This window comes from Falsihalocynthiibacter sp. BN13B15 (assembly GCF_041205415.1).
Lineage (GTDB): Bacteria > Pseudomonadota > Alphaproteobacteria > Rhodobacterales > Rhodobacteraceae > Falsihalocynthiibacter > Falsihalocynthiibacter arcticus.
The window spans coordinates 112,404-339,943 of record NZ_JBGFCE010000004.1 but is presented as its reverse complement, the minus strand read 5'-3'; the positions used below and the strand labels follow the sequence as shown (position 1 = coordinate 339,943).

Sequence of the window (227,540 nt, the reverse complement as noted above, 5' to 3'; positions counted from 1 at the left end):
GGATCAGATATCGTTTTCACGTCTGTAGGAACATCGACTTGGGCTTGAGATGTGGTCATGAGTTGCGCTGAAATAACGTCACTATTGGGAAGCGCGTTAAGCTGTTTATCGTACAATCCAAAACGACGATGGTTCCGGTTGATGTCATCACCGGACAAGTAAAACCCCGAATGAGGCCCCGAGATTTCGGGGGGTGTCGTCGTTATAAACGGCTCTCCGGTGATTGCAGTCGTCGTCATATATAACGTGCCCTTCGTCAGGGTATTGGAACTGAGATTGTTCTTAACAAGCAGAAAACTTGTCTCGTTCGATTGGCTTCTTTATGCCAGTGCAAAAGCTGTGACGCAAGCGCCACATGTTCCTACAACGCACCGCCCGTCTAGCCATTAATAAGGTTGGATTCGTCGTGCAAAGGATCCCGTCTCCCCTCGCATGTTAGGCCGCGCTTCGTTGAAATGCCCAGGGGATTTTCCCGTTTAGTTGCGAATGCGGCCGCCATCTTTTTTTTGCAAATCCTCGATGTAAGCTCCCCGTTCTTGCTTTGGGGTCAATCTTGTTCACGCTATCAGACTGACATCCGTCCAACACTTCTGTACCCTCTCAGTATGTCCGTTTCACTTGGGTCGCTGAGGGCGTCAACGCAAAGTTTCCTTACGGAATTACTGCACAGCGGATCAGTGATGGGCGTGGTGATTATTGGGTGCTGATGCATCAGATCTGAAGAATAGCATTCTGCTAGAGCATCACTTCCTGCCCGGCGATCTCAAAGCTCAAATCGAAACCTTTGTCGCGCGCTAGCGATCCTCCTTGACCAGCTGGTGGCGCATGCATCACTAGAGAGGGGTGAGAGTCTGAACAAAGTCTAACCCGCCGACGGCTACTTCCGACGCGAAAAACACATTCTACAACAAAGTAAAAGGATCAAGCGTAAATCGCTCGAAGCGCGGCGCTTGCATCACCGCTAGCGCGCCGGATAATGAGACCAACCAGATGAGCCGAATTCCCTCTTAGTTTAGGTAGCTCTTGGTTCCAAAAAAAACTGACGACGGACATCCCCGGATTGGCCATTCGTTGAACGCGACGATGTCTTTATACAAAGAGGTTTCACCGCTCGGAAAAGTTTTTTTCAAAAACAGCTTAGTGGATGGTGGAGCGCTTACGGCATTTCCATGGGCGTACAATTTGGTTCAGATGGCTCTTTGGATGACGTTCATGTTGCTATGAATTAAGTGTAGTTAGTGTCGCCCGCGAAGCAATTTTGTGATGGCGAAGAACGGCCCTGATGGTGTTTAGAAATGGCGTACAAGTGAAAGCAGTTCCGAATCCGGCCTCTGATATTTTGCCACTCGATAACCACTTCGTTTACAGAGCAGGCCTTCTTTCAATTTGCCTAAGTCCAATGTGGGAGCAGGACGAATGCACAAATGATCAGTCATCTTTTTTGGAGTATTCGTTTCAATTGCCAATTCGTAGGTAGTGTTTCCCTAATTCCAAACGGTCAAGTAAGCGCGCTGGAAAATCTCCTCTACAATGTAGGATTTGACCTTAATTCAGATCATTAGGTTTGTCTCAGGGTGGCTTAAGAAAAAATGAATCACATTATTGGATACAATGCGGGTTCAAAGCCAATTCGCATTTCTATTAAGGTGGTGGTTTTATTTGGTAAACTATTGAAGTATTGGTAGCGGAGGAGGGACTTGAACCCCCGGCACGCGGATTATGATTTGGTCCGAAGATCGCCACCAGACGCCACATATACCCACGCTGTACCACATCAACTCTTTGGCTTAGTTGGATTCCTGCACGGCAAGCTGCCACCTACGCCCACGTTCCGCCATACTCAACCACACGCCCCTTTGTAACCCATACGCTACCCAAGCTTGGATGGCATTACGCTTCGCGCTTCCTCGTCCTTCCTTCTCTTGGCAAAAGCCGCTTCTCCGGCGGCACGTGCATCTGAGATGTGGTGCCAATCACCCGAAAGCATCTCCCCTAGGATATTGACCGAATATACATCCTTCTCAGTGCCCGAGTGATTGGCGCGCTTGATGATGCGTCCAACGGTCTGATCTCTGAAGAAAGCCCTTACAATAGTTGGCGCACCCCGCTGGTATTTTTCCCAAGCAAGAAGGCCGGTGATATCGAACCTTTCGGCTGCCGGACGATCTGCTTCAAAAGCGTCCAGTGCATTAAGTACCCTACGCGCGTCAGGGCTTTCAGGTGATTTCTGGATCGCGTTCTCAGCATTCCGTTGAAGCCTTGCTCGCGCGTTTACATCCATTGAGGGAATTTGTGCGATGATCTTGTCTATATGGCTCATGGTTCTCTTCCCCTTTGTTCAAATTTTCAATGTGCCGGCATGTCGGTTCCACCGGCCTGCCAGACGGCGGGCGGCCTGAAAACCTTCCTCAACCGCCGACACTTGGGCGTCGACGCCGTTCGTGACATAGCGTTGCGCTTGGTTCACTCTCGAATTGGTGGCCCCCACATCTCAACCAAGCGGGCAACGACTTCCCGAGCAGGCGCATTCACCCATTCTGTGCCACCATCCCCAAAAGGATCGAATAGGCTTCGCGCCGTATCCTCTTGTTTCGTCGCTTCTTGAACTGAAACAGCTTCCCAAGCTGCTGCGCGTTTCAAAGGCTCGGTCATGTCAGTGTTGCGGCTCAAACGCTTTTTCAAATCTCGCGTGTGGCCGATTTTGCAAACATCCATCTGACTGTCACGGTAATGTACATAAACAAAGCAGCAAGGATCAGGCACGACGAAGTGCCCAGATGCAGTTTCTTCGAACAATTCGCGAAGGCTGCCAATCGTCCCCTTCTGCCTTTTTTCCAGATAACCACTTTCAAGAGCAATACTACATGCTTGAACAAGGGCGGCACTACGACCTTTGGTCAGCTTAAGATGTGGAACGCGGTCAATCACAGTGACGGACTCTTTGATACGGGCCATCAGTTCATTCTCCTTTTACCTATTCAGAAACTAGGTTGATTTGGACTTTCCAAAGTGAATTTCGTTCAATGACAGTGTATAGCATTGAGTGCCCTTTGACGAAAAATCTGGCGCTGCAACATCAACTGGTCAAAATAAAGGAAACTGTTCGGCCTTTTGCACAGAATGTTTGCGAGTATGCTTAGCTGCACTGGTCTGTCTTGCGTTACGTACCTGATCGTTCCTTAAATTTTACTCCCGTGAGCTGTCCTGCATCATACTTTGTCGGGACCGATGAGGCATTCATCCTGCGAGAGCCAGCCAGGCGAGCAGCGTTAGAAAAAACACCACCATCAGAAAGGTCGCCAACAGCATTAGCGAATGAATCGAGCTTGCAACGACCGGATGAAAAAGTAAAAGCACTCCGGCGGAGATCAAGACGAACAGAGATAGGAAGGACCACATAATCGGATTGCCTCAGTTGGTTGTTGTATCGGAACGCTGAATGGCAACTCGGCGCTAGCCTCTGTCCCCTGACGGTCCATTTATGGCAGCCTGGCTCATCGCTGCAGACCGACACCCTCGGAAAAATAGCCACTCCTATGGCAAGGCGCGCTCATAAGCGATCTGCCAATCTGGATGCCAACGATTAATCCGCCGATCCCTAGTTTTCTGCAGGTGTGCCGCCGACATTGCCTCCCGGCTAAGGGCATCTTTCATCCAATCAGTAGGTGGCTCCACGTCTCGTCCAGAAAGAAAGGCCTCGACGATTTCGGATCCCCAAACAAAATTCCGAGCCTGCTCCGACTGCATCTTGTTGCTGATGGCAGCTATAGACAAAGCACTGCCGTATCCAGCAGGGCTCGCCGGCAAAGGTGCTGGTAAATCACCGATCCCATATCTTGAATACGCTCGACTGATCCATGGACCGACGTGTTTTGCATCCTGTTCGGAAAGAGTATTCGCTCCGGCAATCTGCATTCTCATCATGTTTTCCCAGGTCACCGCCGGAAGGTCTGGCGCAATGTTCTTTGCAACTTCGGTCATGTCATCACTAAGGAGAAAGATCGCTTTACGACGGATGTACCGATCCATTGAACGCAGCATGGTGTAAGCTCGAAGCTTGTCTGCATCCTTCTCAACTGGCTTGACGCCCGGGCGCTTGACCTCAAACGAAACAATACCCGGACCGTCGCCATCTTCGAAATAAATCACGATATCCGGTATGAGAAACCTACCATTTACCCCTGGATGGTGTCCACGCTCGACCGCCTCTTCGCATGCATATGCCCAGGTTATAAAGGTTATTTCTCCAACTACCCGCATTCCGGTAGCCTCGATGAGTGGCCGCATTGCGCCAGGAAACATTGACCAGATTTGAAACAGGCCGGGCGTCATGTTGTCCTCGGTTCCCCAGTGATAGTAACCGCGCCCACCCCGCGCTGTATTCATTGTATGATCGCCCCAAAGACGTCGCAGGATGTGATAGTCTCTTGAGGTTTTTGATGGGGGCAGCACAGGCGTCACTTGCCACCAGAATTGCGCTTCGCGATATTTAGATTTACTCATGTGATAGGTCCTTCGGAGTGGGATTGTTTGCTTCAGAGTCGCTTCTCCAGCGACGCAACAAAGCATTGCTGTGTCGCTCTCTCGTGGCGTGCCAATCGGCCTGCAGACGTGCAGTTTGCTTTTGCAAAGAATCGATTTTTAATTGCAAAGCTTTTTCGATACTGCCGTCGTGAAGGGAGCTCTCAATGGAGGTCGCAAAACTGCGATCTGGGAAGTTCAACTCGTAGAGTGGCGGTGACTTTTTTTCGGCGGTATCTACCGTCGGCCACGGACACTCAGGCCACACATGGGCTGGCCCAAAGTCCCCATTCCATGGAGCCTCAAGTTTCAAATCCTGCGCAAACCAGTGGCGCACATCAGCCGCTTCTACAGGCGTAAAACAAATATACTCTGTACTAAACACCGTTTCCCCAGGTGTTCGCACAGGATCTTTGTCGAAAATCCAACCGGTAGTTTCGGGATAGCGTTCGGTAAGTTGATACTGTTGTGGCCTCTCCTGCGGGAAATTCAATCGCCAATCCGTTCCATCCTGTGCACAGATCCTAGGAAAGCGATACTTACCGTCGAATTCGGTAGCTAAAAAGATGAGGGAATCGAGGTCAATCATGTGCCCGTTTTTGATTTGATGCCGGCCAGCGAAGGGGTGAGCTTCGTCGAACTCCACCTCTACGTATGGACGTGATTCAAGATTGCCCTCAAAGCCGCCGCGTCCATCGGGTACAATGGCTAGACCAACTTCACGATAGAAGAACAAGTTACCGTACGCCCTTTCAAGTCCCGGCGCATTTTCCGGGAAAAACTCCGGAGGCATCCTAGCAACATCTTTGTAGCGACGGTTTTCATCATCGTCGAGGGGCCGCAGCAAAGCGTCGGGGGCCAGTTCAAACTCCATGGTTCCGACAGCATAGGGCACGCGTAAAAGGGGCACTGAAGGAAGCGGAAACATCGCTTCAATCTCGGTGCCGTAATATCGGTCACTTGGCGAGCTTATGAACTTCAGTTGGTCCATGTAAAAACCCTCACAGGCCACAAGTCGTTTTTCGAACATGTCCCAACGACAGCTCATTCGGTCTATCACCTCGAAAGTCTCGGCTAGCCCGTTAAAGCTTCCAAGCTCTGCACACAGTGCATTAAGTAGGATCGCTAGTGTCTCAGCGGGGCGGTCGTCGAGCGGAGCGACATCCAGATCGTTTTGTGTACGAGACCAAATCGAGAAATCACGGATCATATTTATCTTCCAATCGTCTGCGTTTGCACCGCAATGCTCTGCCGCAACAGTGATGCCAACAAAATAGGGTTCGAGCGACCTATGTGGAGTGCTTTTATCTTTGTATTTTTCCGTCAGATCCTGCGTCTTCGGATCTTCTCCGCGCCGAAGTTTCCAGTTGCTCAGGCGGAATTCCTGACGTTTCCCATGCGGTCTTTTTAGACGCGCCAAGACTCTATCCTGAAAGACTTCTTTTCTAAGACCCTCCTTGTTGGCCTGGCTCCAGGCGCGTGTAAGATGAAAAGCGGCTTTCAGTCGGTCCCCTGAGCGGAGCTTTTCGCCTGATTGCACCGCTTTTTGCTCCAATGCTCGAAGCTTACGAACATCTGCGTCGCGCTGTTCAATTCTTCGCTGTTCTCTATTATTGTTGTCCATTGGAGCCTCTCAAAATTTCCGGCGGTAGCGCCGCCCGGTAGCGCCTTTATGCAAGGGCATTACAGTTACGATCTGTGCAGTATTGTCGCTCCAGATTAGCGCATAGCGACCAAGCCGATCGTCGATGTTTAGGGTAATTGATCGCCGTCGGCTGACGCGTAACAGGCGGCAGTTGCTTCCAATAGGTCGATCAACATCTGCGTGGGTCAGAAGCGCATTGACGAAGTTCTTCGTGATACCGCGTTGGGCTGATCTCCTGTTACTGTGGCTAGAGTGTCTCATCAGGTTCTCCCTTTCGATAGATTAAAGGATGCCCCGTTCCCAATTTCAATTCGAGACAGATTCTGATATTTTGTTATCAAATTTCTGACTTACTTAAGCATTATTTTCTGTATTTTTTTCTGCCCCTTTGATTATGGTGGACAGTTATATCAACCTTTCTAGACCGTCGCCGCGCCGAAGTGGTCATGAAAGGGTCGATAAACCTTCTCTAAAGCATTCTCCGACGGATCATCTTTGGCTCTCACCAAGGGCACTCGAATTGCTCCGCCGAATATTTTCGATTCGATCAATGGCGGGCATACAGCTGAAACTTCACTTGAACGGCAAATAGGGAAATCGCCACACCCTGCCACATCCCGCCACATCGGATACGGTGACAAACCTCTGTTTTTCAGAGATAATCTTCCATTGTCACCCATGAGATTTGGTGAAGGAAGGATTATGTATCTTGTATGAAAAAGAAACTCACATCTCGCTACATTGACACCGTGACGGCCCCCGGCCCGAAACGGCTTGAAGTCTATGACCTGATGCTACCGGGCTTTGGTATCCGTGTGTCAGTGACTGGTGGTAAAACGTGGTTTTGCTCAACGCGTGTCGATGGCCGAATTAAACGTATCAAGATCGGCACCCACCCCGCTGTCGGGCTTTCAGATGCCCGTGACCAAGCAAAAAGCATTCTGCATAACGCGCAGCTCGGTATTGAACCACCGGAAGCGTCACTGACATTGGGCGAAGTGGTTCCGATGTTCATCACGCTTTATGCCAAACCCCGTAATCGCGGCTGGTGCGAACAGGAACGTCTGCTGGATCAGAAATGGGCGCCGCTTTACAAAACACCAATTTCCCAAATCAAGCGTACCGACGCTGTCCGCATTCTTGATGACATCGTTGCTGGTGGTGCACCGGGTCGAGCCAATCACGCATTGGCCGTTCTAAAGAAACTGATGAACTGGTCGCTTGATCGCGGCATGATCGATGTGAACCCCATCGCTGGCCTGAAACCACCGTCAAAGTCCAAAGCGCGTGATCGGGTATTGACCGAAGCTGAGCTGTCCAAGTTCATGGACGCTGCCAAAGCTGAGGCATACCCCTTCGGATCAATTCTTCAGGTTCTTCTGCTAACCGGACAAAGACGCGGCGAAGTATCCGAAATGAAATGGTCGCATATTGATTTTGAGACTGCGATATGGACCATTCCTGCCGAGCGCGCCAAAAACGGTCTGGCGCATGATGTGCCTCTGTCATCTGAAGTAGTGTCCATTCTACGATCCCTGCCGCGCTTTGCTGGGTCTGACTTTGTATTTACCACAACCGGTACGACGCCGGTGTCTGGCTTTGGCCGCGCTAAGGCCCGTATCGATGATGCAATGGGTACAAGTGACTGGTGGGTGCATGATCTGCGCCGCACTGCTGCGTCTGGTATGGCGCGCATTGGTGTCTCGCCGCACATCATCGAAAAAGTGCTTAATCATAAGTCTGGGATAATTTCAGGTGTGGCAGCGGTCTATAACCGCTACTCTTACGCTGAGGAAAAACGAGAGGCACTGGAACAATGGGCAGGCCACCTGATCCAATCAACTATACAGGGTTCCCGGGAATCTGGAGACAAATCCGATCCCACCATGCGGAGCACTACAGATCACGGCTCCGGGTTGCCGCGAATCTGATTGGGTTCCATCTTTTTCCTGTTGGCTGGTCATGGGATGAATACCCGGCGCTGACAGACGATGACAGTTGTCCCTACGAACGCTCTGCCATTAATGCAGTCCTAAGGCTTTGCCCGGAACTTCCGTTCGAAAGCAAATCACCCCGGGTGGGCGGGAATGCAGCGCGATATCGAAAATTCCATGCGGAGCAATTTCTAAGGGAGGTATTGGATCGCCGGATCGCCCAGGTCTTTGAGGGGCGACTGGCGGAACCACGTGCCCCAAAGGAATTTGGCAAACCCGAAATGCCACTGGATGACAAGGATCGCCGCTTTATTCGTGTTCCTTCCTCCGAAGTTGGGTTCCGAATGTACTCTCGACGTATCTGCGAGATAGATGCGGGACGCTTATGCGAGCATCTTATCAAATGCAACGAAACCGCAGGTACTAAAGCAGCATACGAATGGTCAACTATTGAACTTTGGCTACGCCGGTCGATTGAGAGCAAAGGCTTGACTCCCAAAAAGGCTTGTCGCATTCGGATGCTTCAAGAGTGGTACACGCACCAAGACAGTTCTGAAATTGAGGAACCGCCCGAGAAACGATGTCGAGAAATCCTAGACTCACTTTACACCGAGTACGGATACGTCGAAAAAACACCGTTAATTCGGCTTTGAAAGGGGCATGCATCCCGCGTCATTGTTACACAAATCGTGAAATCAAAGGACGTTCCATGCAGCCAACTGAATCTCAAAGCCGAACACCCAAAATACTTCTAGGTTATGAGGATTTGAAAGTGCTGGGTGTTTCGTATTCACGCGAACACCTGCGGCGTTTGGAGGCGGCAGGGCATTTCCCTCTACGGATTCGGCTCAGCCCAGGTCGCATCGCGTGGAAACTCATTGAAATCGAAAAGTGGATCGAAACCCGGCCAGTTGGAATTAGCAGTACCGATTTCAGCGAATAGGCATCCCTGGCGTTAGCGCCTCTCCCAATAAATCGAAGGATAAATTATGAGAAAACGCGAGTTTCGCGTCACGAGAGCTATGTTCTCAAAGAAGACGCTCACCGCAGCAAGCGGATACATTGAGCAGGGTTTTCGGGTCCTACTTTTGCACGGAATTGACAAGAATGAAAAATGCACCTGCGGAAATTTGAAATGCACCAGTCCGGGCAAACACCCTATCTCGGAATACTTTCCCGAAGGCGTGCACAGCGCAACTCGAAGCAAATATCTGATCCGCAAGGCGCTAAAAAGGCACCCTCTTGCAAACTTAGCGGTGACATTGGCGGGTATCACGGTCGTAGATGTCGACGGACCAGAAGGGCAAAAACTGTTCCAGACATTGAAACTTCCGCCAACGTCATCAGTACAAACCTCACGCGGTACGCATCATTACTTCCTCAAGGAAGCGCCCAGTGGCACCTTCAAGCGGGACCAATTGGATATTCTGACTGGAATCAGCCGCATGGCTGTGGTGCCGCCGAGTAGGCATGCATCTGGTCATACGTACCGATGGGCGTCGCCGGTCGGCACTAAGGCCATCGAAGCCCGCGCGCAGATTGAAAGCCTTCGCCCGTCTGATGGAAAGACCAAGAAAAAGAAGCGACAAGGCAAGGCAGAAAAACCTTCTACAATCCCTGAGGGCAAGCGAAATGACACCCTGTTCCGTCATTCAACAGCACTGCGCAGGATACTTGATGACGACGCATTCGTATTTGATGCCATTAGTTCTCTGAATCAAATTGCTTGCGACGAGCCTCTAGAAGAAAGCGAAATTAAGGCAATTGCTCGAAGCAGTGGTCGCTACTCAGAACCTGTGGAAGAATTATTTGGTCCCCCCAAGCAAAGATTCGCACTTCAAATGGAATGGCTTTGGTACCCCTATTTGCCTAAGTACGGTCTTACCATCCTTGCAGGTGATCCTGGACGCGGAAAGTCCATGCTTATCGCCCTGTTGATTAGCATCGTAACGACCGGCGGCAAATGGCCTTTGTCTGACGAGCGAAGCGCGCCTGGAAAAGTATTGCTTTTGTCAGCTGAAGACAGTTTCGCCCGTGTCACGCTCGCACGCCTGGAAAAGACCGGTTTCAATATTGACAACCTCGACATCATGCACAGCCCACTCGCCCTGATTGAAGATCGGCTTCAAGCGCTCGAAGACTACGTCTACGACAAGAAACCGGCCATGGTTGTGATTGATACATTTTCGCACTTCATGGGGGGCGCACGCGATATGCACCGCCAAAATGAGGTAGGCGAGTTTCTTGGTAGATTGAATGATGCCGCCGAGGCTACGGGTACTTGCATATTGGGGCTTGGCCATCTGAACAAACAGACCAACGAACATCCACTAAATCGAATTGTTGGTTCTATTGGCTTTGCGGCAACTGTCCGTTCCGCATTATTTTTAGGCGTCGACCCGGCAGACCCTGAACGGTTGGCCTTGGGACACGGCAAGGCAAGTGCCAGCCCCGAAGGACCAACGATAGTGTTTGAAAAGTACGGTGGCGGCAGAGACGACGTTCCGAAACTGGTCGCCACCGGGGAAATTGATGCAGACGTATTCGAGATCTGCGCACCTAAGAAGCGCGAACCGGGCCGCCCTGCGACACAGAGCGCAGAAGCGCGCGAACACATATTAAAGACACTGAGCGACAAGCCGATGTCATGGCTGGATGTCTGGTTGTCCGCCCAATACCGTACAAGTGCATCTGAACCGACGGTCAACGCTGTACGAGCGGAACTGGCAAAAGAGGGGTTGATTGTCCAAGTCGGCAAAGGGCCCAATTCAAAATGGAAACTGACACACGTTGAAAATGATGATTCATCATAAATACACACCACACGAACAATATTATTACGATCGATCAAAATGACATAAAACATGGATAACTATCTATGATTAAAATAAAAATATGTGTGTATGAATGTTATGATGACTTTTGAAAATGCCATCAATTACCATGTCATCGGTTTGGTGAACGCCGGATTTCACTTAACATCCCTACGAAATCCTTTTGTGATCACAAGCCAGGGACATGCAGGTTATGGTGATGCCAACACACACACCGAGTGAAGATCAACGACACATTGTTGAAGTGCTGGTGGCGGGTGGCACACCGAAAACCACAATTGCCAAAGCACTGGACATCGGCATGAACACGTTGCGTCGTCATTACAAAGACGAATTGGAAAACGGATTGGAATTGGCCAATGCCAAAGTGGTGCGTCGGCTATTTCGGTTGATAGAGCAGGGTTCAACGCCAGCGACGATATTCTGGTTGAAAACACGCGCTGGGTGGAAAGAGGGCCAGACGCTTGAGATCAAACAAAAACAAGAACATCCACCGCATGACTTCTCAAAACTGACTGCCGAAGAACGCGCTGATTTGCGCACAAAATTGGAAATAGTCGTGGGGCGGCGGCATTGATGGGCGACATTCACGAAACAAGGAGAGCCGCGATGTATGATAAACAGTTACAATGTAATGTTCTGCGTGAGACTTATGACGCTGAAACGAAAACCGGTATATTGATACTGGATGAGACTAGTTGTCCGGACATGGATCCAAGCATCGCTCATTTTCAAGCAATTGATCCATCAGTTAAGAAAATTTATTCAATTAATGACATCGATGGAAACTTAGTGCCGAACACGCAGATTTGGCGTGACGACGGTCAATGGAAAGTTGGCGTATATGATTGATAAGTGGGGTTCGATGCGATCGGGATATGTTGCTAGACACGCTGAGATCGCCGCTAAACGCATTAATAATCATTTTGCGTGATGTATGTAAGAAAATTGCGGCAATCGTCCCAGCCCGTCGCCAGATCAATAATATTCGATCTTTGTTTCGTTAAGAACCACACGGTAAACGCGGTAAATATAGACCAGATACGCCAATCCGAGTGTGATGATGGACAGAAACACCCAAATTATCGCGTTTCCAACCGCTGTGCCGAGTGAAATATCACATGACAACTTACCGATTTCGGTGCCGTCTTGGGCTAACACTGTTGTTCGGTTAATGACCGCTTTGAGTAGGTAGTAGGGGAATACAAAGGCCGCGAGTCCAAGAGTAATAACAATTAAGACAAACCAGATAATTACGTTGCCGATTGCGTCACCCACGCTGAAATCACAGCGAAATCGAGAAGCTAAACGACCCATTAGTATTCCTTTCAATAGAATCAATACCTCAATCATTAGGTGAGAACGGTGGGTATCCAAACCTGAATTTTCATAAAGAAACAGCTTCTTGCTTTTGTGATCACAGTTTGATTTGGGATGGAAGCAACCTTGGTGAATGTGGTCCAATTCAAACCAGACCTTCACCAACAAACCAAAGTTACTTTCGTTTCGTCCACTTAATTCGGCTTGTCGTTGCGTTTGAACATACACGACACGCGGACTCTATATTGGTCTGCCCAAACCCAAGCCATTCCAAATCACCGAGTCTTGCCAGTCTGTTATGGACAGTTGGCTCAAAATTCCCGAAGCCGCTGGGTTGGATATGGGTGACAATCTCCAAGACTCGAAATCCGTCCGCGTCGATGACGACATCTATTCAGTGGCTATTATCCACTCGGCACAGATCCACAGGAAGCAGCTGCAAGCAGATTATCCATGCTCGGAATGCCAGCATCGTCAATCCAAGATCACCGCCTGTCAAAAGTCCAAAAAGTCCAGACGGATGTCTCTTTCAAAATGTTGGTAGGCGAAAACAGGGATATCTCGGCGTCGAGTTTTGAAACCAAAGCCGCCGCCTACAAGTCTTCGCAACCCGCCGCCTTTAGCACTTCAAAAATTCCGTTGAAGTCTGACGATTGTCTGGTTGGGTCGTTGGCGTCGCCTTTCGGCACATAAATCACCGTTCCTGCTCGGGCCCTTGTTAGAAGGACGCGGTAAGCATTGATCCGATATTGTTTGGCCTCTTCTTTTTTCAGCGTCTGCCATTTGGGGGCGCGCATTTTGCGAGGAACCCATTCCTGTCCAGACCATGTGAGGTCGTTGCCCCAGCATAGGCCCGCATAGTCAATTTCCAAACCCTGGCAAACGAACTCGGAGAGCGGGACCTCGAGTGCGTTCGATGACCGGAAATCGCCTTCAGGTCTGAGAAACCAATGCACGACTTGATCCAGCTCATTTGATCTTGGTGAAGGCGGTATGCCTTCAGCAATCAAACGCGTCGCTCCTGAGCTCGCCAGCAGTCCGACCCGCTGTTCGCCGCGCTGGCGAGATCGCAACCAAGTTTTCATAGCGTGCTCATCACGCGTCACGAACGCTGGAGGATGCTCCATGTTCTTTGCGATTGCGGCCGCATCCGCGATTTTGGCGTTCAACAATGCCCCGACCCATCGGCCGTGAAGATTGTTCCGATATGCACGCAAGTTGCTGGTTAGATGCAAGTCTGGCTCGATCTCCAATGTAAGAGCACTTTCTTCCAAGCCGCCCAGAAGTCCAGTCATCCCATCCCGACCGTGCAATGCTTCGGTTGAGACATGTGCGGTCCACTCGCGAGCGTTGGTGAGAGCTTCGCCCCATAGAGCAAGCCCACCTTCTCCTCGATTGATTTCTTGTCCAGGCCCGACGAGGCAGACAAGACACGCCCATGGTAATCGTCCCATGATTTCAAGAAAGAGCTCGGGTTCTGAACTAGCCCGCCCAAGAAGTTTCAGGCCAGTCTCGGCGTCCCATGCTCGTTGTGCCTCGTCAAATACAATGACGTGTTCCGGTGGATTGGACGTCGGCTCTACATGGTCCTTCAAGTAGCCCAGCAATGTCTGAAGTGCCTGTTGCGCCTGCCGTTTAGCCTCGCCCGCTTTGATGCCCAGGCGATCACGCGCGTCTTCGGCTATTGCAGCCTGGAGCACAAAAACTAATGGTCGATTCCCGCTCAAGAGTGCCGCTGGCTCCCCCGCGACACGTCCGGCGTTCCCGGTCAAAACTAAATCCAAGCCTAACAACGTTTTGCCAGAACCAGGTTCACCAGTGACAAAACACACAACTTTGCGTCCTTCCTCGCGCGCTTGGTTTGTAATCTGCCGCAAACGCTCTGAAGTGCGTTCCAGCGCCTCGGCGGATGCGTCCGCGCGCCCTATCTCACGAACGGAGTGACCGGCATAAAGACCTCGCGCTGCCGAAACGATATCTGGAGTGGGGTTATACGAAGAAGCGTCATAATCGACCCAAGACATTTGGTCGCCTTGGGCGAGTTCCGCGACAGCGTTCAATGCTAACGACAGACCGTCACCATTGACACACAAACAGCCCGCAACCTCATCAATGAAATCGATCTCAAGGGATTCATGATTGTCGGGTGCTTGATCCGCACAGAGGATTGGCACCACTTGCCTGCCATGACTGGCTGCATGAAAGTCGCGCAAGCACAGTGCATAATCGACGGACTGGTCAACATCACCAGATCCATATCTTTTCGAACCGATTTTGAACTCGATGCACGCGACTTGATCTCCAACCAAAATGATGACGTCGATTCTCCTGCCGAGCCGGAGCAGCGGCATCTCGAGAAGAATTCCCCACCCGGCGGCATTGAGCTTCAATAATGACCCCTTGAGCAAGTCGATCTGGATCCGCCAGGCGCGAATTTGATTGGCTTCATCGCCGCTGTGCTCTGTCCCAACACGCGTGGCAAGTCGGCCAAGCACTATGTCGGTTGAAGTGCTTAGAAATTCTGAGACGCTTGAGGCGAAGTAGGATTTTGTTGTCATTTAAGTAAGGTATTCCTTTTTCGATTGCTCGGCCATGCTATCCTTAGCGACGCAGTCAAAGGCTCAAAAGAGAACTATCGATGCTGGCATTTCCAGACACCTTTTTCTCGACTGATAGGCCAAAAAATCCAGCCGACTTGTTTCATCAGACCTTCCATAGGCGAACACAGGGAACTCGCAGTTTGAGATTTGAAGTGGCATTCAAAAACTACGGCCCATGCGCACCCATGTGTCAGGTCCCAAACGACGAACGCCCACTTGTAGGTGCAAGTGTCTGGTGGTTTGCCCAGAAAATCTGAGATATCAATCAGATATTCTCGATGTGCCTTAGGTCTCTTCGACTGCAGTACAAATTTTTTTCCACTCATCTTCGATAGGCCCCATTTCCCGGGTTTTCCCCGCACGCCGATACCAGTACCCGGCATTTGAGTCATCGCCTTCAATACGGTGAACCAAAGCGTGCACCCAATCGAAAAGTCGCTCACCCTCGTGAAGTTGGCAAATCTGATGCGCCTCTTCCATCTCTTTTCCGGGTCGAAAACCACCTGTTTTGATAAATTCTAGAGATTCAATAATTAGCACCTGGGACATCCAAATTACCTTAATCATTTATAGGGCACGCTTTCGATTGCGACCAAGGTTAGATTAGCAGTTATTGTCGTGAAATCCAGGCATTGAGATCACTTTTCCACGTTAGCCAGTCGATCGCGAACGGCCCATTGCGGACCTTGGCGCATTGCGCAGCGAACGGCAGTTCCGAGCCCAATCCGACTGATGCTGCAAGGCGCACGAATGTCTGCTATGCGCCTTGCGATCAATTTCTAGCTTGAGCATTTATTTCAGCAGTGTTTCTGAAGCCAGTCGACCAAAAGCATTTGCGGCCTTGGGGCTCGCGCCCGTAATCAGACGACGATCAATATGGCATGACGCATCGGCTTTCGTGTTGGTGATCTGCACGCCCAGAGCAGTCAACTTCTCACACACCCACCACGGCATCGGGCCTGGCAAGTAGCCGATCATGGGAGTTTGTTTGTCGACCGAATCTGGGAACACAGTCATCTTGTATCCTTCATACAAGAACCCTTTTTTTGTCTTCGCGGACAATAACGCGGCAGGGCCGTGACAAAGAGCCAGTGTGAACAGGCCCCGTTCATGCGCCCAGTGCAGCACTTTCCCGACGTCCTTATTGTCGGGCAGCCCGAGCATAGCACCATGGCCTCCGGGGATGTAGACCGCAGCATAAGGTGCCTCATCATTCATATTGTGTGCAACAAAATCCGCAAGGCTGCCAGGGTTCGCAAAGGCATCTGCATGATCGCGATAAAGCCTTTTCACGTCTGCATCATCCGCAGGCATTGCCCATTCCTCGATCGCGACAGGCGCGCCGGTTGGCGTCACAATATCAATTTCAAAACCCGCGTTCATGAGATGAAGCATAGGCAAGCCCATCTCGACTGGATGGTTGCCCGTAGAGAACTTTTTGCCGTTGGCCATCGTCATGTTGCGTTCTTCGGTGCAGATCATCAGCACGCGATTTTTGGGGCCCACATAAGGTTTGGCATAAGCCCCACCATCGTAATCCGTGGTAGTCGATGTGCCCAGTTTGATTGCCAAAGGGGACGGGCTGAACGCACCATCGGTTGTGGGTATCGGTGTCGCACGGAAAAGCTTGCGAAGAATGCTCATATCAGTTGACCTCAGTGACGATGGTGTCGCGGGACTTGCGTACTTTGCCCATTGGCAGCAACCAATCACTGCCCTCGTCGCGGTAGCCTAGAGGCAGCAACACAACTGACCGCAAACCGCGCTCTTTCAGGCCAAGGATTTTGTCCACGGCATCGGGATCAAAGCCTTCCATCGGCGTGCTGTCGACCTCTTGCTCGGCGGCGGCGACCAGTGCAATACCCAATGCGATGTAGGCTTGGCGCGCGGCATGGGCGTAATTGACCTCCGCCTCACGAGGCAGGTAATTGGACTTCAGATTGTCGTAATAGGCGTGCAGCATCGGTAGGTCGCCACGTGCCGCTACATTGAGGTCGACGACGTTGTCGATCCGTTCGGCCGTGTAATTATCCCAAGCCGCAAAGACCAACAGATGCGATCCATCAGTGATCTGCACTTGCCCGCCAGCAGCCTCAGCAATCTTGCTGCGAATGTCCGGATTGGTCACAACAAGCAACTCGAACGGTTGCGTACCACTGGATGTTGGGGACATGCGGATCGCCTCGATAATCGCATCAACCTTGCCCTGCGGGACATCTTTGGACGGGTCCATCTTCTTTGTGGCGTAGCGCCAGTTCAAAAGATCGTTGAGTGGTTTCGCGGTCATATGCTTGATCCTATTGTCAGCGCCCCATTAGGGCAGTATATATTCGTAACCGACTATCTATTGAGTACTAAATGATGTTGCAAGAAGGCACATTTCTGAACCTCGGTCACAAAAAAGGAACCGCCATGCTGGACGACAAACAATGCCCGGATTGCAAACGCATCAACGAAGTGCTGTCGCGTGTTGGCGATCGGTGGAGCGTGCTTGTCGTGATCTCCTTGGCCGAATACGGGACGCTGCGGTTTAATGAACTCAAGCGCAACCTGGGCATCTCGCAACGGATGCTCAGCCTGACCCTCAAAGAGTTGGAACGCGACGGCCTTGTGAACCGAACCTATCACCCAACAATCCCGCCAAAAGTTGAATACAATCTAACTGATATGGGTCAGTCATTCCGAGAGCCCGTCAGTGCCTTGGGCTATTGGGCACTGGAAAATCTCGCCATGATTGATTCTGCGCGGCACGCATACGACGAGAAAGCGACAAATTAACCAACTCACTTGATGCAAGTCCTACCAACGCTCCAAAGCGGCCCTTCGCATATTACGCATAGATCGCAGAAAACGACCGCCAGTGGACCACTAAGCGCGGTGCATTGAACGACAGCGGAGAGTGACCGATGCCGCGCAGTGTAAAAAGGTCGGTCTTGCTCTTTATGCATCATGCTTCTTGAGCGCTGAGACGTCGCGTCAGACTTGCCGGCCTTTCTCGAGCCAGAGGGTATGGGCTATTGCCCATTCGGGAACCGTTGCTGTTTCAAAGCCATACACTTTACCGGTCGCAAACGATTTGAACGCCTTCATTGCCTTGAGGTGTGCACCCTCTGAAAGGTAGGCCAGCATTGCCTTGCGAGAAGTCCAAACAGTTATAGTGTGATGAACGCCATTGATTGTGCGTGCATCTGCCGAGAGGCATCCATCCGCTGACTTTGCTTGCGACATCGATGCGGCTGCATGACGCCAGAACGTCGGCGCATGCCACACTCTTTTCAGCTGCAATCCAGTGATCGAGACGTAAAAGACATCAGCCATGCGAATCGCCCAAATGATACCCACCCGTGATCCAGTTTTGGACCAGTTGGGTAAATTCCTGGCCCTTATCCTGGTAACAGAAATGGCCGCAGTTTTCAAAAATGGTCAAGGCACTTTTGGGAAGCCGTTTGTGCAATCGTTCTGCATTGTCGGTTGTCAGGAAAGCGTCTTGATCACCCCAAAAAACGTGGACCGGCACATCGAGTGTATCCAGATGGGGATCAATAGCTTTGGAGCCTTCCGGGTAATGCTTGAACCATGAGCAAACCTGACCGATCCGCCCGCTGTAGGAAGCTACATAATCTGCGACTTCCTCTGCTGATGGGCTGTAGTGCAAATACCCAAGCTGGATGGCACCAGCAATGAATGCGCGCGCGCCGGTCATTTTCACCATCGATCGCCAAAATCCGGAATGAATGATCTTGGTGACAAGGCTACCGTTGTCCGAAGGCAGAATGCCCGGTCCATCCCCGACCAGAATGCTTGCCGCCTTATGATCACGGTGAATGACATAATGCAGCGCCACTGGCATCGCGATATCAGGAGCAACAATATGAATGTCCGTCAGACCCATTTCAAAGACAAATTTTTCGAGGAATGCGCTTTGCGCCTCGAAGGTCATAAAGCTCATGTCACCTGCGCTGCGGCCAAAGCCCGGCAGGTCGAGCGCGATCAAATAAGTGTCAGCCGCAAGAGCGTCCCAAACCTTATCATAACATAAGATGCTCTGCGGAAGTGGGCTCAGAAGAAGCACTGTTGGACCTTTCGGATTGCCAGCCCTCGCAAAGCGGATGTCCACACCGTCTAAGGTCATACGTTCTGGCTTCATTGCAAAACGCGCTGGGGCCTCGCTTATTTTTGCGGCCCCTTTCGTACGCAGACGCCGCACTTTGAAGAACTCGGGCGTCATCATCATCAAGCTTGCCGCGTTCATGCGGCCCAGCATTCCAATCGGTTTTTTTGGCATCTTTTTTTGACTCCAGTAGGGTATATGGCGTTTTCAATATTTATTTCGTATCTATGGGTACGATAAGTGCGAGTCAATTTAAAATACCTTGGAGTCCGTAATGAAAAAAGCAGAAAAACGAGGGCGGCCAAAGACTCTGGACCGCGAACACGTTCTACAGACTGCATTGATGCAGTATTGGGATCTCAGCCCGACCGACGTCTCCATCGGCGAGATTGGCAAATTGACAGGCGCTTCAAAACCCGGAATCTACCGCGAGTTTGGGAGCGATGATGGCTTGAAACGTGCCGCGCTTGAGGCTTACCGCAGCTTGGCCCTGTTGCCGTTGTTCGACATTCTAAAACGAGATCAGAGCTTCGCGGCTGCGAAGGCCGCCTTGGTCGCGTTCACAACGCAAGACCGCGAGGCGCTGGGGATGCCGTCGGGTTGCCTGTTCGTCGCGATGCGTGCGCAGCGCGATAGCCTCGGGTCAGCTACAGGTGAACGCGTGGATCAGCTTCGCCATGAAGTGTTGGATACCTATATGGCTTGGATCGAGACCGCCAAATCCAAAGGGGAGTGCAGTGCTAAAATGCCAACCGACGCTGCGGCGCTCTACTTCGATGCTCAAAACGGTGGGGCGATGCGGATGCAAAAAGAAGGGGTTGATAACGCCACTATCGCAACCGTTCTTCGTTATGCATTCCAGATCATCGAGTAGAGTGGCAAGATATTTCGACCAAGTCACGCCGCCTCGAAGTGAGCAAAGCAGACCTTCATAGCGACCGCAGCGAAATGGCGATTTGTCCGCATAGCAGACCTCTGTGCAAACCGCAGCGAACGTCGGCTCTCCGCCCTTAGTAACAAATGCTGCATGAGCAAGAAGGTCGCTGAGCCTTCTCTGGCTTAGATGTCGCGAACGGCCGGTTTTCCTGAATTCGGACCTATGCGCTGACAGATTGGTCAAATCCATTAGTCGCAAGACGCGCCAAACCGAATTCGCCGCGGATGTCCGGTTGAGACCGCCACCCTCAATGGACTATCCGTCTTATGAAAGTCTAAAAAGTCCGGCCAGAAGTCTGCATTAAACCTTCCGCAGTCTAGGGCAGGAATTTCTGGGATTTGAGTTTTGAATCCGAATTTGCGGATCATTGGATCAAAGTTTTCGCATCCACACTTAGCAAACCATTCACGAAAACACCCGGAATCTGTCGGCTGTTACCCAAATTGTCACCCAGAGCATTAAGTATACACATCAATGAAGTGTAATAATTACTTAAGTTACTGATATAAAATGTGAATTTATGGTAGCGGAGGAGGGACTTGAACCCCCGGCACGCGGATTATGATTCCGCTGCTCTAACCAACTGAGCTACTCCGCCATACTGAATGGCTGTTTAGGTAAATGTTTGGATAAGGTCAAGCGATGAATTTGAAGAAAACACAGACTTTTTGGAATAGAAAAAATCTTGATGATCGGTTGCCCTAAAGGCGAATCCTTATGTGGGGAGTCAAAACCGTTCCCAGGAAATTCATAACCAAGTAGCATCATGCGATAAACATAAATACACATGTATACTGAATGACCTGTTCCCCTAAGTGGCCGCTAATGTGAGTTAGTCCAGCTCAGGTTTGGCCTTTCTTTGGTCTGTTAACATATCCAGCTGGTGAAATGCCAGCGAGGCTGGAATGCGGGCGGTGTTAGTTGTCGCGATGCACTATGCCGCCACTAGATTGCGGGCAGGCCCAGTTTATCGAATAGGTGCTCGTTCGGGCATTCATCTGTCATACGTCCATTGAAGCTTTGGAAAAATCCGTTCTGCATTGGTTTGCCATGGGCGATTTAATACCCTTCGACTTTGCGGTCTTCCTGCCATTTCAGAATTGCGCTACCTCTCAGTTCGGTGCCGTTAATGCTGACCACACTGCAAGGGTTCACTTGAAATCACGGACTACTTCTGGTCATCTTTAGGCGAACGCAGTTGCATTCAAGCACGCCTCTAAGTCTAGTGAACTTTCACGTGTGTTGCTATGAACGACTGAATTGATCGTCCATTCATAATTGGGGGGACTACTGCTAATTGCTAAATAAACTGATGCAGGAAACGGACCAAAGCTTCTAAAAAACATGAGTAGTTTAGAACATCACGACCGTCCGAGGGTTTCTTGGGAAGCGTTTTATTACTGTTTATGCCAAAATTTTCTAGATCTAATACAAAGGCGCGCGTCGGTCTGACCAAATTTTAGTTTTGTATTTTTAAGTTAAAGACAGTGAAAGATTTGCGAATGTTGGCCTGTTCTATGAGGTCGTCACTTTTCCCACATGAATTTTATCTCGCAAGAGGAGTTCAAAAAAACTATCCCCCGACATCGGCCGACAAAGTGCGTAGCCTTGGAGCGCGTGACATCCCATGCTTCGAAGGGTGTCGATGTGAAATTGGGTTTCAATGCCCTCAGCGATAACTTCAATATCAAGGGAGCGCCCAATCTCAATTAGAGAAGCAACAATTTTCCGCGCGGACGGGGAGAAACTAATTGGAGTAACAAGTTGATTGTCAATTTTAAGGCGCATGGGGCGAAGCTTTTGTAGGGCAACAATCGACGCGAACCCTGTCCCAAAATCATCGATTTCAATTTCGATTCCCATGTCCTTTATGCCTGCAACATTATCTTTCAGCATTTGATTTTCATCATCCATAAAAATCGATTCTACTAATTCAAAACATATGGAACCACGTGGAATATCCAGTTTTGCGAGGTCATCCAAAATATGTGGACTAGCTATCTGCCTCGCGGACACATTTACCGAAATCCTTGGTACAATGGCTCCCGCCTTTTGCCAGCTAATGCGATCTGCTAAAACACAAAGAAGTATTGCACGGTCAATATCGGCATCTCTTCCTATTTCTTTTGCGTTTTCAAGAAAATCTTTGGGAGTGAGAAGGCCACGGGTTGGGTGGTTCCAACGGGCGAGCGCTTCGACACCAAAAAACGACAAATCCGAACCGCTGTATTGGGGTTGATAATAGGGTATCATTTGCCCTTCTGTCAGCGCGATTTCTATCTCAGATAGAAAACTATTTTTGCGATCTAAAGTGCGTCGAAGTTCTGCGTCGCAGAGTTGAAACTGGCCTCTTCCCAAGATTTTAGCCTCATATAATGCGACATCGGAGTCCCTTAGGATGTTTTGTGGAGTTGTCGTGGAAATAGCGTCCGTAGCAATACCGATCGACGCCCCAATTGTTATTTTTCCATTTGAAACACTGAGAGGTAAGGATAATCGGCGGATTATTTTTTCCGCGAGGGTTTGCAGATGGTTCTCTTGCGCGAAAAAACTCTTACTTTTTCTGCTAATGAAAATGATGAACTCATCTCCACCGAGTCTAATAACATGATCTTGATCGTCAATAAGAGTTCTTAGGATATTGCCGACTTGATTTAGAATATTGTCACCTGCGAAATGGCCTAATGTGTCATTTACAGTCTTAAATCCGTCCAAATCTATCTGGAGAACACCAGCAAAAGCTTCGCCCGCGGCGTAGCTCACTTTGTGTTCTTCAAGGCGTTGATCAAGGAAGCGACGATTGGGAAGTTCAGTAAGTGCGTCGTGGTGAGCAAGGAACTCTACGCGCTGTCTCGCCAGTTCTATTTCAAAGTTTTTCTCTTTTAAATTTTGATTTGCGGCCTCGATCGATTTTTGCATTTCTGTTTCTTCGGTAACATCCCAATTTACTCCAACAATTTTTGTACGCCCTTTGAATTGAATTATGTTTGCTAAAGAACGGACATGGCGAATGCCGCCATTTGGCAATAGGATTCGGTAAACGGATCTAAAATGAACGCGCCCACCAACCCCAGCCTCAAAATCAGCTTCTGCTCGTTCGCGATCTTCCGGGTGAATGCGAGCCGCCCAATCAGTATGGTAGTGTTCCCTAAAGGAGGGGGGGTATCCATACAGTTCATTCATCCGCGCATCCCAGATGATCGTTTTTTTGTCGACATCAAATTCCCAAACTCCAGCCCCAGCGGCTTCCATGGCGAGGTGAAGGCGTCGGGATTGCCGATGTAGATCGCCCTTTTGCTCCGAAAGAACATCAATATACTCATGGCGCTGGTGTATGAGGAATGCGGAGGCAAGCATGGGCGCAATGATCATCAGGGCTGCAACCAAAAACGCACTTCGAAGAAGCCAGAGTGCTGGAGGTATCGTTTTCCAGCCCTCTTTTGGCACCGCTGAAATTCGCCATGCGCCCGTGAGAAGACGAACTTCCATTTGAACGGGGGTGTTCTGAATTGTTTCTATATTCCCAAAAAACATCTTCCGTTCGCCATTCACAGTATCTTGGCTTTCAAGGGCAATGCTGATTTTTGAATACGGATCATAAAGGCCGCTCGTTGAGTAAAGACGGTCCAGATCAATGACGGCTGCAAGGACCCCCCAGAAGGGTTCGGACGGGGCGTGCATGTTGAAAATCGGGTAGCGCCCAATAAAAGCCCGCCCTCCTTGAACAAGTTCGACTGGCCCGGTGAGAACCAATTTTTTTGTGTCGCGAGCTTGCAGCACGGACGCCAGCTGATTCGGAAGCGTTCTGTAATCTACGCCGATTGTCGGCTCATTGCCCTTGGTTGGGTGAACGAGTTTGATTATCATGTCTGGCGCGGCGGCCACGTTGCGAACGTTTTTACTATTGCGGAAAAATTCCGCCGCAAGCTCAGTAAAGTTTTCCTGCGACATGTCGGGTTCGACCGAAAGCGCTGCTGCGAGACCCTGCGCGAGGTAGAGGTCGCTGTTGAGGTGAATCTCAAGATTGGCACGTACGTCGTTGGCTAGGGTGCTGACATCATCTCTCAAGGACTGAGCAAAAATCTTTTTAGTTTGAAGCTCCGTCACATACCAAACGGACGCAACCAGAAGCGCGGCAATAATGGCAGGCAATAAAGATAATTTCGGAAAAAACCGTAGTCTGTTTTTCCGGTTTAAGGCGTCTTGAGGCAGTTTGTTTGCTCCTACTGATAGTTTTTGCCCAATTTCGGACCTAAGTGAGATTTGCGCGACGTGTCCCAATTATGTTCGCTGGTTGGCGCAGCATCGCGGTCTTTATCATATTCGAACCCAGCATGTGTTTTAGCGGCCCAAGTTCAAATTGCTGTTTAAATGCTAACACATAAAAGATTAACGAGGCCTTTCCCTTGGGGCAGCATTGGCTGTGACCGCTTCATCATAGACCTCTGCGCCCAAAGTCAGTTCCAAACAAATTGCCGCTGCGTTAAGTTCCTCTCTAAGAGCGTCAATATTGTCAGTCTCTGCTACGGATTGTGCTGCCGCTAATTTGGCGTGAAGCGCGCTGGCTCCCATTGATGCGCTCAGGCCCGCAAGCCTGTGAATTTGAATGACAAGGTCTTTGGGTTGGCCAACTGGCGGATGATTTCTTAAATCTTTGACGAGATCCTGAAACCCCTTTTTCATCTCACTGCGAAAACGTGCGCAGGTTTTTGCGAAGCGTTCAGGCCCCAGGATGTCCTTAATGCTTTCTATCTGTTGGAGGTCCAAAAGCTTGTCTCCAAAGGAAGGTGCCTCCGTTTTTGCCACGGGCTTAAATCCCAGAACAGAGAGAATGCCTGCGCGGCTGACTGGCTTAACAAGAACATCATACATCCCCGCAGCAAGGCAATCATCACGGCTTTCTTGGCTTGAATGGGCTGTGAACCCAATTATTTTTGCATCCGCAGACGCGCCCTTCATATTCCCTCGGAGCATTTTCGTGGCGGCGATGCCGTCTAATACCGGCATGCTGATATCCATGAATATATAGTCAAACTTCGTTGCATTTGCCGCCTCGACCCCCGTTTGCCCGTTTTCAGCAGTCTGCACCTCTAGGCCCACATCCTCAAGAAACTCCAGCATGAGCGTCCTATTGATCGCATTATCCTCCACTAAAAGGGCCCGAATTCCTTGTGAACGGTTCCCAACGGACGGGGGCGCGTTGAAGGCGGGCGCGCCTAGGTTTGTCTCTGGCGATGGGCAATTTACAAACGGAAGCTTTACCCAAAATGTACTCCCCGCACCGACTTCGCTTTCAACCCCCATCTCGCCGCTCATCGTTTGAACCATGCGGCGGGTAATACTGAGCCCAAGGCCGGTTCCATCTGCGTCACGGTCGTATCCAGTGTTCAACCGCACGAAATCGTTGAATATATCCTCTAGCTTGTCTTTGGGAATGCCGAGTCCGTTGTCAGTCACATGCACCTCAAAGCAAACAGTTTCGTTGTCTTGCAAAAATGTGCCAAAATCAATCTGGATGTGCCCATTTTGAGTGAACTTGATTGCGTTCCCCAAAAGATTAATTAGGATGCTCCGAAAACGCCTTTTGTCGCCAATGTAAAAACCGGCATCTGCCCCCGTGAAATCAGCGCCCAACGAATTCCCCCGCGCGCGGGCCAGAGACTGGGCGTTCTCTATAATGTCCTCAATGACTTCCAACGGACTAAACCTGTCTTTGCGCGGGGCCGTTTCTGAGGCATCTAAGCTCGCGATGTCTAGAACATCATTGACGTGGCTTAAAAGATGGGCAGCCGACGAGCGCGCGATGGAAAAGAATTTGTTTTGATAGGGCGTAAGCGTCGTGGAGGACAAAACTTCATGTGCGGAAATGACCCCATTTAAAGGCGTACGCATTTCGTGGCTCATAATTGTAATGAAGTCGGATTTGGCCTTGGCCATTTTGAGGGCTTCGTCGCGGGACCGCAGGATATTTTCCTTGATGGCCTCGCGCTCCGAGATGTCGCGCACAAAGGAAATGAAAATCGTTTGGTCGCCATCGACAGCGGGTGCAATCGAAACCTCGATTGGGATGACTTCACCCCCTTTTTTCAACCCGTTAAGTTGCAGGAGCCCCTTTCCAACAAGGGGGCTCTCGCCGGTTTCCAAATGCTGACGGATTTCCGAGCGCATGATCGATCGATTGCTTTCGGGGATAAGGTAGTGAAGGGCCTGTTTGCCCAGAACTTCGTCGCGCGAATAGCCAAAAACATGCTCGGCGGCGCCATTATAATCCAAGAGAACACCATTTTGATCGCTGACAATTACCGCATCAAGCGACGCCCCGATGGTCGACTGCAGGCGCGCTGTGACATTGGTCAGAGTTACTTGAGTTGCCCGTGCTTCACGAACGGAACGATAGAGGAGGACCACGACTGAAATAAACGAAACCGCCAGGAGGAGGGCGATGACCAAAATTTGAATAAGAAGTTTGGACAACTGTGCGCGGTGATCATCAGAAGTTTTGGCAAAAATCTTGGTTGTTTTGCTTGAGAGCTCTTGCAAAAACGTGTCCTGAGCCTCAATTTGCGCATATAGAATTGGAAGGTCATACCGCAGTTCTTTATCCGGCTGGTCGATGATCGTTGCAAGTTCAATTGTTTGGGCTTGGAGTGAATCCAGAAGCGCAATTAGCTGCGCATCTGGCGTAAGATATTTGGAACTCCGCATAGAAGTAACAGTCTCTGAGCGCGAATAATACAAATCAAATCTACGCCGAAGGGGGGCCAAATCCGCATCTGGAGATCGCATTGCCAAAAGGAGAGCTTGTTGCAGACGAGCCTGCTCGACGTTCAGCTGCGTTAGTGTCCATTGTGAGCCACCATTCGGAGAGGACTCAAGCAGTTCAAGATGGTCGCGCACTGATTGACTCAGGGGGATAACCGCCGCGACAAGCCCAAAAATTGCTAGGCTCAGAACAACAAAACGCCACTGTTGGAGGCCGAATTTTCGGATGTTGCTCATTCGGCTCCTTGAAGGTTTCGCGCCTAAACTCCGGAGGTGCGCTTCCGCAAAGCAACCTTAGCGTGCAATCTTCGCGTTGAGGAGAAAAAACTACTCGAGGACTTCAATTTCTTCGAGTTGCCAAATGCTGCGAGTATAAATGGTCTCTGTGCGGTATTTTTTTTGAGTATCAAAGGGATAAACAATCCAAAGTGGGCCTTTGTCTCGCAAGGACATAAGCTCTCTATCCATTTCATACGCAACAATAGGATAGAGATCGTCAGCCTCCGGCGCTGGAAAATTGATGGCATAGTCATTTGCTGCGCGCGCGCGCAGGGTCACCGGCTCAGCGCCATCAATCGACTTAACTTGTGCAAGAAGTGTCGAGAGCGGGACACCTTTAAACCGGTGCACGCCTTCAGTCCATATTGTCGAGGTCACAAAAGTTTCGCTAGGGAGTGCTTGGAGCATATCAATTGAAAACGCAGCACTCCCTTCCTTTTCATACCCCAATATGTTTTGCCCAGACACCGTCAATACAATTTCCGAATGTGGCTGCTGCTCTTGACTCGCGTATGTTATACCCGTGAGTGAGATCGCGAAGATGGCAGCTGTGCCAATTATGGAAACCGGTTTGAAATACATTGACCGTCCTTTTCAATTGTTTTCATTATATAGTCTCTGCGATAAAAAATGTTTTGGCAATTTGGGATAGTTGTCTATACTTTTGTATAGTATCTAATTTTTTTGCGATTTGTATTGGCTTTCTTTTTTCGGCGTAAAGACTTGCGCGGAAGAGTTTCGGGTTTTGATGGATTTCTAGGAGATATTTTTGCGCGTTCTGGTTATCGATGATCATACAATGGTGCTTGATATGATCTCTTCCCTTCTTGCCAACGAGACAGATATGGATGTTGCTGTGGCAACGGATTTTCCAACCGCGCTTGAGCTTCTCAACACAGGGCGTCCTTATGATGTCACTCTTTTGGATTTTAGTATGCCAGGGATGGTCGGACTTGAAGGCCTTGCCGCAGCGATCAAAGTTTCTCAGGGCAAGCCCGTGGCAATTATGTCGGGTGTGGCCAGCAAAGAAACCGCAGTGGAGGCCATTAACGCGGGGGCCGCTGGGTTTGTCCCAAAAACGATGCATGCAAAATCGCTTGTGAGTGCCGTGCGATTTATGGCGTCGGGCGAAATATTCTTACCTACGGCCTTTATGGAATCCACGGGCGAAAAGGCCGAAGTCCACCCGATAATTAAAGATTTTACGCAACGTGAGTGTGAAGTTCTTGAGGGGGTTTGCCGCGGATTGTCCAATAAGGAAATTGCGCGAGAATTGGATCTGCGCGAGGTGACGATAAAGCTCCATATGAAAAACCTGTCGCGAAAAATTGGGGCGAACAATCGTACACATGCGGCCATGATTGCGCGCAACGCGGGCTTGTTCACGCCCTAGCGAAACCCATGTAGCAACGGGGAAACGGGCGCGCACACACGTATTGCGCAAGCACGCACAGTGTTTTTCCTATTTTTGGTGCCAAAACGCGGCTAGTTTTACCTGACCCCAAAAATTGGACGCCCAAAAATGACAGATTTTTTACTTCTCGCCTTTATCTTCCTCATCGCGGGGGTCTTCTCGGTACCTATTGCGGCACGGCTCGGGTTGGGATCGGTGCTTGGATATTTGATCGCGGGTATCCTCATTTCTCCTTTGCTTGCGCTCCTGCACGTCGATGTCGTGTCGATTCAGCATTTCGCCGAGTTCGGGGTTGTTATGATGCTGTTCCTCGTCGGGTTGGAGCTTGAGCCAAAACTGCTCTGGGCTATGCGGGCAAAACTCCTCGGTCTTGGGGGCGCACAAGTTGCCTTTACGACGGGCGCTGTGATGCTCGCGGCAATGGCACTTGGCCATGTGTGGAGTATTGCCCTCGCGATTGGGCTTGTCTTTGCCCTGTCCTCGACCGCCATTGTGCTGCAAACCCTTGGTGAAAAGGGGTTGATGAAAAGCGATGGCGGGCAGGCCAGTTTTTCTGTGCTGCTGTTCCAAGATATTGCCGTGATCCCGATGCTGGCCCTCATTCCTTTGTTGGCGCTTACCGACCTAACAGATGTGGTGCAGCACGCCGCATCGGTCGCTGACGCCGGTGCACATGAAGATGGGATGAGTCTGGTCGCCGAGTTAAATGCTTGGCAAACCACGCTTGTTACGATTGCTGCCGTTGCTGCCGTCGCCATTGGTGGCAATTATCTGACAGGCCCGATTTTTCGCTTTATCGCGGGTGCCCAATTGCGCGAGTTGTTTACCGCAACGGCGTTGATGATTGTGATCGGCATTGCTTTGCTCATGTCTCTTGTCGGCCTCTCGCCTGCGTTGGGCACGTTTCTCGCCGGCGTTGTCTTGGCCAATAGCCCATACCGCCACGAGCTTGAGTCCGACATCGAACCGTTCAAAGGCCTTTTGCTCGGTCTTTTCTTTATGACCGTTGGTGCCAGCGTAAATTTCCCCCTGCTGTTTGCAAATCTCGGGTCAATCATCGGCCTTACGCTCGGATTGATTGCGATCAAAGCGGGTGTTCTCTTTGTTCTGGGCGTTTTGTTTAAACTCTCTGGAAGTGATCGCTGGCTGTTTGCGATGGGCCTTGCGCAGGCGGGTGAGTTTGGGTTCGTTTTACTGTCCTTCACCGTTGGCGCGAACGTCATTCCCGCAGAAATCGCGGACCAGTTGTTGCTCGTTGTGGCGCTGTCGATGCTTCTGACGCCGGCTTTGTTCATTCTGTACGATCGTGTGATTGCGCCGCGCTACCTTGTTGATTTGGAGCGAGAGGCGGATGAGGTTCCCGAGAATAGCCACATCATTATTGCCGGACATGGCCGTGTTGGCGGTATTGTGTCGCGGATTTTACAAAGCGCAGGTTATACGCCGACTGTGATTGATTTTAGCTCCAAGCAGCTCGATATGTTGAGTAAATTTGGCGTCCGGGCCTATTACGGCGACGCGACGCGCCCCGATATGCTCCATTCGGCGGGGATTGATCAGGCCAAGATGTTGGTCGTTGCCATCGACGGCAAAGAAGCGATCACGGAACTGGTGAAATACGTAACACAGACGCATCCGCATGTGCATGTTGTGGCGCGCGCCATCGATCGAAATCATGTGTACGATCTTTGGTTCGCTGGATGTCGAGACGTTATCCGTGAAACCTACGATAGTTCCCTGCGCATGGGGCGCTCTGGTTTGGAGGCTCTGGGGGCCACACGCGCGCAAGCGGATCGTGCGTGTCAGGCCTTTGATGTGAGTGACCGAAAATCAATTCTGGCTATGGCAGAGCACTATGATCCGGAACTTTCCTATGAAGAAAATGACACCTACACATCCAAAGTCCGCGAATATGCACAAGAGTGGGCGGCGGATTTAACCTCGGAAATCGCGGCTATCTTGAGTGAAAAACCAGCCCCAAGGTCGGATGAGGCCGACCCCTTGGCCAAGAAGAAATGAATCTACGTTTTTGGTTAGGGCACAAGGGATTGAAAATTGTACCAATTCTCAATTTGATACTGTAACCTAGAATCCTCATGCTCAATTGTTAGGGCATGATTGACGAGTATCAGGGTTGTGCTTCGGTGCAACCCTTTCCCCAAACGGCAGTCTATTCGTTGAAATAATATAATTTCCTTGATTGTTTACAGTTTGGTGGCAAAATGAAGGGACATAATCTTAAGGAGTAGGCCTATCCTATGTCGGTTTTTGCAATTGCTGCTCAGCTGAAAAAAATGCTTCTCGGGATGGAGAAGGACTTGGGGTTTGACACGTTGTCGGAGTCCGAGAAGTCTATTTTGTATGCTGTCATCGATTTGGAAGGCGGAAGCGCAATTCATTCCAGTTTGATAAAATCCCATGAGTTGACCGACAGCTTGACGAAACCCACATTCCATCGCGCCCTAAAATCCTTGGTTTCAAAAGGGTATATTATTCATGAAGACGGTACGAAAACGGGTCTGTATCGGTTTAAGAAAGCTAACTTTAAGACCTCATAAGGCGGGCTGCGCTTAATGGGAGGGAATTTTCCGGTATCTTATTGAAAAGTATTGTTTATTTAAGTTTTTGGCGCGGTGTGCTTTGGGCATAGGATGGTTTGTAAATGTTCCGTGATAGCACTTGGATTGTGCCAATGATTTTGGTCACATCCGCTTATCTAGTTTGTTTTTATGTGACGTTTCTCATTATTTTCCCTTTTCAGAATGCCGTGTTTGGAACCATTCCGGTTTACGCGAGCTTATTGTACTTGCCGCATGGCGTACGGGTTTTGGTGGCCCGATTCTATGGTTGGAAGGCGGTTGTCTTTCTAGCACCGGCCACCTTGCAAACCCACTACTACTTAAGCGGTTGGAAAGGCGGGGCCGAAATTAATCTTATCTCCGTGGGTGCAAGCCTTTTGTGTGCCCCTTTGAGTTTCTGGATTTACGAAAAGTTGAAAAACGCTGTGGGTAATGGTGGGAAACCCAATTTCGATTGGCGCAGCCTCTTGATCGTTGGTGTGATGGCATCGTTGATCAATGCTCTGGCGTTAAACCTGTATCATTTTGATCTTTCTCCGATGGAAATGTTGCGCGCATCCCTCGCTTATTCGATCGGCGACATTTCGGGGCAATTCTTGATCATGTTCCTTCTCATGATGAGCTTTCGGTGGGCGCGAAAATTTGAAAGGGCGTAAACATACATCCCTTTAAGTCGCCCAAAACCGAAAAAAAGGAGCCCCGCGAAGCTCCTTTTCCATTGGTTGGTTGCACAGGTTCGCTAGAAACCCTCGACCACAATTTTCCCTTTAGCAGTGCCCGTTTCAATGAGCTTGTGGGCCGCACGCATATTTTGTGCGTTGATCGGCGAGAGGATTTCGCTGACGGTCGTCCGAATGCGCCCCGCGTCGATTTCACCCGAAACATAGGTGAGCAGTTTGTGCTGCTCTATCATGTCGGGCGTCTCAAACATGGCGCGTGTGAACATGAGTTCCCAATGCAAACTCGCAGCCTTGGTTTTCATTCCCGCCATCGGCATCGGCAAATTGGTGTCGTCGATTGTGACGATTGCTCCTTGGGGACGAATAAGCTCAACCGCTGTATCCCAATGCCGCATGTCATTGAAAATTGCAATATGATCAACATGTTGGAAGCCAAGGGCACGGACTTGCTCTACCATTGGTTGGCGATGGTTCACAACGTGATCCGCCCCAAGTTCCTTAACCCAGCTTACCGTTTCGGGACGGGACGCTGTGGCAATGACCACAAGACCCGCGGCTTTAGCGAGCTGAATGCCGATCGATCCAACACCCCCACCCGCGCCAATAATCAAGAGGGTTTGCCCCTTGTTAGCACCGTCACGGTCGATCCCCAATCGATCAAAAAACGATTCATAAGCTGTGATTGTTGTGAGGGGCAACGCCGCAGCTTCGGCAAAGTTAAGAGATTTTGGCTTTATTCCGACGATACGCTCATCAACGAGTTGAAACTCGGAATTCGACCCCGCGCGTGTGATATCGCCAGCGTAATAGACCGCGTCACCCGGTTTGAAAAGCGTCACTTCTGGCCCTACGGCCTCAACAACACCGCTCGCATCCCAGCCCAAAACGCGTGGCGTTTCTTCCACCGTATCTTTGGGGCTGCGAACTTTTGTGTCGACGGGATTAACGGAAATGGCTTTGACCGCGACCAAAAGATCACGTCCCAGCGCCGTCGGTTTGGGACGCTCCACATCTAAAAACGAATTTGGATCTTCGATGGGTAGGTAATGTGTAAGGGCAACAGCTTTCATGGTATTTCTCCTAATTTCAATCGTTTAGCTCACGATTGTCATCTCATTCAAAATGAATTCAGCAACCGCACCGTCGGTTGCTTTTTTATAGGCACCAATATGCGGAGCGTTCAAATGCGTTTGCCACAATTCGCGGGTGTCCCAGTTTTCATAGAACATGAAGTGGCTGGGGTTTTCGTTGTCTTGGTGAAGGTCATAGTTGACACAACCGGCCTCTGCGCGGGTCGCATCGATGAGTTTCAATAACTCGGCTTTGACCAACTCGACTTGATCTGGGTTGGCCTTAATATTGGCGACGATGGTAAGTTTGGGCATTTTGACGTTTCCATTGTTGTTGTGTGACATCACTTAACGACTTGCGTGCGGCGGATAAACGGGCAGTATTCGGAATAATAATCCGGAGAAACCGTACAATGTTGCTCAATAATATCGCCCTCTTCTTGCAAATCGTCGAAAAAGGCAGCCTCACTGCTGCTGGCCGCGAATTGAGGCTATCCTCAACCACCGTTTCCGAACGCTTAGCCGCCTTGGAGGCGCATTTCGGGGTCGTTCTTTTGAATCGTACAACGCGCGCAATCAGCCTTACCGAAGAAGGTCGCACGCTTGTTGATGGCGCCAAGCAGGTACTCGGAGAAGTTGAGGACCTTGAAGCGCGTATCCGGTTTGGGGCGCAAACGCTTTCGGGTCCAATCCGCATAAGCGCCCCAAGCAATCTTGGGCGAACCCATATTTCAAGAGGAATCACGGAATTCTTGTCCGATCATCCTGCGATTTCGATCGAATTACTGCTCTCGGACGGATACGTCGATCTCGTGGGGGAGGGGTTTGACATGGCGTTTCGGTTTGGCCCCGCAATAGACAGTTCCCTGCGCTCCAAAAGTTTGGGTCATAGTCGCAGGTTTGTTTGTGCGTCTCCCTCCTATTTGGAAAAACACGGAGCCCCCCAAATCCCTGCCGATCTAAAGGAGCATAATTGCTTGGTGATGCGATTTGGCGCGAAGTTGGATAATGTCTGGCAGTTCGGACCAAGTCCCCTCCCACAAATCGTGTCTGTGCGGGGTAACCGCGTGGCCAATGACAGTGCTCTCGTGCAGCAGTGGTGTCTTGAAGGGCATGGCATCATTCTGAAATCAGAGTTGGATGTAAGTGCTGAGATCAAAGCGGGCAACCTTGTCGCGCTCTTGGAAAATCATCCGCCGTCGCCGACTCTGTTGCAAATGCTTTTTCCGCCAAGCCGCGCACAACCAAGGCGCGTCCGCGCACTCGTGGACAAGCTTTCGCACGTCCTTCAAGAAGCGGAGTGGAGAAAGGGATGATATGCATACCGGTCGGAACAAGTCCTGGAATTTGCATTCGACCGTGAATTAGGATGCGCCTGTGTTGGCTGGACCGAGGCGGAAATTCGCGTGGCAGAAGGGTTTTGGGCCTCTAGCTACGGTGGATGGGCATATTGGAGCGACGTAAAATAGACGAAGCGAAAGAACCATTCGCCTGCTTCCAATGCCAAGTTTGCGTGGAAGCGTCCAGCGATCAAGAGTATGGCTGCGGGGTACCAAGGGTAGTGTGGCCCTTGCCGGTTGAAGACGCCACAATCGACAAGTTTTAATCCAAGACAAGTTAATTGGTTGTGCGCGATGTTTTAAAACGCGCGCCGGACGTCAAACACCTTCAGCATATGATTTACACTTACTTGTTTCGGGATCTGACAGCTGACCGCTTGTTTCAGGTCTGGTGTGGGAGTATTTCAGATATCCGCATGCGGCGTGGGGTCGGTAGTTTTTTTGCCCAGAAACCTTTGTATTACATGTGCTTTGAGTAGTGAATCGGCTGGCAACTTCTGGTGTCTTGGCACCTCTGAACGCGACAAACATGACAGCTGTGTTTTAATTTACCCATTATTGAACTGAGTCTCGGCATTCATCCCTTGAGCGACCAGTTCGCGCTCGGCCCTTTAGAAATTCCTCCTGACAAATAGCACACATAGTTCCCCATGCTTCATTAATACTATTGCCTGCGGAAACACCTTGAAATGACATCCCTTCAACGACCACCATTCTGAAATGGTTCGGAAAAGTCGCCCCCTTTTAGGTTAGAAAAACATAAGCGCCGTGTCTAAGTGGCCCTTTTTTGTCAGGGGCCGGTGCTTCTATTAGAAAGCCGCATTCTCGTATTTCGCTCCAAAGCACATATCGATTGATGCCTGTTTATTTGAATGCCAAAGGGAAAAAATATGGTTCTTCCCATTTAGGCTCAGCATTCAAATACGCTACTTTTAGCGCGGGTCTTTTTCGGAAATTGACACTTTGGCAAGAACGTCGCAGGTTGGAGGTGATTGGGAGAAATTTAGTGCAACATGTTGGTTCAACTGAGAGCGTCACTGCGGGTAACGGTTTAGCATTGCGCGTCCGGTCACTTCTTTGTCGAGTTGCCGAGCAAGCGCCTCCGATCACCTATCAAGGTTTAGCGAAGGCCTTAGACCTCTCGCCGCCAAATACGATCCATCAACTTACAGTCGCTTTAGAGTGCCTGATAGAGGAGGATGTCGCTGCTGCGCGCCCGTTGATCGCTGCCCTCGTGGTTAGCAAAGCGAGGGATGGGTTGCCCGCGCCTGGCTTTTTCGATTGCGCACGCCGTTTTGGGCGCTTTCACGGGGACCCTTCCGGACCCGAGAGTTCGGCGTTCTACGCGGCAGAGTTCGATAAGGCCGTCGAGTTCTGGTGCGTGCCTGCCAATTCCCAGGTTCAATAGCTATCCTGAAAATTGAGCTTGAAGCACTCTGCGGCCCGATTTGACGAATATATTCGGACCCCGAGGAGCGTGGAAAATCTCCCAGTTTTACATGTCTTCTAAGCGCACTCGTTCAGTCGTCGTTTTTAGATTGAGTATCTCAGATACTCTTGAGCAACGCCCCAATTTCAGAGGCGCTCAGAACACGCCCACTTGAGACGACTTTTTCGTCGATCACGAGGCCGGGTGTGGACATGATTCCATAACTGGCGATGGCGACAATATCGGTCACTTTCTCAATGTCCGCATCCAAGGCGGCCGATTGTAAAGCCGTCTTGGTATTCTCCGCCAAGGCCACGCATTTTTTGCAGCCAGATCCCAAAATTTTGATGATCATTCTTCTCTCCCTTTTTAGACGAATAGATGTGCGGTCGCATTGAAAATATAGCCGATCAGGACAATCCCCACGGTGACGATGCCGACAAACACTGCCATCAGGGGCAGTTTTACTACCCGTTTAAGCATGATCATCGACGGTAAAGACAGCGCTGTAACGGCCATCATGAAAGTCAGCGCTGTGCCCAACCCAACGCCCTTTTGCACCAAGGCTTCCGCGATGGGTAGCGTGCCAAAAATATCGGCGTACATCGGAATGCCAGCGAATGTCGCGACCAAAACCGACCACCACTTATCCTGCCCTAGCAGGGCTGAAATGAAGGTTTCCGGAATCCAGTTGTGGATGGCCGCGCCGATACCGACGCCGATCAAAACATAGATCCAAACACGGTGCACAATTTCGATAACTTGATCCGCGGCGTAGCGCAGTCGTTCACGACGGCTTATTGTGCCGTTGTTATCATGGTCGCTGACGGGGCTTTGATAGACAAAGGCCTCAACCTGATTTTCCAGCTTGAGATAGCCGATCAGGGTTCCACCAAGAACGGCCAGTACCAACCCAATCGCTACATAAGCCAATGCGATACTCCAGTTGAAAATACTGGCTAGGAGTATCACCGAGGCCAGATCGACCAGTGGCGAGGAAATCAGAAACGAGAAAGTTACGGCTAGCGGCAGGCCCGCGCTCGTAAAACCAATAAAAAGCGGGATGGAGGAACAGGAGCAAAATGGCGTGATGGTTCCAAGCAAAGCCGCCATAACATTGGCCCCAAGACCTTGCCGCTGCCCAAGAATGCGGCGGGTGCGTTCCGGAGGAAAATAGCTTTGCACATAGGAAATGCTGAAGATCAGAACCGAGAGCAGAATGAATATTTTAATAACATCGTAGATGAAGAAGTGAACGCTTCCCCCTATCTGGCTCGCGGGATTTAGGCCAAAACCTTCGCGCACCAGTAACGTGACCAAATCCGAAAGCCATTGCATGCGCAGTAGCTGGTCGTTCAGCCAGATCAAGACATCACGCATTCATTAGACCCCAAAAAAAGACACTGAGAAAGTCCGCCATCATGGAGGAAGCGTATTGAACCCGATACGAATTGACTTTGATTTCAATCAACCCAAATCAATTTGCGACAATGTGTCCAACTTCTTGAAGGTCTTTGCAGGCATGGACATGACATTCCAATTCAAGTGTGATGTGGGACAGTCCAAACCCGTCGCGCAAAGCGTCCTTAACTGCAAGTTTCACGCGGTCTGCTTCGGTCCAGACGCCAGCCTTAATCACAATATGCGCGTCCACAGCTGACTCGTGTTCCTGCATTTGCCACAGATGCAGATGATGCACGTCCTCCACGCCCGATACCGCGCGTATGGCTTTTAAAATCGCGCGCGTATCAAGATCAGGAGGGCTGCCGAGCATCAAGATACGCACCGCGCCGCCGATTTCAGTCACAGATTGCCAAAGGATATAGCCCGCAATTACCAGCGTAATAAGCGGGTCAATCAGCCGCCAATCATACAATATGATCACGGTGCCCGCGATGATGACCGCAACGGATCCAAGGGCATCAGCGACATTGTGGAGGAACGCCGCGCGAATATTCATGCTTTGTTTTGACAACGCGTAGGTCAGAAGAGCGGTGGCAGCATCAACTAAAAGCGCAAAAAACGCGATGACAACTACCAGCCACCCGTCAACGCTGGCAGGATTGAAAAGCCGCGCCACAGCCTCATAGGTCAGATATAATCCGAGCAGGATGAGGGTCGTGTAGTTGATCAAAGCTGCCACAATTTCCGCACGGCCATAGCCAAACGTCATCGTGTCGTCGGCGGGCCTTTGCGCGATCTTGCGTGCCACAAAAGCGAGAATAAGCGAGAGTGCATCCGACATATTGTGAATTGCATCTGCAATCAACGCCAAACTACCAGACAAAATGCCACCGATAATCTGCACGACTGTCAGCAGAATATTGACCGTAATGGCCCAGAAAATCCGCGTATTCCCAGAGTTGGGGTCAATATGATGATGATGTCCTGACAGCTTGAATTCTCCTCTACTGTTCGATTCCCTTAGGCCTAGCATGTCTGCGGTCAGCCGTCAGTGAGTGTGCCAAACTTTTCTGGCTCGGTACGACAAAGTGGAATTTTTGAGTGAAAAAGCGAAAATGGGCGTAACTTGGGGCTAGCATCAATCTATTTTGCAACTACAAGTGCCACCTCGCATCTTGTAAAGAGGTGGCACTTCTTGACAAAATCAAGCGACAATATTCCAGACAATCCCCGCTGCAAACGCGCCCGTCATGGCGATCCCGAGGTAGGCCACAAACACGCGCGGCTTGACTAAGGCCCAGACGGCGAGGGCCGCAGGGATGCAGCTTACCCCCCCAGCGATCGCGAAGGACATGGCCGCGCCGTTGCTCATGCCTTGTTCCAAAAGCGCGTGGATGAGGGGCACGGCGGCGAAACCGTTGAGATAAGCTGGTGCTCCGATCAAAGCGCCGAGCGCGATAGGTTTGAGACCTTCGCCACCAAGGAAGCTCGCGATGGTTTCGGCCGGAACATAGCTCAACATCAGGGCTTCGATCAAATACGCAAGCAACAACCATTTCCCCAAAAATAGCGCATTTTCGACCACGGTTTGGCGAAATGCTGTCCGTCTTGGCGCTTCTTTCCAGAATTTCCAAACGGGCTTGCCATCAAAAGGAGAGGGGCCGCAACCACAGCCCGAGGATTGGACCGCTTTGCGCAACGGGTTTGCGAATACGGCGCTTTTGGCAAAGAGTTTTACGGTGAAGCCGCCCATGATCCCCAGGCTGATGGCGGCGATCCCTTTGGCAAAGGCAAATTCCCATCCAAGGGTGCCCGCCGTCACCAAAAACATGGCGGGATCCATCAAGGGAGAGGCCAGCCAAAAGGCCATAACCGCCGAAAGTGGTGCGCCGAGCGCCAAAAGGGCTGCTATAAAAGGAATTACTTCGCAGGAACAAAACGGTGATAAGCCCCCAAGGGCCGCCGCCATAAAGATCATCCGAACTTCGCGCCCTTCAAAGGCTCGCGCCAACAGGGCTTCGGCGCCAGAGGCCTTGAGATATCCCACCATCAGCACAGCAAAAACGATAAAAACGCCCGTGTGAAGGATGGCAGACCCGGCAAAGCTCAGAGTCGGGAAAAATTGTGCAGGATCGAACAGAGCGACGAGCAATGGGATGATGAGGATCGCCACCCACGCCATGTCGAGGCGTTTCCAGAGGGGCGCATTTGGGGAAGGTGTATGCGAATGGGTGTGTGTTGTTTCAGACATGGCTGTGCTCGTGGTCTGTAGAGGGGCAATCGGCGCAACATTCGCGCAAGAGATAGTCGGCAAGCTTTTGCATCTCGGAATAGGCCGCAGCAGCACAAATAACGCTGCGCCCCTTTTTCTCCTGCGTTACAAGGCCCGCTTGGGTGAGTATTTTCAGGTGGTGCGTTAGGGTGGAGCCCGTTACGCCACTGCGTTCGCCCAAGGTGCCAATCGTTGCGCCTTCCGGTCCTGCGCGCACTAAACAGCGTAAAACTTCAAGGCGTTGCTCGCTTCCAAGGGCCGCAAAGCTAGAGGCGGCCACGTGAATATCGAGCGGAGAATCGGGATTTGCATTAGTTGTTTTCATATTTCTATAATTGTAGAAATATAGAAGTTAGTCAAGCCCCTTGAAGCCGCGCATAAATTGGGAAAAACTAACGTATGACTGGCACCCTCCAAGATTTAGACCGCAATATCCGAGGCTGTGTACTGTGCGAGGAGCGCTTTTCGCAAACCTCAACAGCCCATAAACCACGTCCAATTATTTGGTTGAATGGTCGCGCCCCGATTTTGATTGCCGGCCAAGCACCAGGAGCACGGGTTTATAAAAGCGGTATCCCATTTGATGATCCCTCGGGCGAACGCTTGCGAGACTGGATGGGGGTGGAACGCGAAATGTTTTATGACCGCACGCAAGTTTCCATCCTCCCTATGGCGTTTTGCTTTCCGGGGTATGACCAAAAAGGGAGCGATCTTCCACCGCCTGCCGTGTGTCGCAAAACGTGGCATCTTGACATTTTGCAACATTTATCGCCCCGATTAACTCTTTTGGTGGGTGGTTACGCCCATAAATACCACCTTGGGGCCGCAAATGGCGCGAGCGTCTCGGCGACAGTTCAAGATTGGCGCAGTCATGCGCCGCACGTGTTTCCCTTGCCACATCCGTCGTGGCGCAATACTGGCTGGATCAAGAAAAACCCGTGGTTTGAGGCTGACCTTCTTCCGGCCCTGCGCGCGCGTGTTCATGAGGTGCTAAATGAAAACTGAGACTCCCCTCGACGTGGCCTATGCCGCTATGCTGTCCACCCCCGAAAGCGATACCGCGCGGTTGCCGTATTTTGAGCGCCTTGCTGATAGTGAGTTGTTCCTATTGCTTGAAAGGGAAGCGGATGCAGACAAAATCTCACCTGAGCTGTTTGAAACCGAGGAGGGGCGTTTTGTTTTGGCCTTTGATCGTGAGGAACGTCTGGTAGATTTCACCGGACACGCGGCTCCCTATGTGGCGCTCTCGGGGCGGATCATCGCGCATATGGTTGTGGAGCAGGGGATCGGGCTTGGCGTTAATCTGGGGGTTGAGGGGGGCGAAAACCTTCTAGATTCAGAGGCACTTGGCTGGCTTTTGCAAACGCTCGATCACAAGCCAGAAGAGGTTGAGGACGTGCCGCAAGAGCTTAACCCGCCCAAAGGTTTGCCGGATGTGTTGCTCGGCGCGTTAGATCGAAAACTTCCCTCTGCCGTTGGCCTTGCGACCTCCGCGCATTTGGCCGCAGTGACTTATAAATCTGGGCGGCGTGGGCATCTTTTGGCGTTTTTAGACGCAAAGCTCGGGGCCGAAGAAGCGCTGGCGAATGCCGTGAGCGAAGCCCTGACCTTCTCTGGCATTGAGGCGGGGGAGTTGGATGTCGTGTTTGTGGGGCGTGACGACGAGTTGACGGCGCCCTTGTTGCGGGTCGCCTTGAGCTTTGATCTGCCACAACCCGAACGGGCCGAAGCTGTTGAAATCGCGGCCCCAGGGTCCGACCCTAGCAAGCCGCCAATTCTACGTTAGTAGCCCGCAGTGCGGTCCACGAGGAAGAGAAACTCTTGCCCCGCCTCGCCACGTTTGATGTTGTCGGCGATGATTTCACTCGCGGTATCGGCGCGGGTTTCTGAGGCGATATGGGGGGTGATGGTGACGTTTGGATGCGCCCAATAGGGGTGGTCCGAGGGCAGAGGTTCAACCCAAAACACATCAAGCGTCGCATGCGCGACCTGCCCATTTGAGAGGGCACTTAACAGCGCGTTGTCATCAATCAGTGCGCCGCGACCCGGATTAATAATGACCGCTCCTTTGGGCAAAAGTGCCAGAGCCTCGGCATTGACTATTTTTTCAGTTTGTGGGGTGTGGGGCAGGAGAAGGACGAGAATTTCAGCCTCTGAGAGCAAGGCTTTTAAGCCCGCGTCCCCCGAGAAACTGGTAATTCCGTCAATGTCCTTGGGGCGGCGGCTCCAGCCCAATACATTGAAATTTAGGGCGGCAAGACTACGCGCACAATCTTGGCCAAGCGCGCCAAGCCCCAAAATTCCAACAGTTCGATTTCGCGCCAAAGGTGGAACACTTTGTTTCCAGTCCAAAGGTTTAGCCTGAATATAGGTATCCATTCCGAGATGGTGACGCAGCACATGCCCGCAAACATACTCGCGCATACCTTCGGTAAGGCCGGTGTCAACCATGCGGGCCAGCGGGATGTTGAGGGTAGGATTTCTCGTCAGATTCTCTACTCCAGCCCAGAGGTTAAGAACGGCTTTCGCACCCGTGAACGGGGTGAAATCCGAAACCGGACCATTGGGCGCAAAAACCAGATAGTCCACACTCGCGGGGTCTTCAAATTCGCAGCGTAAATCCACATCCAAACCAGCTTTCTGGAAGCTTGATTTAAGGGCGTCCTTATAAAAACCCCACCGCTCAGGTTTCGCGGAAAAGAGTACATTAATCATGGGGAATCCTATCTCGGACGGTGGATATGGGCGCTTTGGACGAGGCCAAATGCGGCGAGCAAAACGATCATCGCAGATCCGCCGTAGGAAACCAAGGGCAGGGGGACGCCGACCACAGGGGCAAGGCCCATTACCATCGACATATTCACAGCAAAATACAGAAAGAAGGCGGCAGAAATTCCGAGAGTGAGCAGCGATGCAAATCGGTCTTTGTTTTGGAAGGCCGATACCATGCAAAATATAATGATGAGCAAATAGATACTAAGGAGGGAAAAACCGCCAATAAAGCCGAATTCCTCGGCGAGAGTCGTGAAAATAAAATCGGTGTGTTTTTCGGGGAGGAAGTTTAGGCGGCTTTGGGTGCCCTGCATAAAGCCACGCCCCGTCCATCCCCCCGACCCAAAAGCGATTTTGGATTGTGTGATGTGATATCCCGCACCAGAGGGGTCAAATGAAGGGTCGATAAACGTGTCAATCCGACGGTATTGATAGTCCTTAAGGAATTGCCAAGGCGTTCCGCGCACCTTAAAAACTGCAGTGACTGCGCCCACAACAAGGGCGATTACCGCGCCGAAATACCACCAGCTGACCCCCGCCAAAAACATCACGATTGCCCCACCCGTGACCAGTAGGATCGACGTGCCCAAGTCGGGTTGTCGCAATACCAAAGCCGTTGGGACTGCGATTACTAAGAGCGGGAAAAGTACCCACAAGGGATGTGAGGTTTTCTTAATATCGAGCCAGTCGTAGTAGGCAGCGAGCAGCATCACGAGGGAGATTTTCATCAGTTCGGATGGTTGCAGGCGCATGAAACCAAGATCAATCCAGCGTTGCGATCCTTTGCTTTCATCGCCGATTAAATCCACCACAACAAGCAAAACAAGCGTACCAATATAGGCCACCGTCGCGATGTTGCGCCAAAACCAAATCGGCGTCATTGCGATTGCAAACATAAGCACGATACCAAGGCCAAACCGTTTTATTTGCGGCTCAGCCCATGGGAACATGGAACCACCAGCCACTGAATAAAGCATCATAAATCCGACACAGCACACCGTAGCTAGCAACAGCAAAAGAGGCCAGTTGAAATAGAGGATTTTGCGAAAACCCCGTGGCGTCGTTTTGACGTTATACTCAAGATAACTCATACTGGATCTTGCTCAGCTTCGAGTTGGTTGGGGTCGAGGGCTTGGATACGAAGTTGTTGGGTGCGGATGGTGGCGCGGTCGTTGCTGGGATAGGCTTCGAGCGGGGGCGTGCCGCCATAAAGAGCCTGCAACGCAATGTCACGCAGGATCGGAGCGGCCGTCGACGACCCGCCACCGCCGTGTTCAACCACAACAGAAATCGCGTATTTTGGCGTTTCATATGGGGCGAACCCCGTAAACAACGCGTGGTCGCGTTTGTCCCACTCGACATCGGCATTGCGCACAATACTGTTTCCCGACTGGGACGTGCCAGATTTCCCCGCAATGCGCATGGAATCCTCGACAATCCGCGACCCATACCCCGTGCCGCCGGATTCGTTTGAAACGGCGAACATGGCTTTTCGTACCGCCCGCAAATGGTTTTCATTGATCCCCATATCCGTGCCGCCAAGTTCGGGTTGTTTGATCCCATCCAGCGATGCAATCATCCGAGGTTCTACGGATTTTCCGGTGGCCAAACGTGCTGACATGACGGCCACTTGAAGCGGGGTGGCAAGGACGAGGCCCTGTCCGATCGAGACGTTCAAACTGTCGCCAATGACCCACTCTTTGCCAAGTTCCTCGCGTTTCCACGCTTTGTCCGGTGCCACACCAGCCGAAACCGCTGACATTGGGATGTCAAATTTTTTGCCGTACCCAAGACGACGTGCCATTGCGGCAATGTTGTCGATCCCGACACGCTGTGCGACTTCGTAGTAATACACGTCACAGGACATTTTTAGGGAGTTGTGAAGATTCACATTCCCGTGCCCTGCGCGTTTCCAACAGTGAAACCGACGCCCGCCAACTTCAACATAGCCTCGACAGCGGATTGTTTCTTGGGGAGTGATGACGCCTGCCTCTAGGGCGGCAAGAGCCGTCACCATTTTGAAGGTCGATCCGGGAGGGTAGCGGTCTTGTACGGTTTTACTCGCGAGGGGGCGATAGGGGTCTTGGGTGAGGGTTGAATAATCCTTCACTGAGATCCCTTTTACAAACAGGTTCGGATCAAAGGAAGGTGCCGAAGCGCAGGCCACCACGTCACCATTCTCAACATCGATCACAATTGCCGAGGCACTCAGCCCTTCCATTCGCGCTAAGCAATACTTCTGAAGGTTCGCGTCCAACGTCAGTTGAATCGCCTTGCCCGCTTGGCCCTCTTCGCGGTCAATTTCGCGAATAATACGTCCCGTAGCGTTGACTTCTACCCGTTTTACACCCGCTGATCCGCGCAAGGTTTTCTCGGTTTTTGCTTCTGTTCCGAATTTTCCGATCTGGAAACGAGGGATGCGCAGCAAGGGATCTCCGTCATCTATGCGTTGCAAATCATAGTCGCTCACGGGCCCAACATATCCAACCACATGGGCGAAATCCGCGCCATAGGGGTAGGCGCGCGAGAGGCCAACTTCGGGCGTGATCCCCGGCAAGGCGGGCGCGTTCACGGCGATTTTGGCGAAGGCTTCCCACGAGAGGCGGTCCGCGATTGTAACGGGCGCGGATGGTCCCGCATTGCGCAACTCTTTTTTAATCCGCGCGATATCACTGGGCGTCAGGACAACGATGTGGGACAGCCGCTCCAACACAACATCCAAATCGCGGCTGTCTTCCTTACGCACCACCACGCGATAGTTTTGCTGGTTTTGCGCAATGACGTTGCCGTTGCGGTCATAGATCAGCCCGCGTGCGGGGGCCAAAAGGTGCATGTTGACGCGGTTTTCTTCTGCGAGGTTGCGGAACTGGTCTGCTTGATCCACTTGCAATTGCCGCATCCGCAGAACCAAAAGCCCCATGAAACCAACCTGACTCGCTCCCAGAATAAGGCCACGCCGCGTGATTTTGCGCGCGCTTTCCTCTGTATCTTTTGGAGGCCGCCTCATGACGACCTCCCTTTGGATTCCGCAAGTTTACCGGTTGTGCCAAGAAGGGTGAGCCATCCCAAAAGGACGGTAAAAACCGGATACAGCAAAACAGTGCCGATTAAGTGTTGAAGGCTGAGACCGAGTGTTGAGAGGTCGATTGCGACAATGAACAACGTGAACCGATAGCCCAAAAGTACCGCGCAAATGACACTCGCAACCAGCGCCCATTCGACGAAAAACGGCAACTCGCTATTTACGCGCGCGCGGCTGCGCAAAAATTCGGCCCCAATCACAACATAGGCCGTCAGCAACCCCGGGGGGCGCAAAAGAAAGAGGTCAAGAATAATAAAAACACCCGCGATAAGCCCAATCGGAATGGTCTTCGGTCGGCGCATTACAAGAACATAGGTCAAACAGAGTATCACATCAGGTCCAGCCCAACTTGAGGGGGCAGTTGAAAGGGGTAACAGATGCAAGAATAGGGCAATTCCAGCAATGCCTACATATAGGATCACATAAACCCAATTGCCAGTTTCCGAGTGCTCACTCACTGATCGCGACCTCCGGCAGGGGAAGTTCTGGCTCAACGAGAGGAGGTAGAAGCGCCTCTCCATTGGGCAAAATGAGCGTGCCGTTCTCCATCAACGAATGGATTGTACCGCTGCGCAAGACGCGCAAAAACTCGAGCCGCTCATTGTCAGCGGCGAGTCGCACTCGCAAGCGGCGATCCGGTCCGAGCGCGAGTTGCCCCACCAAAAGCCCCGCTGGGAAAACGTTACCATCGCCCGAAGTGACGACTTGATCGCCCGGACGGACAAGCTCTGGGCTCTCGACAAATTCCAAAAGCGGCGCGATTGAGTTGTCGCCATTGAGCAAGGCGCGTTGCCCTGAGGGTTGAATGGTGACGGGAATCGAACTGTTGCTATCGGTCAAAAGAATGACGCGCGATGTGTCCTTCCCGACGCCAGAAATTCGCCCGACAAGGCCAATGCCGTCCATTGTCGCCCAGCCATCATGAATCCCGTCGCGCGACCCAACATTCAACAAAACCGACTGGCGAAACGGGCTGCCACTGTCGGCCAAAACCACGCCGGTGACGTGGGTCAATTTGGGATCAAGACGCACATTGTTTAAATCAAGCAAGCGGGCATTCTTCTGTTCCAGTTGCAGCGCGGCTTCTTTCCAAGCTTTCATTTGTTGTAATTCTCGGCGCAACTCTTGGTTTTGCTCGTATATTTTAGTGTAGCTTTGGAAATCCTCGATCATGTTGCTCGCGGCCGTAACTGGTGCCATTGCCCACGAAAAACTCGGAATAATTGTGTCAATAAATTGAGCGCGAAATCGCTCCATCCGTGGGTTGTCGATCCGCCAAATCAGAAAGAGCACCAGAAGCAGAACAACCATAATCCCGACCAGAATGCGTCTGATCGGGCGGGTGTAGTATTCTGATGCATTTCTATCCATTACAGCGGTGCCCCCCAAGGGAATTTAGCTGTCGTAATCAATGACGTGGCGGAGTTGCTTCTCGTATTCTAGGGCTTTGCCCGTTCCCAAAGCCACACAGTTTAGACTCTCGTCTGCGACCGAAACCGCGAGGCCAGTTTGCTCGCGCAAGGCTAGATCAAGTTCACCCAAAAGCGCGCCGCCGCCTGTAAGCATAACGCCCCGATCCACAATATCCGCCGCCAAATCTGGAGGGGTTGCTTCGAGCGCGGTCATCACGGCTTCACAGATTTGCTGCACGGGTTCGGCGAGGGCTTCGGCGACCTGCGCTTGGTTGATTTCAATTTCTTTTGGAACACCATTCAAAAGGTCACGCCCCCGAATCTTCATGCTTAACCCACGCCCGTCGTCGGGCATCCGCGCCGTACCTATGGAGGTTTTGATCCGTTCTGCCGTCGCTTCGCCGATCAGGAGGTTCTGCTGGCGACGTAGGTAGTTGATGATCGCTTCGTCCATACGGTCGCCGCCGACGCGCACCGAGCGCGCATAGACGATATCGCCCAAGGAAAGCACGGCCACCTCGGTCGTACCGCCGCCAATATCGACAACCATGTTGCCAGTTGGATCCGTGATCGGCATCCCCGCACCAATGGCCGCAGCAATGGGTTCGGCGATCAAGCCCGCACGGCGCGCGCCTGCCGACAAAACAGATTGGCGAATGGCGCGTTTTTCAACAGGGGTCGCACCATGGGGCACACAGACGATAATCTTGGGTTTGCTAAACATCGTGCGCCGGTGGACCTTGCGGATGAAGTGTTTAATCATCTCTTCGGCAACGTCAAAATCGGCAATGACACCCTCGCGCATCGGGCGGATGGCCTCAATGCTTCCGGGGGTGCGACCAAGCATCAGTTTTGCGTCTTCTCCGACGGCCAAAACCTGTTTGCGCCCGTCTTTGACGTGATAGGCCACAACCGAGGGTTCGTTCAGAATAATGCCTTTGCCTTTGACATAGACAAGCGTGTTCGCTGTGCCGAGGTCGATTGCCATATCTGTTGAAAACAGTCCGAAAAAACCTGCCATGAAGTTGTGTCCTAAATTGAGTCCGTTCCAGCCCGCGAGTCGCGGACTCAAAAGGCTTACCTGTTATAGGCGTTCATGGTTTATGGGGTAAAGGGCGCATTATAGTTCATTTGGCGGGTTCTTGCCGCTTATACATTTGCAACATTTGGGCCCGAACACTGGCGTCAAAATGCTGTAAAATTTCACATATCCAACAATCCGCAAATTTTCTCATCTCGTTTGACAGAAAAAGGGTACAGAAAAACGACTTTCTGTACCCCAAGCTAGAACTAATTTTAGGCGCGATCTTTGTAGTTGACCGATTTCACGTCCTCGTTCGGCACAGATTTCTCGCGGCGAACGATCAGACGGTTGAGCGCGTTGACATAGGCTTTGACGCTCGCGACGACCGTATCGGTGTCCGCAGACTGGCCTATGGAAATCCGGCCATCCTCTTCCATCCGCACAGAGACAGTTGCTTGTGCATCCGTGCCCTCGGTCACCGCATGCACTTGGTACAGTTGCAAACGCGCGGAATGAGGGAACAGAGCTTTGACAGCATTGAACGACGCGTCAACAGGACCATCCCCAGTGGCAGTTACTGCCTTATCTTCGCCGTCGATTGTGAGGGTCAGGGCTGCTTCTTGTGGGCCTTCTGTGCCGCAAACCACACGCAGGGATTTCACCTTGATGCGGTCATTCTGCTCTGTGGCGTCGCTGTCGCGCATCAGGGCGATCAAGTCATCCTCAAAGATTTCTTTCTTGCGATCCGCCAATTCCTTGAACCGGACGAAAACGTCCTTCAGTTGATTGTCGGCCAATTCAAAACCGAGGTCAGCCAACTTCGAGCGCAACGCGGCACGGCCTGAGTGTTTGCCCATAACAAGATTGGTTTCGGTCAAACCCACGTCCTCGGGGCGCATGATCTCGAAGGTTTCGGCGTTTTTCAACATGCCGTCTTGGTGGATGCCGCTCTCGTGGGCGAAAGCGTTCTTGCCAACAATGGCTTTGTTGTATTGCACAGCAAAGCCAGAAACGGCGGCGACGCGGCGCGAAATTTGCATGATCTTTTTGGTATCGATGCGGGTTTGATAGGGCATGATGTCATTGCGGACTTTGAGCGCCATCACGACTTCTTCTAACGCAGTATTCCCAGCGCGTTCGCCCAGTCCATTGATGGTGCACTCGACTTGACGCGCGCCCGCTTCGACGGCCGCCAAAGAGTTCGCCGTCGCCATGCCAAGATCGTTGTGGCAATGCGTGGCAAAAATGACCTCATCCGCACCTGGAACATTTTCCAGCAAACGGCGGATGATTTCCGCACTTTCGCGCGGGGCGGTATAGCCGACGGTGTCGGGAATGTTGATCGTTGTTGCGCCTGCCTTGATCGCGATTTCTACTACGCGGAACAGGTAGTCCTCTTCGGTGCGGGTGGCATCCATCGGCGACCATTGCACATTGTCACACAGGTTGCGCGCATAGGTGACAGTGTCGTGAATCCGTTCGGCCATCTCGTCTTTGTTCAAGTTCGGGATCGCGCGATGCAGGGGCGACGTACCGATAAACGTGTGGATGCGGGGGCGTGCCGCGTGTTTGACGGCTTCCCAGCAACGATCAATGTCTTTGAAGTTGGCACGCGCCAATCCGCAAATCACCGATTGTTTGGCAAGACGTGAAATCTCGCTCACGGCGGCGAAGTCACCTTCGGACGCAATGGGGAAGCCCGCTTCAATGATGTCTACGCCCATATCGTCGAGCATCTCAGCGATTTCCAACTTTTCGGTGTTGGTCATGGTCGCGCCAGGGCTTTGTTCGCCGTCACGCAAAGTGGTGTCAAAAATCAAGACTTGGTCTTGTTTGGATTTATCTGTCATGTGTGAAATCTTTCGTCGTTCTTAGCTGTCTGGAAAGAAGCGTATCGCTTCGGTGCATGGCGCGTGTCCTCCCCTGAGCGTTCGCGCCAAACAGGCACGCTCAGAGGCAGCTAAGAAGGAGGAGGGCACGGAGTCCAAGCGCACGGCCCAAAACGGGCGCGTCTGCGATAATGGAAATATGTGCGTTTGCGTTCATAGGGGGATCATAGCCGCCAAGTGACGAAAGGGAAGAGCAATTCTGAAAAAATATCCGGAGACCGTTTATTCGGATGCGGGGGCCTCGGTAGGTGTGTCGGTCGCGGGGGCAACGTCTTTTGGCGTGAAGGCCCCGTTCGTCCATTCGCCCGCTTGTTCTTGTCCTGAAGCAAAGGCCATTGTGCCCTTGCCGTGGCGTTTGCCGCTAGCAAAGTTCCCCGTGTACACATCACCGTTGGCATAGGTCGTCACGCCTTGGCCATGCATCACGCCATCCGCCCAAGACCCAAAGTATTTAAATCCGTCCGGCATCGTGATTTCGCCAATACCCGCGCGTTTGTTGTCTAGAAATTCGCCTGTATAAACAGAGCCATCAGCGTATTTGACCGTGCCATCACCAGAGCGTTTTCCCGCTTTCCAGCCGCCAATATATTCATAGCCGCTTGGGTAAGTCATTTTGCCGGTCCCATCGTATTGTGCGTCAACAAAGCCGCCCTCATAGATTAGACCATTTGACTGGGCCGCGCGGCCCTCGCCTTGAATGACACCTTTGCTCCAACCGCCGTCATAGGACCCACCGTCAGAATACTTGATACTTCCGTTGCCATGCGGCAGGCCGTCTAGAAAGCCGCCAGTGTAAACAGATCCGTCGGGATACGTAATTTCGCCCTTGCCCTCGATTTTCCCTGCACGCCACGCACCCGTGTAACGATAGCCCTCAGATCCCGTAAAGGTACCAAGGCCTTCGCGATTATCCGCCTTAAAGGTGCCCACAAACGTGTCGCCGTTTGCATAGGCCACACTTCCTTCGCCCTCGCGCGCTCCGGCCACAAATGTACCCGTGTAGACATCGCCATTGGCTTGCGTCAGAACACCTTCGCCGTGAAATTGATCGTTCTGCCAAGTGCCCGTATAGACAAGCCCGTCGGCCATCGTAAGAGTGCCTAGCCCCGCGCGCAGACCTTCAGAAAGAAGTCCCTCGTAGATCGCACCATCGGGGTAGTTGATTTTGCCCATGCCGTGTTTTGCGCCGTCTTGCCATTCGCCCGCGTAAACATACCCGTTGGGGCTTTGCATGGTGCCGACGCCGTGGTGCAACGCGTTTTTCAAACCGCCCTGAAAGGTCACCCCGTTGGCATATTCAACCACGCCATTACCGGTGATTTCGCCATCAACCCAGTCGCCTTCATAGGTACCGCCATCGGCAAAAGTGATTTTGCCAAATCCATTTGGGCGGCCTTTAGAGAAATTACCTTCGTAAACCGATCCACCGGGGAATTGCGCAATCCCAAGACCACGGATTTCGCCCTCAAACCACTCTCCGTCGTAAACATAGCCGTTGGGGAGGGTATAATGCCCGCGACCGTGCTGTTTTCCATCAACGAAAGTGCCCTCATAGAGACCTCCATTTGAATATTCCTTGGCGGCTTCCTCCTGCCCAAAGGCAAGTGTGGGGACGAGGCCCACAACAAGGACCGCCGCGCAAAGGAGGGCGGTTGAGGCTCCGAAAATGTCGGAAAAAATGGGCTGAAATTTTTTAACGGTTGTCGCGTAGGGCACAGCTAATCCTCTTGGGTGGCAGGATATTCCATTGGTCATCCCAAGGGATTACCAAGCGATAGCTTAGGCGAGGCTGCATCAGGGGGCAATGCGTTTTGCAACACTCTTAACCCGAAAGCCAGATGCGGGTCTTTCCCTCGCGGTCGCACAGGGGTAAACAACCTCTATTACTCGCAAAAAGCAGGACTGGCCCGTGACATTTCGTTTGACCCTCGCGCAACTTAATCCAACTGTCGGGGCCATAGCCGCCAACATTCAAAAAGCCCGTGATGCATGGGAAATCGCCCGTGAAGCTAAGGCGCACATGCTGGCACTGCCTGAGATGTTCGCGGTGGGCTATCAGACCCAAGACTTAGTGCGGAAACCCGCGTTTTACCTGCACGCAATGCAGGCGATTGAGGGCTTGGCGGAAAGCTGCGCAGAGGGTCCGGCGATTGGCATTGGCGGGCCTTATTTTGACGGCACGAATCTGTTCAACGCCTATTATATCCTCGAACAGGGTAGAATTGCGCATCGGGTCCTCAAGAGTCACCTGCCGAACGAGACAGTGTTCGACGAAGTGCGAATCTTTGAACCCGCACGCGAGAATAGGCCATATAAAATTGGCCCGATGACTATCGGTAGTCCGATTTGCGAAGACAGTTGGCACGCGGGTGTTGCGGAAAGCTTGGCCGGGCAGGGGGCCGAAATTACCCTCGTGCCCAATGGTTCGCCCTATTATCGCAACAAGTTTCCGACGCGCCTAAAGCACATGCGCGCGCGGGTGGCGGCGACGGGCACGCCGTTAATCTATCTTAACATGGTTGGTGGCCAAGACGATCAGGTCTTTGATGGCGGCACTTTCGTCGTCGATACGGATGGCCACGTTGTTGATTGTATGCCTGTGTTTTCCGAAGAAATTCGCCACATTGATTTTGTGAATACCGATGGTCAGTGGAACGTTGCGAAGGGGCAAGTTTCGAAGCATCCGGATGAATGGGAACAGGATTATCACGCGATGGTTCTGTCGCTGCGCGATTACATGTCCAAGACCGGTTTTAAGAAAATCTTGCTAGGTATGTCTGGCGGAATTGACAGTGCGATTGTGGCGACAATCGCCGTAGATGCGCTTGGCCCACAGAACGTACGTTGTGTCATGTTGCCGAGTGAATATACGTCACAGGGCTCGCTTGACGACGCCAAAGAAGCAGCTGAAAATCTGGGCTGCCATTATGATTTTGTCCCCATCGCGCAAGGTCGTGCCGCCATAACAGAGACCTTAGCGCCGCTGTTCCAAGGCTTTGAGGCGGGCCTTGCCGAAGAGAATATCCAATCGCGTTTGCGTGGGCTTTTACTGATGGCCATGTCGAATAAATTTGGCGAAATGCTTTTGACAACGGGCAATAAATCCGAGGTCGCCGTAGGATATGCCACGATCTATGGTGATATGGCTGGTGGATATAACCCCATAAAAGATATGTATAAAACGCGTGTGTTTGAGCAATGCCGTTGGCGCAACGCCCAGCACCGTGACTGGATGATGGGGCCCAAAGGCGCGGTCATTCCCGTGTCTATTATCGATAAGCCACCAAGCGCGGAATTGCGACCTGATCAAAAAGACGAAGACAGCTTGCCGCCCTATGAAGTGCTCGATGCGATCTTAACAGGGCTGGTGGACAACGACCTCTCTGTCGCCGAAATCGTGGCTCAAGGTCATGCGCGCGAGACGGTTAAAAAAGTCGAACACCTGCTGTATATTTCCGAGTATAAACGCTTCCAATCCGCTCCGGGAACCCGCCTCACCAAGGGGGCTTTCTGGTTGGATCGACGCTACCCCATAGTGAACCGTTGGCGCGACGAAGGCTAAGCGGCATTTGCGAAAAGGGAGAGCATTATGGCCAATAAAACGCTACCCACCGATGTACCGGTTGACGATTTTTTGGCCGCCGTTCCCTCCCAGAAAAAAACGCGCCGACGCCGTTGAACTCGACGCACTTTTTCGGCGCGTGACGGGGTTTGATCCGGTGATGTGGGGCCCCAGTATTGTTGGTTATGGGCGGTATCATTACCAATACGAAAGTGGTCGCGAAGGTGATTTTTTGGCGACGGGGTTCTCACCGCGCAAGGCGAATTTCTCGATATATATTCTTCCGGGGTATGCCGATTTTAGCGATATTCTCGCAAGCCTCGGAAAATTTAAAATTGGAAAGTCCTGCCTTTATTTCAATAAGTTGGCGGATATAGATGTCGCGATTCTTGAGCGCCTAATCAGCGCGGGGTTGAAGGATTTAAATACCCGTTGGCCCCTTAACTCAAGTTAACGCGCAGGCTTCTCACTGATCCATAAATGGATCGTGCCCGTCACCACAGCCACCCCCTGCGTATCATGCGCCACCACGGTCACGTCCAAATTTCCCACTTTCCACGCTGATGGATCAACGCTTGCCGTGCAGGTCAAATCCGTATTCGCTTTTGCAGGGTATTCCAACGTCATACCCTTGGGAATCCACCGAAAATTCGCGGGAACCGAGGCTTCCGCCATAAAGCCCATCGCCATTTCCAGACCGTTTGCAATCGCAATCACATGCATTGTGCCAATATGGTTTTGGACCGCACGCCGTTTCTTGATCAGAATATCACAGCGATGAGGCTCAAGCCGCGTCACGAGGGGGCGGACGGTTTTGAAATACGGAGCCTTGCGGGCTGCGTAGGCCGAAAAAAGCTGCGCCCCATAAGGAAGCTTGAGAGCCTTTTTATACGTCCGCATAATGTATGTATCTGTCATGAGACCCCCGTTTTTTGATTCCAATGCCACATTTTGCATTGAATTGCGCCCCTAACGTTGGGTCGTTCGCTTGCTCAGACTAAAATTGCATCGTAGAAGGGACCAACCCTACTTAAAGGCAGTCCCATGACAACCACTCGTTTTGCTCCAAGCCCCACTGGCTATATCCACATTGGTAACCTGCGCACGGCGCTGTTTAACTTCATGATCGCACGGGCTGCGGGGGGAGAATTTATCCTTCGGATTGACGACACCGACCCAGAGCGCAGCAAGCAAGAATATGTGGATGCGCTCAAAGAAGATTTGACGTGGCTGGGCCTCACTTGGGACCGGACCGAACGCCAGTCCGCGCGGATTGATCGCTATGAAGAAGCGGCGCAGAAGTTGCGCGATGATGGTCGCCTTTACGAATGTTTCGAAACACCGGTAGAACTTGATCTAAAACGTAAAAAGCAACTCAACATGGGGAAACCCCCTGTGTATGATCGCTCGGCTTTGGCACTTTCGGAGGCGGAAAAAGACGCGCTTCGGGCGGAACGTGGCGGGCACTGGCGGTTTAAGCTCAAGCAAGAGCGCATCAACTGGAACGACGGTATCCTCGGCGATTTGTCTATCGACGCGGCGAGCGTTTCCGATCCGGTTTTGATCAAGGGCGACGGGCAGTTCCTTTATACTTTGGCGTCCGTTTGCGATGATGTTGATTACGGCGTGACCAACGTGGTGCGTGGCTCCGACCACGTGACCAATACCGCCACCCAAATCCAAATTATCGAGGCTTTGGGCGGCACCGTTCCAAGCTTTGCGCACCACTCCCTTTTGACGGGGCCACAGGGCGAAGCCTTGTCTAAGCGTTTGGGAACACTTTCCCTACGCGATATGCGCGCCGCGGGAATCGCACCGATGGCTATCCTGAGTTTGATGGCGCGGCTCGGGTCATCTGATCCGGTGGAATTGCGCAGTGAAATGAGCGATTTGATTGCCGGTTTCGATATTTCCAATTTTGGGGCCGCACCAACAAAATTCGACTCAGAAGACCTAAAACCTTTGACTGCCAAGCTCCTTGCCGAACAACCGTTCGAGAAAGTTGCGGATGCTATCGCGGCGCTGGGAGTGCCAGACGATATCGCGGCTGATTTCTGGGAGGCAATCCGTGAAAACATCGCCACCATGCGTGATCTGGCACCGTGGTGGGCCTTATTTAGCGAGGGTTGTGATCCCGTCATTGAAGCTGAGGATACGGAGTTTGTGCGCGAAGCCATGGCGTTGTTGCCCGACGGGCCGTTTGATCGTGACACATGGAGCGCTTGGACCACAGCCGTTAAGGAAGCAACGGGACGCAAAGGACGCGGATTGTTTATGCCATTACGCAAGGCACTGACTGGCATGGAACACGGTCCGGACATGAAAACAGTCCTTCCATTATTGCAGGTTATTCGCGCAAAATCCTAAACTCTGTGCGCCAGCGCAGAGTGACGTGTGAATTTTGGACGCTTTCTTTTGATTTCTGCGGCGGTATAGTCGCAGAAAATTGATCGGATTTTCAAATGTCGTCCCCTGCTGCTCAGGCCACCTTCCTTACAGGGAACTTGTTTCGTCATGTCACCGTAATGTCCGTTACGGCCAGTCTTGGGCTGATGGCGGTATTTTTGGTCGACTTTGTCGATATGATTTTCATCTCAATGCTAGGCAAGGCAGAACTAGCGGCGGCCGTGGGCTATGCAGGAGCGATTTTGTTTTTCACCAGTTCCTTTGGGATTGGCATGGCGATCGCTGCGGGGGCTTTGGTCTCACGGGCTTTAGGGTCTGGAGATGCTAATATGGCCAGCCGCCGCGCGGGGACGGCCTTGCTTTATGGTGTGATTTTAGGCGCCATTTTCGCCGCGATTGTTTGGTATTTCGTACCTGTTTTTGCAGCTTGGATGGGAGCCACGGGCGAGGTTCACGGGCTGACGGTCACCTATTTGCGGATCATCGTTCCGAGTCTCCCTTTCCTGATTGTTGGCATGGCTGGCGGTGCGGTTTTACGTGCGCATGGGGCGGCGCGTCACTCGATGATGGCCACGATCATGGGCGGCTTCGTTAACGCGATTTTGGACCCGATTTTGATCTTCGGGTTTGACCTTGAATTGACAGGGGCTGCAATGGCTTCAGTTGCCGCACGGGTTGCTATGGCGGCCTATGCATTGATCATGATTTACAAGCATCACGGGGGGCTGCAAAAGCCAACAAAAGTGGAATTTAGCGCCGATTTCCCCGCCCTCTTTCAAATTGCTATCCCAGCAGTCTTGACCCAACTTTCCACCCCCATCGGCCAAGCCTATGTGATTGCTAGCATGGCGGAATATGGAGAAGAGGCCGTGGCGGGAATGGCCGTTGTTTCGCGCCTTGTGCCCTTATCATTCGCGGTTATTTTTGCCCTGTCTGGTGCAATTGGACCGATCATCGGACAGAACTATGGGGCGGGATTGTTTGATCGCGTGCGCCAAGCTGTGAAAGACGGGTTGCTGTTTATTGCTATCTATACGGTGCTGGCAGCAGGCGTCCTTTTTGCTTTGCGTGGGCCGATTTTGGCATTGTTTAACGCAGACGGTTTGACGGCGGAATTGATCTTGTTGTTCTGTGGGCCGCTCGCATTGTTGTGGTTCTTTAACGGGGTGATTTTCGTGGCAAATGCGGCGTTCAATAATCTTGGGCACCCGTTCTACTCCACTTGGGTGAACTGGCTGCGCCACACGTTGGGAACGATCCCCTTTGTCCTGTTAGGGAGTGCTTGGTATGGTGCCAAAGGCATTCTGATCGGGCAAGCGCTCGGGGGAATTGTTTTTGCTATTGTCGCGCTGGTTCTCGTGCGAAAAGTAATTAGAAAAACCACAACGGGCGACGGGGGTATCGTGATCCAACCAGAACCGTTCGCACGTCAAGCGCGTCAGTTAAGCCTGCTGCGGTTTCATCGCTAGACGGGCTATGAAATCATCCACCAATGCTGTTTGATCTGGACTGAGAATGCGGGCGCGGGGGTATTGCGGCGTGGCGCGATCGTTCAGGATCGGAGTGTCCCAGCCATCGGTGGTCGCAAAAAACCTCGCGACGCCTTCCTCGCCATATTCAAGCAAAAAACCCTGAACCACGACATCCAGATAGCTCAAAAGTATCCTTGGGGCATGGGGCGATTGGAACGGGACTTGAAGAGGCACGGCATAGATCGCAATTTCGGGAGTGTGCGAAAGGGGATGCGCCACCGTGGTCGCGACGTGGCGATCATAACCGCTTTCGCGCTCGTCTAAGGCCTGCCAATTGGCGTTGGGAACTTCCGCAATTAGCCCGTCAATTTCGCTTGCCGCACAAGGGGTTGCTGTGAGCAAAGACACCGGATGATGCGGCGTATGCCGCCATGTGCGACGCCAGCCTGAGATTCGGGCCGTGTGGGCGTTTTCATACAAATGGGTCGATTTATTAACCAGCGAGCCATAGCCAAAAAAGAATGGATTTTTCATATCCCAGCATTTACGCAGTATGCGGCCGAATACAACCCCTTGTCGGATGCGCAATTCAACGGTATTAATTTGGCATCTCAGTGGGAGAATCTATGCAACGTTCGCGTTGCATAGTGCCGAAGGAGCAACCGCCCCGGTAAACTCTCAGGCATCAGGACCACGGGGATGTACGAAAACTCTGGAGAGTGGTCGCAAGGCCCGCCGAAGGGATAACGATCTCAGGCGCAAAAGACAGAGGGGGCATCAGAAAGGCACGCATCGGGCGGGCTTTGAATGGTGCCGCGCGCTTGCACGTGCATCAGAGAATGGGGACGCCAGATGACTGATGCCGTATTAGAACAGACCGTTTTTCATGATTTACACGTCGAGCTTGGGGCCAAAATGGTGCCCTTCGCAGGATACGCAATGCCCGTGCAATATCCGCTGGGCGTGATGAAAGAGCATTTGCATACACGCACCAAAGCGGGGCTATTTGATGTGAGCCACATGGGGCAAGTTTTGCTTCATGGCGATAATCCGGCTGAATCCCTTGAGCGTTTGGTACCTGTGTCGCTTATTCCACTGGCTGAAGGGCGTCAGCGCTATGCGATGTTCACCAATGAAGATGGCGGAATTTTGGACGACCTTATGGTTGCTAACCGTGGCGATCATTTGTTTTTGGTGGTTAACGCCTCCTGTAAAGACGCCGATATTGCGCATATGAAAGCTGGATTGCCTGATTGTGAGATCGAAGTAATTAAGGACCGTGCGCTTCTGGCTTTGCAAGGTCCAGCAGCCGAGGCGGCCCTTTCGGCGCTTGTGCCTTCGGCCGCCGAGATGGTGTTTATGGATGTGTCAGTGGTTGCTTCAGACTATGGCGAATTGTGGATTTCCCGTTCGGGATATACGGGCGAAGACGGGTATGAAATTTCAGTTTCAAATGAAAATGCCGTTGAGTTTGCAAAAGCTTTACTCGCGCAGGATGATGTGGAACCGATCGGCCTTGGCGCGCGCGACAGCTTGCGTCTTGAAGCCGGACTTTGCCTCTATGGTAACGACATCGACACAACAACAACACCGGTTGAGGCCGCTCTGGAATGGGCCGTTCAAAAAGCGCGCCGTAACGGTGGCGCGCGCGAAGGCGGTTTCCCCGGCGCGCAGGTCATCCTTGCGCAATTTGAAACGGGCGCAAGTCGCCGCCGTGTGGGCATCCTTCCCGAGGGCCGCGCCCCCATGCGCGCGCATACACTTCTATTCGCCGATGAAACTGCCACAGAATCTATGGGAGAAGTGACCTCCGGTGCCTTCGGTCCGAGCATCGAAGGCCCGATGTCGATGGGCTATGTGGCCACTGAATTCGCGCAAACGGGCACCAAGATTTTCGCCGAACTGCGCGGCAAACGCGTGCCTGCAACCGTGGCCGACATGCCGTTCCGCCCATCCACTTATAAACGCTAAAATCCAACAGGAGAGACCCTATGAAATACACCGAAGAACACGAATGGCTACGCATCGAAGACGACCTTGTTGTTGTTGGCATTACGGCCCACGCCGCAGAGCAACTTGGCGATGTTGTCTTTGTTGAATTGCCCGAAGTTGGCACTATGGTCGTAAAAGACGACGAAATCGTTGTGATCGAAAGCGTGAAAGCGGCGTCCGACATTCTTGCGCCCATCGACGGTGAAATCATGGAAGTGAACGACTCGATCGTAAACGAGCCGGGCAAAGTAAACGACGACCCTGAAAATGACGCTTGGTTCGTGAAGCTTAAGGTCGACGATCTCGGCCCGATGGACGACATGATGGACGAAGCGGCTTATAAAGCCTTTATCGGTTAAGGAAAAAAATGCCCTATCAAACCACTGGTTATAACACCTACGATTTCGCCAACCGTCGCCATATTGGCCCATCGCCAGAAGAAATGGCGCAGATGCTTGAGGTGATCGGATATCCGTCGCTTGATGCGCTGATTGATGCAACGGTTCCTGACAGTATTCGTCAAACGGAGCCCTTGCCTTGGGCGCCCATGACAGAGCACGGTTTACTTGCGAAAATGCGTGTGACGGCAAAGAAAAATAAGGTGATGACCAATCTGATCGGGCAGGGGTATTACGGTACCGTGACACCCCCCGCGATTCAACGCAACATTCTGGAAAATCCCGCTTGGTACACGGCCTATACGCCCTACCAACCAGAGATTGCCCAGGGCCGTCTTGAGGCGTTGCTCAACTTCCAGACTGTGGTGTCGGATTTGACTGGTTTGCCGGTCGCGAATGCGTCGCTTTTGGACGAAGCTACGGCCTGTGCCGAAGCGATGGTCATGACGCAACGCGTGGTTAAATCCAAAGCCAAAGCCTTCTTTGTGGACGAAAATTGTCATCCCCAAAATATTGCCGTTATTCAAACACGTGCGGCCCCCTTGGGGATCGAAGTGATTGTTGGCAATGTGGATGATCTTAAGGCGGATGAAGTCTTTGGCGCGATCTTCCAATACCCTGGAACCTTCGGCGTCTTGCGGGATTTCACCCCTGAGATCGAAGCGCTTCACGCGGCCAAAGCCGGCGCAACAATGGCGACCGACCTTTTGGCATTGACCATGCTCAAAGAACCCGGCGCGATGGGGGCGGATATCGCCGTTGGGTCGGCGCAGCGCTTTGGCGTGCCTCTCGGTTTTGGCGGCCCACACGCGGCCTTCATGTCCTGTGCGGACAACTTCAAACGCTCTATGCCGGGCCGGATTGTTGGGGTCTCAATCGACTCCCAAGGTAACAAGGCTTACCGACTCAGTCTGCAAACTCGAGAGCAACATATCCGCCGCGAAAAAGCCACGTCGAACGTTTGTACAGCCCAAGCCTTGCTGGCCGTTATGGCGAGTTTCTTTGCCGTGTTCCACGGCCCCAAAGGTCTGAAATCTATCGCGGAAATGGTGCATTTTAATGCGCAAGCCTTGGCCAAAGGCCTGACGGACGCGGGCTTTGGAGTTGAGACCAAATCCTTCTTTGACACCGTCACAGTCGAAGTCGGTGCATTCCAAAATGCGATATTGAAGAACGCCGAGGCCGAAGGGATTAACCTGCGGAAAGTTGGGACAACTCGTGTCGGAATTTCTGTGGATGAGGTTGTTGACGCCGCGGTTATTGAAGGCGTTTGGCGTGCCTTTGGATTGGACACAAAGGCTACAGAGTGGCAGGCGAACACTTCCGAAACCCTGTCGCAAAACTTCCCTGATGCGCTTCTGCGGACCAGCGATTTCCTAACTCACCCGATTTTCCACATGAACCGTGCCGAAGCGGAAATGATGCGCTATATGCGTCGCCTCGCGGACCGTGATTTGGCGCTTGATCGCACGATGATCCCGCTTGGATCGTGCACTATGAAGCTCAATGCGGCGGTTGAAATGATGCCGGTGACATGGCCGGAATTCAACTCCATTCACCCCTTCGCGCCTGTCGATCAAACCGCGGGTTACCTTGAAATGATCAAGGATCTGTCGGAGCGGCTTTGTACGATTACCGGCTATGACGCGATGTCGATGCAGCCAAATTCCGGCGCGCAGGGCGAATACGCGGGGCTGCTTGCCATCGCCGCCTACCACCGCTCAAACGGCGATATGAACCGCGACGTCTGCCTCATTCCGGTCTCTGCGCATGGTACAAACCCGGCCTCTGCGCAAATGGTGGGCATGAAGGTTGTTGTGGTGAAATCCGCAGAAAACGGCGACATCGACGTGGAAGATTTCCGCGCCAAAGCCGAAGCCGCGGGCGACAATCTCGCTGCCTGTATGATCACCTATCCCTCCACCCATGGCGTGTTTGAAAAAACAATCAAGGACGTGTGCGAAATCACCCACTCCTACGGCGGCCAGGTTTATATCGACGGCGCGAACCTCAACGCGATGGTCGGTCTGGCTCAACCGGGGAAATTGGGTGGCGACGTAAGCCACCTGAACCTGCACAAAACCTTCTGCATCCCGCACGGCGGTGGTGGTCCCGGAATGGGCCCAATCGGTGTTCGCAAGCACCTTGAGCCTTTCCTTCCAGGACATCCAGAAATGCCTGGTGGCGGCGAAGGCCCTGTTTCCGCAGCACAATTTGGCTCGGCTTCCATCCTGCCAATCAGCTGGGCATATTGCTTGATGATGGGCGGCGAAGGGATCACCAACGCGACCAAAGTTGCCATTCTCAATGCCAACTACATTCGTGCGCGCCTATCGGGGGCCTATGACGTTTTGTTTACGGGCAAGGGCGGCAACGTCGCACACGAGTGTATCCTTGATACGCGCCCGTTTGCGGAATCTGCGCATGTGACTGTGGATGATATCGCCAAGCGCCTAATGGACAGCGGTTTCCACGCGCCCACCATGAGTTGGCCCGTAGCGGGCACGCTGATGATTGAGCCAACCGAGTCCGAGACAAAGGCCGAGTTAGATCGCTTTATCGATGCGATGCTTTCAATTCGTGCTGAGATTGCAGCGATTGAATCCGGTGAAATGGATGCCGACAACAACCCGCTCAAACATGCGCCACATACGGTTGCATCGCTGGTTGGCGACTGGGATCGCCCCTACACGCGTGAGCAGGGTTGTTTCCCTCCCGGATCGTTCAAAGTCGACAAATATTGGCCACCTGTTGGGCGGATCGACAACGTCTTTGGGGATCGGAATTTGATCTGTACCTGCCCACCGCTCGAAAGCTATCTCGACGCGGCGGAATGACCTATTCGGTGGCTGGTGAAAACACGCCGGCCACCGTTTCACACTTAAGTTCGGCGCTTGCGAAGGCCGATTTAAGCGCCCCACATTGCACACAGGTTTCGGGGTTTTCGTGGGTTAACCACACAACCCGCCGATTGGCCCGCGCCTCCTTGATCAATTGTTCTGATGTCGTTTCAATGGGCTGATCTCGCGGCGCTTCCACGCGTTCGGCATCGCGCCGCGCGAACTCAAGGTAGCTGCGATCAAAGGCCCCATCGTAGAAAATGACGTCCGCGTCCTGAAGCCGTTTGACCGACCGCAACGTCATCATATCCCGCCCGCCTTGTCCCGTCGAAACCAAACAAAGCCCTGGTAAATCTTGGGCAGGTGCGCCGCCGTTCGCAATGGCATTTTTGATCGCCAGAGCGGCGGGCCGTTCGCGTCCTGCGGTGAAATCCGCACGCGGGCTGGCCGTAAACACCCAGCGCCAAAGATCGCGCCGTTGAATGGGACCGAGATGATGCGCCGCGCTGTCGCGGAGCCGTCCAACAAGGGCGGCCAAATCGCCGAGGTTTGGTTCGAGCAACTCCTCCATGCGGGTCTTGATTTGCCGCGCTAAAACGGGCGCGGTCCCCTCAGTGCCGATAGCTACCACAACGGGATCTCGATCCACAATAGAAGGGGTCATCGCATCGCAAAGCGCAGGCTGATCAACAACGTTTACAACTGCGCCAGCCGCTTTCGCAATGGCATGAAGAGCTCCGTCCGCCCCTTTGCAGCCCGTTGCGATAAAGACCAAAGCCGCGCCTTCAAACACCTCGACGGTTACGTCCGTGCTATGAAGTTCTGCTTGCCCTTGGGCGATTATACCTGCGAGTTCGTCGTCAAGTTCGCCGCCGGCGGCGATCACAATTTGCGCTTCGGTTTTTAAAGCCAGCCGACATTTTTGCGCCGCTTGTTCGCCGCCGCCACAAATAACGATGCGACGCCCAGCGACTGTCAGGAACATTGGAAATGTTTTCACCGATTTCTCCTACATGGACGGTGTGCGTGCGGCCCAAAGTTGCCGTGCGCGTTCGTCCGCTTGTTGGATTGTCGCGGCTTTTCCAAGCGTTAGCAAGGCGAGCCCCGTTGTACCCGTTACGATGGCTTCGGCAAAAGGATCGGTGATATCGCCGCGCCAGAAAGCCGCGAGGTTGTTGGGCTCTGGCGCGTCTTCTGCCAGCTTGCGGGTTTCCTGCATGAGGGCAGGGGCGATCCCCTCCCATGCGACTGTTTCTCGCAATCCAAAGGCTTGAACATCCTTGGACGGATGGCGCTCAAATTCGCCGCCGCCGCCTTTGATAACAGAGAGAGAGGGGAGGCCCAAAAGCGCGCCTGCATCGGCTTGCAATTCGCGGTAGGATGGATGGAAAACTCCCTGAACAGAAGCCAGTGCCCCCGTTGGATTAAAGACCCGCAACGTGGTGTTCACAGCCGAGCGAAGTCCAAAAACATCCCGCAACTTCAGAACTCTAAAGGCTTCAGGCGAGAGGTCTTCAAGGGGGGCATAGGCCACGCCATTGTGTTGCAGAGCATCGCGGGCTTGTTGCGGGGTTGTGACGGACGCAATGCCCAGTGGAGCGAGTTGTTCGCGTACGGAGGCCAACGGGTTTTGATGCGAATTCCAGCCATGCAAAAGCACAGTTTCTCCACTTTGAGCTACCAGTTTTGCCGCCAGTAGGAAGTAGGGCAAGCCACGTGTGCGTCCCGCCGCATAGGTCGGCCAATCCAGAGAGACAGGCACCGTTTCCCAGCCTGAAATGCGTGCTCTTAGGGCTTGAACACAGCCTGCGATTTCGGCGCTGTTCTCGCCTCGTAACCGCATGAGCATCAACAGGGCCCCGACGGACTCAGGCGCGCAATCCCCGCTTAGAACGAGGGAAAACGCTTCAAAGGCTTCCTCTTGAGTAAGAGAGCGGGAACGTCCCGGCCCCCGCCCAAGTATTCGGACATAGGGGGCAAGTTTTGTCATTCAGCGGCTACTTTCAATGAGGGTACATCTCTTAGTAAAGCTTGAAGTTCTGGCTTGCAAGAGCCGCAGTTCGTTCCCGCGCCCGTGCAGTTTCCAAGGGCCTCGACAGTCATTGATCCCGCATCGATCGCGGCGCGAAGGGTATTTATCCCGACGTTCATACAGGCACAAACCGTCGCGCCCGGATCTGGCTGGTCCGCGCCAGGAACGCCGGCTAAAACATGGGTCGCACCCTTTGATCCGATGAGCGAAATAACAAATCCACGCGCCACCGCGACGGGCGATTTTGCGGCAAAAAATGCGCCTCTAAGGATGCCGTTCTCGACAATTGCGACGCGGACAGTGCCACGATTGATATCCTCAAAAACCATCGCGTCGCCCATCGGGAGCGCAAGCGTTTCGCGTGCTTCCTGCTCCCAACACGTGGGTGGTTTTACGCCAGCGATTTCAGCACGCCATCCCGTATCGCTGCGCATTTTTGCAACATAGGGGCGGTTGGATTGAATTTCATGATCGGTCGCGGCAAAGGCATACCATCCAGCTTCAAACGCTTGCGCGGTCACTTGTGCACCCTTGAGCGCAGGTTGGCCCGAAATTGGATCAACTTGCGAGTCGCCAGCATCATTAATGCGCCCAGTTTTCGAGAAGCTGGCGGTCCAATGCATCGGCGCAAACAGGCTGCCGATCTGGGCGCGTTCCGAAATCATGACTCGCAAAATTGCACTGCCGTTTTGACCGGAAATACGCAAAAGGGTTGCATCGGATACACCGATTTTTTCGGCATCAAGCGGGTGGATTTCGGCGAAGGGTTCGGAAATATGTTGACCCAAACGCGCCGTTTTTCCGGTTCGGGTCATCGTGTGCCATTGGTCGCGGATACGGCCGGAATTTAGCCGGAAACTATGCGCAGAAATAGCGGGTTTTGGCGGCGTAATCGGGATCATTTTTGCCTTGCCGTCAGTGTGATAGAAACCGCCATTGGCGAAAAACCGTTCCTTTGGGATTTGCCCTGTTTTTATGGGCCATTGCACGGGGGCAAGTGTGTCGTAATCTGCTTCGCTTAGGCCCGCGAGACCGGAAATGTTAAAGTCTTTGCCGAAGTGTCCTGTGGCGGTCGAAAGCTTGGCGTATTCGTCGAAAATTTGTGCGGGACTGGTGAAATTGAACCCCTCAACATAGCCCATGCGTTTGGCCACATCACAGAGGATGCGCCAGTCTGGGCGGGCTTCTTTTGGGCCAGGAATAAACGGCCTTTGGCGGCTTATGCGGCGTTCGGAATTCGTAACAGTCCCTGATTTTTCGCCCCAGCCTGTGGCGGGAAGTAAAACATCAGCAAGCGCCCCCGTGTCGGTATGCTCTATAATATCCGACACAACGGTAAAGGTTACATTTTCAAACGCTTGCGAGACAAACGCCGAATTTGGCATCGACACCGCGGGGTTGGTTGAAATCACCCAGAGCGCCTTGATTTTACCGTCCGCGCAAGCCTGAAATAAGTCGACCGCTTTGAGACCCGCATGGTCGGCCATTACCGGCGCGTTCCATGCGGTTTGCACGGCGTCTCGGTGGGCGGGGTTTTCTAAATCAAGGTGGTTCGCGAGCATATTTGCAAGCCCGCCTACTTCCCGTCCCCCCATAGCGTTTGGTTGGCCAGTGACGCTGAAGGGGCCCATTCCGGCACGGCCAATTCGGCCTGTTGCAAGGTGGCAATTGAGAATGGCATTAACCTTATCTGTCCCGACGGCGGATTGGTTAACGCCTTGCGAATAAATGGTGACGGTTTTTTCAGTTCCGATCCAAAGATCGATGAATTCTGCGATTTCCGCATGGGTCAAACCGCAATCTTTAGGGTTGCTAACGCGGGCCTCAGTTAGGGTCGCGTCAAAGCCTGTAACATGTGCAGCGACATAAGGGGTATTGACGGCACCTCGGGCCTCAATTTCGGTCAAAAGCGCGTTAAAGAGGGCGGCATCACCATCGGGTCTAATCGCAAGGTGGAGGTCGGCCAGATCACTGGTGGCTGTGCGCCTTGGGTCTATGTTGACGACGCGCATGTTAGGGCGTTCGGCTTTGGCTGCAACAAGGCGCTGAAACAGGATTGGGTGGCACCACGCGAGGTTACTTCCCACCAGAACAACAAGGTCGGCTTGATCGAGGTCTTCATAATTTCCGGGCACGGTATCGGTGCCGAATGCACGCTTGTGGCCCGCCACCGAACTCGCCATGCACAGGCGCGAATTGGTGTCGATGTTGGCGCTTCCAATATAGCCCTTCATCAACTTGTTGGCGACGTAGTAATCTTCGGTCAGCAATTGCCCTGAAACGTAAAACGCCACGGAATCGGGGCCGTGTTCGTCGATTGCGTCGCGAAATTTGCTTGCAACCAGATCGAGTGCTTCGTTCCAACTTGCGTCCCGTTTGCCGATCTGCGGTGCGAGAAGACGACCCTCGAAATCGAGGGTTTCGCCGAGCGCCGATCCCTTGGAACACAGGTGCCCGAAATTCGCAGGGTGGTCGGGGTCGCCTTTAATTGTGCCGTCAGCGAAGGCCAAAACCCCGCAGCCAACCCCGCAATAGGGACAGGTTGTTTTAACGGCCTTCATTCAGCCGCCACCTGTGCCAAGACTGCAGAAGCCGCAAGGAGGACGCGTCCATTCTCGACCTTGACTTCATAGGTGCCGACGCATCCTTCATCCGCGCCTTGGGCTTCGCCCGTGGCCAAATCAAAGATCCAATTTCGCATGGGATCGGTCACTTTTTCGTCGTGCTGGATGCCGTTGGAGAGGGGGCCCGCTTTGCCCTCGAGATACTCGTCTACAGCATAGATTGCGCCCGATGCTGTGTGAAAAAGCGCAATGTCGCCTCGCAGAGTCCGCACGATCCGTGCACCGCGAACGGGGATGTCAGTTGTGGCTCCGATGTCGATAAACTGTGTCATTCTGCGGCTACCTTTGTGAAATCTGCGAGGGGTTCAAACTCATGCGCATCAACGCCTTTTTTCGCACGTTCTGCCCATGGATCTATCTGATAAAACTGCTGGGAGTAGCGGAAGCGGGCGGCCAACGCTCCGCGGTTTTCCAAGTCGTCCACAACCTGTTCTTTGACCCAATCAAGGCCGACTTTGTCGATCCATTTGTAGGGGCGGTGCAGGTATTGCGCGCCTTCGCGATAGAGCTGGTAGAAGGCGCAAGCAACGTCGATGGCTTCCTCCTCGGTTTTGGCCACCATCAGCAATTCCGTTTGGCGAAGGTCAAGGCCTGCGGCCCCCCCTACCAAGATTTGATAGCCGCTATCGACGCAGATTATCCCGAGGTCTTTGCAGGTGCTTTCCGCACAATTGCGCGGACAGCCAGACACCGCGAGCTTGAATTTATGCGGTGACCATGCACCCCACATTTCCTTCTCGATTTTGATGCCAAGCCCTGTTGAATCTTGCGTGCCAAAGCGGCAATGATCGGTACCAACGCAGGTTTTTACCGTGCGCAATCCTTTGGCATAGGCTTGCCCTGAGATCATGCCCGCCTCGCCCAAATCATACCAAATGGCGGGCAAATCTTCTTTTTTGATGCCCAGTAAGTCGATCCGTTGCCCGCCTGTGACTTTCACCGTTGGCACGTTGTACTTGTCAGCGGCGTCAGCAATTGCGCGCAATTCATTGGGTGTGGTGATGCCGCCCAACATGCGAGGCACGACGGAATAGGTTCCGTCTTTTTGAATGTTGGCGTGCACACGTTCGTTGATAAAGCGCGAGCGCGAGTCATCCACTTCTTCGCCGGGCCATGCGCAAACCATGTAATAGTTGAGCGCGGGGCGGCACACGTGACAACCACAGGACGTCTTCCAATCCAACTCCTGCATCGCGGCAGGGATGGATTTTAGCTCCTTGGCGATGATCAATTTGCGCACATCGTCATGCGAGAGGTCTGAACATTTACAGATCGTTCCCTTCTCGGGCATTTGGAACGCGTCGCCAAGGGTGAGGCCCAAGACTTGGCTCACAAGACCCACACAGGAGCCACAGGATGATCCCGCTTTGGACGTCACCTTTACAAGGTCCAATGAGTTGGAGCCTGCGTTAATTACGGCGATAATCTCGCCTTTGGAAATGCCGTTACAACCACAGATTTCAGCGTCATCTGGTAAGGCTGCAACGGCCGCCATAGGGTCCAAGGGGGCACCCCCTTGAAAGGCAGGGCCAAAGATCAGCGTGTCTCGCATCTCGCTGATGTCCTCCCTCGATTTGATCAGGCCAAAGAACCAGTTGCTGTCGGCCGTGTCGCCGTACATCACCGCGCCGATCACGGCGTTTTCCTTGAGCACCAACCGTTTGTAAACGCCGCGCGACGGGTCGCGGAAAACGATGTCTTCGCGGTCGCTGGCTTCGGCAAAATCGCCTGCCGAAAAGAGGTCACAGCCCGTTACTTTGAGCTTGGTCGAAATCTCGCGCTGAACGAATTTTGCGTCTTGATCGACCAACGTGCGCGCCAAAACCTTGGCTTGGTCATAGAGCGGCGCCACTAGACCAAAGATCGCGCCGTCATGTTCCACACATTCGCCAACGGCAAAAATATCGGCGTCCGACGTGATCATTTGATCGTCCACATGGATGCCTTTGCCCACCATCAATCCTGCCTCGTTGGCGAGGGCGACATTGGGACGAATGCCCACGGCCATAACCAGTAAATCACAAGGAAGTTCGGTGCCGTCATCCAGCATCAACGCCTTCACGTGGCCGTTTTCGCCAGTGATTTCCTTTGAGTTGGCAGAGCAAAGCACGGTGATGCCTTTGTCGATCAACGCTTTGCGCAACAGGTATCCTGCGGCCTCATCAAGTTGCCGTTCCATCAAGTGGCCCATGATGTGAACAACCGTGACGTCGACGCCGCGCAGGGCCAAACCCGCCGCTGCTTCAAGACCCAGCAAACCGCCACCAATCACCACGGCTTTGGCGTCTTTTTTCGCACCAAGGCCAATCATTTTATTTGTGTCTTCAAGGTCGCGATAGGCGATTACGCCTTCCAGATTATGCCCGGGAAGCGGGATGATGAAAGGGTTTGAACCGGTGCCAAAAATCAGCTTGTCATAGGGCACTTCGTCGCCGTTTTCGGCAACCACAATCTTACGTTCCCGATCCACTTTCGCGACCTTCTCGCCAAAGCGGCACGTCACACCATTTTCTGCGTACCAGTCGGAGGTATGGATGATGATGTCGTCAAAGGCCTTGTCCCCAGAGAGGACAGGCGACAGCATGATACGGTCATAATTTCCACGCGCTTCCGCGTTGAAAAGCGTGACATCGTAGGCGCTAGGGTCGAGTTTAATCAACTCTTCTAAGGCCCGTCCTGACGCCATTCCGGCGCCGATAATAACGAGTTTCTGGGCCATCATGCCGCCTCCTCTTTCGCTTTCTTTAAGTTCTTGCCGTGTTCATATTCCTCAAGGAAATCAAGAACCTCGGCGCGGTAGTTATAATAGTCGGGATGGGCTAGCAGGGCCTTGCGGGTGCGCGGCCGTGGCAAATCAACGTCGACGATTTTTCCGATGGTCGCTTGGGGGCCGTTGGTCATCATGACCACGCGATCCGCCAGCAAAATGGCTTCGTCAACATCGTGGGTGACACAAACGGCGGTTACCTTTGTGCGCGACCAGACTTCCATCAAAACTTCCTGCAATTCCCAGCGGGTGAGGCTGTCGAGCATGCCAAAGGGCTCGTCCAGAAGAAGCAGTTTGGGCGACAAGGCAAAGGCGCGGGCGATGCCGACGCGTTGCTTCATCCCGTTGGACATGGAGGTCGCCATTTTGTCCATGGAATCCGTCAAACCGACGCGCTCAAGGTAGTATTCCACGACGTCTTGGCGTTCGGCCATGGAGGCTTTTGGGTAGACTTTATCAACCCCAATCGAGACGTTCTCTTTGGCGGTCAACCACGGGAACAGGTTGGGCGACTGAAACACCACGGCGCGTTCAGGATCGGCCCCTTGGACGTGGCGGCCATCCAGACGAATACCGCCTTTTGAGATATCATTGAGGCCTGCAGCCATGGTCAGAACAGTGGATTTACCGCAGCCAGAGTGCCCGATGAGCGAGATAAATTCGCCACGGTTCACTTTAAGGTCAAAATCCTCAACCACGGTGAGGGGGCCTTTGGGGGTGGGATAGATTTTATGCAGTTGCGAGAAGTCGAGGAAACGTTCCTCAATGAGGCCTTCTTGGGCTTTGGCGACGGCGGCGGGAACTCCGTGAATGGGGGTGACGTCAGGGAGGGTGCGGGTCCCTTCAACGCGGCCTGTTATCCCCACATCCATCAGGTGTTGGGTGATTTTCGCGCGAAGTTTTTTGAACACGACATCATCGTTCATCTCAATACGGTCGCGCGGGCGCGGGATGTTCACTTTGAAGGGTTCGGACAGTGTTCCATCAGGGTTGAGGGCGATGATGCGGTCGGCCATGATGATCGCCTCGTCCACGTCATTGGTGATCAGGATCACGGTCTTTTTGTCGGCGTTCCAAATGTCGAGGATTTCATCCGCGAGATTGGCGCGGGTGAGGGCATCAAGTGCTGACAATGGCTCGTCCAAGAGTAACACTTCGGGGTTCATCGCCAGCGCACGGGCCACCGAAACCCGCTGGCGCATACCGCCTGAAAGCTCTGCGGGGCGGCGATCTCCGGCGTGGGAGAGCCCCACCATTTCGATGTATTTGGCGACGATTGCGGCGCGTTCGGCTTTGCTTTTGCTTTTGAAAACCGAGTCCACCGCGAGGGCAACATTTCCAGATACCGTCAACCACGGCATCAAGGAATAGCTTTGAAACACGAGGCCACGTTCAGGGCCGGGGCCGGTGATGGGCGCGTCTCGGAAAAGGACTTCGCCATTGTCAGGAGTTGTGAGGCCCGCGACCATGTTCATCAGCGTGGATTTCCCTGTGCCGGAAAATCCGAGGATGGCTAGGAATTCACCTTCCTCCACTTTAAGGCTCAGATCGCGCAACACGTCGACATGGGCGGTGCCGATGCCAAAGCCTTTGGAAACATTCTTGAATTCTACAACTGCCATGTCGATCACCTGTTCTCTGAGAAGGTAAAGAGCGATTGGATTGTGAACATCAGACGGTCGAGTAAGAAGCCGATAACGCCGATGGTCAGGACCGCAACCATGATTTTTGCGAGGGATTGCGAGGAGCCATTTTGGAATTCATCCCAGACGAATTTCCCAAGTCCGGGGGTTTGAGCCAGCATTTCCGCCGCGATCAAAACCATCCAGCCCACACCGAGGGACAGGCGTAATCCGGTAAAAATCAGGGGCAGGGCCGAAGGAAGTACGAGCTTGGTGATTTTGGTGAACGTCGAGAGCTTGAGGACTTTGCTCACGGAAATCAGGTCTTTGTCGATGCTCGCGACCCCGAGGCTTGTGTTGATAAGGGTGGGCCAGAGGGAGCACAGCGTTACCGTGATCGCTGAGGTGAGAAAGGATTTTGAGAACAGGCCGTCGTTGGTAGCATAGGTGGCTGATATGATGATGGTCACGATGGGGAGCCACGCGAGGGGGGATACGGGCTTGAAAATCTGGATGAGGGGGTTAATCGCTGCATTCACGATAGGCGAGAGACCCGCCGCAATTCCGAGGGGGATTGCAATCGCCGAGGCAATGAGAAAGCCAAAGAAGACGGTTTGGATGGAGGTCCATATTTGGTCGTAATACGTCGGTTTGCCCGTATAGGCGCGGTCTTTAATCTGGTCCGATTTACCTTCAGCAATCAGTTTCTCGTTGCGGACTGCTAGGCGCTCATAGAATTGTTTTTCTTTTTGACCTTCGCGAATGGCGTCCGCATGGAGCACTTTGGCTTGCTCCCAAACCTGCGCAGGACCAGGAACAGCCCCAAGGGAGGTTTGCACTTTGGGTGCGAGGGCGCCCCAAGCAGCCAAAAACAACACGATCGACAACAGCGGAACGCCCAAGAGCAACCAGATTTGCTTCATTTGGGCCCGTGGGTTGTCTCCAGCGAAGGCTTTCAGAATGGGGGTCATCCACGCAAGGCCCAGCACAGAGAACCATGCGTCGGCTTTGTTGATACGTGTGAAAAGGCGCGCGCGTTTGGCTTCTTTTTCGATATTTGCGGCGAATTCGGGCTCGACTGTGGTCATCTGACCGTCTCCAATCTGGCGTATAGTTTCAAGTGAAGAAACCCAGCTCCCTGAGGGGAGCTGGGGGAGGTATTTTTAATTAGTGATGCCGCTGGGCTGAACGGTTTGCTCGCCTTTGAGGCCGATGATCAGGCTGTCGATATAGGCGTTGGGGGTGCGCCCGTCATAGACAACGCCGTCGATGATATCGCCTTCGGGTGTCTCGACGCGGTAGCCATCAGTGTCCCATGGGAAGTCAGTTTCAGCTGCGAGATCTTCTTCAATCAAGAGCTTTGCTGCGGCGAGGTAAATCTCTGGTTTATAGATGCTTTTTGCTGTTTCATCGTACCAAGCATCGGATTTGCCTTCAGGTATTTGGCCCCATCGGCGCATTTGGGTCAGGTACCAAACCGCGTCGGAATAATAGGGGTACGTCGCGAAATACCGGAAGAAAACATTGAAATCAGGCACGTCGCGCACGTCGCCTTTTTCGTATTCAAATGTGCCGGTCATCGAGGCCGCGATCACGTCGTAATCCGCACCAACATAGTCAGAGCGCGACAGGATTTCCACCGCTGCTGGACGGTTGGCATTGTCGTTTGCATCCAGCCACATCGCAGCGCGGATGAGGGCTTTGGTGACGGCAAGTGTTGTGTTTGGGTTTTCTTCTGCGAATTCTGCTGTGATGCCGAAGACTTTCTCTGGGTTGTTTTTCCAGATTTCATAATCGGTCACAACAGGGACGCCGATGCCTTTAAAGACCGCCGCTTGGTTCCATGGCTCGCCCACGCAATATCCATGGATTGTACCCGCTTCGAGGGTCGCGGGCATCTGTGGCGGGGGGGTGACGGAGAGTAGAACATCAGCCGCGATTTGGCCGGAAACGTCGTCGGGTGAGTAATATCCCGGCTCAATCCCACCCGCAGCCAGCCAGTAGCGCAACTCATAGTTATGAGTAGAAACAGGAAAAACCATGCCCATTTTGAAAGGCTCGCCCTTGTCGGCGAACTCGGTAACAACAGGTTTCAACGAGGCGGCAGAAATTGGGTGAACGGGTTTGCCCGCGTCGTCCATTGGAACGTGTGGCAGCATCTTTTCCCAAATGGCATTGGAAACCGTGATGCCGTTGCCGTTCAAATCCATCGAGAAGGGGGTGATGATGTGGGCCTCTGTGCCATAGCCAATAGTCGCCGCGATAGGTTGCCCTGCAAGCATGTGCGCGCCGTCGAGTTGGCCGTCGATCACACGGTCTAGAAGCACTTTCCAGTTGGCTTGCGGTTCCAATGTGACATAGAGGCCTTCGTCCTCAAAATATCCAAGTTCGTAGGCCACTGCCAACGGAGCCATGTCCGTGAGTTTGATGAAGCCGATTGTAAGCTCATCTTTTTCGAGGTCCAGCATTTCAGCCCATGAGGGAGCCGCGAGGGCAAAGCTCGTCGCCACGGCCATGCTAAGTGCATATTTCATCGAATAATTCCTTCTGTATTGCGCCCCCGATAATGTTGGAGGAAGGGGCAAGAACGAAAAAAGCCGCACGATTCAAGAGACACGGGAGGACATGTCAGAAGAATCGAGCGGCTTTGCTCATGTCGTCCATCGCTGGACGGTATTGACTAAGCGGCGTTGCTCAGCGTTGGTCTATTTGTACGAGGGTTGCTGCGGTGCGGCGAGGCTTTGTGGCCGAATTTTCCGTCAAATTCTGCGACTGCATAATAAATGGGCGCAATTAGGCGTTGAGGTCGAAAATTTCGCCATCAAAGAATGCATCTGGCCCCAGAATCATCTCTCCACGGGTTGAGGCAACGAGCGTTGGAGCAGCAAGGGAGCCCTCCAGTTTTTCAGAGGCTGCGGGCATGTCCACCCCCAGGCCTTCAAGGTTGTGGCGGTATAAATCTGTGCGAAAACAGTTGCGTGCAACCGAACGAGCATGAACGGGGTCAAGACTGTACCGCTTAGCTAATCGCGTCGCGATCCATGCGGCTTGGCTGCGCCACGGGAAATTTGCGGCGGTTCCGTGGAACTGTTGGAACTGTGGAACGTATTGGGGTTGAGCGTTGCGCGTCGGGGCAATTTGCCCTGTCAATGCGCGGTCAATCAGGTGTTCGGGGAGGTCGAGGTATTCTGCGCTTGCGAGGAGGTCGGCGGCGACCATACGGTTGGACGGGTCTTCGAGCCAGCAGGCGGCTTGATAGGTAGCGCGCATCAGGGATTTGGTTTCTTCGGGGTGGTTTTGTGTCCAGTCGTGGCGGGTTGCGAGGACTTTTTCGGGGGCGAAATTCCAAATGGCAGAGCCGGGAAGGATGAGTTCGGCAACACCTTGTTCGACGGCGAGGGACCCCCAAGGTTCTCCAACACAAAAGGCATCGATTTCATCATTGGCGATGGCGTCGGGCATGCGGGGTGGAGGGACGACTTTGATGTCGAGGGCACGCTCTGGGAGGCCGAGGGCGCTGAGCCAGTGGTGTAGCAGTTCGACGTGCATAGCGAAGGGAAAAGGGATGCCCACCCGCAGGGCTTCGCCCGCGGATTTGATCAGGTGAAGGCCCGTCTCGCGCGGGGCTTGGAAGGCCCCACTCCAGCCGTTGCCGCGCATCTTCTGCGCCAGTTTTGGTGCAACGCCGATGTTATTGCCATTGACCGAAAGCACCATCAAAACATCAATTTTTACTGGGAGATTCCCAAGATTTAGCGAGGTGGCGATGGGCGTAGGCGAGAGCATTTGCGCCGCGTCGACTTGCCCTAGGGCGAGACTATCGCGGAGGGAGGACCAACTGGGATGTTTCACCAGATTGAGCTTGAGAGCGTTGGCGCGAGCGAAGCCGAGTTCGTGGGCGACGATGAGGGGGGCGGAGTCGACGAGGGGGACGAAGGCGCAGGAGAGGGGGGTCATTTTAGCAGCTCGCTGGCGGTGACGAGGGCGTGGGCGATGTCGGCGGTTTTGCGGCCTTGGTTCATCGCGGTTTTGCGCAGGAGGGCGTAGGCTTCTTCTTCGGAAATGCCCTTGGCGGCGATCAGCAGGCCCTTGGCGCGGTCGATGGTTTTGCGTTCGGCCAGCGCGGCCTTGGCGGCGTCGCGTTCATTGCGGATTTGCGAGACCATATTGAAGCGGGCGATGGCCGCGTCGAGGATGGGTTTGATGCGATTTTTTGTAAGGCCGTCAACGACATAGGCGGAAAGGCCCGCGTCGATCGCGGCTTTGGTTAGCTCGGGGTCGGAGCGGTCTACGAACATGGCGACGGGGCGTTTATTGGCCCCTGAGGCGAGGGAGAGACTTTCGAGGGTGTCGCGGCTGGGATTGGCGATATCGACGAGGACGACGTGAGGGTCTAGCTCGCTAAGGCGTTGATTTAAGGAGGTTTCATTGCCTAGGACGGTGATGGTGAAATCGCCCGCGTCGCAGAGTCCGTCGACGATCATGCGGGCACGCTCGGGATCGGATTCTAGGATGGTTATGCGCAATTTTTGGGCCATATCACGGTGTAGACGCGGCGCGCGCGAAGGGACAGATAGGGCGAGATATGGGTGCGGGGGATTGCGGGGTTGTGGGCGAAAATCGGGCAAAAAGGGGCGTGTTGCATGATTTTTGGGCGCTGTCTTAACGCGGTGTGGCAACGGCAAAAGGCGGGACGTTATTCGCATATGTTTTGCATATGATTTCCATAGGGGCGGGATGTGCGGCCGCAGGTTTGCGCAGGCGTTAACGATTTGGTGGGAGGATGGGGCCATATTTCACAAAGAATGGAGGCCGCGATGGTCACGCCACATAACAAAAATACTCGGGATAGGATTGAGCCTGCGTCGGATCGACGGGCGACGAAGGAACAGCATCGGCATGTGCGGATGGCGAAGAATACGTTGGCACGGGTGAGTACGGCGGTGCGGGCGGCGGAACTGCGGTCGGAATTTATCCCAGAGGATTGGGAAGAGATTTCGGAGGCGTTTGGGTTCACGCCGCGCAATGCGCGGGTGACGCTTTTGCTGGAGGAGCCTGTGCTGAAATACTACCGCGCGTATGGGGCGGGGTATCAGAAGGTGATGAATGATGTGCTGGCGCTGTTTGCGGAGTTGCGGTTGAGCAAGGTGATCGAGGCGCGGGAAGATCGGGATGAGGAGGGACGGGCGGTTTGAGGATCTGTTCGATTCAAGCAGTATGAAAGCTCGACTGTGCGGGTCTTAGTTTAAGAACGAGAAAACTGAATGGAATTGTGCTATAGTCTCATCAACCTTTCCGCAGGTTTCAAAGAGTAGGGGCGACAATTATCGAGGTAGGCAACGGCATTTCTTAAGGGCAGTATTTTTGTAAACAACAATTATTAGGAGAATAGTATGACTACTCCAAGATATATGATGGTTACTGTTGCTGCCTGTAAGCAGCCCTTTGTGGGGCAAGCCCTTAAACTTCTGTCCAAACTCTGTAGTGAATTAAAGAGCGATGCCGGAGCGCTGACCACACGGTTCGGAGTTCTCGCGACGGGCGAGCAAACTGGGCAATTGATCTTGTTTCAGAGTTACGAAGAGCTGAACGGTATTGATGGAGCCTTTAATGTTTATGCAAAATCGGCAGCCTATAAAGAGCTTGTGGCAGACGGAAATGTCTCGGTTACGCTCCGCAATATACTGAAAATAGAGGACCTTGGATTGTCCAAAACCTCTATGGAGGTTCCTGCCTACGGAGTGGTGACTCGGTGGGGATGCAAGGATTTGAAACTAAAGGCAATGAGCGCTGAAGTTCCGCACTTTGAGAAAAACGGAGCTATGATCATGCGCTATTGCACCATATTAACAGGTCCGGCAGCCGGGCGTCGTTTGTTGGCAGTGGGGTATCCGTCTATGGATTCTATCCAAAAAACATACGAGGCTTTGCGTGCAAGCAAGGGGTATAGCGCTCTCATGAGCGAGTTCGATCTGGATTGGCGAAATGTCATTCGGATGGAGGGGTAGGTATAGCCTGTAGCGGATTGCAACGCGGCTATTTTGAAACTCCAGCGGAGTGCGCAGGCAGGTTTGTTGCCAAACCCGCTGCCGCGCCCCCGTTACTTTTGCTTTGCAAAATCAACGTACGAATTTTTTATGCTTCATCCGTGTAGGCTCCAAGGCATTCGCGCCGAGACGACGTTTTTTGTCTTCCTCATAATCCTCAAAGTTGCCTTCGAACCATTCGACGTGGGCGTCGCCTTCGAATGCTAGAATATGCGTACAGATGCGGTCGAGGAAGAAGCGGTCGTGGGAGATGACGACGGCGCAGCCTGCGAAATCGACGAGGGCGTCTTCAAGGGCGCGGAGGGTTTCGACGTCGAGGTCGTTGGTTGGCTCATCGAGGAGGAGGACGTTGCCGCCTTCTTTTAGCAGGCGCGCCATGTGGACGCGGTTGCGTTCGCCGCCCGACAACATGCCGAGTTTTTTCTGTTGATCGCCGCCTTTGAAGTTGAAGGAGGAGCAGTAGGCGCGGGCGTTGACTTCGGCGTCGCCGAGTTTGATGATTTCGCCGCCGTCGCCGATGGCCTCAAACACGGTGGCGTTTGGGTCAAGGTCGTCGCGGTTTTGGTCGACGTAGGAGAGTTTGACGGTATCGCCGAATTCGACGGTGCCCTCGTCCGGTTTTTCTTGGCCGGTGAACATGCGGAACAGGGTGGTTTTACCCGCGCCGTTGGGGCCGATCACGCCGACGATGCCACCGGGGGGCAGGGCGAAGGTGAGGTCTTCGACGAGGAGTTTGTCGCCCATGGCCTTTTTGAGGCCTTCGACTTCGATCACTTTGGTGCCAAGGCGGGGGCCGTTGGGGATGATGATCTGGGCTTTGCCGACTTTTTCACGCTCGGATTGATTGGCGAGGTCGTTGTAGGAGTTGATCCGCGCTTTGGATTTGGCTTGGCGGGCTTTTGGCGATTGACGCATCCATTCGAGTTCGCGCTCGAGGGTTTGTTGCTTGGATTTGTCTTCTTTGGCTTCTTTTTCAAGACGTTTTGCTTTTTGCTCAAGCCATGCGGAGTAGTTGCCCTCATAGGGGATGCCTGCGCCGCGGTCGAGTTCCAAGATCCAGCCCGTGATGTCGTCGAGGAAATAACGGTCGTGGGTGACGCAGAGGATGGTGCCCTTGTAGTCGATCAGATGTTGTTGGAGCCATGCGATTGTTTCGGCGTCGAGGTGGTTGGTTGGCTCATCGAGGAGCAGCATATCGGGAGCTTCGAGGAGGAGTTTGCACAGGGCGACGCGGCGTTTTTCACCACCGGAGAGGGTGGAGACATCGGCGTCATCGGGGGGGCAGCGCAGGGCTTCCATGGAGACGTCGATTTGGGCGTCGAGATCCCAGAGGTTTTGGCTGTCGATCTCATCCTGAAGGGCGGCCATTTCTTCGGCGGTTTCTTCGGAGTAGTTCATCGCGAGTTCGTTGTAGCGATCAAGGATGGCTTTTTTCTCGGCCACACCGAGCATCACGTTGCCGCGCACATCGAGGGTTTCGTCGAGGGTTGGTTCTTGGGGGAGGTAGCCGACGCGGGCACCTTCGGCGAGCCATGCTTCGCCCACGAAATCCTTGTCCATGCCCGCCATGATGCGCATGAGGGTCGATTTACCCGATCCGTTGGAGCCAACGACACCGATTTTCACGCCGGGAAGGAAGTTTAGACGGATGTTTTCAAAACACTTTTTACCACCGGGGTAGGTTTTGGAGACTCCGTCCATGAAGTAGACATATTGATAAGCGGCCATGAGGGTTCTCCGAGGTAAAGGTGGGTTGGCTTTTCGTATAGTTTGTGGGGGTTGAGGGCAAGGGGGCAAAGGGTTTGCGGGGCGAGGGAGAAAAAAGTTTGATCAGCTGCCGGTCGGGGAGTAGGGTCGCTGTGTGGCGGCCTATTGCTGCCAATGGGCGCGTATTAAGGGAAAATTATTATGTCCGTGTTTAAAATTATATCCGTAGCTGCACTCGTTTCAATGAGTGTAACCGGTGCCTTTGCTCAAAATCGTTTTGAAGGAGTTGTCTCCGTTGCGGGGTGGAATATTTGGAAAGATCTCGAAGCTAAAACCTGTTTTATGGAACGCAAGGATGACTTGAATAACGTTGTGCAAATGGGGCGGACGACTGACAATTTATTTGACTATGTCGGGGTGTTCACCCAAACAGAAATTGGCCTTAAAGACGGCGAAATTCAAGAGATTCAAATCGTCGTCGGCGATCATTCTTATAAAAGTAAATCCAAAAGCGTTCGTGGGAAATTAAGCAACGGTTACATGGGGCGCTATTTCTTGTATGACAACGAACAACTCGCAGAAGATATTGCACAACAATATGTTATGTCTGTTTTTTCGGGAAGATCTTACGCGCTAGAGATCAATCTGGATGGGACGATGAGGGGCATGGAAGCCGCACGTAAGTGCATGGCGAGCTTCTAGAACCCGCGCGTTTTAGAAAATGGTGGCCCTTCTGTATGTGGGGCCATTTTTATGTCGGAGGAGCGGTGCCCCGCGCCACTCTTTGCCCTAAAATTTGGCAAGGATTACCTTTTGGCTCTAGACTTCAACCACCGATACCCACTACGAATTTCTCTGACCCAGCATTGTTTTGGGGTGCATTCTTAAAAAGGAATATAAAATGATCTCATTGAAAAATCTTGCAATGGCCGCGGCAGTGACATTGACTGCGACGCAAGCTTATGCCGCGGATGAATTCGCCTTTTATGAAACGGTCGAGGGGTGGAATATCTTTGAAGATATCGAAAAACTCTCCTGCTTTATTGAAAAAGCGGATTCAGACGGAAATGTGGTCCAAATGGGCCTAACTGAGGACCGCGCAGTTGGGTACCTCGGCGTTTTTACCACACAAGAAACCAACATCGTAGCGGGCGAAACAAGTGAGATTGGCATCTTGATTGGTGACAATATTTACCTTGGCGAAAGTACGGGGATGCGCGGCAATATCACCGACGGATATTCGGGCGGATACATCCTTTCGGACGATCCAAAATTCGTGACAGACCTCATGCAGCAGTATGAAATGACTGTGTTTCCAGAGTCGGAATTTGCCTTTACGATCAATCTCGACGGCACGTTAAAAGCCATCGAAGCGGCGAAAACCTGTAACGCCAGCCTGTAATAAATCATGCCTTAGGAGGGCGCTTCCCTCCTAAGGCTACTCAAATAAAGGATATTTCCATGGGATATACCCCCGCCGAAAACCGCTATGAAAAAATGCAATACCGCCGCTGTGGAAAATCCGGACTAAAGCTGCCAGCGCTGTCGCTTGGCCTGTGGCACAATTTTGGCGGTGACACGCCGCATGCGACCAAGCGCGCCATCCTGCAAACAGCGTTTGACAATGGTATCACTCACTTTGATTTGGCGAATAATTACGGCCCCCCTCCCGGCTCCGCAGAGACCGCGTTTGGCGAAATTATGCGTGAAGATTTCGCGGGATATCGCGACGAGATGATCATTTCAAGCAAGGCGGGGTACTTGATGTGGCCCGGCCCTTACGGCGAATTCGGCAGCCGAAAATATCTGGTGTCGTCCTGTGATCAGAGCCTCAAACGGATGGGACTTGATTACGTCGATATCTTCTATTCGCACCGTTTTGATCCCGAAACACCGCTCGAAGAAACTATGGGCGCATTGGATTATATCGTGCGGTCGGGGCGCGCGCTTTATGCAGGGATTTCGTCATATAACTCAGAAAAAACCCGCGAAGCCGTGGCGATTTTGAACGATCTGGGCACGCCCTGTGTGATCCACCAACCGTCGTATAATATGTTCAACCGCTGGGTCGAGACCGATGGTTTGAAGGACACGTTGCAGGAATTGGGCGTCGGATCGATCGCGTTTACGCCGCTGGCGCAGGGGATGTTAACCAAGAAATATGTGGGCGGTATTCCCGAAGGTAGCCGCGCGACACAGGGTAAATCTTTGCGCCCAGAATTCCTGAATGACAACACTTTGGCGAGCATCAAATCGCTCAACGAAATGGCCGAAGGTCGTGGGCAAACACTGGCGCAAATGGCGATTGCATGGGTTCTGCGCGGGGGTGGCATCACGACGGCGCTCATTGGCGCGAGCAAGCCGAGCCAAGTGATTGACTGCGTCGGGGCGGTGGATAATCTTAACTTTACCGATGCGGAATTGGTGGAAATCGACCGTCTTTCGGGCGAAGCCAATATCAACCTTTGGGCCAAGTCGTCATCGACCGATTAGGCGCTATTTGAGATGTGTTCACATCGGTCGCAAGGCAGCTTGCGGCCGTTTTTTGTTTGATTTTCGGTGGTTTAAGGGTAGAGACCCCTATGCGGTATGACATTCCCTCTGCGCGCGCTGGTGCGAAAATCGGATTGCTGGGAGGGTCGTTTGATCCGCCCCACGCGGGGCATGTACATATTTCACGCGCGGCGTTAAAGCGGTTTGGACTGGATGAAGTTTGGTGGTTGGTGTCGCCGGGAAATCCGTTGAAATCCACCGGACCCGCCCCGATTGCGCGGCGGATGGCGACGGCAAATGCGATGATTACGCACCCGCGGATCAAGGTGACGGATTTTGAGGCCCAAGCGGGCACTCGCTATACCGCGGCGACGCTCAAGGTGTTGTTCGCGGAATATCCTAAGGTGGATTTTACATGGCTTATGGGGGCGGATAACCTCGCGGAATTCCACCTTTGGGGGCAATGGGACTGGATCATGAAAAACGTACGCGTGGGGGTTTTGGCGCGTCCGAGAGATCGGTTGCGGGCCCTGTGCAGCCCGACTGCGCGACGGTTTCGCACCGCGCGTTTGCCGGAAAGCGAGCGGATGTTGCTTGCGAAGGCGCAGCCCCCTGCGTGGTGTTTTGTGAATTTGCCGATGGTGGATATTTCGTCGACGCAACTGCGCGCCAACGGTGGTTGGAAACGCTAGCGCGCCATTGGCGATTACTGTATTCAAGCGCTTGTTTCGCCGCCAATCTGAGGGTTATATGCTTTTATGAGCCAACAGTATTCTAGACGATTTATCCTCGCCGGATTGATGAGCGGCAGCGCGGTCCTTGCACAGGCTGGCGCGCCAGAAACGTCGCTATTTCCACCCGTAAAACCCAAGAATTTCGCGAAATCCGTCGCTAACCCGACCGAGCGGATTGTTGCGGGCGCGGGTTTTAGCGGCGACGTCGGATTTGTGGTCGCGGATGCGACGACGGGCGAGATTTTGGAAAGCCGCAACGCAGGTTTGGCGATGCCGCCTGCGTCGGTGGCGAAGGCGATCACGGCGCTTTATGCGCTGCAGGCGTTGGGCTTGGGGTATGAATTTAGCACACGATTGGTGGCCACGGGACCGATTTCCAACGGCATTTTGAACGGCGATTTGGTGCTTTTGGGGGGTGGCGACCCGACCTTGAACACGGATGCCTTGGCGGTGCTAGCGCAGGGGTTGAAAAACGCAGGGGTGCGAGAGGTGACAGGGGATTTTCTCGTGCATTCGGCGGTCCTGCCCTATGTGCGCTCGATTGATAAAGAACAGCCCGATCACCTTGGGTATAACCCCGCGGTTTCGGGGCTGAACCTGAATTTTAACCGCGTGCATTTTGAGTGGAAACGGGCCAATTCGGGCTATTCCGTCGCGATGGACGCCCGTAGCGACAAATACCGTCCCGAGGTTCATATGGCCAAAATGGTGGTCAAAAAACGCGCGACGCCGATTTATACCTATGCGGACGGTAAAGACAGTGAGCAATGGACGGTGGCGAGTGGCGCGCTGGGGGACGGGGGGAGCCGTTGGCTTCCGGTGCGCAAACCCGAGCTGTATGCGGCGGATGTTTTTAGCACAATGGCGCGTTCGCAAGGTATCAAATTGGGCAAAGAACGTGCGACCGCGACCCTGCCAAAAGGGTCCGTGGTCGCGCAGGTGCAAAGCGAGAAATTGCAGTTGATTGTACGCGATATGTTGAAATATTCGACCAACATCACAGCGGAGGTCATCGGCCTTTCGGCGACCCGTGGGCGGGGCATTTCTCCGCGCAACCTTGCGACCTCGGGCGCCAAAATGTCAAGCTGGGCGGGGCCTGCGCTGGGGATGAACACGGCGAAATTTGTCGACCACTCAGGCTTGAGCGGCGATTCAAGAGTTCCCGCGAGCGAGATGGTCTCGGCCCTTGTTGCGGCCAAACCCAATGGCGCATTGCACGGATTGATGAAAAATATCGTCCTGAAGAGTCCCGACGGGAAAAAGCTCAACAATGCCCCAGCGACAGTGCGCGCCAAAACCGGAACCCTCAATTTTGTCAGTGCTTTAGCAGGATATATCACCCTGCCTAATGGACGGGTTTTAGCCTTTGCGATTTTCACAGCAGACCTTAAAAAGCGGACCCAGATCGGCAAAAGCGAACGTGAACGGCCCGCTGGAGGCCGCGCATGGGCGCAGAACTCCCGTAAAATGCAACAGGAATTACTGCAGGGTTGGGCGCGAACCTACGCCAGTTAAAGCGTGGTGTGGCGCGCGCGGCTTCCGCGCTCAATGGCGGCAGCATGCAGGCGATCAAGATCAAGCTCGTAGCGCATTTCTTCTAGAATGCGCAGTTCTTGATCGGTGAGTTTTCCGTCCGAGGCAGCAACATCGCAAGCGAGCGCATAAGCGGTTTCAAACAGTTTTTCGTCCAAGCTTTCGCGGATCAAACCAAACAGCGCGTCGAGGCCGTCTTCTTCGGTAAAAAGGTCAAGCACGGTTTTAGAAATGCCCGCCATACGGTCTTGGTCAAAATCCGCAAAAACGGGTAGGTGATTCACAATCCGTTGGATGGTTACAAGTTCGGATGTGCGGATGTTTTCATCGCTTGCAGAAACAGCAATCATCATTGCGACAAGGGCGTCCTGATGACTCCAAGAGTGGGTAAAATCGTTCATGTGAGATCTCCGATCTACGTGTTTTCGTGTGTAGAATATTGACGCGGCAGGTGGGGCGCAATAGGAGACAGGGTGGATGAGGCATTGGGCCTCATATTAACGAGACGAGTGTTGAAATGTCTGATCTGCGCGAAACTGCGATGAGTTCGAAAGCCTGGCCCTTTGAAGAAGCGCGTCGGGTTTTGAAACGCTATTCCAAGCAGCCGCCCGAGAAGGGATATGTGTTGTTCCAAACCGGCTATGGCCCGTCGGGATTGCCGCATATCGGGACCTTTGGCGAGGTTGCGCGCACAACAATGGTGCGCCGCGCGTTTGAACAGATCAGTGATATTCCAACCAAACTTTTGTGTTTCTCGGACGATATGGACGGTTTTCGCAAGGTGCCGACCAATGTTCCGATGCAGGAAGAATTGAAGCAAGACCTGAATTTGCCGCTGACAAAAGTGCGCGATCCGTTTGGCACGCACGCCGGTTTTGCCCAGCATAATAACGCGCGTTTGTGTGATTTCCTTGATAGCTTCGGGTTTGAGTATGAGTTTGCCAGCTCGACCGAGTATTACACTTCGGGGCGTTTTGATGAGGCGTTGCTGCAGGCTTGCCGGGTCTATGACAAGATCATGGCGATCATGTTGCCAACCCTTGGTGCGGACCGTCAGGCGACCTATTCGCCGTTCTTGCCGATCTCGCCGTTGACGGGGCATGTTTTGCAAGTTCCGATGGTGGAAGTGAACGCCGAGAAGGGCACGGTGACCTATGATGAGCCAACCGGCGAGCGCATTGAATTGGCGGTAACTGGCGGCAATGTGAAGATGCAATGGAAGCCTGATTGGGCGATGCGTTGGGCGGCCCTTGGCGTTGATTACGAGATGTCGGGCAAAGATTTGATCGATTCGGTGACACAGGCGACGAAAATTTGCCGCGCGTTGGGGGCGCAGCCGCCCGAATGTTTGACCTATGAGTTGTTCAATGATGAGTTGGGCCAGAAGATTTCCAAGTCCAAAGGCAATGGGTTGTCGATGGAAGAGTGGCTGAAATATGCGGCGCCGGAATCGTTGCAATATTTCATGTATTTGAAGCCGAAATCGGCCAAGCGTTTGCATTTTGATGTGATCCCTAAGGCGGTAGATGAGTACCACCAGCAGTTGCGGGCCTACGGCGATCAGGACGAAAAAGCGCGCCTGTCGAACCCCGTTTACCACATGCATGGGCACAATGTTCCGGCGTCAGATATGCTGGTTCCGTTTGCGATGTTGCTTAATTTGGCGTCGGTTTCGGCGGCAGAAGATAAGGCGCAAATGTGGGGATTCATTCAACGCTATGCGCCAGATGCAACGCCCGAGAGCAACCCTGCGATGGATGCGGCCGCCGGATTTGCGGTGCGGTATTACAACGACTTTGTGAAGCCAGCCAAGACCTATCGTTTGGCCGAGGGCACTGAGATTGCGGCGTTTGCGGATCTTGCGGCGCGGTTGAAGACCTGGGAGGGCGGCGCGGATGCGGATGCGCTTCAGACTTTGGTGTTTTCGGTGGGCAAAGAGCACGGGTTTGAACAGTTGCGTGACTGGTTCAAGGCGCTTTACGAAGTGTTGCTGGGCGCGAGCCAAGGGCCACGGTTTGGGGGCTTTATCGCCCTGTATGGTGTGGACGAAAGCATCACGCTGATTGAGGACGGTTTGGCGGGGAAACTCGCCACGTAACGAAATCGTGACTTGGCGCGAGGCCTGTGAAGGCGCATCCTTGAGATGTGTCTTTACAGGTGAAATTATGCGTTTTCTAAAGATATTGGCGATTGTCGCGGTTATGAACCCTCTTGTGGCCCAGGCCCAAGTTGGGGATCAAGCGCGCGCTTATGGTGCCTTGGAACGCACCGTTTTGGGGCAGATGGAAGCGTTTCGCGACGGCGACCTGACGGCTGCATTCGAGTTTGCATCGGACGATATTCAGCGTTATTTTGGCAGTCCAGAAGTGTTTGGCATGATGGTTGCGCGCGGGTTTTCCATGGTTGTGGACCCCGAGGATGTGACGTTCCTTGATAACCGGCCCGAGGGTCGCTCGGTTTGGCAGAAGGTACTTGTGAAGTCCAAATCGGGCGAAAGTTTTGTGCTGGATTACGAATTGGTGCCAGACAGCGAAGGTTGGAAAATCAACGCTGTCTTACCTGTTCCTGCGGGCGGATTTGCCGCCTAAAATCCCCGTGTTTTAGCGATAGATTTGGTCCTCGCTTGGGAAGGCGCGGGATTTGACGTCTGTGGCGTATTCCTCGACCGCTTTTTCGATCATTTCGCCCAAGTTGCCGTAAACTTTGACGAATTTTGGGGTCCACGGCGAGAGGCCGAGCATATCTTCGAGCACAAGGATTTGCCCATCACACTCTGCAGACGCGCCAATTCCGATGGTGGGAATGGGGATTTGCTTGGTGATTTTGGCCGCCAAAGGCTCGACCATCCCCTCAAGCACAACCGCGAAGGCGCCCGCGTCGGAAACGGCTTGGGCGTCGGCCTCGTGGGCGGCCCATGTATCCTCATCGCGGCCTTGGGTTTTGAAGCCGCCCATGACGTGACTGGATTGGGGGGTGAGGCCGATGTGGGCCATCACGGGAATGCCGCGTTCGGTGAGGAAGCGGATGGTTTCGGCCATGCGCGCTCCGCCCTCAAGCTTGACCGCGCCGCACTGTGTTTCTTTCATAATTTTGGCAGCATTTCGGAAGGCCACACTTGGGCTTTCCTCGTAGGAGCCAAAGGGCATATCAACCACCACGAGCGCTTTCTGCGTGCCTTTTACCACGGCGCGACCGTGCATAATCATCAGGTCAAGCGGCACGCCGACCGTACTTTCCATTCCGTGCATCACCATCCCCAAACTGTCGCCAACAAGGATGAAATCGGCGTGTTTGTCGACGATGGCCGCCGTGTGGGCGTGGTAGGATGTGAGGGAGACAATCGGGTCACCGCCTTTGCGCGCGGCGATTTGGGGGACAGTTGTACGACGGGTCTTGACTTGTTTAGACATGGCTACCTCGGGGTTGCAACACGTTGATCAATAAGGAGAATGTCACCAAATTGGACGGAAATCATGATGGCGGTTGGATCTGTGATGGGCCCGCTAATTGGGGCAAGAGTTTCATCATCGACGATATCGAGCCCCTCAAGCGTGCCTCGCGGCTGGGTTGCGATTGTGGCACGGATGCTCTTGGCGAGGTCCGAAACCGTGGTTCCAGACTGCACCGCTTTTTCGGTCACATCAAGCGCTTGGGACAGAATGACGGCGGCGGCGCGGTCGGCAGGCGTTAGGCGGGTGTTGCGCGATGACATGGCCAGACCGTCTGCCTCGCGGATTGTGGGGATGGGCAGGATTTTGATCGGTATGTGCAAGTCGCGCACCATTTTGCGGATGACTTGGAGCTGTTGGTAATCCTTCTCGCCAAAGGCGGCAACATCGGGACCGATGATGTTGAAAAGCTTGGTGACGACGGTGGCGACACCGCGATAATGCCCCGGACGCACAAGGCCGTGTAGCATATTGGCAAGTACAGTGGTCTCGACGATGGTTTCCGCCCCATCGGGGTAAATATCGTCAACCTGCGGCATGAACACTGCCGCGACGCCTGCCGCCTTGAGAAGGGCGAGATCGGCGTCTTCGGTGCGGGGATATTTGGCAAGATCGGCGGCGTCGCCGAATTGGGTTGGATTGACGAAAATCGTTGCAATCACGTAGTCCGCGTGGCGGGCCGCAGCCTTGACGAGGGCGATATGTCCTGCGTGCAGCGCGCCCATGGTGGGAACGAGACCGACGGTTTTTCCCTCCGCGCGCAGAGACGCCACATACGCGCGGATTTGCGGGATTGATCGACAAATTTCCATTGGTGCCCCCGTTTCTCTTGGTTGGCGGAACCATAGCTTTCACGCTGCAACGCGGCAAGTCGCTTGCGCTGAAAACACGAATATTCCCCCGCGCGGCCACAATTTGCCCAAGTTGGGAGGGCATTTGTGGAGGGTATTTTACCGGAGTCCGTCATGCAGCGCGCCTTTCTAGTTGTTTTTGCCTTTATTGCCCTTTCGATGACGTTTGGGTTTGATTTTTTCCAACGCCAGCAGATTGCGAAGGCGACAGGGGAAACCTATGGGGTGTCGGAGTATTTCGCCTCTGCGAAGGCGCGGTATGCAGCGTTCAAAAATGACCCGATAACCTATGATATTGATGACTACGCCCCCAATCCCGCGGATTGGGAAAAACGCGTGTGGACAGTAGGCGATGGCGACCTGTTTTTTGGCCCGCAAAAACCCCTGACTGCGGACCAACTTGCGCAGTTAGAGGCGGTAAAAGATGTAGACAATAATCCGTTTGTGAAGCTTATGCAGGCGGATCTTGAGCGCGGATTAAAAAAAGGCACTTGGGTTTATGAGAAGGGTGACACGATGATCGCGCTTGAGTTGCGGTTCATTCCCGCGCGCCTTCAGACCATGGTTGGCGGCGAACAGTTGAATATGATGCAGGACATGATGCGGATGACTGAAATCAAGAGCGATTTTGCCCGTGTGGGGGGCGTGTTGTTTCAGGAAACCACGCGGGCGGATGAGGCCTTTAGCCGAGAATTAACGGGACATATTGGCCGGCAGATTGATATTGTTTTGCGGGCAATTGGGCCGAGTTCCGATATTTTAACCTTGATGGCGGACATCAATTTTGACGGGTTGAACGGGATGGTAGAAACCCCCATCGAGGGCGTTGGCAATATGCAAGAGATTGCGTTTTTGGCGATGGACAAGGAGCAGGAAGCGGCAGAAAGTCCGAGTGTTTACGCCGCAATGGCCCTGAAAATTCAGGCGATGCTTGCCGCGCGAGTCGTCGAGCAAGTCGAAACGGAGCAGGACGTGGTCGCCCCCAATACCGAGAAGCCAAAAGTACGCCGTTTGGGATCAGGAAGCTGCAGCGGGAGCTCCTTTAAGCGGTGTGTTGCCCGCACAAATTGAGCCGTTTTGAGTGGAAAAATAACCTGAAGCCGACCTTTCAGAAACGGGGGTCGGTTTTTGCATTTATTGCGTCGGAAGAAGGGCGTAAAATCCGCAAGGATAGGCCAATGTGGCGGTCAAAGGAGTGCGCGTTATGAAAACCCATGTAAAAGCTTTGGTTGTTGGCGGCGGAGTCGTTGGAACCTCGATTGCCTACCATTTGGCGCGCGCCGGTTGGGACGACGTGATGTTGCTCGAACGCGACGAATTGACTAGTGGGTCGACGTGGCATGCGGCGGGGCTTTTGCCGTATTTCAACATGTCGTTTGCCACGACCCATATCCATGATTACTCGATCAAGTTCTATAAAACGCTGGAGGAAGAGACCGGATTGAACGCTGGATTTTCCGTTGTGGGGAACCTTCGGATGGCGCAATCAAAGGCGCGGATGGATGAGTATATGCTCTATGCATCGACGGCGGAAACCTGTGGGGTGCCCTATGAATGGATGACGCCCGCGCAGGTCAAAGATCGTTGGCCTTTGGTGCGGACCGATGATCTTGAAGGCGCGATTTTTCACCCAACGGACGGCTATATTAACCCCGCCGACGTGACGATGGCGATGGCCAAGGGCGCGCGGCAACGGGGCGTTGTGATTGAGCGGCGTTGGCAGGTTGATGGCTATCGTTGGGCGGGGTCCGAGTGGATTGTGACCTGTACGAAAATGGTTGAGCGGGGCGGGAATTTGGTGCCGTCGGAGGAGCAGATTGAAATTACCGCCGAGCATGTTGTGACGGCGACGGGAAACCATGCGCAACGCACGGCGCGCCTTTTGGGGATTAAGATTCCGGCGATTCCGGTGGAGCATCAGTTCATTGTGACCGAGCCCGATGCGGCGCTTGTTGAGTATCGCAAAACCCACGGCGAGCATCCTGTTTTGCGCGATGCGGATGCCAAATGGTATGTGCGCGAGGAGCGCGGTGGCTGGATTTTGGGGCCCTATGAAGAGGGGGCTCCGGCGCGGTTTGAATATGGCGTTCCGGACAGTTTCCGCGCCGATCTGTTCCCGCTGGATTTGGAACGGATTGAGGAAGAATACCTGAGCATGATCCACCGCATTCCGTCGTCGGAAACGGTCGGTTTGAAAGATGATTTCAACGGGCCGATTTGTTATACACCCGACGGAAATCCGTTGATTGGGCCTGCGCCGGGACTGCGCAATATGTGGCTTGCTGAAGGGTTTAGTTTTGGCATTACGGCGGCTGGCGGGGCGGGTAAATACCTCGCGGACTTGATGGTGGAGGGCGAGGCCGAGATCGATATGGCGAGCCTTGATCCCAAACGATTTGGCAGTTGGATGACGACCGAATATGCGGCGCGTAAGAACGAAGAGGCCTATGACCACGTTTATGTGTTGCACCATCCCGATGAGGAGCGCCCAGCAGCGCGGCCCTTGCGGACCAGTCCCGCCTATGATCGGCAAAAGGCGGCGGGTGCGCAATTTGGACATGTGAACGGATGGGAGCGGCCAAACTACTTTGCGCCGCTAGAGTTTAGCGACCATGACGCGCGCAGTTTCCGGCGTGGGGGCTGGTGGCAATATGCGGTTAAAGAGGCGAAAGCCATGCGCGAAGGCGTTGGAATGATTGACGCTTCTGCCTTTACCAAACATGTGGTGAAGGGCGCGGGGGCGACGGCATTTCTGGATTGGTTTACCTGTAATAAGTTGCCACGGGTTGGACGGATCAACCTGACTTATGCCCTGACGAGCCATGGCACTGTGCGCACGGAATATACCATCGTACGCGAGGCCGAGGATATTTATCACCTGATTTCTGCGGGAGCTTGGACCTCCTATGACAGCGACTATTTGCGCAAAGCGGTGGAGGATAAAGAAGCCGAGTTTGGCCGCATTGAGGTGCAAAACACCACCACGCAGACAGGGGTTTTTGCCCTTGCGGGACCACGTTCGCGGGACTTGCTCAAGAAGCTGGTGAATGACGCCGACCCCGAGGCGTTCTTTATGAACAAGAACTTCCCGTGGCTTTCGGCCAAGCCGATTGAACTCAAAATGTGCCCTGTGATGGCGATCCGTGTGGCCTATACCGGCGAACTTGGGTGGGAGTTGCATCACCCGGTTGAGATGCAGAATTACCTCTATGATTTGCTTATGGCGGCGGGCGAAGAATTTGGCCTCAAGCTGGTGGGCGCACGGGCGCAGAACTGGCTTCGGCAGGAGAAATCCTATCGCGCGTTCGGGACGGAATTGGGCCGTGATGCCACGCCGCAAGAGGCGGGGTTAGATCGGTTTATTGATCTGGAGAAGGATTTTTACGGCAAGGATGCGATGCTCAAAACCGGTATTCGCAGCCAATGTGTGACGCTGTTGATTGAGGGGCCTGAGGATGCCGATCCGTGGGGGCGCGAAGTGCTCTATGCGGGGGATGTGCGGGTTGGGCGGCTGACGTCTGGTGGGTATTCTGTGGCCTTTGGGAAAAGCATCGGCATGGGGTATGTGAAACCTGAACACGCCGAAGTTGGCAACAAACTGAAGGTCAAAATGTTTGATCAATTGTGGGACGCCGAGATTGTCGAAGACAGCCCCTACGACCCCTCAAATGCGACGATCCGCCAGAACGGTTAGGCGGTCATTTGGTCCCAGCAGTCCAAGGCTTTGGACGCATACATCAGGGACGGGCCGCCGCCCATTTGCAACGCCATGCCAAGCACATCCGCGACTTCTTCGCGGGTGGCGCCGCATTTGATGAGGGCCTCGATGTGAAAGCCGATGCAAGGCTCGCAACGTTCCGCGACGGAAATGCCAAGGGCAACAAACTCTAGTGTTTTATCGTCGACGTGTTGGCTTGATTTCGCGGCCTTTGTGAGGGTACTAAAACCTGCAGAGGTTTCCGGAACAGCGGCGTTAAAGCTGCGGATATTACGCTTCATCCCGCCCATGAAATCTTTCCAGTCCATACGAATTCCTTTTGCTGATGTTTCTGGTTTTAAACATGAGAAAGTGTAGCGACACTTTGATCCAGAACAAGACAAACGCAAAAAGCCCGAGGTTTCCCCCGGGCTTTTTCTCATCCGATTGAGCCGTTTTTAGTTAGGTAGTTCTGCATCAATGCCTTCGACATAGAAGTTCATGCTTGCAAGGTCGCCATCATTGGCAGTTTCGCCTTCGGCGAGCCAAGGGGTGCCGTCCTGTTTGTTCAAAGGTCCTGTGAACGCGTGGTAGGAGCCATCCGCAAGCGCGTCTTTGAGGGCATTGGCTTCGTCCTGAACAGGTGCTGGAAGTACGTCAGTGAAGTCGCCGATTTTTACCATGCCAGAACCGATACCATTCCATGTATCAACGCTTTCCCATGTACCGTCGATAACCGCTTGTGTGCGCTCAATATAGTAGGGCGCCCAGTTGTCGATGATAGAGGAAACACGTGGCGACGGAGCGTATTGGCCCATATCAGACGCTTGACCGAATGCGATAACGCCTTCGGTTTCGGCGGCTTTTGCCATTGGAGCGGTGGAGTCTGTGTGCTGCATGATCACGTCAACACCTTGCTCGATGAGCGCGGCGGCGGCGTCTGCTTCTTTTGCAGGATCAAACCATGAGAAAACCCAAACGACTTTCATTTCGACTTCTGGGTTTACCTTTTTAGCGTGGATATAGGCGGAGTTGATGCCGCGAATAACTTCAGGAATCGGGAAGGACGCGATATAGCCGATCTTGTTGGATTTGGTCATGCGACCCGCAATGGTTCCGATGACGGCGCGGCCTTCGTAGAAACGTGCGCCATAGGTGGAAACGTTTGGATGCGCGCGGATATAACCTGTTGCGTGCTCAAACTTAATATCAGGGAATTTGGCCGCAACATTGTTTGTTTGGTCCATGTAACCAAAGGATGTGGTGAAGATCAAGTCGTGACCGGACAGCGCCATTTGCGTTAGAACGCGTTCAGCGTCGGGGCCTTCAGCAACACTTTCAACGAAGGTTGTTTCGACTTGGTCGCCAAAATGGGCTTCGACTTCTTTGCGCGCTTGATCGTGCTCATATGTCCAGCCGCCATCGCCTGGCGTGCCGACGTAGACAAAGCCAACCTTTGTGGTGTCGGCCATGGATGGCAAAGCAACGCCGAGCGCGAGCGCCGCAGTTGCGAGTGTTTTCATTAGTTTCATTTAGGTACTCCCCTAGTGGACTTAAGTTTTTGGTTTCTTCTTCGACGGGTGCCGTGGGTGGATATTGGTTTCCACCTCAAGCAAGGCCGTGGTGACAATCGCGGCCGGAACCGCAACAACACCTAGACCGATAAACAGTATAAAACTGGTAAAGACTCGACCCCCAAGCGTTATGGGAACCATATCGCCGTATCCCACCGTGGTAAAGGAGGCGATGGCCCACCAGAAGCTATGCGGAATAGAGGAGAAAACATCGGGTTGAGCTTCGTTTTCAAAGACATAGATCCCCACCGCGCTGACGTAGAGCATGATGACGGCCAAGACCACAAACAGCAGCAATTCGTCGCGGACTTCGTCGAGGGCATGGGCCAATCGATCAAGCGCACGAGAGCTGCGAAACAGTTTTAACAGGCGCAATGCCCGCAACAGTCTAAAGCTGCGTAGGACCGCCCATTCGGGTTTGACCACCGAGAGAATGGGCAAGCAGGACAACAGATCAATGATCCCCCAAAAGCTGATCGCATAGCGCAGTGGGTTGGGCGAACAAATGAGGCGCGTCAGGTATTCCAAAGTGAAAACTACCAGTACGAACCACTCGACGATACTGAGCGTCGTGTAGAGCGCAGGCGAGAGGCCGGGCATGGTTTCCAACGCAATTGCTGCCGCAGAAACACCGATCACGACGTTCAGAAACCACGCAACCGAAGTTCCGAACGCGGGGTCAGTTCCGTCAAGAATATGGATAATTTTCGCGCGGGTCATAGAGGCCTTAGGAGGTCGCGTGGAAGGATTTACCAAGGGACGCTGGGGCTGCCGAGGAACTGCGGGAAATCAAGACCAGAACGATGATTGTGATAATATATGGGCTCATCGACAGGTACTCTACCGGCACCGGTATTCCGGCGACCTGAAGGTTGAGTTGTAGCACGGTGATGCCGCCAAACAGGTAGGCGCCAAAGAGGACACGCTGGGCTTTCCAGCTGGCAAATACCACAATCGCAAGGGCGATCCAACCAGCCCCCGCAGTCATGCCGTCAGTCCATTGCGCGACCCGCACCAGTGAAAGATGCGCGCCGCCAAGGCCCGCACAAGCGCCGCCAAATGCAATGGCAGCGAAGCGAATGCGCACGACTTTATAACCAAGTGCGTGAGCGGCGTCGTGGTTTTCACCAACAGCCCGAAGGACAAGCCCCATGCGCGAATATTTCAGGAAGGCCCAAACCGCGACGAGCAGGAAGAGCGAGAAATAGACGATGGGATCATGCGAAAAGAGCACGCGGCCAAAGAACGGGAGATCCGACAAGACAGGGATGTCGAGTTTTGGGGTTACAGGCGGGCGCGCCTCGGCAAAGGATTGCCCGATGAGGGCCGAGAGGCCGAGGCCAAAGAGCGTGAGCGCAAGGCCCGTCGCCACCTGATTGGACATGAGCTTGAGTGTCAGGAACGCGAAAATCATACTGAGGGCGGCGGAGGCCGTAGCGGCAAAGATGAACCCAAGCAAAGGGCTTCCGGTCGTGTAGGCCACGGCAAAACCCGAGACGGCCCCCGTGATCATCATCCCCTCGACGCCGAGGTTCAGAATGCCCGCTTTTTCCACCACCATTTCGCCAATAGCGGCAAGAAGGATCGGGGTTGCGGCGACCATAAGGGACGCCAAAAGCGCTGCGAAATTAACGGACGAGAGATCCATTATGAAACTCCTTTAAGGATGAGCGTCGTGAGCAGGTAGCCCGTGAGGCTCCCGATGAGGAAGATAGACCAGACAAACGCCGAGAGGCGGCGTGTGGCGGGGTCGGGTTCAGGCACAATTATGGGCAAGCGAAACCAGTCGGCAAAATTGCGCAGCATTGTGTGTCCAAACATGGTGGTGCCAACGTAAACAAAGATCATTCCGCTCAGCCAGATTGGGCCGGTGAAAAAACCCATCCCAAGCTGTAAAGCAATGGCGCGCCCCATCGTGCCAATCAATCCGCCAAACAAGAGAAAGATGACGAGCGTGAATATACGCGGCCAGAAATCAGGGTTGTGGGCGCGTGTCATACGGTTTCCGACTTCCCGATGCGGACGCGGAAATTGGTGAAAACATCCATCGCCAAGAGGAAGAACAACAGCATCCCTTGGAACACCTGTATCGCGGCGGCGGGAAGGTTGAGCATGAGCTGGGCCAATTCCCCGCCGATATAGGTGAGCGCCAACAAAAGGCCCGCAAACAGGATGCCGACGGGATGCAGACGCCCGAGGAAAGCCACGATAATGGCGGTAAAGCCATAGCCTGCGGCAAAGCTAGTGTTGAGCTGACCCGACGGACCAGCAACCTCAAAAATACCAGCGAGGCCTGCGGTGAGACCAGAAATCCCCATACAAATGATGATCAGAAGTTTTGGACGCACGCCCGAAAACCGTGCCGCGCGGGGACTTTCACCCGTAAGGCGGATTTGAAATCCAAGCAGGTGGCGATTGAGCAGAATATAGGCGGCGATCACAGCGACAAAAGCCGTCAGAACCCCCCAATGCATGCCCGTTCCAGAAATAAGTTCCGCATTATAAACGGCAGGATATTGTTGGAAATTCCGTGAGCCGGGAAACCCCATGCCGTCAGGGTTACGCAGAAGACCTTGAGAAACAGAGGAAAGTTCGTTGACGGCCACATAGACCAACATGAGCGACACAAGGATTTCGTTGGTTCCGAATTTGGTCTTGAGGAGGGCGGGAATCATAGCCCAGAGAAAGCCACCGACCGCTCCCGCAAGCACCATTAAAGGGAAGACATACCACGCATCCAATGGGTAAAACGCGAGCCCAACTGAGGCACCACAGATCGCGCCAATAATATATTGCCCCTCGGCGCCAATGTTCCAGATGCCTGCGCGAAACCCGATAGAGAGACCGATAGCAATGAGGATCAAAGGGCCGGCCTTAACCAGCAATTGTGGGCGCGAATAGGCGGCAAAATCGGGATGAAACAGCGGATCCCAAAAGATGGTGCGGATGACGATGAAGGGGTCTTTGCCAAGGAAAGCAAACAGTATACCGCCGGCGATCATGGTTAAGAGAACGGCGATAATAGGGGTTACCAGAGTCCACGTGCGTGACGGGGTGGGGCGTTTTTCGAGACGGATCATTGGTGGGGCCCATTTCCTGTGAGTTTGGTTTGTGCGTGGCAGCGAGCGTTAAACATGAGCGGCCTCCATCCCGTGTGCGCCGCCCATCATTAAGCCGATTTCGTCGACCGTCAGACCCTGTACGGGGCGTGGATCGGAGAGACGGCCTTCGTTGAGGGCAGAGAAATTGTCGGAGATTTCCATAAGCTCATCGAGGTCTTGCGAGATGACAATGACCGCCGAGCCTGTGGCTGCGAGATCGAGCAACGCTTGGCGAATATCGGCGGCGGCGGCGGCGTCAACACCCCATGTGGGTTGGTTAACAACAAGCACGTCCGGACGTTGGAGGATTTCGCGACCCACGACAAATTTCTGGAGGTTGCCACCCGAAAGGGCGCGCGCGGCATTATTTGGGCCGGGCGTGCGGACGTCAAAATCGGCGATGATTTTTTCGGCAAAACTTCGTGCCGCGCCCCATTTTATGAAGCCGCGATTGGTCAGGCCTTCGCGAATGGCCCCTGTCATGAGTGCGTTTTCAATGAGGGACATGTCGGGGGCGGCGGCGTGGCCGAGGCGCTCTTCGGGGGCGGTAAGAATGGCGAGCTTGCGGCGTGCGTTCGGCCTCATATGTTGGACTTCTGTTCCATTGACCAAAACGGCGCCTTTGCTAGGGCTGGTTTCGCCCGAAATCGCTGCGAGTAACTCGTCTTGGCCATTGCCCGCGACGCCGCCAATTCCGAGAATTTCACCCGCGTGTACCTTGAACGATACATCCTTGAGGGCGGTTCCAAAGGCGGTGGGGGCACGCATGGACAGGTCGCGCACTTCGATTACAACGTCTTTGAAGTCGTGGGGAACGCGCTCGGGGGTGTGGAGCGTTTGGCCCACCATCATTTCCGCAAGTTCGCGGGAGGTTTTTTCGCGCGGATTACAAATATCGACGACTTTTCCAAGGCGCAGGATTGTAGCGCTATCACAAAGGCTGCGAATTTCGTCGAGCTTGTGGGATATATACAGGATCGACGTGCCCTCGGACGAGAGTTTACGCAGGGTTTCAAACAAGATATCGACTTCTTGCGGGGTCAAAACCGAAGTTGGCTCATCCATGATCAGGATTTTGGGATTTTGCAGAAGACAGCGAATGATTTCAACGCGCTGGCGCTCGCCCGCTGAGAGTTCTCCGACAATACGTTCAGGATCAAGCGGCAGACCATAGAGTTCGGAAACTTCGCGGATGCGGACGCTGAGTACGTTTTGCTTGGGCGGGTTTTCCATGCCTAAGGCGATATTTTCCGCCACCGAAAGCGCGTTGAAAAGCGAGAAATGTTGAAACACCATCGCAACGCCAGAAGCGCGTGCGGCGCGGGGTTCGGCGGGGGTATAAGGCGCGCCCGAGAGTTCCATATAGCCACTATCAGGACGCACAAGCCCGTAGATCATTTTCACGAGGGTTGACTTCCCCGCGCCATTTTCCCCAAGCAAAGCATGCACTTCACCGGCTTTGATCGAAAAGGAGACATCGCTGTTGGCAATCACCCCGGGATAGGCTTTGGTCAGCCCGTTGACCGATAAGAGTGTGTCTTGTGTCATGTCATCTTCCCCATTGTCATGCCGCCCCTTTTTGTGAATCTGGGACGTGTTTTTTGCTTTGACCATCCAGCAATAGCGCGGCGGCAACCGATACGGCAATGGCCTGTGGATGTTTGCCAGTGCTTGGATCACCTATTGGGCAGGCAATGCCGTTTATTTGTGCAGTTTCAAATCCGAACCTTGAAAGGCGACGCTTGAAGCGGGCCCATTTCGTGGCTGAACCAATCAGGCCGATGTCCCGATGCGGGACCTTTAGGAGGGCGGCGCAGAGGGCGAGATCAATCGCGTGATCATAGGTCATGACCAAGTGGCGTGCGGTCGCAGGGGCGTAGGGCACAAGCGTTGGCAAGTCGGCAGCCATGAGGGGCGCGACATTTGGAATGGGGTTTGGAAAGCGGTTTTGGGTGGTGTCGATCAGGGTGACTGCGAACTGGGGTAAAGGCGCGAGGGTTGCCGCAAGGGCGCGCCCAACGTGGCCTGCGCCCCAAATCCAGACGGGCGTTTTGGACGGGCTGACATCTTCAACCAGCCAGCCTTCGCTTAGGCCCGTTTTTGCGGGCTGTGTTGTGGCGGCTTGGTCGGCGATGGGGCGGGCGAATTGGCGGCCTTGGGGTAGGGTTTCCGTTTTGAAAACCTCGGTCACGAGGGTCACGGAGCCGCCGCAACATTGACCCAGATCGGGGCCAAGGGGAATGCGGCGCACAGTGGGGCGGGGCTGGTGGAGGAGGGCTGCGCGAGCATCGTTGACCGCTTGGAATTCAAGCGCACCGCCACCAATGCTGCCGAGTTGATCGTCTTGCCAAACAAAGACTTCGGCCCCCGCTTCGCGCGGCGCGGAGCCTTTCACATCGACAACAACCACACGGGCAACAGGCCCGTGGGAGTGGCACAGCTGGGTAAGCGTTTCGAGGTCGAAACTCATACTCTTACCCGATTGATCGCGGCCAAAATGCCTTCCGCCGTGGCGGGCGCATTCAGCGACGGATAGGTCGCGCCACAGGCTGCGATGGCATCGGAAAGGGCCATCATAACCGAAATACCGTGCATGAACGGCGGTTCGCCCACGGCCTTGGAGCGCGAGATCGTTTCGATGGGATTGGGTCGATCGAATAAGGCAACATTGAGGATATCTGGACGGTCCGAACAGGCGGGAATTTTATAGGTCGAAGGCGCATGCGTCAGCAAACGGCCTTGGTCGTTCCAAACCAATTCTTCGGTAGTGAGCCAGCCTGCACCTTGCACAAAGCCGCCCTCAATTTGGCCGATATCAATCGCCGGATTGATCGAACTGCCCGCGTCATGCAGGATGTCGGTGCGCAGGATGCGGTTTTCACCAGTCAGACGGTCAACGACAACTTCGGAAACGGCGGCGCCATAGGCGAAATAGTAGAAGGGGCGGCCTTTGCCGGCGATACGGTCCCACTTGATTTCGGGGGTTTTATAAAAGCCCGTGGCCGAGAGGCTGATGCGGTTTTCATAGGCGGATTTTACAACATCACACCAATCGCGGGCAGTACCGTTGTGCCAGACTTTATCCTCACTAAAGGTGACACCAGTGCCATCGGGCGTCAAAAATTCCGCCAAACGGCTGCGCAATTCACGACACGCCGCATAGACGGCCATGCCATTCAGATCGGTGCCCGAGCTTGCGGCGGTGGCCGATGTGTTGGGCACTTTGGCGGTGTCGGTTGCGGTGATACGGATGCGTTTCATGGGGATGCCCAACGCTTGCGCGGCAACTTGGGCGACTTTCTGAAACAGGCCTTGGCCCATTTCTGTGCCACCATGATTGAGCGCGACGGAACCATCCTGATAGATATGCACCAAGGCACCCGCTTGGTTGAGGTGGGTCAGGGTGAAGCTAATGCCAAATTTTACAGGCGTGAGGGCGAGACCCTTTTTGAGGATATCGTTTTGAGCGTTCCAAACGTTAACTGCGGCGCGACGGGCCTTGTAGTCGGACGATTCTGCAAGGTCATCGACAAGTTGGTTGATTACACAATCGATGACTTTTTGGCGATAGGGTGTTTCTTGGCCCGTGGGTTTGGTGACTCCATCTTGGGGCGCATCGCGATAAAAGTTCACGCGCCGCACCTCGAGGGGGTCTTTGCCGAGGCTGTAGGCGATGTGGTCGAGCACGCGTTCGATGCCCAAAACCCCTTGTGGTCCGCCAAAGCCGCGATAGGCGGTTGCGGATTGGGTGTTGGTGCGCAGGCGGTGACTCTCAATACGCACATTCGGCAGGAAATAGGCGTTGTCGGCATGGAGCATAGCGCGGTCAGCGACGGGTAAACTGAGGTCTTGGGCCCAGCCACAGCGGCACAGATGCAGGAAATCAACGGCGTCGATTTTGCCGCTATCGGAAAATCCGACGGTATAGGAAATGCGGAAATCGTGACGTTTTCCAGTGATGATCATGTCATCGTCGCGATCATAGCGCATTTTGCAGGGCCGACCAGAACGTTGACCGGCAATGGCACAGGCCACAGCGAGCGCGTTTCCTTGGCTCTCTTTGCCGCCAAACCCGCCACCCATACGCCGAATTTCAACGCGCACACTGTGCATGGGCATGCCGAGAGCTTCGGCAACTTTGTGTTGAATTTCGGTTGGATGTTGGGTGCTGGAATTCACCACCATATCGCCGTTGTCTTGGGGCTGGGCAAGGGCGGCTTGGCCTTCGAGATAGAAATGCTCTTGGCCGCCCATCTCAATGGTTCCGGTCACTCGGTGACGCGCGGACTTGAGGGCATCAAGTGGGTTACCGTTGGTATAAATGCGGGGGCCTTCCTCAAAGCGGCTGTCCGCGTTTAAGGCTTGGTCGATGGTGAGTAGGGCGTCGGTTTGTGCATAGGTGATGTCGGCCAAGCGGGCCGCCTTGCGGGCCAGTAGGTGGGTTTTGGCAACCACGAGGAAAATCGGTTGCCCAACGTAATGTACTTTGCCGATGGCCAGCAAAGGCTCGTCGTGGATGGAGGGCGAGACATCGTTTGTGAACGGGAGATCCCCAGCCACAAGGACGTCTGTGACGCCTTCGGCAGTCCGCACTGCGGTGAGGTCGATGGATGTGATTTTTCCGCAAGCAATCGTGGAAAGGCCGAAGGCAAGGTGGAGGGTTCCAACGGGTGTTGGGATATCGTCCACGTAACGCGCGGCCCCTGTTACGTGCAAGGTTGCGGCGTCGTGGGGAAGGGGGGTGTGGGCGCTCATGCGGTCACCTCGTGTAGATCTACGGCTTGGCCTGAGCCCTCAAGGAAAGCCCGCAGGAGCATGTTTCGCGCGGTTTCCAGACGGTAGGCCGCACTTGCACGGGCATCCGACATTGGGGTGAAATCTTGGGCGAAAGCTTTCATTGCAGTGTCTATCGTGGCGCGGGTCCAAGGCTGGCCGATAAGCGCGGCTTCCACGGAACTCGCCCGCTTGGGGGTGCCTGCCATACCGCCAAAGGCGATGCGTGCTTCGGTGATTGTGGTCCCGTCTTGTATGATGTTGAAGCAGCCCAAAACGGCGGAAATATCCTGATCAAACCGCTTGGACAGCTTGTAGCAGCGTAGCATGTCTGGCTGTTTGGGGATCGAAATACCGATGACAAATTCACCCTCTTGGCGATCCTGTTTGCCATAGTCGATAAAGAAGTCCTCAAGCGGGATGTTGCGGATTTCATCGCCGCGCCGCAGGTGGAGACTTGCACCAAGTGCGATTAGTGCGGGAGGGCCGTCGCCAATGGGCGAACCATTGGCGATATTGCCGCCGATGGTTGCGGCATTGCGGACCTGCGTTGAGCCATAACGCGCGAGCATGCGGGCGAAATGTGCAAAATGCGGCCGGATGGTTGTGGCGAAATCGGTGATCGTTACGCCCGCACCAAAGTGGAGGTGGCTGGGGGATTCTTCGCCAACTTGAAGGTCTTTAACTTGACCGAGGAAAGCAATTTTTTCGGGTGTCTTGAGGTGTTTTGTCACCCAAAGACCGATATCCGTTGCGCCGCCCACAAGGGTGGCATCGGGATTCTTCAAATACCATTGCGCAAGATCATCGCTGGAGGTGGGTTGCACCCAGTTTGCGCCCGAATGGGTGGTTGTGGGGGCGGGGGGCGTTTCAATCATATGGGGCGGGATGGGCGCGGATTGCGATGCTTCGGCAGCGCGAATGATCGGCGCATAGCCGGTGCAGCGACAGAGGTTGCCCGCCAGCGTTTCGTCATGGGTTGTGGTGCCGTTGACATGGGCCGCCGCGAGAGAGACCACAAATCCGGGGGTGCAAAAGCCGCATTGGCTGCCGTGATGCTCGACCATGGCGGATTGAACAGGATGCAAGGCACCGTCGGGGGCGGAAATCCCCTCGACGGTGCGCACGGCTTTACCGTTGAGTTGGGGCATAAAGAGAATGCACGCGTTTTGCGCACGGACACCTTTGTCATCCGTGATCATAACGGAACACGCGCCGCAATCGCCTTCGTTGCAGCCCTCCTTTGTTCCGGTCATTTGTTGCGTTTCGCGCAGCCAATCAAGCAATGTCTGCGTTGCCGCGACCTCTTGTAGCTGCACAGTTTCTCCGTTGAGAAGAAACGTGATACCCATGCGAAAACCCGCCACTTTCTTTTCATCATTGGAATTTTTGCACCCTGCCCGATGTGGCGTAAAACAGAGATGCTCCCAGTATTTTTGTAGCAAAGCGTAGTTTAGGGGTGTCTGGCAAGAAATCTTTCACAAACGGGTGAAGAAAGAGCTATCTGTTTTATGCGATAATCCGATTTCTGGTGAGTTTTTTCCTAGGTATGCGCGATTGGACGTTTCCCTTACTGAGGAAGGAGGATAGTTTTGCTGGATGTCAGAACCACAGTTTATTCACCTTCGCCTGCATTCAGAATACTCGCTCCTTGAGGGGGCGGTTCCAGTCAAGAAACTCTCGGGATTTTGCGAGCAAAACAACATGCCTGCGGTGGCGTTGACGGATACTAATTCGATGTTCGCCGCGCTTGAGTTTTCCGTCACCGCGAGCAGTTATGGCATCCAGCCGATTCTGGGGTGCCAGATGGATATCACCTATGATCCCGCCGCTCCCGGAGAAAAACCGCGCCTGCCTGCTCCTGTGGTCTTGTTGGCGCAAAATGAGGCAGGTTACGAAAACCTGATGCATCTTTCGAGCTGTCTTTATATCGACAGTAATGGCGAAGTACCGCAGGTTTCACTGGATCAACTGGAGCAATATGGCGCTGGGCTGATTTGTTTGACGGGGGGAGCTGAGGGGGCGGTTGGCAAGCTTTTACAAGCATCGCAACGCCCAAAAGCCGAGGCGCTGATGGCGCGTTTGGCCCAGATTTACGACGGTCGCCTCTATGTGGAATTGCAACGCCATCCCGGAGAGGGCGGCCAAACAACAGAGGCCGAACAAGGTACCGAGCGCGGGTTTGTCGAGATGGCCTATGCGCGGAATTTGCCGCTGGTGGCGACCAATGATGTCTACTTTCCTAAATCCGACATGTACGCGGCGCATGATGCGCTTATTTGCATCTCTGAGGGGGCCTATGTTGACCAGCAACAACCCCGCCGCAAGCTAACACCGCAGCATTATTTTAAGTCGCAACAGGAGATGATCACCCTGTTTGCGGACCTTCCCGAGGCGATTGAAAATACCGTTGAAATTGCAAAACGCTGTGCCTTTAAGGCGGCGCTGCGGGATCCAATTTTGCCAAAATTCGCCGACGATGAAGTCGTGGAGTTGCGCCGTCAAGCGAATGAGGGCCTACAGGCACGGCTCGCGATTATTCCTCATGCTGTGAGTTTGGAAGCCTACCAAGAGCGGCTGGATTTTGAGTTGGGTATTATTGAGGGCATGGGGTTCCCTGGCTATTTTTTGATCGTTGCCGACTTCATCCACTGGGCCAAGGAACATGACATTCCGGTAGGTCCGGGTCGAGGGTCTGGCGCGGGGTCGTTGGTGGCTTATGCGCTGACCATTACCGACCTTGATCCGCTGCGCTACTCCCTTCTTTTTGAACGGTTTTTGAACCCAGAGCGGGTCTCGATGCCGGATTTCGATATCGATTTTTGCATGGACCGCCGCGAAGAGGTGATCCGCTATGTACAGCAAAAATATGGCCGCGATAAAGTTGGGCAAATCATCACATTCGGGGCCCTTCTGAGTAAGGCCGCCATCCGCGATATTGGGCGCGTTTTGCAGATGCCCTATGGGCAGGTCGATCGTCTGTCAAAACTGATCCCCGTGGAGGGGGTTAAGCCGGTTTCGATCGCTCAGGCCCTAAAGGACGAGCCGCGTTTGCGTGAAGAAGCGCGCACCGAAGAAGTTGTTGCGCGGCTGTTGGATTATGCCCAGCAAGTCGAGGGGTTGTTGCGCAATGCCTCGACCCACGCGGCGGGTGTTGTGATCGGGGATCGCCCTCTTGATCAACTCGTTCCGCTCTATCAAGATCCGCGTTCAGATATGCCCGCGACCCAGTTTAATATGAAATGGGTTGAGCAAGCCGGATTGGTGAAATTCGACTTTTTGGGCCTTAAAACTCTGACGGTCATTCAGTCCGCGCTCAACTTACTGAAACTTCGCGGAATTGACGTCGATATCGGCACGATTCCTTTGGACGATGAGCTGACTTACAAGCTTTATGCCAGCGCGAAAACCGTCGCGGTTTTTCAGGTTGAGAGCTCGGGGATGATGGATGCGCTTCGGCGTATGAAGCCCAACTGTATTGAGGATATCGTGGCGCTTGTTGCGCTCTATCGGCCCGGTCCGATGGAAAATATTCCGACCTATTGTGAGGTCAAAAATGGCCTGAAGGAAATTGAATCCGTTCACCCGCTGATTGACCATATTCTTGAGGAAACTCAAGGGATTATCGTCTATCAGGAACAGGTGATGCAGATTGCGCAGGTCATGGCTGGCTACTCGCTTGGGGGCGCGGATTTGCTGCGCCGCGCGATGGGTAAAAAGATCAAAGAGGCGATGGACGCCGAGCGGCCGAAATTCGAAAAAGGCGCGGGCGAGAACGGCGTTGCCAAGAAGAAGGCCAGCGAGGTTTTCGACCTTCTTGAGAAATTTGCCAACTATGGTTTCAACAAATCCCACGCAGCGGCCTATGCGGTTGTGTCCTATCAAACAGCGTGGCTAAAAGCGAACCATCCCGTCGAATTTATGGCCGGTGTGATGAACTGTGATTTGCACCTTACGGACAAGCTTTCGGTCTATGCCGAAGAGGTGCGGCGCGGGTTGGATATCGAAATTATCCCGCCCTGTGTGAACCGTTCGTTGGAGACGTTTACCGTTTACGAGGGTAAAGTCGTTTATGCGCTGGGCGGATTGAAAAACGTGGGTGCGGATGCGATGGGGCTGATCGTTAAGGCCCGCGAGCCGGGACCAGACGGGGCAGGTGGCAAGCCATTTGCGACGCTCTATGATTTCGCACGTCGGGCCGACATGAAACGCGTCGGGAAACGCCCTCTTGAAATGCTTGCACGGGCAGGGGCGTTTGATCAACTTGATCCCAATCGGCGGCGGGTTTTTGAAAGCCTTGATGTGTTGGTGGGCTACTCCGCCGCCATACACGAACAGCGCGCGTCAAATCAGGTTTCGCTCTTTGGCGAGGCGGGCGACGATTTGCCCGAACCGCGCCTTTCAGGCGTCGAAGACTGGAATTCTGACGATCGTTTGTCTGAGGAAAATAAAGCGATTGGCTTTTATCTGTCGGGCCACCCGCTGGATGATTATATGGCGCCGCTTAAGCGCAAAGGCGTGATTTCCCTCGATGAAGCGCGGGAGAAAGCCGAGCGAACAGGGGCGGCAATTTGCAAAGTCGGGGTGATCGTTTCGGGCCTTCAGCAACGCAAATCTGGACGCGGCACTCAGTTTTTTAGGATGAATATTTCTGACCCAACAAGCCAGATCTCGGGCATGGCGATGTTTTGCAAAGATTTTGAGGCGACCCGCGCGGTATTGGAGAAAACATCCCGCGTTGTGATGACCATTGAGGCGAAATTCGAGGACGGTCAGTTTGATCCTATCGCCCGCAGCGTGACGCCCATCGACGGGGTCGTCGCGGAGGCTGGCACCAAGGGTTTGAAAGTGTTTATCGAGACCGTGGAAGCGGCAACTTCGGTTGCGTCGGTTTTGGAGCGCGCGCTTGATGATAAAGCCAATCGCAATCGCGGGCCGATCTCTTTTTGCTTGCTCGATCCGAGCCTTCCAGGGGAGGTTGAGATGGAGTTGGGCAAAGAATATCCTGTAAGCCCGCAGATCAAAAGCGCGCTCAAATCGCTGGGCGGTGTGGTGACGGTGGAAGAGTTTACATAGGCAAACTTCGGGGCACCTGAAGGCGTTTAATCGCCGAGTTTTAAACGTGGTTATTGCTTTGTGAACCAAAATTCACGTAAAAACACCGTGAATTGAGGGCAAAGAAGGCTGGGGAAACCAGCTCCGCGCCTCTTTTGGGGGATAGAATGACGTTAAAACTGCTCGCGAAACCATGCGTTTGCGCAATGATCATCTTCTTGGCTGGCTGTCAGGCGACGACAACGCCGGTGCAAGAATCAGACGCGCCAGACCAAGAGATCACGACAATCAGCCAACTTGAAGGAGCGCCAAGCGGCGCGAAAACCTCCCTAGTTGCCGATCCAAATGAACAGAGCTTCTTTTCGCGCCTATCTGGAAATAAAGCCAATGATGCGGAGGCCACAATTGCAACGGGGCCTGCGCCGCTGGGCGTGGCTATCAAAGCTTGCGGGATTTCTAAAAGAGCGATGGGAACGAAAATCGAAGGGTATCCGGCAAAGGGCTCGAAACTTTTCCTCTATGATTCTAATCCATCCACTAAAACCCCACATGATTTTTACATCACAGGTTTTTCAGACAACTGCCCACGTAAATTTACCGCCGCTGTGGCGATGTTTGGCGACCTGCAATTGCATGAAATTATGCGCTATGAAGTGAAAGAGAAATCGGTCCCCTATTCCGATACTGACATGGCCTATGAGGTCATCAAGGGGCAGAAATGTAACGTCGGAAAGGGCGTGGCCTGTGGCGAGAAGAAAATGAATACGCTCGCAAAATCAACTGCTTTGGTTACACTTTATGGAGCGTTTGGTGGTGTTGGAGAATGGGCTGAAGTTTTGCTTCACAATGGTAAAATCCGTGCGAGCACCTTGGTGAAATAACGCTAGATTTCTACCAATGTGGCGGGCGTTGGTCCGTAAGAACGGCGCCGCCGCCCCCTTGAGATTCACGTTCCGCTTCGCGTTGCAGGAGCATTTGCACACGGTGCTTCAGAAGGCTGTTTTCAGTATCCATACGCGCAACAATATCGGACAGGTCCTCGACCGCGCGGGTCAAATGGGCCATCTCTTCTTCGATTTGCGTGATACGTTTTTCGCTCATAGGCCTGCCATATCACCACAGATCGATGAATTCTAGAGCCTTTACCTTGCTCCCAAGCGCGTCGCGCGATAAAGCCCAAAGCGTAAACATTGCGATGAGGGCAAGACATGGCCAAGCAGAAAAAACAACCGCGTCCCAAGGCGATTACTCCCAAGGGATTCCGCGATTATTTTGGTGCCGAAGTAACGGCGCGCAAACAGATGCTCGATCAGATTGCCGAAGTGTATCATCGTTATGGATTTGATGCTCTTGAGACTGCTGCTGTTGAAACGGTTGAGGCTTTGGGCAAGTTCCTTCCCGATGTGGAGCGCCCGAATGCGGGTGTTTTTGCGTGGGAAGAAGAGGATTCTGGTTGGGTGGCGCTGCGCTATGATATGACCGCCCCCTTGGCACGGGTTTTCGCGCAGCACCGCAATGATTTGCCCACGCCGTATCGCCGCTATGCGATGGGGCCAGTTTGGCGCAATGAGAAGCCAGGACCTGGGCGTTTCCGTCAGTTTTACCAGTGCGACGCGGATACTGTTGGCACCGCGAGTGTTGCTGCTGACGCCGAGATTTGCGCGATGTTGTCGGACACGCTTGAGCAGGTCGGAATCGAGCGCGGGGATTATATTGTGCGGGTGAATAACCGCAAAGTTTTGAACGGCGTGATGGAAGTCGCGGGAGTTCTTGACCCGTCTGATCCGGAGAAGTTTGAAGCCGAACGCGGGATTGTTTTGCGGGCGATTGATAAGTTGGATCGTCTAGGCGAAACGGGCGTGCGCGCACTTCTTGGCGCGGGCCGTAAAGACGCGAGTGGCGACTTCACCGATGGCGCTGGATTGACAGAGGCGCAGGCCGATGTAGTCATGGGCTTCATGGCGGCCAAGCGCGAAACAGGCGCCTTAACCGTGGCGCGTTTGCGCGAATTGGTCGCGGGGTCGGCCGTTGGCGCTGAAGGTGTCGACGAACTTGAAACGATTACGGAATTGCTCGCCGCACAGGGCTATGCGAGTGATCGTATTGAGATTGATCCTGCTGTTGTACGCGGATTGGGCTATTACACAGGGCCCGTTTATGAGGCCGAATTGACTTTTGAAGTGCTCGACGAAAAGGGCAATAAGCGCCAGTTTGGCTCCGTCGCAGGCGGAGGTCGTTACGACGATCTTGTGAAGAGATTTACCGGTCAAGAGGTTCCAGCAACGGGAGTCTCGATTGGCGTCGACCGCCTGTTGGCGGCTTTGACGGCCAAGGGACGTGTCGATACCCGCACCGCAGGACCCGTTGTTGTGACCGTGATGGATAAGGCTCGCATGGCTGATTACCAAACAATGGTTGCGGAATTGCGCCAAGCGGGCATTCGCGCCGAAGTCTATTTGGGCAATCCGAAAAACTTTGGCAACCAGTTGAAATATGCGGATAATCGCCATTCCCCGATTGCGATTATTCAGGGAGGCGACGAGGCCGTGGCCGGCGTTGTTCAGATCAAAGACCTCATTTTGGGTGCGAAAATTGCCGAGAATGCGACGCTTGAGGAATGGAAATCCCGCCCGAGCCAAATCGAAGTGCCACGCGACGAATTGGTCGCACAAGTGCAAGCCATGTTAAAGGGGCAGAGCGATGACTCAGAAACCTGAAGTCCGCGACGAAGCCGCCCGTCTTCAGGCGTTTTTTATCGCCGCTGGTGCGCAGGTCGTTGATACCGATATCCTGCAACCCGCCGAAACGCTTTTGGACCTCTATGGTGAGGACATTCGCGCACGCGCTTATGTGACCAACGACCCCTTGCGCGGCGAGCAAATGTTGCGTCCTGATTTCACGGTGCCCGTTGTGCAAATGCATATGAAAAGTGGCGCATCCCCTGCGCGCTATGCCTATGCGGGCGAAGTTTTTCGTCGGCAAGAAGAAGATACTGCACGAGCGAATGAGTATTTTCAAGTTGGCTACGAGTTGTTTGATGGTGCTGATCCAGCGGCCTCCGATGCCGAAGTCTTTGCGTTGTTCCAAGAGGTGCTGTCGCCTTTGGGCCTGCGCGCTGCGACGGGCGATATTGGGATTCTTATGGCGGCGGTCAAAGGGTTGGGAACAACCGAGCGACGCCGCGCGGCCTTGCTGCGCCACATATGGCGTCCTCATCGGTTTCGTGCCCTTCTGGACCGTTTTGGCGGACGTAAACCCGCGCCCGCGAGCCGTCTAAAGATGCTTAAGAAATTACGCACACTGTCGGCCGAACAGATGATCGAGAATGCAGGAACTTTTGTCGGCCAACGAAGCGCCGCCGAGATCGCAGCACGCCTAAGATATCTGGAAGAGGACGCGAAATCTCCCGCGATTTCCGCAGGAGAAGTCGAGATTCTGGAAGAAATTTTGAAGCTGAGGGAAACGGCGCCAAATGTTGTCGAAGCTTTGCATGATATCGCGATTGACTTGCCGTCTATTGGGCCCGCTGTCGAGCAACTGTCCAAACGACTGGACGCGATGTCTGAGCTTGGTGTCGACGTGGATAGTCTCGATTTTGAAACGTCTTATGGGCGCAGCACGATGGAATATTACGATGGATTCGTTTTTGGGTTCTATGTGTCGGGCCGCCCAGATTTACCGCCTGTTGCGACGGGCGGGCGGTATGATGCGTTGACCCGTGTTTTGGGGCAGGGTGAATCGATTCCCGCCGTTGGGGGCGTCATCAGACCAGGCCTCACTTGGGGCTTAAGGGAGGGCACGGTATGACGATCAAAATTGGTGTCCCCTCCAAAGGGCGGTTGATGGAAAAAACCTTCGACTGGTTTGGCGCGCGGGGAATTTCGCTTCGCCGCACAGGGTCGGAGCGAGAATACGCAGGGGCCATTGACGGTGTGGAAGGCGTTGAACTGGTGCTGATGTCGGCGGGTGAAATTCCGCGCGAATTGGCCGCTGGGCGCATACATCTCGGGGTGACGGGCACAGACCTCATTCGCGAAAAACTGGCCGTCTGGGAAAACCAAGTGGCGGAACTTGCCTTGATGGGTTTTGGACATGCCGACCTTGTTATCGCCGTACCAATCTGTTGGGTCGATGTGGAAACGCTGGACGATCTTGACGCGGTGGCGGCACAGTTTCGCGCCACACACGGAATGCGGCTGAGAATCGCGACAAAGTATCACCGTTTGGTACGTGATTTTCTGCGGGATCATGGGGTGGCCGACTATCAACTCGAGGACAGTCAAGGCGCGACCGAGGGCACAGTAAAGCACGAAACCGCGGAAATGATTGCCGATATTACCTCCACTGGGGATACTTTACGCGCCAACCACCTCAAGGTTTTGGTCGATGGTGTCGTGCATAAATCGCAGGCCACACTGCTGCGCTCCCGCAATGCGGATTGGGGCAATGATGGTCGTAAAATTTTGCGGGACCTGCTGGATAAGCTCGAAATATCGGATTAATTTTGGCCCTAAAGGACGCCGATTTCGCCGAGGGCTGCTGCCAAATGGGCGGGTAATTCATCTTCGGCGCGCGTGCTGCGGAAAAGGTCTGCGGGGGCATCTTCTGGTTTTAGGTAACGCCATCCTTGGAAGGCGCGCCGCGTCGCAGGCTGTGTCCGAATAAGCGTGGGTTCCATCAGGATCGCGCAGCGTCGTATGCCATCTTCGCCGATTTTTTCTTCAAGCGAGTGGATTCGCTGACGTGCTTGAATGACTCCTTTAATGACCCAATAAAGAGAGCCTCCCCCGAGCAATTCGGGTTCGCGTTTGGGCCACATACGGGTTACATGTTGCGAGGGGGATTCTGGCGAGGTGGCGCGCGCCTCGCGGAATGATTGCAAGTGTTCAAACGACTCGATGCCGACGCATAGCTTTACTAGATGTATGGTCATATTTGCAACGAACCCCAATATATGGACAAATTACTCTTGCCCTAGGCCACAACATACTTCAAGAAGGGGTCTAATTGCAATTGACCCATTTGCAATTAAAGTTTATCAAAATCACCCTGCCACACGCAAACACAGGACTATCTTATGAGCCGTTTCTCTGCCCCTATCGCCGAACAAATTTGGGACATGAAGTATCGCTTCAAAAATGCGGATGGGACGGCCATTGATGCAAGTGTCGAAGATAGCTGGCGCCGGATCGCGCGCTCGCTAGCGTCTGTTGAAAAAACGCCTTCCGATTGGGAAGGCAAATTCTATGAAGCGCTTGAAGACTTTAAATATTTGCCAGCAGGCCGGATCACGGCGGGTGCAGGTACAGGGCGTGCTGTAACGCTTTTCAACTGTTTTGTTATGGGCACCGTTCCCGACAGCATGGGCGGCATTTTTGACATGCTAAAAGAGGCCGCGCTGACGATGCAGCAAGGCGGCGGCATTGGCTACGATTTCTCAACAATTCGCCCCAGAGGCGCGGGCGTTATGGGCGTGGCTGCGGATGCATCGGGGCCGTTGTCGTTCATGGATGTGTGGGATTCCATGTGTCGCACGATCATGTCCGCAGGCAGTCGCCGCGGCGCGATGATGGCCACAATGCGGTGCGACCACCCCGATATCGAAGATTTCATCACAGCCAAAAAAGACAGTGCGCGTCTGCGAATGTTTAACCTTTCCGTGCTCATCACCGATGATTTTATGGAAGCGGTAAAAGCAGACGGCAGTTGGGAATTGAAGTTTAACGACACGATCTATCACACAATCCAAGCGCGTGATTTGTGGAACAAGATCATGCAGGGCACGTATGATTATGCCGAACCCGGTGTGATTTTTATCGACCGGATTAATATGGCTAATAACCTAAGCTATTGCGAAACAATTGCCGCGACGAACCCCTGTGGCGAACAACCTCTACCACCCTATGGCGCGTGCCTTTTGGGCTCGATCAATATGGCGCGGTTGGTGTCTGATCCTTTTGAGACGACCGCAGCATTGGACGAGGCGTTGCTTTCTGATTTGGTCGCTACAGCCGTCCGTATGATGGACAATGTGGTCGACGAAAGCCGTTTCCCCCTTGAGGCGCAGGCCCAAGAAGCGGCAGCGAAACGTCGGATTGGTCTTGGTGTAACAGGCCTTGCAGATGCGCTTTTGATGGTTGGCCAGAAGTATGGTTCCGAGGAAGCCGCGCGTCAAACCGAAGCTTGGATGAAGGCTATTGCGCGCGCGGCCTATCTGGCCTCGGTGGACTTGGCGAAAGAAAAGGGTGCGTTCCCATTATTTGATGCCGAAAAATATCTGGCAACCGGCAACATGATGCAAATGGATGACGACGTGCGCGACGCGATCCGCAAGCACGGAATTCGCAACGCGCTTTTGACGTCCATCGCGCCAACGGGCACGATTTCGCTCTATGCTGGCAATGTTTCGAGCGGGATTGAACCGGTTTTTGCCTATGCCTATACGCGTAAAGTTCTGCAAAAAGATGGCTCGCGCACCGAAGAAGAAGTCGTGGATTATGCGGTCGATATGTGGCGTCAAATTAAAGGCGACGAAGCACTTCCCGACTATTTCGTGAATGCGCAAACCCTTGCGCCCCTTGATCACGTTCGTATGCAAGCGGCCGCGCAAAAATGGATCGATAGCTCGATTTCCAAGACCATCAATTGCCCAGAAGATATTAGCTTTGAGGATTTCAAAGAGGTCTATATGGCCGCATGGGATCAGGGCTGCAAAGGTTGCACAACCTATCGTCCCAATGACGTGACGGGCAGCGTTTTGTCTGTATCTAGCGAAAGCGAAAAGGCTCCAGAAGTCGATTCAGGGGCGGACGTTGTTTACATAACGGAGCCATTGGATCGCCCACAAGCCCTTGAAGGAAATACATACAAGCTGAAATGGCCTGACAGCGAGCATGCGATTTACATCACGGTGAATGACGTTGTTATTGGCGGTCATCGTCGTCCGTTTGAGGTGTTTATCAACTCCAAAAATATGGAGCATTTTGCTTGGACTGTCGCCCTTACACGGATGATTTCTGCCGTGTTCCGCCGTGGAGGGGATGTGAGCTTTGTGGTCGAAGAGTTGAAAGCTGTGTTTGATCCTCGGGGTGGCGCGTGGATGGAGGGCAAATATGTGCCTTCAATCCTTGCGGCTATCGGCGGCGTGATCGAACGTCACCTTATCATCACAGGGTTCATTGCCGGCGAAGGGATGGGGCTCAAATCCGATCCACAAGCGGATGTTGTGGCCATTGGTGGCGCTCCACGTGGAAAGGCCTGTCCGTCCTGCGGGCAATATAGCTTGCAAATGAAGGAAGGCTGTATGACGTGTAGCGATTGTGGCCACAGCAAGTGCGGGTAGTTGAGAAACAGTAATCTTGATGTTTTCGCAAGCAAAAGTTGGCCATTGGGCCGTTTGCCTCCCGAAAGTGTATTTATTAATGATCGTTTACTTAACCTGTTTCGGATATTTGAATTTATTTGATCGTGGGTCTTAAAAATAATGCGGTACAGTGATTATTGCAAATAAAATTCTGGACGTCACGTGACGGTTATTTGTCTGTAATCTAATTACAGGACTTTTATCATGCTGGTCGGTCAAATTTGCTGATATTCATCAGGCGATACTTCCCGTGGCAGGCTTGAGCCGACTTCAATTGGTGGCATACCAGCTATTCAGCTTCGCGACGTGGGATCTCGTGGAGACATCACTGACGGGTCGCTGTAGCGGTAAAATCTCGAAGGCATTTCGGATCGCTACCTTGTTCGAGGTGGTAAGGTCATTTTTAAGTTTCGCGCGGGGCCGAATTCTGCGGCCGTTGTAAGTGTATCTCTCAAAGAGCCTGCAGCCGTTATTGGTCCGCTGATTGTTGTGCACCCAGATCCGACGCGCGTCCATCCTGCCTATTTGGCATGGGCGATTAACCAGCCAGACGCACAACGCAAGCTCGGCTCTGAGGCGCAGGGAACCAGCATACATATGATATCGAAATCTGTGCTCGAACAATTGGAGATTTCTGTTCCCAGCTTCGAAGCTTAATACAACATTGCGAATTTCGATGCTCTCGCATGGCGAGAAAGCGGTCTGTTGCGCGAACTTTCTGGCCGTCGCCGGCAGCTAGTCAACCTCGTTCTCAGCGAGCGAAGCTCGCCTCCAAACAGGGATACAGTCAATGACCGACCAGATTACACAGCAACAAATCAACCAGACCGCGAGGGCCGCTTGCGACACCTACCGGAGTGTCGTCGATGCTGGGCAGTACAAAGATTACATCCTGTGTTGTTCTTGAAGTACATCTCCGACTTTCACGATCGGCGGAGTGAGGGCAACATCGGCGAATGGATCAATATCCCGTTAGAGAGGATCGAAGACGCCGATCGTGCCAAGCTCGAAAGTGTTTTCCGAAACCTCGACTTTAATTCCGAGTTCAACCTTGGCCGCCAGAAAGACCGGAATCGCCGCCTTAAGAACATGCTTAAAGACTTCGTAAAACCGGCAATGGACCTTAGCCCAAGTCGCGTGAGCGCGGACATCATCGGCGAATGCTATATCTACCTGATTTCGCGCTTTTCCTCGGACGCGGGGAAAAAGGCGGACGAATTTTATACGCCCTCTGCTGTCTCTGGCCTTTTGGCGAAACTGGCCGCACCTAAACCCGGCGATACGATCTGCGATCCGGCCTGCGGTTCTGGTTCGTGCTGATATAGGCGTGACAGGAAGTCGGGTCTGAGAACTTTGCGCTGTATGGGCAAGAAGTGAACGGCGCTACTTGGGTACTCGTTCGGATGAACATGTTTCTGCACGTACGAGATGCGGCGCGCATTGAATGGTGTGACACGCAGTACAGCCCTGCTCTTGTTGAAGGCGACCAATTGCAAAAGTTCGACGTCGTTCTCGCCAATCCACCGTTCAGTTTGGACAAATGGGGAGGGGCGAAGGTGCAGCAAGTGACCTGTATAAATGCTACTGGCGTGGAGTTCCGCCAAAATCCAAGGGCGACTACGCCTTCATCACTCACATGACCGAGGACAACCTCTTGGACGCCGTTATTGGACTCCCAGCGAACATGTTCACCACCACGGGCATTCCAGTGGCGAACTGGTGGTGTATTGTCGAATGTCGCCCGTGTTCCTGCCGCGGACATCGTTACTCATGTGCTCGAAGGGGGGCTGTCTCTGGTCGAAACGTGTGCGGAGGTCTTTGCCGCAGCACATCTCGTGAGAGGTGTCAGTAGGGTTCGAGCTCCTAAGGCGGGTAATGTGCAAACATTCATTCAACTTTTTGGTTGACTGACGGCGAGGTGTTCTGTTATTCATCCTTATGGTTGAACGAAGTAATCCAGATCGCCTGAGCGAGATACTTAAAGCAGCAAGTGATCCCACACGTCGGGAAATTTTGACGCTTTTAACCCAGCATGGCCCGATGCGTGTCACGGACATTCATCGCCAGTTTGATATGAGCCTCAATTCAGTTTCTAAACATATCAAAGTGTTAGAGCGTGTGGGGCTTGTTCGCCGACGGACAGAATGGCGAGAGCATTTGATCGAAGTTCAGATGGCCCCGCTTTCAGAGATCGACGCTTGGTTTGCTTCGTTACGCTCAATTTGGGACCTCAGGCTTGAGGCGCTCGACAACATTTTTACGCAAGGAGATACGGACGATGACTGAACTTTCCCTCACAGTTGACCGCAAGATTAATGCACCACAGGAAGCCGTGTTTAACGCGTGGCTCAACCCCGATATGCTGCGCAAATTTATGCATCCCGCGGCGGAAATGTCCGTGCCGCGTGCCTCTAACGACCCTAAAGTGGGCGGCGCGTTTGAAGTGGTGATGAAGGTTGGCGGAAACGAGTTGCCGCATTCGGGCAATTACAAAGAAATCTCGCCGCATGAGCGCATCGTTTTTACGTGGATGGGGCATGTATCCGTGGACGATAGCACCGTTACGCTCACCTTTAAGCCGGTAGAAAGTGGAACGCACGTCACCCTAACGCACATCCGATTTATGGACGAAGAAACCCGCGACAATCACCAAGGCGGTTGGATAAATATTCTAGAAAAACTCGACACTGTTTTGTCTGCAAAGTGAGAACATAGATCGACGCCCCGCGCGCAATTGCATGGGGCGTATTGGCGCGTTTGTCTGTGTCCGGAAGGTCGCGCCGCATGAGGAAACGTAAAAACTTACTGGCGTGTAAGAACGACGGCGCGTACATCCGAAGGGAACGCTGGGGGCGGCGAAGGGATATACAATGCGGCAGACACTTTTTTCAACACTCACTTTTCTTGCGGCAATAGCATTATGCTCGGTTGCGCAAGCCGGTGAGAAATTCACCTTCGGGACCGGACGCCTCTTTACCAACGACTATTTGGGCGATGGGAAGGATCGTTGGCGATCTGGAGCTTATGTTATCAGTAAAATGCGTGCCTCTGAAGAATGGGACGGCGCTTACCCTGAAGAGATTGGCGCGATGGTTGAGTGGCGTTTTCGCACCGATATTCTGGCTCCGTCAAATATTGTCAATCCGAACGCCCGTGATCGGCGCTATGCGGGAACGCTAACGTTCGGTTTGCACACCTATTTTGATCGCCAATCCGTCGACTATAATTTCGGCGTCGATCTGGTGGCCGTTGGTCCGTCAACAGGGGTCGGTAGCTTCCAAAATACAGCACACCGCGTGCTTGGAGCCCCAAAAGTAAGCGACGAAGTTTTGGACATGCAGATTGGCGATAAAATCATGCCCACGATTAGTGGCGCGGCGTCGCAACAGATCCGCTTTGGTGATGCCGAGTCCGTGCGTCCCTTCGCGGAGTTCCGTATTGGCGACGAAAATTTCGCGCGGATTGGTGCGGACTTTATTTTTGGCAAAGTCGGGCAAAATGATCTTTGGCTGCGGGACGTGGGCACGGGGCAGCCTTACCGGGCTACGTTTGAGCGCGCATATGGGGTGTCCTTTCTTGTTGGCGGCGACATCGCTTTTGTAGAAAGCTCGCAATATTTGCCGTCTCAGGACGGAATAACTCTGAACCAAAATCGCGTGCGGGCACGTGCTGGGGTACAATGGCAGGGCGAGAGCCATTCGGTTTTCTACGGGCTTACCTATTTGGGCAAAGAATTTGACGAACAAAGCGAAGGTCAGGTTGTTGGGTCTGTGGCCCTTAGGCGACGCTTTTAGGTAAAAGATACTTTCCGTTCTTCCCAAAAAGAATCACTGTGTGTTAGCAATTAACGAATAAATAAAAAAAGAGCAGGCATACAGGCATATGAAAACGGGCTTTAAAGGCACGTTTGTCATCACTTGGACGCAAACCGCAATAGACGGCGAAAACGCTGCAGATGTGGATGCGTTAACGGTAGGCGCCAACTGGCGTTGGAGCGGAACTTCTGTGCGGGTCGACGGCCCTCAGGGGGTATTGCGCCTTCACGAAGCCAAGGGATCGGCAGACCTCAGAAAACGTGCAGCACGCATGGTACAGCGCCTTATGGGCGATGCGGTCGATGCGACAAGAAATCAGAATATTGATGATATTGAGGGCCAAGGCTCCTCTTTGGATAACGGGTTTACCGTGACCGATGGCCGTCGGACGTACACTGTGACGATGATCGAAATTACTGCATCTCCTCAACCGCTTTTGATGTTCCTCGACGAAGTACCCCCAGCGGATACCGATTTATGGATTGTGCACCGTGTGTTGCGCGATGCGCGACACCAACAAATGTCCAATACCCCTACGAGCGGTATGATTTGTTTTGCTGCGGGTACCTTGATCCGCACAGAGGACGGCTCCCGACTGGTTGAAAGCTTGTCCGTGGGGGATAGCATCCAAACAAAGGACAACGGGTGTCAGCAAATCCAGTGGATTGGGGCACGGCGCATGACGGGCGCGCGCCTTTACGCGATGCCGGAATTTCGCCCCGTGCGTATTCGTGCCGGCGCGTTGAATGATGATGAACCCGAGAGTGATCTTTTAGTGTCACCAAATCACCGGATGCTTGTGAGTGGGCCCGCGGCGCAACTCTTGTTTAATACATCAGAAGTTTTGGTCGCCGCGAAGGACTTGATCAACGACCTGTCGATCACGATTGACCACAAGGTGCGCGAGGTGACCTATGTGCACCTCATGCTCGAAAGCCATCAAATTGTCTGGGCAAATGGAGTTCAAAGCGAGAGTTTCCATCCTGCAAATATGGCGCTAGGGGTGATCGAAGATAGCCAACGTGCGGCGCTTTTGGAGGCATTTCCAAACCTCGCTTATGATACGCACGGGTATGGTGAATATGCGCGGCGCAATCTGTCCGCATCTGAAGCCGCAATTTTGCAGCACGATAGTGGGAAATTCCCGCGTCTAGCCCATTGACTCCACATTCCCAGCTTATATAAGCCCCAAGTTCCCGGCTCTCGTAGTCGGGATATTTCTTTGGTGTTTGAGACTCCCGCAAGGGATGTTCTGTCGCCGAGGGGCCTTTCGGGGTTCGTCGGAAAGGAAAGCACCTTTCACTAGCTCGGTTTCGAGCGCACTTGAAAGGATCCAGTCGTGACTAAACGTACGTCTGCCAAACATAAAATCGACCGTCGCATGGGCGAAAACATCTGGGGCCGTCCTAAATCCCCAGTAAATCGTCGCGAATACGGCCCCGGCCAACACGGTCAACGCCGTAAAGGTAAAATTTCCGACTTCGGTACACAGTTGCGCGCCAAGCAGAAGCTTAAAGGCTACTATGGCGACCTGACCGAAAAGCAATTCCGCCGCATCTATGGCGAAGCTGAGCGTGTAAAAGGCGATACAGGTGAAAACTTGATCGGTCTTCTCGAACGCCGCCTCGACGCCGTTGTGTATCGCGCGAAATTCGTTGCAACAGTTTTTGCTGCACGTCAATTCGTGAACCACGGCCACGTCACAGTGAATGGCAACAAGGTTAACATCCCGTCCTACCGCGTTAAAGAAGGCGACGTGATTGCCGTACGTGATCGTTCGCGTCAAATCGCAGTTGTCATCGAAGCTACACAATTATCTGAGCGCGATGTGCCTGACTACATGGACGTAGATCACAACAAAATGACAGCGACATTCGTTCGCACGCCAACTCTTGGCGATGTTCCTTACCCAGTTGTAATGGAACCAAACCTTGTTGTGGAATTCTACGCGAAGAACTAATCTTCGCCACACCAGAGTATACGAAATGGGCTGCCTTCGGGTGGCCCTTTTTGCTTTCTACAGGGGGAGGGCGCGCCCTTCGGCGATGCTTTCCATCGCAAAATAACTAGTCACCCCATCCAGTTCGACACCCTCGATCAAGCGTTGATAAACCTTATCATAGGTATCCATGCTCTCGGTCACGACCTTGAGTTGATAGTCGTAATCGCCGCCAATTCTGTGAAAATCCACAACCTCTGGAATGGTCAGCACGTGGCGTCTGAAGTCTCGCAACCATTCCGCTGAGTGATGACGCGTGCGCAGCATAACGAAAACCACGAGCGTGAGGCCGAGTTTGCGCCGGTCAATCCGCGCGGTCGCGCCATGCAAGACACCGTCCTGCGTCATGGCCTGAATGCGCCGCCAGCACGCATTTTGCGATAGGCCTACTTTTTCGGCAATCGCGCGCTGGGAAAGCGTCGAATCGCGTTGCAATTCTGCAAGGATGTGGCGGTCTATTTGATCTAATTTTTTTGTAATCATGTGACATTTGACACAAAAAACTATGAAAACGCAATGAAATTTGGGTAAAATATGCCGTAATTATGGGGTATTTGTTGGCTAAGCAGTAAGGAAGTATAATGCCACTCACCTCATTTAAGCATGCCATAGATTTTTCAGACCCGATTGCCGCTTTCCGAAATGGGTTGATCGGGGAGGGCATCATGATTCCGGGCCTCAATGGCGACGTGCCGCTTGTCTATGCTGACTACGTGGCATCGGGACGTGCCTTGCAACAAGTCGAAAGTTTTATGCTTGAGGAAGTCCTGCCATATTACGCAAATTCGCATACAGAGGCGTCCTATTGCGGGGCGTATATGACAAAATTGCGCGCGGCAGCACGGGCGGAGATCGCTCGATTGACGGGGGCAGGTCCCGACTGTGCTGTGGTGTTTTCCGGATCGGGGGCGACTGCGGGGATCAACCAGCTTGTGTCCCTGCTTGGCGTGAATGAAGTCAAGAAAGCCGTCGTATTTGTTGGTCCTTATGAGCATCACTCGAACATCCTCCCATGGCGTGAATCTGCGGCAACGGTCGTAGAGATTCCCGAGGCAAGCACTGGTGGTCCCAACCTTACGTATTTGGAAACGGCTCTCGAAACCTATGCCGATTTCGACCTCAAAATTGGGGCGTTCTCAAAGGCGTCGAACGTAACCGGAATCTTAACGGACGACGAACAAACGACAAGGCTGCTTAAATCGCACGGAGCCTTGGCTGTTTGGGATTATGCAGGCGCTGGCCCCTATGTTTCGATCGATATGGGGCAGGGGGATTTGGCCAAGGATGCCGTGGTAATATCACCGCATAAATTTGCGGGAGGTCCGGGGTCGTCGGGTATTTTGGTGCTCCGTCGCGCCAGTGTTGTGCGGGATAAGCCAAGCCGTCCCGGAGGTGGGACGGTTGATTTTGTGTCGCCTTGGGCGCACGCATATTCTCAGAAGGTCGAGGCGCGCGAAGAGGCTGGAACGCCGAATGTCCTCGGTGATATCCGCGCAGCCCTCGCTTTTTTGGTCAAGGAGCGCGTAGGCCATGCTCTGATTTCAGAGCGTGAAACGAAATTTTGTTCCGCAGCGATGGCCGCATTTTTGGCGCATCCACAAATTGAAGTTTTGGGGAATATGACCGCAAAGCGGCTGCCAATTTTCAGTCTGTGTATCACGGATTCAAAGGGTGCGCCGATCCACCAGCAATTGTTCACGCGGATGTTGTCCGACGTCTATGGCGTTCAGGCGCGTGGCGGATGTGCCTGTGCTGGCCCGTATGCGCATCGATTATTGGGGATTGAACGTCCGGAGTCTGAGGCTTTGTTTGCAGCTATTCGGGGAGGGGAAGAACTGAGTAAACCGGGCTGGGTGCGTCTGAATTTCAGCTATTTGATGGCGGATGAAACTGTACATAAAGTCATTCACAGCGTGATCGAACTGGCGGAGAATGCACAAGAATACATGGCATATTACCAAGCTGACGCAGCGACCGCGCGCTTTGTACCAGGCGTAAAGCGCGCAAGCTAGAATAGTGGCCCCGCGGCCACGCCTTCCCACAATCGTCAAGTTTTCCACTTACCTTTGCCCTAGCCGCAATTTGCGTATGGAAAAGCTTGGGCTGGCTCGCTAGAACCAGCCCATAAGGGGAGCCTATTATGAGTGCCACTATCCAGCCACAGCCAGGTATTTTGCAAATTGAACTCTACAAATCGGGGAAATCCGCAGTAGAGGGCATGGAGCATGTGGTGAAACTGTCCTCCAATGAAAACCCTTTGGGTGCGTCGGATGCAGCAAAAGTGGCCTACGCGCGCGAAATGCACAGCCTCAATCGCTACCCCTCTTCCGATCACATCGAGCTGCGCACCGCCATTGCACAAATTCATGATTTGGACGCAGATCGCATCATTTGCGGCGCGGGTTCGGATGAGGTCATTACCTTTTTATGTCAAGCCTACGCCGGGCCAGGCGACGAAGTGGTTTACACGGAACATGGCTTTTTGATGTATCCGATTTCGACTCTTGCTGTGGGCGCAACGCCAGTGAAAGTTGCCGAAAAAGAGCGTGTTGCGGATGTGGATGCTATCCTTGCCGCTTGTACGCCCAAGACCAGACTAGTTTTTATCGCGAACCCGAACAACCCAACGGGAACGATGATCAGTGGTCGTGACATGGCACGGTTGGCGGCAGGTATTCCTGAGAAAGCCCTTCTTGTGATTGACGGCGCCTATGCCGAATATGTTGAGGGCTACGACGGCGGCACAGCGCTGGTTGATAAACTCGACAATGTCGTGATGACGCGCACATTTTCCAAGATCTACGGGCTTGGTGGATTGCGGGTTGGCTGGGGCTATGGTCCACGCCACGTGATCGACGTTCTTAACCGTATTCGCGGCCCCTTTAACCTTTCGTCGGCGGGGCTTGCTTCGGCCGAGGCCGCAGTACGTGATGTCGGTTTTGTCGACAAATGCCGTAAAGAAAACGCGCGGATGCGCAAATGGCTCACTTTGGCTTTGTTGGAGCTTGGGATTGATTGCGACACGTCTTTTGCCAATTTCATCTTGGCACGTTTTGCCGATGAAGTGCAGGCAGAAGCTTGTAATCAGGCCCTTGCAAATGAGGGGCTGATTGTGCGTCAGGTGGCGGCCTATGGATTGCCAAATTGCCTGCGGATCACGGTAGGGGATGAGGCGTCTTGTCGTCGTGTCGCGCACACAATTTCCAACTTTTTCAACGCAGTCCTTTCCGAACCGGCGATTGAAGGCCCGCAATGAGCGGATCGGCACCACAGCGCGCACCGGTTTACGGCAAGGTCGCCCTCATTGGATTGGGCTTGATTGCCTCGTCGCTTTTTTGGGCAATGAAACGCGCAAATCTGGCAGGCACCGTGACGGGATATGCGCGTAGCCAAGAAACACGCGATACTGCGCGTGAAATCGGATTGTGCGACGAAGTTTGTGACAGCGCCGCCGCAGCTTGTGAAGGGGCAGACCTTATTGTGCTCTGCGTGCCGATAGGCGCAATGGAATCCGTCGCACAGGAGATTGCTCCCTATTTGAAAAAGGGTGCGACCGTTACGGATGTTGGCTCTGTGAAGCGCGCGGTTATCGACGCTGTTGGCCCCCATATTCCAGAGGGCGTGCATTTCATTCCGGGCCATCCTCTTGCAGGGACAGAGCATTCCGGCCCGCGTTCGGGCTTTGCCGAACTCTTTGATAATCGCTGGTGTTTGCTTGTTCCCGTCGAAAACTCCGATGCTGCCGCCATCGCGCAATTGCGCGCGTTGTGGGAAGGTGTGGGTTCAAATGTTGAGGAAATGGACGCGGAGCACCACGATCTTGTCCTCGCCGTAACCAGCCACGCACCCCACCTCATTGCCTATACAATGGTGGGGGTTGCCGACGATCTGCGACGTGTTACCGACAGCGAAGTAATCAAATATTCAGCGGCAGGTTTTCGCGATTTTACCCGCATCGCCGCAAGTGATCCGACCATGTGGCGCGATGTGTTCCTCAATAACAAAGAAGCCACGCTTGAAATCCTTGGGCGCTTCACCGAGGAACTGTTTGCGCTCCAACGCGCCATTCGAACCGGTGATGGCGAACATTTGTTCGATTATTTTACGCATACACGCGCCATCCGACGTGGTATTATCGAAGCAGGGCAGGATACGGACGCCCCAAATTTTGGGCGCGGTAAAAAGGACGTAAAATGAAGTTACTTGGAGCAGGAGTACTTGTCGCATTGTTGGCCAGTGCACCCGTGGTCAGTATTGCCAATGCTCCAACACAGTCGCTTCGTCCTCTTTCTCGTCCGACCGAAGGGGTGGTTTCTAAGACGTCGCCCGTGTCGTCGGAACCGCGGTTGATGCTGGTTCCTGTCTATTACAGTGCCTCCGTACGCCCCGTTCCGCGGCCCGTTGCGCTTGGGGGAACCGCCCCCTTGAAAAAATCAATTCCTATGACCAAAGTTGTCACAAAGACCACTGTCACAATGGTCGCGTCAAAATCCGCCGTTGAACATTCGCTGCGACCTTTGTCACGGCCTGAGGGGCGTATCGTTACGAAACCACGCGCAACGACACAGCAAGAAGTTGTGACGCTCGCAGCAGTGAAAGCGCCACAATCCGTCCCGACCAGCAATAAGGGATCAATTTGTGGAAGCAGCAGAATTCGCGGCCAAACCATGAGTGCAATTCCGGGAAAAATCAAAGGCTGCGGTGTTGAAAATCCTGTATCCGTAACTTCCGTCGCGGGCATTCCCCTTTCGAGAGCCGCCACAATGGATTGCAATACAGCCATAACATTGCACAATTGGGTGGAAAAAGGCGTAAAACCCGCCGTCGGACGCCTTGGCGGCGGAGTTGCACGCATTGATGTTATTTCGGGGTATAGCTGTCGCACGCGCAATAACCAAAAAGGCGAAAAGGTTTCGGAACATGGCAAAGGGAAAGCCGTGGATATTTCCGGTATTACTCTTGCTAACGGTGTATCGATTTCGGTCCTAAAAGGCTGGAATAGCAAGGCCCAAGGGAAGCTTTTACGGGCCATGCACAAGTCTGCCTGCGGTCCGTTCGGAACGGTGCTTGGCCCTTCTGCCAATAGCTATCATCGTGACCATTTCCATTTTGATACCGCCAGTTATCGCAGCGGTTCGTATTGCAAATAGCCTTTATAGTGGCGGAATAAAGCCAAGAGGTATGAAGCCCATAAAGATATTTCCACGATTAACGGTGAGGGGCGCATGAATATCGGTTGCGGAACCACTCGTAGTTGCGAGGCCTTTTAGTACCGTTTTAACCATGTGGGATTGTTCAGGCGGGATCGCGCCAAGCCTATCCAACATCGCAAACCCTTGTTCCCAGTCGGGCGTCGAGAAGGTGAGCGAACCCGTAGCGAACCCTTCGGAATCAAAGGTGAGCGCACCAGAAAGAGTGACATTCACTTGCCCTTGCGAGAGTGTAAATTCGTTGAGGGTGAGAGCGATGAGTTTCGCGGGCACCTCGCCTCGACCAAGGGGCGCATCAAACTCCAAATTGGCGTCAAACACCACGGTTTCAATCAAAACGCTGCCCGCTGGATCAATTAGGGATGGCAGAGAGACGTCCGACATCGTCACTGAGATATCATGAGAGAAAGGAAGAGTACCTTGACGAGAAGCCGCCGAAATTGCGCGGGACTGATACGTCGTGCCTTCGTTCAAGACAACTTCAAGGTCCTCGCCGGTCAATTGAAACCGATCAAGCGCCAGAGTGGAGTTGGGTTTTACAACGAGGCTTGCCCGAAGGTCCGACGTTGAAATCTGTGCCGAGATGCCCTGATACTCAATCAGTTGTTCGTGGGGCCAAACGGCGATGATGTGATAGGGCTTATAACTTAAGGCAAAGACTTGGAAAAAAGGAGCCTTCCATCGAAGCCCCGACAGCATGAAAATATCGATATCCTTGATTGTCGTGTCAAACCGGTTTGGGAAACCTGCCGTATTCAAGCTAGAATACGCGATTGAATTCCCTGCGTCGGTGGCGTCTTCAATGGCTGAAACCGCAGCTTTTTCCACCGCATTCGCGCCGACAAACCAATAGCCGCCCCAGAGAATCGACATGATAGCCAAAAGCCCAACAAAAAACCGCATATCTGCCCTTTCAAACATATACTGTCTGTTGTTTATAAGGGGGAGCGAGAAAGGACCAGTGCAATGACTGACACGCCCCTTTGGGTTTTTGGCTATGGCTCTCTGATGTGGAGGCCTGGTTTTAAGTACAAAAACCGCCAAGTCGCCCGACTCTCGGGGTACCAGCGCAGTTTTTGCATGTGGTCCATTCACTATCGAGGAACTGTTGAGAGCCCTGGACTTGTGCTGGCTTTGGATCGGGACGAGGCTTCCAGTTGCCTTGGGTTAGGGTTTGAGGTTGCCGCACAAGACGCGGCCGATGCCCTTGAATACCTGCGGGAACGGGAGTTGATTTCTTCGGCCTATCTTGAAGTCGAATTACCGATGGACCTTGACGATGGGCGGCGCGTAACCGCCGTGACCTACGTTATCAACCGCGAGAACAGCCAGTATTGTGGTGGGATTGATTTGCAAAAACAAGCGCAAGTGATCGCGCGTTCGCACGGGGTCATGGGCCCCAACGTGGAATACCTGAAAAATACCGCCGAGCATTTGCGTGAATTAGGGATCGTTGACGCGGATATGGAATGGTTGGTAGCACAGGTTGACAAAGGGGACGGCGAATCGAGTGATTATTGATAAATTTCTAGTAAATCCGGCAGCTTGCCCTTACTCTAAACACAACAAAAACAGCGTCAGGATGTCCAAATGGACTTTATAGATCGCGAGGCCGAGCCGGAATTTACCCTGCCTACCCGCCAAATTACTCTTATGAGTGTGGTTCTGGCCATCATGATGGTTGGGGCATGGTTTGCGTTACCACGCATATTGCCGCTTTTCCTCGCGAATTTGTGGCTAAACGGGTTTATTTGCTTTGTGTTCTTCATCGGGGTCTTGGCGTGCTTTTGGCAAGTCATTCAACTTTATAGCTCTGTGAATTGGATCGAAGGTTTCGTGGTCAACCGCGCAGGGCACGAGATCGTGACGCCGCCGCGTTTGCTCGCGCCCCTTGCGGCACTTTTACGATCACGCGGCGCGCGGATGCAGATTAGCTCGACATCCAGCAGTTCCATTCTGGACTCCGTTGCAACCCGCATTGATGAGGCACGGGATATAACGCGTTATATCGTTAACCTTTTGATTTTTCTGGGACTTTTAGGAACGTTTTACGGTTTGGCGACCACAGTTCCTGCCGTGGTCGACACTATCCGATCCCTCGCACCACAAGAAGGCGATACGGGCGTTAAGGTTTTTGAAAAACTTATGAAGGGGCTTGAGGCCCAGCTTGGCGGTATGGGGACGGCGTTCTCGAGTTCGCTTTTGGGGCTCGCGGGCTCTCTTGTTGTTGGGCTTTTGGAGCTTTTTGCGGGCCACGGTCAAAATCGCTTTTATCGCGAGTTGGAAGAATGGCTTTCAACGATTACTCGACTTGGTTTTTCTTCGGGAGAAAGCGAGAGCGGCGGCGATGCAGGCCATACCGCGGTTGTGTTTGAACATATGGCTGACCATATGGAAGCGATGCGCGCAATGTTCACACAATCGGAGGCAAACCGCACCCTCATAGATGAGCGGATTAGCACCCTAACCACGGCAGTTGAAAGTCTTGCGAGGAACATAGAGCGCGGCCCAGAAAATTCGGCAATTGAGCGTATGCTGGAGGGGCAAGAGCGGTTGATCGAAACCCTTCAATCTAATGAGGACGAGGTGGGGTCTGGTGGAGGGAATTCCGATGCGGAAAGCCGGATGCGTTTGCGCTCGATCGACGTTCAATTGCTGCGTATCCTTGAGGAAATAAGCGCTGGTCGTCAGGAGTCGATTTCGGATTTACGCACGGATATTGCGGGTTTGACCAATGTCATTCGGGCGGCGACGGCGCCGTCACAAGAGGGGTAGGTCGTGGCCTTAAGTCGGCGCACAGGGCAACGTTTTCAAGGGTCGATCTGGCCCGGATTCGTGGATGCGATGACGGCCCTCTTGCTTGTGTTAATGTTTGTCCTCACCATTTTCATGGTGGTCCAATCGGTCCTGCGCGAGACAATTTCTGGACAGGAGACAGAACTTGATGAACTCACGTCGCAGGTTCTAAGTCTTGCGGAAGCCTTGGGTCTTGAGCAAACAACCAACCAACAATTGCAAAGTGAAGTCGTTCGACTTTCTTCAAACCTGCTCGATGCCCGCGATTCGGCAGATATTCAAGCGAGTATGATCGCGTCTTTGACAGTGAAAAATGATGCGCAATCGGTGGAAATTTCTGCGCGCAAGGCAGCAATTGCCAGCTTTGAGGCGCAAGTTGCGACGTTGTTGGCGCAACGGAACAAGGCTCTGGCGGATGGCACGGCGTTGGCAACAACATTGAGTGAAGCCGAGCAAGAGAAAGCACGGCTGATTTCCGAACAGGAAGCGTTGCAATTGGCACTCGCGAGTGTTCGTGAAGAAGTCGACCAAGGGGCCGAGGCCGCCAGGCTAGCCGCCGCAAAACGCGAGGCTCTAGAGGCGCTTATCGCGGATCTACAAGTTGAAAGCGCGCGTGAGAAAACGAGTTTGGCACAAACTTTGGCACGGCTTACGGAGCAAGAAACCTTGAATGCAGGGTTGTCGGATGGGCTTTTGGATGCCCAATCCAAGCTGGACGCAGTGGAAGTTGCACGACTTGCGGAATTAGCCGCGGCCGAGGCTTTGCGACTCCGTCTCGATACTGCAGCGACAGCACTGTCCGAGGAAGAAGCCGCGCGTTTGGCGGAAGCGGCCGCGGCCCAAGCGTTGCGGGATCGATTGGCGAATGCCGACGATGAGATAACCGCAATGAGTTTGGCTCTTGAGGCAAAGCGGCAAGAGGCCGAGGATACGCTCACATTGCTTGCCGCCGCAAATGATGCGCGTGGCGATTTGGACGAACGTTTAGCGGCAGCGCTGGCTGCAAAAATTCTCGCCGATAAAGGCTTGAGCGCGCAGGGGGCGGCAGCGCAAACGTTGGAAACTCAATTGGCTGCGGCTTTGTTGGCGGGCCAAAACTCTGATGACACCCTAGAGAATACCAAAGCAAAACTGGCCAATGCAGAGGCTTCTTTAGCGCTCCTGCAGGAGAAGTTGGCTCAATCGGGCGCGGATGAAGACGATATGCAAAAACGCCTTTTGACGGTATTAGCCGCAAAAAGCGAAGTTGATGCAAACCTCAACACAATCATGACAGAAGCCGAACAGCGCAGCGCATTGCTCAAAGTTGCGAATGATCGGCTTTCGGCGAAGGAAGCTGAATCCGCCGAAAGTCAGAGAAAAATGGCTGTTTTGAATGAGCAGGTTACGCAGTTGCGCGCTCAATTAGGTTCGTTGCAAAGCGTGTTGGATGCTTCCGCGGCAATTGATGGCGAGTCCAAAATACAGCTTCAGGCCTTAGGCTCACAACTCAATCAAGCCCTTGCCCGTGTGGCGAGCGAAGAGAAAAAACGCCGCGCTCTTGAAGAGGCGGAGCGCAAGCGACTCGAGGCCGAAGCGGAAATTCTCAAGGCCGAAACAAAAAATTTGGCACGATACCGTTCGGAGTTTTTTGGTCGACTGCGCGATCTTTTGGGTACGCAGGAAGGAATGCGTATCGACGGCGACCGGTTTGTATTCTCTTCCGAGGTTTTGTTTGAAACTGGCGCAGTCGAACTTTCTGAAGAAGGCAAGGGCGAGGTTGCGAAAGTCGCGGCGATCTTGAGGTCCGTCGTCGATCAGATTCCCCCGGAAATCGATTGGGTTATACGCGTGGATGGCCACACGGATGACACACCCCTTTTGAGCAACGGGAAATACAGCGATAATTGGGAGTTGTCACAAGGACGCGCCTTATCTGTGGTACGTTACTTGGTCGACGCATTGGATATTCCGCCCAGCCGTCTCGCGGCAAATGGGTTCGGCGAATACCAACCTGTCAACACTGATGACACGCCAGAAGCCCGCGCACAAAACCGGCGAATTGAACTCAAATTTACCGAGAAATAGGTGGGGTTCAAAACGAGCTTCCTTAGGTCTTGATTTTTGTTCCCAGACTGAACCGTATCGCGGTTTGGGTGCTTTCCTGTATGCCATTTTTCGGCGTTGGCCTCAGTCAACTTTCCGGCGCTGCAGGCACGGGCTAGGATCTTCCGCAAATTGGCTTGGCCGAAAAACATGATATCAAATAAAGATGCATCCCTTTCTCGCGGGTTTCGGAGAAAAAACTACCTAAAAGACTGGCCGCCTTGGGGTGTTTTGGGAGCCATCGAAAAGCCCGCATGTACTTGCGAATATTTAAGGACCGAGTTTGTTTCACCGCTTGGAATAATAACTGCTGAGTTTTATCCCGCTAGATTGCGCGGGTACTGCACTTTTCTAGGGGCTTTATACGATTTCTGGCGACTCAACTGCACGCTGGTCATGTGTAGTATTTGTAGAGACTATCTGTCCTCCTTTTTTTTTGGACGTGTCACGCAAAATCAACGCCTCCTGCATTTCTGCCCTGCCTGACTTCGCAAGTTCTGGCGGTGTCGTTTTCAAATTTGAGGCACCATCCCCCATGTTTCCTTTGGCGCTGCCGTTTTGGTGCAGTCAAAGTGAACATGTGGAAGCAGGGTATTTATAGAAAGGTCCCAAAACAATCTGAGGAACTTGTTCAACAGGGGCGACGACATTTCCTTACGTTATTTTACAGTGAGGCGCATGCCCAGAAAATTGAACTCTCAAAATCTAGAGATACTAGAGTATGAAGCCAATTGTCGCGTTCCTTTCATTTAGATTTGGTCTTGTCACGGTCTAATTACAGTCTCGTTCGAGCTGGGTTTGCCTGCGAATAGCGACGAGATACAGTCGGGTTTCGCCGTGATGCTGCGTGTTTCGCAACGACCAGCGGCCTAACGCGGCCTCAAGTTTTATCTGATTTGGGTGTAAGTCTTTCGACCCTTAACAAGTGGCTCAAAAGTACTAGGACGATGTTCAAATGCCCGGACCACAGGAAGGCGTCGAGAAAGAGATCGAACGCCTTCGTTCGGAAGTCCACTTGTTGAGCGAGGAGAGGAAAGTGTTCAAGTCGAGGCGTTCAGGATATGATCTGGGGAATCATGCTGCGCACAACCCTGCCGGGCAATGGACAATTCCTTGATTGAAACGTTCTTCAAATCACTCAAGGCAGAGCTGATCTGGCGCAACTGTCGGGAAAACAGACACCAAGCCGGAGGGGCGATCTTCCAGTATATCATTGGGTTATACAATCCAGGACGGCGACATTCGTCGTTAGGTGGCAAAGTCCCCTTGGCCTTCGAACGAAAAGCTGCTTAAAAAATCTGAATGACCGGAAGGTCAACGTAACATGACCAGACCCGTGCAGTACAGCTAGCAGGTTTTGCTTATCTGGAATGCTCGGCAGGCCAGCGCAAAACTGATCCCATTCATTGCCATCTCCCGTCTTCGAGATGACTTCAGCGCCTTTTCTCCAAAGTTCGACACTCACTCGAACGCATGGCATTCATGCTTTCATCCACTCAGCAAGTCGTTCTGCATGCTCATCTCGGCATATATCTTCTAGAGTGGCCGGTTCTATTTTATCATGGCCACGATCTGTAGGTTGCTAATTTGAAGTGGTCCCACTTTTTAGGACAGTTTTGCGGCTTAGCTAAGATGCATTCTGGTTAGGTTTCATGCCGCTTGGGTCATCTGTATTGGTTCAAAGTATGCGTCGTCTGGAGTTCTTTTATCAAGCGCGGTGTGCGGGCGCTCAACGTTGTAAAATCCTATCCAGTCGTCGATGACGCGTTTGGCTTGGAAACCGTCCTGTAATTCGTGCAAGTAGACAGCCTCCTGCTTGAGGGATCGCCATAAGCGCTCGATAAAGATATTGTCCAGATATCTGCCCCGCCCATCCATGGATATTTTGATCTTGGCGTCGGTCAGGGTGGTGATCCAGGCCGCACCTGTGAACTGCGATCCTTGATCGGTATTCATGATCTCGGGTTTGCCGTATTTTGCGATGGCCTCGTTTAAGGCTTCAACACAGAAGCTGGCGTCCAGCGTGTTCGATAGCCGCCACGCTAGCACCTTGCGCGTCGCCCAATCCATGATCGCCACGAGATACAAGAAGCCACGCCGCACTGGGATATAGGTTATATCGCTGCACCAAACATGGTTTGGTCGCGTGATTGGCAACTTCCTCAGCAGGTATGGATAAATGCGATGCTGAGGATGCTTCTTGCTAGTGTTTGGCCCTTTGTAGATGGCCTGGAGCCCCATCATTCCCATCAACCTGCGCACACGGTGGCGACCGGCATGGAAACCATTTCTCGGCAAGTAGGCCGCGATCTGGCGGCTGCCGAAGAACGGATACTTTGTGAACACGCGGTCGATCTCGTTCATCAATTTCAGTGTTTCCGCATTCAAGCCAACTTGCGTGTAATACAGCGATGACCGGCTGATCCTCAGCAGCTTGCACTGCTTGGTTAGGCTCAGATCTGTGCGATCACGATTGATCATCGCCTTGCGTTCGCTCGGGCTCATCGCTTCAGCCCTTGTGACAAAAAATCATTTTCGACCGCCAATTTACCGATCTTCGCATGAAGCTCTTTGACCTCGGCCTCGTTGTCTTCAGCCCTCCGGACCTTATCAGAAAAAACACCCGTCAGGCCATCAATCGCCTGCCGTTTCCAAGTTGTCACCTGCGTTGGATGCACTTTGTGCTTGGCTGCAATCTCTTGCGCCGTCTTGTCTCCACGCAGCGCCTCAAGCGCTACAGTGGCCTTAAACTTGTCTGAAAAACTGCGTCTCTTGGTCATTTGTGTATCCTGTCGTCATTGTTGGATACATCTTAGCACGCTGTCCAGTTTTGCCGGACCACTTCAATCTGAAGTGGTCCTGATTTTTAGGACAGGTTTGCGGCTCAGCTAAGATTTAATCTGGTCGGTCTCATGGGGCCTTATGGGTTCGTTCTGTGTCGAAGAATGTGTCGTTTGGTGATCGTTTGTCGAGGACCGAATGAGGCCGCTCGGAGTTGTAGAAACCAATCCAATCTTTGATCACGCGTTTGGCTTGGAAACCGTCCTGCAATTCGTGCTGATATACGGCCTCCTGTTTGAGCGACCGCCACAGCCGTTCGATGAAGATATTGTCGAGATAACATCCCCGTACGTCCATCGAGATTTTGACGTCAGCATCGGTCAATGTTGTGATCCAGACGGACCCCGTGAACTGCGGTCCTTGGTCGGTATTCATGATCTCGGGCTTGCCGTATTTTGCGATGGCCTCGTTCAAAGCGCCAACACAAAAGCGGGCATCCAACGTGTTCGACACCCCCCCAAGCCAGCACCTTGCGTGTCGCCCAATCCATAATCGCCACCAGATAAAAGAACCCACGCCGCACTGGAATGTAAGTGATGTAGCGGCACCCGTCGCCCGGCAGCATGTTTACATGCTCGAGAGGAGAACGTGGTTCGGCCGCGTGATTTCTAGCTTCCGTAGCTGAAAGGGATAAATCCGGTGTTGAGGGTGCTTTTTGCTGGTAATTGGCCCTTTATAGATCGCTTGCAGCCCCATCAAACCCATCAAACCCATCAGCCGCCGCACGCGATGGCGACCCGAATGGAACCCATTTCTCGGCAAGTAGGCCGCGATCTGGCGGCTGCCGAAGAACGGATATTTCGTAAACACGCGGTCGATTTTATTCATCAGCTCCAATGTAGCTGCATTCACCCCGACTGGCGCATAATACAGGGATGACCGGCTGACCTTTAGCAGCTTGCACTGCTTTGTCAGGCTCAAATCTGTGCGGTCTCGGTTGATCATTTCTTAGCGTTCACTCGAGCTCATCGCTTCAGTCCTTGTGAAAAAAATCATTTTCGACCGCCAACTTCCCGATCTTCGCATGAAGTTCTTTGACCTCGGCCTCATTTTCTTCCGCTTTCTTGCTCTTGTCCGAGAACGCCCCAGTCAGGCCATCAATTGTCTGCCGCTTCCATGTCGCCACCTGCGTCGGATGGACTTTGTGCTTGGTTGCAATCTATTGCGCCGTCCTGTCTCCCCGCAGCGCCTTAAGGGCCACCGTAGCTTTGAACTTGTCCGAAAAACTGCGTCTTTTCGTCATTTTTGTATCCTATCGGCGTTGTCGGATACGCCTTAGCACGCTGTCCGAATTTGCCGGACCACGTCAATCTGATCCAAAAACGATATGGCTGCAAACGGCATCGGGTCCTTTCAGTGCAATGGCCAGGACCCGGTGGGCGGTAAAAGAAACAAGCAGCTAAAGGACTCATGATTTGAGCAGATGTGAGAAAGACACCGAGACCGTAAGTACAAATGATCGACTAGATCAAAGCATGGAAAACCAGTGTGGAGCTAAGAGTATCGAGTTCGCAGTATTGATTCGTACCTAACCCCCGCATCACCATACTGGCCCGCAGCATGTGAAACGCCGCAAACTGAGGTCTGACACATTACCGTTCCTGATAACATGTTCAAATCGTCGGAATATCTCTTGCATCAAACGAGGCATCAACACCAGATTATCAGAAATAGCTGCCAAAATGCATGGCTTCGAAGTCTCCCCTCTCGTGCAGGTAAGAATGCGCGAGAGGGGAGTTGATGAGTGGCAAAGGCAATTGTAATGGGAAATCCATGGTTGAGACGTTCTTCAAATCGCTCAAGCCAGAATGATTTGGTTCAACCGCTGGGATACCAGACGCCAAGTCGAAGGCGCAATCTTTCTACGCACCAATAGTTTTTTAAACCCAAAGAAGACAGTACCCTGCACGGGGGGGGGGTAAAAGCCCATTGGCTTTCGAAGGAAAGGCCGCATAAGGCGTTGGGAGTCTGGAATGTAAACGCGACCAGTCCAAGCTGCGCAAAAAATTATTTAGACTGCTCCTCAACCATCACGGGGATGGCTGAGGATTAGAGAATTAACCTTAAAGGACTGCATTATTCTGCTGTAAGAAGCGGAGGCTTTTTAGAGGAAAGTTTAGGGGCTTCGGGCTTGAAAACCTGAAGATCAATTTTTCCATTTTTAATTCCGACTTTCACCAAACCGCCTTTGACCAGCTTTCCAAAGAGCAATTCCTCGGCCAATGGTTTCTTGATGTGCTCTTGAATCACGCGACCTAGTGGCCGTGCTCCCATTTTGTCGTCATAGCCAGCTTCGGCGAGCCATTCTGCAGCAGGGCGCGTGAGTTCGATTGCAACGTTTCGATCCAAGAGTTGGGCCTCAAGTTGTAGAACGAATTTTTCGACCACTTGCAGGATGATCTCTTTGCCCAACGGCGCAAAGCTGACAATGGCATCAAGACGGTTGCGGAATTCTGGAGTGAACATGCGTTCAATCGCAGCGGTATCCTCGCCTTCTCGTCGGTCACGGCCAAATCCAATGGCAGCTTTGGCTTGATCAGCGGCCCCAGCATTTGAGGTCATAATTAGGATCACGTTGCGGAAATCCACCGCGCGACCGTTGTGGTCAGTCAGTTTGCCGTGGTCCATCACTTGAAGCAGGATGTTGAAGACATCCGGATGCGCCTTTTCGATCTCATCAAGAAGCAAGACACAATGCGGGTGTTGGTCCACACCATCCGTGAGCATGCCGCCTTGATCGAAGCCGACATATCCGGGAGGGGCGCCGATTAGACGGGAAACCGCGTGTTTCTCCATATATTCGGACATGTCGAACCGAAGGAGTTCAACACCAAGGATATCCGCAAGTTGGTTGGCAACTTCGGTTTTACCCACACCCGTTGGACCTGAAAACAGGTAGTTCCCGATGGGCTTGTCTGGTTCGCGCAGTCCCGCCCGAGACAATTTAATCGCGGACGCGAGCGTTTCAATGGCTGGATCTTGGCCAAAGACAACCCGTTTTAGTCCCTTTTCAAGATCGCGCAGAATTTCGGCGTCATCTTTGGACACATTTTTGGCGGGAATGCGGGCGATTTTTGCCACAACCGCTTCGATTTCCTTGACGCCAATTGTTTTGCGACGACGACTTTCTGGAATCAGATGCTGTGCGGCACCCGCTTCATCGATCACGTCGATTGCTTTGTCCGGAAGCTTGCGATCGGCCATATAGCGCGACGAAAGTTCGACTGCAGTTTTGATCGCGTCCGAGGTGAAGCGCACATCGTGATGTTCTTCAAAATAGGGCTTCAACCCTTGCAAGATTTTGATCGCATCTGGAACTGTTGGCTCGTTTACGTCGATCTTTTGGAACCGACGTGAAAGCGCGCGGTCCTTATCAAAGTGTTGACGGAACTCTTTGAAGGTGGTCGACCCCATGCAGCGCAATTTTCCGCCCTGCAACGCAGGTTTAAGCAAATTGCTCGCGTCCATAGCGCCGCCAGACGTCGCTCCAGCCCCGATGATTGTGTGGATTTCATCGATGAATAGAATTGCGTCTGGATGGTTTTCCATTTCGGTCATGACGGCTTTGAGGCGCTCTTCAAAGTCGCCGCGGTAGCGAGTGCCGGCCAAGAGCGCGCCCATGTCGAGCGAATAAATAGTAGCATTCGCCAAAACTGCGGGCGTTTCACCTTTGACAATCTTGCGGGCCAAACCTTCGGCAATCGCTGTTTTACCCACGCCAGGATCGCCAACCAAAAGCGGGTTGTTCTTGCGACGGCGGCACAACACTTGGATGCAACGTTCGACTTCATGAGCACGACCGATCAGAGGGTCGACTTCGCCCTTGGCTGCTTTCGCATTCAAGTCGACACAATATTTGGCAAGTGCGCTGTCTTTGGAATCGCCTTCCTCCGCGAGCGGGATGTCCTCATCGGTCTCAGGGGAGCCAGTAACGGGCCGTGCTTCGCCGTAGGCGGGGTTTTTAGCTACACCATGCGCGATGTAATTTACGGCGTCATAGCGAGTCATGTCTTGTTCTTGAAGGAAGTAGGCCGCATTAGATTCGCGCTCGGCGAAAATCGCAACAAGGACATTGGCCCCTGTCACTTCGGTGCGACCCGAAGATTGAACATGGATGGCCGCGCGCTGAATGACGCGTTGGAAGGCCGCCGTTGGGACGGCTTCGGAGCCTTCGACGCTTGTTTCTAACGAAGAAAGGTCGTCTTCGATGAATTCAAGCAATGTGGCGCGCAGTATATCGAGATCAACATTACAGGCGCGCATCACCTGAATGGCGTCAGGCTCATCAAGAAGCGCAAGGAGCAAATGCTCCAATGTCGCTAATTCGTGCTTACGTTCGTTTGCTAAACCAAGAGCGCTGTGGATCGCGGCTTCGAGCGTATTGGAAAATGAGGGCATTCCACTTTCCTTTCTTTGAGATTGCAAACACCAGTATCGGTGTCCTGTTCTTATAGATTTCGGTTTTCTGACGCAGTCTTCAAGAGCAAACACCAAACTTCCCGAATATTTCTCAGTTTCACACCGAGTTGTTACCTTTCAGCTAAGAAAAAGCGTGATTTTTGATATCACATCACCTTTTTTCGATTTCCACGGGGACAACAAGTTTGGCCTCGCACAAGCGCGAGTCGTAAGTTGAGGTCACCGCAGGGGTAGTAAGCACTGAGTTGGGACCTAGAAACCGTTTCTCCGCGTACGGAGTTCGGCGAAAACCTCGACGTTCGAGGCCTCCTGTAAGTTGAGCGTAGCGCGAATGTGGGCGTCTTCATATCGTAAAAATGGATTGGTCGCACGTTCTTGACCCAAAGTTGAGGGAATCGTGGGCAATCCCGCGTCCCGCGCCGCTGAAATCTCGGTGATACGGGTGATCAGGGCGGTGTTTTCGGGATCAACCGTTAGTGCGAAATTTGCATTGTGGGCGGTATATTCGTGTCCCGAATAAAGAAGAGTCGTATCTGGCATTTTGGCAAACTTTTCCATGGAGCCGAGCATCATTTCCGGCGACCCTTCAAACAAACGCCCACATCCCATCACCATCAGGCTGTCGGCGGTAAATATCGCGCCGGTCTTGCGAAAATAAAATGCGATATGTCCGATTGTGTGCCCGGACACGTCGAGAATTTGAACGCTTTCGCCGCATATCGTTAAGACACTGCTGTCCTCGACCGCCAAGGTGAGTGGGGGGAGGCGGTGAGCGTCGGCTTTGGCGCCGATAATGCGCGCCTTCCCGACAGAAAGCGCCTCAAGCCCGTCAATATGGTCCCAATGATGATGCGTGATCAGAACATCCGTCAGCGTCCATCCCTTTTGCGCGAGCACAGCCTCAATGGGCGCAGCCTCCGGAATGTCCACTAAAGCGGTCTCGCCAGTTTCGCTATTGTGAATTAAATAAGCGTAGTTATCTTTCAAGCAAGGGATCGTGACAATCTCGAGGGGCATGGCGTTTTGTGCTCGCTTTGATATGGTTCACGTCAGCTTTGCCGATTTTGGCCGCCGTTCCTAGGGGAAAAGATATGCACCTTGATGTGCGCGACCTGAAAACGTTCTACTACCGAAGCGCTCTGGGGCGGGCGGCGCAAAAGGCGATCCGCGATCAGGTGGTAGAGTATTGGCCCGAAGCCAAAGGGCAAACTGTGGTGGGTTATGGTTTTGCGGTGCCTCTTTTGCGGCCTTACTTGGGCGATGCTCGGCGCATTGTCGGTTTGATGCCGGGGCCACAGGGCGTGATGCCGTGGCCTGCAGGGCAAAAAAACGTCTCGGTTCTGAGCGAAGAAGTGAACTGGCCACTGGATACAGGATCGGTCGACAAGCTCGTCCTCCTTCACGGGCTTGAAACCAGCGAGCATCCGACCGCATTGCTTGAGGAGTGCTTTCGCGTTTTAGGGCCGGGGGGCAAGGCGCTCTTTATCGTGCCCAATCGCGCGGGGCTTTGGTCTCGTAGCGATCGCACGCCTTTTGGGTTTGGGCGTCCTTATTCGTTGATGCAGCTCGAATCACAACTCAAAATGCATCACTTTTTACCTGAGCGACACAGGGCGGCCCTCTTTGCCCCTCCCTCAAGCAAACGTTTTTGGCTCAGAACCGCGCCTGTCTGGGAAAAGACAGGGCGAAAAATATCGTCCTATTTGGCGGGTGGGGTTTTAATCGTCGAAGCCACAAAGCAAATCCAAGCGCCAACGCGTCCTGGCCTGCCTGTCGCATTTAAGAGGCCGCTGGGGGTTTTTGAAGGCATCAGAAAACCCAAAGGGCGGCCGGTAGGCGAAGGAATTTAAGGAGTTTTTGAAACTCTCCACAGTTTTTAAACAGTAACGGGGCCAAATGACGCAGTTCTCCCATAGCGCACCGATTCATGGAATCAGATAAAGGGCTTGGAAATCTAATAAATCACAGTCCCAATGTGAGAAAAAAAGCGAAGATTTCTGTCGCTGTCTGCGCACAGCCCTGTTTCATGGGCCAATTGATATAGTGTAAACGCGTATAGAGTGTTGCGACGTGGCAATTGCTCTGCTACATCACAGCCGATTTCAACGCGTGTGTGAACATGCGTTACTTAGGCTGCCTCACTAAGTCCTGCATAACGCGGGGTACCGAAGGAGGCCCAGACTAGCGGAAGGGTGGACGTGTCCGAACCAGCTTCGATCTCCTCTGGCATTGCTACGCGCTATGCCACGGCCGTCTTTGACTTGGCCAAAGAAGGCAAAAAACTCCCAGCCCTTGAGGCTGATTGTGATGCGTTGGAAAGCGCACTTAGTGACAGCGACGATTTTGTGACTTTGATTTCTTCACCCGTGTTATCGCGTGACGAGCAAAGCAACGCTGTGACTGCTATTGCCAAAGCAATGAAACTCTCGCCTATCGTGTCTAACACGCTGGGTCTGATGGCCGAAAAGCGTCGCCTTTTCGTGCTGCCCCAATTGATCACGGCTCTGCGTACGCGGATTGCCGATGAGAAGGGGGAAGTCACCGCCGAAGTGACGGCAGCTAAGAAGCTGACCAAAGCTCAGGCAGACGCGCTTGCCAAAACGCTTAAGGCGTCAGTTGGCAAAGATGTCATCGTGAATGTTGCCGTGGATGAATCCCTCATCGGCGGCCTTATCGTTAAGATGGGCTCAAAGATGATCGACACGTCGATCTCCTCTAAGCTCGCTAACCTCCAGAACGCAATGAAAGAGGTCGGATAATGGCTATCCAAGCTGCCGAAATTTCTGCGATCCTTAAGGACCAGATCAAAAACTTTGGCCAAGACGCCGAAGTGGCCGAAGTCGGCCGAGTATTGAGCGTTGGCGATGGTATCGCTCGCGTGTACGGGCTTGATAATGTTCAAGCTGGTGAAATGGTTGAGTTCCCTGGCGGTATCGTCGGGATGGCTCTGAACCTTGAAGCTGACAACGTTGGTGTTGTTATCTTCGGGTCTGACCGTGACATCAAAGAGGGTGACCTCGTTAAGCGGACAAACTCCATCGTGGACGTTCCTTACGGCGATGAGTTGCTCGGACGTGTTGTTGACGGTCTGGGTAACCCGATCGACGGCAAAGGCCCAATCAAAACAAAAAATCGCGCTGTTGCGGACTCCAAGGCTCCGGGCATTATTCCCCGTAAGTCTGTTCACGAGCCAATGGCGACTGGTTTGAAATCTGTTGACTCGATGATCCCCGTTGGCCGTGGCCAGCGCGAATTGATCATTGGTGACCGTCAAACAGGTAAAACAGCGATCGCGCTCGACACGATCCTGAACCAAAAATCTTACAATGAGGCCGCTGGCGACGACGAGAGCAAAAAGCTCTACTGCGTTTACGTTGCGATCGGTCAAAAGCGCTCCACAGTTGCTCAGCTTGTTAAAAAGCTCGAAGAAACTGGCGCGATCAAATACACAATCGTTGTGGCTGCGACGGCTTCGGATCCTGCACCTATGCAGTTCCTTGCGCCATATGCTGCGACTGCGATGGCGGAATTTTTCCGTGACAATGGCCGCCACGCTTTGATCGTTTATGATGATCTTTCCAAGCAAGCCGTGTCCTACCGTCAAATGTCCCTCTTGCTGCGTCGTCCACCCGGACGTGAAGCTTACCCAGGCGATGTTTTCTATCTTCACTCCAGACTTTTGGAGCGGTCTTCGAAATTAAACGAAGATAACGGTTCTGGTTCTTTGACGGCGCTGCCGATCATTGAAACTCAAGGCGGCGACGTTTCTGCGTTTATTCCGACGAACGTGATTTCGATCACCGACGGTCAGATTTTCTTGGAAACTGAATTGTTCTACCAAGGTATCCGTCCAGCGGTTAACACTGGTCTCTCGGTTTCGCGTGTTGGGTCTTCCGCACAAACAAACTCGATGAAATCGGTGGCTGGTCCGGTTAAACTTGAGCTTGCTCAGTACCGTGAGATGGCTGCCTTCGCACAGTTTGGTTCCGATCTCGATGCTGCAACTCAGCAATTGCTGAACCGTGGTGCTCGCTTGACCGAATTGATGAAGCAGGCTCAGTATTCGCCCCTTACAAACGCAGAAATCGTTTGTTTGATCTTGGCGGGTACAAAAGGGTATCTGGACAAAATCGCAGTGAAAGACGTCGGACGTTTTGAGGCGGGACTTTTGTCTCACCTACACAGCAAACACGCTGACATCTTGAAATGGATTGCTGATGAGGACCCCAAAATTAAGGGGGACGCAGAAGCCAAGATTCGTGTCGCACTCGATGAGTTCGCTGCTAATTTCGCCTAGTATTTTCGCCTTAGGATAGGATTGGATACATGCCAAACCTGAAAGACCTAAAAAACCGGATCGAAAGTGTCAAATCGACACGTAAGATCACCAAAGCCATGCAGATGGTTGCCGCGGCGAAACTTCGCCGCGCGCAAGATGCTGCAGAAGCTGGTCGCCCTTATGCAGAACGGATGAATTCCGTTCTGGGTGGCCTAGCTGCGGCGGTTGGTGGCTCGTCCTCCGGTCCGAAGTTGCTCACGGGTACGGGTTCAGATCAAGTTCACCTTTTGGTGGTCATGACGTCTGAACGCGGTCTCTGTGGGGGTTTCAACTCTTCTATTGCCAAGCTGGCCCGCGCAAAAGCTCAGGAGCTTCAAGCGGCTGGTAAGACGGTCAAAATCTTGACTGTTGGCAAAAAAGGGCGTGACCAGCTCAAACGCGATTTCGCGGGCTCTATGATCAGCCACGTTGATCTGTCCGATGTTAAACGTGTTGGCTATGTCAATGCTCACAAGATCGCGACCCAAGTTCTTGACCGCTTTAATGTCGGTGAATTTGATGTCGCAACGATCTTTTATAGCCGCTTTGTAAACGTGGTGACCCAAGTGCCAACAGCACAACAGGTGATCCCGGCCTCGTTTGAAGAAACGAGCGAAGCATCAACGCTCTATGATTATGAACCCAGCGAAGAGGCGATCCTTGCGGATCTCTTGCCGCGTGGTGTGGCCACACAGATTTTCGCCGCTCTCCTTGAGAATGGCGCATCTGAGCAAGGTGCTCGGATGTCTGCAATGGACAACGCAACACGCAACGCGGGTGAAATGATTGAAGACCTGACCATTGTGTACAACCGCTCGCGTCAGGCCGTCATCACCAATGAGCTTATCGAAATCATTTCGGGCGCTGAAGCGCTCTAAAGGACCGGAGAAACAAAATGGCAAAAGCGAAAGCTACTGGCAAAATCACAGCTGTGATTGGCGCCGTTGTAGACGTTAAATTCGAGGGCGAACTGCCTAAGATTTTGAACGCTCTTGAGACAGTAAATAACGGCAACAAGCTGATCCTCGAAGTGGCTCAGCACCTTGGCGAAAACACTGTACGGACAATTGCGATGGACGGAACAGAGGGCCTCGTTCGCGGCGCTCCTGTGACGGACCTTGGCGAGCCGATTTCGGTTCCCGTTGGCCCCGCAACACTTGGTCGTATCCTGAACGTCACCGGCGATCCCGTTGATGAAAAAGGTCCGGTCAAAACGAAAGAGCGTCGCGCGATTCACCAGCCTGCGCCTTCTTTTGATGAGCAGGCGACGTCTTCCGAGATGCTCGTAACAGGCATCAAGGTTATCGACCTTCTCGCGCCTTACACCAAAGGCGGCAAAATTGGCCTCTTCGGTGGTGCGGGTGTTGGTAAAACAGTTTTGATCATGGAATTGATCAACAACATCGCCAAAGTGCACTCTGGCCTCTCCGTATTTGCGGGTGTTGGTGAGCGGACACGTGAAGGCAATGACCTTTACCACGAGATGATCGAATCCGGCGTTATCGTTCCAGATGACCTCGAAAAATCGAAAATCGCGCTGGTTTATGGCCAAATGAACGAGCCTCCCGGTGCGCGTATGCGTGTTGCTTTGTCCGGTCTCACAATTGCTGAGCAGTTCCGTGATGAAACAGGTTCCGATGTTCTGTTCTTCGTGGACAACATCTTCCGCTTTACACAAGCGGGTTCCGAGGTTTCGGCACTTCTAGGTCGTATTCCTTCCGCTGTGGGCTACCAGCCAACATTGGCGACCGACATGGGCGCGATGCAAGAGCGTATTACATCGACCAAAGCTGGTTCGATTACGTCGGTGCAAGCCGTATACGTTCCTGCGGATGACTTGACTGACCCTGCGCCAGCCACGTCGTTTGCTCACCTTGATGCGACAACGGTTCTTGACCGTTCGATCTCGGAAAAAGGCATCTACCCTGCGGTGGATCCCCTTGGTTCGACATCGCGCTTGCTTGACCCGCTCGTTATTGGCGAAGAGCACTATAAAGTTGCGACAGAGGTTCAGCAGATCCTTCAGCGCTATAAATCGCTGCAAGACATCATCGCGATTCTCGGCATGGACGAGCTTTCTGAAGAAGATAAGCAAACCGTTGCTCGGGCGCGTAAAATTGAACGCTTCTTGTCACAACCTTTCGACGTTGCGAAAATCTTCACCGGTGCCGACGGCAAACAGGTTCCTCTCGAAGATACAGTGTCTTCGTTTAAAGCTGTTGTCGCTGGCGAGTACGATCACCTCCCAGAGGGTGCCTTCTATATGGTTGGCGGCATCGAAGAAGTGATTGCAAAAGCTGAGAAAATGGCTGCTGACGCTGCTTAATGTAACGGGTTTTTGGCGGGTTCCGGCCCGCCAAACAAACTCTGAAGGAGGCCGATATGGCTGAGAAACTGCAGTTTGATCTGGTAACGCCTGAGCGTAGCTTGGCATCGTATGAAGCAACCGAGGTGCAAATCCCGGCGGCCGACGGCGATCTCACAGCTTTGGCAAACCACGCGCCTTTGATCACAACGCTGCGCCCTGGTATCCTAAAAGTTGCCAGTGAAACAGGCACGCAAGAGTATCTTGTTACGGGTGGCTTTGCCGAAATTTCGGACAAGTCGACTTCGGTTTTGGCCGAAAAAGCCGCACCCGCATCAGAAGCGACCCAAGAGATGATCGATGAAATCGTTGCCGACGCCAAAAGGGCTCTCGATAACGCACCCGCCGACCAGATCGACATTCTTGCAAAACAGATTGCTGACATCGTTTCTTTGGCGAACCAGCTTGGCCTACGGGCTTAAATTAACTTATTTTGAATTTTAGAGGCCCTGCAAGGATTTGTGGGGCCTTTTGCCTTTTCTTGGCCTTTTTTCTCAATAAACTACCGAGAAGTTTGAGGAACATTCATGCGGCGTTTTCAAAATCACCAACTCGGAATTGATCAAGGCTCCCTTGTGCTGTTTTCGGATTTTCAGCACGATGGAAATATGTGGACGGGCGAGGGCCAACGCGAGCATCGCGAGGCGGTTTCTTTCAGCACCGCCTTTCGCACGCCACCCGTCGTTCAAATTTCGATATCCATGTGGGATTTTGACAGCGCAACCAATCAGCGTGGAGATTTAACGACTGAAAAAGTGTCCACCGAGGGGTTCGTCGCTGTGTTTAAAACTTGGGGCGACACCCGCATTGCACGCATTCGCGTCGACTGGACGGCGGTGGGGGAGTTGGAAAATGAGGACGACTGGGATGTTCATTAAGTTTTTGGGGCTCTTTCCACGGGCTCCAACTTTCCCTAGAAGGGGCCTATGAGCAACAAAATTGATCGATCCGGATTGCGGCCCAATTTTTGGGAATCCATCCCCCTCACGAAAATGAATTCCCGCGAATGGGAAGCGCTTTGTGATGGCTGTGGGAAATGCTGCCTCAACAAGCTCGAAGACGAGGACACAGGGGAAGTTGCCTTTACACGGGTTGCGTGCCGTCTTTTGGACGACGACAGTTGCCAATGTGGTCAGTATGAAATTCGCAAACAATTCGTGCCTGAATGTGTCTCCCTGAAGCCCGAAACGATCAAAGATGTCGCCTATTGGTTGCCCGCAACATGCGCGTACCGCTTGCTTCACGAAGGCAAGCCCTTGAACGATTGGCATCCCCTTGTTTCGGGTGATCCGCAGACCGTACACACCGCAGGAATCTCTGTGCGTGGCTGGACAATTCCCGAATTTGAAGTCGCCGAAGAAGATTGGGAAGACTATATCATTGAGGACTTGAGTTAATGTTTTTTGCATCAGACAACGCCGGAATGGCCCACCCCGAAGTGATGCAAGCCTTGCTCGACGCTAATTCGGGCTTTGCCATGCCCTATGGTGCCGACGCGATCATGGCCGAAGTGACCTCCAAAATCCGCACCATCTTCGAAGCACCCGAAGCCGTCGTGCATCTTGTGGCCACAGGGACGGCGGCCAATTCTCTTATTCTCGCCTGCCTAGCGCGACCGTTTGACACGATTTTTTGCAGTGATGTAGCCCATATCCATGAGGACGAATGCAACGCGCCGGAGTTTTATACGGGCGGCGCCAAGCTCACTTTGATTCCGACGACTGATGGAAAAATGTCCCCGCAATTTCTGGGAAGTGCCATTCGGGGCGAAGGCAATCGCGGCGTGCACGGACCACAGCGCGGCCCGATTTCAATCACCCAGCTCACGGAAGCGGGCACAATATACAACTTGGACGAAATTGCAGCCATTACGGGCTTGGCCAAATCCTATGGGCTCAAGACCCACATGGACGGCGCACGTTTTGCGAATGCGATAGCCGCATTGGGATGCACACCCGCAGAAATGACATGGCGAGTTGGGGTCAAGGCGCTGTCCTTCGGCGGGACTAAAAACGGATTACTTGGCGTTGAGGCTGCGGTCTTTTTTGACCCCAGCGATGCGGCCGAATTTGAGTTGCGCCGAAAGCGCGGCGCGCATTTGTTCTCAAAAAACCGTTTCCTTGCGGCGCAAATGTTGGCGTATCTTACTGATAACTTGTGGCTTTCGTCCGCCACTTCCGCCAATGAAAACACAGCGTATCTGGCGGAGGGGCTTGCAAAAGCGGGAGCCGAATTTGTCGGACCTGTAGATGCCAATATTATTTTCGCGGCCCTTCCTCGCGCTGCGCATCAAAAACTCAAAGAGGCGGGTGCCGTTTATCACATCATGGTCGGCGACCTAGACGGGGAGAATCCTGAGGAGCCTCTCATTGCACGGTTTGTTTGTGACTGGTCGATCAGCCATGAGATGATCGACCAATTCCTTGATGTTTTGCGAACTTAAAGTTTGCCCGCGAGGTGGAGATCAAGGTCGTCTAAACGGTCTTGACCCCAAAAAACTTCCCCGTCAGCAACATAGGTAGGGGCGCCAAAAGCACCCGCTTCTACGGCATCCTCAAGGTTGCGAGTATATGTTTCTGCACCACTTAGGAGGCCTGAGTTCACCAACTCAGGGTCGAACCCATTTGCAGCGAGGAGGGCGCGGATGACCCCCTCATCGGCCACGTCTTTTTCCTCGGCCCAACAGGCGCGGGTAAACGCGTGGGCAAGCGCGCCGACATCGCCGCCGGTGTTTTGGGCCGCAATGATTGCATAAGCCGAAGGGGCCATATTTGTGGGCCAATGCGCGGGTTTTATATTCGTGGGCAGGCCCGTGCGCGCGGCTTGGCGACGGATTTCCTGCAGGCGATATGCCATGCGATTTGGATGGCGATCCTTTGGAGGGGTGCCGCCCGTGCGTGCAAAAAGCGCCATAATGTCGAGCGGCTTATAGGTGACCTGCGCCGCGTGTTTTTTCGCGATTTCCTCAAGGCGTGCGCCTGCTAAATAGGTGAAAGGGGAAATCGTCGCGAAATAGTAGTCTATTTTAGTCATATATGGTCTCCAAGGCGGCATTTTCTTTGGCACGACGGTAGCGAGATGTTAAGCCGTGTCAACGTCATGATTCTGATACTGACTTTCAATAGGGACCCCCCTGCCATGTCCACCAAATCTGCTCCCAAACTTATCTCCGGAAATGCGAACCGTCCGCTCGCAACCGCCATTGCACGCCGTATGTCGCTGCATCGTGGTGTGAGCGTCGGCCTTGTCGACGCACGCGTTGAACGCTTTAACGACCAAGAGATTTTCGTCGAGGTTTACGAAAATGTTCGTGGCGAGGATATGTTTATCATCCAGTCCACGTCCAATCCGGCGAACGATAATCTGATGGAATTGTTGATTATCGCAGATGCACTGCGGCGCTCGTCCGCAGCGCGGATCACGGCCGTCATTCCCTATTTTGGCTACGCCCGTCAAGACCGCCGCACCAAGGCGCGCACCCCTATTTCGGCGAAACTTGTTGCAAACCTCATTACCCAAGCCGGTATCGAACGGGTTCTTACGCTGGACCTTCACGCCACTCAAATCCAAGGGTTTTTCGATATTCCCGTGGACAACCTCTATGCCTCACCCGTGTTTGCGCTTGATATTGAGCATGAATTCAAGGGCCGCATGGATGAATTGATGGTCGTGTCTCCGGATGTGGGCGGGGTTGCACGCGCGCGCGAATTGGCCAAACGGATCAATGCGCCGCTTTCCATTGTTGATAAACGTCGCGAAAAAGCGGGCGAAATCGCAGAAATGAAAGTGATCGGGGATGTGACGGGCAAAACCTGTATCATCGTGGACGACATGGTGGATACCGCAGGAACCCTTTGCAAGGCCGCAGAAGTCCTGATGGAAAGCGGAGCTAAGGAAGTCCATTCCTACATCACACACGGCGTCATGTCTGGGCCAGCCGTCGAGCGCGTTGCCAATTCGGTGATGAAATCTTTGGTGATTACCGATTCCATTCAGCCTACGAAGCCTGTTGTCGATGCGACAAACATTCGGATTGTTCCGACCGCTCCGATGTTCGCCCAAGCGATTCAGAACACATGGAATGGCACTTCGGTTTCGTCTTTGTTTGACGCTGACACGCTCGGGCCAATTTACGAAGGCACTTATACAACCTGAAAGTTTTGATTAAAGCGCGGCGAGTATTTGCCGCGCTTTAACACAGTCCGCGTCCATTTGCGCGATGAGGGCTTCAAGCCCGTCAAACTTTTCCTCAGGGCGCAAGTATTGAATTAGCGCGACGGAAATATTTTCCCCATAGATATCCCCCTTGAAATCAAAGAGGTAGCTTTCCAAGTTGGGTAGGTTTTCTCCAAACATTGGGCGCACCCCCATTGAGGCCGCGCCACTATATGTTCCCGCATACGGGCCAGTAAGAATATCCACCCGTACAACATAGACGCCGAATTTCGGAGGATGTAGGCCGGCGATTGACATATTAGCAGTGGGATACCCCAGCTCGCGGCCACGTTGATCGCCACGAATGACTTGCCCCTCGATACGATGATAATGGCCCAACATGCGGGCGGCAACTTCGGGTTGCCCAGCGGTTAGCGCCGCACGAATTGCGGAGGAGGAAACTTCATCGCCCCCGTCCGCAACCAGTTCTACGACCGTGACGCCAAAGCCAAACTCTTTTCCAAACGCGATCAAATCGATGGCGTTCCCTGTGCGCCCTTTTCCAAAACGAAAATCCTCGCCGACGGTGACATGACGGGCGCCAATGCCTTCGGACAGGATTTCTTGTGCGAAGGCGCGCGCCGAAAAGTTGGAGAGGGAGGCGTTGAAGTTTAACTCGTACAGCCTTTCAACACCCAGCTTTTCCAAGCGGTGGGCGCGGGCGGTCGCATTCATCAGGCGAAAAGACTCGCCTTTGGGGGCGAAGTATTGGCGCGGGTGGGGTTCGAACGTGAGAATTCCAAGGGGGGCCGTGGGGGCTGCAGCACGTGCAATATCGATAACTTTTTGGTGGCCGCGATGCACGCCATCAAAGTTTCCAATCGCAATGCTCGCGCCTCGGTACTTGGGGTCAATAAAGGTGTGATCACGGAAAATATGCATGCTTGGCACATATCCTCGGACGTTCGTCCGTGCAAGCATTTGTGGGGATTACTAGGGCAACTTACGTTAATGCGAGCTTGATATGGTGTGTTCGAAATACACTTATAGCAAGCTGAAATTCCCCGATATATCGCCATTTTTGGGAACTTGAGTTAGGATAGATCGCAAAGCCAAAATGGATGTAACTTCATGATTTCAAACCTGAAAACTCCACTATTCTCCGCAACTGTACTGTTTGCACTGGTTCTCGCAGGGACGGCAATTGCCCAAGATACCACGATGGACACGGGAGGTGCGTTTGATTTTTACGGCCAAGTAAGTCAAGGATATCTGGGGTATGATGACGGCGAGATCTCACAAAGTTACTTCCCCGTTGACAACGACAACTCTGGTTCCCGTATTGGAGTGAGATATGAAAACACCCTTGGGGCTGGATGGGGCATTGGTGGTCGTTTTGAAGTGGGGATTACTCCAAACTCCACATCGTCTGTAAATTTGAACACGCCGGTGGGGAGTGGGTATACAATCGACAAAACAAATATCCGCCACTTGGAGGTGGAATTTGAAAACGACCTTGTGGGCAACTTCGCGTTTGGTCAAGGATCAATGGCGACAGATGGCATCACGGGAATCGATTTCTCCAACACAACAGTGGTCGCTGGTGTCTCGGTCAAAGATTCTGCGGCGAGCCAATTGTTACGGAGCGTTGACGGCACCCTCAGCGGGGAAATAATTGCGGATTACTACAAAAATCTGGACGGCAGACGTTTGTTCCGCGTGCGCTATGATACGCCGAATTTCAATGGATTTATGTTCTCGGTGGCGCATGGCCAAGATGTCCTTCACGACAATGATGGCAATGTCTATTCCGATTTGGCGGGGCGCTATGAAGGGGAGACGGACACTTATCGCTTTATGGCGGGTGTCGGGGTGAGTTGGATTGGCGAGACCTTCGAAAACCTCGCGGGGTCTGCATCCGTTTTACACAAATCCTCCGGCCTCAATCTTACGGTGGCAAGCGGCACAACGAAGGACATTGGCGACTACAATTACGTCAAAGCAGGTGTTTTGCGTGATTTTTTTGACGCGGGCACAACGGCCTTCTCGCTTGATTACTACTTGGGCGCGGATATCCCTGCGGATGGATCATCAAGCAAGTCCGTGGGTTTGGCTGTTGTCCAAAACTTTGACAGGCAAAATTTGCAACTCTACGCCACGTACCGTCGCTACGACACCCAAGGGGTGGCCGTGTCCTATCTAGATAGTGAAGCTTTCTTGGCTGGTTTTCGGTACAGTTTCTAGATTTCAAGGGGCGTTGTATTTAGTCGAATTTTTTGGAGGGTGCGAGGACTATTGCCTCGCCTTTCAGCACGGGTTTTCCGTCGATAAGGCATAGACAATCAAGCGTCACACGTCTTTTGGAGTAGTCGATCTGCGCGACGGTAACTTCTGCACGGACGATGTCGTTTGGGCGCACTGGGGCAAGAAACTTGAGGCTTTGGCTTAGGTAAATTGTCCCATGGCCAGGGAGTTGTTCGCCGATCACCGCAGATACTAAACCCGCTGTCAGCATGCCATGCGCAATGCGACCCTCAAAAATGGTGTCCTGCGCATAGGCATCGTCGAGATGGACAGGGTTACGGTCAGTCGACACTTCGGCAAAAAGCTCGATGTCCCGATCTGTGATGACCTTCTCAACATGCCGCGACATGCCGACTTCCAAGTCCTCGATACAGACGGTGCCTCGGTAAAAGTTGTCCAACATTTGCGTCATACCTAAACCTATCGCGAAATAAAAATACCAACAGATTGCCTCTGTTGGTATTTTATTACTTTGCTGATGCAGAAAATCAAGTGTTTTTTAACGCAGGAACCCGATGGAATATGTTGGCTGAAAGCCAGAAACATCAAGATATGTCTTTAAACGCTTGGGGTTGGGCTGATCTGTTGTCCCAGTTTCTGCAGCTGCGAGGCCGCCAGTGATGAACAAAGAATCTATGTCTTCCCCCACGGCGCCTTGGATATCGGTGTGAATGCCGTCGCCAATGGCCAAAATACGGTCATCCGGAATGCCGCTGTCGATTTCCGCGAGTCGGCGGCGGGCTAGATCATAGATTGGTGGATGTGGTTTGCCGAAATACATACTCTCACCCCCCATTTCGGTATAGAGCGCGGCGAGCGCACCTGCGCACCATTCGCGGCGCTCCCCGCGGTCGACGACAATATCAGGGTTGGCGCACAGAAGTTTTAAGCCGCGTGTTTTGGCGGCAAGAAATGTGGGGCGGTTTACGGCAGGGTCGGCGAGGGAATCTTTGGGGCCGCAGCACACAATTCCTTCCGCCTCCGCTAGGGGAACCGCTGTGATTTCGCGTGCGTCCTTGACGACGGCGATAGGGCGAAAGAAGGCAGCCTTTTCGTCTTCAGTTCCCATGAAATAGACTTTTTCTCCGACAGCGCCGCGAAACATCGCCGAGCGCGCGGAATCGCCCGAGGTAGCGATGGCGTCCCATGCGTCGCGGGGCACGCCAAAGCCATCGAGTTGAATCTCAACCGAAGCGCGGGGGCGGGGCGAGTTGGTGACCAAAATGACTTTTCCGCCACGTTTACGGTACGCTTGCAGGGCTGCCACAGCGTCGGGGATCGCCGCGATTCCATCGTGTACACATCCCCAAAGGTCGACAAAAAGTGCGTCGTATGTTTCGGAAATTTCAGCGAGAGAAGAGACAATGCGCGACATAGAAACATTCCTTTTGATCAAAAAGGGGGCGCACATGGCACCCCCTTAAAAATTGTGAACTAACTCAAACTTTAAGGTTTGGGATGATCTGTTTTTTGCGGCTCATGATACCGGGAAGGACCACGCTGTCGCCAGAAACGGGCACACCGAAGCTTTTTTCTGCGACCGCTTTGACGGTGTCGTTTTGGATAAGCAGGGTGGCTTCTTCGGCGAGAATGTCGACAACAAACAAGAGAACGTGGTCAACATTATCCTCGGCGGCGACGGTCCCACACGAAGTCAAAAGGCTCGCCTTGCGGTCGAGTACGATTGCCGGAGCGGTGGTCTCAAGGACGGACACGCGGAATTTTACGTTGTCCACAGTGAATTCCTTGCTGTCCATACGCAGAAGCTCGGCGTCAGAGAAGCGTGAGATATCGGATTTCGCTGCGAACATTTCGGCGGCATACGTCGGAATGTCGAGGTCCAGTTCACCAGCCAATTTTTCCGCAAGGGCGCGATCTTGGTCGGTTGTGGTCGGGGAGCGGAATTCAAGCGTATCCGAAAGGATGCACGACAGCACGAGGCCCTTGATTGGGGCTGTCATATTCGCCGCGTTGTCGCCCATCAGATTGTGCATGATTGTGGCCGTACATGCGAGGGGGCGGATTGTGATCGAGATTGGGCCGCTTGTTTCAAGGCCGCCAACCAATTTGTGGTGGTCGATGATGGCTTTGATATCCGCGTTATTAATATTTGCAGGAAGTTCGGCTGGGTTGTTGGTATCGACGATCACAACGGGCGCGCCATCGGCAACATCCGTAATGATTTCAGGAGTTTCAAAGCCCCAGCGTTGCAGAACGAAAGCGGCTTCGGTGTTGGGAGTTCCGAGCAAAACGGCCTTGGCCGCCGTTGATTTCACGTCATTCAAGTACCAAGCCCAAATGAGGGCGGAACCGGCGCTATCGGTGTCGGGGGCTTTGTGGCCGAAAACGAGTGTTGTCATGAGATATGTCCAATTTCAAAGGGATTTGAGCGCGTTATAGGGGGAGTCGATGGGCTTGTCACGCATTGGTGGCGCGGATAACGTCACAGTTTTTACGCACGTGGCTTTAGGTCGCGCTCCTTGGAACCTGAAACTGGGAAACACTGTGGCCAAACCGAATGTAAAACCACGCGAAACAGATTTGTATCCGCCAGTGAAAGCCTATCTAGAGGCGCAGGGCTACGAGGTGAAGGCGGAAATCGGGGCGGTTGATGTTGTCGCTGTGCGCGGGGACGAGGCGCCGGTTCTGGTTGAGTTGAAGCTTGGGTTTACGCTCACGCTTTTGCACCAAGGTGTGGCGCGGCAAGCCATAAGTGATGATGTTTATCTGGCGGTGCCGCGCGGCAAAGGGAAACCTTTTTTGACGGCCCTCAAGGGGCATTTAAGTCTGTGTCGACGTTTGGGGTTGGGGCTTATTACTGTGCGTTTGAAGGATGAGTTCGTCGAAGTCCATTTAGACCCCGCGCCCTTTACACCCAGAAAATCCAAACCGCGCCAAACGCGATTGTTGCGGGAGTTTGCGCGGCGGGTTGGTGACCCCAATGCGGGCGGGCAAACGCGGGTTGGTCTTGTGACCGCCTATCGACAAGACGCCACCAAAATCGCCGCATTTTTGGCCAAGAATGGCCCGTCAAAAGGCGCGGTGGTGGCCAAGGCGACGGGTGTTGAGGTAGCGACGCGGATGATGGCGGATGATCACTATGGCTGGTTTGAGCGCGTCGGATTGGGGGTCTATGCGCTTACTCCCAAAGGGGAGCAGGCACACGCCTAGGCTAGTCGATCGGAAACAGGGTGTACCCCTCATTTGCCAGCAGATTCAAAATGCCTGTCTCTCCCGTTAAATGGGCCGCCCCGACAGCGATGAAAAGCCGTTTATCCTTTGCTTCCTCCAAAATGACGGGAATCCAAGCGGCGTTGCGATTAACAAGGGTGACGCGCTCTAGTTTGGCGAAATCCTGTTTTAGCAAGTCTGGATCAAGCCCAGGTGTTGAGAGGGCTGTGCGTCGGCTAAATTCCCAAATCGCACCGTGGTCACCGCGAAAATATCCTTCGCGCAGGGTAATAAAACTGTTCGTGGCGTCGGTTGTCATGGCGATCCCAATGCGCAAAGCTTCCATCGGGTCACCCTCTTCTAGGAGGTTGAAAATGCCAATCGCTGTGTCAAAAGGCTCAAGGCCTTTGGTCGCAACCCGTTTGTCGCGGGTATAGTTTTGAATAAGGGTATCCAAGCCCGCAGGCGCGTCTCCAGAGACGAAATCCATCGCACAAGGCGGGATGCCAAGCATCATCGTGGCATAGCCCGGCCTAAATTTGCTGGCCATGAACGACGGAATTCCCCGCACCCCCATTTCCTTGGAAAACTGTTGCCAAAGGTCTTCGGGAAGTTGGTCGGGAAGGGTTGGTCCGTCTTGAATGAACAAGATTTCCGGATTTTGGGCCATGTAGGTTTTAAGTTTTTTCACGTCGTTCCGCGTGGCTTCGAGCAGCACGAGGTCGGCAGAATCCAGATAGGGCGCGATTTTGAGCATGGTTGCATCGTGACGCGGATCGCCCATATGGAATGTGCCAAATAGGAAAACCTCTTGGTCGCCTTTTTGTGCGCGCCAGAAATTCCCGCTGGGAAATGGCTGCGCATTAACGACGGCGTCAAATGCCGCGCGTTCTTCCGATGGCATCGTCTGGATGAGGTCTTTCCCCTCACAGGTGGCGTGTGCTGGCAAAGAAGCGCCGAAGAAAAGTGCAATAAAATAGATAAAACGCCGCATAAAATCTCCTGTTATCTTAATAGATAGGGATTGATACCCCGCATGGAAATAGGGCGCGCGCGAATAGTGGAAAAATTTGCATAGTTGGCGGTTGACACCTTCGTGAGCGATACATAGGTTCCAGTCGTTATCACTCGACCGTGTTGAGTGACAAAGAATTGAAACCTCGAATGAAGGAGCGTTCTGAGATGGCATTTACACCGTTACATGACCGTGTACTCGTTCGTCGCGTTGAAAGCGACGAAAAGACTGCTGGCGGCCTATTTATCCCCGAAAGCGCAAAAGAAAAACCGGCTGAAGCTGAAGTTATTGCAGTGGGCGAAGGCGCACGCAAAGACAGCGGCGAGCTTATCCCAATGTCCGTAAAAGCAGGCGACAAAGTCCTGTTTGGCAAATGGTCCGGCACCGAAGTCACCGTTGACGGCGAAGAGCTGCTCATCATGAAAGAAAGCGATATCCTCGGCCTTCTCGGCTAAGCGATCCTTTCCCAACATTAATTTTCTGTAGGAGTGTCAAATGGCTAAAGAAGTCCGTTTTAACACAGACGCCCGCAATCGTATGCTTGCTGGTGTGAATATTTTGGCCGATGCGGTTAAAGTAACTTTGGGCCCTAAAGGCCGCAACGTTGTGATTGAAAAATCCTTCGGCGCACCCCGTATCACCAAAGACGGTGTGACGGTTGCCAAAGAGATCGAACTTGAAGACAAGTTTGAGAACATGGGCGCACAAATGGTTAAGGAAGTTGCTTCCCGTACCAATGACGAAGCTGGCGACGGTACAACAACCGCGACAGTTTTGGCTCAAGCCATCGTTAAAGAAGGCTTGAAATCAGTTGCTGCTGGGATGAACCCAATGGACCTGAAACGCGGAATCGACTTGGCTGTTTCCAAAGTTGTTGAAGCGATCAAAGCGTCTTCCCGTCCTGTAAAAGACAGCGACGAAGTTGCGCAAGTAGGCACAATCTCCGCCAATGGCGAAGCTGAAATCGGTCGTCAAATCGCAGACGCGATGCAAAAAGTTGGCAACGAAGGCGTTATCACTGTTGAAGAGAACAAAGGTCTGGAAACAGAAACCGATGTTGTTGAAGGCATGCAGTTCGACCGCGGCTTCCTTTCCCCTTACTTCGTGACAAACCCAGACAAGATGCTCGCTCAACTTGACGACTGTCTTATCTTGCTTCACGAGAAAAAGCTTTCTTCGCTTCAGCCAATGGTTCCTTTGCTTGAAACAGTGATCCAATCCGGTAAACCACTTTTGATCATCGCAGAAGATGTTGAAGGCGAAGCGCTTGCAACTCTCGTTGTGAACAAACTTCGTGGCGGCTTGAAAATTGCGGCTGTTAAAGCTCCTGGTTTCGGCGATCGTCGTAAAGCCATGTTGCAAGACATCGCGGTTCTTACGGGTGGTCAAGTGATCTCCGAAGACCTCGGCATGAAGCTTGAGTCTGTCACAATCGACATGCTTGGTTCTGCGAAAAACATCACCATCACCAAAGACGAAACAACAATCGTTGACGGCGCTGGCGTAAAAGCAGAAATCGAAGCACGCGTTTCCCAGATCCGTACACAGATCGAAGAAACAACTTCCGATTATGACCGTGAAAAACTTCAAGAACGCGTAGCCAAATTGGCTGGTGGTGTTGCTGTTATCCGCGTTGGCGGCATGACAGAAACTGAAGTTAAAGAGCGCAAAGATCGCGTTGACGATGCATTGAACGCAACACGTGCTGCGGTTCAAGAAGGCGTTATCGTTGGTGGTGGTGTTGCTCTTATTCAAGCAGCTAAGTCTCTTATCGGCATGACAGCAGCGAACGCTGATCAAGAAGCGGGCATAGCTATTGTTATGCGTGCTCTTGAAGCGCCTCTGCGTCAAATCGCAGAAAACGCTGGTGTTGACGGTGCAGTTGTTGCGGGCAAAATCCGCGAAAGCAACGACCCAACTTTCGGCTTTAACGCTCAAACAGAAGAATATGGCGACATGTTCAAATTTGGTGTTATCGATCCTGCGAAAGTTACACGCACAGCGCTTGAAGATGCGGCCTCTATTGCTGGTCTCTTGATCACAACAGAATGCATGATCGCCGAGAAACCAGCTCCTGCTGGCGGTTCCGGTGGCGGCATGCCCGACATGGGCGGCATGGGCGGCATGATGTAAGCTTTTAGCTTCATCAGAAAATTTGAAAGGGCCTGCGGAAACGTGGGCCCTTTTCCGTTGCGGCATATGAAAATCGACAGTTTTAAAATTGTTAAAGTTTTTAAAAACTCAATGCTCTTGCCCTAAAAGGCTGATGACGTCAAAAGGCGGTATGCGTCTTTTATTTCTAGTTGCCTTAGTAATGGTGGCCTTTGCTGCTAATTCTGTCCTCAATCGATTGGCCCTTGCGCAGATGGCCATTGATCCCGCAGGCTTCGCTGCTGTGCGTCTATTGTCAGGTGGTGTTTTTCTTTGGGTCGTGGTCCTGATTCGGGGACGCAAACTTGAGTCGGGCGGCGTGGGCGGCGTTGTCTCTCTTGCGGTGTATATGGTCGGGTTTTCCTTTGCTTACATCACTTTAGGCACGGGAGTAGGGGCGCTTATTCTGTTTGGCGGCGTTCAGATCACCATGTTTGTAGGCGCAATTCTCGCGCGCGAAAGCCTTCCAAACGCGCGGTGGATTGGGGCGGCTGTTGCCTTTGCGGGGCTAATGTACCTGCTTTGGCCCTCAGACGAAGCCACGGCTCAAATCTCGTTTTCGGGAGCAGCAATGATGTCTGCCGCTGCAATCGGATGGGGAATTTATTCACTTATCGGGCGTCACGCGGTTGATCCATTGGCGACCACCGCTGGAAATTTCGTTTTCGCGATCCCCCTGTCGCTTTTGGTCGTGTTGTTGAACGCTTCCACGGCCGCATATACCCCCACGGGCATTGCCTTGGCCATAATTTCTGGGGTCGTCACGTCGGGAATGGGCTATGCGGTTTGGTACGCAGTTTTGCCCAAACTCCCTTCTACGGTTGCGGCAATTTCCATGCTGACTGTCCCGATTATCGCGTCCATCGGCGGAGTTTTGATCCTGAATGAACCGCTGACCGTTAGACTCATGGTCGCCACGGCACTGGTTTTGGCGGGTGTTTTGATTTCCCTCAAGCGTCCTTCCGCAGGGTGATCCTCACAGGTCAGGAATTCCCCTCGTATTTTTGCACAACGAGTCTTATATTTTGGCAATGATGAAACGTTTTTTAGTAGCCCTCTTTTTGTTAGTGCCCGCATCTGCCTCGGCTGAATGCGTCATTTTTCTACATGGATTGGCGCGTGGATCGAACTCCCTGTTTGCTCTTGAGCATTATTTGGTGTCAGAGGGTTATAAGGTTGTGAATCAAGGCTACCCTTCAACAAAAATGAAGGTACAGGATCTCGTTGAAATAACCTTCCCACCCGCCGTGGCAGCTTGTGGTGACGAGAAAATTAACTTTGTTACCCACTCTATGGGCGGGATTCTGGTGCGTGTTTGGGTCGCCGAAACCGAACCAGAAAATTTGGGCCGTGTGGTTATGCTTGCACCACCAAATCACGGTTCGGAACTGGTGGATATCTTGGGGGACTTGGAGCCGTTTGAGTGGGTCAATGGACCTGCGGGGCTTCAATTGGGTACTGAAGCCGACGATATGATCGCACGCATTCAAAAGTCGCAATTTGAGCTCGGTGTTATTGCGGGGGATCAAAGCCTAAATCCAATCTACTCGGCCCTGATTGAAGGGCCCGATGATGGCAAGGTCTCTGTTGCCTCGACGCGCCTCGAGTGGGCGGCGGACCATATCGTTTTGCCTGTAAATCATACGTTTATGATGAATAACGCTTTGGTCATTCGACAGGTTTACACCTTCCTTGAGGAAGGAAAATTCGACCACAATCTAACGTGGACACAGGCGGTCGAGGATCTCCTTTTGACCCAAGACCTCCTGCCTGATTTTCTGCGTTAAGGTTTCGCGGTTTTTTTAGGGACGAGGCGGTTAACGTGGCCCATTTTGCGGCCAGATTTTACATCCGCTTTTCCGTACAAATGAAGCGCGGCATTCCCTTCGTCGGCCAAGGTTGAAACGCGGTCCATATCGGTGCCAATCAGGTTGTGCATTTCTACGTCTGCATGGCGGGAACCATCCCCAAGGGGCCAGCCGACCACCGCGCGGATGTGTTGTTCGAACTGGTCGATCACACAGCCGTTTTGCGTCCAATGGCCCGAATTGTGGACGCGTGGCGCGATCTCGTTGACGATTAAACCTTCGGATGTCACGAAAAGTTCGACCCCCATGACGCCAACATAATCCAATGCATTGAGGATGTTTGCTGTCAGTAGAACCGCGTCCATCCGTTGGCTTGACGTTAGGCGGGCAGGGACGGTCGTTGTGTGTAAAATCCCGTTGCGATGGACGTTCTCGCCGGGGTCATAACAGGACACCTGACCATCTATCGAGCGGGCTCCAATGACTGAGACTTCATGCGTAAAGTTGATGAAGCCTTCGAGCACGCTCGGCGCACCCGCCATGTCGGCGAAGGCCGACGGGGCATCAACGGGCGCCATAATCCGAGCTTGCCCCTTGCCGTCATAGCCAAAACGGCGGGTTTTTAGGATGGCTGGCGTGCCGATTGTTGCAAGAGAATCTGTCAGAGCTTCGAGTGTATCAACCGCTGCGTAAGGAGCTGTTTTCAAACCAAGACCGACAAGGAAGTCCTTTTCGGTGATCCTGTCTTGTGAGACGCGAAGGGCCTCGCGGCCCGGGCGAATTGGGCACAGAGACTCGAGGTGATCGAGGGCTTCGGTTGGGATGTTTTCAAATTCGTAAGTTATGACATCTACGCTTTTGGCAAAAGCTGTGAGAGCCGCCAAATCGTCGTAATTGGCCGTTGTGACCTTGGCTGCCACGTCGCCCGCCGGAGGGTTCACTCCAGGTTCAAAAATGTGACAGGCAAAGCCCAGACGCGAGGCGGCGACCGACAGCATTCTTCCAAGCTGCCCCCCGCCTAAAATTCCAATCGTCGCACCGGTTTTTAGCATTGCTTCACTCATCACTTGGTTCTTCCGGAATGGAGGCTGCGAGGTCCTCGCGCCACTGGTCTAATCGCGCGGCAAGGTCAGGATCATTATTGGCCAGAATCCCAGCGGCCATGAGGCCCGCATTGGCAGCCCCTGCAGCGCCAATCGCCATCGTCGCGACGGGAAAGCCCTTAGGCATTTGGACGATGGAATAAAGGCTATCCACACCAGAAAGTGCGCGGGTCTGGATCGGCACGCCAACTACAGGAACACGGGTTTTACTCGCCATCATTCCGGGCAAATGCGCGGCACCACCGGCACCTGCAATAATAACCTGAAGGCCGCGCGACACGGCTGTTTTGCCGTAAGCCCAAAGGCGGTCCGGCGTGCGGTGCGCGGATACAATTTTGGTCTCATAAGGCACGCCCAATTCGTCCAGAATTTCAGCGGCGAGTTTCATTGTTGGCCAGTCGCTTTGGCTGCCCATAATGATTCCAACTTTAACATCTATCATAACGTGCCCATTTCAGGGTTTGGGCCCAGTCTTTTGGGCCGAGTGCAATGGAAGCGGCACTATAGCTAACCTACGCGGCTAGGCAATGATATCAGGCGTCAGCTCGTCTTGGATTGCCGAAATTCGGTCTTTTAGCGACAGTTTTTTGGTCTTCATCCGCCGAAGTTGCAGCTGATCGGCCAAACGAGACTCCTCCAACGCATGAATCGCAAGATCTAGGTCGCGGTGCTCCTGAGTCAAAACGGATAGTTTTACCCGCAGAACGTCGTCTCGGGGCATTTCATTCGCAGTATCCGACATTGGTTTATTAACTTTCGACTCGCATTGATTTTGCCTGAAAATAGCCTGTTTTACCGCCAGCGGGGAAAAATATGTTACCTAAAGACAACGATAAATTAACGCCCCTTGCGACTCACCTCCCGCGTGCCCATATTTAACGTAAGCGGTCGCCGCAAAGCGGGGCCATAAATAGACAGTCGCTTTTGAGAAGGACGCGTCGATGACGAAACTTACACTCGGGTCTCACCCATTTTTATTGGGGTTTGATCAACTTGAGCGCCTTGTTGAACGGACAGTCAAGTCCGGAAATGAGGGCTATCCTCCGTACAACATTGAACAAACCAGCGAAAACAGTTATCGAATATCTCTTGCTGTGGCGGGATTCGATGAGAAAGATCTGTCAATCACAGTTGAGAATAAACAACTGGTGGTTCGGGGGCGTCAATCTGAAGAAAGCGACGGTCGTGTGTATCTTCATCGTGGAATCGCCGGACGACAGTTCCAAAAGAGCTTTGTGCTGGCGGAAGGGGTGGAGGTTGGACATGCGAAAACCGAAAATGGCTTGTTGCACATCGATCTGACGCGCGCTGTACCTGATGTTGTGGTGCAAACAATTGAAATAAATAAGAAATAATCAATCGAGATTGGGGCTGGATATGAATACGAAAATGAAACTACCAAATGACGACAGCCGGATCGTTTACGTACGTCCTGTTGAGGTGGCCTCACTGCCAATGGATATTCGACTGGAAATTCCAGAGCTTACGCGCGTTTATTCGGTACATAAGGCTAATGGAGAACAGGTGGCATTGGTGAATGACCGCCAAACTGCGTTTCACTTAGCGCTGGAAAATGATTTTGTACCGATGACGGTGCACTAATAAGTCCTATGCGCGCAAGGTTTTGTGCGATTCACGTAGGTTATAAAGGAAAATACCCCGGTCGCAAAACCGGGGTATTTTTTTGCTTAGAATAAAAGCTTATGCTGTAATTAGGCCCATGCTTTCAAGTTTAAGAATGACCTGATGCGCACAGTTATCGACATCAACGTTCTCTGTTTCCACAGACAGTTCTGGTGTTAGAGGAACGTCGTAGGGGTCTGAAATTCCAGTAAACTCTTTGATCTTCCCTTCGCGCGCAAGTTTGTACAGGCCTTTGCGATCCCGACGTTCACATTCTTCGATCGACGTGGCGACGTGGACTTCAATGAAGGCCCCGAATTGATCAACTTCTTCACGTACGGCGCGGCGGGTCGTTGCATAGGGCGCGATTGGCGCACAAATGGCGATGCCACCATTTTTGGTGATTTCGCTCGCAACATATCCGATGCGGCGGATGTTTAGGTCGCGGTGTTCTTTGCTAAACCCAAGCTCAGAGCTGAGGTTTTTGCGCACGATATCACCATCAAGAAGCGTCACCGGACGGCCACCCATCTCCATGAGTTTTACCATTAAAGCATTAGCAATGGTCGATTTTCCTGAGCCAGAGAACCCAGTGAAAAAGACGGTAAACCCTTGTTTTGCGCGGGCTGGACGTGTTTTGCGTAATTCTTCTACAACGGTTGGGAAGCTAAACCATTCAGGAATTTCAAGCCCTTCCGAAAGGCGGCGGCGAAGCTCGGTGCCTGAGATGTTAAGAACAGTTACGCCCTCTTCGATCTCGTCCGCAGGTTCGTATTGGGCGCGTTCTTGCACATAGACCATGTGTTTGAAATCGACCATTTCGATGCCCATTTCCTCTTGGTGCACGCGGAATAAATCCTGCGCTTCATAGGGGCCATAGAAATCTTCGCCTTGGCTGTTTTTGCCGGGGCCTGCGTGGTCGCGACCAACGATAAAGTGGGTTACACCGTGGTTTTTGCGGATCAATCCGTGCCAAACAGCTTCGCGTGGACCTGCCATGCGCATGGCAAGGTTGAGGAGACTCATAGACGTTGTGGACGATGGATATTGGTCCAAGACGGCTTCATAACACCGCACGCGCGTGAAGTGGTCAATGTCACCGGGTTTGGTGAGGCCAACAACAGGGTGAATTAGCAAGTTGGCTTGCACTTCTTTGGCGGCACGGAATGTCAGTTCTTGGTGGGCACGATGCAGCGGGTTACGCGTTTGAAACGCGACAACTTTACGCCAGCCCATTTTGCGGAAATAGGCGCGCAACTCGTTTGGGGTGTCGCGACGGGCGCGGAAATCATAGTGCACAGGTTGTTGGATGCCCGTAATTGGACCGCCGAGGTAAATTTTTCCGGCTTGGTTGTGCAAATAATTTACTGCCGGGTGGGCATCGTCATCGGCTCCGAAAACCTTCTCGGCTTCGAGGGATTTATTGGGTTCCCAACGGTCTGTCACGGTCAAGGTTGCGAGAATAACGCCTTCTTGGTCGCGCAGGGCGATATCTTGGCCCAATTCGAGGGTTTCGGCAAATGCTTCGCCAACGTCGAGCGTGATTGGCATCGGCCAAAGCGTGCCATCTGCAAGACGCATGTTTTCAACGACGCCATTATAGTCGTCCTCGCCTAAGAAACCTTTGAGCGGATTGAAACCACCATTCATTAGGAGTTCTAGGTCGCAAATTTGACGCGGTGTTAGGTCCCACGAAACAAGGTCGGCTGCTTCTAGTTTCAATTTCTGCGCGGATTCATAGGAGACAAAAAGCTCTGGGATCGGGGCGAGGCTGGATACGGGCATAGGGTTACTCAATTCCAAAAAGGTAAATGCCCGTCAGTCATGGGCGAAGAAGATTGCCGCGAAATAACGCGTTTAAGGTGTGAAATTCAAGCCAGCATCGGCCAGGTTTGCGAGTTGAGGCCAAAAACACATGGATTCGGTTGATTTTGGACGAATTTTCCAAATTTGGATGGTGGAGGGCAAAAATGGTTTCTATTTTGAAGTGGATAGGGCCGCCAGAGGGACAGGTTTCTGGCGGCCCCCGTTTTTATTCGCCTGCGAGGAATCGCTCGGCTTCGAGAGCGGCCATGCACCCCATGCCAGCCGATGTCACGGCTTGGCGGTATTTATGGTCCGTTAAGTCGCCGGCGGCGAAAATGCCTGCAATGGATGTTTCGGTGGAGTCCGGTTTGGTCACAACATAGCCCCCCATGTGGGTTTCGAGGACGTCTTTCACCAATTCGTTGCTTGGCGAATGCCCGATGGCCACAAAAACACCCTTGCAAGGGATCTCGGTGATTTCGCCTGTCTTAACGTTCTTTGTCCGAACACCCGTAACGCCACTTGGATTGTCGTCGCCAACTACTTCGACCAATTCGTTAAACCAGAGCGGGAAGATTTTCTCATTCTTCTCAAGACGATCAATAAGAATTCTTTCCGCCCGAAGCTCGTCGCGGCGGTGAACAAGTGTAACTTTTGATGCGAATTTTGTTAAAAACAACGCTTCTTCGACAGCTGTGTTGCCGCCACCTATGACAACAATTTCGTCACCGCGGTAAAAGAATCCGTCGCAGGTGGCACATGCCGAAACGCCAAAGCCTTTAAACTTCTCTTCACTCTCAAGGCCAAGCCATTTGGCCCGCGCACCGGTAGCGAGGATCACGGCATCGGCGGTGTAGACCGTACCGCTGTCACCAACGGCGGTAAACGGACGCTTGGAAGTGTCGAGTGAGGTGATTATGTCGCTAATCACCTCGGTACCCACGGCGCGCGCATGGGCTTCCATGTTAATCATGAGATCAGGCCCCTGAATTTCCGTGTGGCCAGGCCAGTTTTCGACTTCGGTTGTTGTCGTCAATTGGCCGCCGGGTTCGATGCCCTGAACTAGAATCGGTTCAAGCATGGCACGGCTTGCATAGACCGCAGCAGTATACCCAGCAGGCCCAGATCCAATTATCAAAACTTTTGTGTGACGCGTTTCGGCCATTTGGCCCCCCAAATTTCTAGAAATTGCAAAGTTGCCCTAGATATAGACAGTCAATTGGCCCACGGAAACCCTTGGCCGCAGAATTGTTTGACCTGTCGCGCTATGAACTGGAAGTTCCATTTGTTGCGCAGTTGTGAAATATTATTGCGTGTGGGATGGATGTTAAGTACAATCGCGAAAATCCAAGAGTACTTAGGGTGCATTTGGCAAAAATCAAAAGAACAAGAGGAAAACTTATGCCGATAGCCAAGCTCGACCCCATTGACCGCAAAATCCTTGCTGAGCTTCAGGCTGACGGCCGCATGACCAACGTTGAACTGGCGAAACGAGTCGGCATTTCGGCCCCTCCTTGTTTGCGTCGGGTGCGTACTCTCGAGGAATCGGGATTTATTCGCGGCTATCATGCGGATGTGAATTCACGGGCCCTTGGTTTTGAGGTTCTGGTTTTTGCCATGGTCGGTTTGCAATCACAGGCGGAGGTTGATCTCTCGGCGTTTGAGGCGCTGTGCCAAGGTTGGCCGTTGGTCAGAGAGTGCCACATGCTCAATGGTGAGGTGGATTTTATCCTGAAGTGCGCGGCACCAGATCTGTCGACATTTCAATCTTTTCTGACGGGCGATCTTTTGACCGCCCGCAATGTTGCGAGCGTAAAAACATCTTTGGTCATCCGCGGCGCTAAGGACGAACCTGGCGTGCCTTTCGAGGTCTTGGAGCAGCGGTTAGCGCAGACTTCCTAAGCGGCAAACCCCGCAAAAATCTGTTCGAGGGCGTCGTCTTCCTCTATTCTGGGAAGACACAAGGTGCCAAAATCATCCACCGTTTCGCAATGGGGGAAAAGCCCCATGAACAAAGGTAGCATTTCGCGGCTGAGGCTCATTTCGGCTGAGTTTCCAGGATGATAGCTTTCGATTTCCAACCCATTAACCCGCAGAATTTGGTGTGTTTCAAAAGCCAAATGGTAAACACGTACGGGCGTAAATGGAGTGACGGAAAATACGGTCTCGCCGTTTTGCATGGTCGCGACAGGTGCCAAAACTTGGCCTTTGGTTCGATGTCGCACCGTAAGGCGCGCTTTTGGGCCAAGAATGAGATCCGGCATGGGACGACCGAGCCCGAAACTATCGGCCGCAATACGAGTTAGAAAACCCATCTCAGGCGACTGGCCGCGCGCTCCTGCGAGGGAATCAGGAACCAATGTCGTACTGCCTATCCATAAAAGCGTTTGAAAACCGTTTTCGGTGGTTTGCAAACGCATACCGGGCAGGAGATCTTCAACAGCAGTCAGTCCCGCTTCGGTGGAAAAAAGAGATCCACGGGCAATAGCCGCAAAAGCATCTTCAAAAATGGGGAGGGACGGAGCGATTTGCGAGAACTCTTCGACGTCGCCAAAAGAGTTCAGATGGGCGACCTCGTATTTCCGCATCAGAGGCATTGCGCGGAGAGGGCGCCCATTTGAACGAGCAACACGGGTCTTAGGGTCCCGTGGATTCGTCGCGAGGCTGGCGACGGGTTGGTGGGAGTGCATGTAATAGTCCTTTCGGTGCATTACATCTGCATTGGCCCCACCATTGCAGAAATTCTTATGCTCCTAAAATGGTCCAAAATTCAGTCTATTGTCAAAGGTTTGGTTCATTTGAGGTCCGGAGCGTGCGCAATGCCCCTCAAGATCATAGATTGTTTCCGAAGGCGGGACGTTTTCGCCTTAATTGAATTTTTAACGGCGGTATCACCCTGAAAATGCCAAGAATCGGCAGGCCTTCAAGTGTGGGTTGGAAATAGAGCCGGCGCAAAAAGAAAACCACCACAGCCGAGGCCATGGTGGTTAAAAAAGTGCAATAAATCCACTCAAGGGGTCGCTACGCGAAGGGAAAAACGCGCAGTCTAGGGATATAACCTAGGCGCGAACCTGTTTTACTGCCTCTGCTGCACGCAGGCGGCGAGCGATCATTGCGGCGCGACGGTTGCCACGCTCCCATGGCATTGCTGGCTGTGCTTTAGCACTTTCAGCGATTACAGCTTTCATCCAGCGGTTCTCTTTAGCCATGGGGTCTGCTCCTTGTTTAATTCGGTGTTTAACTCGGTGGGCGATGCGCCCGTTGTAATTTCTGACCTCAATATGCGGAGCAAAGTGGCCCTAGGTTGGGACAAATTGTGGAAAACTCGCGCCATTCGGCATTAATCCGGTTGGGTTTTGTTGAAACCGATGTTCCGCCTGTAAAATAAGGGCGTTTGTCGTCAATAATTATCCCAATTGATCGTTATATGCAGGATTGTTTCCGTTATTGCGGCAAAAATGGGGCGCAATTCTCGGTTTTCAGAGCCGGATACAGGAAATGAGGCGCCCATAGTCGGCCTCTTTTTTGTGGACCGAACGTCGGTAGGAAAAAAATCGCTCTGAATCCGAGTAGGTGCAGTGATTTGTATATTCAGCAAAGCCGATTCCTGCCGTGCGCAAAATATGCAAACCGTACGACGGCAGGTCAAAATGCATGCGATCGCCGACGCCTCCGCTAAAAAAACGACTAAGGCTGTCGTCTTGAAGTATAAACGTGTCAAAAAATTCGGGTCCGACTTCGTAAGCCGCTTGGCTGATGCTCGGACCAATAACGGCGGTCGTGTTTTCGCGCGCCGCTCCGAGGGCCTCCATGGCGTCCAAAGTGGCCTCCAATACGCCGTTCATCGCACCCTTCCAGCCGGCGTGTGCGGCACCAATCACGCCCGCCGAAGAATCCGCGAATAGGACAGGTTGGCAGTCTGCTGTCAGGATTGCGAGGGCAAGGTTTGGGGTTGCAGTAACGATTGCGTCGGCTTGGACCGCTGGCTCATCTGGTCCCTTAGCCACATGCACTTTTGCAGAGTGAACTTGATGTACGCCGCAAAGGTGGTTTGGCGCAACTTGCATCGCTTGGGCGACACGATCGCGATTAACATGGACGGCTTCGCTTTGGTCGGAGGAACCGAATCCACAATTGAGGCCAGAGAAAATTCCCGACGACGCACCGCCTTTACGCGTAAAAAAGCCGTGCCGAAAAGGCGTGAGGCTATCTGCGGTGAGGATTTCAAGGGTCATGGCTAGTTCGCTTTACTCAAGTCCAGGAGGTGCCGCCTGTCCGCGAGGGGTGAGAGAGAGCACTTTGAAGAGGTTCCCCATTTCTTTGGGGTGGGTCAAGCGCCGATGTGCAGCAACATGGCTGGTAAGGGCGGGCCCCGCGAGATTTAGGGCAAGTTTGCGCGCGCGGGGCGTAATGCCGAGCCGTTCCAAAAACACGCCTTGCGGGATCATTTTCGAAACCGTGCATCCCTTTGCCGCTTCGCTTAGCGCTTCAAAATCGACATGTGCGGTCAGGTCCGCTTGTCCGGGTGTCGTGAGGGGCGGCACTTTTTCATGCGCGCTGATGGCTTGGAATGTGTCGCCAAGGCTGCGCCAATCACCATAGTCGATGAACAGGGCTGCACCGCCATAAGCTGAAATGCGTGTGGCAATCTCTTGGGTGATCGACGTGGCTGCGGCGCAAATTTCCACCATATCTCCGGTTTTGGTGTCTGCGAGACGCCCCGCGAGGGATTCGATTTCTTGCGGGTCATTCAGGCCAAAGCGCAGGGTTTCATCCTGCCAGCCGATCCGGCGTTCGCACCATGTAGCGCCCTTGGAGCGGATGAATTGGCGGATTGGTAGCGCATCGAAAAACTCGTTTGCGACTAAATATAAGGGTCGGTCGGGGAGGGAGGTGACCTGACGGTGCCACGTCACGTCATACTCCGCCAAGGCATCCGCTTGACGCGCGCGCAGCGGTTCGGAGGCCTCAATCAAATGGATTTTCAGGGCGGAATGAAACCCGTCTATGGATTTGGTTGATCGCAGGATATCGTTCATCAGCGTCCCACGTCCGGGGCCAAGCTCTGCGAGAAGTATTTGATCTGGCTCACCTTGTGACATCCAAGTTTGAGCGAGGCAAAGACCGATCATTTCCCCGAACATTTGGCTGATTTCTGGCGAGGTGGTGAAGTCTCCTGCTTCGCCCAAAGGGTCGCGTGTTGTGTAATACCCTTGGGTTGGGTGCAGCAAACATTCGGCCATATAATCGGCAACCGTGAGGGGGCCGTCAGCGGCGATCCGGGCTTTAAGGTGTTGGGATAGATCAGACATATTTTTTCTTAGCATGGTGGCGTGCCCAATAGATGAATCCCAATCCGACAGCGATCATGGGCAGGGAAAGTAGCTGCCCTTTTGATACGCCCCAGTCACCAAAGCGCACAGCATATCCAAGTGGATTGTCGGGCGTGATATAGATTGCGTCTGCCTGACGAAAGAATTCTACAAAGAACCGCGCCGTGCCGTAGCCTGCAAAGAAAAGGCCCATCGTTTGCCCCGGTATTTTGAGCCAGTCGCGCTTGAAAACCAGAAAGATCAGGATAGAACCGAGCAAAAGCCCCTCTAGACCCGCTTCATAAAGCTGGCTTGGGTGGCGTGCGCAAAGCCCATCTCCCACCAATCCGGCTGGGCCAAGGCAGTACTGTGCGTCTGTGCCCGGGAAAATAACGGCCCAAGGCATATCACTGGGATGGCCCCAAAGTTCCGCGTTAATGAAATTCGCGAGACGCCCAAGGAGGAGACCAACAGGCGCGGACATGGCGATAACGTCGCCAAGACTTAAACGCGCGATGCCGTTGCGGGTGGCGTAAATCCATGCGGCAACCACCACGCCAAGAAAGCCTCCGTGAAAGGACATTCCACCTTGCCATACGAACAGGATTTCGCTGGGGTGGCTGAAGTAATAGTCGCTGGCGTAAAAAAATACATACCCCAAGCGGCCCCCAAGGACGACGCCCAGGATCGACCACGTTAACAAATCTTCAACCCGCGCAGGCTCCATTATGGGGGTGTTGTCCGGCCAAAGCGTCGGGCGACGCAGGGCCGCAACCACGAGTCGCCATGCAATGAGAATCCCCACAATATATGCAAGGGCGTACCAGCGCAGGGCAAAGCTGAAACCACCAAGATTTAGGGTGAAAATTTCGGGCGAAATTTCGGGGAAGGGGAGGGACGCTATCATGCGCCTATCTGCCTCAGAAAAAACAGGCAAGTCAAGGTTGCGATTGTTCTGAATAAACCCCATATACTAGATGTTATACATCCTTCGACGTTGGAGTGCGTTATGCAAACCCGAAACAAGATCCTAGACGATATTTCGCAACTCATGAGCAATGCCGCCGGTGTTGCGCAGGGCGCGAAAAGCGAAGCCGAGACCGCAATGAAGGGGTTTGTGGATCGTTGGATGGCGGACCGCGATTTTGTGTCCCGCGATGAATTTGATGCGGTGCGCGCGATGGCGCAAAAGGCGCGTGAAGAAAACGAAGTGTTGAAAGTCCGTCTTGATGCGTTGGAAGCAAACCCTGCACCTGCCAAGAAGGCACCTGCCAAGAAGGCCGCGCCCAAAAAGGTGTAATATACCTTTAGAGATTCGAAATTTAGGGCGCATTTAGCGCCCTTTTTACATTTTTAGGCCAAATCTGTGGTTGGGTCGTGCGCGACTTGGGGCTTCAGAAAGCCACGCGCCCCCTAGATGTAGCGCAATTTTCTCTAATTTGACGGCTTATCCACAACTTATTGGGAGTTGGGGTTAAATATTGCTTTACAGGTCGCTTTGTATCCCACACCATATTTTGTGTATTCAATCGACGATCTGCCTTTAATTGGTGTGATCCCCTAAGTTCTTGTGGGTCTTTCTACAAGAAACAACATCTGAGGCCGAGCATGTCCCTATCTGAACAATTTTATCTAGAAGACGATGCGCACCCGATTGATATGGTTGAATCGCTGGCCCAGCATCATGCATGGGAGTTCGAACGGGTTGCGGATGATCAGATCGCGATGGCGGTTGAAGGACAATGGCGGACGTATTCGATAACGCTCGCGTGGTCTGCGCAAGACGAAACATTGCGCTTGATTTGTACGTTTGAGATGGAGCCTCCTGCTGATAAGTTGCCGAAACTGTTCGAAACGCTCAACCTTGTGAATGACGCGTGTTGGACGGGGGCGTTTACATATTGGCACGAACAACGCTTGATGGTCTATCGCTATGGATTGGTGCTGACTGGCGGCCAGCAGGCGGGGCCAGAACAGATCAACACGTTGATCAATGCGGCGGTTAGCTCCTCTGAGCGGTATTATCCCGCGTTCCAATTGTCGAACTGGGGCGATCAATCCCCCGAAGATGCGCTACAAGTTGCCATTGCAGAGGCCTACGGTCGCGCATAACCTTCGCTAAATCAAATTAGGGAATTGAGCGAATGGAAGATATTAAAGCGCGCGGACTTGTCCTTTTGGGCTGTGGTAAAATGGGGTCTGCTATGTTGGCAGGCTGGATCGCAAAAGGTCTTCCCGCAACGTCGGTCTGGATTCTTGATCCGTTTCCGTCGGATTGGCTGAAATCCCTCGGCGTTCACCTCAACGAAGATTTGCCCGCAAATCCTGCAATCGTAATTGTGGCCGTTAAGCCGCAAATGATGGACGAAGCTTTGCCAATTTTAACACCGCACGGCAATGGCGAGACACTGTTTTTGTCGGTTGTGGCGGGACGCCCAATCAAGAGTTTTGAGGCGGCGCTGGGCGCAAATACACCAGTGATCCGCTCCGTGCCCAATACACCCGCCGCCATATCGCACGGGATCACGGCGATTTTTGGCAACGATCATACCAGCCAAGCGCAAATGCAACAGGCCGAGACTCTCTTGTCTGCGGTCGGGCAGGTGGTGCGCCTGGAAAACGAAGGGCAATTGGATGCGGTGACAGCTGTTTCGGGGTCTGGTCCTGCTTATGTTTTCCACTTGATCGAAACACTGGCCGCAGCCGGAGAAGCGCAAGGTTTACCCGCCGATCTGGCCATGCAACTGGCTAAGGCAACAGTCGGTGGCGCGGGTCATCTGGCGGAAATGGCCGACGAAGATCCAACACAGTTGCGGATCAATGTCACGAGCCCCGCGGGAACCACTGCGGCGGCCCTTGCGGTTTTGATGGACCCAGAAACAGGTTTTCCGCCTCTGTTGCAGCGCGCCGTAAAAGCCGCGACAGAGCGGTCCCGTGAGTTGGCCAAATGAGCGAGGTAATCGACTTTGACGCCTTCCTAAAGGTGGATATCCGCAAAGGGACAGTGGTGCGGGCCGAACCATATCCCGAGGCCCGCAAACCAGCGATCAAGCTTTGGATCGATTTTGGCGGCGACATTGGCATTAAGAAAACCTCCGCCCAAATCACTAAGCACTACACGCCCGAAAAATTGGTCGACACCCAAGTCCTAGCCGTTGTCAATTTTCCGCCCCGTCAAGTTGGCAAATTTATGTCGGAGGTACTGGTGCTGGGCCTAGGTGACGAGAATGACGATATTGTCCTTATTCGGCCGGAAATTACCGTTCCGAATGGGGCTAGAATGCACTAAACGCTGAGGCTTCATGCAAAAAATCCTGATTACCCGAACACTAGCTGACCGCGTTCTTGACGCTGCAAAAGCGCGATTTGACGTCACATTGCGCGAGGCGGACGTCCCAATGACCGTGGCCGAGGCCGCACAGGCGCTCAGTGATTACGACGGGATTTTGCCGACATTAGGAGACGCGTTTTCGGCCGATTGCTTTGCGCTCACTCCTGCGCCGCGGTGCAAAATCCTCGCGAATTTCGGTGTGGGTTATAACCACATCGATGTGGGTGCGGCGGCCAAGGTCGGCGTTTTGGTGAGCAACACCCCCGGGGCGGTCACCGACGCGACTGCAGACATCGCTATGACCCTACTTTTGATGGCGGCACGCCGTGCAGGCGAGGGCGAGCGGATGGTGCGCGCGGGCAAATGGCAAGGCTGGGGACCAGTCCAAAATCTGGGAACCCATGTGACGGGAAAAACCGTGGCAATTCTTGGGATGGGGCGGATTGGCAAAGCTATCGCCCGTCGCTGCCACTTTGGTTTTGAGATGGATGTCGTGTTTTTCAATCGATCGTTCGTAGATAATATCGGCCTCCCAGCCGTTCAAAAGCCAACGATTGAAGAGGCGGTTTCCGGTGCAGATTTCGTGATCACGGCGGTTCCAGGGTCACCGGAAACGTATCATTTTATTGATAAGAACATCTTTGCGGCGATGAAGTCCTCGGCCATTTTCGTGAATATTTCGCGTGGCGATGTTGTAGATGAGGCGGCCCTTATTGCAGCCCTTCAAAATGGCGAAATCGCGGGGGCTGGGCTCGATGTTTATGAACAGGAACCTTTTGTGCCAGAAGCTCTGAGGGCGCTCGATAACGCGACGCTCTTGCCGCATTTAGGGACCGCCGCTTTGGAAGTTCGCGAGGCAATGGGTATGATGGCGTTAGAAAACCTATGCGCGGTCGCCGACGGAAACGCTCCGCCAAACAAGGTTTAAGCGACTGATTTCACGTGTTTTCGCGAGATGTCTTCGCCCATGGCCGCGCGCCAGTGACGGCGGCATAGGGACACGTAGGTTTCGTTGCCGCCGATCTGAACTTGGGCGCCTTCCTTGAGCACATTCCCCTGATCATCTTGGCGGATAACCATGGTTGCCTTTTTACCGCAATAACAGATGGTACGTGCTTCGCGCATTTCGTCCGCGAGAGCCAAGAGCGCCGCCGATCCGGGGAACAGTTCGCCTTGAAAATCGACACGCAGACCGTAACACATAATCGGAATTCGCAAGTCATCAACGGCACGGGCCAATTGCCAGACTTGTTCTTTCTCTAGGAATTGCGACTCGTCGATAAACACACAGGCACAGGGGTCGCTTAGCATACGCGCTTGAATTTTCGCAAAGAGATCTTCGCCTGTCTCAAACGTATCCGCATCTTCACCAATGCCAATTCGCGAGGCAATGCGCCCTTCGCCCGCGCGCTTGTCAAACCGCGCAGTCAGCAGATAGGTGTCCATGCCGCGCTCGCGATAATTATGCGCAGCCTGCAGCAGGATCGTCGATTTCCCAGCGTTCATGGTGGAAAAGTGAAAATAGAGTTTTGCCATGGGCGGAAACTATATTGCCGCCCGATTAGGATCAAGTATTAGACCGTTGAAAATGCGATTTAAGCGCGTTCCAAAATGACGGATCCCACGGAATATCCCGCGCCAAACGAGCAGATTATGCCCTTGTCGCCGACCGCCAAGTCGTCTGAGTTTTGGCTAAAAGCAATGATCGACCCCGCCGAAGACGTGTTTGCATAGTCTTGCAGAATATTTGGCTGCTCACTTGCTTCGGGGGTACGCCCAAGCACCTTTTTGCCAATGAAATCGTTCATGGCTTTGTTGGCCTGATGCAGCCACATACGCTTTAGGTCGCTAACGTCGATATTTTTGTCCGCTAGGTGGGTCGACATATGTTCGGAGACCATCGGCAGAACTTCCTTAAACACTTTCCGCCCGTTTTGCATGAACTGCATGTCGCGCCGATCCGCAACGCCATCAGGGCGGGAACGGCGCAAAAAGCCATTATTATTCCGAATATTATTGGAGAATTGAGTGGCGCAGCGCGTCGAGAGGATTTTGAAATGCGGCCCCGTTGCCAATTCTTCGCGCTCTAATAATGTTGCCGTTGCAACGTCGCCAAAAATGAAATGACAATCGCGGTCCCGCCACTCAAGGTGACCTGAACAGATTTCAGGATTTACAACAAGGATCGCGCGGGCCGAGCCAGAGCGGATCATATCTGCCGCTGCTTGAATGCCGAAGGTCGCGCTGGAGCAGGCGACATTCATATCAAAACCAAAGCCCTGAATTCCAAGAAGGTCTTGAATTTCAACGGCAATTGCGGGATAGGCGCGTTCCATATTTGACGCGGCACAAATAACGGCATCTACGTCCGCCGCCGTTTTCCCCGCTTGAGCGAGTGCTTTTTTACAAGCATCAACCGCCATTTCCGCCATGATTGCGGGCTCCTCGTCGGAGCGCTGACGAAGCGTGGGGTGCAGAATTTTGGGGTCCAAAACGCCCGTTTTATCCATGACAAAACGGTTTTCAATTCCCGAGGCCCTGACGATGAACTCGCTGCTTGAATGTGATTTGGCTTTGAGGGTCCCCGCTTCGATTTGCGCGGCGTTTTCAGCATTGAATAGGTCGACGTAAGCGTTAAACGCAACGACCAATTCATCGTTTGTTATGACGTTTTCAGGGGTGAAAACACCCGTTCCTGTAATCGCAACATTATACATAACGGCCCCTTATTTACAAAGAGAGTAGGCTGGATTTTGCGCCAGTGGTCAAGGGGCCGCGAGGGCCGCCACACATCCGAGCCCTTGCGGGCTCAGATGTTCAATGGCGAAAACGGCTTATCGCTCTTGCAAGGAACGCACTTCAAGTTCCCCGTCGCGGCGGCTTTGCATCGCAAATGTCACAGCATGGGCGGCTGCGGCTGTGGTGAAATAGGGGATTTTGTCATAGAGCGCCACTGATCGAATTTCACGAGAGTCTTCAACCGCTTGCGTGCCTTCGGTGGTGTTCATGACCAGAGAGATTTCGCCGTCTTTCATGCTGTCCACAATGTTGGGACGGCCTTCGTAGACTTTGTTCGTCAGCTCAAACGGGACGTTGTTTTCCGCCAACCAAGCGCCCGTGCCACGGGTTGCGACAATTTCAAAACCCATTTCGACGAGGGCCACGCAGGCCTCCAGCATCATGTTGGTTTTGTCCATGTCTTTGATCGAAAGGAACACGCGACCTTCGGTTGGCAATTCAACGCCTGCGCCCATTTGCGCCTTAAGGAACGCGCGGTGGAAACTAGCGTCCGAGCCCATAACTTCGCCAGTCGAGCGCATTTCTGGTCCAAGGATCGTATCGACACCCGGGAACCGCGCGAATGGAAGAACAGCTTCTTTTACGGCGAAGGTTTTGATGTTTGGATCAACTAAGTCAAACGCTGACAGCTTCTCGCCTGCCATAACACGCGCGGCGATTGCGGCGATTGGGCTGTTCACGGCCTTGGCCACGAAGGGCACCGTGCGCGAGGCACGGGGATTTACTTCGATCAAGTAGATGTCCCCGTCTTTTTCGGCGAACTGAATGTTCATCAAGCCAACAACGTTCAGCGCAAGCGCCAATTGGCGTGTTTGCACCGCGAGGGTCGCCATTGTTTCTTTGGAGAGCGAGTAGGGGGGGAGCGAGCACGCGCTGTCGCCAGAGTGTACCCCAGCTTCTTCGATGTGCTGCATGATACCCGCGATATGAACATCGGTTCCATCGCAAATCGCATCGACATCGATTTCAATCGCGCCCGAAAGATAGCTGTCGAGCAGGACGGGGCTGTCACCGGACACAACCACCGCTTCCGATATATACCGCTCAAGTTGCGCCATATCCCGCACGATTTCCATGGCCCGGCCGCCCAAAACATAGGAGGGGCGAATGACCAATGGAAAGCCGATTTTAGCCGCGATCATAATCGCCTCTGCATCCGTCGAGGCAATGCCATTATTGGGTTGCAGTAGGCCAAGACGGTTCACAAGCGCTTGGAAACGTTCGCGATCCTCGGCGAGGTCGATGGCATCAGGTGAGGTTCCCAGAATAGGGATCCCTTCGGCTTCAAGGGCGTTGGCAAGCTTGAGCGGAGTCTGGCCACCAAATTGCACGATCACGCCATGCAGGGTGCCGTTCTCCTGCTCAACCCGCAGGATTTCCATCACGTGTTCAAACGTCAAAGGCTCAAAATACAGGCGATCCGAAGTGTCGTAATCTGTTGAAACTGTTTCAGGATTACAGTTGATCATGATCGTCTCGTAGCCCTGTTCGGTAAGGGCATAACAGGCATGACAACAGCAATAATCGAACTCGATTCCTTGGCCGATCCGGTTGGGACCACCGCCGAGAATGACGACTTTTTTCTTGTCACTTGGACGCGCTTCGCACTCGACGTCGCCCATCGCGGGCGCTTCGTAGGTGGAGTACATATAAGGGGTCTGTGCTTCAAATTCGGCGGCACAGGTGTCGATGCGTTTGAAAACAGCCGTTACACCCAAGTTAATCCGTGCGCGGCGAACATTTGCTTCATCGCGGCCCGTAAGAGTCGCGAGGCGTGCATCCGTGAAGCCCATCATTTTCAGGCGGCGCAAGCCCTTCTCGGTGACGGGCAAGCCGCCAGCGCGCACCTCTGCTTCGACATCCACGATTTCGCGGATCCGTGCGAGGAACCACGGATCAAACATTGTGATTTCGTGGATTTCTTCATCTGACAGGCCGTGGCGCATGGCTTGTGCGATCGTCCGCATACGGTCTGGCGTTTGCTTGCCGATTGCTTTGATGACAGCTGATTTTTCGGGGGCGCCCTCGATGATGATTTCATCAAATCCAGTGAGGTCATTTTCCATGCTCGCGAGCGCTTTTTGCAAGCTTTCGTGGATGGTACGACCCACGGCCATAACCTCGCCGACGGATTTCATCGCAGTGGTCAGGTAAGGTTCAGCACCGGGGAATTTTTCAAAGGCGAAGCGCGGGATTTTTGTGACAACATAGTCGATCGTTGGCTCAAAACTCGCAGGGGTCACGCCGGTGATGTCGTTGTCGAGTTCATCCAATGTGAAGCCCACGGCAAGTTTGGCCGCGATCTTCGCGATCGGGAAACCTGTTGCTTTGGAGGCAAGGGCGGAGGAGCGCGACACGCGGGGGTTCATCTCGATCACGACCATACGACCGTCGGCGGGGTTTACAGCCCACTGAACGTTCGAGCCGCCCGTTTCCACGCCGATTTCGCGCAGAACGTTGATCGAGTGCGTCCGCATTATTTGGTATTCTTTGTCCGTCAACGTGAGGGCAGGGGCCACAGTGATGGAATCACCTGTGTGCACCCCCATTGGGTCGACGTTCTCAATGGCGCAAACGATGATGGCGTTGTCGGCGGTGTCGCGCACAACTTCCATCTCAAACTCTTTCCAACCCAGAAGCGACTCATCCACGAGGATTTGGTTCACGGGCGAGGCGTCCATGCCGGTACGGCAGAAATGTTCAAAATCTTCACGGTTGTACGCTACGCCGCCGCCTGTACCACCAAGGGTAAATGCGGGGCGGATGATGGCGGGAAGGCCAATGTCTTCGAGGCTCTCAAGCGCGATGCGCACGCCTTCGTTGAGGTCGGCTTTGCCGTTGGGTAGCTTTGGCGCGGTCACAATGGTCGCGCGTGGGTTTTCAATACCCAAACGATCCATGGCTTCGCGGAACAATTTGCGATCCTCGGCCATTTCGATGGCCTCACGTTTGGCTCCGATCATTTCGACGTTGAATTTCTTTAGAACGCCCATTTCCTCAAGCGCGAGCGAGGTGTTGAGGCCCGTTTGACCGCCCATTGTAGGCAGGAGCGCATCGGGGCGCTCTTTTTCGATGATTTTGGCAACAATTTCGGGGGTGATAGGTTCAATATATGTGGCATCCGCGAGGGTCGGATCGGTCATGATCGTCGCTGGATTTGAGTTCACAAGGATGACGCGATAGCCCTCTTCGCGCAGCGCTTTACACGCCTGTGCACCAGAGTAGTCAAATTCGCAGGCTTGCCCAATAACGATAGGCCCCGCTCCAATGATCATGATGGATTTGATATCGGTTCTTTTTGGCATGGTGCGCCCCCAGACAACAGGTTCAAGCAAATTGTCGTGGGTTATAGACATGGGGCGCGTGGGCGCAAGCCCTTAAGCGGGAATCGCGCTGTCTTTGGCGGAGGCTTGTTGGGTTAAGGCGACGGGGTGTCGATCTTTTGCCAAGAGATAGGCCCAAACCGCGCAATAGGTAGCTAAGCAACTAAAGCCAACCAATTGAGGGACGTTCATAGAATTCGATAGGCCCTCGTAGGTCGGCAACAACCCCATCGCCAAAGGAATAAAGCAAATCGCCAATGTGCGAAGTCCGACACGAAAACCCAAAAAGGCCAAAATCGCGGGGGCAAAGCTGGCGGCGGGCAAAAAATGATAGCCCCATGCGAGAGGGCTCATGAGGGATACAAGGGTCAACGCAAAAGGCCAAAGGGCGAGCGGATTACGATCTCGGGTTTTGTAGGCGACAAGCGCGAGGGTAATTGCTGACAACAGTATTACAAGTTGGCTCAAAATCATCCAGATTGCTGGTTTGGCCATCGCCAGTTGACCGATTTGAATTCCATTTAGAGCATCAGCATCGAGTTCGCTTGCCGCTGATGTGCTGAAAACGAGTTGTTCTTGGAAAAACACATTCGCGATAGAGGTCTCAAGCGCGTAGTTTGTTTTGTTTAAAAATACACCGTTTGAAATGACCCGAACTTGCTCAAGGAAGACCTCGTGCAAGGGCCAGCCAGAAATGAAGATCGACAAAAGGCCAATAGCACCGCCACCAATTATAAAGGACGCCGCGGCGCGATTCTTGCCCTGCGCAAGCCAAAAAATGGCAAAGAAAACGGGGTATAGCTTAATCGCTGCCGCCAAGCCCATGGCGAAACCGCCGATAATAGGCGCGTTCGCCCGTTCACGTTCAAGGCCAAGGAGTATGAGAAAACTGACAAGGATTTGGACTTGGTTCTGAAAAAGCCCGATTGTTCCAAGGGTCGTTGTCATCAAAATAATCATCACGAGCGCCACGTAAACGGGTGCGCGGATTCCCTTCATTCCGGCCAAACAACAAAAACGCCACGCCAAGAATGCCATCCCCCCCAACAGGATCGGATTTATGACGCCCGCAATGGTGGATAACGTGTGAAACGTCGTGAGTGTTGTCAGTTTGGCGAATAATGCCGCCCAAATGGGGGGGTAAATATAAGAGTAAATTGGCGTCGTTTGGCCCTGTGCCGCAATATGAGCGATCCACTCAGGCGAAGGCTTGCTGGTGAAGTATTCGGTGTCTGGGGGGTAGATTTGGTCGAATGCGCCCGCCTGGTAAAACTCTCCGGCCACCCAAAGCGCTTGAAAATCGGCGGCGACATCTGGATTAAACGTCGTGACGGATATGATCGTGGCAATAGAAATCACCAACACGACCCATAAAAAATCGGATTTCATACCCACTACTCCTGCTCGCACGTGCCATTTTTTTGGGCCCAAATAGGATATTGTCCCCGTGGCTTTTGCGGATCACGATAGGTCGCGCGCCCAGTTAAGACCATGTATTCAGGTTGATGGCGGGTTAAAACGGGCAACTGTGTGATGTTTGCACCTTAATCCCGTGCGCTTCTATTGACTTTTCCACCCTAAAACGGTGTATCGGCATTCGAACCACTTCACTTCGTCGTCTTTCAAAGGAAAACGCCATGCACGCCTATCGCAGCCATACTTGCGCCGTTCTGACCAGCGCCAATGTAGGAGACACTGTTCGTCTCTCTGGCTGGGTACATCGCGTGCGAGATCACGGTGGCCTTTTGTTTATCGACTTGCGCGATCATTATGGCATCACTCAGGTTATCGCCGACCCCGACAGCCCCGTTTTTGCTGCCCTCGAAAAAGTGCGCTCTGAATGGTGTATTCGCATTGATGGTACCGTTATGGCGCGCGACGCGGGCCTTGTGAATAAAGCTATTCCGACGGGCGAAATCGAAGTTTTTGTACGTGATCTTGAAGTTTTGGGCCAGTCCGAGGAACTTCCGCTGATGGTCTTTGGCGATCAAGAATACCCTGAAGAAACCCGCCTGAAGTATCGCTACCTCGACCTGCGTCGTGAAAAACTTCAGAAAAACATGAAGTTGCGCTCGGATGTAGTGGCCTCCATGCGTCGTCGCATGTGGGATGGCGGCTTTCGCGAATATCAAACGCCGATCATCACAGCCTCAAGCCCAGAAGGCGCACGCGACTTTCTTGTGCCGTCGCGCCAACATCCCGGAAAATTCTACGCGCTGCCACAGGCTCCGCAGCAATTCAAACAGCTGATTATGGTCTCGGGTTTCGACAAGTATTTCCAAATCGCGCCTTGTTTCCGCGACGAAGATCCACGCGCCGATCGCTCACCCACCGATTTCTACCAACTCGATCTTGAGATGTCTTTCGTGAGCCAGCAAGACGTGTTTGACACAATCCAGCCCGTCCTCACTGGTATTTTTGAGGAGTTCGGCGGCGACAAAAAAGTCGACCAAACGTGGGAGCAAATCTCCTATCGCGACGCAGCGCTTTGGTATGGCTCCGACAAGCCCGACTTACGTAACCCGATTAAAATGCAGGTTGTGTCCGAGCATTTCCGCGGTTCTGGTTTTGCGATCTTTGCTAAAATGCTGGAAAACGAGGGCACCGAAGTGCGCGCCATTCCTGCACCTAAAGGTGGCTCGCGCAAATTCTGTGACCGTATGAACAGCTTCGCTCAGGCTGAAGGTCTTCCGGGCATGGGCTATATTTTCTGGCGTGATCAGGGTGAAGGCCTTGAAGCGGCAGGCCCCTTGGCCAAAAACATCGGCCCAGAACGTACAGAGGCAATCCGCCAGCAACTTGGCCTCGGCCTTGGCGACGCGGCGTTCTTCCTCGCAGGTAAACCAAAAGCGTTTGAAGCAGTCGCAGGTCGTGCACGTAACGTGATTGGGGAAGAACTCAAACTCACAGACCCAAACCGGTTTGCCTTTGCGTGGATCGTCGATTTCCCAATCTACGAAGCCGACGAAGAAACCGGAAAAATCGATTTTGAACACAACCCGTTCTCGATGCCACAAGGCGGTATGGACGCGCTAAATGGCAATCCTCTAGAGGTCTTGGGCTTCCAATATGACCTTGCCTGTAACGGCTATGAGCTCCTATCCGGCGCGATCCGGAACCACCGTCCTGAGATCATGTACAAAGCGTTTGAAATCGCGGGGTATGGCGCCGAAGAAGTTAATAAACGCTTTGGCGGCATGGTCAGCGCGTTCAAATATGGCGCTCCTCCCCACGGTGGTTGCGCCGCAGGGATCGACCGGATCGTGATGTTGTTGGCTGAAGAAGCCAACATTCGCGAAGTCATCATGTTCCCAATGAATCAACGTGCCGAAGATGTGATGATGAGCGCCCCGAGCGAACCCATGAGTGAACAGCTTATGGAGCTTGGTTTGCGCGTTATTCCACAGGACTAAATCTGAAACCCTCCGCCTGTTCTATGAATGGGCGGAGGATTCCAAAGAGGATGGCATCACGGCAATTGTTGGTGTTATCCTAAGGCATCGCGCAATCGGGATGCCCTAAAATGGCCTTTGATCCAGAAATAGCTGCTATTCGGTTTGGCACCGGACTTTCCCCTCGGTTTGTACCACCACACTCCCTTGACGCCGTTTTTGCTGAACTTACTGGGCCAGATGTGTTGGCAAAGCAATTTCCCATCGCATCGTTTGAGAGCCAAAGAGCCATGATCCTTGATCTGAAAAGGCTCAGCAAACTCAAAAAGAAAAACAGAGGCACGGAGCTTGAAAAAGAGGCGCAAGCTCAATTTTCCAAGCGGCGTAAGTCTATGGCGCGCGCTAACACTCGTTGGTTTAACGCGAGTCTCGCGCGCTATATAGCGTCCCCACATGGGTTTCGCGAACGTTTGGTGCGGTTTTGGGCGGATCACTTCACCGTAGTTGGGAACGACCGATACTACCGACATTTAGTGACACCATTTGTTGAGGATGCCATTCGGCCGAATATTAACGGTCGCTTTTCCGATCTCCTGATCGCATCTTCTCTGCACCCCCTCATGTTGCACTATCTTGATCAAAATCAATCTATTGGACCAAACAGTTACGTGTCGCGCAAACGTAAAAACGTGGGACTTAACGAGAATTTGGCTCGAGAAATTCTTGAACTTCATACATTGGGCGTCGGTGGGGGGTATTCGCAAAAAGATGTGCGGCAATTCGCGGAACTTTTGGCGGGAACGCGCTTTACCTTTGCGGATGGGATGAAATTTATACCCCAACGTGCAGAGCCAGGAACCGAAGAAATTCTTGGGAAAACCTACAGAGGGCCACGCGCGAGTCTTAAATCCATTCATCACGCCCTCGAAGATTTTGCGCGACGGCCCGAAACGGCATCACATCTTGCGCAAAAAATGGCGGTGCATTTTGTGTCGGACACCCCCGATCCTGCACTTGTTGGCGATATCCGAGGCGCCTATCTGGCGTCGGATGGCGAATTGCTCGCCTGTTATCAAGCTATGTTGTCCCATCCCGCAGCGTGGGGAAAAAAATTCACCAAGGCAATGCAACCGTTTGATTTTGTTGCGACATCGTTGCGTGCGCTGGATGTCGATGTGAAGGTTATAACGAGGTTAAACGACAGGCTCACGAATTTGTCTTTTCAAAGTCCGCTCTCACTTATGGGGCAACCTTGGGAACGGCCCAATGGCCCCGACGGGTGGCCCGAAAATGCCGAACAATGGTTTACGCCTCAAGGTTTGGCGGCGCGCATTCAATGGGCGATGATGGTACCTCAGGCATTTGCGGGGTCGCTTGCAAACAGCGAGATTACTCCACTTCAAGTAGCGCAAAATGCTCTTGGTGACCGACTCACGCCTACCGTACAATTTGTTGCAAATTCTGCCGAAACCAAATGGGAGGGGATTGGACTCGTCCTTGCCTCGCCTGACTTTCAGCGGAGATAGAAATATGTCAGCTAAGGACTTCACGCGACGCAAATTTCTGGTTCATTCTTCATTTCTGGGATGCTCTCTTGCTGCCAGTCCTCTGATTACGCCAATTTCCCTCGCTTCGACTCCGAGCGATCATCGGCTGGTTGTCATTATTTTGAGGGGCGGTCTGGACGGTCTGGATGTGGTTGGTCCTTTTGAAAATAAAGAGTATTCTACACTTCGTCCGTCTCTATTGCCGCAACCCAGCTCCGCGATCCCGTTAAACGGTATGTTTTTCATGCATCCCGACCTCTTGGCGCTGCAACCTCTATGGGAGGCAGGAGAACTCGGTTTCGCACATGCTGTTTCCACACCTTACCGAGATAAGCGAAGCCATTTTGACGGGCAGGATGTTTTGGAAGCAGGGATGGTGAATTCTGATGGCCAAATGTTTCGCGATGGCTGGCTCAACCGCCTGCTGCAACACATGCCAAAATCACACGCGCAAACGGCTTTTACTGTTGGACGCTATGAAATGCTTTTGGCCAAAGGGGAGGCCGAGATTTCGAATTGGGCGCCTGATACTCGATTGGATTTGACCGAGCAGGCGAAACGATTGTTGGAAATCTCTTATCAAAACGACCCGTTGTTTCGCAATAATTTGGCCGAAGCGATCGCGTTGACTTCGCCTATGGCGGCGATATCCGAAAGCCTAGACCCTTTGGAAGCCATGCAGAAGGTGGCAAAGGAAGCTCGCAACCTAAGTGGATATGAAAACATTGCCGCGTTTGCGGCCGCACGTTTGCTAGAGGAAACGCGGATCGCGTCTTTTTCGATCAATGGGTGGGATACGCACCGCAATCAAAAAGGCGCTCTGAAGCGCGCGCTTAGAAATCTGTCGGATGTTATTTTGCGGTTAAAGAATGATTTAGGACCCATTTGGGAAAAGACGGCGATTGTCGCAATGACAGAATTTGGGAGAACTGCCCACGAAAACGGGACCAAGGGAACGGACCACGGCACCGGAGGTTTGTCCATTCTGGTGGGTGGTGCCCTGAAAGGTAAGCAAGTGTACGGGGATTGGCCGGGTTTGCGGGAACAAGATTTATACCAAGGGCGTGATTTGACTCCGACGCAAGATGTGCGTGCTTATGCGGCGATGGCTATTCGGGGAATGTTTGGAACAAACGTCGAAACGCTTGAAAAACACATTTTCCCTGGGCTAGACCTTAGCGGTGCAACCCAGATAATTCGGTAATCCTTACAAACTGGCGAGTGTTTCACCGTTCAAATGGGCACCTGCATTTTGGGTCTCGCCATCCCCCATGATTGTCATGGCTATCGCAAATACAAGACTGACCATCCCACCTGCAAACACGCTCCAATCAAAGGCTTTGACAACCATTGGATTGCTAAAAGCATTCTGGGTATACTCAATCATGATGTTTTCCTAAATTTCCCGACTTACCTCAAAATCGCGTTGGAATGCGGCAGCAGTGGGGCAAAATCGGGTAATTACTGCGATAGATTGCGATGAAAATGAGGTGTTTTGGGTAGAAGAGACGCGCTGGACAGTCGTTGGATTATTGTCAATTGTGGCGAAAACGAAAGAAGGGCCGATAGCGATGACGGAAAATAAGAGGTTTGGTGACGATGTCGGCGGCTGGACGGTTCCTCCACGTCCCGAACCGTTTGAAATGAAGGGTGATTTTGTTGCGCTAGAGCGGCTTAATGCCGATCTCCATGCCGCGGACCTTCATGGGGCGAACTCGGTGGACGACGCTCTTTGGGACTATTTACCGTATGGGCCATTTCCTTCCGCCGCTGATTATCTGCGTTGGGCCCGAAGCGTTGAAGAAAAAGATGACCCATACTTTTATGCAGTGCGAGACCTCAAGAATGGTCACGTTTGCGGTGTTTTGAGCTTTCTGCGGATTTCGCCAGAGGCTGGCGGAATCGAGATTGGGCATATTAATTTTGCGCCCGAACTCCAAAAAACACGTGCGGCCACTGAAGCTTTTTACTTGGCCATGGAGTGGGCCTTTGAGGCGGGGTACCGTCGTTTCGAATGGAAATGCGATGCCAACAACATACCTTCGCGCCGTGCGGCACAACGATTAGGTCTGAGCTATGAAGGCGTTTTTCGGCAAGCCGCGATCGTAAAAGGCAAAAATCGTGACACCGTCTGGTTTGCGGCAATCGATAAGGAATGGCCGGCTCTAAGAGAGGCGTACAAAACGTGGCTAGCTCCGCAGAACTTCAGCGAATCCGGTGCTCAAATTATAAGCCTTAAAGATCTTACAGGCATTGTGCGCGCGTCTTCCGACCCCGTTTTGAAATGAGGACTTAAATGGAGGTGCGTTCCTCTAGGCGTGCGCGTAGCATTGACGATATCCGCTCGACGTCTGTGCGCGTTGAGCGGCCTTGTGCGCGATCATGTGCCAAAGCATTTGCTGCTTCGATCAATTGACCGTCCTGCGCCGTTTGGGCGATTCCGGAAATGAAATGCGCCAGATAGTCCAGCGTGTCCCCATCGGTATTTTGGGCGAGGACCTCTTCTACGTGAGCGAAATCGTCGCGAAGAGCGAGTTTGTCTATGACAATCTGTTCGTTATTGAGGAGGCGCGGCCCAGGGGGGTGATCTTCGGTGGGCAAATGCGCTAGGATTGCATTCTGGAATTGCGCCAAATTGTTTACGGGTTTGGACAAAAAGCCCACCGCTCCAGCGGCAATTGCTTCCTCTTCCAAGCCTGAATCTCCTGAGGTCGCCAGAAGAACTGAAATTGGGGAAGCAGTCTGACTTAATTCAGCCAATAATTCTGCACCGGAGCCGTCAGGCAACCCCATATCAACGATAACAACTGTTGGATTGAAGACTTGAAGGTGCTTTCGCGCAGACCGCAGACAATCGGCGCGTCGAATTCGGGCGCCAGAACGCAAACACAACATGCGCATGGCTTCACTGGCGTACCGGCTATCTTCGACCACCAATACGGTAACTCCAAGTAAGGGGCGCGTGGGTGTTGGCGGTGGGCTGTTCATGAATTTACTAAGATCGTCCATTTCCTTTTCCATTCTAAGTTTGTCTGCGTGGTTTATGCAGAAAGAGCTGGGTGCAGAATCGTATTAAACAAGATTAAGGGATAACGACTCGTTAAAACGGCCGACCCTTTCGTCGTTTTTCTGTCGCACTTGCCCCTATCCCATTGCACGCGGAAGCGCCCTATAGGATAGTGAGACACCTTGAATATGGGAGAAACACATGATTGGTCGCTTAAACCACGTTGCGATTGCCGTGCCGGATTTGGACGCCGCTGTTGCACAATATCGCGACACACTCGGGGCGAGTGTTGGTGCGCCTCAGGACGAACCAGATCATGGGGTGACGGTTGTATTTATTGACCTGCCTAATACAAAAATAGAACTGTTGTTTCCCTTAGGCGAGGATAGTCCGATTAACGGTTTTCTGGCAAAGAATCCGTCCGGTGGGATTCACCATATCTGTTACGAAGTTGATGATATCCTGACCGCGCGCGACCATCTTTTAACAAAAGGCGCACGTATTTTGGGAACGGGGGAGCCGAAGATCGGTGCGCATGGCAAGCCTGTGTTATTCCTGCATCCCAAGGATTTCAACGGAACCCTCATTGAATTGGAGCAAATATAATGGCTATTACTTCCGCGATCGTTCTTTATTCTGTCCTCTGGTTTATGACGCTTTTTGTGGTATTGCCCATTCGGCTTAAATCACAGCAAGACATGGGCGAAGTTGTACCGGGTACGCCGTCGTCTGCGCCCGTGGATCCCCAGCTTAAAAAGCGGGCCATCATTGTGACCCTGATTACCACTGTACTTTGGGCGATCATTTTCACGATTATCGTGACAGACACAATTACCGTGCGCGATATTGATTGGATGAATCGCCTTCCCCCAGAGGTTCCTGCGTCTTAAGGCCTAAGGCGCTGAAACATGTGGGTGAATGTTGCTGCGGCAAGGACGGGTACAAACAGATTGACGAATGGGATGAGCAGGGGGAGAGCCATGAGCGCGCCTGCGATCCAGATTTCGCCTCGGTTTTTTGACATTAATGCACGGCCTTGAACACGGCCTAATCGGCGCATCGCTGCCATTTGGAAATACTCGCGGCCAAGTAAAAAACCGTTCAGTCCTAGGAACATTATGGGGGCGAGGGGGCCAAAAAACGGGAAGACGACAAGACCAACGATATTTAGTCCCACAATGAGACCAAGAAAATTGACCGTATCCACGACCGTATCAGCGAACGGCATTTTGGGGGCGGGGGGGAGCTGCGGATAGTGCTTGTCCTCCACGGCCTCGGCAACTTCATCAAGAAAAAAACCTGTGAAAGCGCTGGCGACGGGGATCATCAAAAACATCGAAAGCAGGATCATCAAGAGGATCGAGGCCCAGCTGAAAATACTTTTCAGGACCGTGATATTTCCAACCCACGGCAAGGTCACAGACTCAGGAACGAACCAATTGATACCCGTCACGAACACGACGTAAATACCAAACAGCAGCAGGAAGGAAAGGCCTACACCCTTCCAGAGGACGAGGCGAAAGCGGCGATCCGAAAGCTGTGCAAGGGATTTGAAAAAATCGCCAAATATCATTCTGTTACCCAAGTGGTGATGGCCGCAAGATCAGGGCGGGGACGGTCCGGAGGCGTAGAAGTTTCGGTGCCTAGATGGATGAAGCCTGCAACGGTTTCTCCCTCTCCAAGCCCAAGCCCCTCTGTGAGGATTTCGGGGTCATAGGCCATCCAGCCCGTGAGCCAATTTGCCCCCCAACCAGAGGCAAGGGCCGCGTTCACAAGTGCTAAACATACGGCACCCGCCGAATAGACCTGCTCCAAATATGGCACTTTTTCAGACGATTTTGGCGAAGACACAACCGCAACGACAAGTCCCGCGTTGGCGAATTGAGCTTTTGATTTCGCTCGTTTTTCATCATCAAGTCCCAGGGCCGCCCCACGTTGATCGGTGAGTTCGGCAAGGCGAGGAAGGGCCGCATCCGCGAGGACGATGAATCTCCAGGGCTCGAGCTTCCCATGGTCCGGTGTGCGCGCAGCTGCCGTTAGGATTGGGTGCAAATCTTGCGCTGATGGGATGGGGAACGTAAGAGTTTTAGCAGGTCGGGAGCGCCGAGATAACAGGAATTCCATTGCGGCAGGATTTGGTTTGGGCATAAGTCCTCGTCGGTGTTTTCTAGCATGTCGGAGTTTTATCCTCAGCTTTCAAGGCGTAACATACGCAGATGTGCCGCAAACACATGGTGCTGGCAAGGCTGCACGCCAAAGTTTCGCATCAAACAGGGGCAGAGAGTGGAGGGCGTTCATTGGATTTAAAGCATCTCGCCATCAGGGGAGCCGAAATTGCAATCGTTGCAACACCTAAAGCCAGCCGAAATCGAATTGTCGAAACGCAGACGGGGTTGCGGGTCTATGTCACGGTGGTCGCCGAGGGCGGGAAGGCGAATGCTGCGATTGTAAAGCTTCTGTCCAAGGCGATGGGCGTTCCCAAAACACGTCTTGTTTTGCTGCGCGGGGAAACGTCAAGAAATAAGGTTTTCCGTGTGATGGAATGATCTATTCGGGGTCTTCGGCCACTCGATAGCTGCCTTCAGGAAGGTTGAGAGCCGATTGCAATTCCTGAAGTTGGGTCATTGAAATGGTGATACGTTGAAGGCGATCTGTTTGCGGATCGACCTGCTCAACCGTGATACAGTCCTGGAACGCATTTATGGTGATGTCGCCCTGAAGAAAGGGGGTGCCCTCGTCGATCAGGGTGATAATAGTGGCTTCAAAATCATGCTCTATTGTAAACATACATTCAGTTTAGCTTTTGACCGAATAATTGCAACAGCAACACAGTGTGGGCTGGAAAAAGACCGTCAACATGTTAAAAAGACGGGATGTTGAAGGTGTTTTCAGTGAAAGTTTTACGAGGTTTAGCGCTTCTTGCGGGTGTTGCGGGATGTGTTTCAACGACCGCTTCGCAAAATGTTCAACCAATTGAGAGGGTTGAACACTTTGGTACTATCCACACCAATGGCAAGGGAATGAGTGAGCAAGACTTTTTGCGTGTCGCGGGGCGTATTGAAATTGTTGCAGAGTCCTTTTGCCATGAGGCCCGAACGCGTGGAAATTGCGATTTCCTGATCGTCATGGACGACCGCGCACACCAACCATCGAATGCCTATCAGTTTCTGAGTGAGAATGGCCGGCCGGTTTTGGCCGTGACAATTTCGCTTTTGGATGAAGTGCAAAATGATGATGAATTAGCCTTTGTTATAGGCCATGAGGCGGCCCACCATGTGGCGGGGCACTTAGAGCAACAGATGGCTATGGCCAGTCAGGGTGCAATGTTGGGGAGTTTCACGGCCACAATTTTGGGGGCCGATCCAGAAGCAATCGAAACCGCACGCGACATCGGTGCCTTTGTTGGGTCGCGTCAATTTTCCAAACAGCATGAACTCGAAGCGGATCAATTAGGTGCCTTGATTGCCTTAGAAGCCGGTTTCGATCCTGAAGTTGGGGTCGCTTATTTTACCCGCATCCCTGACCCTGGTGAAGAGTTCCTTGGATCACATCCCTCTAATGCGGACCGGATCGAAACCGTGCGCTCTGCGGTTTATGGTGCGTAATGTTGCAAATTGAAGGTTTTTTGACAGATCGAGGCAGTAAATATGCGGTAACAGGTGGGGAAATCACAAGTCGCGATGAGGCGCTCGCCTTCCTGAAAACACTCAAAAAGCAAAAGAAATTCGCCAAAGCAAGCCATAATACATGGGCGGTTTTGCTAGAGGATGGTCCTATAAAGGCCGACGACGGCGAGAGTGGCGCTGGGTCAATTATTCTGCGCATGCTGGAGCGGGAAGAGATTCAAAACCATATCATCGTCGTGACGCGGTGGTATGGCGGCACTAAATTGGGGGGCGACCGTTTTCGACGCGTTCAGGATTGCGTCCGTCACTATCTTGAAAACCGGAGTGCAAAATGATTGTTGAGCAATGGAAACGATTTTCGGACCGCGCGAAGTGGTCTTGGGAAGGTTGGTGCATGATTTGGCGCGAAGAGGCCAGTCTGCAACAATGGGTTTGGGCCAATGCCGCCTCCTTTGCCCTCGCGATGGTTTTGGACTTATCCACCGCAGAACGCGCCCTGATTGTTGCGTTGGGCATTCTTGTATTGGCGGCGGAATGCTACAACACCGCAATTGAGCGCTGTATCGACTATTTTTCTCCTGCGTATCATCCACTGGCAAAGGCGGCAAAGGACGCCGGAAGTGCTGGCGTCACAATTACCGCCATCGCTGCGGGGGCCGCGTGGGTCATCATCCTGATCGGGTAGGGCATTGCGGTCTTGCTCCCCCTGCGCTCGCGGGTTAAATGCTAAACAAGAATTGAACCAATTGAGCTGACGGAGACCCCCTATGTCGATTGACAAGGATACTGCTGCGCGCGTGGCAAAACTGGCCCGCATTCGCGTCGCTGACGAGGCGCTTCCTGCGCTGGCAGAAGAATTCAACACAATCCTCGGGTTTATCGAGCAGCTCAATGAGGTTGACGTTGAGGGCATAGAGCCTATGACATCGGTCACACCTCAGCGCCTAAAACGCCGCAAAGACATCGTGACGGATGGTGACATCCAAGAGCAGGTTTTGGCCAATGCGCCGGACTCCCGCGAAGGCTTTTTTGTCGTGCCGAAGGTGGTGGAATAATGACCGATCTAAACAAACTGACCATTTCCGGTGCGCGCGACGGTTTGCGCAAGGGTGATTTTACCTCGGTTGAGCTTACCGAAGCTTGCCTTACGGCTATCGGGAAATCCGGCGCGTTGAACGCGTTTGTGCACAACACACCAGAGATTGCCCGCGCACAATCCGCCGCCGCAGATGCGCGGATTGCCACGGGCGATGCTCCTGATATGTGCGGTATCCCGTTGGGTATTAAGGATTTGTTCTGCACCAAAGGTGTTCCAAGCCAAGCCGCTTCTGCGATCCTTGCAGGTTTTAAGCCAGAATACGAAAGCACCGTCACCCAAAATCTTTGGGACAGTGGCGCAGTCATGCTCGGCAAATTGAACATGGACGAATTCGCTATGGGTTCGAGCAACGAGACCTCGGTTTACGGCGACGTGATCAACCCGTGGCGCCGCGAAGGTAGCGATGCCGCGCTGACACCCGGCGGGTCGTCAGGCGGCAGCGCGAGCGCAGTTTCCGCAGACCTTTGCCTTGCGGCAACAGGTACGGATACCGGCGGCTCGATCCGTCAACCAGCCGCATTTACGGGCATCGTTGGCCTCAAGCCGACCTACGGACGTGTCTCGCGTTGGGGGGTTGTGGCCTTCGCCAGCTCGCTGGATCAAGCGGGCCCCATGACCAAAACCGTGCGCGACGCTGCGATCATGATGGAAGCCATGGCCAGCCATGACGCCAAGGACAGCACCTCGTATGACATACCCGTTCCAAATTTTGAGGCCGCTTTGACGGGCGACATCAAAGGCAAAAAAATCGGTATCCCAGCCGAATATCACATGGACGGCATGCCCGCAGAAATCGAAAAACTCTGGGCCGAAGGCACCGAGATGCTCAAAAGTGCGGGCGCTGAGATCGTGAACATCAGCTTGCCGCACACGAAATATGCGCTGCCTGCTTACTATGTGATCGCACCCGCCGAAGCCTCCTCGAACCTTGCCCGCTATGATGGCGTGCGCTATGGCCACCGCGCCAAATTGGCGGCGGGCGATGGCATTGATGACATGTACGAAAAAACCCGCGCCGAAGGGTTTGGCTCCGAGGTTCAGCGCCGTGTGATGATCGGTACTTATGTGCTGTCAGCAGGGTTCTATGATGCGTATTACAACCGTGCGCGCCGCGTTAGAGCCTTGATTAAGAGGGACTTTGACGATGTGTTTGCCGCAGGTGTGGATGCGATCCTGACACCTGCGACGCCTTCAGCTGCCTTTGGCCTTGGCGAAATGAGTGACGCCGATCCCGTAAAAATGTACCTCAACGATGTATTTACCGTGACGGTGAACCTCGCTGGATTGCCGGGTATTTCGGTACCAACGGGGCTAAATTCCGAAGGATTGCCGCTTGGTTTGCAATTGATCGGGCGTCCGTGGGAAGAGGGCGATCTACTCAATACGGCCTATGCTCTTGAGACTGCGGCAGGATTTGTTTCCAAACCAAACAATTGGTGGTAAACACGACGATCAACCGACCAGAGGTAACTATGCGCAACTCACTATCCGTCGTTTCTATGATCGCTCTGCTGGGCCTCGTCGCTTGCCAGTCGGGAGTTCCAGACTCCGGCGTGGGCTTCGACGATTTCGAGGGGTACAATTACAACACTGCGCAAGCTCTTCAAGGCAGTCCCGTTCAGGCGGGGGTGATTTCCGACGAGGACGTGGGGTCATCCAATATTTCTTTGGCGCTCGAAGAAGCTGTAAAGCAAACTCCGGACCTGAACGGCGCGCCAAGTCAGCCTCAGGCCTCTAGAACTGGGATTTCTGACGAACAGAGCTTCAAAGCTGTTGCTGCGCGCGAAACGATTGCAAGTGATGCTGAGCGCTTGGCAGAGCAGCGGGCGCAATATCAAGTGATTACGCCAACGGCTTTGCCATCGCGTACAAGTACATCAAGTGCAACTGCCGTTATCGCCTTTGCGCTCGGAACGACTAATTCAGTCGGCGAGTCGATCTATGCGCGGTCGGGACGGTATTCGCAGGAGAAGTACACCAAGGCCTGTTCAAAATACCTGACGTCCAACGATGCACAGGAGGCCTTTTTGCAGAATGGCGGCCCTCAAAAAGACAGTAAAGGGATTGATCCTGATGGGGACGGATTTGCCTGTGCTTGGACCCCCGCGCCGTTCCGCGCGGCACGCGGCGGGTAATTGTCCCGTTGCAGATAACGCAATGTCCCTCTCCTAATTTCGGGCCAAGGCGCCACGGTGGCCCGCCCGACCTCATTCTTTTACACTATACGGCGATGAGCAGTTGTGACGCCGCCCTCGCGCGGCTTTGCTCTCCCGAGTTTGAGGTTTCGGCCCATTTTCTGATTTCAGAAAAGGGGGGCATCCTGCAACTCGTAGCTCAAGAAATGCGTGCTTGGCATGCAGGTGCGGGGTCTTGGGGGGACTGTAGCGATATCAATTCACACTCGATTGGCATTGAGTTGGATAACACGGGCCGCACCCCCTATTCCGAACCCCAGATGGCCGCGCTTGAGGCGTTGTTGCCTCAAATCATGCAAGCGTGGAACATCCCGCCGGAACGCGTGATCGGACATTCGGACATGGCGCCTCACCGCAAGGCCGATCCGGGGCGACGTATGGATTGGTGTCGACTGGCGCTGCAAGGTCTGTCTGTTTGGCCCGAAACGACACCGGATACACAAGCGCCCGATTTTGCCGAATGGTGTCAGGATGCGGCGCGTTTTGGCTATGGCACTGGTCAAAATATGGACGTGAAATGTGACGCATACTTGGCGGCATTCCGTGACCGTTTTCGCGCAGGACACCGTGGCCCTCTGGACAGCGAAGATATGCGGATCATTCAAGACCTTGCACAACGCTTCCCCGTTGACGGCGGGCGCGCAAACGCATAATCCCCAAAGCGTGCGGATGGCTGGATGACCGCGGGGTGGCAACACCGCGAGGAAAGTCCGGACTCCATGAAGGATGGTGCCGGGTAATGCCCGGCCGGGGTAACCCGAGGGAAAGCGCCACAGAGAACAGACCGCCCGTTTACAGGTCGTGCAAACGATACCGTGACGGGTAAGGGTGAAACGGTGGGGTAAGAGCCCACCGCGGCGGTGGTAACATCGCTGGCATGGCAAGCCCCACCAGGAGCAATGCCAAATAGGAACCTCACGCGGGGCAACTCGCAGGGCGGCTTCGGCCCAGAAGGTTCGGGTTGGCAGCTTGACCCTGTTGGTAACAGCAGGGCTAGAAGAATGGTCATCCAGCGTCGTGTAATGCGGCGTGGACAAAATCCGGCTTATAGGCCATCCGCACGTTTATTTTTTCCAAGTCAAAACAAGAGGCACGAAGGCACTCAAGAAGAAGAGTCGCCCAACGTGATGCAACGCGACATAGGCGGGGTCGGCGTCAACTATGGCGGCCATCGCGACCATGGTTTCAAGGCCGCCTGGGGCCAAGGCGATGATGATGTCTAAAAAACGGAGGTCGGTGAAATAGGCAATTCCGGTTGCGAATATGATGGAAATCACGAGGGCTAGAACGGTAAAAATCAAACCGCCAAGGGCAGCGCTGCGCAGAAGTATTGGGGTGACGCCACTAAATCGTGTCCCGATGAGTGTACCCATAGTGATGAACGCTGCGATCGTAAAAATAGGAGGTACAACGCCAGGGAGAACGTCCGTTGCATGACCGAGGGTCGAGACGATCATGCCACCGAGCAGTAGGGCCGCTGGTAGGTTGAAACGGATGAATATCGCGCCAAGGCCTGCGCCAAGGGCAGCAAGAATTCCAAGATGAAGCGGCGTCAAAATATGGCCCACGGGCGCGCGCATCCCCATGTCAGCATCCGTGAAAATGGCCACGGAAAAGGGCACCAAAAGAGTGAGAATGAGAACGCGGATTGACTGTACCACCGAGATCACTGCGGTATCAGCGCCCACGTCCGTAGAATAGCCGATGACATAGCTTAAATGCCCCGGACTCGAGGATAAAAACGCGGTGGGGCGGTCCATGTGAAACACATGTTGAAACATCCAGCCCCCCGTAAGCATCACGACCGCGACAGACACGCACATGCCGACAAGACTTAGGGGCCAAGCCTTTGCCGCCTGAAGAATTTCAGGGGTTACACTAGACCCAAGAGCGAGGCCGATGATGAGGAAAATTGCGTCCCGCAATATGTTGGGAACCGCGCATTTTACCCCTGCCAATCCCGCCAGTGAAACACAAATGGCAGGCCCCGTCAGAAAGGGGGCAGGCAGGCCGATAAATGTGGCGGCAAGCGCGCCGACGGCCCCGATAACAAGCGCGACAACATATGCTTGCATTTCAAAAGTTCCCTTAATTTATTGATGTTTCTGCAAGTAGCGCAGCCCAAGAAGCGCCATGCATGTCGCGATCTTCGACGGCCCCTTGAATGCTGGGACGCGGCATTGAGAATTTTATAACGTTCAAGTCAGGGATTTCAAAGCGCTTGATGTCCTCAACCTTCGTGCCAAACACAGAGGCCACGCGTTGGGTTGAAAGCCCGTTGCAAATTTGGGTGAAGGCGGGGCCGTTCCCGCAGAAAATATCCACCGTGAGCCAAAAGGGGCCCGCGTTTTTAGACCGAATTTTGTAGGCAATATCGCGCAGTTCAGCCATGTTGAATAACTTCCAGTGAAAAGGCGTCCATGGGATTATCCAAGGTAAGCGTGTGGTTGAGGCAAAAGCCATAGACCGCACCCCGATTGAGACTGGCGGGCGAAAACGGGAAGGCGAAGGTTGGTTGTTCTTCTTCGCGCGTGAGCGGATGGTGCAGCAAATAGGGGTTCAACATCTGGCCGATCTCTTCGGCAATCGCTTGAGTGTTCGCTGTGACAATCGCGAGGATGCCGATTTCGGGTGCGGGGTTTGTGTTGGTTTCGAGGGCACCAAAACTTGCGTTCTGGCCAATCAGGCGCAACTCAATACTGTAGTCCTCTTTATGCAAACCCATCCGGTCTTGCACCTTTTCGCTGCATTTCGCGTGGATGTCGTCGGCCCAGATTTGTGCGTTTTCGACATAGTGCTTGTCCCGCAAAAGAACCATCAAAACCGTTTGATATCCCTGAACTTTGGCGCCTTCAAGCTTCACAGTATACGTATCGGAAGGCACCCATTCGGAGCCCTCAACTCGCACGCGCCGCGCATCAAGTGCCGTGTATTTTGCGCCTGTTACATCGAGGTGTCCACCGGGTTCATAGAGGATGAACGGGTCGGAGTTTTCATAGAGCATATGCGCCGAAACAGTATGCGGATTGGCCGCTGAATCTTCGGCCATGGGCGTGACCGTAAAACCGTTTGCGTCAAACTCGATCATCACGACGCCCGATTGTGGGTTGGTCGCACAGAGCGCACCGCATTCGCCGATTTTTGCCCCGTGCCATGCGGCTCCTGCGTGGAGGTTTTTCATCAACGGGAGGGCGGCGATGGTCGCAGTATCCGTGGTGCGCCCCGCGATGATGACGTCCGCGCCCGTTTGGATCGCGGCGGCAATTTGTTCGGCGCCAGCGAGGGCCACGATATTGCTACATTCCGCAAAACTCTCGCGGGTAATTTCGGGGGCCGCGGGGAGGGGGGTGACGCGTCCACTATCAAAGGCGGTCGCGAGGATTTCCGCGTCTTGGGAGCTTCGCAAAACCGCAATTTTTAGCGTTTGGCCCAACTCGGCGGCGATCTCTTTTGTGATGTCCAAAAGCCAGTTAACAGCGCTGTCTGTGCCGCATGTCCCTGCGGTTCCGATGACCAAAGGGACGTTTGCTTCTTGGCGGGCAACCATCAATCCCTTCCATTCGATTTTTATCGAACTGCGCGCATATTTCGAGACCCCTTGTCCGAGATATGCCGGGCCTGAATCCGTAGAGCCGCCGTCGATCGCAATGATATCAGGATTTTGCGCAAGGCCACGCGCGAGCGCCGCCTTGTCGTAGTTCAAGCCAAGTGCGCCTGAAGGGATAAGAACTTTGACCATTAGTCAGTGACCCTTTGCGGTTTGCGCAAGACGTTGCGCAGGAACATCGGTGCGACAAATCCGACGATCGCGGCAACCCAAAGCCCAATCGAGATGTTGGACGAGAACAGATATGTCCATTCGCCATCGGAGAGTGTCATGGCACGCCTTAAGGCGTCTTCCATATTCCCACCCAGAAGGATACCCAAAATCACCGGAACGGTTGGAATGTCCAGCTTGCGCAGCACGTATCCAAGCACGCCAAATCCGATCATCAAGAGCAAGTCGAAATAGCTTCCCGACAGGGAGTAGATGCCTACAAACGAAACCATTGTCACACCGGGCAACAAGATAGCGGGTGGAACCATGAGGATTTTGACGAAGATTTTCACCATCGGCACGTTCATGAGTAAGAGCACAATGTTGGCAATCAAGAGCGACGCAATGAGGCCCCAAACAACTTCGGGCTGGTCAGTGAAAAGCGTGGGTCCAGGGGTAATGTTGAGGGTCATCAAAAGTGCAAGGAGCACCGCTGTTGTTCCTGATCCGGGTACGCCGAGAGTGAGCATGGGAACGAGGGCACCACCGGCGGCCGCGTTGTTGCCCGCCTCTGGTGCGGCGATGCCTTTGGCAACACCTGTGCCGAAACCACCGTCTTTGCCGGCAATCGCTTTTTCAGTCATGTAGGCCAAGAAACTGCCGAGGGACGCGCCCGCACCGGGCAAGATACCGGCAACAAAGCCCACACCCGAAGAGCGCAACATTGTCCATTTGGTTTCCCAAATATCTTTCCATGGAACGGTGGTTTTCTCGAGATCTACACCAACAGGGGAATTTTTCCCGTGGTCTTCGATGAAGAAAAATATTTCCGCAATTGCAAATAGGCCAACGATGGCAACTAGGAAATCGATGCCGTCATAGATGTGGAGATTTCCGCCCGTAAAGCGTGGCATGACGCTGCCGCTGCTGATGCCGACCGTTGATATGCCGAGGCCAATACAGGAAGCAATCGCCGCTTTGGCTTGGTTGTTGCTGGCCATGCCGCCCAACGTACAAAACGCGAGCAAGTAGAGGGCGAAATATTCTGAAGGACCAAAGACATAAGCGACGCGGGCCAACATAGGTGCGAGCAACATAAGCCCGATTGTAGCAAGTAGCGCACCTACAAAGGAGGCCACACCCGAGAGCACAAGCGCATCGCCTGCGCGCCCTGCTTTGGCCATCGGATAGCCGTCGAGGGTGGTCATCAGCGCGGGTTCATCGCCTGGGATGTTAAGGAGGATCGAACTGATACGGCCCCCATACATCGCGCCGTAATACACCGAGGTCATAAGGACGAGGGCGGAGGTTGCATCAAGGCCCAGCGTGAAGGTTACGGGGATAAGGATGGCGACGCCGTTTGAGGGGCCAAGACCGGGGAGGGCGCCAATGATTGTTCCCAGAAAACAGCCAATGATAGCGAGCATCAACGTGTAAGGGGACAATGCAATTGCGAACCCCATCGCGAGGTTAGAAAAGAGATCCATGGGGCAGGTATCCTAGCCGAAGATCATTTTGGGGAAGGCAACAAGGCCCAAACCCAAAGCGAATTTGAAAACGATAAAGAGCCCGCATGAGAGGCCGAGTCCGGCGAGGGCTGCGTATTTTGGACGGGGCGAAATCTGGTAGGACAGGATCGCCGCGGTGATGGCCGTGGGGATCAGGAACCCCAAAGGTTTGAGCGCGTAAGCGTAAAGGACCAAAACGAAGGCCGCCGCTGCGATGGCACCAAAGGTAGATAGCGTGGGCCATTCAGGCTCGGCGTCAGGTTTGAAAACCATGAAGAGGGCGCATAGGGCACCCAGAATTCCAACCCCAAAGGGGAAGGCTTTCGGGCCAACAGGGTCAGGCAAAAAGCTGGTCTGGATTTGAGTGGCACCCGCGATATACGCGAGCGCCACAAGCGCCATGACCAGACCAAAAATCCGGTCACTGGCCATTATTGAATAACCCCGATGTCGATGGAGAGTTTACGAATTTCGGCAACGACCTGATCAACATAGTCTTGGAAATCCACTCCGACTTTGGTGAAGGGGGCAAGACCATTGGCGGCCATAGCTTCTTTCCACTCGTCAGAATCTGCAACTTGCTGAAGGCGGTCGGCCCACACGTTGAATTCCTCGTCAGAGATGCCTTTTGGAACGTAAAGTCCGCGCCAGTTTACGGCAACAACATCAAAACCTTGCTCTTTTGCGGTTGGGATGTCGTCAAAGCCCGGAATGCGCTCTTCGGTGAGAACCGCAAGAACCCGAACTTCGCCAGCATTCAAAAAGCCAATGATTTCAGACATGTCGCCTGTCATTGCCTGTGTGAAGCCGCCGATAGTTTGCGTGATCGCATCGGCACCACCATCAACACCAATGTATTTTACCTTGGTGATGTCTGTGAAACCTGCGCGCTGCAAAAGCATCAGAGGTTTAAGGTGGTCAAAGCCACCAACCGCAGAACCGCCAGCAAAAGCAACCGAACCTGGGTCCGCTTTGATCGCGTCAACCATTTCAGTTAGCGTGTTGAACGGGCTGTCGTTGGCAACGACGATAACGCCCGGATCCGCACCGATTGCCCCGACAAAGCGTACTTGGTCAGCGGTCATACCGGCGTAAGCATCTTGGGCTAGACGCGTGGTTGTCGCGCTTGAGGCTGCAACCATAAGGTCTGCGTCATCGCCGCGTTCCGCCACGACGTAGTTATATGCAAGGCCGCCACCGCCGCCTGCCATATTGGTTACTTGGACAGGTTTATCCACCGCGCCAATGTCGTACATAATTTTGCCGATTTGACGGCAAGTGAAATCCCAGCCACCGCCGGGGTTGGCGGGTGCAATGCATTCAGCCGCAGACGCAGCCGAAGCCGCACTCATTCCAATTACGGCACTCGTCATGAGCGCCTTAACAAAACGTGTAGTCATAGTATCCTCCCATTTGACATCCGAGCCGAAGCGCGGACATGTTTAAGATGCGCTGTGAAACCTGACATGAACCTGTCATGAGAAAAAACGGTCGCGTTGTGGGGGAGTGCACGTGAGATTTCTGTTGGTTGAGGATAATTTCGAACTGGCGAAGGCTGTGGTCGAATGCCTTGGGTTGGATGGGCACGCGATTGACCACGCCGAGGATATCGCCGCCGCGCAAGCCTGTATTGATGCCGCCTCTTATGACTTGATTTTACTTGATATTATGCTCCCAGACGGAGATGGGCGCGATTTTTTGGCCCGCCATAGGCGCGCTAAAAACCGCACGCCGGTGATCGTTTTGACGGCGCGCTCGCAGGTGTCGGATCGGGTGGGCCTACTTGATTTGGGAGCCGACGATTACTTAACGAAACCTTTCGATTTCTCCGAACTTGAGGCGCGTGTGCGGGCAGTATTGCGTCGTCAGGGGGGAGTTGCCAACAATTCCAGAAGCTTCAAGGGGGTGATTCTTGATTCGACCCTCGGGGCGATCATGATCAATGGCGAGAGCCATACGCTGCGAAATCGTGAATTGCGCCTTCTGGAGGTGTTCTTTTCGGCGCCAGAGCAGATTTTCAGCAAATCCCACCTCATGGACCGCTTGTTTTCCTTCTCGGACGACGTTTCGGAAAACGCCATCGAGGTCTATATCGGCCGATTGCGCAAAAAACTCGAAGGTTCAGACGCCAAGATCGAAACCGTGCGTGGCTTGGGCTATCGTTTGGTGGCGGAGACGTGACGCAAGGGTTCATCAGGTCGTCCATCCGACGACGGCTTTTGCTGCAACTGTTTATCATTGCGGCCATTCTCTCGCTTGCGTTCGTGTTGATTGTGCGCGCCGTTGCGGAGCGCGCAGCGGCAGATACACAGGACAACATCCTTTTGGCATCAGCCACCTCCATCGCCGATGCGCTTTATTCCGAGCGCGGGCAGGTTGCCGTTGAAATTCCCTATTCGGCACTTTCGATGCTGGGGGCAATCTCGGAAGATCGCGTTTTTTATCGTGTCTTTGTTGGCGACGAGCACCTTACTGGCTATGAGGATCTTTTGCCGCCCTCCCAAATAAACGATCCGTTTTCGACGTTTGATTTCCGTGGAGCAGAGGTGCGGTCCGTCGCTGTGACACGGGTTGTGAGTGCTGGGGGGCGCAAGCGAAATACCACAGTTGTCGTAGCCCAAACACGGCTGGGATTGGCGGCGATCTCGTCGCGGATTTCGGTCGTTGCGGCCTCGGTCGGGGTCGGTTTTTTCCTTTTGGCAACGGTCCTTAGCCTTTTTGCCGCACAATCGACTCTGGCCCCCTTAAACCGCATGACTCAGTCGGTTGCGCGTCGGGGTCCCAACGATTTGCGACCCGTCGAAACTCCCGCTCCGAGCGAACTTGCGCCGCTGGTTGATGCGCTCAATGGGCTTATGGCGCGGCTCAAGGCGTCGTTACTCCAATCGGAGGACTTTATCGCGGAAGCGGCCCACCGTGTACGCACGCCGCTTGCCACTGTGCGTGCGCAAGCACAGGTCGCGTTGCGCCGTTCTGTACAGCCGGAAAACAAGGCGGCCTTGCGCGCGATGATCCGCGCCGTCGACGAAAGCAGCCGTTCCGCAGGACAGTTGCTCGACCACGCGATGGTAAGTTTTCGCACCGATCAGCTTGAGGTGGTGCCCTTGGATTTGGTTGCCATAACGCGCGAAACCGTTTCGCATCTTCTTCCGACTGCCGAGTTGAAGGATTTGCACATCGTAGAAGAATATGTCGCCACCCGTTCGCAGATCAAAGGTGATGAAATCCTGCTTCAGAACGCCCTACGCAATCTCTTGGACAACGCGATCAAATACACCCCTGCCGAGAGTAAAATTACGGTGCGTGTGACCGATACGGACGCTCTGACCGTTTCCATTACCGACGAAGGGCGCGGGTTTGGCGATGCGGATTTGAGCACGCTCACGCACCGTTTTTCACGCGGCAAAAACGTCGATGATATTGTTGGGTCAGGATTGGGATTAACCATCGCGGATGAGGTCGTTGCTGCCCATGGCGGACGCCTTGAATTGAGCTGTAACACGAAAGGGCCGGGTGCATGCGTTTCGTTAATTTTTCCAGCGTCTTAGTTTATTGTATGTCGCTTCAGGCCGCCCTCGGTTTTGAGGTCGAAGAGCATTATGTTCATCAAGGAGCAGGCGCGAACACCTTGCGGATTATTTCCACAGCGGACGCCGAGGTTTTTAACCCAATCATCGAAGCGTTTCAGGCGCAGTATCCGAGCATGACGATTGACTACACCATCGCGAGCAGCACCCAGCTTATGCAGGCGCTTTTTGAAGAGGGGGCAGAGTTTGACCTCGCGATCTCCAGTGCGATGGACTTGCAGACGAAATTGGCCAACGACGGCTTCGTGCAAACCTACCGTTCAGAAGCGACAGATATCCTGCCGAAATGGGCCAAATGGCGTAATCAGGTTTTCGCCTTCACCCAAGAACCCGCCGTGCTGGTGGTCTCGGAAGACGAGTTTTTGGACCGACCCATCCCGACAACCCGCGAAGACCTGATCACGATGCTGCGCGACAACCAAGAGGCGTTTTCAGGGCGGATCGGGACTTATGACGTACGCAAATCTGGGGCAGGGTACCTTTTTGCCACCCAAGACTCGCGCAACACCGATTCCTATTGGCGTTTGACCGAAGTTATGGGGCGGCTTAATGCGCGGCTGTATCGCGGGTCACATGAAATGATTGCGGACGTCGCTGCGGGACGGTTGGCCTTGGCGTATAATGTCGTCGGCAGCTATGCCCAGTCTCAGCTCGCAGACACGCCCGGGATACGGATTATAGAGTTTGATGACTACCTCTCGGTAATGCTGCGCACGGCTCTGATCCCGAATACAGCGAAGAATCCTGAGGGTGCGGGCGATATGATCGATTTCCTCGCAAGCCTCAATATGCGCGCAGACCTGACCCTTAAGACGAATCTCCCGCCGATCAACGCCCAATCCCTTGAGGACAACAGCGCCGCACGCGTTATTCGGCTGGGACCGGGGTTGCTTGTTTTTCTGGATCACATGACGAAGGAAACCTTCCTGCGCAGCTGGGAGAACTCAATTGAACAGAAATAATGATGTTTCGCGGCTATTTTGTGCTCAATGTGTCGAAGGCTGTTGACTCTGCCCCACAGACAGCTAAGAACCGGCTTCAAGGAATTAAAGGGCGCATGTCGCGCCTGCGTTGAGGAGCACTATTATGGCGAAGCCTACCACAATCAAAATCCGCCTGAACTCGTCCGCGGGCACAGGCCACTTCTATGTGACTAAGAAAAATGCTCGTACGATGACTGAAAAAATGACGGTCAACAAATACGACCCAGTTATACGTAAACACGTTGAGTACAAAGAAGGCAAAATCAAGTAAGATTTGCTTTACTGAACGATCAGAATTGAGAAAACCACGCTTTCGAGCGTGGTTTTTTTTTGGCCAAACGATGGAGCTATTTCGTGTGCGTCCCTGCCTAGTTACAGGGCACAAAAAAGGGCCAGTCGTGATGACCGGCCCTTTGGTATGTCGTTGGTGTCGCGCGTCTTAGTTGCGGTTGCCAAAGAGTTGCAGCATGAACATGAACATGTTGATGAAGTCGAGGTAGAGGTTTAGCGCGCCCATAATGGCGGATTTCGCCATCCACTCGCTGTCGCCATGTTGTGCGTGCGCGATATAGTCGTTCTTAATTTTCTGCGTATCGTAAGCGGTAAGACCAGCGAAGATCAGCACACCAATCGCGGAAATCGCGAACATAAGCGCGCCAGATTGCAAGAAAAGGTTAACCACCATCGCAACCAAGAGGCCGATCACACCCATCATAAGGAAGGTCCCCATCGCGGAAAGGTCTTTCTTGGTGGTGTAGCCATAGAGGCTCAGACCTGCAAAAGCGATCGAAGTCACCAAGAACACCTGAACGATGGACGCCCCAGTGTACATAAGGAAGATCGAGCTTAGTGACAGGCCCATTGCCGTGGCAAACGCATAGAAGAACAACTGCGCGCCAGCGGCGGACAGTTTGTTAATCATCGCGCTAAAGCCGAATACCATACCCAAAGGAAGGAACATGATCACCCATTTAAGCGGTGAGCCATAGAGGGTATTGCCAAGGGCCGTGAGATATTTGGTATCGGAAATCTGCGAGACGGCTAGGGACGGATCCGATGTCATCGCCATGTTGCCAATAGCCCAGGCGGCCAAAGCCGTGATCAACAGGCCTACGGACATTGTGCCGTAAACTTTGTTCATGTGGGCGCGAAGCCCTGCGTCGATCGTTGCACTGCGCGTACCTGTGCCTGTGCGGGCCGTATCAAATTGTGCCATTATAGCCTCCGGTAAGAATATACTGGGCTAATGAGTTAGCCCGCCTTCACCGCTAAATATCGGCAATGACGGGCAGAATTTCAAGTTTAACCGGAGAGAATTTCATGTTTTTTCTGCAATATCGTTAAATGTTGCTAAATCAGCGGGTTTTAACGACGCCAAGCCGCAGGAACATCCCAGATTGGACGGTTTGCTTCTTGGGTGGCGTCGCTGCGGGATAGGCCCAAATCGGTGAGGGCGGCATCATCCAAGCGCGCAAGAGCGCGGCGCTGGCGATATGTGCTCGCTATCATCGACAAAAGGCGCAAAGTTTTTGTTGGGGATTTCAGGGTGGTTGGGCCGAAACTTGTAATTGTGTGTGTCATGAGAGGCATCCTTTCGAATCGATGATGATTGATGTTTGATTGATCATTTATATTGATATGTATGCTGGAATCTGTATCATCTGTAAAATGAATGTTTCTTAACTGATGTATCAAGGATTGTGATATGCCCCGAAATCTAGACCTTACGTCGTTACGTTCCTTTGTCGCCGTTGCAGAGGCGGGCGGCGTGACGCGGGCCGCGGGTTTTCTCAACCTGACACAATCGGCGGTTTCGATGCAGCTCAAACGTTTGGAAGAATCCCTCGACATGTCGCTGTTGGATCGCTCCTCAAGGACAATTGCAATTACCGCTTCAGGCGAGCAATTGCTGTCCTATGCGCGCCGGATGCTCAAATTAAATGACGAAGTTTTCGCGCTGATGACTCACCAAGCCTATGAGGGCGAAATCGTGTTGGGGGTGCCGCATGACATTGTGTACCCCGCGATTCCAGAGGTTTTGAAGCGCTTTAACGCTGAATACCCGCGCATGCGCGTTCAGCTTTTGTCGTCGGTCACGGTGAGTTTGAAAGAGAAGTTTAGACGTGGCGAGGTGGATATTATTCTGACCACAGAAGAGGGGTGCGATACAGGCGGTGAAACCCTGATGAATCGCGATCTGGTTTGGGTGGGGGCCAAGGGGGGCACTGTGTGGCGCGATCGGCCTTTGAAGTTGGCGTTTGAGCCCCATTGTATGTTCCGTATGGCGGCGCAAAAGGCCTTGGACGCCGCGAATATCCCTTGGGAAATGGCGGTCGAGTCGGATTCAACCCGCACGATTGAGGCTTCGGTTTCGGCGGATCTAGCGGTGCATTCGGTGCTTGATGGCATGGAGGCGCCGCACTTGGAGCAGATACGTCACGGCGGGGCACTGCCCGATTTGGGGTCCAAAAAAGTGAACATGTTCATCTCGGAACTGGCCACCTCGCAAGTCGCGTTGGATTTGGCGGAATTCTTGCGCCAAGCCTATAATCGCGTGTCCGCAGGTTCGGATCACGGGAGCACGACAACCTTACCAGTCGATTTTCGGTCGCGCAGCAGCGCCAGCGCCTGATCCGCTTGAGTAAGCGGCAGTTTGTGGCTGATATGAGGGTGAAGTTTACCGTCCGAATACCAGGCCAAAAGCTGCTCAAGGCTGTCGGTTAGAACTTTTGGGGCGAACTTCAAATACCCCGACCAGTAAAAACCTATCACCGTAATGTTTTTAACCAGCAGAATATTCGCGGGAATCGGCGGGACGGTGCCGCTGGCAAACCCAATCACCAGAATTCGACCGTCTGGATTGGTAGCCCGCAATGCTGTGTTGAACAACTCGCCTCCGACGGGGTCGTACACAACATCCGCGCCACCGAGATCCTTGATTTGCTGTCTCAAGTCAGGCGATTCGCTGTCGAGCACGTGATCGGCCCCTGCCTGACGAACGGCGTCGTGTTTTTCGACACCCCGCACCACTGCGATCACTTTGGCCCCCATGAGTTTGCCCAATTCGACAGCAGTCAGGCCGACACCCCCGGCTGCACCGAGAACCAGTAAAGTTTCGCCCGCAACCAAACGCGCCTTGTGGCTGAGCGCCAAATGTGAGGTGCCATAGGCAACTTGGAACGCGGCCGCGACGTCAAATGGGATTGAGTCGGGAAGGCGAATACACCGCTCGGCTTCGACAACTGCTTGCTCTGCAAGCCCGCCATGTCCGGGGAAGCCTGCGACGCGATCGCCAACTTTGAGGGACTTAACTTGCGCCCCTGCGGCTGTTATCACACCGGAAATTTCCATGCCCGGACAGAAGGGCCGGTCATGTTTTTCTTGATATGTCCCCTCAATCATCAACAAATCCGCGAAGTTGACTCCGCATGCCGCGACGTCAACTAGGACGTCAAATGAGCGCAATTTGGGAGGATCAATCGACCGAATTGATGCCGATCCAAGCTCATCGACGACATATCCAAGCATTATCTATCTCCAGTGGGTTTTGAGAGAGTGTTAACAAATTAGCTCCCCTCTCCCAAGAGTAAAAAAACGTAGGGTATGTTAAATTGTTGAAATATATCTAATAATTTGATGGGAGTCGGGTGTATTCGCTGGGCGGTAAATATGCACCTTTAAGGCGAGGTGCGTTTTTTTGTTAACCTTCCGGTCGAATCCCACTAGAAGTTTTGGCAATAATCGGCTAAAAGTTTTCTCGGCATATTGTTGCTGAGTTTTTGGTACACCCGTGCGTGAGGGTGCAAAATGTTTTTGCGTAAAACGAAAACTGAATTAAAAAGTACTCATGAGTTTGAGGAGCGAAATATGAAACATCCCGTTGATATCCATGTTGGGAAACGTATCCGCCACCGTCGATGGATGGTTGGCATGACGCAGCAACAGCTGGCCGAGCGCGTTGGAATAAAATTCCAGCAGATACAAAAATACGAAACGGGTATGAATCGTGTGTCAGCTTCTCGACTTTGGGATATTTCCGACGCGATGGGAATTGAAGTTAGTTTCTTCTTTGAAGGATTGGGGCGTTCCGAGGCTGTTGAGTCCACAGATGCCGCACGTGGCGACTTCATGGCAGACAAAGAAGCTCTGGAGTTGGTGCGGTCCTACTATGCAATTCCGGAAAATCAGCGCCGCCGCTTGTTTGAGTTGGCCCGCGTCTTAAGTGACGTCGCTTAAACGTCTCAAAATTTACCGTTGCAGCGCGCCTTTTGGCGCGCTTTTTCGTTGAGGCTCCGATTTTGCTTGATCCACAACTGCTCTCCACGTTACGCGGCAAGGGCGTTGAAAAAATGAGGCTCCCATGACTCTGCCAGAAACCGAAATTCAGTCAATCAAGGACTGTGCCATGGCGATGGCCGATGCTGCACGCTCGGTTACTCTGGCGTATTTCCGCACCGATCAACTGGCGACCGAGAATAAGCTGAACGAGGGTTTTGATCCCGTGACACGCGCTGATCGAGAGGCCGAGCAGGCAATGCGGGGCATTTTGGCCGAGCGGCGTCCCGACGACGCAATCCTTGGCGAAGAGTTCGGCGCGCAGGCCGGAACCAGTGGCCTGACGTGGGTGCTTGATCCCATTGATGGTACGCGCGGATTTATGTCGGGTACGCCGACTTGGGGTGTTCTCATTGCCGTTTCCGACGCGAATGGCCCTTTTTATGGCGTTATTGATCAGCCGTTTATAGGCGAACGTTTTACTGGCGGATTTGGGAACGCGCATTATTCTGGACCGCACCGCACAGGTGCCCTTGGCGTGCGCAAAACGCAAGATCTTGCGGATGCCGTTGTGTTTACGACCTTTCCTGAAATTGGAACGGCGCAGGAAGGCGCAGCGTTTCACCTTGTTGCAGCTGAGGCCAAATTGGTGCGCTATGGAATGGATTGTTATGCCTATGCTCTTCTTGCGGCTGGGCAAATCGACCTCGTGATCGAGGCGGGTTTGCAATCTTACGACATTCAGGCCCCGATTGCCGTCATCCAAGCAGCGGGTGGTGTTGTCACAAATTGGCAGGGAAAGCCGGCGCATGAAGGCGGGCAGGTTCTCGCCGCAGCAACACCAGAACTCCACGCCACAGTGCTCAAACTTCTTGCGTCCACCTAACGACCCACCCGTGACTTGAATTGCTCAAAATCCTCGGTATACTTGTAGGGGTATCGGGTCCTTTGTCCATTTCTGCCGATACATTCACACAGCTTCGCATCTGCGAGGGGCCGAATTGGACGTATTCTGTGTGGAGGTTTTAAATGTATTTATTGATTGAAAACGCGTGTTTGGCCATGACGATGGACGATCATGGGCGCGAGATTTCTGATGCCGACATCCTTGTCAAAGGCGGGGTTATTCAGGCCGTGGGACAAAATCTGCGGGCGGGATTAGCACCGGAAGTCGCGCAAAATCTGTCGACTCATTCTGCAGAAGGCTGCCTTGTGACGCCCGGATTGGTGAACACGCACCACCACCTGTATCAAACCATGACCCGCGCGGTGCCCGAAGCCCAAGACGGGTTGCTCTTTGGTTGGCTCAAAACGCTCTATCCAATTTGGGCGCGGTTCGGCCCTGCAGAAATGCACTCCGGTGCTGTGATTGGCCTCGCGGAATTGGCGCTTTCTGGCTGTTCGCTAAGCTCGGATCACATGTATATTTACCCCAATGGCGCGCGTCTTGAGGATAGCATCGAGGCCGCGCAACGGGTGGGGCTTCGGTTTCAACCCACGCGCGGCGCGATGAGCATTGGAGAAAGCAACGGGGGCTTGCCGCCCGACAGCTTGGTTGAGCGTGAGGCAGATATTCTTGAGGATATGATCCGCGTGATCGACGCCCATCATGACATCCGCGAAGGGGCGATGTTGCGGGTCGGCGTTGCGCCCTGTTCGCCGTTTTCCGTGAGTCGGGAACTGATGCGCGACTCGGCAGTTTTGGCGCGCGACAAAGGCGTCATGATGCACACACATCTGGCGGAAAATCAGGAAGATATCGCTTATAGTCGCGAGAAATTCGGCTGTACCCCCGGCGAGTTTGCGCGAGATTTGGGATGGGTAGGCGAGGATGTTTGGCATGCCCATTGTGTGAAACTTGTGGCCGATGATTTGACATTGTTTGCAGCAACCAAAACTGGAATTGCGCATTGCCCTTGTTCAAATTGCCGCCTTGGATCGGGGATAGCACCCGTGCGCGAAATGCTGGACGCTGGGGTGCCTGTGGGGCTTGGGGTCGACGGGTCGGCGAGCAATGATATGGGGAACTTGATCGGCGAGGCGCGTCAGATGATGTTGCTACAACGGGTGAAAAACGGAGCGGATTCCATGTCGGTGCGCGAAGCTCTTTGTGTGGCCACGCGTGGCGGCGCAGAAGTTCTGGGGCGCAATGACTGTGGCCAGATTGCCGTGGGGAAACGTGCGGACCTTGCGATTTGGGATTTGGGTGGAATTGAAGCCGCAGGGAGTTGGGATCCCGCCGCCATTCTTTTGGCAGGGCCACAAAAAGTTCGGGATTTATATGTAGAAGGGCGTCATGTGGTGAAGGAGTATCAGCTCACGACGGTTGATTTACCCAAGGCGATTGAAACACAAAACCAACTCGCGCGGGCCTTGATGGCGTAGCGCCGCGCGTTATGTTAGTCTGACCTTGCCTCAAGGGAGTAGTTGCGATGAAGGTCCTTTTTTATTGCGTCGTTTTAGCGCTCTCGGCTTGTTCGCCCTCCATAACCCAAGCTCCGGTGCCGCCCACTGCAACGGGTACTAAAAGTCCGGCGATCGTGAATGCTGATAGCTTGCTTTATGAGGCACGCAAGGCCAAGGGGTTGCCCAACGTCACGAAAAATCCGCGCCTGAAAAAGGCAGCCCAAGCCCAGACGTTGGACATGATTGCAATGGCCACGCTCACCCACAAAGGGAGTAATGGTAGCAACAGTCGTGACCGAATGCGTGCGCAGGGCTACAAGGGCTGCTTCTTTGCTGAAAACATCGCCAAAACGTCAAGAGGACTGGAAGGCGCGTTTGATCTGTGGATGACGTCCACGGACCACCGTAACAACATCCAAAACCGCAAAGCCACGGAGTATGGGATTTACGGAGCGAGCGGGTATTGGACGTTGGTTTTGGCAAGTCCCTGTTAACACAGAAGTTTACCGCTAACCCATGTGGCGTCGATTGCGCGATCATCGCCCATCATGATGGTGGCAAAGAGGGCCTCCCATATGTCTTCGGAGTGTTGTGTCCGTTGGGCGATAGCGGGGGTTGAAGTGAGGTTGATCGCGATGATATCTGCCTCCATTCCCACCGCGACATTGCCGATTTTATCGTCTAAATGCAGCGCGCGCGCGGCGCCTTGGGTCGCAAGCCAATAAAGTTGGACGGCGTGCAGGGGCGTTCCCCGAAGTTGTCCGACTTCATAAGCGGCGGCCATGGTGCGCAGCATGGAAAAATTTGAGCCGCCGCCCGTGTCCGTTGCAAGGCCGATGCGGTGTCCGTCAGCCATCAATCCCGCCATATCAAACAGGCCCGACCCAATAAACGTGTTGGATGTTGGGCAATGGATCAGGCTTGCATCAACCTCTTTGAGGCGGTCTTTCTCGCGGTCGGTTAGGTAGATTGCATGGCCGTAAAGGCCGCCTTTTCCTAATAATCCGCAACTCTCATATGTATCGAGGTAATCGCGCGCGTCAGGGAATAAGCTCTTTACCCATTCAATTTCGTCAACTTGTTCCGAGAGGTGGGTTTGCATCAAAACGTCTGGGTACTCAGCCCATAATGCACCCAAGGCTTGGAGTTGTTCCGGCGTTGAGGTCGGCGAAAATCGTGGCGTGATAGCATAGCCTGCGCGTCCCACACCGTGCCACTTCTCAAGTAAGGCTTTGCTGTCATCATAGGCCGATTGCACCGTGTCGCGCAGCCCGTCAGGCGCGTTGCGATCCATGCAGGTTTTTCCCGCCACAATGCGCATATCCCGCTCGGCGGCGGCCGTGAATATGGCATCGACGCTTTCGGGATGGATGGTGCAATAACTCGCGACCGTGGTGGTGCCATTGGCCAAAACGAGGTCGAGATAGCGGTTGGAAATTTCCTGTGCATACCCCGCATCAAAAAAACGTATTTCTTCGGGAAAGGTGTAGGTGTTCAGCCAATCAATAAGGCGTTTGCCCCAACTTGCGATGATGGCCGTTTGTGGGTAGTGGACGTGGGCGTCAACGAATCCCGCCGTCAATAGCCGCTCGCCATAATCGGTGACGCGGGCCGTAGGATGGGTTTTGAGCAAATCAGCGGCGTCGCCAACCGCAGCGATTTTTCCGTTTTCAATGACGATTGCGCCCTTAAAGATATGCCGCGAGGCTTCCTCAAAGGGGTGTTCAAAAGGGTTGCTTTTGAACGAAAGTACTTGTCCTAAGAGTAGGTCCACGATGTTGCTCCAATGCGTGTGTTGGCCCCAGAATAGGCGCGCTAAATTCTGAGGTAAATCACCTTTCCCTCTTCTGCTTTTGAATTGCCATGCCTATGGTGCCCATGACTTGTGAAGGAAGCGATATGAGTGACGATTTTATCAGACCAGAGATGTCGGACGACGATTCTTATGAACTCGACTCGTCGCTTATTGAGCGTGTTTTAGCGGTAGTTCGCTTGGATGATACTCTTGGATTAACGGCCCTTTTGAAGCCGTTGCATGCCGCCGACGTGGCCGACCTTTTGGAGCAGATCGGGGCGAGTTCACGGCGTAAATTGCTAGCTCTTTGGGGGGCGGGAATGGACGGCGACGTTCTTTCCGAACTCGACGAGGGTTTGCGCGAAGAAGTCATCCATGCACTCGAACCCGCAACCTTGGCCTATGCCATTCGCGACCTTGAGAGTGACGATGTTGTTGACCTCCTCGAAGACCTAGAAGCACCGCAACGTGACGCCATTTTGCAGGCTTTGGGTGACCGTGATCGTGTAGCCGTTCAACACTCCCTGAACTATCCAAGCGAAAGCGCGGGCCGCTTGATGCAGCGCGAAGTCGTGGCGGGCCCAGAGCATTGGACCGTCGGCGAAGCTATTGATTATATTCGCCAAGATCCTGAATTGCCCGAGCAGTTCTATCATATGATCCTTGTGGATCCGATGATGCGACCCGTGGGATATGTGACTTTGGGCAAATTGTTGGGCTCGGCCCGAAATGTGAAATTGAAGGCTTTGTGTGAGGAAAGTTTTCGCACAATTCCTGCCACTCAACCCGAAGCCGACGTCGCCTATGCTTTCAACCAGTATCACCTGATTTCCGCGCCTGTTGTCGATGACTCGGGGCGTTTGGTGGGGGTGATTACCATCGATGACGCAATGATAGTTCTGGATGAGGAGCACGAAGAAGACATCATGCGCCTTGCGGGGGCAGGGGACGGGAGCATTTCCGACCGTCTTTGGGAAACCGCCAAACAACGTTTTCCTTGGCTGGCCGTCAACCTCTGTACGGCTATCTTGGCGTCTCGTGTGATTGTTCAGTTTGAGTCCACAATTTCGCAGCTGGTCGTTTTGGCCGCCTTAATGCCCATCATTGCCTCAATGGGCGGCAACGCAGGGACGCAATCCCTGACCGTGACGGTACGTGCGCTGGCGACAAAAGACCTTACATCGCGCAATATGTGGCGGGTTATACGACGCGAAGCCCTCGTCGGGTTGGTTAACGGTTTGTTATTCGCGGCCGCGCTCGGGGCGTTTGGCTTCTTTTGGTATGGCAGTGCGGCACTGGGAGCGGTGCTTGCCGTGGCGATTGTGATTAACCTGTTTGTGGCGGGTTTTGTGGGTGTTGGGGCGCCCGTTATCCTTGATAAAATGGGTGTTGACCCTGCTCTTGCTTCGGGAACTTTCGTGATGACGGTGACGGATATGGTTGGCTTTTTTGCCTTCCTAGGTTTGGCAACTTTGGTCTTGGTATAGTGGATTTGGCTGCTCGAAAGTCCCAAGCTCGGAAGGACGCCTTCGCGCGCCGAAAACTAGCGTTTGATGCTGTGAACTCTACGCCAGCAACGCGTTTGACTGAGGTGCTTGCGCCATATCGCAAGAAAACACTCGCTGCATATGTGCCTATGCGTACAGAGATAAGCCCGCTTGCAGCGATGGAGGCGCATTCCGGGCAAGTCTGTGTTCCGGTGATCCAAAGCGCAGGAACCGCCCTGAAGTTCGCGCTTTGGACGGCGGATATGGCGATGGTTGAAGGGGCGTTTGGTGCGCGTATTCCGCAGAATATTACCTATGTTACCCCTGATGTTTTGATTGTCCCTTTGGTGGCTTTTGACGATGCGGGTAACCGGTTGGGATATGGCGGTGGCTTTTATGACCGCACATTGCAAGACTTGCGCAGATCGCGCCACGTGGTGGCCATTGGTTTGGCCTTTGAAGCACAGCGTGCCGATGAATTGCCACTTGAAGCCACCGATCAACCCCTTGATTTCATCGTTACTGAGGCCAAAACTCGGACCTTTTCCCGCTAAGGCTTGCTTGGGGTGAAATCCCCATTGCACGGGCTTTCTCAAGGGATTAACCAGACACTATGAGAATACTTTTCCTAGGCGACGTCGTTGGCCGCGCTGGCCGCAATGCAATTACTGAACGTCTGAAGGCTCTGCGCGAAGCGTGGCGTCTGGATTTCGTCGTCGTAAACGGGGAAAATGCAACCTCCGGCGCGGGGCTTTCGCCGGATCACGCGAAGGGTATTTTGGACGCAGGGGCCGATTGCATCACCCTTGGTGACCACTCCTTTGATCAGCGTGACATGCTGACCTACATCGAAAAAGAGCCCCGCATCATCCGGCCTTTGAATTTCTCAAAAGCCGCGCCAGGCAGTGGCGCGCGCCTCTTTGATGGCGGGCGTGGACGTAAAATTCTTGTGACCCAAGTGTTGGGGCAAGTTTTCATGAAACGCGCCTTTGATGATCCGTTTTCCGCAGTCGAAACCGTGTTGAAAAAATATCCTTTGGGCGGACAAGCTCAGGCGATTTTGGTCGATATGCATTGCGAAGCGACCTCAGAAAAAATGGGCATGGGCCACTGGTGCGATGGTCGCGCGAGTATGGTTGTCGGCACGCATACACATATCCCAACGGGGGACGCCCAAATCCTTGATGGCGGCACGGCCTTTCAGGCGGACGCGGGCATGTGCGGTGATTATAATTCCGTTATCGGGATGGACAAAGGCGAGCCGATGCGCCGCTTTGTAACGGGAATGGGCAAGGGGCGCTTCACCCCTGCAGCGGGCGAAGCCACGCTCTCTGGACTATTTGTCGAGACCGATGATCAGACGGGAAAAGCGAAAACGGTGTCCATGATCCGTGAGGGTGGGCGGCTTCAGCCTTCCTCGCCACCGTCCTAACACATGAAATCAGATCGTCTTTTCTTGGTCGCCGCATTGCTCGTTATGGGGGCAGGTTGGGGCGCAACGATTCCGATCTCAAAATACTATGTGACGCAAGGCTTGCAGCCGTTTGGCGTTTTGTTTTGGCAATTGCTGATCGGAGCTTTACTGCTGGGCAGTTATACGCTCGTCCAAGGTAAAAAGCTGCCCCTCACCCGCCGTCATCTGGCGCTTTATACCTTCGTTGGCTTGGCTGGAACGCTCATTCCAGGCTTTTTTTCCATGTTGTCGATGAAGTATCTTCCTGCCGGCATCATGGCGCTCATCATGTCATCTGTGCCGATGCTGGTTTTCCCAATTGCACTCCTAATGGGTCAAGACACCTTTAGCTGGAAGCGCTTTTTTGGCCTTGCACTTGGTCTTGTGGCGGTGGGGTTCATCGTGGCCCCAGAAGCCTCCCTGCCTGAGCGCGCGATGGTGGCCTTTATCCCCTTGGCGCTTATCGGGCCATTTTGCTACGCAATCGAGGCGAATGTTGTGGCCAAAGTTGGCACATTGGGCGTGGGCCCTATTCGGGTTCTTTTGGGGGCTTTCACCATTGGCACGATCTTAGCATTGCCGTTGGCCTTGCTCACAGGGCAGTGGATATCGCCCTTTGAGCCAATGGGCTGGCCGCATTTTGCCGTTGTTTTTAGCGCGGTTATCCATGCGGTCGTTTACGGGGGGTATGTTTGGCTTGTCGGCAGGGCAGGGTCCGTTTTCGCCGCGCAAGTGGCCTACCTCGTGACCGGATTTGGGTTGCTGTGGTCAATTCTCTTCCTCAACGAAACCTATTCCGTTTACATTTGGCTCGCCCTGTCTCTGATGTTTGTAGGGGTTTTCCTCGTACAACCGCGCGCCAAACCGGCGCTTGAACATGCCGCACCTTTGGTAAAAGATGGTGCGACTAGAATAAGGTCTGCAAACCTATGATGTTGTTTGAGTTTTCGCAATTTGGCCAAGCCATTGTGACTTTGGCCGTGGTTGCTATCATGTTTATTCTGTTCTTGCGGGAATACTACCCAACCGAGGTGGTGGCCATCGCGGGGGTCGCCGTTTTGTTGGCTCTTGGCGTTTTGCCATACGACAAAGCCTTGGAAGTGTTGTCAAATCCGGCCCCATGGACGATTGCGGCGATGTTCGTCGTGATGGGCGCTTTGGTACGCACGGGCGCGCTCGAATGGTTTACCCAAAGGGCCGAGCGCAACGTTCAAACGCACCCCGCAATGGCCATTGGCGCGATGATGGCATTTGTCGTCGTGGCATCGGCCTTCGTGTCGAACACGCCCGTTGTCGTGGTGATGATTCCAGTCTTTGTACAATTGGCCAAGAAACTAGGGGTTTCGGCGTCCAAGCTACTTATCCCTTTGTCCTATGGCGCGATTTTGGGCGGAACGTTAACTTTGATCGGGACGTCAACCAACCTTTTGGTGGACGGGGTTGCGCGCGCCAACGGGATGCAAGCGTTTTCGATTTTTGAAGTCACGCCACTGGGCATCGTTTTGGTGGCATGGGGCATGATTTACCTACGGTTTATTGCGCCAAGACTGCTTCCAGATCGTGATAGCATGGCATCTCTCCTGTCTGATAAGTCCAAGAAAAAGTTTTTCAGTGAGGCGGCGATCCCACCCGACAGCGACCTGATTGGCCGTGAAGTATCGGGCGTTCAACTCTTTAAGCGCGACGGTGTGCGGCTGATCGACGTTCTGCGCGGCGATATTTCGCTGCGGGGGAATATGGCCGAAGTCGTGCTTCAGACGGGTGACCGGGTCGTTTTGCGCACGGAAATGCAGGAGCTTTTGTCTTTGCAGCGCAACAAATCCCTCAAGCGGGTGGACCAGCTTTCCTCGGTCGAAACCAGCACGGTTGAGGTGCTGATTACACCGGATTGTAAGATGGTGGGCCGCTCGCTAGGCGCGATGCGTTTGCGGCGGCGGTATGGTGTTTATACGCTGGCCGTTCACCGCCGGAACCAAAATATCGGACGTCAGTTGGAAAACCTCGTGGTGCGTGTGGGGGATACGTTGCTCCTCGAAGGTGCGCCCTCGGATGTGGCCCGTTTGGTCTCGGATATGGCGCTCGCAGATGTGTCACATCCGTCGGAGCGTGCGTTTCGTCGTGGGCATGCACCTGTTGCCATGGCGGCACTTGTGGGGATTGTGGCCCTTGCGGCTTTTGGTGTTGCGCCAATTTTTCTGCTGTCAATTCTTGCGGTGGCTACGGTGCTTTTGACACGCTGTATCGACGCGGATGAAGCCTTCGGATTTGTCGATGGCCGCCTTCTTGCTTTGATCTTTTCGATGCTCGCGATTGGGGCCGCGCTTGAGGCCTCTGGGGCTGTGAAATTGATCGTTAATGGCGTGGCTCCGGGGCTCGCAAAACTACCCCCTTTCATGATCGTTTGGGCAATTTATCTTCTGACGTCAGTGCTCACCGAACTGGTGTCCAACAATGCTGTGGCCGTGGTGGTCACGCCCATTGCCATCGGTCTTGCCTCAGCGTTGGGTGTAGATCCGCGCCCCTTGGTCGTTGCTGTGATGGTCGCCGCCTCGGCGAGTTTTGCGACGCCAATCGGCTATCAAACCAACATGCTGGTTTACGGGCCAGGCGGGTATAAGTTCTCAGATTTTCTGCGGGTCGGGATTCCTCTCAACCTATCCATCGGTATTTTGGCCTCTGCAATCATTCCGCTTCTTTGGCCGTTGTAAGGGAATTCCCCGCGCGCACTTGAAATGCACCCGAGCGCTGTTCTATAAGCGCATCCAACAGAGATTGAACCTAAGAGGCACCAATGGCAGGCCATTCAAAATGGGCGAATATTCAGCACCGTAAAGGACGCCAAGACGCGATCCGATCAAAGCTGTTTTCAAAACTTTCCAAAGAGATCACCGTTGCCGCAAAAATGGGCGACCCAGATCCTGAAAAAAACCCACGTTTGCGGATGGCCGTAAAAGAGGCCAAATCCCAATCCGTTCCAAAGGATGTGATTGATCGCGCGATTAAGAAATCCACTGCTGGTGATGGCGATGAATACGAAGAAATTCGCTATGAAGGCTATGGCGTAAACGGGGTTGCGGTGATTGTCGAAGCGATGACCGATAATCGCAACCGAACAGCCTCCAATGTGCGCTCCACCTTTACCAAAAGCGGTGGCAACCTTGGCGAAACAGGCTCGGTCAGTTTCATGTTTGATCGCACAGGCGAGATTGTTTACGACGTCAGCGCCGGTGATGCAGACACGGTTTTGATGGCCGCGATTGAGGCTGGTGCCGATGATGTTGAAAGCTCCGAAGAGGAGCACGTCATTTACTGTGTGGACACGGATTTGAACGCAGTTTCAACCGCGCTTGAGGCGGAACTTGGCGAAAACGTGACAGCCAAACTTATCTGGAAGCCAACGATGACAACCGAGCTTGATCTTGAAGGTATGGAAAAGTTGATGAAGCTTGTCGATGCCCTCGAAGATGATGACGATGTTCAACGTGTGACAACGAATTTCGAAGCGAGCGACGAGGTTATGAGCCAGCTTTAAACCCATCAGTTCAATCTGTTTTTAAGGCCGCTGGGGAAACCCATGCGGCCTTTTTCTATGGTGGAAGGAGGGCTTTGGTCGCTGCCAATTTTACCGCTTTTGTAAGGGGGGCGAGCGCCGGAGCAACCCGCCGATTGACCTGCCAAAACAACTGAATATCCAGCGGAGTCGCGGGATCAAGGGCGACCAGACGTCCCTGCGTGAGGTGCCCCTAATCAACACTTCAGGGATCATGCCGCACCCCATGCCCAGCAAGGCGGCATCCACAAAACCCCGTGCCGAGGGGATTTTGTGGTTCTGAGTCGTGATATTGTGACCGAGTTGGCGGTGAACCCATTCCCTTTGCAGCTTATCTTTGTGACTATCCTAAAGCGCAGGAGCTGTGCGGATCGCTTCATCGGTTATGCCCTGTGGACACCATCGCTTGATAAACTCGGGGCTCGCGGAAGCAATGTAACGTAGGCTTTCCAAAGATGCTGAATCGCTGCCCTGAATGGCCGTTGAATGAGAGGTGATCGCCGCCTGCACCTCGCCCCGCCGAAGCCACTCGGCGGAATGCTCTTGGTCGTCGACGATCAACTCATACATGACGCCCTCGCTGGCGACCAATGCGGGCATAAGGCACGACGCGAGGCTGTTGGCATTGGTCGCGATCTTGATGTAGGGCGGCGTTGGGCTCGCGTTTGGGAGGCCTAGATCTTTGCACAAAGTCGCTTCAAGGAGGGCGATACCTTCGGAATGTCAGTGCCAGCGCGCGCCAACCTGTGTCCCCGTGCAGGGTGTTGCACGCAGAACAAATACCGCCCCAAGAAGTTCCTCCAGACCTTTGATCCGCTTTGAAATCGCCGACGGTGTCACCGAAAATTCATGCACCGCAGCTTCAAAACTTCCATGGCGCAAAACGGCAGCAAAGGCTGCGAGTGATTTGGAAACCAACATTATAATTCCTAACTCAAAATAATTTTCTTTAACTAGACACAACCGCTATCGATGGGTATCAAATAGAGAAAATTTGATTGGTTTCCGATGATTGCGTCCACGCCTCCCTTTGCTTTCTCAGTAATTCTCGCGGGTTTTGTCACCAGCTTGAGTCTCATTCTGGCAATCGGGGCACAGAACGCGTTCATTTTGCGCCAAGGTATCCGTCGCTCCCATGTTTTGCCGCTCGTCATTGCCTGTGCAGGGTCGGATGCGATATTGATCACCATCGGAGTCTTTGGCTTTGAGCAAATTGAGAAAATCTTACCCCAAGTACTACCAATCGCGAAATACGGCGGTGCCACCTTTTTGCTTGCCTATGGGGGGATGGCATTTCGCGCCGCGTGGCACGGGGGGCAGGCTTTGGATCCAAGCGCCACAGCGAAGCAATCCCTTTGGAGCGCATTGCTCACTTGTTTAATGATCACATGGCTCAACCCGCATGTTTACCTCGATACGGTCGTCTTGCTGGGAAGTCTTTCCGCGCAATATGAGGGCGGGCGCTATGGTTTTGCCCTTGGGGCCACGCTCGCATCCTTCAGTTTCTTTTTTGCCCTTGGCTACGGCGCTCAGTATCTTGCGCCGATCTTTGCGCAACCCAAAGCTTGGCGTATTCTGGACGTTCTTGTTGGACTCATGATGTGGTCGATCGCGCTAAGCTTGCTTATCGGCGTGTAAGGGTACAATTCGGCGCTTGTACCAACCAAATTATTGGGATCATGTCGACACATGATATCCGCTCCAAATAATACGCTGACCGCAATCCTATGGATGCTGGTGACGGGCCTCTGCTTTATCGCCGTAACGGCCATCGTAAAGGTCGTGGGGAGTGATGTCCCCGCAGCGGAAGCGGCGTTCCTTAGGTATTTGTTGGGGCTGGTTTTCCTCGTTCCGATGTTACCTGCAGTAAAGACCGCATGGAAGCAGGGGGCGTTGGATCGGTCCGCTTTGTGGCTTTTTTCACTGCGCGGCGTTGTGCATACTTTTGGCGTCATTGCGTGGTTCTATGCCATGACGCAGATCCCAATCGCCGAAGTCACGGCCATGAATTACATGACGCCGATTTATGTAACCCTTGGTGCCGCGATTTTCCTGGGCGAAAAGCTCGCGTTTCGTCGGGTCGCGGCGATTATTGTTGCCCTGATTGGGGGCTTGATCATCCTGCGCCCCGGTTTTCGCGAAGTTTCGCCCGGACATATCGCCATGGTTGGGACCGCGCTTGCCTTTGCCGCAAGCTACCTTGTGGTGGGGCGATTGGCGGGGCGCATTAGCCCGACTGTGATCGTGGCGATGCTCTCGATGACAGTTACAATTGGCCTGTTTCCCTTTGCGATGGCGGTTTGGGTAACACCGACTTTAGCGCAGTTGGCTTTGCTTTTCTTGGTCGCAGGTTTCGCGACTGCTGGGCATTTTACAATGACAATGGCCTTCCGTCTGGCCCCCATGGCCGTCACCCAACCTGTTACTTTCCTGCAGCTTTTGTGGTCTGCCCTCCTTGGGGTCGTCCTCTTTAGCGAGCCTGTGGATTTCTGGGTTGTAGTGGGCGGTATATTGATCATGGCGTCTGTCAGTTTCATCACTTGGCGCGAATTCGTCTTAAAACGAGTGGCAGTGAAGACACCGCCGCTCCCCTAAGTCAGCCGCGTGGATCAATGAGTTTTTCCAAAACATTTGCCTGTGTGATTTGCCCGACAATATCGCCTTTTCGAGTCACTGCGAGGGGTTCATCTTGCGTCGAGAGCTGTGTCATTACTTCGAAAAGCGGCGTGTTCTCCGGAACTTCACCCTGTGTGCTGCCCTCGGTCTCCTGAACCATGTCGCCCGCGACAAGGACGTGCAGCGGGTTCATGTGAGCGACGAAATCGGCGACATATTCGTTGGCCGGATTTGAGTAAATTTCCTTGGGTGTACCACATTGAACAATGCGTCCGCCCTCCATAATCGCAATGCGGTCGCCGAGTTTGAAGGCTTCATCAAGGTCGTGACTCACGAAAATAATGGTGCGATTTAGCGATTTTTGGAGGTCGATCAATTCATCCTGAAGGCGGGCACGAATAAGGGGATCAAGGGCCGAAAACGGTTCGTCCATTAAAAGAATCGGCGCTTCGGTGGTAAACGCGCGCGCCAATCCGACCCGTTGTTGCATCCCGCCTGAAAGGTCACCGACTTTGCGAGTGGCCCAGTCGGAAAGCCCAACCAACTCGATGTAATGCGCGATTTGTTTGGTGTAGGTTTCCTTGTCGACCCCTGCGAGTTCAAGCCCAAGCCCGACGTTTTCTCGGACACTGCGCCACGGCAAAAGGCCGAATTGTTGGAACACCATCGCCACGCGGTTGAGACGAATTTGGCGCAACGTGTCTTTGTCCGCATGGGTGACATCGACCATACGATCCCCGTCATTCACCGAGACAGACCCGCGGATGACAGGATTGAGGCCGTTGACCGCGCGCAGCAACGTCGATTTCCCAGAGCCAGAAAGCCCCATGAGTACAAGGATTTCACCCTCTTGAACCGAAAGGCTACAGTTATGCACGCCAAGGACCTGTCCCGTCTCTTTTTGAATGTCACTGCGTTCGCCATTCGCATCCATAAGGGGGAGAGCTATTTCGGGATTGTCGCCGAAAACAATAGATACATTGTCAAACGTAACGGCGGTTTTGCGCGGTTGATCACTCATTTGCGTTCGATCCTTAATGCACGGTCGAGCATAATTGCGACGACAACAATGATGGAGCCACTCTCAAACCCAAGCGCTGGGTTCACGGTGTTGAGGGCGCGTAGAACTGGCACGCCAAGGCCGTCCGCGCCTACGAGTGCTGCGATCACCACCATGGAAAGCGAGAGCATGATCGTTTGGTTTAGGCCTGCACGAATTTGTGGAATGGCGTAGGGGAATTCCACTTTCCAAAGCTTTTGTCGCGGTGTTGCACCGAAGGCCTCGGCGGCTTCGAGAAGGTCGGACGGCGTGGAACTGATCCCCAGATGCGTGAGGCGGATCGGCGCAGGGAGGACAAAAATGACGGTCGCAATCAGGCCGGGGACAAGGCCAATGCCAAAGAAAACAATCGCGGGAATGAGGTAGACAAATGTCGGGAGTGTTTGCATGAGGTCAAGGATGGGATGCAGGAATTTGTATAATTTCGGACGGTGCGCCGTGGCTATCCCGATGGGAATCCCCATGCCCATACAGGCTACACAGGCGGAGAGAACCAAGGTCAAGCTCTCGGTCGTTTCCTCCCAATAGCCTTGATTGATGATGAACAAAAATCCGAGGACAATCCCGAGACTGACCTGCCATTTGCGTTGCAGGATATAGGCACCAATTGCAAAGAGTGCAATAATTACAAAAGGGTGTGGCGTTTGAAGGCACCAGAGAATCGAGTCGATCATGGTTTCCATCACAATCGCCAGCGCGTCGAAAAAGACTTCGCCCTCGCGCTGTAACCAATCAAATATTTTCTCCGCGGTGTCGCCGAGGGGGATTTTCTTTTCGGTCAGCCAGCTCATGAAGCCCTCGCCTAGAATGTTGGGGAAGTCGGATGTTACTCAAGAAAAACGCCGCCTCCAATTTTGGAAGCGGCGCATTTGGTTTACATCCCAAGGGCGGTTTTAACCGCGGCAACAGCGTCGCCGCCATCCTTGGTGGTGACACCCTCAAGCCAAGGCATGAAGGCGTCGGGGTTGCCAGTGAGCCACGCCGTAGCGGCGTCAGTCGGGTCCATGCCATCATCGAGGATAGCCCCCATGATTTCATTTTCCATAGCGAGCGTGAATTCGAGGTTGCCAAGCAGAGCGCCAACATTTGCACACTCGGTAACGTAACCTGCGCGCGTGTTTGTATAGATGGTTGCTCCGCCAAGGTCGGGGCCAAAGAAATCATCCCCGCCCGTCAGATAGCCCATGTCGAAATTCGCGTTCATCGGATGGGGTTCCCAGCCGAGAAAAATGATGGGCTCGTCTTTTTTGCTGGTGCGCGCCACTTGGGCCAACATGCCTTGCTCTGAGCTCTCGGCCACTTCGAAATCGGCCAAGCCAAAGGCGTTGTCGTCGATCATGGATTGGATCAAACGGTTGCCATCATTGCCAGGCTCAATACCATAAATCTTACCGTCAAGCGCGTCTGCATGGGCGGCGATATCGGCAAAGTCTTTGATGCCCAAAGCGGAGGCCGCGGCGTTTACGGCCAGCGTGTATTTGGCACCAACGAGGTTTTCACGCACGGTATCAACGGTGCCGGCCTCGCGGTATTTAGCAATGTCGCCCTCCATTGTTGGCATCCAGTTGCCAAGGAAAACGTCGATATCACCCTGCGCCATCGCAGTATATGTCACGGGAACGGACAGCACTTTGATATCCGTTTCATAGCCCAACGCATCCAACACAACCGTCGTCGCAGCAGTTGTCGCAGTGATGTCCGTCCAGCCCACATCCGAAAATGTCACTTCGTCGCAATTTGCCACAGCGCTCGTAGACATCGCGACAAGCGCGATTACGGAAAGTGAAGTTTTAAAAGTTGCTCTTGAGTTCATGTTTGGTGCTCCCTATTTCGGCATTATTTTTTTGTTGATTGACGAGTCAATTAAAAACCAGCATTTCTAATATGGCAACCCCTTGGAGGAAATGATGCCAAAACTTGGAATGGAGCCTATACGACGCGCGGCTTTGGTGAAAGCGACGATTGATGAGGTCGGCCTCGCCGGATCACTCGAAGTCACAGTCAGCCAGATCGCGAAACGGGCGGGCGTTTCCAGTGGTTTGGCGCATCATTATTTTGGGGGAAAAGAGCAAATTTTTCTCGCGGCAATGCGCCATATCCTCAGTGTGTACGGGGCTCAAGTGCGTGTGGCTCTGTCAATTGCGACCACACCAACGGAACGGCTTGAAGGTATTATCCTCGCCAGCTTTGAAGCCAGTAATTTTCGTTCCGAGGTGGTCGGTTCATGGTTGAATTTCTATGTTTTGGCGCACCGTTCCGTTGGGGCAAAACGGCTGTTGTCCATCTATCAGCGGCGTTTGCGCTCCAACCTAATACATGATCTGCGCCCCGTCATTCCCGCTTCTCAGTTGGAAAACAGTGCGCAGGGAATCGCCGCGCTGATCGACGGATTGTATATTCGCCGCTCTCTAGGGGCGCAGAATACGTCCGACCCAATCAGCATCACCAAGATCTATTTGGCGAGCATACTAAATCAAAAGGAAGTCAAATGATGCAGCAACCAATCGCCAGCCATTTTGTCGACGGAGCTTATCTTGAGGATACGTCGGGCACCAAGATTGATGTCATTTACCCCGGAACTGGCGCGAAAATTGCGACTGTCTATTCGGCCACGCCCACTATTATTGACGCCGCCCTGAACAGCGCGGCACGGGCGCAAAAAACGTGGGCGGCCTTGAGTGGAACGCAGCGAGGCCAAGTCTTGCTACGGGCCGCCGAGTTGATCCGCGCTAACAATCATGCCCTTTCGGTTTTAGAGACGTATGATACCGGTAAACCGCTCCAAGAAACGCTTGTTGCGGACGCGACCTCTGGGGCCGAGGCGCTGGCCTATTTTGGCGGGTTGGCCGCCAGCATAACCGGCGAGTACATTCCCCTAGCGGACGGCGATTTCGTCTATACATCCCGCGAGCCGATCGGCGTATGTGCGGGAATCGGTGCGTGGAATTACCCAACCCAAATCGCTTGTTGGAAGGCTGCTCCCGCTTTGGCGTGTGGCAATGCACTGGTCTTTAAGCCCAGCGAAATGACACCCCTTTGTGCACTGAAGATCGCTGAAATCATGATGGAGGCGGGCGCACCTGCGGGCCTCTTTAACGTCATTCAAGGCCTCGGGGATGTCGGGGCCGCCTTGGCGTCGGATTCGCGGGTTGATAAGGTTTCCTTAACGGGTTCTGTGCCCACGGGCCGTAAAGTTTACAGCTCAGCCGCTGCGCATATGAAGCATGTCACTATGGAGCTTGGCGGCAAATCTCCGATACTGGTATTCGATGATGCGGATATCGAAGCCGCTGTTGGCGGTGCAATCCTTGGCAATTTTTATTCATCCGGTCAGGTATGTTCAAATGGTACGCGGGTTTTTGTGCAAAAGGGTATCAAACACGCGTTCCTCGCGCGCTTGAAGGAACGTTTAAAAGGCGTCGTCATGGGCGATCCATTGGATGTAGCGGTTAATTTCGGCCCCATGGTGAGCGAACGCCAGGCAGAGATTGTCGAAGGGTATATTGCAAGGGGCATGGCTGGCGGGGCAACCCTTTTCGCCGGTGGGTCCAGAAATGGCTTCACCATTGCGCCAACCGTTTTCAGCGATGTGACCGACGATATGATCATCGCCAAAGAGGAGATTTTTGGCCCTGTCATGGCCGTATTGGATTTTGAAACCGAAGAAGAAGGTCTTCGTCGTGCCAACGCCACGGAATTTGGCCTTTCGGCCGCCGTTTTTACCCGTGATTTGGCGCGTGGTCACCGCGTGGCTGCCGCTCTTGAGGCTGGGACCTGCTGGATCAACACCTACAATCTCGCCCCCGTGGAGGCCCCGTTTGGCGGTGTGAAGGCCAGTGGTGTGGGACGCGAAAACTCCAAAGAAGCCATCCACCACTACACCCAAGTCAAGTCCGTCTACGTTGCCGCAGGAGGTGTTGATGCGCCATATTGAAACGCGTGTTCAAGTTCAACTTCGAAAGGTAAGGTATTGTTGTGGAAGCTGATTATGTCATCGTAGGCGCGGGGTCTGCTGGTTGTGCTTTGGCCTATCGGCTAGCCGAAGCAGGCAAGGATGTGTTGGTCGTTGAGCATGGCGGAAGTGACATCGGGCCTTTTATTCAAATGCCTGCTGCGCTGTCTTACCCGATGAATATGAAGCGCTATGATTGGGGGTACATAAGCGAACCCGAACCCCATCTGCGCGATCGGAAACTTGCCTGTCCGCGCGGTAAAGTCGTGGGGGGGTCTTCTTCCATCAATGGCATGGTTTTTGTGCGCGGTCATGCGCGCGACTTCGATTATTGGCAGGAATCTGGCGCGACGGGTTGGTCCTATGCCGACGTTCTTCCCTACTTCAAACGGATGGAACATTGGCATGATGGCGGCCACGGTGGCGATACAGAATGGCGGGGCAATAATGGCCCTCTTCATGTGACGCGCGGCCCCCGAAAAAACCCGCTATTCGCTGCATTTGTTGAAGCGGGAAAGCAAGCTGGCTATCCCACAACAGACGATTACAACGGTGAGCAGCAAGAAGGCTTCGGGCCAATGGAGCAAACGGTCTTCGGAGGGCGCAGGTGGTCTGCGGCCAACGCTTATCTGCGGCCCGCTTTGAAGCACAAAAACTGCAACCTGACGCGTGCCTTTGTTGAGCGTGTTGTTATTGAAAACGGCCGTGCGATTGGCGTTGAAGTCATACGGAACGGCACAAAAGAGGTTATTTCGGCGCGCAAAGAAGTCATCCTTTCGGCGTCTTCCATTAATACACCCAAACTCCTCATGTTGTCTGGGATCGGCCCCGCCGAGCACCTTTCTGAGCATGGAATTGAGGTGGTTGCGGATCGCGCGGGTGTTGGACAAAATCTACAAGACCATCTCGAGTTGTATTTGCAATTTGCTTCATTGAAACCCATAACCCTGTATAAATATTGGAATTTGGTGAGCAAGGCCATCATTGGCGCGCGCTGGCTTTTGTCAAAAACGGGCCTTGGGGCCTCAAATCAGTTCGAGAGCGCGGCGTTTATCCGCAGTCGTGCTGGCATTGAATATCCGGACATCCAGTACCATTTTCTTCCGATTGCCGTTCGATATGATGGCAAGGTCGCCGCCGAGGGGCACGGCTTTCAGGCTCATATGGGGCCGATGCGCTCAAAAAGCCGTGGCTGGGTAAAACTGGCAAGTTCCGACCCCGCCGATGCGCCAAAAATTCAGTTTAACTATATGTCTGATCCACAAGACTGGGCTGATTTTCGAACTGGAATTCGCCTCACGCGCGAGATTTTCGCTCAGGAGGCCTTCGGTCCCTACGTGAAGCATGAAATCCAGCCGGGCGTGTCGCATCAAACCGATGAGGAGCTTGATACATTCATCCGCGAGGAGGCCGAAAGCGCCTATCACCCCTGTGGAACGGCACGGATGGGGGCCGCAAACGACCCGCTCGCCGTGGTAGATCCAGAATGTCGGGTTATTGGCGTTCAGGGTCTGCGGGTGGCCGATAGCTCGATTTTTCCTCGGGTGACAAATGGCAATCTAAACGGGCCTTCGATTATGGTTGGCGAGAAGGCCGCGGACCATATTTTAGGGGCCGGAATGCTTGCGAAAGATACCTCGAAACCATGGATTAATCCAAACTGGGAAAATGATCAACGATAGGTGGTAAAGTTTGATCCGTATCAAAGAATTTGGGGTGAAACTCAAGCATGTTTGTTAAGAAACCAACAGGAGAAAACATATGTCCCATACCCCACACGAACTCGCGGAAGAATTTCCTGAGCACGTGGAAAAAATGCATGCTTTGAAGTTGAGCGATCCGCATTTTTCCCGCTTGGCTGACGAGTATCACGTATGTAATCGAGAAGTGCACCGCGCAGAAGAAAACGTTGAGCCAACCGACGCGCTAAACGAGCAGGAAATGCGCAAGAAACGCATGGCTTTGAAGGATCAAATCTGGGCAATACTCTCCGCTTAGCTGGTCATAATTTTTCTACGTCGAGAAGCTAACCTTCTGGCTTCTCGACTATTTCTTGAAACTTTTCGAAAAACTTAGCGGTCATTTTCTTTGCGAAACCATCGATAAGGCGACTGCCGAGTTGTGCAATTTTGCCACCAACTTTCGCTTCGACCTCATAGGTGAGTTCAGTGCCTTCGTCGACGTCGCGCAGTGTCACAACGGCTTCACCTTTGGCGAAACCTGCGACACCGCCTTTGCCTTCTCCGGAAATTTTGTACCCGTTTGGCGCATCGACATCCGAAAGGGTAACTGCGCCTTTAAAGGTTGCTTTTACGGGACCAACTTTCTGTTTTACAACCGCTTCAAAACCTTCCTCGGCTGAGCCTGTTAACTCTTCACATCCGGGGATGCAGGCCGCGAGCGTTTCTGGGTTGTTTAGGTGGGCCCAAACCGTTGCGCGGTCGGCCGCGAGGATGCGCGTGTCGCTGAGTTCCATGTCATCTTTCCTTTGAGAATTTGGGCAGGTTATTGAATTTCATAGGGTAGGATACCCCGTGCGTTGTGGTCAACTTTTAGCCGCGCTTCGAGTGGCGGGACCGATCTTTGATGACAATTCGGGCGCTCACATATGCGGCAACTTACGCCGATGGGTTCAAAGGCCCGATCATTTTTCACGTCGAAGTCGTCAGCGTAAACAAGGTGTTCTGCGTGTTTAACTTCACAACCCAAGCCGATGGCATAGCGGCGGACGGGCGCCTTAAACGAGCCTGCTGGCTTTGAAACATCGCGGGCGAGGCAGAAATATTTAAGCCCATCAGGGGTTTGCGCTAATTGTCTGAGAAAACGTCCTGGTGTTTCAAACGCGCGATGCACGTTCCAAAGCGGGCAGGCTCCGCCATAGCGGGCAAACTGCAAGCGAGTGGCGCTATGGCGTTTTGTTATCGTGCCGGCCTGATCGACGCGTACGAAATAGAACGGAACACCTTTGGCACCCGTGCGTTGAAGTGTGGATAATCTGTGGGCGACTTGCTCAATGGATGCGCCAAACTGTGCTGCCAAAAGTTCAAGGTCGTGCCGTGTCTCGCGTGCGGCGTTCAAAAAGGCGTGGTAGGGT

220 protein-coding genes, 1 tRNA gene, 1 other RNA gene, 5 pseudogenes and 1 riboswitch (2 of these 228 cut by a window edge) are annotated in these 227,540 nt (G+C 53.2%); of the genes and pseudogenes, 115 read left to right on the top strand and 112 right to left on the bottom strand.

What is annotated here, in order from left to right; genetic code table 11:
• From AB9F26_RS09320 to AB9F26_RS09295, 6 genes are all read right to left on the bottom strand, one after another.
• Positions 1-239, bottom strand: partial view of a glycosyltransferase 61 family protein gene (locus tag AB9F26_RS09320; RefSeq protein WP_369767869.1) — the start only. The gene continues 901 nt to the left of window position 1, outside the view; 239 of the gene's 1,140 nt are visible here — the first part of the coding sequence; its start codon is at positions 237-239; the stop codon falls past the left edge of the window.
• Between the two features lie 1,631 nt (positions 240-1,870).
• The gene (locus AB9F26_RS09315; RefSeq protein ID WP_369767868.1) at positions 1,871-2,320 is read right to left on the bottom strand and encodes a hypothetical protein; all 450 of its coding nucleotides are present in this window, start codon (positions 2,318-2,320) and stop codon (positions 1,871-1,873) included.
• An 18-nt stretch (positions 2,321-2,338) separates the two neighbouring features.
• A complete protein-coding gene (locus tag AB9F26_RS09310) occupies positions 2,339-2,467 on the bottom strand; it encodes a hypothetical protein (RefSeq protein ID WP_369767867.1) in 129 nt (42 codons plus the stop codon).
• Positions 2,464-2,955: a GIY-YIG nuclease family protein gene (locus AB9F26_RS09305; RefSeq protein WP_369767866.1), complete on the bottom strand. Its 492-nt coding sequence runs from the start codon at positions 2,953-2,955 to the stop codon at positions 2,464-2,466. The genes AB9F26_RS09310 and AB9F26_RS09305 overlap by 4 nt, the downstream gene beginning before the upstream one ends.
• Positions 2,956-3,534: 579 nt before the next feature.
• Positions 3,535-4,503, bottom strand: a complete 969-nt coding sequence (locus tag AB9F26_RS09300) for a hypothetical protein (RefSeq protein WP_369767865.1) — start codon at positions 4,501-4,503, stop codon at positions 3,535-3,537.
• Entirely contained in the window at positions 4,496-6,145 is a 1,650-nt protein-coding gene (locus AB9F26_RS09295) for a hypothetical protein (RefSeq protein ID WP_369767864.1), read from the bottom strand. Before AB9F26_RS09295 ends, AB9F26_RS09300 begins: the two co-directional genes overlap by 8 nt.
• A gap of 734 nt (positions 6,146-6,879) precedes the next feature.
• Here AB9F26_RS09295 and AB9F26_RS09290 point away from each other — a divergent pair.
• The 6 genes from AB9F26_RS09290 to AB9F26_RS09265 all read left to right on the top strand — a co-directional run bounded on the left by AB9F26_RS09290 (position 6,880) and on the right by AB9F26_RS09265 (position 11,786).
• Positions 6,880-8,097 (top strand): tyrosine-type recombinase/integrase, encoded by a 1,218-nt coding sequence (locus AB9F26_RS09290; RefSeq protein ID WP_369767863.1) that lies wholly within the window; start codon positions 6,880-6,882, stop codon positions 8,095-8,097.
• A 206-nt stretch (positions 8,098-8,303) separates the two neighbouring features.
• Positions 8,304-8,753: a hypothetical protein gene (locus AB9F26_RS09285; protein ID WP_369767934.1), complete on the top strand. Its 450-nt coding sequence runs from the start codon at positions 8,304-8,306 to the stop codon at positions 8,751-8,753.
• Positions 8,681-9,043 (top strand): helix-turn-helix transcriptional regulator, encoded by a 363-nt coding sequence (locus AB9F26_RS09280; RefSeq protein WP_369767862.1) that lies wholly within the window; start codon positions 8,681-8,683, stop codon positions 9,041-9,043. Before AB9F26_RS09285 ends, AB9F26_RS09280 begins: the two co-directional genes overlap by 73 nt.
• Positions 9,044-9,089: 46 nt before the next feature.
• Positions 9,090-10,913, top strand: a complete 1,824-nt coding sequence (locus AB9F26_RS09275) for an AAA family ATPase (RefSeq protein ID WP_369767861.1) — start codon at positions 9,090-9,092, stop codon at positions 10,911-10,913.
• 220 nt (positions 10,914-11,133) lie between these two features.
• Positions 11,134-11,511, top strand: a complete 378-nt coding sequence (locus AB9F26_RS09270; RefSeq protein WP_369767860.1) for a hypothetical protein — start codon at positions 11,134-11,136, stop codon at positions 11,509-11,511.
• A 32-nt stretch (positions 11,512-11,543) separates the two neighbouring features.
• Positions 11,544-11,786, top strand: a complete 243-nt coding sequence (locus tag AB9F26_RS09265) for a hypothetical protein (RefSeq protein WP_369767859.1) — start codon at positions 11,544-11,546, stop codon at positions 11,784-11,786.
• 126 nt (positions 11,787-11,912) lie between these two features.
• Here the strand turns inward: AB9F26_RS09265 and AB9F26_RS09260 are convergent, their stop codons facing one another.
• From AB9F26_RS09260 to AB9F26_RS09240, 5 genes are all read right to left on the bottom strand, one after another.
• A complete protein-coding gene (locus AB9F26_RS09260; RefSeq protein ID WP_369767858.1) occupies positions 11,913-12,251 on the bottom strand; it encodes a DUF6693 family protein in 339 nt (112 codons plus the stop codon).
• 596 nt (positions 12,252-12,847) lie between these two features.
• The gene (locus tag AB9F26_RS09255) at positions 12,848-14,812 is read right to left on the bottom strand and encodes a DNA/RNA helicase domain-containing protein (RefSeq protein ID WP_369767857.1); all 1,965 of its coding nucleotides are present in this window, start codon (positions 14,810-14,812) and stop codon (positions 12,848-12,850) included.
• 327 nt (positions 14,813-15,139) lie between these two features.
• The gene (locus tag AB9F26_RS09250) at positions 15,140-15,421 is read right to left on the bottom strand and encodes a hypothetical protein (RefSeq protein ID WP_369767856.1); all 282 of its coding nucleotides are present in this window, start codon (positions 15,419-15,421) and stop codon (positions 15,140-15,142) included.
• A 225-nt stretch (positions 15,422-15,646) separates the two neighbouring features.
• Entirely contained in the window at positions 15,647-16,498 is an 852-nt protein-coding gene (locus AB9F26_RS09245; protein WP_369756936.1) for a DJ-1/PfpI family protein, read from the bottom strand.
• Between the two features lies 1 nt (position 16,499).
• Complete coding sequence (locus AB9F26_RS09240) at positions 16,500-17,141, bottom strand: NAD(P)H-dependent oxidoreductase (RefSeq protein ID WP_369756937.1); 642 nt, start codon at positions 17,139-17,141, stop codon at positions 16,500-16,502.
• A gap of 71 nt (positions 17,142-17,212) precedes the next feature.
• Here AB9F26_RS09240 and AB9F26_RS09235 point away from each other — a divergent pair, with 71 nt between their 5' ends.
• Positions 17,213-17,632: a winged helix-turn-helix transcriptional regulator gene (locus tag AB9F26_RS09235; protein ID WP_369756938.1), complete on the top strand. Its 420-nt coding sequence runs from the start codon at positions 17,213-17,215 to the stop codon at positions 17,630-17,632.
• Positions 17,633-17,830: 198 nt separating this feature from the next.
• Here AB9F26_RS09235 and AB9F26_RS09230 read toward each other — a convergent pair whose 3' ends face one another.
• On the bottom strand, positions 17,831-18,172 hold the full coding sequence (locus AB9F26_RS09230; protein ID WP_369756939.1) for a hypothetical protein: 342 nt from the start codon (positions 18,170-18,172) through the stop codon (positions 17,831-17,833).
• On the bottom strand, positions 18,165-19,139 hold the full coding sequence (locus tag AB9F26_RS09225) for an alpha/beta fold hydrolase (protein WP_369767855.1): 975 nt from the start codon (positions 19,137-19,139) through the stop codon (positions 18,165-18,167). The genes AB9F26_RS09230 and AB9F26_RS09225 overlap by 8 nt, the downstream gene beginning before the upstream one ends.
• 100 nt (positions 19,140-19,239) lie before the next feature.
• Here AB9F26_RS09225 and AB9F26_RS09220 point away from each other — a divergent pair, with 100 nt between their 5' ends.
• Positions 19,240-19,839 carry a TetR/AcrR family transcriptional regulator gene (locus AB9F26_RS09220; RefSeq protein ID WP_369756941.1) on the top strand — a complete coding sequence of 200 codons (600 nt, stop codon included), beginning with the start codon at positions 19,240-19,242 and terminating at the stop codon, positions 19,837-19,839.
• A 584-nt stretch (positions 19,840-20,423) separates the two neighbouring features.
• Here the strand turns inward: AB9F26_RS09220 and AB9F26_RS09215 are convergent.
• The 6 genes and pseudogenes from AB9F26_RS09215 to AB9F26_RS09190 form a co-directional block, all read right to left on the bottom strand.
• Positions 20,424-20,500: transfer RNA gene (locus AB9F26_RS09215), tRNA-Met, on the bottom strand.
• A 365-nt stretch (positions 20,501-20,865) separates the two neighbouring features.
• Positions 20,866-20,961, bottom strand: a pseudogene (locus AB9F26_RS09210) (integrase core domain-containing protein); the annotation flags it as partial.
• Between the two features lie 456 nt (positions 20,962-21,417).
• The gene (locus AB9F26_RS09205) at positions 21,418-23,274 is read right to left on the bottom strand and encodes a putative bifunctional diguanylate cyclase/phosphodiesterase (RefSeq protein WP_369767932.1); all 1,857 of its coding nucleotides are present in this window, start codon (positions 23,272-23,274) and stop codon (positions 21,418-21,420) included.
• A gap of 249 nt (positions 23,275-23,523) precedes the next feature.
• A pseudogene (locus AB9F26_RS09200) lies at positions 23,524-23,853 on the bottom strand (CHASE domain-containing protein); the annotation flags it as partial.
• Between the two features lie 438 nt (positions 23,854-24,291).
• On the bottom strand, positions 24,292-26,901 hold the full coding sequence (locus tag AB9F26_RS09195; RefSeq protein WP_369767854.1) for an ATP-binding protein: 2,610 nt from the start codon (positions 26,899-26,901) through the stop codon (positions 24,292-24,294).
• 90 nt (positions 26,902-26,991) lie between these two features.
• On the bottom strand, positions 26,992-27,525 hold the full coding sequence (locus AB9F26_RS09190) for an oxidoreductase (protein ID WP_335586789.1): 534 nt from the start codon (positions 27,523-27,525) through the stop codon (positions 26,992-26,994).
• A gap of 187 nt (positions 27,526-27,712) precedes the next feature.
• Here AB9F26_RS09190 and AB9F26_RS09185 point away from each other — a divergent pair, with 187 nt between their 5' ends.
• From AB9F26_RS09185 to AB9F26_RS09170, 4 genes are all read left to right on the top strand, one after another.
• Entirely contained in the window at positions 27,713-28,336 is a 624-nt protein-coding gene (locus tag AB9F26_RS09185; RefSeq protein WP_369767853.1) for a response regulator, read from the top strand.
• Positions 28,337-28,465: 129 nt separating this feature from the next.
• The gene (locus AB9F26_RS09180; RefSeq protein ID WP_369767852.1) at positions 28,466-30,376 is read left to right on the top strand and encodes a cation:proton antiporter; all 1,911 of its coding nucleotides are present in this window, start codon (positions 28,466-28,468) and stop codon (positions 30,374-30,376) included.
• Positions 30,377-30,615: 239 nt separating this feature from the next.
• Positions 30,616-30,915, top strand: a complete 300-nt coding sequence (locus AB9F26_RS09175; RefSeq protein ID WP_335586786.1) for a hypothetical protein — start codon at positions 30,616-30,618, stop codon at positions 30,913-30,915.
• Between the two features lie 104 nt (positions 30,916-31,019).
• A complete protein-coding gene (locus tag AB9F26_RS09170) occupies positions 31,020-31,592 on the top strand; it encodes a hypothetical protein (protein ID WP_369767851.1) in 573 nt (190 codons plus the stop codon).
• An 83-nt stretch (positions 31,593-31,675) separates the two neighbouring features.
• On the opposite strand, the gene AB9F26_RS09165 is transcribed toward AB9F26_RS09170, so the two are convergent.
• Together AB9F26_RS09165 and AB9F26_RS09160 are read right to left on the bottom strand one after the other, a co-directional pair.
• Entirely contained in the window at positions 31,676-32,686 is a 1,011-nt protein-coding gene (locus AB9F26_RS09165; protein WP_369767850.1) for a zinc-binding alcohol dehydrogenase family protein, read from the bottom strand.
• 24 nt (positions 32,687-32,710) lie between these two features.
• A complete protein-coding gene (locus tag AB9F26_RS09160) occupies positions 32,711-33,001 on the bottom strand; it encodes a putative quinol monooxygenase (RefSeq protein WP_369767849.1) in 291 nt (96 codons plus the stop codon).
• A gap of 98 nt (positions 33,002-33,099) precedes the next feature.
• Between AB9F26_RS09160 and AB9F26_RS09155 the strand changes: the two genes are divergently transcribed.
• Complete coding sequence (locus AB9F26_RS09155; protein ID WP_335586782.1) at positions 33,100-34,002, top strand: LysR family transcriptional regulator; 903 nt, start codon at positions 33,100-33,102, stop codon at positions 34,000-34,002.
• A gap of 1,571 nt (positions 34,003-35,573) precedes the next feature.
• Here AB9F26_RS09155 and AB9F26_RS09150 read toward each other — a convergent pair.
• The 5 genes from AB9F26_RS09150 to AB9F26_RS09130 form a co-directional block, all read right to left on the bottom strand.
• Positions 35,574-35,810, bottom strand: a complete 237-nt coding sequence (locus tag AB9F26_RS09150; protein ID WP_039004477.1) for a thioredoxin family protein — start codon at positions 35,808-35,810, stop codon at positions 35,574-35,576.
• Between the two features lie 14 nt (positions 35,811-35,824).
• Positions 35,825-36,835 (bottom strand): permease, encoded by a 1,011-nt coding sequence (locus tag AB9F26_RS09145; RefSeq protein WP_335586780.1) that lies wholly within the window; start codon positions 36,833-36,835, stop codon positions 35,825-35,827.
• A 97-nt stretch (positions 36,836-36,932) separates the two neighbouring features.
• Positions 36,933-37,892 (bottom strand): cation diffusion facilitator family transporter, encoded by a 960-nt coding sequence (locus AB9F26_RS09140; RefSeq protein WP_369767848.1) that lies wholly within the window; start codon positions 37,890-37,892, stop codon positions 36,933-36,935.
• A gap of 171 nt (positions 37,893-38,063) precedes the next feature.
• Positions 38,064-39,110 carry a permease gene (locus AB9F26_RS09135; protein WP_335586778.1) on the bottom strand — a complete coding sequence of 349 codons (1,047 nt, stop codon included), beginning with the start codon at positions 39,108-39,110 and terminating at the stop codon, positions 38,064-38,066.
• Positions 39,103-39,456: a metalloregulator ArsR/SmtB family transcription factor gene (locus AB9F26_RS09130; protein WP_335586777.1), complete on the bottom strand. Its 354-nt coding sequence runs from the start codon at positions 39,454-39,456 to the stop codon at positions 39,103-39,105. Before AB9F26_RS09130 ends, AB9F26_RS09135 begins: the two co-directional genes overlap by 8 nt.
• 74 nt (positions 39,457-39,530) lie before the next feature.
• Between AB9F26_RS09130 and AB9F26_RS09125 the strand changes: the two genes are divergently transcribed.
• Positions 39,531-40,136, top strand: coding sequence for a uracil-DNA glycosylase family protein (locus tag AB9F26_RS09125; RefSeq protein WP_369767847.1), 606 nt, complete (start codon positions 39,531-39,533; stop codon positions 40,134-40,136).
• Positions 40,126-40,917: an SseB family protein gene (locus AB9F26_RS09120; RefSeq protein WP_335585662.1), complete on the top strand. Its 792-nt coding sequence runs from the start codon at positions 40,126-40,128 to the stop codon at positions 40,915-40,917. Before AB9F26_RS09125 ends, AB9F26_RS09120 begins: the two co-directional genes overlap by 11 nt.
• Here AB9F26_RS09120 and AB9F26_RS09115 read toward each other — a convergent pair.
• From AB9F26_RS09115 to AB9F26_RS09080, 8 genes are all read right to left on the bottom strand, one after another.
• Positions 40,914-41,846: a 2-hydroxyacid dehydrogenase gene (locus tag AB9F26_RS09115; RefSeq protein WP_369767846.1), complete on the bottom strand. Its 933-nt coding sequence runs from the start codon at positions 41,844-41,846 to the stop codon at positions 40,914-40,916. The two genes, AB9F26_RS09120 and AB9F26_RS09115, sit on opposite strands and share 4 nt — an antisense overlap.
• Before the next feature lie 8 nt (positions 41,847-41,854).
• The gene (gene rodA, locus AB9F26_RS09110) at positions 41,855-42,994 is read right to left on the bottom strand and encodes a rod shape-determining protein RodA (RefSeq protein WP_335585660.1); all 1,140 of its coding nucleotides are present in this window, start codon (positions 42,992-42,994) and stop codon (positions 41,855-41,857) included.
• A complete protein-coding gene (gene mrdA, locus AB9F26_RS09105; RefSeq protein ID WP_369767845.1) occupies positions 42,991-44,910 on the bottom strand; it encodes a penicillin-binding protein 2 in 1,920 nt (639 codons plus the stop codon). Before mrdA ends, rodA begins: the two co-directional genes overlap by 4 nt.
• Entirely contained in the window at positions 44,907-45,443 is a 537-nt protein-coding gene (locus tag AB9F26_RS09100; RefSeq protein WP_369767844.1) for a rod shape-determining protein MreD, read from the bottom strand. The genes mrdA and AB9F26_RS09100 overlap by 4 nt, the downstream gene beginning before the upstream one ends.
• On the bottom strand, positions 45,436-46,356 hold the full coding sequence (mreC, locus tag AB9F26_RS09095; protein ID WP_369767843.1) for a rod shape-determining protein MreC: 921 nt from the start codon (positions 46,354-46,356) through the stop codon (positions 45,436-45,438). Before mreC ends, AB9F26_RS09100 begins: the two co-directional genes overlap by 8 nt.
• 24 nt (positions 46,357-46,380) lie before the next feature.
• Complete coding sequence (locus tag AB9F26_RS09090) at positions 46,381-47,418, bottom strand: rod shape-determining protein (protein ID WP_039004465.1); 1,038 nt, start codon at positions 47,416-47,418, stop codon at positions 46,381-46,383.
• Positions 47,419-47,693: 275 nt separating this feature from the next.
• Positions 47,694-49,271 carry a 2-isopropylmalate synthase gene (locus AB9F26_RS09085; protein WP_335585656.1) on the bottom strand — a complete coding sequence of 526 codons (1,578 nt, stop codon included), beginning with the start codon at positions 49,269-49,271 and terminating at the stop codon, positions 47,694-47,696.
• Positions 49,272-49,532: 261 nt separating this feature from the next.
• Positions 49,533-50,933: an MORN repeat-containing protein gene (locus AB9F26_RS09080; RefSeq protein WP_369767931.1), complete on the bottom strand. Its 1,401-nt coding sequence runs from the start codon at positions 50,931-50,933 to the stop codon at positions 49,533-49,535.
• A gap of 286 nt (positions 50,934-51,219) precedes the next feature.
• Here AB9F26_RS09080 and AB9F26_RS09075 point away from each other — a divergent pair, with 286 nt between their 5' ends.
• Complete coding sequence (locus AB9F26_RS09075; protein ID WP_369757639.1) at positions 51,220-52,872, top strand: NAD+ synthase; 1,653 nt, start codon at positions 51,220-51,222, stop codon at positions 52,870-52,872.
• A 61-nt stretch (positions 52,873-52,933) separates the two neighbouring features.
• Entirely contained in the window at positions 52,934-53,326 is a 393-nt protein-coding gene (locus AB9F26_RS09070) for a DUF1801 domain-containing protein (RefSeq protein ID WP_335585653.1), read from the top strand.
• Here AB9F26_RS09070 and AB9F26_RS09065 read toward each other — a convergent pair.
• Positions 53,323-53,790 carry a hotdog fold domain-containing protein gene (locus AB9F26_RS09065; RefSeq protein ID WP_335585652.1) on the bottom strand — a complete coding sequence of 156 codons (468 nt, stop codon included), beginning with the start codon at positions 53,788-53,790 and terminating at the stop codon, positions 53,323-53,325. The genes AB9F26_RS09070 and AB9F26_RS09065 overlap by 4 nt on opposite strands.
• Before the next feature lie 126 nt (positions 53,791-53,916).
• Between AB9F26_RS09065 and gltX the strand changes: the two genes are divergently transcribed.
• On the top strand, positions 53,917-55,239 hold the full coding sequence (gene gltX / locus AB9F26_RS09060) for a glutamate--tRNA ligase (protein WP_335585651.1): 1,323 nt from the start codon (positions 53,917-53,919) through the stop codon (positions 55,237-55,239).
• Between the two features lie 95 nt (positions 55,240-55,334).
• A complete protein-coding gene (locus tag AB9F26_RS09055; RefSeq protein ID WP_369767841.1) occupies positions 55,335-56,747 on the top strand; it encodes an MATE family efflux transporter in 1,413 nt (470 codons plus the stop codon).
• On the opposite strand, the gene AB9F26_RS09050 is transcribed toward AB9F26_RS09055, so the two are convergent.
• On the bottom strand, positions 56,721-57,284 hold the full coding sequence (locus tag AB9F26_RS09050) for a gamma-glutamylcyclotransferase family protein (protein ID WP_335585649.1): 564 nt from the start codon (positions 57,282-57,284) through the stop codon (positions 56,721-56,723). The two genes, AB9F26_RS09055 and AB9F26_RS09050, sit on opposite strands and share 27 nt — an antisense overlap.
• Positions 57,285-57,355: 71 nt before the next feature.
• Positions 57,356-57,454: riboswitch (glycine riboswitch) on the top strand.
• Between the two features lie 148 nt (positions 57,455-57,602).
• Between AB9F26_RS09050 and gcvT the strand changes: the two genes are divergently transcribed.
• The 3 genes from gcvT to gcvP are packed head-to-tail and all read left to right on the top strand — an operon-like array spanning position 57,603 to position 61,977.
• Positions 57,603-58,721 carry a glycine cleavage system aminomethyltransferase GcvT gene (gcvT, locus tag AB9F26_RS09045; RefSeq protein WP_369767840.1) on the top strand — a complete coding sequence of 373 codons (1,119 nt, stop codon included), beginning with the start codon at positions 57,603-57,605 and terminating at the stop codon, positions 58,719-58,721.
• Between the two features lie 20 nt (positions 58,722-58,741).
• The gene (gene gcvH, locus AB9F26_RS09040; protein ID WP_039004457.1) at positions 58,742-59,101 is read left to right on the top strand and encodes a glycine cleavage system protein GcvH; all 360 of its coding nucleotides are present in this window, start codon (positions 58,742-58,744) and stop codon (positions 59,099-59,101) included.
• A gap of 8 nt (positions 59,102-59,109) precedes the next feature.
• Positions 59,110-61,977 carry an aminomethyl-transferring glycine dehydrogenase gene (gene gcvP, locus AB9F26_RS09035; RefSeq protein WP_369767839.1) on the top strand — a complete coding sequence of 956 codons (2,868 nt, stop codon included), beginning with the start codon at positions 59,110-59,112 and terminating at the stop codon, positions 61,975-61,977.
• A gap of 1 nt (position 61,978) precedes the next feature.
• Here the strand turns inward: gcvP and AB9F26_RS09030 are convergent, their stop codons facing one another.
• The 10 genes from AB9F26_RS09030 to AB9F26_RS08985 form a co-directional block, all read right to left on the bottom strand.
• Complete coding sequence (locus tag AB9F26_RS09030) at positions 61,979-62,980, bottom strand: NAD(P)-dependent oxidoreductase (RefSeq protein WP_335585645.1); 1,002 nt, start codon at positions 62,978-62,980, stop codon at positions 61,979-61,981.
• A 9-nt stretch (positions 62,981-62,989) separates the two neighbouring features.
• A complete protein-coding gene (locus AB9F26_RS09025) occupies positions 62,990-63,970 on the bottom strand; it encodes a glycosyl transferase family protein (protein WP_369767838.1) in 981 nt (326 codons plus the stop codon).
• Positions 63,967-66,573 (bottom strand): molybdopterin-dependent oxidoreductase, encoded by a 2,607-nt coding sequence (locus AB9F26_RS09020; protein WP_369767837.1) that lies wholly within the window; start codon positions 66,571-66,573, stop codon positions 63,967-63,969. The genes AB9F26_RS09025 and AB9F26_RS09020 overlap by 4 nt, the downstream gene beginning before the upstream one ends.
• Positions 66,570-66,908, bottom strand: a complete 339-nt coding sequence (locus AB9F26_RS09015) for a nitrite reductase (NAD(P)H) small subunit (RefSeq protein WP_335585642.1) — start codon at positions 66,906-66,908, stop codon at positions 66,570-66,572. Before AB9F26_RS09015 ends, AB9F26_RS09020 begins: the two co-directional genes overlap by 4 nt.
• Positions 66,905-69,355, bottom strand: a complete 2,451-nt coding sequence (nirB, locus tag AB9F26_RS09010) for a nitrite reductase large subunit NirB (protein WP_369767930.1) — start codon at positions 69,353-69,355, stop codon at positions 66,905-66,907. Before nirB ends, AB9F26_RS09015 begins: the two co-directional genes overlap by 4 nt.
• Positions 69,355-71,025 carry an ABC transporter ATP-binding protein gene (locus tag AB9F26_RS09005; RefSeq protein WP_369767836.1) on the bottom strand — a complete coding sequence of 557 codons (1,671 nt, stop codon included), beginning with the start codon at positions 71,023-71,025 and terminating at the stop codon, positions 69,355-69,357. Before AB9F26_RS09005 ends, nirB begins: the two co-directional genes overlap by 1 nt.
• A 5-nt stretch (positions 71,026-71,030) precedes the next feature.
• The gene (locus AB9F26_RS09000; RefSeq protein WP_369767835.1) at positions 71,031-72,113 is read right to left on the bottom strand and encodes an ABC transporter permease; all 1,083 of its coding nucleotides are present in this window, start codon (positions 72,111-72,113) and stop codon (positions 71,031-71,033) included.
• Between the two features lie 75 nt (positions 72,114-72,188).
• A complete protein-coding gene (locus tag AB9F26_RS08995) occupies positions 72,189-73,541 on the bottom strand; it encodes a CmpA/NrtA family ABC transporter substrate-binding protein (protein WP_369757642.1) in 1,353 nt (450 codons plus the stop codon).
• A gap of 277 nt (positions 73,542-73,818) precedes the next feature.
• A complete protein-coding gene (locus AB9F26_RS08990; RefSeq protein ID WP_335585638.1) occupies positions 73,819-74,982 on the bottom strand; it encodes an ABC transporter substrate-binding protein in 1,164 nt (387 codons plus the stop codon).
• Positions 74,979-75,563 carry an ANTAR domain-containing response regulator gene (locus AB9F26_RS08985; protein WP_369754258.1) on the bottom strand — a complete coding sequence of 195 codons (585 nt, stop codon included), beginning with the start codon at positions 75,561-75,563 and terminating at the stop codon, positions 74,979-74,981. Before AB9F26_RS08985 ends, AB9F26_RS08990 begins: the two co-directional genes overlap by 4 nt.
• A gap of 279 nt (positions 75,564-75,842) precedes the next feature.
• On the opposite strand from AB9F26_RS08985, the gene AB9F26_RS08980 reads away from it, so the two are divergent.
• Together AB9F26_RS08980 and AB9F26_RS08975 are read left to right on the top strand one after the other, a co-directional pair.
• The gene (locus AB9F26_RS08980) at positions 75,843-76,220 is read left to right on the top strand and encodes a BrnA antitoxin family protein (protein ID WP_369767834.1); all 378 of its coding nucleotides are present in this window, start codon (positions 75,843-75,845) and stop codon (positions 76,218-76,220) included.
• A gap of 198 nt (positions 76,221-76,418) precedes the next feature.
• On the top strand, positions 76,419-77,033 hold the full coding sequence (locus tag AB9F26_RS08975; RefSeq protein WP_369754260.1) for a hypothetical protein: 615 nt from the start codon (positions 76,419-76,421) through the stop codon (positions 77,031-77,033).
• 111 nt (positions 77,034-77,144) lie between these two features.
• Here AB9F26_RS08975 and ettA read toward each other — a convergent pair whose 3' ends face one another.
• On the bottom strand, positions 77,145-78,800 hold the full coding sequence (gene ettA / locus AB9F26_RS08970; RefSeq protein ID WP_369767833.1) for an energy-dependent translational throttle protein EttA: 1,656 nt from the start codon (positions 78,798-78,800) through the stop codon (positions 77,145-77,147).
• 180 nt (positions 78,801-78,980) lie between these two features.
• Here ettA and AB9F26_RS08965 point away from each other — a divergent pair, with 180 nt between their 5' ends.
• The 5 genes from AB9F26_RS08965 (at position 78,981) to dacB (ending at position 83,521) form a co-directional block, all read left to right on the top strand.
• Positions 78,981-79,481: a hypothetical protein gene (locus tag AB9F26_RS08965; protein ID WP_369767832.1), complete on the top strand. Its 501-nt coding sequence runs from the start codon at positions 78,981-78,983 to the stop codon at positions 79,479-79,481.
• 199 nt (positions 79,482-79,680) lie between these two features.
• Complete coding sequence (locus AB9F26_RS08960; RefSeq protein WP_369754263.1) at positions 79,681-80,181, top strand: hypothetical protein; 501 nt, start codon at positions 79,681-79,683, stop codon at positions 80,179-80,181.
• A gap of 59 nt (positions 80,182-80,240) precedes the next feature.
• Entirely contained in the window at positions 80,241-81,272 is a 1,032-nt protein-coding gene (gene mgrA / locus AB9F26_RS08955) for an L-glyceraldehyde 3-phosphate reductase (protein WP_369767831.1), read from the top strand.
• Between the two features lie 89 nt (positions 81,273-81,361).
• A complete protein-coding gene (locus AB9F26_RS08950) occupies positions 81,362-81,964 on the top strand; it encodes a nicotinate-nucleotide adenylyltransferase (RefSeq protein WP_369767829.1) in 603 nt (200 codons plus the stop codon).
• A 66-nt stretch (positions 81,965-82,030) separates the two neighbouring features.
• A complete protein-coding gene (dacB, locus tag AB9F26_RS08945) occupies positions 82,031-83,521 on the top strand; it encodes a D-alanyl-D-alanine carboxypeptidase/D-alanyl-D-alanine-endopeptidase (RefSeq protein WP_369767827.1) in 1,491 nt (496 codons plus the stop codon).
• On the opposite strand, the gene AB9F26_RS08940 is transcribed toward dacB, so the two are convergent.
• Positions 83,518-83,940, bottom strand: coding sequence for a tellurite resistance TerB family protein (locus AB9F26_RS08940; RefSeq protein WP_039004443.1), 423 nt, complete (start codon positions 83,938-83,940; stop codon positions 83,518-83,520). The genes dacB and AB9F26_RS08940 overlap by 4 nt on opposite strands.
• Before the next feature lie 116 nt (positions 83,941-84,056).
• Here AB9F26_RS08940 and AB9F26_RS08935 point away from each other — a divergent pair, with 116 nt between their 5' ends.
• Both AB9F26_RS08935 and AB9F26_RS08930 read left to right on the top strand, forming a co-directional pair.
• On the top strand, positions 84,057-85,637 hold the full coding sequence (locus tag AB9F26_RS08935) for a lysine--tRNA ligase (protein ID WP_369767826.1): 1,581 nt from the start codon (positions 84,057-84,059) through the stop codon (positions 85,635-85,637).
• A 67-nt stretch (positions 85,638-85,704) separates the two neighbouring features.
• Positions 85,705-86,127, top strand: coding sequence for a DUF4864 domain-containing protein (locus tag AB9F26_RS08930; RefSeq protein WP_369767824.1), 423 nt, complete (start codon positions 85,705-85,707; stop codon positions 86,125-86,127).
• Positions 86,128-86,139: 12 nt separating this feature from the next.
• Here the strand turns inward: AB9F26_RS08930 and panB are convergent, their stop codons facing one another.
• Positions 86,140-86,949 carry a 3-methyl-2-oxobutanoate hydroxymethyltransferase gene (gene panB, locus AB9F26_RS08925; RefSeq protein ID WP_369767823.1) on the bottom strand — a complete coding sequence of 270 codons (810 nt, stop codon included), beginning with the start codon at positions 86,947-86,949 and terminating at the stop codon, positions 86,140-86,142.
• A 2-nt stretch (positions 86,950-86,951) separates the two neighbouring features.
• Positions 86,952-87,800, bottom strand: coding sequence for a pantoate--beta-alanine ligase (panC, locus tag AB9F26_RS08920; RefSeq protein ID WP_369767822.1), 849 nt, complete (start codon positions 87,798-87,800; stop codon positions 86,952-86,954).
• Positions 87,801-87,953: 153 nt separating this feature from the next.
• Between panC and AB9F26_RS08915 the strand changes: the two genes are divergently transcribed.
• Complete coding sequence (locus tag AB9F26_RS08915) at positions 87,954-88,910, top strand: hypothetical protein (protein WP_369767821.1); 957 nt, start codon at positions 87,954-87,956, stop codon at positions 88,908-88,910.
• A 133-nt stretch (positions 88,911-89,043) separates the two neighbouring features.
• On the top strand, positions 89,044-91,533 hold the full coding sequence (locus AB9F26_RS08910; protein ID WP_335585623.1) for an FAD-dependent oxidoreductase: 2,490 nt from the start codon (positions 89,044-89,046) through the stop codon (positions 91,531-91,533).
• On the opposite strand, the gene AB9F26_RS08905 is transcribed toward AB9F26_RS08910, so the two are convergent.
• The 10 genes from AB9F26_RS08905 to xdhA all read right to left on the bottom strand — a co-directional run bounded on the left by AB9F26_RS08905 (position 91,530) and on the right by xdhA (position 102,336).
• The gene (locus tag AB9F26_RS08905; protein WP_369767820.1) at positions 91,530-91,865 is read right to left on the bottom strand and encodes a carboxymuconolactone decarboxylase family protein; all 336 of its coding nucleotides are present in this window, start codon (positions 91,863-91,865) and stop codon (positions 91,530-91,532) included. The genes AB9F26_RS08910 and AB9F26_RS08905 overlap by 4 nt on opposite strands.
• 129 nt (positions 91,866-91,994) lie before the next feature.
• Entirely contained in the window at positions 91,995-93,068 is a 1,074-nt protein-coding gene (locus AB9F26_RS08900) for a BMP family ABC transporter substrate-binding protein (RefSeq protein WP_335585621.1), read from the bottom strand.
• A gap of 21 nt (positions 93,069-93,089) precedes the next feature.
• Entirely contained in the window at positions 93,090-93,830 is a 741-nt protein-coding gene (locus tag AB9F26_RS08895; protein ID WP_335585620.1) for an ion transporter, read from the bottom strand.
• A 7-nt stretch (positions 93,831-93,837) separates the two neighbouring features.
• Positions 93,838-94,758 carry an ABC transporter permease gene (locus AB9F26_RS08890; RefSeq protein WP_335585619.1) on the bottom strand — a complete coding sequence of 307 codons (921 nt, stop codon included), beginning with the start codon at positions 94,756-94,758 and terminating at the stop codon, positions 93,838-93,840.
• Positions 94,758-95,108 (bottom strand): hypothetical protein, encoded by a 351-nt coding sequence (locus AB9F26_RS08885; protein WP_369754272.1) that lies wholly within the window; start codon positions 95,106-95,108, stop codon positions 94,758-94,760. The genes AB9F26_RS08890 and AB9F26_RS08885 overlap by 1 nt, the downstream gene beginning before the upstream one ends.
• Positions 95,105-96,190, bottom strand: coding sequence for an ABC transporter permease (locus AB9F26_RS08880; RefSeq protein ID WP_335585617.1), 1,086 nt, complete (start codon positions 96,188-96,190; stop codon positions 95,105-95,107). The genes AB9F26_RS08885 and AB9F26_RS08880 overlap by 4 nt, the downstream gene beginning before the upstream one ends.
• A 48-nt stretch (positions 96,191-96,238) precedes the next feature.
• Entirely contained in the window at positions 96,239-97,759 is a 1,521-nt protein-coding gene (locus AB9F26_RS08875) for an ABC transporter ATP-binding protein (protein ID WP_335585616.1), read from the bottom strand.
• Between the two features lie 16 nt (positions 97,760-97,775).
• On the bottom strand, positions 97,776-98,681 hold the full coding sequence (xdhC, locus tag AB9F26_RS08870) for a xanthine dehydrogenase accessory protein XdhC (protein ID WP_335585615.1): 906 nt from the start codon (positions 98,679-98,681) through the stop codon (positions 97,776-97,778).
• Positions 98,678-100,966: a xanthine dehydrogenase molybdopterin binding subunit gene (gene xdhB, locus AB9F26_RS08865; protein ID WP_369767819.1), complete on the bottom strand. Its 2,289-nt coding sequence runs from the start codon at positions 100,964-100,966 to the stop codon at positions 98,678-98,680. Before xdhB ends, xdhC begins: the two co-directional genes overlap by 4 nt.
• A complete protein-coding gene (gene xdhA, locus AB9F26_RS08860; RefSeq protein WP_369767817.1) occupies positions 100,963-102,336 on the bottom strand; it encodes a xanthine dehydrogenase small subunit in 1,374 nt (457 codons plus the stop codon). The genes xdhB and xdhA overlap by 4 nt, the downstream gene beginning before the upstream one ends.
• 247 nt (positions 102,337-102,583) lie before the next feature.
• On the opposite strand from xdhA, the gene dnaE reads away from it, so the two are divergent.
• Positions 102,584-106,060, top strand: a complete 3,477-nt coding sequence (gene dnaE / locus AB9F26_RS08855; protein WP_369767816.1) for a DNA polymerase III subunit alpha — start codon at positions 102,584-102,586, stop codon at positions 106,058-106,060.
• A 146-nt stretch (positions 106,061-106,206) separates the two neighbouring features.
• Positions 106,207-106,920, top strand: coding sequence for a hypothetical protein (locus AB9F26_RS08850; protein ID WP_369767815.1), 714 nt, complete (start codon positions 106,207-106,209; stop codon positions 106,918-106,920).
• Between the two features lie 10 nt (positions 106,921-106,930).
• Here AB9F26_RS08850 and AB9F26_RS08845 read toward each other — a convergent pair whose 3' ends face one another.
• Entirely contained in the window at positions 106,931-107,140 is a 210-nt protein-coding gene (locus tag AB9F26_RS08845) for a SlyX family protein (protein WP_039004423.1), read from the bottom strand.
• 107 nt (positions 107,141-107,247) lie between these two features.
• Here AB9F26_RS08845 and hisS point away from each other — a divergent pair, with 107 nt between their 5' ends.
• The 3 genes from hisS to hisG are packed head-to-tail and all read left to right on the top strand — an operon-like array spanning position 107,248 to position 110,541.
• A complete protein-coding gene (gene hisS / locus AB9F26_RS08840) occupies positions 107,248-108,756 on the top strand; it encodes a histidine--tRNA ligase (protein WP_369767814.1) in 1,509 nt (502 codons plus the stop codon).
• Positions 108,740-109,846: an ATP phosphoribosyltransferase regulatory subunit gene (locus AB9F26_RS08835; RefSeq protein WP_369767813.1), complete on the top strand. Its 1,107-nt coding sequence runs from the start codon at positions 108,740-108,742 to the stop codon at positions 109,844-109,846. Before hisS ends, AB9F26_RS08835 begins: the two co-directional genes overlap by 17 nt.
• Complete coding sequence (gene hisG / locus AB9F26_RS08830) at positions 109,843-110,541, top strand: ATP phosphoribosyltransferase (RefSeq protein ID WP_369767812.1); 699 nt, start codon at positions 109,843-109,845, stop codon at positions 110,539-110,541. The genes AB9F26_RS08835 and hisG overlap by 4 nt, the downstream gene beginning before the upstream one ends.
• A gap of 8 nt (positions 110,542-110,549) precedes the next feature.
• Here the strand turns inward: hisG and AB9F26_RS08825 are convergent, their stop codons facing one another.
• Entirely contained in the window at positions 110,550-110,972 is a 423-nt protein-coding gene (locus tag AB9F26_RS08825; protein WP_369767811.1) for a DUF1489 family protein, read from the bottom strand.
• A gap of 144 nt (positions 110,973-111,116) precedes the next feature.
• Between AB9F26_RS08825 and AB9F26_RS08820 the strand changes: the two genes are divergently transcribed.
• The 8 genes from AB9F26_RS08820 to rpsD all read left to right on the top strand — a co-directional run bounded on the left by AB9F26_RS08820 (position 111,117) and on the right by rpsD (position 119,177).
• Entirely contained in the window at positions 111,117-113,381 is a 2,265-nt protein-coding gene (locus AB9F26_RS08820; RefSeq protein ID WP_369767810.1) for an adenosylcobalamin-dependent ribonucleoside-diphosphate reductase, read from the top strand.
• Between the two features lie 915 nt (positions 113,382-114,296).
• Positions 114,297-114,722, top strand: coding sequence for an N-6 DNA methylase (locus AB9F26_RS08815; protein WP_369767809.1), 426 nt, complete (start codon positions 114,297-114,299; stop codon positions 114,720-114,722).
• An 83-nt stretch (positions 114,723-114,805) separates the two neighbouring features.
• Positions 114,806-115,042 carry an N-6 DNA methylase gene (locus tag AB9F26_RS08810; protein ID WP_369767928.1) on the top strand — a complete coding sequence of 79 codons (237 nt, stop codon included), beginning with the start codon at positions 114,806-114,808 and terminating at the stop codon, positions 115,040-115,042.
• 298 nt (positions 115,043-115,340) lie between these two features.
• Positions 115,341-115,688 carry a metalloregulator ArsR/SmtB family transcription factor gene (locus tag AB9F26_RS08805; protein ID WP_335585604.1) on the top strand — a complete coding sequence of 116 codons (348 nt, stop codon included), beginning with the start codon at positions 115,341-115,343 and terminating at the stop codon, positions 115,686-115,688.
• Positions 115,681-116,109 (top strand): SRPBCC domain-containing protein, encoded by a 429-nt coding sequence (locus AB9F26_RS08800; RefSeq protein WP_335585603.1) that lies wholly within the window; start codon positions 115,681-115,683, stop codon positions 116,107-116,109. The genes AB9F26_RS08805 and AB9F26_RS08800 overlap by 8 nt, the downstream gene beginning before the upstream one ends.
• Before the next feature lie 163 nt (positions 116,110-116,272).
• Entirely contained in the window at positions 116,273-117,196 is a 924-nt protein-coding gene (locus AB9F26_RS08795) for a lipid A-modifier LpxR family protein (RefSeq protein ID WP_369767808.1), read from the top strand.
• A gap of 88 nt (positions 117,197-117,284) precedes the next feature.
• A complete protein-coding gene (locus AB9F26_RS08790; RefSeq protein WP_335585601.1) occupies positions 117,285-118,379 on the top strand; it encodes a Hint domain-containing protein in 1,095 nt (364 codons plus the stop codon).
• A 177-nt stretch (positions 118,380-118,556) separates the two neighbouring features.
• Positions 118,557-119,177, top strand: a complete 621-nt coding sequence (rpsD, locus tag AB9F26_RS08785; protein WP_039004416.1) for a 30S ribosomal protein S4 — start codon at positions 118,557-118,559, stop codon at positions 119,175-119,177.
• A gap of 57 nt (positions 119,178-119,234) precedes the next feature.
• Here rpsD and AB9F26_RS08780 read toward each other — a convergent pair whose 3' ends face one another.
• On the bottom strand, positions 119,235-119,696 hold the full coding sequence (locus AB9F26_RS08780) for an Lrp/AsnC family transcriptional regulator (RefSeq protein ID WP_369754415.1): 462 nt from the start codon (positions 119,694-119,696) through the stop codon (positions 119,235-119,237).
• A 101-nt stretch (positions 119,697-119,797) separates the two neighbouring features.
• On the opposite strand from AB9F26_RS08780, the gene AB9F26_RS08775 reads away from it, so the two are divergent.
• The 4 genes from AB9F26_RS08775 to AB9F26_RS08760 all read left to right on the top strand — a co-directional run bounded on the left by AB9F26_RS08775 (position 119,798) and on the right by AB9F26_RS08760 (position 124,366).
• Positions 119,798-121,228, top strand: coding sequence for an aminotransferase class V-fold PLP-dependent enzyme (locus tag AB9F26_RS08775; RefSeq protein ID WP_369767807.1), 1,431 nt, complete (start codon positions 119,798-119,800; stop codon positions 121,226-121,228).
• Positions 121,229-121,356: 128 nt separating this feature from the next.
• A complete protein-coding gene (gene hisC, locus AB9F26_RS08770) occupies positions 121,357-122,472 on the top strand; it encodes a histidinol-phosphate transaminase (protein WP_369767806.1) in 1,116 nt (371 codons plus the stop codon).
• Entirely contained in the window at positions 122,469-123,413 is a 945-nt protein-coding gene (locus AB9F26_RS08765) for a prephenate/arogenate dehydrogenase family protein (RefSeq protein ID WP_369767805.1), read from the top strand. Before hisC ends, AB9F26_RS08765 begins: the two co-directional genes overlap by 4 nt.
• Positions 123,410-124,366: an extensin family protein gene (locus AB9F26_RS08760; RefSeq protein WP_369767804.1), complete on the top strand. Its 957-nt coding sequence runs from the start codon at positions 123,410-123,412 to the stop codon at positions 124,364-124,366. Before AB9F26_RS08765 ends, AB9F26_RS08760 begins: the two co-directional genes overlap by 4 nt.
• 3 nt (positions 124,367-124,369) lie before the next feature.
• Here AB9F26_RS08760 and AB9F26_RS08755 read toward each other — a convergent pair whose 3' ends face one another.
• The gene (locus AB9F26_RS08755) at positions 124,370-125,329 is read right to left on the bottom strand and encodes a DUF2125 domain-containing protein (protein ID WP_369767803.1); all 960 of its coding nucleotides are present in this window, start codon (positions 125,327-125,329) and stop codon (positions 124,370-124,372) included.
• Between the two features lie 63 nt (positions 125,330-125,392).
• Between AB9F26_RS08755 and AB9F26_RS08750 the strand changes: the two genes are divergently transcribed.
• From AB9F26_RS08750 to AB9F26_RS08735, 4 genes and pseudogenes are all read left to right on the top strand, one after another.
• Positions 125,393-125,947, top strand: coding sequence for a gamma-glutamylcyclotransferase (locus AB9F26_RS08750; protein WP_335585595.1), 555 nt, complete (start codon positions 125,393-125,395; stop codon positions 125,945-125,947).
• A gap of 69 nt (positions 125,948-126,016) precedes the next feature.
• Positions 126,017-127,201, top strand: a complete 1,185-nt coding sequence (locus tag AB9F26_RS08745) for a biopolymer transporter ExbB (RefSeq protein ID WP_335585594.1) — start codon at positions 126,017-126,019, stop codon at positions 127,199-127,201.
• 3 nt (positions 127,202-127,204) lie between these two features.
• Positions 127,205-129,289 (top strand): peptidoglycan -binding protein, encoded by a 2,085-nt coding sequence (locus tag AB9F26_RS08740; protein WP_369767802.1) that lies wholly within the window; start codon positions 127,205-127,207, stop codon positions 129,287-129,289.
• Between the two features lie 1,116 nt (positions 129,290-130,405).
• Positions 130,406-130,600, top strand: a pseudogene (locus AB9F26_RS08735) (IS3 family transposase); the annotation flags it as partial.
• A gap of 57 nt (positions 130,601-130,657) precedes the next feature.
• Here the strand turns inward: AB9F26_RS08735 and AB9F26_RS08730 are convergent.
• The 4 genes and pseudogenes from AB9F26_RS08730 to AB9F26_RS08715 all read right to left on the bottom strand — a co-directional run.
• Positions 130,658-130,843 (bottom strand): annotated as a pseudogene (locus tag AB9F26_RS08730) (hypothetical protein); the annotation flags it as partial.
• 114 nt (positions 130,844-130,957) lie between these two features.
• Positions 130,958-132,087 (bottom strand): IS3 family transposase gene (locus AB9F26_RS08725; RefSeq protein WP_369767801.1). Its coding sequence is split into 2 segments (ribosomal slippage): positions 130,958-131,838 and positions 131,838-132,087, totalling 1,131 coding nucleotides; the frame shifts between segments, so codons are not numbered across the junction.
• Between the two features lie 130 nt (positions 132,088-132,217).
• On the bottom strand, positions 132,218-132,601 hold the full coding sequence (locus AB9F26_RS08720) for a transposase (RefSeq protein WP_369767800.1): 384 nt from the start codon (positions 132,599-132,601) through the stop codon (positions 132,218-132,220).
• Between the two features lie 114 nt (positions 132,602-132,715).
• On the bottom strand, positions 132,716-133,093 hold the full coding sequence (locus tag AB9F26_RS08715; protein WP_369767799.1) for an IS3 family transposase: 378 nt from the start codon (positions 133,091-133,093) through the stop codon (positions 132,716-132,718).
• 795 nt (positions 133,094-133,888) lie between these two features.
• On the opposite strand from AB9F26_RS08715, the pseudogene AB9F26_RS08710 reads away from it, so the two are divergent.
• Positions 133,889-134,104 (top strand): annotated as a pseudogene (locus tag AB9F26_RS08710) (IS3 family transposase); the annotation flags it as partial.
• 120 nt (positions 134,105-134,224) lie between these two features.
• Here AB9F26_RS08710 and clpA read toward each other — a convergent pair.
• Together clpA and gloB are read right to left on the bottom strand one after the other, a co-directional pair.
• The gene (gene clpA / locus AB9F26_RS08705; RefSeq protein ID WP_039004406.1) at positions 134,225-136,546 is read right to left on the bottom strand and encodes an ATP-dependent Clp protease ATP-binding subunit ClpA; all 2,322 of its coding nucleotides are present in this window, start codon (positions 136,544-136,546) and stop codon (positions 134,225-134,227) included.
• 273 nt (positions 136,547-136,819) lie between these two features.
• The gene (gene gloB / locus AB9F26_RS08700; protein WP_335586076.1) at positions 136,820-137,584 is read right to left on the bottom strand and encodes a hydroxyacylglutathione hydrolase; all 765 of its coding nucleotides are present in this window, start codon (positions 137,582-137,584) and stop codon (positions 136,820-136,822) included.
• A 74-nt stretch (positions 137,585-137,658) separates the two neighbouring features.
• Here gloB and AB9F26_RS08695 point away from each other — a divergent pair, with 74 nt between their 5' ends.
• The 9 genes from AB9F26_RS08695 (at position 137,659) to AB9F26_RS08655 (ending at position 145,693) form a co-directional block, all read left to right on the top strand.
• Positions 137,659-138,417 (top strand): methyltransferase domain-containing protein, encoded by a 759-nt coding sequence (locus AB9F26_RS08695; protein ID WP_039004404.1) that lies wholly within the window; start codon positions 137,659-137,661, stop codon positions 138,415-138,417.
• Positions 138,418-138,759: 342 nt separating this feature from the next.
• Positions 138,760-139,326, top strand: coding sequence for a F0F1 ATP synthase subunit delta (locus AB9F26_RS08690; RefSeq protein ID WP_369767798.1), 567 nt, complete (start codon positions 138,760-138,762; stop codon positions 139,324-139,326).
• Positions 139,326-140,864: a F0F1 ATP synthase subunit alpha gene (gene atpA / locus AB9F26_RS08685; RefSeq protein ID WP_039004403.1), complete on the top strand. Its 1,539-nt coding sequence runs from the start codon at positions 139,326-139,328 to the stop codon at positions 140,862-140,864. Before AB9F26_RS08690 ends, atpA begins: the two co-directional genes overlap by 1 nt.
• A gap of 29 nt (positions 140,865-140,893) precedes the next feature.
• The gene (locus AB9F26_RS08680) at positions 140,894-141,763 is read left to right on the top strand and encodes a F0F1 ATP synthase subunit gamma (RefSeq protein WP_039004402.1); all 870 of its coding nucleotides are present in this window, start codon (positions 140,894-140,896) and stop codon (positions 141,761-141,763) included.
• Between the two features lie 17 nt (positions 141,764-141,780).
• Positions 141,781-143,211, top strand: coding sequence for a F0F1 ATP synthase subunit beta (gene atpD, locus AB9F26_RS08675; protein ID WP_369767797.1), 1,431 nt, complete (start codon positions 141,781-141,783; stop codon positions 143,209-143,211).
• Positions 143,212-143,267: 56 nt separating this feature from the next.
• The gene (locus tag AB9F26_RS08670; RefSeq protein ID WP_039004400.1) at positions 143,268-143,672 is read left to right on the top strand and encodes a F0F1 ATP synthase subunit epsilon; all 405 of its coding nucleotides are present in this window, start codon (positions 143,268-143,270) and stop codon (positions 143,670-143,672) included.
• 105 nt (positions 143,673-143,777) lie between these two features.
• Positions 143,778-144,128: an H-type lectin domain-containing protein gene (locus AB9F26_RS08665; RefSeq protein WP_039004399.1), complete on the top strand. Its 351-nt coding sequence runs from the start codon at positions 143,778-143,780 to the stop codon at positions 144,126-144,128.
• Positions 144,129-144,176: 48 nt separating this feature from the next.
• The gene (locus AB9F26_RS08660; RefSeq protein WP_369767796.1) at positions 144,177-144,647 is read left to right on the top strand and encodes a YcgN family cysteine cluster protein; all 471 of its coding nucleotides are present in this window, start codon (positions 144,177-144,179) and stop codon (positions 144,645-144,647) included.
• Entirely contained in the window at positions 144,647-145,693 is a 1,047-nt protein-coding gene (locus tag AB9F26_RS08655; protein ID WP_369754300.1) for a low specificity L-threonine aldolase, read from the top strand. The genes AB9F26_RS08660 and AB9F26_RS08655 overlap by 1 nt, the downstream gene beginning before the upstream one ends.
• Here the strand turns inward: AB9F26_RS08655 and AB9F26_RS08650 are convergent.
• Positions 145,690-146,283 (bottom strand): 2-hydroxychromene-2-carboxylate isomerase, encoded by a 594-nt coding sequence (locus AB9F26_RS08650; protein ID WP_369754301.1) that lies wholly within the window; start codon positions 146,281-146,283, stop codon positions 145,690-145,692. The two genes, AB9F26_RS08655 and AB9F26_RS08650, sit on opposite strands and share 4 nt — an antisense overlap.
• A 105-nt stretch (positions 146,284-146,388) precedes the next feature.
• Between AB9F26_RS08650 and AB9F26_RS08645 the strand changes: the two genes are divergently transcribed.
• Entirely contained in the window at positions 146,389-147,405 is a 1,017-nt protein-coding gene (locus AB9F26_RS08645) for a ribose-phosphate pyrophosphokinase (RefSeq protein WP_039004395.1), read from the top strand.
• A gap of 9 nt (positions 147,406-147,414) precedes the next feature.
• Here AB9F26_RS08645 and AB9F26_RS08640 read toward each other — a convergent pair whose 3' ends face one another.
• On the bottom strand, positions 147,415-148,347 hold the full coding sequence (locus tag AB9F26_RS08640; RefSeq protein ID WP_369767795.1) for a bifunctional riboflavin kinase/FAD synthetase: 933 nt from the start codon (positions 148,345-148,347) through the stop codon (positions 147,415-147,417).
• 189 nt (positions 148,348-148,536) lie between these two features.
• Here AB9F26_RS08640 and AB9F26_RS08635 point away from each other — a divergent pair, with 189 nt between their 5' ends.
• Positions 148,537-149,649 (top strand): porin, encoded by a 1,113-nt coding sequence (locus AB9F26_RS08635; protein ID WP_369767794.1) that lies wholly within the window; start codon positions 148,537-148,539, stop codon positions 149,647-149,649.
• Positions 149,650-149,668: 19 nt separating this feature from the next.
• Here the strand turns inward: AB9F26_RS08635 and AB9F26_RS08630 are convergent, their stop codons facing one another.
• The 3 genes from AB9F26_RS08630 to AB9F26_RS08620 all read right to left on the bottom strand — a co-directional run bounded on the left by AB9F26_RS08630 (position 149,669) and on the right by AB9F26_RS08620 (position 152,069).
• The gene (locus AB9F26_RS08630) at positions 149,669-150,112 is read right to left on the bottom strand and encodes a MaoC family dehydratase (protein WP_369767793.1); all 444 of its coding nucleotides are present in this window, start codon (positions 150,110-150,112) and stop codon (positions 149,669-149,671) included.
• A 96-nt stretch (positions 150,113-150,208) separates the two neighbouring features.
• The gene (locus AB9F26_RS08625) at positions 150,209-151,084 is read right to left on the bottom strand and encodes a TIGR01459 family HAD-type hydrolase (protein ID WP_369757630.1); all 876 of its coding nucleotides are present in this window, start codon (positions 151,082-151,084) and stop codon (positions 150,209-150,211) included.
• 64 nt (positions 151,085-151,148) lie between these two features.
• Complete coding sequence (locus AB9F26_RS08620) at positions 151,149-152,069, bottom strand: manganese-dependent inorganic pyrophosphatase (protein ID WP_335586086.1); 921 nt, start codon at positions 152,067-152,069, stop codon at positions 151,149-151,151.
• A 49-nt stretch (positions 152,070-152,118) separates the two neighbouring features.
• On the opposite strand from AB9F26_RS08620, the gene AB9F26_RS08615 reads away from it, so the two are divergent.
• Positions 152,119-152,880, top strand: a complete 762-nt coding sequence (locus tag AB9F26_RS08615) for a DUF2161 domain-containing phosphodiesterase (RefSeq protein WP_369767792.1) — start codon at positions 152,119-152,121, stop codon at positions 152,878-152,880.
• Position 152,881: 1 nt separating this feature from the next.
• On the opposite strand, the gene AB9F26_RS08610 is transcribed toward AB9F26_RS08615, so the two are convergent.
• Positions 152,882-153,874, bottom strand: a complete 993-nt coding sequence (locus AB9F26_RS08610) for a TraB/GumN family protein (protein ID WP_369767791.1) — start codon at positions 153,872-153,874, stop codon at positions 152,882-152,884.
• 188 nt (positions 153,875-154,062) lie between these two features.
• On the opposite strand from AB9F26_RS08610, the gene AB9F26_RS08605 reads away from it, so the two are divergent.
• The 4 genes from AB9F26_RS08605 to AB9F26_RS08590 all read left to right on the top strand — a co-directional run bounded on the left by AB9F26_RS08605 (position 154,063) and on the right by AB9F26_RS08590 (position 157,833).
• Entirely contained in the window at positions 154,063-154,350 is a 288-nt protein-coding gene (locus tag AB9F26_RS08605; protein WP_039004535.1) for a co-chaperone GroES, read from the top strand.
• Positions 154,351-154,390: 40 nt separating this feature from the next.
• Entirely contained in the window at positions 154,391-156,028 is a 1,638-nt protein-coding gene (gene groL / locus AB9F26_RS08600; RefSeq protein WP_335586089.1) for a chaperonin GroEL, read from the top strand.
• A 151-nt stretch (positions 156,029-156,179) separates the two neighbouring features.
• Positions 156,180-157,019 (top strand): DMT family transporter, encoded by an 840-nt coding sequence (locus AB9F26_RS08595; protein WP_335586090.1) that lies wholly within the window; start codon positions 156,180-156,182, stop codon positions 157,017-157,019.
• 61 nt (positions 157,020-157,080) lie between these two features.
• Positions 157,081-157,833, top strand: coding sequence for an alpha/beta fold hydrolase (locus AB9F26_RS08590; protein WP_335586114.1), 753 nt, complete (start codon positions 157,081-157,083; stop codon positions 157,831-157,833).
• Here the strand turns inward: AB9F26_RS08590 and AB9F26_RS08585 are convergent.
• The 3 genes from AB9F26_RS08585 to AB9F26_RS08575 form a co-directional block, all read right to left on the bottom strand.
• Positions 157,830-158,918 (bottom strand): 5-(carboxyamino)imidazole ribonucleotide synthase, encoded by a 1,089-nt coding sequence (locus tag AB9F26_RS08585; RefSeq protein WP_369767790.1) that lies wholly within the window; start codon positions 158,916-158,918, stop codon positions 157,830-157,832. The genes AB9F26_RS08590 and AB9F26_RS08585 overlap by 4 nt on opposite strands.
• On the bottom strand, positions 158,911-159,399 hold the full coding sequence (purE, locus tag AB9F26_RS08580) for a 5-(carboxyamino)imidazole ribonucleotide mutase (RefSeq protein ID WP_335586092.1): 489 nt from the start codon (positions 159,397-159,399) through the stop codon (positions 158,911-158,913). The genes AB9F26_RS08585 and purE overlap by 8 nt, the downstream gene beginning before the upstream one ends.
• A 78-nt stretch (positions 159,400-159,477) precedes the next feature.
• Complete coding sequence (locus AB9F26_RS08575; protein WP_082802387.1) at positions 159,478-159,678, bottom strand: YdcH family protein; 201 nt, start codon at positions 159,676-159,678, stop codon at positions 159,478-159,480.
• Between the two features lie 220 nt (positions 159,679-159,898).
• Between AB9F26_RS08575 and AB9F26_RS08570 the strand changes: the two genes are divergently transcribed.
• Positions 159,899-160,312 (top strand): Hsp20 family protein, encoded by a 414-nt coding sequence (locus AB9F26_RS08570; RefSeq protein ID WP_335586093.1) that lies wholly within the window; start codon positions 159,899-159,901, stop codon positions 160,310-160,312.
• Positions 160,313-160,334: 22 nt separating this feature from the next.
• Positions 160,335-160,559: a DUF1150 family protein gene (locus AB9F26_RS08565; protein WP_039004385.1), complete on the top strand. Its 225-nt coding sequence runs from the start codon at positions 160,335-160,337 to the stop codon at positions 160,557-160,559.
• Positions 160,560-160,658: 99 nt separating this feature from the next.
• Here the strand turns inward: AB9F26_RS08565 and AB9F26_RS08560 are convergent, their stop codons facing one another.
• Positions 160,659-162,365: a bifunctional sulfate adenylyltransferase/adenylylsulfate kinase gene (locus AB9F26_RS08560; protein ID WP_369767789.1), complete on the bottom strand. Its 1,707-nt coding sequence runs from the start codon at positions 162,363-162,365 to the stop codon at positions 160,659-160,661.
• A gap of 247 nt (positions 162,366-162,612) precedes the next feature.
• The gene (gene trxB / locus AB9F26_RS08555; RefSeq protein WP_369767788.1) at positions 162,613-163,551 is read right to left on the bottom strand and encodes a thioredoxin-disulfide reductase; all 939 of its coding nucleotides are present in this window, start codon (positions 163,549-163,551) and stop codon (positions 162,613-162,615) included.
• 236 nt (positions 163,552-163,787) lie between these two features.
• On the opposite strand from trxB, the gene AB9F26_RS08550 reads away from it, so the two are divergent.
• Entirely contained in the window at positions 163,788-164,288 is a 501-nt protein-coding gene (locus AB9F26_RS08550; RefSeq protein ID WP_039004382.1) for an Lrp/AsnC family transcriptional regulator, read from the top strand.
• Here the strand turns inward: AB9F26_RS08550 and AB9F26_RS08545 are convergent.
• The 5 genes from AB9F26_RS08545 to lgt all read right to left on the bottom strand — a co-directional run bounded on the left by AB9F26_RS08545 (position 164,285) and on the right by lgt (position 168,605).
• Positions 164,285-165,076, bottom strand: coding sequence for a Hint domain-containing protein (locus tag AB9F26_RS08545; RefSeq protein WP_335586096.1), 792 nt, complete (start codon positions 165,074-165,076; stop codon positions 164,285-164,287). The genes AB9F26_RS08550 and AB9F26_RS08545 overlap by 4 nt on opposite strands.
• A 369-nt stretch (positions 165,077-165,445) precedes the next feature.
• On the bottom strand, positions 165,446-165,595 hold the full coding sequence (locus tag AB9F26_RS08540) for a hypothetical protein (protein ID WP_335586097.1): 150 nt from the start codon (positions 165,593-165,595) through the stop codon (positions 165,446-165,448).
• A gap of 270 nt (positions 165,596-165,865) precedes the next feature.
• Entirely contained in the window at positions 165,866-166,621 is a 756-nt protein-coding gene (pgeF, locus tag AB9F26_RS08535; protein ID WP_369767787.1) for a peptidoglycan editing factor PgeF, read from the bottom strand.
• Positions 166,622-166,633: 12 nt separating this feature from the next.
• Positions 166,634-167,698, bottom strand: coding sequence for a class I SAM-dependent methyltransferase (locus tag AB9F26_RS08530; protein ID WP_369767786.1), 1,065 nt, complete (start codon positions 167,696-167,698; stop codon positions 166,634-166,636).
• Positions 167,691-168,605, bottom strand: a complete 915-nt coding sequence (lgt, locus tag AB9F26_RS08525; protein WP_369767785.1) for a prolipoprotein diacylglyceryl transferase — start codon at positions 168,603-168,605, stop codon at positions 167,691-167,693. Before lgt ends, AB9F26_RS08530 begins: the two co-directional genes overlap by 8 nt.
• 102 nt (positions 168,606-168,707) lie before the next feature.
• On the opposite strand from lgt, the gene AB9F26_RS08520 reads away from it, so the two are divergent.
• From AB9F26_RS08520 to AB9F26_RS08500, 5 genes are all read left to right on the top strand, one after another.
• Positions 168,708-168,998 (top strand): accessory factor UbiK family protein, encoded by a 291-nt coding sequence (locus tag AB9F26_RS08520; protein WP_335586102.1) that lies wholly within the window; start codon positions 168,708-168,710, stop codon positions 168,996-168,998.
• 308 nt (positions 168,999-169,306) lie between these two features.
• A complete protein-coding gene (locus AB9F26_RS08515) occupies positions 169,307-169,810 on the top strand; it encodes a YbjN domain-containing protein (protein WP_335586103.1) in 504 nt (167 codons plus the stop codon).
• Between the two features lie 32 nt (positions 169,811-169,842).
• Entirely contained in the window at positions 169,843-170,649 is an 807-nt protein-coding gene (proC, locus tag AB9F26_RS08510) for a pyrroline-5-carboxylate reductase (protein ID WP_335586104.1), read from the top strand.
• Positions 170,646-170,987, top strand: coding sequence for a tRNA-binding protein (locus AB9F26_RS08505; protein WP_335586105.1), 342 nt, complete (start codon positions 170,646-170,648; stop codon positions 170,985-170,987). Before proC ends, AB9F26_RS08505 begins: the two co-directional genes overlap by 4 nt.
• 13 nt (positions 170,988-171,000) lie before the next feature.
• Entirely contained in the window at positions 171,001-171,957 is a 957-nt protein-coding gene (locus tag AB9F26_RS08500) for a D-glycerate dehydrogenase (RefSeq protein ID WP_335586106.1), read from the top strand.
• Here AB9F26_RS08500 and AB9F26_RS08495 read toward each other — a convergent pair.
• From AB9F26_RS08495 to AB9F26_RS08480, 4 genes are all read right to left on the bottom strand, one after another.
• On the bottom strand, positions 171,954-172,565 hold the full coding sequence (locus tag AB9F26_RS08495) for a thymidine kinase (protein ID WP_335586107.1): 612 nt from the start codon (positions 172,563-172,565) through the stop codon (positions 171,954-171,956). The two genes, AB9F26_RS08500 and AB9F26_RS08495, sit on opposite strands and share 4 nt — an antisense overlap.
• A 59-nt stretch (positions 172,566-172,624) precedes the next feature.
• Complete coding sequence (locus AB9F26_RS08490) at positions 172,625-173,746, bottom strand: beta-ketoacyl-ACP synthase III (RefSeq protein WP_369754316.1); 1,122 nt, start codon at positions 173,744-173,746, stop codon at positions 172,625-172,627.
• 117 nt (positions 173,747-173,863) lie between these two features.
• Positions 173,864-177,133 carry a carbamoyl-phosphate synthase large subunit gene (carB, locus tag AB9F26_RS08485; RefSeq protein ID WP_335586109.1) on the bottom strand — a complete coding sequence of 1,090 codons (3,270 nt, stop codon included), beginning with the start codon at positions 177,131-177,133 and terminating at the stop codon, positions 173,864-173,866.
• Positions 177,134-177,205: 72 nt separating this feature from the next.
• Positions 177,206-178,540 carry a glycosyltransferase family 87 protein gene (locus AB9F26_RS08480; protein WP_369767784.1) on the bottom strand — a complete coding sequence of 445 codons (1,335 nt, stop codon included), beginning with the start codon at positions 178,538-178,540 and terminating at the stop codon, positions 177,206-177,208.
• Positions 178,541-178,788: 248 nt separating this feature from the next.
• On the opposite strand from AB9F26_RS08480, the gene aspS reads away from it, so the two are divergent.
• The 3 genes from aspS (at position 178,789) to AB9F26_RS08465 (ending at position 183,294) form a co-directional block, all read left to right on the top strand.
• A complete protein-coding gene (gene aspS, locus AB9F26_RS08475; protein ID WP_335586111.1) occupies positions 178,789-180,564 on the top strand; it encodes an aspartate--tRNA ligase in 1,776 nt (591 codons plus the stop codon).
• A 110-nt stretch (positions 180,565-180,674) separates the two neighbouring features.
• The gene (locus tag AB9F26_RS08470; protein WP_369767783.1) at positions 180,675-182,069 is read left to right on the top strand and encodes a DUF1800 family protein; all 1,395 of its coding nucleotides are present in this window, start codon (positions 180,675-180,677) and stop codon (positions 182,067-182,069) included.
• A gap of 4 nt (positions 182,070-182,073) precedes the next feature.
• Positions 182,074-183,294: a DUF1501 domain-containing protein gene (locus tag AB9F26_RS08465; protein WP_369767782.1), complete on the top strand. Its 1,221-nt coding sequence runs from the start codon at positions 182,074-182,076 to the stop codon at positions 183,292-183,294.
• Positions 183,295-183,297: 3 nt separating this feature from the next.
• Here the strand turns inward: AB9F26_RS08465 and AB9F26_RS08460 are convergent, their stop codons facing one another.
• A complete protein-coding gene (locus AB9F26_RS08460) occupies positions 183,298-183,477 on the bottom strand; it encodes a hypothetical protein (RefSeq protein WP_369767781.1) in 180 nt (59 codons plus the stop codon).
• A 184-nt stretch (positions 183,478-183,661) separates the two neighbouring features.
• On the opposite strand from AB9F26_RS08460, the gene AB9F26_RS08455 reads away from it, so the two are divergent.
• Positions 183,662-184,378, top strand: a complete 717-nt coding sequence (locus tag AB9F26_RS08455; RefSeq protein WP_335586113.1) for a GNAT family protein — start codon at positions 183,662-183,664, stop codon at positions 184,376-184,378.
• 4 nt (positions 184,379-184,382) lie between these two features.
• On the opposite strand, the gene AB9F26_RS08450 is transcribed toward AB9F26_RS08455, so the two are convergent.
• A complete protein-coding gene (locus tag AB9F26_RS08450) occupies positions 184,383-185,099 on the bottom strand; it encodes a response regulator (RefSeq protein WP_335586380.1) in 717 nt (238 codons plus the stop codon).
• Positions 185,100-185,298: 199 nt separating this feature from the next.
• Between AB9F26_RS08450 and mce the strand changes: the two genes are divergently transcribed.
• Positions 185,299-185,703 carry a methylmalonyl-CoA epimerase gene (gene mce / locus AB9F26_RS08445; protein ID WP_335586381.1) on the top strand — a complete coding sequence of 135 codons (405 nt, stop codon included), beginning with the start codon at positions 185,299-185,301 and terminating at the stop codon, positions 185,701-185,703.
• Positions 185,703-185,987, top strand: a complete 285-nt coding sequence (locus tag AB9F26_RS08440; protein WP_039004363.1) for a DUF1467 family protein — start codon at positions 185,703-185,705, stop codon at positions 185,985-185,987. Before mce ends, AB9F26_RS08440 begins: the two co-directional genes overlap by 1 nt.
• Here AB9F26_RS08440 and AB9F26_RS08435 read toward each other — a convergent pair.
• Both AB9F26_RS08435 and AB9F26_RS08430 read right to left on the bottom strand, forming a co-directional pair.
• The gene (locus tag AB9F26_RS08435; RefSeq protein ID WP_369767780.1) at positions 185,984-186,670 is read right to left on the bottom strand and encodes an EI24 domain-containing protein; all 687 of its coding nucleotides are present in this window, start codon (positions 186,668-186,670) and stop codon (positions 185,984-185,986) included. The genes AB9F26_RS08440 and AB9F26_RS08435 overlap by 4 nt on opposite strands.
• A complete protein-coding gene (locus AB9F26_RS08430; protein WP_335586383.1) occupies positions 186,667-187,245 on the bottom strand; it encodes a nitroreductase in 579 nt (192 codons plus the stop codon). The genes AB9F26_RS08435 and AB9F26_RS08430 overlap by 4 nt, the downstream gene beginning before the upstream one ends.
• Positions 187,246-187,394: 149 nt before the next feature.
• Between AB9F26_RS08430 and AB9F26_RS08425 the strand changes: the two genes are divergently transcribed.
• Positions 187,395-187,643: a DUF167 domain-containing protein gene (locus AB9F26_RS08425; RefSeq protein WP_039004360.1), complete on the top strand. Its 249-nt coding sequence runs from the start codon at positions 187,395-187,397 to the stop codon at positions 187,641-187,643.
• Between the two features lies 1 nt (position 187,644).
• Here the strand turns inward: AB9F26_RS08425 and AB9F26_RS08420 are convergent, their stop codons facing one another.
• Positions 187,645-187,884 carry a hypothetical protein gene (locus tag AB9F26_RS08420; RefSeq protein ID WP_039004359.1) on the bottom strand — a complete coding sequence of 80 codons (240 nt, stop codon included), beginning with the start codon at positions 187,882-187,884 and terminating at the stop codon, positions 187,645-187,647.
• 104 nt (positions 187,885-187,988) lie between these two features.
• On the opposite strand from AB9F26_RS08420, the gene AB9F26_RS08415 reads away from it, so the two are divergent.
• The 8 genes from AB9F26_RS08415 (at position 187,989) to rnpB (ending at position 193,081) form a co-directional block, all read left to right on the top strand.
• The gene (locus AB9F26_RS08415; protein WP_335586384.1) at positions 187,989-188,702 is read left to right on the top strand and encodes a M48 family metalloprotease; all 714 of its coding nucleotides are present in this window, start codon (positions 187,989-187,991) and stop codon (positions 188,700-188,702) included.
• Complete coding sequence (locus AB9F26_RS08410; protein ID WP_335586385.1) at positions 188,702-189,058, top strand: YigZ family protein; 357 nt, start codon at positions 188,702-188,704, stop codon at positions 189,056-189,058. Before AB9F26_RS08415 ends, AB9F26_RS08410 begins: the two co-directional genes overlap by 1 nt.
• Complete coding sequence (locus AB9F26_RS08405; protein ID WP_369767779.1) at positions 189,055-189,408, top strand: diacylglycerol kinase; 354 nt, start codon at positions 189,055-189,057, stop codon at positions 189,406-189,408. The genes AB9F26_RS08410 and AB9F26_RS08405 overlap by 4 nt, the downstream gene beginning before the upstream one ends.
• Positions 189,409-189,490: 82 nt before the next feature.
• The gene (gatC, locus tag AB9F26_RS08400) at positions 189,491-189,778 is read left to right on the top strand and encodes an Asp-tRNA(Asn)/Glu-tRNA(Gln) amidotransferase subunit GatC (protein WP_039000214.1); all 288 of its coding nucleotides are present in this window, start codon (positions 189,491-189,493) and stop codon (positions 189,776-189,778) included.
• A complete protein-coding gene (gatA, locus tag AB9F26_RS08395) occupies positions 189,778-191,265 on the top strand; it encodes an Asp-tRNA(Asn)/Glu-tRNA(Gln) amidotransferase subunit GatA (protein WP_369767778.1) in 1,488 nt (495 codons plus the stop codon). Before gatC ends, gatA begins: the two co-directional genes overlap by 1 nt.
• 29 nt (positions 191,266-191,294) lie before the next feature.
• The gene (locus AB9F26_RS08390; RefSeq protein WP_369767777.1) at positions 191,295-191,957 is read left to right on the top strand and encodes a hypothetical protein; all 663 of its coding nucleotides are present in this window, start codon (positions 191,295-191,297) and stop codon (positions 191,955-191,957) included.
• Positions 191,958-191,965: 8 nt separating this feature from the next.
• Positions 191,966-192,670 (top strand): N-acetylmuramoyl-L-alanine amidase, encoded by a 705-nt coding sequence (locus AB9F26_RS08385; protein ID WP_369767927.1) that lies wholly within the window; start codon positions 191,966-191,968, stop codon positions 192,668-192,670.
• A 12-nt stretch (positions 192,671-192,682) separates the two neighbouring features.
• Positions 192,683-193,081: RNase P RNA component class A (rnpB, locus tag AB9F26_RS08380), an RNA gene on the top strand.
• On the opposite strand, the gene AB9F26_RS08375 is transcribed toward rnpB, so the two are convergent.
• Genes AB9F26_RS08375 through AB9F26_RS08350 form a run of 6 tightly spaced genes read right to left on the bottom strand, consistent with a single transcriptional unit; the run spans position 193,082 to position 198,682 of the window.
• The gene (locus tag AB9F26_RS08375) at positions 193,082-194,092 is read right to left on the bottom strand and encodes an AbrB family transcriptional regulator (RefSeq protein ID WP_335586389.1); all 1,011 of its coding nucleotides are present in this window, start codon (positions 194,090-194,092) and stop codon (positions 193,082-193,084) included.
• Between the two features lie 13 nt (positions 194,093-194,105).
• Positions 194,106-194,408 (bottom strand): DUF4387 family protein, encoded by a 303-nt coding sequence (locus tag AB9F26_RS08370; protein ID WP_039000208.1) that lies wholly within the window; start codon positions 194,406-194,408, stop codon positions 194,106-194,108.
• Positions 194,401-195,756, bottom strand: a complete 1,356-nt coding sequence (locus AB9F26_RS08365; RefSeq protein WP_369767776.1) for an acyclic terpene utilization AtuA family protein — start codon at positions 195,754-195,756, stop codon at positions 194,401-194,403. The genes AB9F26_RS08370 and AB9F26_RS08365 overlap by 8 nt, the downstream gene beginning before the upstream one ends.
• Positions 195,756-197,261 carry a tripartite tricarboxylate transporter permease gene (locus tag AB9F26_RS08360; RefSeq protein WP_039000205.1) on the bottom strand — a complete coding sequence of 502 codons (1,506 nt, stop codon included), beginning with the start codon at positions 197,259-197,261 and terminating at the stop codon, positions 195,756-195,758. The genes AB9F26_RS08365 and AB9F26_RS08360 overlap by 1 nt, the downstream gene beginning before the upstream one ends.
• 12 nt (positions 197,262-197,273) lie before the next feature.
• Positions 197,274-197,714 (bottom strand): tripartite tricarboxylate transporter TctB family protein, encoded by a 441-nt coding sequence (locus AB9F26_RS08355; RefSeq protein WP_039000203.1) that lies wholly within the window; start codon positions 197,712-197,714, stop codon positions 197,274-197,276.
• On the bottom strand, positions 197,714-198,682 hold the full coding sequence (locus AB9F26_RS08350; RefSeq protein WP_369767775.1) for a Bug family tripartite tricarboxylate transporter substrate binding protein: 969 nt from the start codon (positions 198,680-198,682) through the stop codon (positions 197,714-197,716). Before AB9F26_RS08350 ends, AB9F26_RS08355 begins: the two co-directional genes overlap by 1 nt.
• A gap of 112 nt (positions 198,683-198,794) precedes the next feature.
• Between AB9F26_RS08350 and AB9F26_RS08345 the strand changes: the two genes are divergently transcribed.
• The 4 genes from AB9F26_RS08345 to rpmG all read left to right on the top strand — a co-directional run bounded on the left by AB9F26_RS08345 (position 198,795) and on the right by rpmG (position 202,123).
• On the top strand, positions 198,795-199,463 hold the full coding sequence (locus AB9F26_RS08345; RefSeq protein WP_335586392.1) for a response regulator transcription factor: 669 nt from the start codon (positions 198,795-198,797) through the stop codon (positions 199,461-199,463).
• On the top strand, positions 199,460-200,830 hold the full coding sequence (locus AB9F26_RS08340; RefSeq protein WP_335586393.1) for a sensor histidine kinase: 1,371 nt from the start codon (positions 199,460-199,462) through the stop codon (positions 200,828-200,830). Before AB9F26_RS08345 ends, AB9F26_RS08340 begins: the two co-directional genes overlap by 4 nt.
• Positions 200,800-201,831: an extracellular solute-binding protein gene (locus AB9F26_RS08335; RefSeq protein WP_335586394.1), complete on the top strand. Its 1,032-nt coding sequence runs from the start codon at positions 200,800-200,802 to the stop codon at positions 201,829-201,831. The genes AB9F26_RS08340 and AB9F26_RS08335 overlap by 31 nt, the downstream gene beginning before the upstream one ends.
• A gap of 124 nt (positions 201,832-201,955) precedes the next feature.
• Positions 201,956-202,123: a 50S ribosomal protein L33 gene (gene rpmG / locus AB9F26_RS08330; protein ID WP_039000195.1), complete on the top strand. Its 168-nt coding sequence runs from the start codon at positions 201,956-201,958 to the stop codon at positions 202,121-202,123.
• Between the two features lie 168 nt (positions 202,124-202,291).
• On the opposite strand, the gene AB9F26_RS08325 is transcribed toward rpmG, so the two are convergent.
• Complete coding sequence (locus tag AB9F26_RS08325; protein ID WP_369767774.1) at positions 202,292-203,068, bottom strand: Bax inhibitor-1 family protein; 777 nt, start codon at positions 203,066-203,068, stop codon at positions 202,292-202,294.
• Between the two features lie 149 nt (positions 203,069-203,217).
• Complete coding sequence (locus tag AB9F26_RS08320) at positions 203,218-203,433, bottom strand: DUF1127 domain-containing protein (RefSeq protein WP_369767773.1); 216 nt, start codon at positions 203,431-203,433, stop codon at positions 203,218-203,220.
• A gap of 124 nt (positions 203,434-203,557) precedes the next feature.
• On the opposite strand from AB9F26_RS08320, the gene AB9F26_RS08315 reads away from it, so the two are divergent.
• Positions 203,558-204,484, top strand: a complete 927-nt coding sequence (locus AB9F26_RS08315; protein ID WP_082802149.1) for a LysR family transcriptional regulator — start codon at positions 203,558-203,560, stop codon at positions 204,482-204,484.
• Here AB9F26_RS08315 and AB9F26_RS08310 read toward each other — a convergent pair.
• On the bottom strand, positions 204,424-205,380 hold the full coding sequence (locus AB9F26_RS08310) for an NADPH:quinone oxidoreductase family protein (RefSeq protein WP_335586397.1): 957 nt from the start codon (positions 205,378-205,380) through the stop codon (positions 204,424-204,426). The two genes, AB9F26_RS08315 and AB9F26_RS08310, sit on opposite strands and share 61 nt — an antisense overlap.
• 339 nt (positions 205,381-205,719) lie before the next feature.
• Here AB9F26_RS08310 and AB9F26_RS08305 point away from each other — a divergent pair, with 339 nt between their 5' ends.
• The 4 genes from AB9F26_RS08305 (at position 205,720) to AB9F26_RS08290 (ending at position 209,027) form a co-directional block, all read left to right on the top strand.
• Positions 205,720-206,088, top strand: a complete 369-nt coding sequence (locus AB9F26_RS08305; RefSeq protein WP_039000192.1) for a helix-turn-helix domain-containing protein — start codon at positions 205,720-205,722, stop codon at positions 206,086-206,088.
• Between the two features lie 124 nt (positions 206,089-206,212).
• Positions 206,213-207,013, top strand: a complete 801-nt coding sequence (hisN, locus tag AB9F26_RS08300) for a histidinol-phosphatase (RefSeq protein WP_369754339.1) — start codon at positions 206,213-206,215, stop codon at positions 207,011-207,013.
• A 143-nt stretch (positions 207,014-207,156) separates the two neighbouring features.
• Positions 207,157-208,512, top strand: coding sequence for an 8-oxoguanine deaminase (locus AB9F26_RS08295; protein ID WP_335586399.1), 1,356 nt, complete (start codon positions 207,157-207,159; stop codon positions 208,510-208,512).
• 47 nt (positions 208,513-208,559) lie between these two features.
• Positions 208,560-209,027 (top strand): CAP domain-containing protein, encoded by a 468-nt coding sequence (locus AB9F26_RS08290; protein WP_335586400.1) that lies wholly within the window; start codon positions 208,560-208,562, stop codon positions 209,025-209,027.
• On the opposite strand, the gene guaD is transcribed toward AB9F26_RS08290, so the two are convergent.
• A complete protein-coding gene (gene guaD, locus AB9F26_RS08285; RefSeq protein ID WP_369767926.1) occupies positions 209,024-210,310 on the bottom strand; it encodes a guanine deaminase in 1,287 nt (428 codons plus the stop codon). The two genes, AB9F26_RS08290 and guaD, sit on opposite strands and share 4 nt — an antisense overlap.
• A gap of 122 nt (positions 210,311-210,432) precedes the next feature.
• On the opposite strand from guaD, the gene mgtE reads away from it, so the two are divergent.
• The 6 genes from mgtE (at position 210,433) to AB9F26_RS08255 (ending at position 216,800) form a co-directional block, all read left to right on the top strand.
• The gene (mgtE, locus tag AB9F26_RS08280; RefSeq protein ID WP_335586401.1) at positions 210,433-211,815 is read left to right on the top strand and encodes a magnesium transporter; all 1,383 of its coding nucleotides are present in this window, start codon (positions 210,433-210,435) and stop codon (positions 211,813-211,815) included.
• Positions 211,815-212,369, top strand: coding sequence for a 5-formyltetrahydrofolate cyclo-ligase (locus AB9F26_RS08275; protein ID WP_369757628.1), 555 nt, complete (start codon positions 211,815-211,817; stop codon positions 212,367-212,369). Before mgtE ends, AB9F26_RS08275 begins: the two co-directional genes overlap by 1 nt.
• Before the next feature lie 59 nt (positions 212,370-212,428).
• Complete coding sequence (locus AB9F26_RS08270; RefSeq protein ID WP_039000188.1) at positions 212,429-213,247, top strand: TIGR00282 family metallophosphoesterase; 819 nt, start codon at positions 212,429-212,431, stop codon at positions 213,245-213,247.
• 3 nt (positions 213,248-213,250) lie between these two features.
• A complete protein-coding gene (locus tag AB9F26_RS08265; protein ID WP_335586402.1) occupies positions 213,251-214,201 on the top strand; it encodes a DMT family transporter in 951 nt (316 codons plus the stop codon).
• Positions 214,198-215,976 (top strand): SLC13 family permease, encoded by a 1,779-nt coding sequence (locus AB9F26_RS08260; protein ID WP_369767772.1) that lies wholly within the window; start codon positions 214,198-214,200, stop codon positions 215,974-215,976. Before AB9F26_RS08265 ends, AB9F26_RS08260 begins: the two co-directional genes overlap by 4 nt.
• An 83-nt stretch (positions 215,977-216,059) precedes the next feature.
• Positions 216,060-216,800 carry a YebC/PmpR family DNA-binding transcriptional regulator gene (locus AB9F26_RS08255; RefSeq protein WP_335586404.1) on the top strand — a complete coding sequence of 247 codons (741 nt, stop codon included), beginning with the start codon at positions 216,060-216,062 and terminating at the stop codon, positions 216,798-216,800.
• A 366-nt stretch (positions 216,801-217,166) separates the two neighbouring features.
• On the opposite strand, the gene AB9F26_RS08250 is transcribed toward AB9F26_RS08255, so the two are convergent.
• Complete coding sequence (locus AB9F26_RS08250; protein WP_369757627.1) at positions 217,167-217,508, bottom strand: hypothetical protein; 342 nt, start codon at positions 217,506-217,508, stop codon at positions 217,167-217,169.
• Positions 217,509-217,541: 33 nt separating this feature from the next.
• A complete protein-coding gene (locus AB9F26_RS08245) occupies positions 217,542-217,739 on the bottom strand; it encodes a LysR family transcriptional regulator (protein WP_335586794.1) in 198 nt (65 codons plus the stop codon).
• Positions 217,740-217,826: 87 nt separating this feature from the next.
• Here AB9F26_RS08245 and AB9F26_RS08240 point away from each other — a divergent pair, with 87 nt between their 5' ends.
• Positions 217,827-218,456: a LysE/ArgO family amino acid transporter gene (locus tag AB9F26_RS08240; protein WP_335586795.1), complete on the top strand. Its 630-nt coding sequence runs from the start codon at positions 217,827-217,829 to the stop codon at positions 218,454-218,456.
• Between the two features lie 51 nt (positions 218,457-218,507).
• Positions 218,508-219,413: a DMT family transporter gene (locus AB9F26_RS08235; protein WP_039000182.1), complete on the top strand. Its 906-nt coding sequence runs from the start codon at positions 218,508-218,510 to the stop codon at positions 219,411-219,413.
• Between the two features lies 1 nt (position 219,414).
• Here AB9F26_RS08235 and choV read toward each other — a convergent pair whose 3' ends face one another.
• The 3 genes from choV to choX form a co-directional block, all read right to left on the bottom strand.
• Positions 219,415-220,455 (bottom strand): choline ABC transporter ATP-binding protein, encoded by a 1,041-nt coding sequence (gene choV, locus AB9F26_RS08230; RefSeq protein WP_335586796.1) that lies wholly within the window; start codon positions 220,453-220,455, stop codon positions 219,415-219,417.
• Positions 220,452-221,285: a choline ABC transporter permease subunit gene (gene choW, locus AB9F26_RS08225; RefSeq protein ID WP_335586797.1), complete on the bottom strand. Its 834-nt coding sequence runs from the start codon at positions 221,283-221,285 to the stop codon at positions 220,452-220,454. Before choW ends, choV begins: the two co-directional genes overlap by 4 nt.
• An 83-nt stretch (positions 221,286-221,368) precedes the next feature.
• Positions 221,369-222,253: a choline ABC transporter substrate-binding protein gene (gene choX / locus AB9F26_RS08220; protein WP_369767925.1), complete on the bottom strand. Its 885-nt coding sequence runs from the start codon at positions 222,251-222,253 to the stop codon at positions 221,369-221,371.
• Positions 222,254-222,401: 148 nt separating this feature from the next.
• Between choX and betI the strand changes: the two genes are divergently transcribed.
• The 4 genes from betI to AB9F26_RS08200 all read left to right on the top strand — a co-directional run bounded on the left by betI (position 222,402) and on the right by AB9F26_RS08200 (position 226,444).
• Positions 222,402-222,986 (top strand): transcriptional regulator BetI, encoded by a 585-nt coding sequence (betI, locus tag AB9F26_RS08215; protein ID WP_369767771.1) that lies wholly within the window; start codon positions 222,402-222,404, stop codon positions 222,984-222,986.
• Positions 222,983-224,428: a betaine-aldehyde dehydrogenase gene (betB, locus tag AB9F26_RS08210; RefSeq protein ID WP_335586800.1), complete on the top strand. Its 1,446-nt coding sequence runs from the start codon at positions 222,983-222,985 to the stop codon at positions 224,426-224,428. The genes betI and betB overlap by 4 nt, the downstream gene beginning before the upstream one ends.
• Positions 224,429-224,469: 41 nt before the next feature.
• Entirely contained in the window at positions 224,470-226,128 is a 1,659-nt protein-coding gene (betA, locus tag AB9F26_RS08205) for a choline dehydrogenase (protein ID WP_335586801.1), read from the top strand.
• A gap of 79 nt (positions 226,129-226,207) precedes the next feature.
• On the top strand, positions 226,208-226,444 hold the full coding sequence (locus tag AB9F26_RS08200; RefSeq protein ID WP_335586802.1) for a DUF465 domain-containing protein: 237 nt from the start codon (positions 226,208-226,210) through the stop codon (positions 226,442-226,444).
• A 28-nt stretch (positions 226,445-226,472) separates the two neighbouring features.
• On the opposite strand, the gene AB9F26_RS08195 is transcribed toward AB9F26_RS08200, so the two are convergent.
• Both AB9F26_RS08195 and AB9F26_RS08190 read right to left on the bottom strand, forming a co-directional pair.
• Positions 226,473-226,922, bottom strand: coding sequence for a carbon monoxide dehydrogenase subunit G (locus AB9F26_RS08195; protein ID WP_335586803.1), 450 nt, complete (start codon positions 226,920-226,922; stop codon positions 226,473-226,475).
• Between the two features lie 29 nt (positions 226,923-226,951).
• A protein-coding gene (locus AB9F26_RS08190; protein WP_369767770.1) for a short-chain fatty acyl-CoA regulator family protein crosses the window boundary here: on the bottom strand, positions 226,952-227,540 show its 3' end. The gene runs 812 nt beyond the window's last position; only the last 589 of its 1,401 coding nucleotides appear in the window; its start codon lies off the right edge, out of view — the gene reads right to left on this strand; it ends in the stop codon at positions 226,952-226,954.

Excerpts from the sequence above, each read along its gene's own strand:
- AB9F26_RS09315 (WP_369767868.1), bottom strand. The coding sequence starts at position 2,320 with ATGAGCCATATAGACAAGATCATCGCACAAATTCCCTCAATGGATGTA.
- AB9F26_RS09305 (WP_369767866.1), bottom strand. The coding sequence starts at position 2,955 with ATGGCCCGTATCAAAGAGTCCGTCACTGTGATTGACCGCGTTCCACAT.
- AB9F26_RS09300 (WP_369767865.1), bottom strand. The coding sequence starts at position 4,503 with ATGAGTAAATCTAAATATCGCGAAGCGCAATTCTGGTGGCAAGTGACG.
- AB9F26_RS09295 (WP_369767864.1), bottom strand. The coding sequence starts at position 6,145 with ATGGACAACAATAATAGAGAACAGCGAAGAATTGAACAGCGCGACGCA.
- AB9F26_RS09290 (WP_369767863.1), top strand. The coding sequence starts at position 6,880 with ATGAAAAAGAAACTCACATCTCGCTACATTGACACCGTGACGGCCCCC.
- AB9F26_RS09280 (WP_369767862.1), top strand. The coding sequence starts at position 8,681 with ATGTCGAGAAATCCTAGACTCACTTTACACCGAGTACGGATACGTCGA.
- AB9F26_RS09275 (WP_369767861.1), top strand. The coding sequence starts at position 9,090 with ATGAGAAAACGCGAGTTTCGCGTCACGAGAGCTATGTTCTCAAAGAAG.
- AB9F26_RS09270 (WP_369767860.1), top strand. The coding sequence starts at position 11,134 with ATGCCAACACACACACCGAGTGAAGATCAACGACACATTGTTGAAGTG.
- AB9F26_RS09265 (WP_369767859.1), top strand. The coding sequence starts at position 11,544 with ATGTATGATAAACAGTTACAATGTAATGTTCTGCGTGAGACTTATGAC.
- AB9F26_RS09260 (WP_369767858.1), bottom strand. The coding sequence starts at position 12,251 with ATGGGTCGTTTAGCTTCTCGATTTCGCTGTGATTTCAGCGTGGGTGAC.
- AB9F26_RS09255 (WP_369767857.1), bottom strand. The coding sequence starts at position 14,812 with ATGACAACAAAATCCTACTTCGCCTCAAGCGTCTCAGAATTTCTAAGC.
- AB9F26_RS09250 (WP_369767856.1), bottom strand. The coding sequence starts at position 15,421 with ATGATTAAGGTAATTTGGATGTCCCAGGTGCTAATTATTGAATCTCTA.
- AB9F26_RS09245 (WP_369756936.1), bottom strand. The coding sequence starts at position 16,498 with ATGAGCATTCTTCGCAAGCTTTTCCGTGCGACACCGATACCCACAACC.
- AB9F26_RS09240 (WP_369756937.1), bottom strand. The coding sequence starts at position 17,141 with ATGACCGCGAAACCACTCAACGATCTTTTGAACTGGCGCTACGCCACA.
- AB9F26_RS09235 (WP_369756938.1), top strand. The coding sequence starts at position 17,213 with ATGATGTTGCAAGAAGGCACATTTCTGAACCTCGGTCACAAAAAAGGA.
- AB9F26_RS09230 (WP_369756939.1), bottom strand. The coding sequence starts at position 18,172 with ATGGCTGATGTCTTTTACGTCTCGATCACTGGATTGCAGCTGAAAAGA.
- AB9F26_RS09225 (WP_369767855.1), bottom strand. The coding sequence starts at position 19,139 with ATGCCAAAAAAACCGATTGGAATGCTGGGCCGCATGAACGCGGCAAGC.
- AB9F26_RS09220 (WP_369756941.1), top strand. The coding sequence starts at position 19,240 with ATGAAAAAAGCAGAAAAACGAGGGCGGCCAAAGACTCTGGACCGCGAA.
- AB9F26_RS09205 (WP_369767932.1), bottom strand. The coding sequence starts at position 23,274 with ATGATCATTGCGCCCATGCTTGCCTCCGCATTCCTCATACACCAGCGC.
- AB9F26_RS09195 (WP_369767854.1), bottom strand. The coding sequence starts at position 26,901 with ATGAGCAACATCCGAAAATTCGGCCTCCAACAGTGGCGTTTTGTTGTT.
- AB9F26_RS09190 (WP_335586789.1), bottom strand. The coding sequence starts at position 27,525 with ATGTATTTCAAACCGGTTTCCATAATTGGCACAGCTGCCATCTTCGCG.
- AB9F26_RS09180 (WP_369767852.1), top strand. The coding sequence starts at position 28,466 with ATGACAGATTTTTTACTTCTCGCCTTTATCTTCCTCATCGCGGGGGTC.
- AB9F26_RS09175 (WP_335586786.1), top strand. The coding sequence starts at position 30,616 with ATGTCGGTTTTTGCAATTGCTGCTCAGCTGAAAAAAATGCTTCTCGGG.
- AB9F26_RS09170 (WP_369767851.1), top strand. The coding sequence starts at position 31,020 with ATGTTCCGTGATAGCACTTGGATTGTGCCAATGATTTTGGTCACATCC.
- AB9F26_RS09165 (WP_369767850.1), bottom strand. The coding sequence starts at position 32,686 with ATGAAAGCTGTTGCCCTTACACATTACCTACCCATCGAAGATCCAAAT.
- AB9F26_RS09160 (WP_369767849.1), bottom strand. The coding sequence starts at position 33,001 with ATGCCCAAACTTACCATCGTCGCCAATATTAAGGCCAACCCAGATCAA.
- AB9F26_RS09155 (WP_335586782.1), top strand. The coding sequence starts at position 33,100 with ATGTTGCTCAATAATATCGCCCTCTTCTTGCAAATCGTCGAAAAAGGC.
- AB9F26_RS09150 (WP_039004477.1), bottom strand. The coding sequence starts at position 35,810 with ATGATCATCAAAATTTTGGGATCTGGCTGCAAAAAATGCGTGGCCTTG.
- AB9F26_RS09145 (WP_335586780.1), bottom strand. The coding sequence starts at position 36,835 with ATGCGTGATGTCTTGATCTGGCTGAACGACCAGCTACTGCGCATGCAA.
- AB9F26_RS09140 (WP_369767848.1), bottom strand. The coding sequence starts at position 37,892 with ATGCTAGGCCTAAGGGAATCGAACAGTAGAGGAGAATTCAAGCTGTCA.
- AB9F26_RS09135 (WP_335586778.1), bottom strand. The coding sequence starts at position 39,110 with ATGTCTGAAACAACACACACCCATTCGCATACACCTTCCCCAAATGCG.
- AB9F26_RS09130 (WP_335586777.1), bottom strand. The coding sequence starts at position 39,456 with ATGAAAACAACTAATGCAAATCCCGATTCTCCGCTCGATATTCACGTG.
- AB9F26_RS09125 (WP_369767847.1), top strand. The coding sequence starts at position 39,531 with ATGACTGGCACCCTCCAAGATTTAGACCGCAATATCCGAGGCTGTGTA.
- AB9F26_RS09120 (WP_335585662.1), top strand. The coding sequence starts at position 40,126 with ATGAAAACTGAGACTCCCCTCGACGTGGCCTATGCCGCTATGCTGTCC.
- AB9F26_RS09115 (WP_369767846.1), bottom strand. The coding sequence starts at position 41,846 with ATGATTAATGTACTCTTTTCCGCGAAACCTGAGCGGTGGGGTTTTTAT.
- rodA (WP_335585660.1), bottom strand. The coding sequence starts at position 42,994 with ATGAGTTATCTTGAGTATAACGTCAAAACGACGCCACGGGGTTTTCGC.
- mrdA (WP_369767845.1), bottom strand. The coding sequence starts at position 44,910 with ATGAGGCGGCCTCCAAAAGATACAGAGGAAAGCGCGCGCAAAATCACG.
- mreC (WP_369767843.1), bottom strand. The coding sequence starts at position 46,356 with ATGGATAGAAATGCATCAGAATACTACACCCGCCCGATCAGACGCATT.
- AB9F26_RS09090 (WP_039004465.1), bottom strand. The coding sequence starts at position 47,418 with ATGGCAGGTTTTTTCGGACTGTTTTCAACAGATATGGCAATCGACCTC.
- AB9F26_RS09085 (WP_335585656.1), bottom strand. The coding sequence starts at position 49,271 with ATGACAGATAAATCCAAACAAGACCAAGTCTTGATTTTTGACACCACT.
- AB9F26_RS09065 (WP_335585652.1), bottom strand. The coding sequence starts at position 53,790 with ATGACAGATACATACATTATGCGGACGTATAAAAAGGCTCTCAAGCTT.
- gltX (WP_335585651.1), top strand. The coding sequence starts at position 53,917 with ATGACAACCACTCGTTTTGCTCCAAGCCCCACTGGCTATATCCACATT.
- AB9F26_RS09055 (WP_369767841.1), top strand. The coding sequence starts at position 55,335 with ATGTCGTCCCCTGCTGCTCAGGCCACCTTCCTTACAGGGAACTTGTTT.
- AB9F26_RS09050 (WP_335585649.1), bottom strand. The coding sequence starts at position 57,284 with ATGAAAAATCCATTCTTTTTTGGCTATGGCTCGCTGGTTAATAAATCG.
- gcvT (WP_369767840.1), top strand. The coding sequence starts at position 57,603 with ATGACTGATGCCGTATTAGAACAGACCGTTTTTCATGATTTACACGTC.
- gcvH (WP_039004457.1), top strand. The coding sequence starts at position 58,742 with ATGAAATACACCGAAGAACACGAATGGCTACGCATCGAAGACGACCTT.
- gcvP (WP_369767839.1), top strand. The coding sequence starts at position 59,110 with ATGCCCTATCAAACCACTGGTTATAACACCTACGATTTCGCCAACCGT.
- AB9F26_RS09025 (WP_369767838.1), bottom strand. The coding sequence starts at position 63,970 with ATGACAAAACTTGCCCCCTATGTCCGAATACTTGGGCGGGGGCCGGGA.
- AB9F26_RS09020 (WP_369767837.1), bottom strand. The coding sequence starts at position 66,573 with ATGAAGGCCGTTAAAACAACCTGTCCCTATTGCGGGGTTGGCTGCGGG.
- AB9F26_RS09015 (WP_335585642.1), bottom strand. The coding sequence starts at position 66,908 with ATGACACAGTTTATCGACATCGGAGCCACAACTGACATCCCCGTTCGC.
- nirB (WP_369767930.1), bottom strand. The coding sequence starts at position 69,355 with ATGGCCCAGAAACTCGTTATTATCGGCGCCGGAATGGCGTCAGGACGG.
- AB9F26_RS09005 (WP_369767836.1), bottom strand. The coding sequence starts at position 71,025 with ATGGCAGTTGTAGAATTCAAGAATGTTTCCAAAGGCTTTGGCATCGGC.
- AB9F26_RS09000 (WP_369767835.1), bottom strand. The coding sequence starts at position 72,113 with ATGACCACAGTCGAGCCCGAATTCGCCGCAAATATCGAAAAAGAAGCC.
- AB9F26_RS08995 (WP_369757642.1), bottom strand. The coding sequence starts at position 73,541 with ATGGCCGTGGCGACGAGCTTTGCCCTCGCGGCTCCCTCATGGGCTGAA.
- AB9F26_RS08990 (WP_335585638.1), bottom strand. The coding sequence starts at position 74,982 with ATGACCCCCCTCTCCTGCGCCTTCGTCCCCCTCGTCGACTCCGCCCCC.
- AB9F26_RS08985 (WP_369754258.1), bottom strand. The coding sequence starts at position 75,563 with ATGGCCCAAAAATTGCGCATAACCATCCTAGAATCCGATCCCGAGCGT.
- AB9F26_RS08980 (WP_369767834.1), top strand. The coding sequence starts at position 75,843 with ATGGTCACGCCACATAACAAAAATACTCGGGATAGGATTGAGCCTGCG.
- AB9F26_RS08975 (WP_369754260.1), top strand. The coding sequence starts at position 76,419 with ATGACTACTCCAAGATATATGATGGTTACTGTTGCTGCCTGTAAGCAG.
- ettA (WP_369767833.1), bottom strand. The coding sequence starts at position 78,800 with ATGGCCGCTTATCAATATGTCTACTTCATGGACGGAGTCTCCAAAACC.
- AB9F26_RS08965 (WP_369767832.1), top strand. The coding sequence starts at position 78,981 with ATGTCCGTGTTTAAAATTATATCCGTAGCTGCACTCGTTTCAATGAGT.
- AB9F26_RS08960 (WP_369754263.1), top strand. The coding sequence starts at position 79,681 with ATGATCTCATTGAAAAATCTTGCAATGGCCGCGGCAGTGACATTGACT.
- mgrA (WP_369767831.1), top strand. The coding sequence starts at position 80,241 with ATGGGATATACCCCCGCCGAAAACCGCTATGAAAAAATGCAATACCGC.
- AB9F26_RS08950 (WP_369767829.1), top strand. The coding sequence starts at position 81,362 with ATGCGGTATGACATTCCCTCTGCGCGCGCTGGTGCGAAAATCGGATTG.
- dacB (WP_369767827.1), top strand. The coding sequence starts at position 82,031 with ATGAGCCAACAGTATTCTAGACGATTTATCCTCGCCGGATTGATGAGC.
- AB9F26_RS08940 (WP_039004443.1), bottom strand. The coding sequence starts at position 83,940 with ATGAACGATTTTACCCACTCTTGGAGTCATCAGGACGCCCTTGTCGCA.
- AB9F26_RS08935 (WP_369767826.1), top strand. The coding sequence starts at position 84,057 with ATGTCTGATCTGCGCGAAACTGCGATGAGTTCGAAAGCCTGGCCCTTT.
- AB9F26_RS08930 (WP_369767824.1), top strand. The coding sequence starts at position 85,705 with ATGCGTTTTCTAAAGATATTGGCGATTGTCGCGGTTATGAACCCTCTT.
- panB (WP_369767823.1), bottom strand. The coding sequence starts at position 86,949 with ATGTCTAAACAAGTCAAGACCCGTCGTACAACTGTCCCCCAAATCGCC.
- panC (WP_369767822.1), bottom strand. The coding sequence starts at position 87,800 with ATGGAAATTTGTCGATCAATCCCGCAAATCCGCGCGTATGTGGCGTCT.
- AB9F26_RS08915 (WP_369767821.1), top strand. The coding sequence starts at position 87,954 with ATGCAGCGCGCCTTTCTAGTTGTTTTTGCCTTTATTGCCCTTTCGATG.
- AB9F26_RS08910 (WP_335585623.1), top strand. The coding sequence starts at position 89,044 with ATGAAAACCCATGTAAAAGCTTTGGTTGTTGGCGGCGGAGTCGTTGGA.
- AB9F26_RS08905 (WP_369767820.1), bottom strand. The coding sequence starts at position 91,865 with ATGGACTGGAAAGATTTCATGGGCGGGATGAAGCGTAATATCCGCAGC.
- AB9F26_RS08900 (WP_335585621.1), bottom strand. The coding sequence starts at position 93,068 with ATGAAACTAATGAAAACACTCGCAACTGCGGCGCTCGCGCTCGGCGTT.
- AB9F26_RS08895 (WP_335585620.1), bottom strand. The coding sequence starts at position 93,830 with ATGACCCGCGCGAAAATTATCCATATTCTTGACGGAACTGACCCCGCG.
- AB9F26_RS08890 (WP_335585619.1), bottom strand. The coding sequence starts at position 94,758 with ATGGATCTCTCGTCCGTTAATTTCGCAGCGCTTTTGGCGTCCCTTATG.
- AB9F26_RS08885 (WP_369754272.1), bottom strand. The coding sequence starts at position 95,108 with ATGACACGCGCCCACAACCCTGATTTCTGGCCGCGTATATTCACGCTC.
- AB9F26_RS08880 (WP_335585617.1), bottom strand. The coding sequence starts at position 96,190 with ATGATCCGTCTCGAAAAACGCCCCACCCCGTCACGCACGTGGACTCTG.
- AB9F26_RS08875 (WP_335585616.1), bottom strand. The coding sequence starts at position 97,759 with ATGACACAAGACACACTCTTATCGGTCAACGGGCTGACCAAAGCCTAT.
- xdhC (WP_335585615.1), bottom strand. The coding sequence starts at position 98,681 with ATGAGTTTCGACCTCGAAACGCTTACCCAGCTGTGCCACTCCCACGGG.
- xdhB (WP_369767819.1), bottom strand. The coding sequence starts at position 100,966 with ATGAGCGCCCACACCCCCCTTCCCCACGACGCCGCAACCTTGCACGTA.
- xdhA (WP_369767817.1), bottom strand. The coding sequence starts at position 102,336 with ATGGGTATCACGTTTCTTCTCAACGGAGAAACTGTGCAGCTACAAGAG.
- dnaE (WP_369767816.1), top strand. The coding sequence starts at position 102,584 with ATGTCAGAACCACAGTTTATTCACCTTCGCCTGCATTCAGAATACTCG.
- AB9F26_RS08850 (WP_369767815.1), top strand. The coding sequence starts at position 106,207 with ATGACGTTAAAACTGCTCGCGAAACCATGCGTTTGCGCAATGATCATC.
- AB9F26_RS08845 (WP_039004423.1), bottom strand. The coding sequence starts at position 107,140 with ATGAGCGAAAAACGTATCACGCAAATCGAAGAAGAGATGGCCCATTTG.
- hisS (WP_369767814.1), top strand. The coding sequence starts at position 107,248 with ATGGCCAAGCAGAAAAAACAACCGCGTCCCAAGGCGATTACTCCCAAG.
- AB9F26_RS08835 (WP_369767813.1), top strand. The coding sequence starts at position 108,740 with ATGACTCAGAAACCTGAAGTCCGCGACGAAGCCGCCCGTCTTCAGGCG.
- hisG (WP_369767812.1), top strand. The coding sequence starts at position 109,843 with ATGACGATCAAAATTGGTGTCCCCTCCAAAGGGCGGTTGATGGAAAAA.
- AB9F26_RS08825 (WP_369767811.1), bottom strand. The coding sequence starts at position 110,972 with ATGACCATACATCTAGTAAAGCTATGCGTCGGCATCGAGTCGTTTGAA.
- AB9F26_RS08820 (WP_369767810.1), top strand. The coding sequence starts at position 111,117 with ATGAGCCGTTTCTCTGCCCCTATCGCCGAACAAATTTGGGACATGAAG.
- AB9F26_RS08810 (WP_369767928.1), top strand. The coding sequence starts at position 114,806 with ATGAACATGTTTCTGCACGTACGAGATGCGGCGCGCATTGAATGGTGT.
- AB9F26_RS08805 (WP_335585604.1), top strand. The coding sequence starts at position 115,341 with ATGGTTGAACGAAGTAATCCAGATCGCCTGAGCGAGATACTTAAAGCA.
- AB9F26_RS08800 (WP_335585603.1), top strand. The coding sequence starts at position 115,681 with ATGACTGAACTTTCCCTCACAGTTGACCGCAAGATTAATGCACCACAG.
- AB9F26_RS08795 (WP_369767808.1), top strand. The coding sequence starts at position 116,273 with ATGCGGCAGACACTTTTTTCAACACTCACTTTTCTTGCGGCAATAGCA.
- AB9F26_RS08790 (WP_335585601.1), top strand. The coding sequence starts at position 117,285 with ATGAAAACGGGCTTTAAAGGCACGTTTGTCATCACTTGGACGCAAACC.
- AB9F26_RS08775 (WP_369767807.1), top strand. The coding sequence starts at position 119,798 with ATGCCACTCACCTCATTTAAGCATGCCATAGATTTTTCAGACCCGATT.
- hisC (WP_369767806.1), top strand. The coding sequence starts at position 121,357 with ATGAGTGCCACTATCCAGCCACAGCCAGGTATTTTGCAAATTGAACTC.
- AB9F26_RS08765 (WP_369767805.1), top strand. The coding sequence starts at position 122,469 with ATGAGCGGATCGGCACCACAGCGCGCACCGGTTTACGGCAAGGTCGCC.
- AB9F26_RS08760 (WP_369767804.1), top strand. The coding sequence starts at position 123,410 with ATGAAGTTACTTGGAGCAGGAGTACTTGTCGCATTGTTGGCCAGTGCA.
- AB9F26_RS08755 (WP_369767803.1), bottom strand. The coding sequence starts at position 125,329 with ATGCGGTTTTTTGTTGGGCTTTTGGCTATCATGTCGATTCTCTGGGGC.
- AB9F26_RS08750 (WP_335585595.1), top strand. The coding sequence starts at position 125,393 with ATGACTGACACGCCCCTTTGGGTTTTTGGCTATGGCTCTCTGATGTGG.
- AB9F26_RS08745 (WP_335585594.1), top strand. The coding sequence starts at position 126,017 with ATGGACTTTATAGATCGCGAGGCCGAGCCGGAATTTACCCTGCCTACC.
- AB9F26_RS08715 (WP_369767799.1), bottom strand. The coding sequence starts at position 133,093 with ATGATCAACCGAGACCGCACAGATTTGAGCCTGACAAAGCAGTGCAAG.
- clpA (WP_039004406.1), bottom strand. The coding sequence starts at position 136,546 with ATGCCCTCATTTTCCAATACGCTCGAAGCCGCGATCCACAGCGCTCTT.
- gloB (WP_335586076.1), bottom strand. The coding sequence starts at position 137,584 with ATGCCCCTCGAGATTGTCACGATCCCTTGCTTGAAAGATAACTACGCT.
- AB9F26_RS08695 (WP_039004404.1), top strand. The coding sequence starts at position 137,659 with ATGCACCTTGATGTGCGCGACCTGAAAACGTTCTACTACCGAAGCGCT.
- atpA (WP_039004403.1), top strand. The coding sequence starts at position 139,326 with ATGGCTATCCAAGCTGCCGAAATTTCTGCGATCCTTAAGGACCAGATC.
- AB9F26_RS08680 (WP_039004402.1), top strand. The coding sequence starts at position 140,894 with ATGCCAAACCTGAAAGACCTAAAAAACCGGATCGAAAGTGTCAAATCG.
- atpD (WP_369767797.1), top strand. The coding sequence starts at position 141,781 with ATGGCAAAAGCGAAAGCTACTGGCAAAATCACAGCTGTGATTGGCGCC.
- AB9F26_RS08670 (WP_039004400.1), top strand. The coding sequence starts at position 143,268 with ATGGCTGAGAAACTGCAGTTTGATCTGGTAACGCCTGAGCGTAGCTTG.
- AB9F26_RS08665 (WP_039004399.1), top strand. The coding sequence starts at position 143,778 with ATGCGGCGTTTTCAAAATCACCAACTCGGAATTGATCAAGGCTCCCTT.
- AB9F26_RS08660 (WP_369767796.1), top strand. The coding sequence starts at position 144,177 with ATGAGCAACAAAATTGATCGATCCGGATTGCGGCCCAATTTTTGGGAA.
- AB9F26_RS08655 (WP_369754300.1), top strand. The coding sequence starts at position 144,647 with ATGTTTTTTGCATCAGACAACGCCGGAATGGCCCACCCCGAAGTGATG.
- AB9F26_RS08650 (WP_369754301.1), bottom strand. The coding sequence starts at position 146,283 with ATGACTAAAATAGACTACTATTTCGCGACGATTTCCCCTTTCACCTAT.
- AB9F26_RS08645 (WP_039004395.1), top strand. The coding sequence starts at position 146,389 with ATGTCCACCAAATCTGCTCCCAAACTTATCTCCGGAAATGCGAACCGT.
- AB9F26_RS08640 (WP_369767795.1), bottom strand. The coding sequence starts at position 148,347 with ATGCATATTTTCCGTGATCACACCTTTATTGACCCCAAGTACCGAGGC.
- AB9F26_RS08635 (WP_369767794.1), top strand. The coding sequence starts at position 148,537 with ATGATTTCAAACCTGAAAACTCCACTATTCTCCGCAACTGTACTGTTT.
- AB9F26_RS08630 (WP_369767793.1), bottom strand. The coding sequence starts at position 150,112 with ATGTTGGACAACTTTTACCGAGGCACCGTCTGTATCGAGGACTTGGAA.
- AB9F26_RS08625 (WP_369757630.1), bottom strand. The coding sequence starts at position 151,084 with ATGTCGCGCATTGTCTCTTCTCTCGCTGAAATTTCCGAAACATACGAC.
- AB9F26_RS08620 (WP_335586086.1), bottom strand. The coding sequence starts at position 152,069 with ATGACAACACTCGTTTTCGGCCACAAAGCCCCCGACACCGATAGCGCC.
- AB9F26_RS08615 (WP_369767792.1), top strand. The coding sequence starts at position 152,119 with ATGGGCTTGTCACGCATTGGTGGCGCGGATAACGTCACAGTTTTTACG.
- AB9F26_RS08610 (WP_369767791.1), bottom strand. The coding sequence starts at position 153,874 with ATGCGGCGTTTTATCTATTTTATTGCACTTTTCTTCGGCGCTTCTTTG.
- AB9F26_RS08605 (WP_039004535.1), top strand. The coding sequence starts at position 154,063 with ATGGCATTTACACCGTTACATGACCGTGTACTCGTTCGTCGCGTTGAA.
- groL (WP_335586089.1), top strand. The coding sequence starts at position 154,391 with ATGGCTAAAGAAGTCCGTTTTAACACAGACGCCCGCAATCGTATGCTT.
- AB9F26_RS08595 (WP_335586090.1), top strand. The coding sequence starts at position 156,180 with ATGCGTCTTTTATTTCTAGTTGCCTTAGTAATGGTGGCCTTTGCTGCT.
- AB9F26_RS08590 (WP_335586114.1), top strand. The coding sequence starts at position 157,081 with ATGAAACGTTTTTTAGTAGCCCTCTTTTTGTTAGTGCCCGCATCTGCC.
- AB9F26_RS08585 (WP_369767790.1), bottom strand. The coding sequence starts at position 158,918 with ATGAGTGAAGCAATGCTAAAAACCGGTGCGACGATTGGAATTTTAGGC.
- purE (WP_335586092.1), bottom strand. The coding sequence starts at position 159,399 with ATGATAGATGTTAAAGTTGGAATCATTATGGGCAGCCAAAGCGACTGG.
- AB9F26_RS08575 (WP_082802387.1), bottom strand. The coding sequence starts at position 159,678 with ATGCCCCGAGACGACGTTCTGCGGGTAAAACTATCCGTTTTGACTCAG.
- AB9F26_RS08570 (WP_335586093.1), top strand. The coding sequence starts at position 159,899 with ATGACGAAACTTACACTCGGGTCTCACCCATTTTTATTGGGGTTTGAT.
- AB9F26_RS08565 (WP_039004385.1), top strand. The coding sequence starts at position 160,335 with ATGAATACGAAAATGAAACTACCAAATGACGACAGCCGGATCGTTTAC.
- AB9F26_RS08560 (WP_369767789.1), bottom strand. The coding sequence starts at position 162,365 with ATGCCCGTATCCAGCCTCGCCCCGATCCCAGAGCTTTTTGTCTCCTAT.
- trxB (WP_369767788.1), bottom strand. The coding sequence starts at position 163,551 with ATGGCCGAAACGCGTCACACAAAAGTTTTGATAATTGGATCTGGGCCT.
- AB9F26_RS08550 (WP_039004382.1), top strand. The coding sequence starts at position 163,788 with ATGCCGATAGCCAAGCTCGACCCCATTGACCGCAAAATCCTTGCTGAG.
- AB9F26_RS08545 (WP_335586096.1), bottom strand. The coding sequence starts at position 165,076 with ATGCACTCCCACCAACCCGTCGCCAGCCTCGCGACGAATCCACGGGAC.
- AB9F26_RS08540 (WP_335586097.1), bottom strand. The coding sequence starts at position 165,595 with ATGGCTAAAGAGAACCGCTGGATGAAAGCTGTAATCGCTGAAAGTGCT.
- pgeF (WP_369767787.1), bottom strand. The coding sequence starts at position 166,621 with ATGACCCTTGAAATCCTCACCGCAGATAGCCTCACGCCTTTTCGGCAC.
- AB9F26_RS08530 (WP_369767786.1), bottom strand. The coding sequence starts at position 167,698 with ATGTCTGATCTATCCCAACACCTTAAAGCCCGGATCGCCGCTGACGGC.
- lgt (WP_369767785.1), bottom strand. The coding sequence starts at position 168,605 with ATGATAGCGTCCCTCCCCTTCCCCGAAATTTCGCCCGAAATTTTCACC.
- AB9F26_RS08520 (WP_335586102.1), top strand. The coding sequence starts at position 168,708 with ATGCAAACCCGAAACAAGATCCTAGACGATATTTCGCAACTCATGAGC.
- AB9F26_RS08515 (WP_335586103.1), top strand. The coding sequence starts at position 169,307 with ATGTCCCTATCTGAACAATTTTATCTAGAAGACGATGCGCACCCGATT.
- proC (WP_335586104.1), top strand. The coding sequence starts at position 169,843 with ATGGAAGATATTAAAGCGCGCGGACTTGTCCTTTTGGGCTGTGGTAAA.
- AB9F26_RS08505 (WP_335586105.1), top strand. The coding sequence starts at position 170,646 with ATGAGCGAGGTAATCGACTTTGACGCCTTCCTAAAGGTGGATATCCGC.
- AB9F26_RS08500 (WP_335586106.1), top strand. The coding sequence starts at position 171,001 with ATGCAAAAAATCCTGATTACCCGAACACTAGCTGACCGCGTTCTTGAC.
- AB9F26_RS08495 (WP_335586107.1), bottom strand. The coding sequence starts at position 172,565 with ATGGCAAAACTCTATTTTCACTTTTCCACCATGAACGCTGGGAAATCG.
- AB9F26_RS08490 (WP_369754316.1), bottom strand. The coding sequence starts at position 173,746 with ATGTATAATGTTGCGATTACAGGAACGGGTGTTTTCACCCCTGAAAAC.
- carB (WP_335586109.1), bottom strand. The coding sequence starts at position 177,133 with ATGCCAAAAAGAACCGATATCAAATCCATCATGATCATTGGAGCGGGG.
- AB9F26_RS08480 (WP_369767784.1), bottom strand. The coding sequence starts at position 178,540 with ATGAAATCCGATTTTTTATGGGTCGTGTTGGTGATTTCTATTGCCACG.
- aspS (WP_335586111.1), top strand. The coding sequence starts at position 178,789 with ATGCACGCCTATCGCAGCCATACTTGCGCCGTTCTGACCAGCGCCAAT.
- AB9F26_RS08470 (WP_369767783.1), top strand. The coding sequence starts at position 180,675 with ATGGCCTTTGATCCAGAAATAGCTGCTATTCGGTTTGGCACCGGACTT.
- AB9F26_RS08465 (WP_369767782.1), top strand. The coding sequence starts at position 182,074 with ATGTCAGCTAAGGACTTCACGCGACGCAAATTTCTGGTTCATTCTTCA.
- AB9F26_RS08460 (WP_369767781.1), bottom strand. The coding sequence starts at position 183,477 with ATGATTGAGTATACCCAGAATGCTTTTAGCAATCCAATGGTTGTCAAA.
- AB9F26_RS08455 (WP_335586113.1), top strand. The coding sequence starts at position 183,662 with ATGACGGAAAATAAGAGGTTTGGTGACGATGTCGGCGGCTGGACGGTT.
- AB9F26_RS08450 (WP_335586380.1), bottom strand. The coding sequence starts at position 185,099 with ATGGACGATCTTAGTAAATTCATGAACAGCCCACCGCCAACACCCACG.
- mce (WP_335586381.1), top strand. The coding sequence starts at position 185,299 with ATGATTGGTCGCTTAAACCACGTTGCGATTGCCGTGCCGGATTTGGAC.
- AB9F26_RS08440 (WP_039004363.1), top strand. The coding sequence starts at position 185,703 with ATGGCTATTACTTCCGCGATCGTTCTTTATTCTGTCCTCTGGTTTATG.
- AB9F26_RS08435 (WP_369767780.1), bottom strand. The coding sequence starts at position 186,670 with ATGATATTTGGCGATTTTTTCAAATCCCTTGCACAGCTTTCGGATCGC.
- AB9F26_RS08430 (WP_335586383.1), bottom strand. The coding sequence starts at position 187,245 with ATGCCCAAACCAAATCCTGCCGCAATGGAATTCCTGTTATCTCGGCGC.
- AB9F26_RS08420 (WP_039004359.1), bottom strand. The coding sequence starts at position 187,884 with ATGTTTACAATAGAGCATGATTTTGAAGCCACTATTATCACCCTGATC.
- AB9F26_RS08410 (WP_335586385.1), top strand. The coding sequence starts at position 188,702 with ATGTTGCAAATTGAAGGTTTTTTGACAGATCGAGGCAGTAAATATGCG.
- AB9F26_RS08405 (WP_369767779.1), top strand. The coding sequence starts at position 189,055 with ATGATTGTTGAGCAATGGAAACGATTTTCGGACCGCGCGAAGTGGTCT.
- gatC (WP_039000214.1), top strand. The coding sequence starts at position 189,491 with ATGTCGATTGACAAGGATACTGCTGCGCGCGTGGCAAAACTGGCCCGC.
- gatA (WP_369767778.1), top strand. The coding sequence starts at position 189,778 with ATGACCGATCTAAACAAACTGACCATTTCCGGTGCGCGCGACGGTTTG.
- AB9F26_RS08390 (WP_369767777.1), top strand. The coding sequence starts at position 191,295 with ATGCGCAACTCACTATCCGTCGTTTCTATGATCGCTCTGCTGGGCCTC.
- AB9F26_RS08375 (WP_335586389.1), bottom strand. The coding sequence starts at position 194,092 with ATGCAAGCATATGTTGTCGCGCTTGTTATCGGGGCCGTCGGCGCGCTT.
- AB9F26_RS08370 (WP_039000208.1), bottom strand. The coding sequence starts at position 194,408 with ATGGCTGAACTGCGCGATATTGCCTACAAAATTCGGTCTAAAAACGCG.
- AB9F26_RS08365 (WP_369767776.1), bottom strand. The coding sequence starts at position 195,756 with ATGGTCAAAGTTCTTATCCCTTCAGGCGCACTTGGCTTGAACTACGAC.
- AB9F26_RS08360 (WP_039000205.1), bottom strand. The coding sequence starts at position 197,261 with ATGGATCTCTTTTCTAACCTCGCGATGGGGTTCGCAATTGCATTGTCC.
- AB9F26_RS08355 (WP_039000203.1), bottom strand. The coding sequence starts at position 197,714 with ATGGCCAGTGACCGGATTTTTGGTCTGGTCATGGCGCTTGTGGCGCTC.
- AB9F26_RS08350 (WP_369767775.1), bottom strand. The coding sequence starts at position 198,682 with ATGACTACACGTTTTGTTAAGGCGCTCATGACGAGTGCCGTAATTGGA.
- AB9F26_RS08335 (WP_335586394.1), top strand. The coding sequence starts at position 200,800 with ATGCGTTTCGTTAATTTTTCCAGCGTCTTAGTTTATTGTATGTCGCTT.
- rpmG (WP_039000195.1), top strand. The coding sequence starts at position 201,956 with ATGGCGAAGCCTACCACAATCAAAATCCGCCTGAACTCGTCCGCGGGC.
- AB9F26_RS08325 (WP_369767774.1), bottom strand. The coding sequence starts at position 203,068 with ATGGCACAATTTGATACGGCCCGCACAGGCACAGGTACGCGCAGTGCA.
- AB9F26_RS08320 (WP_369767773.1), bottom strand. The coding sequence starts at position 203,433 with ATGACACACACAATTACAAGTTTCGGCCCAACCACCCTGAAATCCCCA.
- AB9F26_RS08315 (WP_082802149.1), top strand. The coding sequence starts at position 203,558 with ATGCCCCGAAATCTAGACCTTACGTCGTTACGTTCCTTTGTCGCCGTT.
- AB9F26_RS08310 (WP_335586397.1), bottom strand. The coding sequence starts at position 205,380 with ATGCTTGGATATGTCGTCGATGAGCTTGGATCGGCATCAATTCGGTCG.
- AB9F26_RS08305 (WP_039000192.1), top strand. The coding sequence starts at position 205,720 with ATGAAACATCCCGTTGATATCCATGTTGGGAAACGTATCCGCCACCGT.
- hisN (WP_369754339.1), top strand. The coding sequence starts at position 206,213 with ATGACTCTGCCAGAAACCGAAATTCAGTCAATCAAGGACTGTGCCATG.
- AB9F26_RS08295 (WP_335586399.1), top strand. The coding sequence starts at position 207,157 with ATGTATTTATTGATTGAAAACGCGTGTTTGGCCATGACGATGGACGAT.
- AB9F26_RS08290 (WP_335586400.1), top strand. The coding sequence starts at position 208,560 with ATGAAGGTCCTTTTTTATTGCGTCGTTTTAGCGCTCTCGGCTTGTTCG.
- mgtE (WP_335586401.1), top strand. The coding sequence starts at position 210,433 with ATGAGTGACGATTTTATCAGACCAGAGATGTCGGACGACGATTCTTAT.
- AB9F26_RS08270 (WP_039000188.1), top strand. The coding sequence starts at position 212,429 with ATGAGAATACTTTTCCTAGGCGACGTCGTTGGCCGCGCTGGCCGCAAT.
- AB9F26_RS08265 (WP_335586402.1), top strand. The coding sequence starts at position 213,251 with ATGAAATCAGATCGTCTTTTCTTGGTCGCCGCATTGCTCGTTATGGGG.
- AB9F26_RS08260 (WP_369767772.1), top strand. The coding sequence starts at position 214,198 with ATGATGTTGTTTGAGTTTTCGCAATTTGGCCAAGCCATTGTGACTTTG.
- AB9F26_RS08255 (WP_335586404.1), top strand. The coding sequence starts at position 216,060 with ATGGCAGGCCATTCAAAATGGGCGAATATTCAGCACCGTAAAGGACGC.
- AB9F26_RS08245 (WP_335586794.1), bottom strand. The coding sequence starts at position 217,739 with ATGTTGGTTTCCAAATCACTCGCAGCCTTTGCTGCCGTTTTGCGCCAT.
- AB9F26_RS08240 (WP_335586795.1), top strand. The coding sequence starts at position 217,827 with ATGATTGCGTCCACGCCTCCCTTTGCTTTCTCAGTAATTCTCGCGGGT.
- AB9F26_RS08235 (WP_039000182.1), top strand. The coding sequence starts at position 218,508 with ATGATATCCGCTCCAAATAATACGCTGACCGCAATCCTATGGATGCTG.
- choV (WP_335586796.1), bottom strand. The coding sequence starts at position 220,455 with ATGAGTGATCAACCGCGCAAAACCGCCGTTACGTTTGACAATGTATCT.
- choW (WP_335586797.1), bottom strand. The coding sequence starts at position 221,285 with ATGAGCTGGCTGACCGAAAAGAAAATCCCCCTCGGCGACACCGCGGAG.
- choX (WP_369767925.1), bottom strand. The coding sequence starts at position 222,253 with ATGTCTACGAGCGCTGTGGCAAATTGCGACGAAGTGACATTTTCGGAT.
- betI (WP_369767771.1), top strand. The coding sequence starts at position 222,402 with ATGCCAAAACTTGGAATGGAGCCTATACGACGCGCGGCTTTGGTGAAA.
- betB (WP_335586800.1), top strand. The coding sequence starts at position 222,983 with ATGATGCAGCAACCAATCGCCAGCCATTTTGTCGACGGAGCTTATCTT.
- AB9F26_RS08200 (WP_335586802.1), top strand. The coding sequence starts at position 226,208 with ATGTCCCATACCCCACACGAACTCGCGGAAGAATTTCCTGAGCACGTG.
- AB9F26_RS08195 (WP_335586803.1), bottom strand. The coding sequence starts at position 226,922 with ATGGAACTCAGCGACACGCGCATCCTCGCGGCCGACCGCGCAACGGTT.